Consider the following 220,014-nt stretch of genomic DNA (forward strand, 5'->3'; position numbering starts at 1 on the left):
GAGCGGCCGGCCGAGCGCGGCCTCGCGCTGTTGGAAGTTCGCTACCCGTTCCAGGTAGTCGGACTGGTGCAGCCCGGTCGCTTGGAGCAGCTCGTCGAAGCCGTCGAGGAGGACGACCGGCAGAGCGGGTCCGGCCGCGCGAACGACGTCCGCCCAGTCCATGGTCCGCTCGCCGGTGGCCTGTCGGATCGCGGCCTCGATCTGGTCCTGTACGCCCGTGTCGGCGGGCACGTCCCGCAGCGGGACCCGCACCACGAGGAAGTCCTCGGCGGGCAGCCGGGCCGCGAGCACCTTGGTCAGAAGAGACTTGCCGGACCCGGGTAGACCGAGCAGCAGGATCGGTACCTCAGTCGCCTTGGGCGCCGTCAGGAAGCCCTCCAGAAACGAGTCCAGGCCACCGCGCACCTCATGCCGCCGCCACCATGCCTCACTGGTCAGCCGCTCCGCCGAGCTGAACCCTGCCACCCGGAAGTCCGCGCTCACGTACGCCTCACGCAGGGTCGGGATCGTCATGCCCTCGGCGGTCTCCTCCGCTCCCAGGATCGGTGCGTCGAGCGGCAGGGCTCCGGCGCGGCGCAGGACAGTCAGACGGCCTGCCGGAAGAGCCCTGTCCAAGAGCCGCGTGACGGCCTCCTCCAAGTGGCGGACCGCGACCCGGGTCGCCCGGTGGTCGACCCGGTCGGCCCAGACACCCACATCCGGGAAATCTGCGGCCAGTTGACGGAACAACTCCTCGTAGCAGGTCAGTGCGGTATCCGGGATGCGATCGCAGAGGATCGCGCGTACTTCCTCACGCGCTGATGGTGAGAGCCGGTCCCAGACCGCCAGGCCGGAGACGTAGTCCTCCATATGCCCGGACATGGCGGCATAGAAGCCACGCAGCGCGGTCAGGGTCGTCTCATACGGCTCGTGCGGCGAGGGCAGCGGCAAGTGCGAGCGCAGAAGGTGGTCAGCAACGGCGGCGAGGCGGCGAGACTCGGGGACGTTACCGGTGGCCAACCGCACAGAGTCGGTCCGGGAGACGGCGAGTTCCCGGACATCGAAGGGCAGCCGCACCTGGGCCATCGCTTCACTGTAGGCGGCCACGACGATGACCGCGTGGGCGGCGGCCAGGCGCTCAGTACGCTCGAACCGACCCAGGCCCTGGATCCGTTCGGCAGTGCTCGACACCAATGAGCGGCTGAGTTGAGCCAGTTGGGCATCGGCCCTGAGAAGCGAGAGGACCAGTTCGGGCGCCGGCCCGACAGCGGTAGTGAGGGCGCCGCCCACCACACGGTCCAGTGCGTCGAGGACCGGCCCGTTCCCCCCGAGCAGTCGTACGGCATCGGCGTAACGCAACGGTCCTGGCATCCCCCCGCACCCCCCTTGGGAACCAGAATGCCTGCAGCAACGCCGTACGGACTACAGCGCGTCGTCTCCGCTGAGACAGCGGATCGCTTTGGTTCGGTTCTGCGGTGGAACCAACGTCATGAGACGTCCGGCCAGAGGCGGCCGGTTCCCGGCGGAGGCCGGTTTCCCGGATGACGATCGACATCGCGAGGGGGGGGCTGGCCACACATCACCGTCACTCACACAGCGAGACCTCAACGGAGCCTGCAGAGTCCGGTCCTTGGGGCCCGGAGCTACGGTAAGTTCTTGCCATGAAGCAGGGTAAAGAGGTCGAGAACCCCGAGTCGCGCTTCTCCGCGGTGCTGCTGGCGGCAGCGAAGCTTCCGGGTGTGCGTATCAACAGGGAGGCGTACCTCCGCAGTGCGCTGGCTCGCCACTGCTCCGAGGACGACATCCGAAGAGCGGTAGAAGAGTCTCCCGCTGCGGCGGGCATCGACGTCGAGGTTCTCGACAAAGTGGCCAACGACTCCATCCGCTTGGAAACCGCCAAGGTGAGCGCTCTCTCCGCGGCTGCCGGGATACCCGGCGTCCTCGCTCTTCCCGCCACCGTGCCCGCCGACCTGGCCCAGTACTTCGGCCACATGCTGCGTATCGCGCAGAAGCTCGCGTACCTCTACAGCTGGCCCGATCTGTTCTCCGACGACGGCGATGACGTCGACGACGCGACCATGGGAGTGCTCACGCTGTTCTTCGGCGTGATGTTCGGCACCCAGTCGGCGAACACCGCTGTGGGGAAGGTCGCGGCGATGATGTCGGAGCAGGCTGCCAAGAAGTTGCCCCAGAAGGCTCTCACCAAGGGGCTCATCTATCCCATCGTCAAAAAAGTCGCAGGCTTCCTCGGCGTCAAAATGACAAAGGATTCCTTCGCGAAGAGCGTTTCGAAGGCCATCCCCGTCGTTGGGGCTGTTGTCTCCGGCGGGCTCACCCTTGCGACCTACCTGCCGATGGCCAAGAGGCTCAAGAAGCACCTCGCCGGCCTGCCACTGGCGGAACCCTCGCCCCGAGTGATGGATGGGGAAGTCGTGGACGGGGAAGTCGTGGAAGAGAAGGTACCTTTCGCCACTCCACGTGCGGAACAGTCCGGCGCAGAGGCTACCTCCGGCAAGCTGGAGGAACCTCAGCCTTGATGCCGCAAGGGCACCCCTGACTGCCGACGGGTGGCTGATATCGCGGGTGCTTCTCGTCATCGCCGCCGGGGGCGGTGATCTGTGGGCGTGAGGGCTCGTTCGTCACATCCTGCCCTGCTGATCACCGCGAACAGCGAGAACCTGCTGGAGCACCGGACGCCTGGGGCGCGGCCAAGGAAATGATCTCCCGGACGAAGATTTATCGTTCAACTGATGTCCTCGATATTGCCCCAGACGGATGATGCATCGTACTGGGGCAAGTACTCGCTCAGGTAAAGTTCGGTTTCCTCCTCTAGATCTTCCTCGTGCAGCCAAAGCGACTCGCATTCCGGGCACATGAAGAAGATGAATTTCAGGTCTTTTGTTCTGTATTTTCTGATCCAGTCCTGTCTGCAGTGAGGGCAAGGAATCTTTCTCATCTGGGCCAACTCCTCGGGAAGGCGGTGATTACTTCATTTCCGTGTTCGACTGTAATGGATATGTATTCTTCCCCCGCATTGAAGCCCACTTGTCGCTCCATCGGGATGATGTATGTTGAGCGTGCTCCTTGTTGGTTCACCGATACGGCCAAGTCTCGCCTTCCCCAGGCTTCATCAACGGTTTCCAGGATGCCCTTGGACCCGGTATCGAACACTCCATGCATGGGTTTTGAGGGATTCTCGCGAGCGTGTTCCATGACATGAAGGATGCGATGTCCCTCCGCGGACCCTGGTCCGTAGTCCAAGCCTGCAGGTGATCGGTACCAATCATCGCCCAGATCTGTGAGGTCATAGTCTGGCGCAAGCCCGAGATGATCGGTCCAGGTGTGCGGGTTGGGGATATAGGTGGCGGGGTTGGGCGCAGGGGAGAGACCGAGGGGGTCCGGGGTCAGGTAGCGGGCGGTTTCGGGGTCGTAGTGGCGGAAGTAGTTGTAGTGAAGGCCCGTTTCTGGGTCGTAGTACTGGCCGGGGAACCGAAGGGGCGTGTAGGCGGTGCTGTCGGCCGCCCAAGCCGTTGTGCCCCACAGCGTGCTACGGGTCCGCCACGCGATCTCGCCTTCCTCGTCGACGAGTTCGCTTGGCGTGCCCACCAGGTCCGTGACGATGGCGAAGAAGCGGGAGTCGATTTCCTCTTGGGGAGCGTCTGCCGCCGTTATTCGTTCGGTCTGGGTGATGGGGCGCAGGCCCTGGTGGTCCCAGGTGAGGGTGACCGGGTTGGGGAGGGTCGGGGATGTGGTGGTCTGCTCGCAGAGTGTGGTGCCGTCCCAGGTGAAGCCGACGTGCTCGACCACCGTTTCGCCGTCGTCCGCCAAGCGGAGTTTCCCCGTACGGCGGCCCAGCGGGTCATACGTGTACCGCCAGCGCGTGCCGTCCGGGGTCGTCACGGACGTCAGGCGGTCCTCGGCATCCCACTCGTACCGCCAGGTGTCCGGTTTGCGGGACAGGCGGGTCTTCTGGCGCAGGGTGATGCGGCCCAACGCGTCGTGTTCGTAGCGGACGCCTCCCGCGCGGGTGATGCGGGTGCCTGTGTAGGCGCGGAGGCCGGTGGCCTCCTGACCGGGGTGGTCCGACGGCCAGGACGCCGAGGTCTGGTTGCCCGCCTCGTCGTAGGCGTATGTCTCGGTCCAGTTGGCCGCGTGGACGGCCGTCACTCGGCCTGCCGCGTCGAGGTCGAAGCGGCGGGTACCGGAGAGTCGGTCGTCGATGCCGGTGAGGTTGCCGTCGGCGCGGTAGGTGTACCCGCGGTGTTGGATCGGGCGGCCGGATGCGTCCGTGACCGACTGGGTGGTCAGGCGGCCCACGGGGTCGAATGTGTGCGCCAGGGTGACCGTCTCGCCGATCCGGCGGGTCAGTTCGCGGCCGGCCTCGTCGTAGGTGAAGTCGATGGTGTGGCCCGCGGCTGTCATCCTCGTGCGGCGGCCCGCCGCGTCGTACGTCCAGGTCGTCGTCACGCCGGTCGGCGTCGTGCGGCCTGTTCGACGGCCCAGATCGTCATACGTGTACGTCAGTTCGCGGCCGTCGACCGTCTCCGAGCGCACCCGGCCGAAGCGGTCGCGCAGGATCGTCAGCGTCGTACCGTCCGGGCCCGTCGCCTGGGCGAGTTGGTCCGTCATGTCGTACGCGTAGGTCGTGACGTCACCCCCCGCGTTCTTGCGGAGCAGCCGGCCCAGGGCGTTGCGTTCGAACGACACCACCTGGCCGAGGGCGTTCGTGCGGGACGTCAGGCGGCCCGCCGCGTCGTGTTCGTAGGTGAGGGTGCGGTCGTCGAAGTCCGTCTCGGCGATCAGCGAGCCCGCCGGGTCGTACTCGTAACTCCAGGTCAGACCCTGCGGGTTGGTGACCTTCGTCAGCCGCAGCTCCAGGTCGTACGCGAACTCGTGGCGTACGCCGTCCGGGCCCGTGCGGGCCGTCAGCAGGTCGAAGTGGGTGTACTCGAAGCGGGAGACGCCGCCCATCGGGTCGGTGTGGGTGGTGCAGTTGCCCTCACCGTCGTACGTCCACGACTCCGTGGTGCCGTCGGCGGCCGTGCGGCGGGCGAGGCGGCCTTCCACCGTCCACTCCAGCCGGGTCACCGCACCCGTCGGGTCCGTAATGGTGACGGGTCTGCCGAAGGGGTCACGTTCGTAGCGGGTGGCCGCGCCGAGGGGGTCGGTGATCTCCAACGGGAGACCGGCGGGGTCACAGCGGACCGTCGTCGTGTGGCCGAGGGGGTCGGTGACGGCGGTCGGCCGACCCGCGTCGTCGTAGGTGAAGTGGGTGGTGAGGCCGGTGGGGGCGGTCACCGATGTGCGGTTGCCGCGTTCGTCGTACGTCTGGCGGATCACCGTGCCGTCCGGGTTCACCACCCGTGTCGGCAGGCCGAGGTCGTTGTACTCCGCTGTCGCCTCGCGGCCGTCCGGGCGTGTGACGACCGTGGGGTTGCCGGACTCGTCGTAGCGGAACGTGGTCGTGTGGCCCAGGGGGTCCATCAGGGACAGCAGGCGGTTGTAGCGGTCCCGTTCATAGCGGGTGACCGCGCCCAAGGGGCCGATGTCGGCGACCACCTGCCACGCCTCGTTGATGAGGAAGCGGCGGGTGTGGCCCTCGCCGGTCGTGGTGGTCGTGACGCGCAGGCCCGTGTCGGGGTCCGTGTCGTCGTACGAGACGCGCAGGGTCATGTGGCCGTCCGTGCCGCCCTCGGCGACACAGCGGTCCTGGTCGTCGTACTCGTACGAGTAGGCCCGGTCGTTGGTGTCCGTCCAGGAGGTGACGCGGCCGGCCTCGTCGTAGGTGAAGCGGAGGGGGAGGCCGGAGGAGTTGACGACCTCGGTGAGGTTGCCGTCCGTGTAGCCGTAGCGCTTCAGTTCCTGACCGGTCGTGGCCAGGTGGAGGGCGGTGACCCGGCTGGCCTCCGTGGTGATGCGGACGTCGTATCCGGCGCTGGAGACGATGCCGAGCGGGGTGCCTTCGGTGTCGTACTCGAAGGTGAGCCAGTTGCCGTTGCGGTCGTCGATCTGTTCGAGGACGGCGAGATCGTCCCGGCGGTCGGTGAAGTGCCAGGTGCGGCGCGTACCGGGGTCGGTGACCGTGTAGCCGCTGTCCTCGCGGGCCAGGGGCCAGCGGGGGCCGTGGCTCGGGAGGGTCGGGGCGCCGGGCGCGGGGTGGGGATAGGCGAGGAGCAGGCCGTCCTCGGTGAGGAAGATGACGCCCTCGGAGTCGATCTCCAGGCGCTGGTCGACGGTGGACGACCAGGACGGGCCGAACCACTTGCCCAGGTGGTAGCCCGACTCGACGCGGCGTCTGAACACCAGAGGAAGGGAGCCGGGCAGGCTCACGTCTGTCTGGGGGAGGTACATCCGGCCGGTGGCGAAGTCGATCGGGTCGGAGCCCTTCGACTCCACCGCGTCGGGCTGACGCGAGTCCCGGCCGGGAGCGTCGCTGACCCTCTCTCGCGCCGGCACGTCCGGTTTCCTGCCCGACTCGAGCACGTCCTCGACGGTGTGTCTGAGTGTGCCTCTGATGCCGCCCGTCGCCACTCCACGCGCTGCTCCCGCCCCCTTGGTTCCGAGGAGGTCGAGGGCGACGCGGCCCCCGTATTCAGACGGGTCCTTCTTGGCGGACTGCCAGGCGTCCTTGAGGGCCCGGTCGGGGTGGGCGACCGTCGACGTGAGCCCCGCGAGGGTCATGTTGACGTTCTGGTAGTACTCGGCGGGGTGGGCGAGGTTGTACGGGTCGAGCGCGTTCATGCCGCGGCCGAAGTTGATGATGCCCGCGCCGCCCTTGACGACGCCTCCGACGACATGGGTGAGTTCCACGGCCGATGACGCACCCTGGTCGACGAAGTTGGCGGCGAGCTTGAGGGCGGGCGGCAGTTCGGCGGGTGCGTGCTCCAGGGCTGCCTTGACCGAGGTGGTGGCGGTGCGGGCGGCCTCGTTGCGCTGGCGGCGGGCTTCCTTGAGGAGTTCGTGGGCGCGGGCGATGTCCGCCTTGCCCGGGTCGCTGAACTCGGCCGGCTTGGGGCCGGGGTCCTCACCCGCCTTCACCTTCGCGTTGTACGCGTCGACCTTGTTGTTGTACGCCTCCACGGCGGCCTTGGACGCTTCCATGCCCGCCTTGTAGGCGTCGATGGCGTCCTGGGCCTTGCCCTGGGCCCACTTGACCGTGTCCGCGTACGAGTCGAGCGCCTTTGCGGCCTTGTCGCAGGCGTCCGCCGCGTGCAGCCACTTCTTGGGGTGCATGGCGAACTTCTCGCGGAAGGTGTCGGCGGCCTGGCCCTTCCAGTGGGAGGAGTCCAGCTTGCGCATGCCGTCGCCGACCTTGTCGAAGGCCGTGTGGAAGTCCTTGAGGTGCTTGGCGCTCTCCTGGATGCGGCCGACATTGCCGTGGATCAGTTCGTTGGCCTGCTCGGTCTCCCCTAGCTGCTGTTCGCCGGGGGTGGCGCCCAGGGCGGAAGCGGTGCTGTCGCCCCAGTCCTCCACCTTGTCCGCCGCCTGGTGGAGACCCATCTCGTCCAGGCGCTTGCCGGCGTAGTCGGTGCCCTCGTCGATGGCCTTGCCGACGACCTCCTTACCGTCGTCGTAGACCGCTTCGGCCTTGCCGACGACGGTGTTGGCGGCACCCTTGAGCTTGTCCTCCACACCGTCCGGGATCCAGCCGCCCATCAGCTGCCGTCCCCGCTCCGCTGCTGTCCCTCGGCCTGGGCCGCCTGCTCGCGTTCTTCGCGGGAGGGGCCGTACAGCTGGTCGAGCGACGCCTCGTACTCCTGGTCGGTCATGCCCATCGCCTTCTGCGGGTCGAGGGGCCCGTTCTCGAGGAGGGGCGACGTCATGACATCACGCTGGGTGTCGTTCCATGCCTGGTCGGTGTTCTTCTGCGCGCGCTCCCAGGACTCCGCGCTCCAGTCGGAGGTGGCGAACATGTGGTTGTCGCCGATCTCGCCCCAGGACATCCGGCTGACCTGGTCCTCGCTGAGGTGAGGGTTGCCCATGACGGAGTTCACCGCGATCTTGAAGGTGCCGCCGATGTACTGGTCGGTCTCGTAGAACGTCCCTGCCGTCAGACCCACCGCGTCCGCGAAGGCGCTGCCCTCCAGGATCAGCGTGCGAACCCCCCACTCCCAGCGCTCACAGAACGTGTCGAGCGCCGACGTCAGTCCGCCGTGCCCCAACTCCAGTCCGGACAGCGCCAGGTCGGCGAAGCCCCGGCCCACGCTCGCCTCGCCGGCCATGCCGAGTTCACGAAGCTCTGACATGGCCAGGTTGATCCCCTCAGTGATCAGGGCGAGGCCCTCCACCTGAAGGTCCTTGCCCTCGCCTCCGGCGCCCCCTCCGCCGTCGCTCATCGAGTCAACTCCTCCCCGTTCGGGGCAAGCCCGTTTGTGTCGTTCGTGCCTGCTTCCACGTCCGCGTCCAGCGCCGCCGCGTCCGGCACGATCCCCACGACCGGCGGGAACAGTGCGCCCTGACCCTCGGTGCCGACGTCCAGCGCCACCCCGTACGGCACTGGCATCGCCGGGATCGCCACATCCAGCAGCCGGGCGCCCAGGACACGGTCGTACGGCCACTCCCGCGCTCCTTCGCCCCTTGCGATGGCGAACCGGGCCAGGGAGGGCTCGTCCGAGAAGGCGTAGATCCAGCGGATACCGCCGAATTCTCCGATGAGCGGGTCGCCGTCCGCCGACAGGGGCACCAGGACCGCCGTACGCCGGAACTCACCGAGCAGAGCGGCGGCTCCGCGCCGCCGACGACGCTGGTGGATGGCGGCCTGGTCCGTGGCAGGCTGCTCAGGAGAGGCATCCGGAACGCGTTCACGAGGGGGCGGGGGAGTGGCTTGGGCCGGCTTCGCCGGGGCGGTCGGCTCCAGGTAGTCGTAGATCCTGGACCGGCGCGTTCCCTCCGCCGTTCCACCGCCTCCCCCGTGATCAGACATGCGCGCGATCATCGCATCGACGCACTGCGAGCTGCAACGCCAAAGTCTTTGCCGCAGGGATGCGTCACTGGCGCCCGCACAGTCGGCACGCTGTACGTCTTGCTCGAGGGCGTCAGATGGATGCCTGCCTGCCTGCTCGTCGGCGGTGCCGGACCTCGCCCAGCGACTCCTCGGCGCTGACCGCCGCACGGTCCTCGCCGCCCGCTCCAGGGCCAGGCGGGGGCACTGTTCCGGATAGGCAGGCACGCAGAAGCCGAAGCGGCGCTCCGCGCGGTCAGTGCGATCCGGATCGCGCGGTCTCTTCCCGCATGATGCTCAGCGTGCGGACGTTCGTAGTATTGGCACGTCGCGTGTATCGCCGCCTACCCGTATTTCCGGATTCTCCCCTACGATCTGGACCGGCGGCCGACCTGGAACCGGGGGTGGTATCGCACCACGTGGGCGAGTCGGTTTGCCCCACCGGGCATCAAGGGGAGCGCGGGCACAGCGAAGGAAGCGAAGCGCGAAGGGGGACGGGCCGTGTTCGGCTCAGAGCTTCACGACGACCACGCGGTCTGCGCACAGCTTGCGCATGTCGTCCTCGTCCGACGTGAACATGGTGACCGGGCCGGGCTGCCGCAGGGCGACGGCGGCGAGGGCCGCGTCGATGGCGTACTTGTGGCTGTGCAGACCCGTCTCCTTGAGGAGGGCGGTGGCCTCTTTGGCGATCCCCTCCGTCACCGGATCGACACGGATCTTGGAGAGAGCCCAGTGCCACTTGGGGTGGGAGCGCGTGGGGTCGTAAGCCTCGATGAGGGTCATCGAGGTGGTGACGACCGGGATGCCGACATCGTCGGCGTGCCTCAGGTAGGCGCCCATGCGACGCTCACCGCGCACCCACCGCGAAAGTCCTTCGCTGTCGAGTACGTACACCCGGTTTCCGGTCACGCGGCATCTCGGTTCTGCTCGTGCGGCTGCTCACTTACCTCGCGGGCGCTGGTCCGCTCGGCGTGCTGCCGCTCCAGGTCGCGATGCTCGGCCTCGACCTCGGCCAGTTCCGCCTCGGTGATCTCCCCGTACTCGGACTCCCACCACTGCACGGCCTCGTGCAGCCGCTCCTGCTCCCGCCGACGCTCTATGGCCTGCGTGACATAACGGCTGAAGCCGCCGGGGCCGACCTCGGCCCGGATGGCCTCGGCGAGCTCCTCGGGAAGCGTCACGGTGTACTTCTTGGTTGCCATACCGTCGACCATACCGAGAGCCTGATCGGGCAGCCAGCCAGCGACAGACATCCCACACGATCGAGCACAAGCGGCGGCGGAGGCCGCCAGATGGAGAGCGTGACCGGTAATGGCCCAGCAGCCGCCCCTCCTCCGCGATGTCATCAACATCAAGGAGTCCATCTCCACCTCGGACTTCGTGCTGTCCCTCGCCGAGGCGACGACACCCGAGGGCGCCCAGCACGCGCTCAAGGACTACGTCGTCACCGAGCGGCTGCTGGAGAACTTCGACGAGGCGCTGGCCCTCATCAAGTCCGCGCTGGACGGGCACCGCTCCAAGGCGGCGTACCTGCACGGTTCGTTCGGTTCCGGTAAGTCGCACTTCATGGCCGTGCTGTACGCACTGCTCAGCGGCAACCCGGCCGCCCGCTCCCGGACCGAGTTCGACCCGGTCCTGACCAAGCACGAGTGGCTGAGCACGGACGGCAAGAGGTTCCTGCTGGTGCCGTACCACATGCTCGGTGCGAAGGCCCTGGAGCAGCGCGTCCTCGGCGGGTACGTGCACCACGTCAAGAAGCTGCACCCGGACGCGCCGACCCCGCAGGTGTACCGGACGGACTCCCTGTTCGAGGACATCCGCGCCATGCGCGCCAACATGGGCGACGAGGCCGTCATCCGGGGGCTCGGCACCGGGGTGGACGACGATGACGAGGACGAGTGGGGCGAGGGCTTCGCCTGGACCCCGCAGCTCCTGGACACCGCGCTCGCCGCCGAGGAGGACCACGAGGCGGGCACCGCGCTCAACCTCACCAACCCCTCCACACCGGCCGAGCTGCGGGCCAAGCTCGTCAACGACGCCGGCACCACCCTCCTCCCCGGCTTCACCAGGAACGCCGCCGAGGACGAACACGGCTTCATCTCGCTGGACGCCGGTCTGTCCGTCATCGCCGAGCACGCCAAGTCGCTCGGCTACGACGGGCTGATCCTGTTCATGGACGAGCTGATCCTGTGGTTGGCCACCCTCATCCACGACCAGAAGTTCGTGGCGCGCGAGGCCAGCAAGATCACCAACTTCGTGGAGGGCGGCGACGCCCGCCGCGCCATCCCCGTCGTGTCGTTCATCGCCCGCCAGCGCGACCTACGCGAGCTGGTCGGCGAGGAGGTGTCGGGTGCGGCCGAGTCGTCCATCCAGGACACCTTGAACCTGGCCTCCGGCCGGTTCGACAAGATCACCCTGGAGGACCGCAACCTCCCGCAGATCGCCCACGCCCGCCTCCTCAAGCCCAGGAACGACGAGGCGGCCCAGCAGGTCGACGCGGCCTTCGAGCAGACCAAGCGGGTCGGCCCGCAGGTCTGGGACACCCTCCTCGGCTCGGAGAAGGGCACCACCGGCGCGGACGCGGAGTCGTTCCGGCTGACGTACCCGTTCTCGCCAGCATTCATGGACACCCTCGTCCACATCTCGTCCGCACTGCAGCGCTCTCGCACTGGTCTGAAGCTGATGGGCCAGCTCCTCGCCGACCACCGCGACGAGCTCCGCCTCGGACAGCTCGTCCCTGTCGGCGATCTCTACCCGGTGATCGCGGAGGGCGGCGACAAGCCGTTCACCGACAGCCTGAAGGTCGTCTTCGAGGCCGCCGACAAGCTCTACAAGACCAAGCTGCGGCCCTACCTGCTCAGCGCGTACGACATCACCGAGGACGACGTCGAGCAGTACCGCAACCGGCCCGAGTCCCTCACCGACCCGAAGCGGCTGGGCGGCTGCCGGATGTTCGTCGGTGACAACCGGCTGGTGTGCACGCTGCTGCTGTCCGCTCTCGCGCCCAGCGTCCCCGCGCTGTCCGAACTGACCATCCGTCGGCTCGGCGCGCTCAACTACGGGTCGGTCCTCGCGCCCATCCCGGGCGCCGAGGTCGGCATCATCAAGAACAAGGTCGCCGAGTGGGCGGCCAGGTTCCCCGAGATCAAGGAGACCGGCACCGACGCCAACCCCGGCGTACGGCTGGAGCTGTCCGGGGTCGACGTGGACTCCGTCATCGCCAACGCCCAGGTCAACGACAACCCCGGCAACCGGGTCGCGCTCGCCCGTCGCCTGCTGTCCGAAGAACTGAGCATCGAACATGGTCAGTTGAGCGACCAGCTCAGCTTCACCTGGCGTGGCACCGCCCGCACCGCCGAGATCGTCTTCGGGAACGTCGCCGACGAGGACGAGCTGCCCGACCACGACCTGATGCCGCAGGAAGAGGGCCGCTGGCGCATTGCCATAGACCTCCCCTTCGACGAGGGCGAGTGGGGCCCGGTCGAGGACGTCAACCGCATCCGGCGGCTGCGTGAGCGGCAGCAGGGTGAGCGGTCCCGTGTGGTCGCCTGGCTGCCGGCCCATCTGTCGGCGCAGCGCTTCGCCGACTTCCGGCGCCTCGTCGTCATCGATAAGGCCCTCGCTGACGAGCACCGCTTCGACACTCAGTACGCCGGCCATCTCAACGCCGACAACCGCAGCCGCGCCAAGGGACTCCTCGAAACCCAGCGCGAGGCACTGCTCAAGCAGGTCAGGGGTGCCTTCAAGCAGGCGTACGGACTCGCGCAGAAGCAGGCCGCCGACGTCGTCCCCGACTTCGACGACCACCTCGTCGCGCTGCCCGACGTCGACGGCCTCACCCTGTCCTTCGGGCAGAGCCTGCACGACGGCATCCGGCACGTCGCGGGCAGGCTGCTCGCCCACCAGTACCCGGCCCACCCCGACCTCGATCCCGACGCCACCGGCACTGCCGTGAAGCCCGCCGACACCAAGAAGGTGTTCGCCCACGTGCGCGCCGCCGCCGAGGCGCGCGACGGACGGGTGGAGGTCCCGGCCGCCGATCGCAGGCTCATGCAGCGGATCGCCGGGCCCCTGCGGCTCGGGCAGCAGAAGGAGGCGTACTTCGAGCTGTCCCGCTACTGGGCCGACCACTTCCGGCAGCTCGCCAGCTCCCAGGGCGTCACCGGGGACCTGTCCCTGATCACGCTCACCGACTGGACCGACAAGCCCGACCCCCGCGGCCTGCCCGACTTCCTCGCCCGGCTCGTCGTGGCCGCCTTCGCCGAGATGGACGACCGGGTGTGGGTGCGCGTCGGCACCGTCCTCGACCCCGCGCCCGAGCTGTCCGCGATCAAGGACCATGACGCGCTGCGCAGCCAGCCACTGCCCGCCGAGTCCGACTGGGACACGGCGCGGCAGCGCTTCGAGACGATCTTCGGGCAGAAGGCTCCCGCCCTGCGGCGCGGCCGGATGGTCAACCAGTTCGCCCGCCAGATCATCGAGGCCGCCCGCGCCCACCGGGACCACACGGCGGATTTGGTGCACCAGCTGGAGGGCCACGCCGCCTTCCTCGGCCTCGACCAGACCGCCGACACCGGGCGGCTCCCGCTCGCCCGCCGCTCCCTGGAACTGCTGGACGCCCTCACGGCCGAGGCCGGCAAGGGCGCGGCCGGGGCGAAGAAGACCGTGGAGGCCCTCGCCTCCTTCGACCTGGGCGAGACCAGTGCCGACCGGTACGGCACCTCCATCAAGCAGGCCCGCAGCGTCGCGGAGGCCGTCGCCTCAGCGCCCTGGAGCACCCTCGAACTCGCCGCCGGACTCGGCCCCGAGGGCGCGGCCCTGCTCGACTCACTGCGCAACGTCGCCCGAGACGACCAGCGCACCGCGGACCTGCGTGACGCCCTGGCCCGTACGCAGCGCGAGGTCGTCGCCCTGGTCAAGCGAACCCAGGCCGCGGCCCAGCCGCCCGCACCGGTCGTGCAGCCTCAGCCCACGGCGGGCGACCTGTCCCTGGACACGCCGACCAGCGACCCGCGCATCCCGTACGCCCCGCAGGAGAACCGCACGCCGGCCTCCTCCGGCAGCGGCACCGCCCGCACGTCCGGTGGCCGCCGCACCACCGTGGCTCGGGCCGCCGCCGACCTTCAGGCGGAGCTGTCCGAACTGGCCGCCCGCCACCCCGACGCGACCATCGAGATCACCTGGAAGGTCGTCGAATGACGGACACCGCCACCGTCGCCCCGGGCGCCGTGCGGCTGAACACCGCGACCGTCACCCAATACCTGTCCTCGCAGTCCTCCCTCACCACCTCCCTGACACGGGACGGCGGGGGCAGGCGCCGGGTCGTGCTGCTGCGGTCCGCGCCCCAGTGGGACGGTCCCGCCGAACCCGCCTGGGCGGAGGGACGGACGGCCGGTGTCGCGGTGGCGCCCTCACCGCTCGCCGTCCACGAACTCGTCCTCGACCACCTCGCGGGCCGCAGGCCCGGCCCCGCCGTGCTGGTCGTCCTCACCGACCGCGAGCAGCACGAACTCGACCCGGCGATCCTCGCGCGCGTCCACAAACTGCGCATCGACACCGTCGACAGCTGGGACGTCGTCCGCGAAGCGTTCGGCGCACGGCAGATCGACCCGCGCCTCAAGGACGTCAACTGGGCCGCCGAAGCCCTCCTCGACGCCACGCCGCCCGGCGGCTGGCCACCCGTACCCGGCGGCTGGCTGTCCCGTCAGTACGCGCTCACCGCGCTCACCCAGCGCCGCCTGCGACTCGGCCGCTACGACACCGAGGGCGGCACACGGCGCCCCGGTGACGACCGGCTCGACGCCCAGACCCTGCTGCACTGGTCGACCCGCCCCGGTGCTCCGGAGCGACTCCTCGGGCTGCGAGGACCGGAGCGCGCCGGGCTGACCGCCTTCCTCGGCGAGGAGGACCAGGCCGGCCTCGCCGGACGCGCCCTGCTCGCCCTCGTGGACGCCGAGCGGGGCGCGGACGCCGCCGCCTTCGGGCTCGTCTGCGCGGCACTGTGGCAGCACGCCGAGCCAGCCCCCGAGACGTACCAGGCCCGGGGCCGCGCCGAACGCTACTTCGGTGACCAGCCCCCGGCGGTCGGCGAACAGCTCGACGCCCTGGTGACCGTCTTCGGCCGGGCCGCCGAAGAGTACGTCACGACACTGCTTGCATCCGGACACCGTACCGGTGGCGGCGACGCGGACCAGGCCCGCGAGGCACGCCGGACCTCCGGCACCGTGCTCGACCGGGCGGCGACGCTGGCGCGCCAGTTCGGGGCGGAACAGGCCGTCGCGGCGAGCCCCGTCCTGCGCGGCGGACTCGAGGCACGGTTCACGGCCGTCGGACGGGCGCTCGGAGCCGGTGACAGGGCCGTGGTGGCGGACGCCGTCCGGCGCCTGGCGGACCACCGGCTCGCCGCCGAGCCGGAGGAGTCCGCCCGCATCGAACGCGCCCGCATGGGGCAGCGCCTAGCCCGCTGGCTGCTGACCGACACGCCCGCCGAGAGCCCTACGGTCGCCGACGCCATACAGCGGCACGTCGCCGAGACCGGCTGGGTCGACCTCGCTCTGGAGCACATCGAAGCCGGCGGCGACCCGGACCCCGTCCTCAAGGCCGCCTACGACACCCTCGCCACACGCGTCCGGGACCGGCGGCGGCAGATCGACGCGTTCTTCGCGCGCTCTCTGGCCGCCTGGACGCAGGCCGGCACCCAGCCCGGCAGCATGCTCACCGTCGAGACCTTCCTCGACCGCGTGGTCGGACCGGTCGTCCGGCGCGGAGTGGAACGGCGGGTACTGCTGCTCGTGCTCGACGGCATGAGTGCGGCCATAGCGAACGAACTCGGCGAGGAACTGCGCCGCTCCTGGGCCGAGTTCGATCCGCTGCCCGAGGGCGCTCCGCAGCGTCGGGCGATGGCCGCCGCCCTGCCCACCGTGACGGCGGTGTCCCGCACCTCACTATTCGCGGGCACGCTGATGAAGGGCACCCAGGCCGACGAGAAGCGGCTGTTTCCCACGCTGAAGCTGTGGGGCGGCGCCCCGGCCAACGTGTTCCACAAGGACGACCTGCGCGGCGAGACCGCGGGCGACACCTTCGGCCCGGCGCTCACGGAGGCGCTCGCCGACGGCCTGACGCATGTCGCCGTCGTCCTCAACGCCATCGACGACCGCCTCGCCAAGGAACAGAAGCTCGGAGACGGGGCTTGGCGGGTCGACGACGTGCCTGGCCTGCGGGAACTGCTGCGGGTGGCGGCGGCCCAGGGCATGGTCGTCATCCTCACCAGCGACCACGGCCACGTCGTCGACCGGCACGGAAAGAAGGTCGACGCCGCCGTCGAGCCCGCGTCCGCCCGGCACCGCCTGCCCGCCGACGGTCCCTTCGCCGACCGGGAGATCACCCTTACCGGACCGCGCGTGGTGTGGCCCGAGCCCGGCGCATCCATCGTGGCCCTGTGGGACGCCGACTCCCGCTACACCGCTCTCAAGGCCGGCTACCACGGCGGGGCCTCGCTCGCCGAGTTCACCATCCCCGTACTCGCCTTCCTGCCGTTCGGGGCGGAACCCCCGAAGGAATGGCGGGAGCTCGGCGACCAGCGGCCCCTGTGGTGGGCTCCGGAGGAGGTGGGGAGGGCACTGCTGCCGAGTGAGGCCACCACTCAGCTGCTCGTCGCCGTGACTCCCGCTATGCCGAAGAAGCCGACGGGGAAGTCCCAGAAGCAGCAGGCGGAACTCGCGCGGACGCACGAGGCGCTCTTCGAGGTGGAGCTGACCACCGGGGGAGACGACTCCCTTCTCACCCCGACCCTCGTCTCCGGGACGGAGGCGCTGGTGACGGCCCTGCTCGACTCGGAGACGTACCACGGACAGCTCGGGGGTCTCGCCCGCAAGCCGCAGCAGGAGCAGGTCCACAAGGCGCTCGCGGCCCTGCTCGACGCGGGCGGCACCCTGCCCGTGACCGCGCTCGCCCAGCGCGCCGGCATGCCCGTCACCCGGGGCGACGGGTTTGCCGCCGTCCTGCGGCAACTCCTCAACTACGACGGCGTACAGGTACTGGAGACCCTGCCGGACGGCCGGACCCTGCGGCTCCACGAAGGGTTGCTGCGCGAGCAATTCGCCCTCGGAGGAGGCTGAGGATGTGCTCGGGGTGCCTCGGGCTTTGGGCCTGAGGCACCCCGAGTGATTCATCCTTGTCGCTAGCTACCTCATGACGCGAACGCCCTCAGAACCTTCGCGAAGGTCGTCAGTTCGTCGATCATTTCCGGCGGAAGCGGCTTCTCGTCGAAGTGGGCGATCCGGTTGCGGATGTCCTTCACCCGCTTCAGCAGGCCGATGAACTGCTCCCGGGGCATGTTGGGCCACTTCAGGGCCTCCCAGTTGCGGTCGGCCTGCTCGGCGAAGGACTGCCTCGTCTGGTCTCCGTCCAGGAGTCTCAGATAGTCGCCGAACATCAGGTCCGACACCTGGCCGGTGCGGTGCTCCGGCCTCTTGTTCGTCTGGACCGCTTTGATGGTCTCCGTGTCCAGAGCCGCGCCCAGGCAGCGGCGCAGCAGGGACTCGATGTCGCCCACGATGAAGAAGGGGCGCGCCGCGCCTTCGAAGCGTTCCGTGACGTCCACGGCGGTGACAATGCCCGAGAGGCAGCCGTCGTCGCCGCGGACCAGCAGATAGCCGTGCTCGCGGATGACAGGGAGGGCGGCGAAGAACTCCTGCCGGGCGTCGGCGACGGGCAACGAGTCCTTCTCCATCGCGTTGTCGAGGGTGGCCTCCTTCCCCGCCTCGTACATCTTCGCCACAGAGCCCCAGGTGACGACGCCGTGGACCTGCGCCATGCCGGTGGTCACTGGAATCTGGGAGAGTCCCTTCGTACGCATCAGAAAGGTCGTCTGCGACAGCGGCGTGCCAGGACCCACGGACACCACACCGCGCCGGGCGGACGGGATGTCGCCGAGCAGCAGCCGCTGAGGCAGGGCGTGCGAGGGCAGGGCCTCGTCCGTCGCGTCGGCCTCGTCGTCCGCGTCGGCAGGCGTGCGCTGTGCGGGAACGGCCGCCAGTGGCACGACGTCGACGGTGGTGCGCAGAGCGCAGACGGCGAAGTCCGGCAACGTGGTCAGCCCGGCGTCCGTCAGGGCCTGCGAGATCCGGTGCACCGTCCGGTGATCGCGGACCCTGACCTGGAACAGGTCGAGGATCTCCTGCACGGACACGGTCCTGCCCTTGAGCGAGGCGAGGTCCGGTTCCTGCGGCCTGGTCGTCATCGGGCGTCGTCCTCCGGCAGGTCGCGGAGCATCGTCTTCTTGCCCATGGCGGAGTGCACCAGGTCCTGCAACTGCTTGGAACGGTCGCGATAGAAGCGCTCGTAGTCGTTCTCGCGCAGGGCGTCCGGATCGATCAGGTGTGTGGTCAGGACATCGTCGAACCACTCGGGACGTGTGTCGGACGCGGCGATCATCGTGGACACGTACGACGACGGAGCCCCCGTCATGACCATCGCCGCGCGGTACGACAACGGGGTCTTGTTCACGATCGAACTCGTGGGCAGCCCCTGGCTGTTGCCCCGCCGGAACCACGTCTTGGGGAAGATCTGCCGGATGTCCACGCCGTATTCGTCCAGCCTGCCCGGGCTGAGCGGGGCGTCCGTGTGGTGCCAGTCCACCGCCCCCTGCTTGATCAGCAGGGCGTAGATCCCCTTGTAGGCGGCGCTGTTGCGGGTGGTGAGGGTGTCGAGACGGTCGGCGAAGAAGAACGCCTCGGTGACCGTCTCGGGTGCCCTCTCGTCCTGCGCGATCCAGGGGACGAGCTGCTCGACGTCCTTGGTGAAGCGCGTCTCCGTGGAGCCGCCGTACATCTCACCGAGCACCCCGCACCAGTACCACTGCTCGATCTTCTCCTCCGCCCCCAGACCGTCCATCGCGGTGTCGAGGATGGCGCGGACGGCTGCCAGCGGCACCAACTGCGTCTTGTACGGCAGGTCGGCCGGGCGGACGATGCACTGCCTTTCCAGGAAGTCGCCCACCCATGCGAAGGCGTCGGCGAGCTTGGGCGCGAGGCGGACGAAGTCGGCCAGGGGGAGGTCCAGCAGGTCGCGGCGCTTGCAGGACACCGTGGCCCCGAGGCCCGCCTGCTTGCGTTCCCAGGTGCGCACCAGAGCGATGGCCTGCAGGAAGTCGATGCTGCTCAGCCCGTTCTCGAGACCGCTGTCGACGCGGCCGAAGACCGGGTACTTGCTCGCCAGTGCCTGCTTGATCTCCCGCCACACTTCGGGGAGCTGGTAGTAGTCCCCGGTCTGCTCCACATAGTCGCGGTCCCCGGCGTACGTCGCGGTGAGCAGCTCGAAGACGTTCAGGGGGACGCCGCCCGTGTTGACCCGCTCGAAGACCGCGCAGACGGCGTCCATGGAGGTGGAGGCGCCCAACCGGATCATCGGGACCTGGAAGGCGCGGACCTGCTGGAGGACCGCTTCGTCGAACTGGCCCCACAGGTCCCAGTTCCGGTCCTCGTCGGCCTTGATGTACGCCTTCTTCCACTCGTTCACGCGCTGGGCGTCGAAGACGAAGTGGAGCGGGAAGAGGCCGGCCGCGCACTCGGCCTCGGTACTGCTCAGATCCAGCACCACGGTGCGGTTGAAGTCCGTCCTGAGCACCTTGTCGGCCGGTACGGACACGATGGCCTCGTCGCGGTCCACGGACGGGCCGACGGCCTTCGCGATGTCGACGTAATACCACCGCTGGATGGGCTTGCTCCGGGAGTCCGCCGTCTCCACGGGGGCGTCGAGCCACAGGGCCTGGAAGAGGGAGGTGAGTCGCTGCTGTCCGTCCAGCAGCAGGAGGTCGGCCTCCGGGTCCCCTTCCGGCCGCGCACCGGTGAGGGTCCGGGAACGGAACCGGGTGGCACCGCCGGTCTGCAAGGTCATCACGACGCCCAGCGGGTAGTCGAGGGTGACTGTCGCGATGATCGCCCGGATCCGGTCGTCGTCCCATTTCCAGTTCCGTTGGAAGTCGGGCAGTTGTAAGGACCCCGAGGCGACATCCGCCAGAACGTCCTTCAGCTTCACGTTGTCGAGGGCCGCCATGTGTCTCCACTTCCCACCCTGGTGCCTGTACGGAGAGTGATTTCATCAGCGCTTTCCGGTGACAGTCAACTGGTTCATCGAACAACGAGATGGCCTCGGCACCGTCAGGATCAGGTTTTAGGGGTGGGCATATGAGCAGGGAGACCGCGGGATCACAGGGTCACGAACCGGGTATCAGGGGACTTTCTCGAGCCCACGTGGTAGGGGGAGATGGAAGACTGGTCCCCGTGAGCACCACCGGATCCAAGCGCCCCTCCCAGGTCAGCGCAGCCCGCCGCCGTACCGTCCTTGACGCCCTGCGCCGTGGAGCCGTACCCGAGAGCGGGCTCGACCTGCTTGCCACCGGCCTCGACCGGTTCGAGACGGCCCTGGACGCCGAGCTGGACGCCGTGGCGTCCCGGGGGTCCGTGTTCAAGGCCGTACGGGGTGAGTACGGGTCCGGCAAGACGTTCTTCACGCGCTGGCTGGGGGAGCGGGCCAAGCGCCGAAACTTCGCCGTGGCCGAGATTCAGATCTCGGAGAACGAGACGCCGCTGCACAAGTTGGAGACGGTCTACCGGCGGCTCACCGAAAGGCTCACCACGTCCAGCTTTCCGCCCAGCGCCCTACGGCCCGTGGTCGACGCATGGTTCTACGCCCTGGAGGAGGACGCCCTCGCGGCAGGCGCGACCGAGGAGGAGCTGCCGGGCGAGGTGGAGAAGCTGCTCGTGGCGCGGCTCGCCGAGGTGTCCCGGCACGCCCCGTCCTTCGCCACCGCGCTGCGCGGCTACCGGGCCGCCCTCGCGGACGGGGACGAGGCGACTGCCTCGGCCGTCCTGGCGTGGCTCGGCGGTCAGCCGCATGTGGCGGCCTCCGCCCGCAGGTCCGCCGGGGTGCGCGGCGACCTTGACCATTTCGGTGCCCTCGGTTTCCTGCAGGGCCTCCTCACCGTGCTGCGCGACTCCGGGCACACCGGGCTCTTCGTCGTGCTCGACGAGGTGGAGACGCTCCAGCGGGTCCGGTCGGACGCGCGGGACAAGGCGCTCAACTCGCTGCGGCAGCTCATCGACGAGGTGCACTCCGGCCGCTTCCCCGGCCTGTATCTCGTCATCACCGGCACGCCCGCCTTCTACGACGGGCAGCAAGGCGTGCAGCGCCTGGCACCGCTTGCCCAGAGGCTCGCCACGGACTTCACCACCGACCCGCGCTTCGACAACCCCCGGGCCGTGCAGATCAGGCTCCCCGGCTTCAACCAGGAGTCCCTCATCGGCCTCGGCGCCACCATCCGGGACCTGTACGCGGAGGCCGCCGCGTCACCCGAGCGCGTGCGTACGGTCGTCGACGACACCTACGTCGCGGACCTCGCACGGGCCGTCGGCGGGGCGCTGGGCGGGAAGGTCGGGGTGGCTCCCCGCCTGTTCCTGAAGAAGCTGGTCGGGGACGTGCTCGACCGCGTGGACCAGTTCGACGACTTCGATCCCCGGCAGCACTACCGGCTCACGGTCGCGAGCAGCGAACTCACCCACGTGGAGCGGAACCTGGCCGCTACGGTCGCCGACGGTGCCGCGTCGGCAGACGACATCGACCTGGAGCTGTGATGGCGGTGGAGGAGGGCAGCCCGGCCGGTTCGTGCCCGGGCGGGGACGGGGCCGACGTGCTTGACCGGCTCGATCCCGTCGTACTGCACCACATCGTCAACACCCTCGGCTGGCCCGATCTGCGTCCCCTGCAGCGGGCGGCGATCACACCTCTCATGGACGGGCAGGACGCCGTGCTGCTGGCGCCGACGGCGGGCGGCAAGACCGAGGCGGCCTGCTTCCCGCTGCTGTCGGCGATGACCGAACAGAAGTGGACGGGCACGTCCGTCCTGTACCTGTGTCCCCTCAAGGCCCTTCTCAACAACCTGGTCGGCCGTGTCGACTCCTACGCCCAGTGGCTCGGGCGGCGCGCGGCGCTCTGGCACGGCGACACCAAGGAGTCACAGCGGCAGCGCATCCGTAGCGAGGCGCCGGACGTCCTGCTCACCACGCCCGAGTCCCTCGAAGCGATGCTGATCGGCGTCAAGACGGACCATGCGCGACTCCTGGGAAGTGTGCGGGCCGTGGTCGTCGACGAGGTGCACGCCTTCGCCGGCGACGACCGGGGATGGCATCTGCTCGCCGTGCTCGAACGGCTGGAGCGGGTCACCGGACGGCCCATCCAGCGCGTCGGCCTCTCCGCGACCGTCGGGAATCCGGACCAGCTGCTGCGCTGGTTGCAGGGCGCCGGAGCCGGAAGCCGTATGGGGCAGGTCGTCGCCCCCGGACTGCAACTGCCTGCCGGCACCGGCGGAGCCGGGAGGCCCGACAAGGCTGCCGTCCACCGACTCCCCAAACCCGCCGGCGAGGTGGAACTCGACTACGTGGGCTCCTTGGAGAATGCCGCCAAACTCATCGCGGCCCTGCACCGGGGAGAGAAGCGGCTTGTCTTCTGTGACTCGCGCCGACAGGTCGAGGAGCTGGGCGCCGCCCTCCGGGCCCGCGAGGTCACCGTTTTCCTGTCGCACGCCTCCCTGTCAGTCGCTGAACGCGCCCGCTCGGAGGAAGCCTTCGCCGAGGCACGCGACTGTGTCATCGTCTCCACCTCGACCCTGGAACTGGGCATCGACGTGGGCGACCTGGACCGCGTCATCCAGATCGATTCGCCGGCCTCCGTGGCTTCGTTCCTGCAGCGCATCGGCCGCACGGGCAGGCGACCCGATACCGTGCGCAACTGCCTGTTCCTCACTACCCACAAGGACACTCTGCTGCAGGCGGCGGGCCTGCTGCTGCTGTGGTCGCGAGGCTGGGTGGAACCGGTCGTCCCACCGCCCGAACCCCGCCATCTGGTGGCCCAGCAACTCCTCGCTGTCGCTTTGCAACAGCACAAGCTGGGCGACCAGTTGTGGGACCGCCAGTGGAACGGCCTGGCCCCCTTCGACAAGTCCGCCGCCCCGATCCTGCGCTTCCTCACCGAGGAGGGCTTCCTCGACAGCGACGGCGGCATGCTGTTCGTGGGGCCCGAGGCGGAACGCCGTTTCGGCAAGCGACATTTCATCGAACTCACCGCATCCTTCACCGCGCCGCCGCAGTTCACCGTCCTGTCGGGACGCACGGAGATCGGCCGTACCGATCCGAGCGTCCTCACCGAGGAGCGGCCAGGGCCGAGGCGGCTGTTGCTCGGGGGACGCAGTTGGCAGGTCACTTACATCGACTGGCTGCGCAAACGGGTCTTCGTCGAACCAGCCGACGGCGGCGGCGTCGCCAAGTGGATGAACGGCGGTGTCGCCGGACTGTCCTACGCCTTGACGCGTGCCATGCGCGAGGTGCTGCTGGGCGCAGATCCGCCCGTCTCCCTCACCCGACGTGCGGAGACGTGCCTGGCCGAACAGCGCGAGTCCGACGCACCCGACACCGTGCACCCCGGTGGCACGCTGGTGACGCGCGTCGGCAAGGACGTGCGCTGGTGGACGTGGGCCGGGTATCGGGCCAACGCGACTCTCGCGACGACTCTCCAAGCGGTCACCGATCCGCTGCAACGGCCCACGGACAGCTGGCTGCGGCTGCGCGAGGACATCACCCCGGCCGACTGGCGCGCGGCCAAAGAGAACGTCGGTGACAACCTCGTCCTCCCCGACGTGGATCAGAGGGCGGTACGCGGCCTTAAGTTCTCCGCCGCGCTCCCCGAGCGTCTCGCCGTCGCAACGGTCGCGGCCCGCCTGGCCGACTTCGACAGCGCCCGCGCGGTGCTCGGTGAGCCCGTTCGCTTTCAGCACGCTGGCTGAATCGCATCGAGCGATTGCCTGTTACTGGAAGGGACTACGGGACTCCCTCGTTAGTGTGAAAATCTGATCACCATGGGGAACGATCATGGTGAGCACGCAACCGTCGACATCCGTCCCGGAGATGGAAATGGGCGAAAGGAACATCTGGCAGGGGACAAAGAGTCGGATTCGGTTCAGTGGGTCCTGCAGCCGCGCGGTGGAGCGAAGGTGCGTGGCCCCAAACACTTCCAACACTCGGTACGAGCGGGTATCCAGCTCTCGGAGTACGAGCACGCCCTCGGGGAGCATGCGGACCAGCTCATGCGCCTCTTCCCCGACGGAGTGGCCCGGCTCTGGGGCGCGACGCCTGCTCAGAAGGAACGGAACGCCAAGGCCGTGGCCATTCGTGAGCGGAGGGTCGGCGACGAAGTCCTCTTCTACGGGGAGATGAAGTTCATCGCCCGAGCGCGCATCCTGGGCCTGCTCCACAACTCTCAGTTGGCGGCGGCGGTGTGGGGGTACGACGAGAACCAGAGGACGTGGGAACACATCATGGCTCTGGGCGACGTGGTCGAGTTCGAAGTGCCGGCGGCCCCCATCCTGACCGCGCTGGACATGAAGCCGCCGCTCTGGAGCCTCACCCTAATTCCCGCTGCGGAGCGCAAACGTCATCTGAAGCTGCTGGACGAACTGCTGGACGGGCAGGAACTCACAGCGGTAGGGCAGCCTGCCGCAGGGAAGAACCTCGCTGCTCCCGCGGAGAGTATGGGCCGGGGAGACCTCCTGCGCGCACTGGGAACACTGGATGCCGACGCACAGGCGGGGCCGCGTGCCCGCTCCGAGTCCCTCACGCTGTTGTGGGCGATCGGTCGCCTTCTTGCAGGCCACGACCGGATGGCGCCGTCGGACGTGTACCAGGGGCAGCTTGGACCCATACTGCGGGACTTCGGTCCTCCGGGTGTCGGGGTGTCACTGGAGTATCCATTTCGGCACCTGCGGGACAGCGGGCTGTGGGAGGTCGAAGGCACCGTGCACCGCAACCTCGACTCGGTGTCGGTGGCGGCTTCCATCGAGTCGGGAAGCCGAGCCGGATTCCGGCGGGAAGCGGCGCGACTTCTACGTCAGCCGCTCACGCGTGCCGAGGCCATTGGTCTGCTGTGCACCACCTACCTCGATGATGTCGATCAGGAAGAACTTCTGGAGCGGGTCGGTCTCGGCGGGTACGCACACGCTGGGGGAGCGGATGAGGGGGAGGGCGACCAGGGAGGCGGCGGCCGGTCCGCTCAACACGGAGGGCGCCGCACGGCCATCGTGTCGCGCCCGGACAGGGATCAGCGCCTCGTCGACCGGATCAAACTGCTTTACGGGCACCAGTGCCAGGTGTGCGGGCTCCGGTTGGAGACACGCTTCAGTCACTACAGCGAGGCAGCACACATCCAAGGGCTCGGACACCCGCACAACGGGCCGGACGAGATATCGAACCTCTTGTGCCTGTGCCCCAATCACCACGTTCAGTTCGACACGCTGGCCATATTCATAGACGAGGACTGGAACGTACGGCGGAGCAAGGACGGGACGCCCATCGGCGTGCTGAGGCGCCACCCGGAACACCACATCGACGAGCAGTACGTCGAGTACCACCGAGGGCTCTGCGGAGGTAACCGCTACGGCAGAGTGCGCGACTGAGCCTCCGAAGTCCGAGCAGGCGGAGGCAGGGCGCCGCCGATGACGGCGTCCTTCTCCCCTCGCGTCGTTCGGTGGTGGTCAGTTCAGCAGCGCCGCCAGCCGCCGCCACCCCTCCCGCGGCAGCACGTCATCGGGGCCCTCGTCGAGCACCTGCAACGCCACGTGGTTCGCCCCTGCCGAGCGGAACTCGTCCACTCGTGCCCGGATCCGGTCCTCGTCGCCCCAGGCGTACACCGCGTCGATCAGGCGGTCGCTGCCGCCGTCCGTGAGGTCTGTCTCGGTGAAGCCCAGGCGGAGGAACGTGTTCGTGTAGTTCGGCAGGCCCAGGTAGAAGGACAGGTGGGCGCGGGCCGTGGTGCGCGCCCGGGTCGGGTCGGTCTCCAGGATCACCTTCAGCTCGGGGGCCAGGAGCGGGCCGTCGCCCAGCGTCTCGCGGGCCTGCGCCGTGTGCTCCGGCGTGACCAGGTACGGGTGGGAGCCGGCCGCCCGGTCGCGGGAGAGGCGGAGCATCTTCGGGCCGAGGGCGGCGAGGATCCGGCGCTCGGCGGGGACGCCGGCCGCGTCCAGGGCGTCCAGGTAGGCGACCATCGCCGCGTAGGGGCGACGGTACTGGTCGGCGAGCTTGGCGTGGCTCACGCCGAGGCCGAGCAGGAAGCGGCCGGGGTGGGCGGCCTCCAGGTCGGCGAACCCCTTCGCCGTCCCGGCCGCCTCGTACTGCCAGATGCTCTGGATGCCGGTGGCCACGGTGAGCCGGGTGGTCGCCTCGATCAGCGGGACGGCGTGGCGTACGGCGGAACTGCCGCCCAACCAGACCGCACCGAAGCCGAGTTCCTCCAACTCGGCCGCCGCCTCCGCGAGCTCGCCGCGCCGCTCGGGATCCTCCGCCCGCAGGCCCCTGCTCCAGATGCCGTAGCGCCCTGTGTTCTGTTTGGTCATGACCTCGCCAACCCCCCGCTGCGGGTGATGTATTCCGGCGCGGCACCCCATCGGTGGCGAGGGCGTCCGGGACGAAAAACCTGTCCGATCCATTGACGCCCCTCCTGTCACACCCTTACCTTCTGGCCGAAGTTACGCACGGTGTTCGTGATTTCGAACATCCATGTCGAACCCTCGAACCCCCTCTTCGAACCCCCTCTGAGCCGCTCCCGGAAGGGACTTGCCGTGGTCCGCATACGAGTCCGCCACTGGGTGACCTGGGGGGCCGCGCTGGTCGCCCTCCTCGCGTCGCTCCTCACCGTCCAGCCCGCCGACACCGCCGCCGCGGCGGACGGGAGGCCCTTCACCAACCCCGTCAAGTCGCAGAAGGGCGCCGACCCCTGGCTGGAGTACTACAACGGCAACTACTACCTGGTGACCACCTCGTTCACCGGTGAGCTGACCATGCGCAAGTCGCCCACGCTCGCCGGGCTGAGCACCGCGCCGAGCGTCCAGGTGTGGTCGGACAGCACCTCCTCCCGCAACTGGAACATGTGGGCCCCGGAGATCCACTTCTTCGACGGCAAGTGGTACCTCTACTACTCCGCCGGGCCGCGCGGCTCCGCCTGCTGCGACGACCAGCGCACCCACGTCCTGGAGAGCGCGGGCTCCGACCCGATGGGGCCGTACACCTACAAGAACACCCTCACCGGCTCCAACCTCAACCCGGGCGGCTGGCTGATCGACGCCAGCGTCCTCAAGCACAACAACAAGCTGTACCTGGTCGGCAGCGGCTCGGCGGGCGGCAGCAAGCAGAGCCTCGTCATCGCGCCGCTCAGCAACCCGTACACGCTGGCCAGTTCCACCTTCACCGTCATCTCCAGCCCCACCCTCAGCTGGGAGACGCAGAGCGGCGAGGTCAACGAAGGGCCCGAGCCGCTGTACCGCAACGGGCGCACCTTCCTCATCTACTCCGCCAGTGCCTGCTGGGGCCCCGACTACAAGCTCGGGCAGCTCGAACTCACCGGCTCCGACCCGCTGCTGGCCTCCTCCTGGACCAAGAAGCAGACGCCCGTGTTCCAGCGCAGCGACGCCAACGGGGTCTACGCGCCCGGCCACAACGGCTTCTTCACCTCGCCTGACGGCACCGAGAACTGGATCGTCTACCACGCCAACGACGCGGCGAGCGACGGCTGCGACAACGGTCGTACGACGCGGGCGCAGAAGTTCACCTGGAACGCGGACGGCACCCCGAACTTCGGCACCCCGGTCGCCCTCGGCACCACCCTCGCCGGCCCCTCCGGCGAGACGGCGACCACCCCGACCGCGTACACCCTCGTCAACCGCAACAGCGGCAAGTGCCTGGACGTCAACGGCGGCAACACGGCCGACGGCACCAACATCCTCCAGTGGACCTGCAACGGCAGGGCCAACCAGAAGTGGCGTGTCGAGGACCGCGCCGACGACACCAGCCGCCTGGTGAACGTCGCCACCGGCAAGGTCGCCGACGTCGCCGAGTGCGCGACCGCCGACGGCACCGACATCCGCCAGTGGTCCTGGCTGAACAACAACTGCCAGAAGTTCCGCCTGGTCTACCTCGGCGGCGACTACGTCCGGATCGTCAACGCCGCCACCGGCAAGGTCCTGGACGTCGCCAACTGCGGCACCGCCGACGGCACCGACGTACGCCAGTGGTCCTGGCTGAACAACAACTGCCAGCAGTGGCGGCTCGTCCCCACCACCGCCTGAGCCCATGACCGCATGACCGCATGACCGCCTGAAAGACCGCATGACCGGCGGACGGCTCCGGTGTCACGTACGCCGGAGCCGTCCGCCTGTCCGCTCCACCCGCACCCCGACCGCGAAGGGCCGCCCAACATGAGACGACTCGTCAGACGGATGGTGGTGGCCGCGGCGGCGGCGCTCGCCGTCCTCACCGGTGTGACCACCCCCGCCCAGGCCGCCGCGCCCGCCTCCCCCGCCGTGACGTTCACCAACCCGATCGCGCTCCAGCGGGCCGACCCGCACATCTACAAACACACGGACGGCTACTACTACTTCACGGCCACCGTCCCCGCCTACGACAAGATCGTGATGCGCCGGGCCACCACCCTCCAGGGCCTCGCCACGGCCCCGGAGACGACCATCTGGACCAAGCACGCCAGCGGCGACATGGGCGCCCACATCTGGGCCCCGGAGATCCACTTCATCGACGGCAAGTGGTACGTGTACTTCGCGGCCGGCGCCTCCAACGACATCTGGAAGATCCGCCCGTACGTCCTGGAGTCCAGCTCCGCCAACCCGCTCACCGGCACCTGGACCGAGAAGGGCCGGATCAGCCTGCCGCTGGACACCTTCTCGCTGGACGCCACCACCTTCACCCACAACGGCACCCGCTACCTCAGCTGGGCACAGAACGACCCGGCGGTCGGCAGCGGCACCAATCTGTACCTGGCGAGGATGTCCAACCCCTGGACCATCAGCGGCAGCCCGGTGATGATCTCCAAGCCCGAGTACTCCTGGGAGACCGTCGGCCACCGCGTCAACGAGGGCCCGGCCGTCCTGCAGAAGAACGGCAAGGTCTTCATGGCCTACTCGGCCAGCGCCACCGACGCCAACTACTGCCTCGGCCTGCTGACCGCCGGCGCCACCGCCGACCTGATGAACCCGGCCTCCTGGAGCAAGACCTCCACCCCGGTCTTCACGAGCAACGACAGGACCGGCCAGTACGGCCCCGGCCACAACACCTTCACGGTCTCCGAGGACGGCAAGTCCGACATCCTCGTCTACCACGACCGCGACTACAAGAACATCAGCGGTGACCCGCTCAACGACCCCAACCGCCGCACCCGCTACCAGAAGCTGTACTGGAACGCCGACGGCACCCCCAACTTCGGCATCCCCGTCGCCGACGGGGTGACCCCGGTGCGCTTCTCCTCGTACAACTACCCGGGCAAGTTCATCCGGCACTGGGAGTACCGCGCGAAGCTGGAGGGCGACGTCACCAACCTCGCCGACTCGCAGTTCCGGATCGTCCCCGGCCTCGCGGGCAACGGCACGGTGTCGCTGGAGTCGGCGAACTTCCCCGGCTACTACCTCCGCCACAAGAACAACGAGCTGTGGGTGGAGAAGGACGACGGTACGGCTCTGTTCGACGCCGACGCCTCCTTCCACCGGCGGGCCGGTCTCGCCGACTCCGCGGCCGGGGTGTCGTTCGAGTCGTCCAACTTCCCCGGCCGCTACATCCGGCACTACGACAACCTGCTCTACACCCAGCCGGTGAGCACCACGCTCGACCGGCAGGACGCCACCTTCTACATGGAGTAGGCGCCGCGTCCCTCCCGCCCCCGGCACCTCACTCCGGCGGTGTCACCTGCACCAGGCCCGACTGGTAGGCCATCACCACCAGTTGGGCCCGGTCGCGGGCGCCCAGTTTCGTCATGGCCCGGTGGATGTGCGTGCGCACGGTCAGCGGGCTGACGTAGAGCTTCTCGGCGATCTCGTCGTTGGACAGGCCCTCGGCCGCCAGGGACATCACCTCGCGTTCCCGGGAGGTGAGGGCGGCGAGCCGCTCGGGGGCGGTCAGCGGGGTGCCGGTGGCGGGGGCGGTGAGGAAGCGGGTGATCAGGGTGCGGGTGGCGGTGGGGGAGAGCAGGGAGTCCCCGGCGGCGACCGTGCGGATGCCGTCGAGGAGGACGTCGGCGGTGACGTCCTTGCCGAGGAAGCCGCTCGCGCCGGCCCGCAGCGCCTGGGCCACGTACTCGTCGATCTCGAAGGTCGTCAGGATCAGCACGCGGGTGTCGGACAGGTCCTCGTCGGCGCAGATCACGGCCGTCGCGGTGAGTCCGTCGGTGCCGGGCATCCGGATGTCCATGAGGACCACGTCGGGACGGTGGACACGGACGAGGTCGACCGCCTCCCGTCCGTCGGCGGCCTCGCCGACGACCTCCAGGTCCGGGCAGGAGTCGATGAGGATGCGGAAGGTCGCCCGCAGCAGGGCCTGGTCGTCGGCGAGCAGCACACGGATGGTCATGCGGTCGGTTCCCGTTCGAGCTGTGGGGTGCGGGGGCGGGGGCGCAGCGGAAGATCGGTGGTGACCTCGAAGCCCCCTTCGGGCCGGTGACCCGCGCTGAGGGCGCCGCCCACGGACTGGGCGCGTTCGCGCATGCCGATGAGGCCGAAGCCGCGGCAGTTGCCGGACGCGCCGGACGCGTCGGACGCTGGAGCCGCGTCGGACGTGCCTGACGTGCCTGATGCGCCGGCCGCGGGAGCCGCGCCGCCGCCGTCGTCGGTGACCGTGATCGTCAGATGGGACTCCTCGTAGGTGAGACGGACCCGCGCCGTGTCCGCGGCGGTGTGCTTGCTGACGTTGGTCAGGGCCTCCTGCACGATCCGGTACGCGGTCAGGTCCACACCCGGGTCGAGCCGCCCCGGAGGGCCCTCCGTGGTGACGGTCACCATGAGACCGGCGGACTCGCACGCGGCGACCAGGTCGGGCAGCCGGCCCAGGCCGGGGGTGGGGGCGAGCGGCGCCTCGGGGTCGTCGGGCTGGCGCAGCACCCCGACGGTGGCCTTCAGCTCGCGCAGCGCCGACGACGTGGTGGCGGTCAGATCGGTGAGGATCCGGTGTGCCTGCTCGGGGTCGGTGCGGGTGAGGTGCGCGGCGGTGCCCGCCTGGGCGTTGGCGAGGGCCAGATGGTGGGCGACCACGTCGTGGAGGTCGCGGGCGATGCGCATCCGTTCCTCCGCGACGCGGAGGCGGGCCTCCTCCTCACGGGTGCGCTCGGCGTGCTCGGCGCGCGCCTGCACCGACTTCAGGTAGGCGCGCCGCACCTGGGTCGCCTTGCCGGTGGCGAGGGGCAGCAGCAGCCAGAAGACGGGGCCGATCGTCCTGATCAGCAGGGAGAGGTGGTCCATGGAGTCGGCGAGCACCGCCGCGAGCGTCGTCGCCCCGATGGTGACGAGGCCGTAGACGCGGGTGGTGCGCCGGTCGGTCTGGGCGGCCAGCCAGTACAGGCCCCCCATGACCGGTGCCAGCAGCAGGGGGGTGACCAGATAGCCCTGGACGACGGCGACGATCGTGCACAGCGCCGTGACGATCAGGGTGGTGCGGGGGTGGGTGCGGTGCTTGAGCAGGGCGAGACAGGACACGCCCATGACGGCGACACCGACGTTGTCCCGGTCCGGCGGGTCGGCGCCGGGCAGGGTGAGCGCGCTGCCGAGGGTCGCGCACGCCATGAGCATCGCGGCCATCGTCAGATCGATGAGGAAGCGGTGGCTCTCGGAGAACTCCTCCAGGCGGTCGGCGTAGCGCCGGTCCAGGCTGATGCTCATCGGGACTCCGGTCGGTGGGACTGGGGACCATGGTGGTCGACGTCGGGGGCGAACACCCTGGGAGCCGTCCGTGGTCTTCGCCACGGACGGCCCCGGTGGGGGGTGGTGCGGACGGCCCCGTGGGGGGTGGTGCGGACGGCTCCCTGGGGGGATGCTGACGGCCCCGGGGCGGTCGGGTCAGGTGCGGGCCACCGCGGGTTCGGCCGGCTCGGCCGGGCCGGGCTCCGCCTCGGGCCGGCGGCTGAGCGCCTCGCCCTCCACGTCGACGCGGGGCAGCGCGCGGTCCAGCCACTTCGGCAGCCACCACGCCTTGTCGCCGAGCAGCGCGAGCACGGCGGGCACGATCGCCATCCGGACGACGAACGCGTCGAACAGGACCGCCGAGGCCAGCCCGAAGCCGATCATCTTGATCATGGAGTCGCTCTCGCCGATGAACCCGGCGAACACCGCGATCATGATCAGGGCGGCGGCCACGACCACCCGGGCGCTGTGCCGGAAGCCGCTGGTGATCGCCTCGTCGGACCGGTCGCCGTGGACGTACGCCTCCCGCATCCGGGAGACGAGGAACACCTCGTAGTCCATGGCGAGGCCGAAGACGATGCCCACCAGGAAGATCGGCATCAGGCTCATGATCGGGCCGGTCTGCTCCACGCCCAGCAGTTCCGCGCCGTGGCCCTGCTGGAAGACCAGGACGACCACGCCGAGCGAGGCGAGCACCGACAGCAGGAAGCCGAGGGCGGCCTTGAGCGGCACGAGCAGCGAGCGGAACACGACGAGCAGCAGCAGGACGGCGAGGCCGACCACGACCAGCAGATACGGGACCAGCGCCGACTGCACCTTGTCGGCGATGTCGATGTTCAGCGCGGTGCTGCCGGTGACCTCGTAGGTCGCGCCCGTCTCCGACTCGATGCCGGGTCGCTCGTCCCGGATGGCCTTCACCAGGTCCTTGGTCTTCTCGTCGGTCGGCGCGGTGGCGGGTACGGCGGAGAAGACGGCGGTGTCGCCGGACTCGTTGAAGCGCGCGGGGGAGACGGACACGATGCCCTCGGTGGCGCCGATGTCCTTCGCGATCGTCTCGGCGGCGCCCTTGGCGTCGTCGGTGCCCCGGGCGTCCACGACGATCGTCAGCGGGCCGTTGAAACCGGGCCCGAAGCCCTCGGCGAGCGCGTCGTAGGCGCGGCGCTCGGTGGTGGAGGTCGGCTTGGCCTCGTCGCCGGGCATGCCCAGCTGGAGGTCGGTCATCGGTACGGCCAGCGCACCGAGACCCATGACACCGAGCAGCAGGACGGGCAGGGGCCGGCGCAGCACGAACCGGGACCAGCGGGTGCCGCCGTTGTCGCCGCCCTCCGTGAGCCGGCCGCTCCCGCGGGCCTTGCGGGCCAGTACCGCGTTGGGCCAGAACCCGAGGACGGCCGGGACCAGGGACAGCGCGATCAGCACGGCGACGACGACCGCTCCGGCGGCGGCCAGCCCCATCTTCGTCAGCATCGGGATACCGACCACGGACAGTCCGGCCAGCGCGATGACGACGGTGAGCCCGGCGAACACGACCGCCGATCCGGCGGTGCCGGTGGCGAGGGCGGTCGCCTCCTCGGGCGTACGGCCCTTGGCGCGTTCCTCGCGGTAGCGGGAGACGACGAACAGGGCGTAGTCGATGCCGACCGCGAGGCCCAGCATCATCGCCAGGGTGCCGGTCGTGGTGGACAGGCCGAGCGCGGAGGACAGGGCGAGGATGGCAGCCATGCTGACGCCGACACCGATCAGGGCGGTCAGCAGCGGCAGCCCGGCCGCGGCGAGCGAGCCGAACGTGACGAGCAGGACGACGGCGGCGATGGCGACACCGATCACCTCCGCAGCGCCGCCCGCGCCGCCCCGCTCGGACACCGCGTCGCCGCCCGCCTCGACGGTCAGCCCGGCGTCCTGGGCCCGGTGCAGCGCGCTCTCCAGGTGGGTCCTGCCGGCGTCGGAGAGTTCGCCGGGGCCGACCTCGTAGGTGACGGTCGCGTACGCCGTCGAGCCGTCCTGGCTGACGGCCCGCGCCCGGAACGGGTCGACGGCGCTCGCGACCTGCGAACCGTCGGCCAGATCGGCGACGGTCTCCTCGATCACCTTCTTGTTCCCGGCGGCGGTGACCTTCTCACCGCCGGGCGCGACGAACACGACCCGGGCGGTGGCGCCGTCGGCCGTCATGCCGGGGAAGCGCTCCTCCAGCAGGTCGAACGCCTTGTGGGACTCGATGCCCGGCATGGAGAACTCCTCGTCGGAGGCTCCCGGGGCCCGGGCGGCGCCGAGACCGACGGCACCGAGGACCGCCACCCACACGAGGGTGACGTACCAGCGTTTGCGGAAGGCCAGCCGGCCCAGCCGATAGAGGAAGGTTGCCATGGGGCGCAGGTCTCCACGTCAGATGTCTGGGATACCTGCACAGACTCCCGTTCCGGCCCCCTCCGGGTCGTCGTGCGGCTGCCGACAATCCCGCCTACTCGGAACGCAGTACGACCCGGCCACCGGATCACCCCCCGGTATGACGGGTACGGCGCCCGGGCGCGCCGGCCCGCCGCGCCTTCAGGACGCGCCGTCAGCCACGGCGGGGTCAGCCACGGCGGGGGTTCAGGGAGCGGTCCGCGACCCCGGCGAGATGGGCGGCGAGGACCTCGCGGGCGTCCGGGGCGAGGGTGCGCAACGCCACCATCGCCGTGATGATCACGTCGCACAGCTCGGACCGCACATCGTCCCAGGTGTGGGTGGTGCCCTTGCGCGGGTTGGACGCCGTGACGCCGATCACCGCCTCGGCGACCTCGCCGACCTCCTCCTGGAGCTTCAGCAGCCGCAGCAGCAACAGCTCGCGCCCGTCGTGCACACGGTTCGACTCCAGCCAGGAGTGGAGCAGTTCCACGGACTGCCAGAGGTCGTCGGGGATGTCGCTCCGCTCGTTCATGGGCATGGACGCAGCTTGTCACGCCCGCACGGAGCAGGGGGTCACTCCTCGAACAACGGCTCCTGCTCGCCCTCCTTCTGCCGGCGCACGCGCTTGGTCCGCGCGCCGATCACCAGCGCCGTGGCGGCGGCGGTGAAGGCGAGCGCCGACGGGACCATCCAGCCCCGGTCGACGACATGGTCGAGCGCGTGGTCCAGGGAGAGCCTGCCGGGGCCGGCGATCGCCAGTCCCGCGGCGGCCAGGCCCAGGGTCGCGGCGTACTCGTAGCCGCCGCTCGCGTTGAAGAAGCCGTTGGGCGTGTGCACCGCGGCGGCGCCCGCCATGGCGCCGGCCGCGGCGGCACCGGCGGCCGGGGTGGCGAGGCCGAGGGCGAGCAGAGTGCCGCCGCCCGTCTCGGCCAGGCCCGAGGCGGTGGCGCTCGCCTTGCCCGGCGCGTAGCCCACCGACTCCATGAAGGCGCCGGTCCCTTCGATGCCGTGCCCGCCGAACCAGCCGAACAGCTTCTGCGTCCCGTGCGCGGCGAGGACCCCGCCCGCGCCCAAGCGGAGGAGCAGCAGGCCCAGGTCACGTCGGTCGAATGTGGTCACGGTGACTCCCGGAACGGACGGTGGCGATCGGACGGTTTCCCCTCCCGCGTATCCACGGTCGCACCGACGACCCGCCGAGGGGGCCGCCCGCGCGGCCGTTCGAGTGGTGCGGCCCGTGAGGCCGGGTCCCGCGCCCGCCACGCCCCCGTCGTGCGGGTGCCCGTCTCGCACTGCCCACCCCGCCGCGCGCCTCCGGTGGCGGGCGCGTCCCCGCGGTGTGAGGCTGACCGGCATGACGATCGCACCCGCCAGACTCAGTGACCCGACCGTCCGCGCCTTCGTCAACGCCGTGAACGCGCACTACCGCGACGCCTTCATGGCCCTCCTCGCCGACGACGCGACCATGTCGGACGACGGCTCCGACCGGGACCTCGCGGACTGGACCGACCGGGAGATCTTCTCCTCCCACGGCCACATGGAGGTCCAGCGCGAGTCCGACGGCGGCCGCGCCCTGGTCGCCACCTACCGCAACGACACCTGGGGCGAGATGCGCACCGCCTGGCGTTTCACGGTGTCGGAGGACGGCAGGATCTCCCGCTTCGAGACCGGCCAGGCCTGACCGCCGGCCCGTCCACGAAGCTTTTCTCCGCAAGGGCTTGCCTTCGTGTGCGCTCCAACTCCTACCGTCCTCGGTCATGGAGACGAACACGTACACCAGGACCCTCGGCCGCAGCGGTATCCAGGTCAGCGGCCTCGGCTTCGGCTGCTGGGCCATCGGCGGCGAGTGGCAGTCCGCGGACGGGCAGCCGCTCGGCTGGGGCAGGGTCGACGACGAGGAGTCCGTACGGGCCGTGCGCCGCGCCCTGGACCTCGGGGTCACCTTCTTCGACACGGCCGACGTGTACGGCGCGGGCCACAGCGAACGCGTCCTCGGCCGCGCTCTCGGCCGGCGCCGCGCGGACGTCGTCGTCGCCACCAAGTGGGGCAACGTCTTCGACGAGGGCACCCGCACCCTCACCGGACAGGACGACACCCCGGCCCACGCCCGCCGCGCCCTCACCGCCTCCCTCGACCGCCTCGGCACGGACCACGTCGACCTCTACCAGCTCCACCTCTCCGACGCCGACCCCGAGCGGGCAGCCGAACTCCGCGACATGTGCGAGGAGTTCGTCCGCGAGGGCCTGATCCGGGCGTACGCGTGGAGCACCGACGACCCGCACCGGGCCGCCGTGTTCGCGAAGGGCACGCACTGCACGGCCGTACAGCACCGGCTGAACATCCTCCAGGACGCCCCCGAACTCCTCTCTCTGTGCGAGGAGTCGGACCTGGCGAGCGTCAACCGCAGCCCTCTCGCCATGGGCCTGCTCACCGGCAAGCACACCCCGGGGCGCGCCCTCGCGGCCGGTGACATCCGCAGCACCCCGCCCGCCTGGCTGCCGGGCTTCACCGCGGACGGCGGGGCGGACCCCGAGTGGCTCGGCCGGGTCGAGGCCCTGCGGGAGATCCTCACCAGCGAGGGCCGTACCCTCGCCCAGGGCGCCCTCGCCTGGATCTGGGCCCGCAGCCCGCGAACCGTGCCCATCCCCGGCTTCCGCTCGGTCGCCCAGGCGGAGGAGAACGCGGGCGCCCTCGCGAAGGGGCCGCTCACCGCGGACCAACTGGCCGAGGTCGACCGGATCCTGGGGCGCTGAGCCGCCCGCACGGCGGCGGGGCGGCGGGGCGGTATGGCGGGGCAACGGTGGCGGGGCGGTATGGCGGGGCAACCGTCCCGTGCTCCGGTGCACACCTCGCGGTCCCACGCGAGGTCCGCCCCCTTCCGGGGCACGGGACGGCTGCCCCCTCCCCCCTCGGTGTGGTGACGGAAGCCGTCTCCTCCACCTGTGAAGCCAAGATGTGAAGCTCCGGTGGAGGAGTGATGAGCATATGACTCCCACGTGCTCGAATAGCCCGGAGTAGCAGCTTCCGTTTGTGCAGGTTGAGTCCTGGACCAGTGGCCCGGCAGGGCTCAGCCGCGCCCCACGTACGGCATCGTCGTCGCCATCACCGTCGCGAACTGCACATTCGCCTCCAGGGGCAGCTCCGCCATGTGTCGGACCGTGCGGGCCACATCGGCGACGTCCATCACGGGTTCGGCCATGAGCTGCCCGTTCGCCTGGAGAACGCCCCGGCTCATCCGCTCGGTCATGTCGGTCGCCGCGTTGCCGATGTCGATCTGCCCCACCGCGATGCCGTACGGCCGGCCGTCGAGCGAGAGCGACTTGGTCAGCCCCGTCAGCGCGTGCTTGGTCGCCGTGTAGGCCACCGAGTGGGGGCGGGGTGTGTGCGCGGAGATGGAGCCGTTGTTGATGATCCGCCCGCCCCGCGGGTCCTGCTCCTTCATCTGCCGGTACGCCGCCTGGGCGCACAGGAACGCCCCGTTGAGGTTGGTGTCCACCACATGCCGCCAGGCCGCGTAGTCCAGCTCCTCCACCGGCACCCCGCCCGGCCCGAACGTCCCCGCGTTGTTGAACAGCAGGTCCAGCCGCCCGAACCGCTCCCGCACGGCGGCGAACAGCGCCGCCACCTCCTCCGGCCGTGAGACGTCCGTGCGGACGCTCAGCGCCCGGGGCGCCCCGTCCGCCGTCTCGACCAGCTTCTCCTCCCGGCGCCCCGCCAGCGCCACCGACCACCCGGAGGCCAGCAGCTCCAGGGCCACGGCACGCCCGATACCGGAGCCCGCACCCGTCACGATCGCGATCTTCGTTCCCTCGGTCCTCATGGGCCCGCAGCGTAAGGGAGGGGGCGCGGCGGACCGGGCAGGCGGGGTGCGGCGGACCGGGCAGGCGGGGGCGCGGCGGACCGGGCAGGCGGGGGCGCGCCGGACCGGGCGTGCGGGGGCCGGACATATGGAACTCATGCGTCCGCCACCTGGCTGTTGTGTACGGGACAGAAGATCGTCGAACCTGGCCACTCCAATGCTCATGGACAACTACCTTCAGGAGAAGGCCAGATGACCCACGCAGCCCACAGGGCGACCCGGCCGCACTCGTCCCATTCGGCCGAACTGCGTGCCGCAGCACGCCACTTCGACCGCCGCCGCTTCCTCACCCTCACCGGCGCCGCCGCCGCGCTCGCCCTCGCCACCAACCTCCCGGCGGCGGGCGCCGCGGCCGCCGCCGAACTGGACCCGCGCCACATCACCGAGAACCCCTTCACCCTCGGCCTGGCCTCCGGCGACCCGCTGCCCACCTCCGTGCTCCTGTGGACCCGGCTCGCCCCCAAACCGTACGAGCCCGACGGCGGTATGCCCGCCGAACGCGTCATCGTCCGCTGGGAGATAGCCCGCGACGAGGACTTCCGGCGCGTCGTCAGACGCGGCGCGGCCATCGCCCACCCCGAGTTCCACCACACCGTCCACGTCGAGGTCCCCTACCTCGACCCGGGCCGCGAGTACTACTACCGCTTCCGCGCCGGCTCCTGGATCAGCGACACCGCCCGCACCCGCACCGCCCCCGGACGCGGCCATCTGAGCGGCGTCTCCGGGCTCTCCTTCGCGGCCGTCTCCTGCCAGCGGTACGACCAGGGGTACTACACCGCCTACCGGCACCTCGCGAACGAGGACATCGATGTCGTCTTCCACCTGGGGGACTACCTCTACGAGTACGCCGTGAACGCCGCCGGCGGCGCCCGCAACTACACCGACCGCGTCCTGCCCGCCCACTTCAACCACGAGACCGTCACCCTGGAGGACTACCGGCTGCGGTACGCCCTCTACAAGACCGACCCCGACCTCCAGGCCGCGCACCGCGCGCACCCCTTCGTCGTCACCTGGGACGACCACGAGACCGAGAACAACTACGCCGGCGACAACGACGAGCACGACAGCCCGCCCGAGGAGTTCCTGCTGCGCCGCGCCGCCGCCTACCGCGCCTACTGGGAGAACCAGCCGCTGCGCCGCCGGCAGCGGCCCGACGGCCCCGACATGCGGCTCTACCGCCGCTTCACCTGGGGCCGCCTCGCCCAGTTCGACATACTCGACACCCGCCAGTACCGCGACAACCAGGCCCAGGGCGACGGCTGGCAGATCCCCGGCCCCGAGTCCGCCGACCCGGCGCGCTCGATCACCGGCGACGAGCAGGAGCAGTGGCTGCTGGACGGCTGGGCCGACTCCGACGCCATCTGGAACGTCGTCCCCCAGCAGGTCGTGTTCTCCCAGCGCCGCAACGCCGTCGGCGAGACCTACAAGGTGTCGATGGACTCCTGGGACGGCTACCGGGCCTCCCGCGAACGCCTCCTCGCCGGCGCGGAGGACGCCGGCATCGCGAACCTGATGGTCCTCACCGGCGACGTCCACGTCGGCTACGCCTTCGACATCAAGCGCGACTTCGACGACCGCTCCTCGCGCACCGTCGGCGCGGAACTCGTCGCCACCTCCGTCAGCAGCGGCGGCAACGGCTCCGACAAGCCCGCCAACTGGGAGACGTACATGGCCGCCAACCCGCACATGCGGTTCTACAACGGCCGCCGCGGCTATCTGACGGTCTCCCTCGGCCGGACGCAGGCCCGCGCCGACTTCCACGCCCTGCCGTACGTGACGACACCGGACGCCGGCCTCACGACGGTCGCCTCGTTCGCGATGGAGGCGGGCAACCCGGGGCTCACGCCGGTGTAGCCACCAGGTCGCCGTCCCGCCGGCCGTCCTCACCGGGGTAGCGGACGCCGACGCGCTCCCGGATCGCGTCGAGCGTCCGCATCACGGCGAGGGTGCCGTCCAGCGGGACCAGCGGGGACTCGGTCTCGCCGGCCCGCAGCGCCCGCATCACCTCGGTCGCCTCGTGCCGGAAGCTGTTGCGGGGACCGTCGGCCGGGGCCGCCGCGAAGGTCTGCGGCTCCCGGCCGTCGCGGTGCAGCACGAAGTGGTCCGGGTAGAAGAAGCCGTTCGGAATGTCGATGCGGCCCCGGGAGCCGGTGACCGACGCCGAGGTGGCCGTACCGCCGACGATGGAGCAGTGCACCGAACCGATAGCGCCGCTCTCCCAGGTGAGCAGTGCTCCCGTCTGGAGATCGACGCCCTCGTCCGAGAGCACCGCTCTCCCCGTGACGTCCGAGGGCTCCCCGAGCAGCAGCTGTGCGAACGAGATCGGGTACACCCCGAGGTCGAGCAGCGCCCCTCCGCCCTGCGCGGGGTCCCGCAGCCGGTGCGACGGCGGGAACGGCCCCGCCAGCCCGAAGTCCGCCTGCACGGTCCGCACGTCACCGATCGCGCCGTCCCGCACCAGCTCCGCGAGCCGCCGGACCAGCGGATTGCAGTACATCCACATGGCCTCCATCAGGAACCGCCCGCGCCCCCGCGCCAGCGCGACCAGCTCCTCGGCCTCCCGCACGTTCAGCGTGAACGGCTTCTCGCACAGCACACCCCGGCCCGCCTCCAGACACATCCCGGCGGCCACCCGGTGCGCCGAGTGCGGCGTGGCGACGTACACCACGTCGACGTCCTCGTCCTCGGCGAGCGCGCGCCACTCTCCGTACGCCCGCGGTATCCCGAACCGTTCGGCGAACGCCTTCGCCGACTGCTCGCTGCGCGACGCGACCGCCACGACCTCGGCGTCCGGCAGATCGACGAGATCGGCCGTGAAGCTCGCGGCGATCCCTCCGGTCGCCAGAATCCCCCACCGCACCCGTCCGTCGTCCCGCGCCATCGCCACCCCTGTCCTAGGCCCCTGGGCGCGGTGGTGACCCCGCCCACGTCGTACGAGCTGAGAGCATAGGTGGCGGACCGAACGGACAGGGAGGGGCACATGCCCGAGGGGCACATACCGGGCTCGGCGGCGGCCGAGTCGCACACGGTGGGGGCGACCGGGCACCCGGAGCCGGGTACGGCGGCGGCGACCGAACCGGCGCGGGGGCGGCCCGCGGCGGCGGCGATCCCCGGCCCCGTACACCCAGCCTCGGGCGCCGCCGACGTGGCGGGACGGCCGGAGGGCCCCCGCCCCCACCCGGCACCGGCGCGGCCGGCCGACGAACAGCCACCGTCGGCCCCGGCCCCCTCGAAGCGGGCCGACGGAACTCGCCGACCGACATCCGACGCCGCGTCCGCGAACCCCGCGCCGGTAAGCCCCGCGGCCACGAGCCCCGCCTCCGTGAACCCCGCGCCCGTGAGCGCCGCGTCCACGAGCCCTGCCTCCGTGCACCCCGCGCCCGTGAGCGCCGCGTCCACGAGCCCCGCCTCCGTGAACCCCGCGCCCGTGAGCGCCGCGTCCACGAGCCCCGCCTCCGCGAACCCCGCCTCCGCGAACCCCGCCTCCGCGAACCCCGCGTCCGCGACCCCCACGCCGGTAAGCCCCGCGACCACGAGCCCTGCCTCCGTGAACCCCGCGCCCGTGAGCGCCGCGTCCACGGGCCCTGCCTCCACGCACCCCGCGCCGGCGCCCCCCACCGACGCGGCGCCGACTCCTCACCCCGGCCGGCCGGGGAAGGCCAGCCCTGCCGGTCTGCGCCGTACCGGGCTCCTCGTCACCCTCATCCTCGGCGGGCTCACCGCCACCCCGCCGCTGGCGATGGACATGTACCTCCCGGCCCTGCCGGAGGTCACCAGCTCCCTGCACGCCCCCGCCACCACGGTCCAGCTCACCCTCACCGCCTGCCTCGCGGGCATGGCCCTCGGCCAGCTGCTGATCGGTCCGATGAGCGACCGCTGGGGCCGCAGGCGCCCCCTCCTGCTGGGTCTCGCCGTCTACGTCCTGGCCACCGCGCTGTGCGCCTTCGCCCCGACGGTCGAGACGCTCATCGCCTTCCGCCTGGTGCAGGGCCTCGCCGGGTCGGCCGGGATCGTGATCGCCCGGGCCGTCGTACGCGACCTGTACGACGGCGACGCCATGGCCCGCTTCTTCTCCACCCTGATGCTGATCTCCGGGGTGGCCCCGATCGTCGCGCCCCTCGTCGGCGGCCAGATCCTCCGCGTCACCGACTGGCGGGGCGTCTTCGTCGTCCTCACCGTCATCGGCGCCGCCCTCCTGACGGTCGTCTGGGCGCGGCTCCCCGAGACGCTCGCCCCCGCCGAACGGCACGGCGGCGGCGTCGGTGAGACCCTGCACGCCATGCGCGGCCTGCTCGCCGACCGGGTCTTCATGGGCTACGTGCTCGCCGGCGGCTTCGCCTTCGCCGCGCTCTTCGCGTACATCAGCGCCTCCCCGTTCGTCATCCAGGAGATCTACGGGGCCTCCCCGCAGACCTTCAGCGTGCTCTTCGGCGTCAACTCGGTCGGCCTCGTCATCGTCGGCCAGATCAACGGCAAGGTCCTCGTCGGCCGCGTGAGCCTCGACAAGGTGTTCGCGGCGGGCCTCACCGTCATCATGCTCGCCGCGACCGCCCTGCTGCTGATGTCGCTGGGCGCCTTCGGCGAGGTCGGCCTGGCCCCGGTCGCCACGGCCCTGTTCGTGCTGATGTCGGCGATGGGCGTCACCCTCCCCAACACCCAGGCGCTCGCGCTCATGCGGGTCCGCCACGCGGCGGGTTCGGCGTCCGCGCTGCTGGGTACCTCGTCCTTCCTGATCGGCGCGATAGCGTCCCCCCTGGTCGGCGTCGCGGGCGAGGAAACCGCCGTCCCCATGGCCGTCGTCCAACTCACCGCGACACTGGTGGCCGCGACCTGCTTCGTGGCACTGTGCCGCCCTTGGAACAAGCGCACGAAGGCAGGGGACGGGGGTACCCCCGTCCCGAGCGGAGCCGAGCGGAAGGGGGAGGGGAACTGAGCGCGCCGAGACTGCGCACGGACACCCCGGAACGGGCCGGACTCGACCCGGAGGAACTGCGCCATCTCGTACGAGAGGTGCGCGCGCTGACGGAGGGGGACGCGCCCCGCGCGCCCGCCGCCGTCGTCCTCGCGGGGCGCGGCCCCGTCATCGCCGTGCAGGAGGCGGCGGGCTGGGCGGTCCGCTACGAGTCCTACGACGAACACACCGGCACCGGGGTGGAGCTGCCGCCGGAGTCCCGCGTCCCGGCGACCCCCGACACCCCCTTCGACCTGGCCTCCCTCACCAAGCTCTTCACCGCTGTCGCGGCGGTCCAGCAGCTGGAGCGCGGCACCCTCGGCATCGACGCGAAGATCGCGGCGTACCTCCCCGACTTCACCGGCGCCGCCGCGCACGGCCTCACCGTCCGCCACCTCCTCACCCACACGTCCGGGCTGCGGCCCGAACTCCCGCTGTACGACTGCGGGTCCGCCGGGGCCCGGCTGGCGATGCTGCGCCGCGAGGAACCGATGACGGCGCCGGGCACGGCCCACCTGTACTCCGACCTCAACCTCCTGCTCCTCCAGCACGTCCTCGAACGCCTCACGGGCCGGGGCCTGGACGACCTCATCCACGCCGGCATCACCCGCCCCCTCGGCATGACGGCCACGGCCTTCGGGCCCTGCCCCGGCGCGGCGGCCACGGAGGACCAGCGCCGGCCCTGGGGCAAGGCGGAGCGGGGCATGCTGCGGGGCGAGGTCCACGACGAGAACGCCTGGGCGCTCGGCGGGGTCGCCGGGCACGCGGGGCTCTTCTCGACGGCGCGGGACCTGGCGGTGTTCTGCCGCACCCTGCTGGCCGGCGGCTCCTACGGCCCCGCCCGCATCCTCGGCCCCGACTTCGTCGAACTCCTCCTCACCCCGCCCGGCCTGGGCTTCGCCCTCGACCAGCCCTGGTTCATGGGCGAACTGGCGGGGCGTGGAGCCGCCGGCCACACCGGCTTCACCGGCACGTCCCTGGTCCTCGACCAGGCCACGGACACCTTCCTGATCCTCCTCACCAACGCGGTCCACCCCCGCCGCGGGGCCCCCTTGAACGCGCCCCGGGCGGCGGCGGGCACCCGGGTGGCCCGGGCGGTGCGGGGGATGTGAGGGCGGCCCGGTCGGATGTGAGGGCGGCCCGGTCGGATGTGAGGGCGGCCCGGTCGTGCGGCCCGGCGTGCGGCCCGGCCGTGCGGCCCGGTCGTGCGGGTGGGCGCGGCCCGGGCCGCGCCGGGCTGTCGGCGGTGTGAGGCCCCGGCCGGGAGGGCGCGGGCGCCCCATAGAATCGCCACGTGAACGCCCCCTCCTCCCCAGCCGACACCCTCCGGGCCGCCCTCGCCGGTCTTCTCGACGGGCTTCCGCCGAAGACGGCCGCTCAGGCGGTGGAGCGGCTGATCGTGAACTACCGCGGGCGGACACCCACCGACGCGCCGGTGCTGCGGGACCGGTCGGACGTGGTGGCGTACGCGGCGTACCGGATGCCCGCCACCTTCGAGGCGGTGTGCGCGGCGCTGGAGGCGTTCGCGGGAGCGGTGCCCGGCTGGGAGCCCGGCAGCCATGTGGACGTCGGCGGGGGCACGGGCGCGGCCACCTGGGCCGTGAACGCGACGTGGACGGGCGGGCGCCCGGTCACGGTGCTCGACTGGGCCGAACCCGCGCTCGTGCTCGGCAGGGAGATCGCCGCCGCCCACCCCGACCTGAAGGCCGCCGAGTGGCAGCGCTCTCGTATCGGATCGGCGCTCACCATCGAGAGCACTGATCTCGTCACCATCTCGTACGTCCTGGGCGAGCTGACCGACGCCGACCGCACCGCCGTCGTCGACGCCGCCGCGACCGCCGGGCAGGCCGTCGTGGTCATCGAGCCCGGGACCCCCGACGGCTACGCCCGCGTCATCGCCGCCCGCGACCGCCTCGTGGCCGCCGGGTTCCATGTCGCCGCCCCCTGCCCGCACAGTGCCGCCTGCCCGATCGTCCCCGGCGAGGACTGGTGCCACTTCGCCGCCCGCGTCAGCCGCTCCTCCCTGCACCGGCAGGTCAAGGGCGGCTCCCTGGCGTACGAGGACGAGAAGTTCAGCTACGTGGCCGCGACCCGCTTCGCCCCGGCCCCGGCCCCCTCCCGTGTCGTGCGCAAGCCCCAGATCCGCAAGGGCCAGGTCCTCCTCGACCTCTGCGGAACCGGTACCCCGACCACCACTGATGCCGCCACCACCGCCCCGGTCGCTACCGCCGCCCCGGTCGCCACCTCTGGCGCTGACGCCCACCGCGGGAGCGGGCCCGGCGCCGGCCCCGTTCCCACCCTCGGCCGGACCACCGTCACCAAACGCCATGGCCCGCTCTACAAGGCGGCGCGCGACGCCGACTGGGGCGACGCCTGGCCCCCGCCGCCCGGGGACGACGACCGGGCCTGAGCCCTCGGTTCGTGTGCACAGGGTGAACTCTGCTTGTCAAAAACCGAGTTGTGACCGTCAAAATCGGTTGCGGCACCAGGGGCGTTTCGGGCTAAGTCATGATCATGTCGACGACAGCGCTCCACCTGGAAGAGATCACCCCGGCCAACATCGAGGCCGCGCTGGCCCTTCGTGTCCGCCCCGACCAGGAACACCTGGTGGCGCCGGTCGTGAAGTCCCTCGCGGAGGCGTACGTCCATCCCGGCGTCGCCTGGCCCCGCCTCATCCGGGACGGCGACCGGGCCGTCGGCTTCCTCATGGCCTTCCTCGACATCGACTGGAAGGGCGACGGCAGCGGCACGGACATCCGCTCCGGCCTGTGGCGTCTCAACATCGACGCCGGTGAACAGGGCCGGGGGTACGGTCGTTTCGCCGTGGAGTCCGTCGCCGCCGAGATCCGCCGCCGGGGCGGCACCCGCCTGTACGTCACCTGGCATCCCGGCCCCGACGGCCCCGAGTCCTTCTATCTGCGCCTCGGCTTCCGCCTCACCGGGGAGACCAGCGGCGGCCAGACGGTCGGGGTGCTGGAGCTGTCCGACCAGTCACCCCACTGACCCCGCCCGCGCGCCTCCGCGTTCAGGACCCCTCGTCGGTCGCCCCCGCGCCCCCGGCGCCTTCCTCCGCGCGCCTCTGCTGGAGTTTGCGCAGCAGTTCCCGCTTCTGGGCCTGGGGGTCGCCGCCGCCGCCGACCCGGCCGCCCCGCTCCCCGCCCCTCAGGGCCTTGCGGCCCAGGTTCCGGCGGGCGCCGCCCACTCCCAGCATGTTTCCGGCTCCACCACGGGTCATGACGGTCTCCTCACTCCCGATCACCCATGCATGACGAGACGTTTCGTCTCGTCTATCGACTGCTCTACTGTCAGGCGAGACGCACCGTCTTGTCAACCTGATAAATTCGGACCATGGCCAACAAGACCGCCCCTGACTCCACCCGTCGCAGCGAGAAGTCCCGCCGCGCCATCTACGACGCCGCCCTCGCCCTCGTCGGCGAGGTCGGCTACCAGAAGACGACCATCGAGGGCATCGCCGCCCGCGCGGGCGTCGGCAAGCAGACGATCTACCGCTGGTGGTCGTCCAAGGCGGACGTCCTGCTGGAGGCGTTCCTCGACCTGAGCGCCCAGGCGGCCGAGGCCGCGGCCAGGCCCGAGGTCCTAGGGGAGCGGGCCGAGTACGAGATCCCCGACACCGGCGACCTGGAGGCCGACCTCAAGGCCGTGCTGCGCGCCACCGTCGACGAACTGCTCGACCCCAAGTTCGAGGTCCCCTCGCGCGCCCTGGCCGCCGAGGGCGTCGTCAACCGGCAGCTCGGCACCGAATTCGTCGCCAAGCTCCTCGAACCCCAGCTCCAGCTGTATGTGAAGCGCCTGCGCGCGGCCCAGGAGCAGGGAGCCGTGCGCCCCGACATCGACCCGCGCATCGCCCTGGAACTCTTCGTCTCCCCGCTCGCCCAGCGCTGGCTCCAGTACACGGGACCGATCTCGTACGACTACACGGACGCCCTGGTCGAGTACGCCCTGTACGGCCTCGCCCCCCGCTGACGCGACGACACCCACGGCGCCGTCGGCCCTGGTGCCGTCAACCCCCCGCCCCGGTGTGATCAAACCGACCGCCGGTGCCTCGCGGTGGGCCGTAAATCCCGGAAAAGCGGGCAATAGCACACCATCCCTGTCCGCGTTCCGGCTTCGCCCCACCTACCCCGGATGGTGGCTCCGGTGCCGGGCGGCGCAGGATGGTGGGACGATGGGGCAAGCTGTCCGCACCACAGCGAGGCGAGGGGATAGATGAGCGCGACGTTCGGCGGCCGGTCCGGTCGGCAGGGCAGGATCTCCGAGTGGCTGCGGGGCCGACGCGCAGGCCGCCCGCTCGACGAGACCCCCGACGCCGCCGGCCGTGAGGCGCTGCTGCTCGCAGCGGCCGCCGCCGGACTCCCGCTCGCGCCCGCCGCGCACCCCTCGGGCTACGGGTGCTCCTGCGACCGCGTCGGCTGTCCGACGCCCGCCCGTCACCCGGTGTCCTTCGCCTGGCAGACGCAGTCCACCACCGACCGCGGCCAGGTGGAGCGATGGGCCCGGCACCAGCCGGAGGCCAACTTCATCACCGCGACCGGCATGGTCCACGACGTGCTGGACGTACCGCTCGCCGCCGGACGGCAGGCACTGGAGCGGCTGCTCGCCGCCGGTGTGGAGGTGGGCCCCGTCGCGGAGTCGGAGTCCGAGTCGGACGAGGGACGGCTGCTCTTCTTCACCCTCACCCGGGGCACCCCCGAGGACGAGGACGAGTGGTGGCCCTGCGAACTGGACTGCCACCCGGAGACCATGGACGAGCATCCTGGCCTGCGCTGGCACTGCCGGGGCTCCTACGTCCTCGTACCGCCCGCCCGGCTCCCCGGCGACGTCGACGTCCACTGGGTGCGCGGCCCGGAGCATCCGCTGCCGGACCCGCTGAGCCTGCTGGAGATCCTCACCGACGAATGCGCCCGCCATGTGGGCGGGGACTCCGACCACACCGCCTGGCCGCAGCACGGCTGAACCTCAAGGCGTCACTCGCCCTTCGCGGAGGTGAGGCCGCCCACCTGGCCGAGGAACCGCACCTGCTCGTCGGAGGCCGTCCGGGCCGGGTCCAGGACCGCCTGGTTGGAGACGAACTCCAGCGTCAGCGACTGCCTCGGCTCACCCGTCATCAGCGCCCTGACCGCCGCGTCGTCGACGGGGATGTCGACCCCCTGCGCGGCCGTCTGCTTCTCGTAGTGGCGGGTCGTGAAGAAGACCAGAGCCCCGCCGTCCGTGGTGCGCAGCCCGACCGGCGCGTAGTCGCCGTTCGTCAGGGGCTCGTCGACGTACTGCCGCACGATGCCCGGGCGTTTGGCGTTCTTCTGGCGCTTCGAACGCTCCTCCGAGGTGAACGGGCCGTCGGCGAAGAGGGCGCTGTCCTCCTTCAGATACGTCACGTACTTGTCGGGCAGCTCCGCCGGGGCCACGGACAGCTGGGGGTCGTCGGCGGACACCACCTGCGCGTAGCCGTCCTCGTCCTTCTTGAACTGCGGGACGTCCTCGGCGGGCACGATCGTGAGGAAGGACACCTCCCACAGGTCGTCCAGACCGTCGCGGGTGAACACGAACAGCCAACGGTCGGTGTCCCGGCCCTTGTTGGCGGCGGCGTCGACCACGAACCAGCGGGGCCAGGCCGCCTTCTCGGGGATGGTGTACTTCACGTCGGTGAGCTTCAGCGGCACATGGTCGGGGTTGCCGCTCGGGTTGATCCTCGCGCCCGAGCGGAGCTTGCCGCCGTCGATGTCGGCGAGGGCACCGGTCACCCGCGAGGCGTCCCGGGACTGGTCGTACTCCTTGTCCGCCTCGTTGTACGCGGTGGTGAAGTCCTCCAGCGCGCGGGCCGCCTCGCCCTGGGTCGCCGTGGGGAGGACCTCCAGGTCGCCGCGGACCACCACGCACCCGCTCGCCGTCAGGGACAGCACGGCCACCGCCGCGGCCAGCAGCGCTCCGCGGCCGTGACGCCGAAGCCCGCGCCGCCCCCCGCGCGTACCAACCGGACGAACCTCACGAAGCCTTCGTGTGCTCGGAACCCCGCGAACCCTGCTCATCAGGAACCTTCACCTTCCCCTTCCCGGAGGCGAACCCTACCGGGGCGAGGAACAGCGCGAGCGTCGGGACCAGATAGAGGAGCCAGACCGTGACTTGGAGGACCGTCGGGTCGGGCTGGAAGTTGAACACGCCCTTCAGCAGGGTGCCGTACCAGCTGTCCGGCGGGATCGCGCCCGTGACGTCGAACGCCTTGTCGGTCAGACCGGGCAGGAAGTCCGCCTCCTGGAGGTCGTGGAAGCCGTACGCGAGGACGCCGGCCGCGACCACGACCAGCATGCCGCCGGTCCAGGTGAAGAACCTCGACAGGTTGATGCGCAGGGCGCCCCGGTAGAACAGCCAGCCGAGGACCACCGCGCTCGCCAGGCCCAGCAGCACACCGATCAGCGGGCCCTCGGTGCCGTCGCTGGACGCCCGGACGGACGTCCACACGAACAGCGAGGTCTCCAGGCCCTCCCGGCCCACCGCGAGGAACGCGGTCGCCACCAGGGCGCCCGTCCCCAACTGCAGGGCGGTGTCGAGCTTTCCGTGCAACTCCGACCGCAGGTGCCGGGCCGTGCGGCGCATCCAGAAGACCATCCACGTCACCAGGCCCACCGCGATGACGGACAGCGAGCCGCCGAGTGCCTCCTGGGCCTCGAACGTCATCTCCTGCGAGCCGAACTCCAGGACGCTGCCGAAGACCAGGGCGAGGCCCACGGCGGCACCGACACCGATCCAGATGGGTTTCAGGGCGTCCCGGCGGTCCGTCTTCACCAGATAGGCGATGAGGATGCAGACGACGAGACTGGCCTCCAGGCCCTCGCGCAGCCCGATCAGATAGTTCGCGAACACGGCGTCAGCCCTCCGTCGTCGGCGAGAACAGCGTCCGTCCCCACCAGTCGTCCGCGTCGCGGACTCCCGGCGGGACGGCGAAGACCGCCGAACCCACATGCTGGATGTACTCGTTGAGCGCGTCCGTGGCCAGGTTGCGCTGGATCGGGATGAACCCCTTGCGCACGTCCCGCTGGTACGCGAGGAAGAACAGGCCCGCGTCCAGCCGGCCCAGGCCGTCGGTGCCGTCGGTGAACGAGTAGCCGCGGCGCAGGATCGTCGCCCCGCCGTTGGAGTGGGGGTGCGCGAGCCGCACGTGCGCGTCGGGCTTCATCGCCTTCAGGAACGGCTCGTCCCGCTCCTTCGCCTTGCCCACCGGAGCACCCTCGCCCTTGTCACGGCCGAAGATGTCCTCCTGCTCCTGCAGCGAGGTCCGGTCCCAGGTCTCGATGTGCATCCGGATGCGCCGGGCCACCAGGTAGGAGCCGCCGGCCATCCAGGCGGGCCCGTCCTTCTCGTCCACCCACACGTGCTTCCTCAGCCGGTCGGTCTCCGTGCCCGCGATGTTGCGGGTGCCGTCCTTGAAGCCCATGAGGTTGCGCGGGGTCTGCGCCTCCGGCGTGGTCGAGGACGTCTTGCCGAAGCCCAGCTGGGACCAGCGCACCGACACCTTGCCGAAGCCGATGCGGGCGAGGTTGCGGATGGCGTGCACCGCGACCTGCGGATCGTCCGCGCACGCCTGCACGCACAGGTCGCCGCCGCTGCGGGCCCGGTCCAGGTTGTCCCCGGCGAAGTGCGGCAGGTCCACCAGGGCCTCGGGCCGCTGCTTCGCCAGCCCGAACCGCTCGAACAGCGAGGGCCCGAAGCCGAGGGTGAGCGTCAGCCGGGACGGCTTCAGCCCCAGCGCCTCCCCGGTGTCGTCCGGCGGCGCCTCCGCGAGGCCGCCGTAAGCGCCGTCGCCGACCGCCTTACCGGCCGTCATCCGGCGCGCGGCCTCCGTCCAGTCCTTCAGCATCGCCACGAACGCCTCACGGTCGTCCGTCTCCACGTCGAACGCGGCGAAGTGCAGCCGGTCCTGCACCGGGGTCGCGATACCGGCCTGGTGGGCGCCGTGGAAGGCGATGGGGCCGCCGGCCGCGGTCGCCGCCTCCGCGGTGTCCTCGCCGGGCCGGGCCACGGCCACGGCGCCCCCGGCGACGGCGGCGCCGAGCGCGAGGCCGGCCCCGCCCCAGCCGATCAGCGCACGCCGCGACGGCGCGCGCGATCCGTCACCGGCGGACGCGGCGGCGCTGTCGGTGGTGTTCCCGGTGGTGTCCGTCATGACTGCCGACTCTCCTCCGTCGCCTACTTCACGACCGCCGCGGCGAGCTGCGAGAGCGGCTCGGCGAGCGCGTTCACCGCGTCCGACAGCTTGTTCTGCTCGGCCTCGCCGACCTTGTCGTAGGAGACGAAGTCGTAACCCGTCTTGTTCGCGCGGTACTTGTCGAGCAGCGTGTTCAGCGCCGTGAACTGCTTGTCGAGCTCCTTCGTCAGCTCCGGGTCGTTCTCGGCCGCGACGGGCTTCAGCAGCCTGTACGACTCCTCGGCGCCCTCGACGTTCGCCTTGAAGTCGACCAGGTCGGTGTGCGAGTAGCGCTCCTCCTCGCCGGTGACCTTGCCGGTGGCGACCTCGTCGAGGAGTTCCTTCGCGCCGTTGGCCATGGAGGTCGGGGTGATCTCCGCCTTGCCGACCCGCTTCTGCCAGTCCACCAGGTCCTTCACCAGCTGGTCGGCCAGCTCGGAGTCACGGTCGGTGAGCTTGCCGTCCTTCCACAGCGAGCGCTCCAGACGGTGCCAGCCGGTCCAGTCCTTCTCCGGGTCCTGGCCCTCCTCCAGACCGTCCTCGCGCACGTCGACCTTCGGGTCGATGTCACCGAAGGACTCGGCGACCGGCTCGGTGCGCTCCCAGCCGATGCGGGAGGGCGCGTACGCCTTCTTCGCGGCCTCGACGTCGCCGTCCTTGACGGCCTCGGCGAACACCTTCACCAACGGGATCGTCTCGTCGGCCTGGGTCTGCACGTACTTGCGGTACGAGGCCACGGCCTCGTCCAGCCGCGGGTCGCGCTTCGCCACCTTGCCGGAACCGGTCGCGGTGACGTCCTGGCGTATGCCGTCGCCCTTCATGCCCGGCTTGCAGGCGATCCGGTAGTCGCCCGCCTTCACCTCAGCGGTGACCTTCTGCTTGGTGCCGGGGCCGATGTTCTCCCGCTCGGTGACGACGCGGTCGTCCGGGAAGAGGAGGTAGACCTCGGTGACCTTCGAGCCCTTGTTCTCGATGGCCAACTCGACGTGCCCGGCCGGGAACTCCTTCTTCGACACCTCGCACTTGGTGTCGGTCGCGGTCACCGCGATGACCCCGTCCGCGCCCGCGCTGCTCTTCTCGGTGCAGCCCGTGACGGCGGTCAGGGCCGCGACGGTCGTGGCGGCGGTGACGAAGGACAGTCTGAGGGGGCGCATTTCGGCTCCAAGGAAGGACACAGTGGACACACAGATAAGGTGAGGCTGCCCCAAGTTATCTGAGGCTTACCTCACCAGATGCCGTGCCTCCAGTGAAGCCCGCGCCCCGGTGCCCGTGCGAGCACGGCCCGATCACGGTGGCCCAAAACAGGGTCCATCGTCCGGTCAAGGACCGGTCAAGTTTGCCATTCCGTGGTCAAGAACCGCCTTTCGGTGTGATCAAGACATCACCGGTGCGCGGCTGCGGGCCGGCGGGCGCTCGGAAGCGACTGGGCGGCCCCGGGGATGCTTCAATTCCGCATGTGACCGACTTCGATGTGCTGCGGGTGTTCTGCGGGCCCGGCGGCGGCTACGGCAACGAACTGGGCGTCGTCCGCGAGGGCTCCGTGATGCCCGACCGGGCCGACCGCCAGGCGTTCGCCGCCAAACTCGGCTTCAGCGAGACCGTGTTCGTGGACGACCCCGAGCGCGGTGTCATCGACATCTACACCCCCACGCTGCGCCTGCCGTTCGCCGGGCACCCCTGCGTCGGCACGGCCTGGCTCCTCGACGTGCCCGAACTGGTCACCCCGGCCGGTCCGGTCGGCGTCCGGCTGGACGGCGAGTTCAGCTGGATCGAGGCCATGCCGGAGTGGGCCCCGCCCCGCACGTTCCGCCAGTACGGCACCGCCGCCGAGGTCGACGACCTGACGGTCCCGCCGCCCGGCGAATGGATCTACGCCTGGGCCTGGGAGGACGAGGCCGCCGGCCGGATCCGCGCCCGCGCCTTCCCCGGCCGCGACGACGGCATCGACGAGGACGAGGCCACCGGGGCCGCCGCCCTCCAGCTCACCGCCCGGCTGGGCCGCGCCCTGAACATCACCCAGGGCACGGGTTCCCAGCTCCTGACGGCACCGCAGCCGCACGGGTGGGTGGAGGTCGGAGGAAGGGTGTTCCTGGAGCGGTGAGGGGCGCGACCGCCGTCCGTGACGCTCGGCGCGGATGGCGGCGTCCCGGGCAGCGAACCCGCTAGGCGGACAGGGGGAACTCCTCGCCCAGTGCCCTGAACACGGCCGTGTTCAGGGCGAACGCCCGCTTGCACTCGCTCACGATCCGCTGCTTCTCCAGATCGTCGGCCCGCACCCGGTCCAGCAGCTCGCGGTACCCCCGCTTGAACGCGGCCGGGTTGGCGATGTCCTCGAACACATAGAACCGGACGCCGTCGCCCTTGCGCTCGAAGCCCCAGGTCTTCTCGGCCCGGTCGCGGATGATCTGCCCACCGGAGAGGTCGCCGAGATACCGCGTGTAGTGGTGGGCCACATAACCGCCGGGCCAGCTCCGCGCGCACTCGGCGACCCGCGCCGCGTACTCCTCGGTCGCCGGCAGCGCCGTGAGCGTCGAACGCCAGCGCGGGCCGCGCAGATGCCCCAGGTCCCGCTCCAGTGCGGCCAGCCGCATCAGCTCCGGCTGGATGAACGGCCCGGCGACCGGGTCGTCGGCCAGCGCCCGCGCGCCGCTCTCCAGCGCCTCGTACACGAACCACAGCTGCTCGGTGTAGCGCGTGTACGCCTCGACGCCGAGTTTGCCGCCCAGCATGTCGCCCATGAACGTCGTGGTCTCCGCCTCCAAGTGCTGCTCGTGCGACGCGGTGCGGATGAGCGTGGAGAACGCCGTGTCCGAGGTGACCGACGCGTTCATGGGGCCTCCGATGCCTGGGGGAGAGACGAGAAGCTGCGCCCAGTTTCCAAGTTAGGCTTACCTAAGTCAACAGGTTTCCGACTCCCTGTCGGTAAAAACGCTACCCCGGATCACCGCGTCTTCCACATGAACCGACGGCGCCCACGAAAAACCCGCCTCGCGGCCGGGGAGGCGGCGAGGCGGGTGACGGGGAAACCCTGGTGGGGAAGGGTGGCAGCCGTGGGAGGGCCCGTCACGGCAGGGTGAGGATGTCCGCCCCCGTCTCCGTGACGACCAGGGTGTGCTCGAACTGGGCGGTGCGCTTGCGGTCCTTGGTCACGACCGTCCAGCCGTCGTCCCACATGTCGTAGTCGTACGACCCGAGCGTGAGCATCGGCTCGATCGTGAAGGTCATTCCGGGCTGCATCACGGTCGTCGCGTGCGGGGAGTCGTAGTGCGGGATGATCAGCCCCGAGTGGAACGACGAGTTGATCCCGTGGCCGGTGAAGTCGCGCACGACCCCGTACCCGAACCGCTTGGCGTACGACTCGATGACCCGCCCGATGATGTTGATCTGCCGCCCCGGCTTGACGGCCTTGATGGCGCGGGCGAGGGACTCCCGGGTCCGCTCGACGAGCAGCTTCGACTCCTCGTCGACGTCACCCACGAGGTACGTGGCGTTGTTGTCGCCGTGGACGCCGCCGATGTACGCCGTCACGTCGAGGTTGACGATGTCGCCGTCGCGCAGCACGGTCGAGTCCGGGATGCCGTGGCAGATGACCTCGTTGACGGAGGTGCACAGCGACTTGGGGAAGCCGCGGTAGCCGAGGGTGGAGGGGTAGGCCCCGTGGTCGCACATGTACTCGTGGGCGACGCGGTCCAGCTCGTCGGTGGTGACGCCGGGGGCGATGTGCTTGGCGGCCTCGGCCATCGCCCGGGCCGCGATCCGCCCGGCGATCCGCATCGCCTCGATCGTCTCGGGCGTCTGCACCTCGGGTCCGGTGTACGGGGTGGGGGAGGGCTTGCCCACGTACTCGGGGCGGCGGATGTGCCCCGGGACGGAGCGGGCGGGGGAGAGCTTCCCCGGTGCGAGCAGCGACTGGCCAGACATGCCAGCGAGTTTAACCAGCGGTGGTGGGGGACCATGTCGGTGACGACTGGCGAAGGGAACTCAGGCCATGCCCCTGTTCAAACGACGCACGGCCGGCAAGCCCGGCGAGTGGTTCTACTGCCTGGAGCACAAGAAGGTGGAGGAGGGCCCGGACTGCCCCGGCAAGGACCGCATGGGGCCCTACGCCTCGCGCGAGGAGGCCACGCGTGCGATGGAGACGGCCCGCGAACGCAACGTCGAATGGGAGAACGACCCCCGCTGGCACGACACCCCGACCGGCGAGAGCCGGGAGCCCTGAGCTCCACGGGGGCGCCGACGGGCTTGCCGGGCCGTGGGGGCCCGGCACGCGGGTGGGGGTGCGATCCGCTCTGGCTTGGGCGAGGCTGACGGTATGGCTTCTGCGATGCCCGTGGTCGTGTATCCGCCGGACGAGGACGGAGGCCGTCGTGTGCGCGTGGACGGGGAGATCCTGGGCCGCGCGTACGACCTCCGCGACATCGGCGAGTTCCTCCGCCGAGCGGGCATCGAGGACGCGGACGAGACGTACGTGGCCCAGTCGGCCCTGATCGAATGGCGAGGCGGAGGCCCGAACACGTGGACCCCATGAGCCCCCAGGCCGAAAGCCACCGACGGCGCCGGCCCTCGCCGGGCGGGGCGGGGCGGGGAAACTCCGTGCCCGGCGGCCGCCGACGGCGCTGCACCCTCACGGGAGACGCGCACGTGTGTCCGGGGAGTGTCGGGCGGTGCGGGGCGGGGAAACTCCGTGCCCGGCGGCCGCCGACGGCGCTGCACCCTCACGGGAGACGTGCACGTGTGACCGGGGAGTGTCGGGCGGTGCGGGGCGGGGAAACTCCGTGACCGGCGGCCGCCGACGGCGCTGCACCCCCACGGGAGACCCGCACGTGTGACCGGGGAGTCACGGGCGGGCGGGGTGGGCAGGCACCCGCCCCTCCCGCAACCGCACCGCATGCTCATTCGTCCGCACGTCATACGTCATCAGCTTCGGCAGACACACCGCCAGCACCCCCACCGCCGCCACACACAACACCCCACCGGCCCACACGGACGCCCGCACGGACGTCCACGCCGCCATCGCCCCCGCCCGCACCTGCCCCAGCTGCGGCCCCACGGAGTACGACAGCAGCTCGATCCCGGCGAGCCGCCCCCGCAGCTCGTCGGGAATGGTCTGGTTCCACATGGCGGCCCGGAAGATCCCGCTGATCATGTCGAAGCCCCCGCCCAGCACCAGGAACGCCAGCACCAGCCACACCTCACGCACCAGCCCCGCCGCCACCACGGACAACCCCCACAGCGCCGCCGCCAGCACCACCATCCGCCCGTGCCGGTGCACCCGCGAGGTCCACCCGCTCGTCAAGGTCACCAGCAGCGCCCCGGCGGGCAACGCCGCGTACATCAGCCCCAGTGACCACTCCGCGTCCAACTCGTCCGCGAGGAACGGCAGGACGGCCAACGGCATCGCCAGGAACATGGCGGCGAGATCGACGGCGTACGTACCGAGCAGCTCCTTCCGCCCCCACGCGTAACGCGCTCCTTCCGCGATCGACCGCCACGACGGCTTCGCGGCCTCGTGCGAGGCGGGGGAGGGCGCCAGTCCCACGCCCAGCGCGACGGACACGACGAACGTCGCGAGATCCGCCGCGTACGCCCAGCCGAGCCCGGCGTACGCGACGACCACGCCGGCCAGCGCGGGCGCGGCGACCCCACCGACGGTCCACCGCAGCGAGTTGAGCGAGGCGGCGGCCGGCAGGTGCTCGTGCGGGACGATCCGGGGGACGATGGAGTCCAGGGCCGGCCGCTGCACCGCGACGAGCGCGGAGGAGAGGGCGGCGACGAGATACAGCGGCCACACCAGCGGCTCGGGCAGCAGCGCGTTCACCAGGAGCCCCGCGCACAGCAGCCCCTGCCCGGCCTCCGTCCACAGGATCAGCGTCCGCTTGTCGAGGGCGTCCGCGAGGGCCCCGCCGTAGAGCCCGAACACGATCAGCGGTACGAGTTCGACGGCCCCGATGGCGCCGACCGCCGCGACCGACCCCGTCAGCTCCTTCATCTGCACCGGCAGCGCGACGAAGGTGAGGAAGCTCCCGAAGTTGGTGATCAACCCGGCCACCCACAGCCGCCGGAAATCCACGGACACCCGCCAGGGAGCGAGATCGGGAAGCAACGCGACCAGCCGCGAGGCCGAAGCCGAAGCCGAGGACGAGGGCGGGGACGGGGACGGGCACGGGGACGGGGACGTACAGGGGGGAACGGCCGCTGCCGAACTCGTCGTCGCGTCGCCCGAGGAGGCGCACTCATCGTCATCGGTTCTGCTCACGTCGCCTCATGCTCAGCGGCGCCACCCGCGAGAGCAACCGGTTTTCCCGGCCCCGCCTCCCGTCACCACCGAGCCGGCGGTGGGGACGTCAGGTGGTCCGCCAGCCGGGACAGGCGGTCACGCAACCGGTCCCGGCCCCTCCGCAGGGGCACCGCGTTCTCCCCGGCCGCCGCGCTCACCAGGTGCTGGACGGTGTCGAGGTCGACCCCCCGCTCGTCCGGCGCCACCAGCGACTCGTGGGCCAGCGCGTCCAGTTCCCGGTCGCCGATGTCCAGTGCGAGGACCGTCGCCCCGGCCCGCCGCGCGTCGTCGACCCGCTCCAGCAGGCCCGCCCCCGGCGCGGTGGGCGCCACCACGAGCAGCGTCTCGCCCCGGCGGGCGGCCGACAGCCGGTCCGGCCCGACCGCGAGATGCGCGGGACCGGAGGGGCGCGCGGTGTGCCGGACGAGCGTGGGGGACAGCTCCGGCGTCCCGGACCAGGCGGCCTCGTCCACCAGGTGCGCCGCGAGGTGCCACGGCTCGTACTCGGCGGTGCCCACGAGCAGCAGCCCGCCCCCGTACGACACCACGGACCGCCGCAGCGCCCCCGCGAACCGGCGTGTCGCCCCCAGCCACTCCGTCCCGGCGAGCACCTCGCGCAGCAACGCGACCCTGATGGCATCCATGCACCGGCATCCTGCCGCAACCGGCCACTCGTGACCCGGTGTTCACCGCGAATTCGCCCGCGCCGGGCACGCACGGCGAGTCGGCCCGCCCACGCCTCCCGCACCGACGGCGCCCCCGGCCCGCCGGCACCCGCAGCCAACCCGAGCCGCCCACCCCCAGGAGCCCCCATGCCCCCCACGGTCGAACCCAGCACCCCCGAGCCCAGCACCGCCGTCTCCACCACTCCCGAGACCGGCGTCCCCTTCCGGGCCGGACGTGAGGGCTACGCCAGCTTCCGTATCCCGGCGGTCGTGCGCACGGCGTCCGGCGCCCTGCTGGCCTTCTGCGAGGGACGGGTCGGCGGCCGGGAGGACTTCGGGAACATCGACGTGGTGGTGAAGCGGTCGACGGACGGCGGTCGCAGCTGGGGCCCGCTGCGGGTCGCCGCCGAGAACGGCGACGGCCTCGCGGGCAACCCCGCCCCGGTGGTCCTGGACACCGGCCGGGTCCTGCTGGTCCACGTCCGGAACGCCGCGTCCGCCACCGAGGACGCCATCCGCCGGGGCACCGTGAGCCCGGCGGACGGGCGGCGGATCTGGGTGCGGCACAGCGACGACGAGGGGGAGACCTGGTCCGGGCCCCGGGAGATCACCGACACCACCAAGAAGCGGGAGTGGCGGTGGTACGCCACCACCCCCGGGCACGCACTCCAGCTGAGCACCGGCCGCGTCGTCGTCCCCGCCAACCACTCCCTCCCGCCGACCGGCACCGACAACGGCACGGAGGGCAAGTACAACGGCGGTCACTGCCTGCTCAGCGACGACCGCGGCGAGACCTGGCGGATCGGCTACGTCGACGACAACACCGACGGCTACGTCAACGTCAACGAGACCACCGCCACCGAACTCCCCGACGGGCGCGTCTACTTCAACACCCGCAACGACTCCCCGGCTCCCGGCACCCGCGCCGACGCGTACTCCGCCGACGGCGGCGAGACCCTGGTCAAGCCGTTCCGGCCGCAGGCGGGACTCGTCGGCCCCGTCGTCGAGGGCAGTGTCCTCCAGCTCCGCGACCCCGACCTGCTGCTCTACTCCGGCCCGGCCGACCCCGGCTTCCGCGCCCTCATGACCGTACGGGCCAGTACGGACCACGGCACGACCTGGCGGGTCGCCCACACCGTCGACGGGCTGCCCGCCGCGTACTCCGACCTCGTCCGCGTCGACGAGGACACGGTCGGGCTCCTGTACGAGACGGGCGACTTCGGCGCGTACGAGACGATCACGTTCCGCCGGATCCCCGTGGCCGCCCTCCTGTGAGCGCCCCCACCTGACCGGCCCCCGCCCGGGCCGCGCACGTAAAGTCAGCCCATGACCTCTACTGACAGCGCACAGACGACCCCCGGCACCCCGGAGACCACCGGCGCGGCGCCCGCCAAGGCCCCGGCCAAGGACCCCTGGGACCTCCCCGATGTCTCCGGGCTCGTCGTCGGCGTGCTCGGGGGCACCGGGCCGCAGGGCAAGGGCCTCGCGTACCGCCTCGCCAAGGCCGGGCAGAAGGTGATCATCGGCTCGCGGGCCGCCGACCGCGCCCGGGCCGCCGCCGAGGAACTCGGCCACGGAGTGGAGGGCGCCGACAACGCCGAGACCGCGCGCCGCAGCGACATCGTGATCGTCGCGGTGCCGTGGGACGGGCACGCCAAGACCCTGGAGTCCCTGCGGGAGGAGCTGGCCGGCAAGCTCGTCGTCGACTGCGTCAACCCGCTCGGCTTCGACAAGAAGGGCGCCTACGCGCTCAAGCCGGAGGAGGGCAGCGCCGCCGAGCAGGCCGCCGCCCTGCTGCCCGACTCCCGGGTCACCGCCGCCTTCCACCACCTGTCCGCCGTCCTCCTGGAGGACCCGGAGATCGAGGAGATCGACACCGACGTGATGGTGCTCGGCGAGGTCCGCGCCGACGTCGAGATCGTGCAGGCGCTGGCGGGCCGCATCCCCGGGATGCGCGGCATCTTCGCGGGCCGGCTGCGAGGCGCCCACCAGGTCGAGGCGCTGGTCGCCAACCTGATCTCCGTGAACCGCCGCTACAAGGCGCACGCCGGGATCCGCCTGACCGACGTGTGAGGCGCGGCCGGGCATGGGGGACACTGGACGCCACGTACCGACGTACCGACGTACCGCCGTATCGCACAGGAGCAGACCCCCATGCCCCCCTTGCCCCCACCCGGCCCGGCCCGGCGCCTCGCCGTCTACGCCCTCGTCGTCTGTCTGCTCGCGGTCACCGCGGCCGTGGTGTCCTTCACCCGGGGCAGCTGGCTGGGCGTGGTGTGGGTGCTGATGGCCGGGCTGTCGTCCAACATGACCTGGTACTACGCGCGCCGCGCGAAGGCGGAGCGGCAGTCCGCCGCGAGCTGAGGCCCCGCCCCGTCCCCCGGGTCGTCACAGACCGCTCAGGCACACGTCGCTGTCCTCGCGCCAGAAGCGGTACAGCCAGTAGCCGCAGTCGGAGAGCTGGTCCTCCACGCCCAGGCCCCGCATGAACGCGCCGATCACGTCCCAGAACACGCCGTTGACCGCCGGGATCCACAGCACCGCGAAGACGAGCAGCAGCCCGAACGGGGCCAGCGGCTCCACCTGGCGGCGGATCCGGTACGAGAGCCAGGGCTCGATGACGCCGTAGCCGTCGAGGCCCGGCACCGGCAGGAAGTTCAGGATCGCCGCCGTCACCTGGAGCATCGCCAGGAAGGCGAGGGCGAACAGGAACGCCGCCGGAACCCCGTCCGTCACGCCCAGCCAGAACGGCGCCGTGCAGACCGCCGCGAACAGCACGTTCGTCAGCGGGCCGGACGCCGAGATCAGGCTGTGCTTCCAGCGGCCCTGGATACGGTCGCGCTCGATGAAGACGGCGCCGCCCGGCAGACCGATACCGCCCATGATCACGAAGACGACCGGCAGCACGATGCTGAGCAGGGCGTGCGTGTACTTCAGGGGGTTGAGCGTGAGATAGCCCTTGGCGCCGATGGAGATGTCGCCGCCGTGCAGGGCGGTGCGGGCGTGGGCGTACTCGTGCAGGCACAGCGAGACGATCCACGCCGACGTCACGAACAGGAAGACGGCGAGACCCGGCTGCTCGGCGAAACCGGTCCAGGTGGCCCAGCCCGTGACCGCCATGACGGCCACGATCCCCACGAAGACGGGGCTGATCCTCCGGTCGCTCCGGCGGGACGCGGCGGTGGTCATGGGGCTCCTCGGGCTCTCGTGGACGTGTCGGCCACTGGTATCGATCACTCGTACGGACTGCCCGACCGTACCGGGCACAAGGCGAAAACGTCTCGCGATCGGCTCCCGGTTCCTAGGAAGGTGGGACACCCAAGAACCCGGCACCGATCCGACGGAGACAATGGACCCCGTGCGTTACCGCATCCTCGGCACCACTCAGGCATCGCGCGCGGACGGCACCCCGGTCCCCGTCGGCGGCGCGCGGCTGCGCGCCCTGCTGACCGTGCTCGCGCTGCGCCCGGGCCGTACGGTCACCGTGTCCACGCTGGTCGACGAGGTGTGGGCCGGCGATCCGCCCGCCGACGCGAACGGCGCTCTCCAGGCGCTGGTGGGCCGGCTGCGCAGGGCGCTCGGCCCGGACGCGATCGTGTCGGAGCACGGTGGCTACCGCCTCACCGCCGCGCCCGACGACGTCGACCTGCACCGCTTCGACCGTCTCGCGGCCGAGGGCGCCCGGGCGCTCGCCGACGGCGACCCCGCCAAGGCGGCCGTGGTCCTCGACGACGCGCTGGCCCTCTGGCAGGGACCGCCGCTGGCCGACCTCCCCGACCGCGCGGCCGAGGCCGCCCGCTGGGAGACCCGCCGCCTCGACGCCCACCGGGCCCGCCTCACCGCCGCGCTCGCCCTCGGCCGCGCGGAGACCGCCCTGCCCGAGTTGACCGCCCTCTGCGACACACACCCCCTCGACGAGCCCCTCCAGTGCCTCCGGCTGCGCGCCCTGCGGGACACGGGCCGCCCGGCGGAGGCCCTGGCCGCGTACGACTCCGTGCGCCGCCTCCTCGCCCACCGCCTCGGCACGGACCCGGGCCCCGAACTACGGTCCCTGCACGAGGAACTGCTGCACGCCGGCCCCCCGGGCGCCCGCACCACCCCGCCACCGGCCGACGGCCACCCCTCCCGGCGCCCCGCGGCCACCCGCCCCGGTCAGCCGCTCGCCGACGGCCGCCCGGCCCAGCCACTCGTGGACGGCCGCCCGGCCCAGCCACTCGTGGACGGCCGTTCCGTCCTGCCGTCCGCGGACGGTGGAAAGGACGCCACCCGACCGCGTGGCAACCTCCGGGCGCGGCTCACCTCCTTCGTGGGCCGGGACGCCGACATCGACACCATCCGCACCGATCTGACCACCGCCCGTCTGGTCACCCTCCTCGGGCCCGGCGGGGCCGGGAAGACCCGGCTCTCCCAGGAGGCCGGCGAGGCGGTCTCGGTGTCCGCGCCCGACGGTGTCTGGCTCGCCGAACTCGCGCCCGTCGACGACCCCGCCGACGTCCCGGAGGCCGTCGTCACCGCCCTCGGCGCCCGCGAGACCGTCCTGCGCGGCGCCGGAGCCGAGGAGATGCGGGTGGTCTCCGACCGCCACGACGACGCCCTGAGCCGTCTCACCGAGCACTGCGCCAGACGCCGGATGCTGCTGATCCTCGACAACTGCGAACACGTCGTGGCGGCCGCCGCCCACCTCGTCGAGCATCTCCTCCAGCACTGCCCGGGCCTGACCGTCCTGGCCACCAGCCGCGAACCGCTCGGCGTACCGGGGGAGTTGGTGCGCCCCGTGGAACCCCTGGCCGAGCCCCACGCCCTGCGGCTGCTCGCCGACCGGGGTGCCGCCGCCCGGCCCGGCTTCACCGTCGCCGACGACCCGGAGGCCGCCGCCGAGATCTGCCGCCGCCTCGACGGCCTCCCCCTCGCGATCGAACTCGCCGCGGCCCGGCTGCGCATGCTCACGCCGCGCCAGATCGCCGACCGGCTCGACGACCGCTTCCGGCTGCTCACCTCAGGCAGCCGTACCGTCCTGCCCCGCCAGCAGACCCTGCGCGCGGTCGTCGACTGGTCGTGGGAACTCCTCGGCGAGGAGGAACGGGACGTCCTGCGGCGGCTGTCCGTGTTCGCGGGCGGCTGCGACCTCGCCGCAGCGGAGGCCGTCTGCGGCCCTGCCGCGCTGGAGGCGCTCGGCTCCCTCGTCGACAAGTCCCTCGTCGTCGCGGCCCCCACGGCGAACGGCGAGATGCGCTACCGGCTCCTGGAGACCGTCGCCGAGTACGCCGGCGCCCGGCTCGCCGAGGCCGGCAGCCGCCCCGCCGCCGAACGCGCCCACCGCACGTACTACCGCGAACTCGCCCGCACCACCGAGCCGTTGCTGCGCGGCCCCGGCCAGCGCCGGGCCAACGAACTGCTGGAGCTGGAGAACGAGAACCTCCGCACCGCCCTGCGGCACGCCGTCGCCGAACGCGACGAGCAGGACGCCCTCTGTCTGGTCCTGTCGCTGGCCTGGTACTGGCAGATGCGCGACCTGAAGACCGACGCCAGACACTGGGCGACGCAGGTCATGGCACTCGGCCCCGACCCGTTCGCCCCGCCGGCCCGGCCCGTCCCCGACGTCCGCGAGGGCCTCGTCGACAACCCGCCGCCGATGCGCCCCGAGGTGCTCGACGAGGCCCGCCGGGCGCTCCACCTCATCCACCTCGCCTGCATGGACATGGAGATCTCCGCCTGGGAGACCCCCGAGGGGCAGGAGAAGCTGCGGACGATCCGGGACACCTACCGGCCGGGCCAGCCGCAGACCTGCCGCTTCCCGGGCTTCATGTGGTTCTACGCCGTCCTGCTCTCCGGCGACATGGGGCGGCTGCGGGAGATCCTCGACGCGAGCATCGCCACCTCCCGCGAACTCGGCTACACCTGGGAGCTGGCCCAGGCCCTGCACATGCGGGCCAACATCCTCGCCAACCGCAGCGACTGGTCCGGCGACGCCACCCGCGACGCCGACGAGGCGCTGGAGCTGTGCGAACGGCTCCAGGACGCCTGGGTTGCCGCCGAGGCGCTCTCGGCGCGCGCCATGAGCCACGAGCGCACCGGCCGGTTCGACCTCGCCGCGGCCGACTACCGGCGGGCCATCGTCCACGCCGAACGGATCGGCACCAACGCCCACTCGGGCGTCCTCGGCGTCCGGCTCGGCAACGTACTCCTCGAGTGCGGGGAGGCCGAACTCGGCGAGAAGATGCTGCTGGAGGTGCTGACGCGGCACGACACCCCCAGGGAGGCGCTGCCCGCGGCCCGGCTCTACCTCGCCATCTGGTTCGGCCGCACCGGGCGCCTGGACGAGGCGTGGCGGCACATCACGCAACTGCGCGAGGAGTTCGAGGCCGTCGACTTCGTGCTCTTCGCCGGTTTCGTCCTCGGGCTGGAGGCATGGCTGATGACACTGGCCGGACGGCACGCCGAGGCCCGGGACCGCGTCCGGGAGGCGTTCGCGCAGGCCATGGACCCGCTGGCCCAGACGATCACCCCCCAACTGCCGGCCGCCCACCTCGTCACCGCCGCCTTCGCCGTCGCCGGCGTGGACGGCGGCGCGCGCGCCCGGGACGCCGCCCGGCTCCTGGGCGCCTCCGACGCGCACCTCCCGCCCGGCCACCACCCCAGCCCGCTGGAGGCCGAGGGCCGCGCCCACACCGAGGCGGAGATCCGGGCGAGGCTGGACGACGAGGCGTACGGGGCCGCGTACACCGAGGGCACCGGCCTCACCCTGGAGGAGGCCGGCGCCCTGATCTAGGCCCTGGTTCGGATCGCGCCCGGACTTGCGGAGGTCAGCTCTTCGTGCGGAACTTGTGGATCGCGATCGGCGCCATCACCGCCGTCAGCACCACCGACCAGCCGAGCGTGATCATCACGTCGTCGGCGACCGGGCCGCCCGTCATCAGACCGCGCGCGGCGTCCGCGAGGGAGGACAGCGGGTTGTAGTCGGTGAAGCTGCGCAGCCAGCCCGGCATCGACTGCGGCGGGGCGAAGATCGACGAGCCGAACTGGAGCGGGAAGAGCACCAGGAAGCCCATCGCCTGCACGGACTGCGCGTTCTTCAGGGTCACCCCCAGCACCAGGAAGATCCACATCAGGGACGAGCCGAAGACGACGGACAGGCCCACGGCGGCGAACAGACCGGGCCAGCTGGTGATGTCGAAGCCGATGAGGACGGCGACGGTCAGCAGGATGGTCGTGGCGAGGAGCATCCTCAGCAGTTCGACCACGATCTTCGCGAGCAGCACCGAGGACCGGCCGATCGGCAGCGACCGGAAGCGGTCCATGATGCCCTTCTGGAAGTCCTCGTTGAAGCCCGTGCCGACGCCCATGGCGATGTTCATGCCGAGCATCGCCATCAGCCCCGGGATCACGTACTGCACATAGCGCTCCTGGCCGCCGCCCAGCGCCTGCCCGATGGAGCCGCCGAAGACGTAGACGAACAGCAGGGCGAAGACGATCGGCATGAGGACCGCGTCGGCGATCGACTGGGGGTCGTTGCGGATCCACAGCAGATTGCGGCGCACCAGCGCGCCCGTGTGCCGGGCCTGGGCCCGCGGCCCGATCCGGCCGTCGGTGTCGTCGGCGCGGGGCAGGGTGACGGAGCTCATACGGCGACCTCCTCGTAGGCGGCGGACGGGGTCGGGTCCTGCGGGGCACTGGCCCGGTGGCCGGTGAGGGACAGGAACACCTCGTCCAGGCTGGGCAGTTCGGTGCTGATCGAGCCGAGGGTGACACCGCGGTCGCTGATCGCGCCGACGACGGCGGTGAGCTGCTCGTCGCTGAGGATCGGCACGAGGAGGGTGCCGTCCTCGGGGTCGACGGTGGTCGTGGCGAGGCCGGTGATCCCGAGGTCGTCCAGCTCCTTCGCCAGGGGCCGCAGCCGCATCGGATCCGTCGGCCGGACGCGCAGGGTACGGCCGCCGACCTGGGCCTTCAGCTCCTCGATACCGCCCTTGGCGACGACCTTGCCGCGGTCGATCACGGTCAGCTCGGAGGCCAGCTGCTCCGCCTCCTCCATGTACTGGGTGGTCAGCAGCACGGTCACCCCGTCGCCGACCATGCGCTTGACCTCGTCCCACACCTCGTTCCGGGTACGCGGATCCAGGCCGGTCGTCGGCTCGTCCAGGTAGAGCACGGACGGGCGGCCCATCATCGACGCGGCGAGGTCGAGCCGCCGCCGCATACCGCCGGAGTACGTGGCCACCGGGCGCCCGGCCGCCTCGGTCAGCGAGAACCGCTCCAGCAGACCGTTCGCCCGGCCCTTGGCGTCCTTGCGGGGCAGGTCGAGCAGACGGCCGATCATGTAGAGGTTCTCGAAGCCGGAGAGCTTCTCGTCCACCGAGGCGTACTGGCCGGTGAGGCCGATCACCCGGCGCAGGGCGCGCGGCTGGCGTACGACGTCGTAGCCGGCCACGGTCGCCTGCCCCGCGTCGGGCGTGACGAGGGTGGACAGGCAGCGGACCAGGGTGGTCTTGCCGGCGCCGTTCGGGCCGAGCACCCCCATGACGGTGCCTTCGCGCACATCCAGATCGACACCGTCCAGCGCCCTGGTCTCGCCGTAGTGCTTGACCAGCCCCCGTACGGTGACAGCGCGGGTCGCGCCGCTGGGTTCCTTGTCGATTCGTGTCATGCGGACGACGGTGTCAGGGGCCGCCGACAAACGACCGACAGGCCACCGACAGCGCGCGGCGTGGTGCCGGGCGCCCAGGAGCTCGGGGGTGCGCCTGTTGTTGGCGGGTGCGGGTGCGTTGTGGTTTCTCGCGCAGTTCCCCGCGCCCCTGAAGGCTTCGGGCCTTCGGCCCTTCAGGGGAAAAGCACGGGGCCGCGGGCCCCGCTTTTCCAGGGGCGCGGGGAACTGCGCGACCAGCCCCCACCCACCCGCAGTCGCCGACGCGCCCGCACCCCGGAGTCATGAGGCGCTCGAACGCCACAGCCCGCCGACTGGGGGAAGATCGGCGGGCTGCTCCGTACCGCAGTGGCTGTAGGGCCACCAGGCCAACGGCCTAGTGAACCGAGTGCTCCTCCAGCGGGAACGTCCCGCCGACCACGTCCTCCGCGAACGCCTTCGCCGCGTCGGTCATGACGCCCCGGAGGTCCGCGTACTTCTTCACGAACTTCGGCACCCGGCCGCCGGTCAGGCCGAGCATGTCCGTCCACACCAGGACCTGCGCGTCGGTCTCCGCCCCGGCGCCGATCCCGACCGTGGGGATGTGCAGCACCCGCGTGACCTCGGCGGCCAGCTCCGCCGGAACCAGCTCCAGGACCACCGCGAACGCGCCCGCGTCCTGCACGGCCTTCGCGTCGCGCAGCAGCTGCGCCGCCGCCTCCTCGCCCCGGCCCTGCACGCGGTAGCCCATCGCGTTGACGGACTGCGGGGTGAGGCCGATGTGGGCCATGACGGGGATACCGGACTCCACCAGCAGCCGGATCTGCTCGTACGACCGCTCGCCGCCCTCCAGCTTGACGGCCCCCACCCCGGCCTCCTTCACCAGCCGGGTCGCCGAGCGCAGCGCCTGCACCGGGCCCTCCTGGTAGGAGCCGAAGGGCAGGTCGCCGACGATCAGGGCGCGGCTGGTGCCCCGTACGACGGCCGCCGACAGCATGGTCATCTCGTCGAGGGTGACGGGCACGGTCGTGTCGTACCCGAGGTGGCAGTTGCCCGCCGAGTCGCCGACGAGCATGACCGGGATACCGGCCTCGTCGAAGACGGACGCGGTCATCGCGTCGTAGGCGGTGAGCATCGGCCACTTCTCGCCGCGTTCCTTGGCGAGGGCGATGTCGCGGACGGTGATGCGGCGTGTGCCCTTGCCCCCGTACAGCGTCTTGCTGCCGTCGGAGGACTTCGTCTGGGCAGCCGAAAGCTGCGTCATTGCCACGGCTCCTTCATGTCATCTCGAGGCGCCCTGACGGCGTCCCCGGACCGACTCCATGGTGGCACCTCGTCCTGTCGAGGGCCAGAGCAGGTGGGTGTGACCGTTCAGGCGCAAGCGGAGCGGGCCCTGCCACGTAAGACCTCGGTAAAGGAATTCCGATACGAGACGGTCTCGTATCGGAAATGGCCTACGCTCGAAGGCATGACTTCCGCAGCCCCTGAATCCCGGATACCGGAAGCGGTGCACCGCCGTCGCTGGGCGATCCTCGGCGTGCTGATGCTGAGCCTGCTGATCGTGGTGCTCGACAACTCGATCCTCAACGTCGCCATCAAGACGATCTCCACCCCCGAGCCCACCGGCCTCGGCGCCACGCAGAGCGAGCTGGAGTGGGCGATCAACGCCTACACCCTCGTCTTCGCGGGACTGCTGTTCACCGCGGGCCTGCTCGGCGACCGGCTCGGCCGCAAGAAGGTGCTGCTCGGCGGTCTGGTCGTCTTCGGCATCGGGTCGGCGCTGGCGGCCGGCTCCGGATCACCGGTCGAGCTCATCGCGTTCCGCGCGGTCATGGGTCTCGGCGCCGCCTTCGTGATGCCCGCCACCCTCGCCGTCCTGATGAACGTCTTCGAACGCGAGGAGCAGCCGAAGGCGATCGGCATCTGGGCCGGCGGCGTCGGCCTCGCCATCGCCATCGGCCCCATCACCGGCGGTCTCCTGCTGGACCACTTCTGGTGGGGCTCGGTCTTCCTGATCAACGTGCCGATCGTCGTCCTCGCCCTCGGCCTGATGCTCTGGCTGGTCCCCGACTCCCGCGACCCGAACCCCGGCCGCGTCGACCCCGTCGGCGTGCTGCTCTCGGTCGTCGGCCTCGTGCTGCTCGTCTACGGCATCATCCGGGGCGGCCAGCTCGCCGACTTCACCGACGCCACGGTCCTCGGCGCCATCGCCGCCGGTCTCGCCGTCCTCGCCGCGTTCGTGGTGTTCGAGAAGCGCAGCGACCACCCGTCCATCGACATCTCGTTCTTCCGCAACAAGGTCTTCTCCGCCGCCATCGGTGTGATCGGCCTGGTCTTCTTCGCCCTGATGGGCGTGACCTTCTTCTCGGTCTTCTACACCCAGACCGTCCGCGGCTACTCACCGCTGGAGACCGGTCTGCTGATGCTGCCGCTGGCCGTCGCCCAGCTGGTGTTCGCGCCGCGTGCCCGGCTGGTCGTCGACCGCTTCGGCAACAGCGTGGTGTGCACGGCCGGCATGCTGCTGATCGCCGGGATGCTCGCCGCGTTCGCCGTCCTGGACGAGGACACGCCCATCTGGCTCCTGGAGGTCATCTTCTTCCTCATGGGCGTGGGCATGGCCCACGTCATGACCCCGCTGAGCGTCGTCATCATGCAGGCCCTGCCCCGGGAGAAGGCGGGCTCCGCGTCCGCGCTCAGCAACACCTTCCGCCAGGTCGGCGGCGCCCTCGGCATCGCCGTCCTCGGCTCCGTGCTGTCCACCGCGTACCGCTCCGGCATCGAGGACGACCTGCCGCCCGGCGCCCCGCACGCCGCCGCCGAGTCCATCGAGGCCACCCTCGGCCTCGCCGCCCGTCTCGGCGACCGGGGCGCGGCCCTCGTCGGCCCGGCCCACGACGCCTTCCTGCACGCCATGCATGTGACGGCGCTGTGCGGGGCCGCCGTGGCCGTCCTCGGCGCGGTGGCCATGGCCGTCTTCCTGCCGGGCCGGCCGGCGACCGGCCAACCGGACGAGAACGAGGCCGAATTGGTGGCCCAGGAGCGCTGAGGTCCGGCCAACGGGGCGAAGGGGGGCGCCCTTCGGGGGGCGCGGCCGGGGGAGAATCACCCCGGTGCGACGACAGAGACGGAGTGGACCGTGAGCCTCGCCGGAAGCCGGGCCCAGGACGGACGGGCCAGGGATGTGAGCCCCGTGCGGGGGCGGCCCCGCAGCGAGGCCGTGGAGCGCTCCATCATCGAGGGCGTGATGAAGCTCCTGGAGGACGGTGTGCCCCTCGCGGAGCTGTCCATAGAACGGGTGGCCCGCACCGCCGGTGTCGGAAAGGCCACCATCTACCGCCGGTGGCGCGGCAAGGAGGAGCTGTTCGTCGACGTCCTGCGCGCCGCCGAACCGCCCGACCCGGTGCTGCCCGGCACCTCCATGCGCGACGACCTGGTCGTCCTGCTGGAGGCCGTCCGCCGGCGCGGACTCGCCAACCGCTCCTCGGCGATCCTGCACAACGTCTTCGCCCAGATGAAGTCCAGCCCCAAGATCTGGGACGCCTACCACGCGAACGTCGTCACCCCGCGCCGCCGGACCCTCGCCGACGTCCTGCGGCGCGGACAGGACAACGGCGAACTCCGCGCCGACGTCGACCTCGACGTCATCGGCGACCTCGTCTTCGGGCCCATGCTCGTGCGCACCCTCATGCGCCCCGACTCGCCGCTCCCCGACGACCTCGCGGAGGTCATGGTCGACACGGTGCTCGAAGGACTGCGTCCGCCTGCGAGCTGAGTCACAGCGAATGTTCGCATTCCGTTACAGAGCTCACCCGTTCACCATCGTTCGGAACTCCGAACAGCGGGTTGTTCGTCCTCGTGCCCGTACGGCCGCCACGCGGCGGCAGGATCGACGGCGATCATCCCCTAGGGTCTAGGGGGTGCCGCGAAGTCCCGCACCACACCCCGGTGTCGTGGACTTCCCGGCACTCCCCGGGTGCGGGGGACGGTGTGCACGGCAGGTTGTGAGGCGACGGTATGGCGCAGGCGTACATGACGGAGACGGGCGGCGGCGGCACGGGCGAGGGCCGCGAAGGATCCCGGCTTCGGCGCCTGCTCGGCCGGTGGTTCGGCGGATGGAGAGGCGACCGCGGGATCTGGCGGCGCGGCGTCGTCGTCGCGGTCCTCGCCCTGCTCGTCGCGCTCGTGATGGTGCTGCACGCCCAGGTCCCCAACAGCGTGGGCAACCTGGGCAGTCTGACGGAGACGTTCCTGCCCTGGCTGGGCATCGTGATCCCGCTGCTGCTGGTCCTGGCGATCGTCCGCCGATCGGCCATCGCGCTGATCGCGGTCCTGGTCCCGACGATCGTCTGGCTGAACCTCTTCGGCGGCCTCGTCACCAGCAAGACGGGGGGCGGCGGCGACCTCATGGTCGTCACCCACAACGTCAACGCGGACAACGCCGACCCGTCCGGCACCGCCCGTGACGTCGCCGCGTCCGGCGCGGACGTCGTCGCGCTGGAGGAGCTGACGGAGTCGGCGGTGCCGGTGTACGAGAAGGCGCTCGCGGCGACGTACCGGTACCACGAGGTCGTCGGCACCGTCGGGCTGTGGAGCAAGTACCCGATGAGCGGGACCCACGCCGTCGACATCAAGCTGGGCTGGCAGCGCGCGATGCGCTCCACCGTGACCACACCCGAGGGCCAGGTCGCCGTGTACGTCGCCCATCTGCCCTCGGTGCGGGTGAAGCTGGAGGCCGGGTTCACCGCCCGCCAGCGCGACAAGAGCGCCGACGCGCTGGGCGAGGCCATCGCGGACGAGCCCATCCGGGACGTCGTCCTCCTCGGTGACCTCAACGGCACCATGAACGACCGCGCCCTGAACGCCGTCACCGCCCAGATGCGCTCCACCCAGGGCGCGGCGGGCAGCGGCTTCGGCTTCAGCTGGCCGGCGTCGTTCCCGATGGCCCGGATCGACCAGATCATGGTCCGGGGTCTGGAGCCGATGGCGTCCTGGACCCTGCCGCAGACGGGCAGTGACCACCTGCCGGTGGCGGCGCGGGTGACGATCGACACGTCCGGCGGCTGATCCCGCAGGTCAGCGGGGTGGGAAGGGAAAGCCGGGAGAGTTTGTTCCGTCAGTGAACATATAGTGGAAGGCATCCGGAGGAATCCCTCCTTCCCCTTGCTCTCCTTCTGGCCCGAAAGGTTCCCCCATGCCCTTGGCCCTGCTCGCCCTCGCCGTAGGAGCCTTCGGCATCGGTACGACCGAGTTCGTCATGATGGGCCTGCTGCCCGACGTCGCGGCCGACCTCGGTGTCTCGATCCCCGCCGCCGGCCACCTCGTCTCCGCGTACGCCCTCGGCGTCGTCGTCGGCGCCCCGCTGCTCGCGGCCGCCACGGCCCGGATGCCGCGCCGCACGGTGCTCATCGGGCTCATGGCCCTGTTCGTGGCCGGCAACGCGCTCTCCGCGCTCGCCCCCGACGAGCACTGGCTGCTCGCCGCCCGCTTCCTCAGCGGTCTGCCGCACGGCGCCTTCTTCGGCGTGGGCGCGGTCGTCGCCACCGGTCTCGTCGCGCCGGAGCGCAAGGCCCGCTCGGTGTCGCTGATGTTCCTCGGGCTGACCGTCGCGAACATCGCCGGTGTCCCGGTGGCGACTCTGATGGGGCAGGAGCTCGGCTGGCGGGTCACCTTCCTCGGCGTCAGCGCGATCGGCCTCGCCGCGATCGGATCGCTGGCCGCGCTGCTCCCGCACGACCACACCACGGCGCCCGCGACCGGGCTGCGCGGCGAACTGGGCGCCCTGCGCTCCCTGCCCGTCTGGCTGGCCCTCGGCACGACCGTCGCCGGGTTCGCGGCACTCTTCTCCGCGTACAGCTACATCACCCCGATGCTCACCGGCTCCGCCGGGTACGCCGACAGCAGTGTCACCCTGCTGCTGGCCCTGTTCGGTGTGGGCGCGACCATCGGCAACCTGGCCGGCGGCCGACTCGCGGACCACTCGATGCGGGGCACCCTCTTCGGCGGCCTGACCTCCCTGGTCGTGGTCCTCGCACTGTTCCCGGCGTTCATGTCCGCCCAGTGGAGCGCGGCCCTGGCGGTCGTCCTCCTCGGAGTCGCCGCGTTCGTCACCGGCTCGCCGCTCCAGCTGATGGTCATGGAGAAGGCCGCCTCCGCCCCGTCCCTCGCGTCCTCCGCCAACCAGGCCGCGTTCAACCTCGCGAACGCCGGCGGCGCCTGGATCGGCGGCCTCGCCCTCTCCCTGGGCCTCGGCACCACGTCCCCGGCGGTCGTCGGAGCGGGCCTCGCCGTCCTCGGCCTCGGGGTCGCCGCGGTGGCCTACGCGGTCGACGCCCGCCGCACGCCCGCACCCCACCCCACCCACCCGACCGCAGGCCGCCTGGTCGCCTCGCACGTACCGGACCGGGACCCGGAGACGGTCCGGGGCTGACGACCGGGGGCTGCGCCGGCCGGCGCCACGTGTCGCGCCGATCCGGTGGCGGGCGGGGCCGTTTTCCGGTTCGGTGTGGAGAAGCGTTCAGTCGGGCAGGCCGTGGCGCAGGCGGGCCTGTGGCGGCTGAGCGCTCCCTGCCGTCGACGGTGACCCGGAGGACCAGATGGACTTCTCGCTCGAAGTGATTCCGCTGCCCGTGAGCGACATCGACCGCGCCCGGGACTTCTACCGGGACAAGGTCGGTTTCCATGTCGACATCGACCAGGAGGTCATGCCCGGCATACGCATCGTCCAGCTGACACCGCCGGGCTCCGGCTGCTCGATCGCGCTGGGCGACGCGATCTGGGACATGGCCCGCGGTCCCCGGCCGGCCCCCGGCTCCTACCAGGGCCTCCAGCTCTGCGTCGCCGACATCAAGGCCGCCCGCGCCGAACTCGTCGAACGGGGTCTAGACGTCTCCGAACCCGTTCAGTACGCCCCCGACGACGGCGCCACGTTCATGTACTTCACCGACCCCGACGGCAACGGCTGGGCCGTCCAGGAGTACCGCCGCCGCGCCACGGAGCCGCTGCACCAGGTGCTGGCGGACCTGGCCGCGCGGGAGCGGTGAGGCCGGCACTCCCGCAGCCGCCGGGGCCCGGCACGGAGACACCGAGCCCCGGCACGGAGCCACCCCCCCGGCACGGAGACCCCCGGCACGGAGGCACCCCCCCCGGCACGGAGACACCGCGGCGCCTGCGCACCGCGGCGGTTCTCCTCCCGATCACTTGTTGAAGCCACCCGGGGCGTTCCCGCCGGGGTTCACCACGTCGAGGCCGTTGCCGTTGCAGTTGCCCTTGGGGGTGTTGCCACCGCCGTTCTGGCACTTGAACGGGGGATCGGCGTTGGCGACGCCCGCGGCACTGCCCAGGCTCAGCGCGATGGCGGCCGCTCCGGCGCCGAGCGCCGTCGCCAGCCGCTTACCGGTCAGTCGTGTCATTCCGCTCAGCCTCCTGTGCTGTTCGGCTGTGCGGCAGAGCCTTCCAGGACTGTCGCGTTCTTCCCCCCACGTTTCTCCTGTCACCGGCATATGTCAACGGGCCATGCGCGACGGGAAGATGGTGACAGAGGGCCCGCCGACGTCGCCCTGCGTCACCCCGCTGCCCGGTCGTCCGCCGCCCGCCGCCCCTCCCCGCGGGCGAACCCCAGGATCGCCGGCCCCGCCGCACGGAGCGTCGGGAAATGCCGGTGGGCGGTGGCCGCCGGGGCCGGGGTGTTGACCGTCCACACCGTCATGCCGGCCCGCAGGCCGGCCTCGACCCCCGAGGGGGCGTCCTCGACGACGAGGCAGTCCTCGGGACGGACACCGAGGCGCTCGGCGGCCAGCAGATAAGGGACCGGGGACGGCTTGCCCTCCCGCACCGCGGCGGCGTCCACGAGAACCGACGGCACGGGCAGGCCCGTACGCGCGAACCGCCCGCGCACCCGGTGCTCGTAGTTCGAGGTGACCAGCGCCCACCGGTCCGGCGGCAGCGCTCCCAGCAGCTCCGCCGCGCCCTCGAAGCAGCCGTAGACGCCCGAGCGGACGTCCTCGTCCTCCAACTCGTGCAGGACGGCAAGGCATTGCGCCGGGTCCTCGTGCGGGGCGACCTCCGCGAACGTCTCCGACGGCCGCGTCCGCAGGGCGACCTCGTGGACCGCGGCGGCGTCCAGCCCGTACCTCTCCGCCCAAGTCGCCCAGATCCGGCGCTGGTTGTCCAGGGCGTCGATCAACGTGCCGTCCACATCGAGGAGGACGGCTCTGCGCGGCGGCCCGGACCGGGCTGATTCGGCGTTCACGCCGTGATCATGCCAGGCCCGGGAGCGGCGCGGCGCGTCGGAGCGAGGGCAAAGGGCGCACGGGGGGCGCCCCGCGTGCGGGAGTTCCGCTTGCCGGTGTAGGGGCCCGCGCCGTACGCGGCCCGCGATGCCGGCCGGTGTAGCCCTTCACCGCGTACGGCACCTTCCGCCGTACGCGTCCGGCAGCGTGCTCGCGATGCTCGAGCCGTAGTACGAGGAGAACGGCCCGGCAGTGCGGAACACGGCCCCCGGCGGGGGCAGTTGGTCGTCATGGGTGGCCCGGTGGGGTGCCGTGTCCAGGCCGGTGACGGTGAACCTCGAGGTGGCCGGACGGGCCGGCGGCGTCGGACAGGGCCGGATGGTCCGGCGGCGGTGGACCTCTGGCCGGACGATTGGGCGGCGGTGGATCGGGCCGGACGGTTGGGCGGCGGTGGACCGGGCCCGTCGTGTCACAGCCGTCGGCCCGCTCGACGTCGTGTCGGGCGGGCCGGTGGGGACGCGGTCTGGTGTCGCCCTACGGGCGGGGTGCGGCTCCCCGTGCCTTCAGCAGGTCCGTCATCAGCGAGATCTCGGACTCCTGGGCGTTGACCATGCCCTGGGCGAGCTTCTTCTCCACGCCGACCGTGCACTTGGCGACGCAGCCCTCCGCCATGTGGATGCCGCCCTTGTGGTGGTCGGTCATCAGCTGGAGGAAGAAGATCTCGGCCTGCTTGCCGTTGAGCTTGCCGAGCTTCGCCATCTCGGCGTCGGTCGCCATGCCGGGCATCAGCGAGCCGTCCTCACCGGAGGCCATGCCGCCCATGCCCATCCACGCCATCGGCTTCTGCGACGACACCTTCGGCAGCCCCCACAGGTCGAGCCAGCCGATCATCATCCCGCGCTGGTTGGCCTGCGTCTGCGCGATGTCGTACGCGAGCCGCCTGATCTCCTCGTCGTCCGTGCGGTCACGGACGATGTACGACATCTCGACGGCCTGCTGGTGGTGGACCGCCATGTCCCGGGCGAACCCCGCGTCCGCGGAGTCGGCGGCCGGGGCCTTCAGGCCGGAGTCGTCGCCGTCGGCGACCGCGTACGTGATCGCCCCGGCCGCGACGAGTACCGCCGCGGCCCCGGAGGCGATCCAACCGATGTGCTTCATCTGTCCCACTGTGCCAGGTCGCGTTCGGCCGTCGTCAGGAAATGCCGTTGGTGCAGGCGGCACCCGGCTCGGGCGTCTGCTGGCCCTGGACGAACTTCTGGAAGAACTTGTCCACGTTCGGATCGGTCGCGCTGGTCACCGTGCGCTGGTGGCCCCAGGCGCTGAGCATGATCGGGTCCTTCTGGTCCTCGACCGGGCTCATCAGCGTGTACGGGGTCTTCTTGACCTTCGCCGCGAGCGCCTTGACGTCCGCCTCGGCGGCCTTGTCGTTGTACGTCACCCAGACGGCGCCGTGCTCCAGGGAGTGCACGGCGTTCTCGTTCTTGATCGCCTTGTCGTAGACGTCGCCGTTGCAGTTCTGCCAGACCGGGTTGTGGTCGCCGCCGACCGGGGGCGTCATCGGGTAGGTCACCGACTTGGTGACGTGGTTCTGGGTGAGCTTCTTGCTCCACGTCTTGACGCCGTCCGCGTCCGTCGTGAACTTGCCGTCGCCCTTGGAGTCGCTCGCGGTGCTGCTGCTGCCGCCGTCGTCGGACTGCGAGCGGATCAGGACCGTGCCGCCGACGACGAGGCCGGCGACTATCACCACGCTGGCGCCGATCACGAGGATCCGGTTCCGGCGCTCACGGGAGCGCTCGGCACGGCGCATCTCCTCGATGCGCGCCTTGCGCGCCGCGCTGCTGGTGTTCTTGGCGGCCATGGGTTGAGTCCTTAGTGGGGGATGAGGCGGATGGGACAGTAGGACCAGCTGATCGTAATTTGATGGGCTCCCTCTCGTAAACGAGGGATCCCGCCTCCCATGGTCGCGCGCGGGGTGGGCGGGGCGCGCGGTTGTGCCCAGGACGTAGCGGACGGGTACGGCCGCGGCCGTATACCGGACGCCGTGGGCGTTACGCACGGGCGCGCGAGCAGGCAAGATGGGCGGCAGAACGGTTGAACGGCGCAGCGGGCGGTACATCTGCCGTACGCCTGGCGTTCGGCCCGTGGTCGGTTTGCCGATCAAGGTGCGCAACACGCGTGAAATGGTGTTGTGGTGGGATGCTCAGACGCCCGACCGCATCCCGTCGCTCGGGAGCAAGACGGCCTGACCAGCAAGGAATGGGTGGAAGCGGAAGATGGACAAGCAGCAGGAGTTCGTGCTCCGTACCTTGGAGGAGCGCGACATCCGTTTCGTACGCCTGTGGTTCACGGACGTGCTGGGCTTCCTGAAGTCCGTGGCCGTGGCCCCCGCCGAGCTGGAACAGGCGTTTGACGAGGGCATCGGCTTCGACGGCTCCGCCATCGAGGGATTCGCCCGGGTGTACGAGTCCGACATGATCGCCAAGCCGGACCCGTCGACGTTCCAGGTCCTGCCGTGGCGCGCGGAGGCCCCGGGGACGGCCCGGATGTTCTGCGACATCCTCATGCCGGACGGCTCCCCGTCCTTCGCCGACCCGCGCTATGTGCTCAAGCGTGCCCTGGCCAAGGCGTCCGACCTGGGCTTCACCTTCTACACCCACCCCGAGATCGAGTTCTTCCTGCTGAAGGACAAGCCGCTCGACGGCTCCCGCCCGACCCCGGCCGACAACTCGGGCTACTTCGACCACACCCCGCAGAACGTCGGCATGGACTTCCGCCGCCAGGCGATCACCATGCTGGAGTCGATGGGCATCTCGGTCGAGTTCTCCCACCACGAGGGCGCGCCCGGCCAGCAGGAGATCGACCTGCGCTACGCCGACGCGCTCTCCACGGCGGACAACATCATGACGTTCCGCCTGGTCATGAAGCAGGTGGCGCTGGAGCAGGGTGTGCAGGCGACCTTCATGCCGAAGCCGTTCTCCGAGCACCCGGGCTCGGGCATGCACACGCACCTGTCCCTCTTCGAGGGCGACCGGAACGCCTTCTACGAGTCCGGCGCGGAGTACCAGCTGTCGAAGGTGGGCCGCTCCTTCATCGCGGGCCTGCTCAAGCACGCGGCCGAGATCTCCGCGGTGACGAACCAGTGGGTGAACTCCTACAAGCGGATCTGGGGCGGCACCGAGCGCACCGCGGGCGCCGGCGGCGAGGCCCCCTCGTACATCTGCTGGGGCCACAACAACCGCTCGGCCCTGGTCCGCGTCCCCATGTACAAGCCCGGCAAGACGGGCTCGGCACGCGTCGAGGTCCGCTCCCTGGACTCGGGCGCGAACCCGTACCTGGCGTACGCGCTCCTGCTGGCCGCCGGCCTCAAGGGCATCGAGGAGGGCTACGAGCTCCCGCCGGGCGCCGAGGACGACGTCTGGGCCCTCTCCGACGCGGAACGCCGCGCGATGGGCATCGAGCCGCTCCCCCAGAACCTCGGCGAGGCCCTGACCCTCATGGAGCGCAGCGACCTCGTCGCCGAAACCCTCGGCGAACACGTCTTCGACTTCTTCCTCCGCAACAAGAAGCAGGAGTGGGAGGAGTACCGCAGCGAGGTCACGGCCTTCGAGCTGCGGAAGAACCTTCCGGTGCTGTAGGGCGCAGTTCGGAGGACCTTACGCGGATCCGCCGTAGATGGCTGCGGCGGGTCTGCGGCTGCCCGTTTCTTTTTCAACAGGATTCTCGTGGGTAACTTCTGTCCGGGTAGTGGACTTCCTTGACATATGTCGTCGTGAAGAGAAGCGTCGGGATGAAGAACGCGACAGTCCGGGAACGCTCTGCCGCGCAGCCGAGTGGTACAGGAGGCTGGCGGAATGTCGAAGAGACTGGTGGGTAGGCGGTTCGCGGCGGCCGTGGGGGCCGCTGGGGTCGCGTGCGCGTTGAGTCTTGGCGGCGCGAGTGTCGCCAACGCCAAGATCCAGGAAGAGCCCATCTCGTGCACCAACAACGCCGGCAAGCTGCCCGGCGGGCAGCAGCCCGAGTGCAAGGGTGCGGCGCACGAGCAGGAGTCCGAGTTCCGGAACCCGTCGGGCCACGCTCCGGGTGGTTGGAACAAGTGACGCGTCGAACCGTGTAGACGGTGACGCGGAAGGAGTCACATGCCGCGGTGCGGTCGCGCCGCGGCTCTTCCATGCGCGCGGCCGGGTGCGGGTGCCGGGTGCCGGTGCCGTGGCCGTGCGTGGGGTGCCGGGTGTCGCGTGCAAGTGCCGCGCCCCCCGCGCTGTCCCGTGCGCCTCGCTTCGTGCGTGGCGCCGTGTGATGCGGTCGCGGCAGGGACCGTCCAGTGCGCGCTGCCGCGCCCGTCCCCAGCCCGGCCGGCCCGGCCCGACGCCGGGCCCGTCCGGCCGACGCTTCCCCCACCCACTCCGGTTAGGCTCAGCCCGTACGACCTTGATCGGGTTCGATCGGACACGGGAGGCCGGGGATGACGGCGCCGGGGCGCAGGAGCAGCACGTTCACGCGACTGCTGCGGCACGGTTTCACGGACCCCTCGGCGGCCGAGCGGCTGCTGGAGAGCGCGGAGCTGGCCGCCGTACGCAGTGATCCGGTGCTGCTGGACGCCCTGGGGGCGACCGCCGATCCGGATCTCGCGCTGGCGGGACTCGTACGGCTGCTGGAGGCGCAGCCCGACCACACGGACCGCCGCAAGGTGCTGGACACGCTGACAGCCGCGAAGCCCCTGCGGGACCGGCTGCTGGGGGTGCTCGGCGCGTCCGCCGCGCTGGGCGAGCACCTCGCGCGGCACCCGCACGACTGGCAGGCGCTCGTCACGTACGAGCCGCAGGACCTGCATCCGGGGGTGGCGGAGTTCGAGCGCGGCCTCGCCGAGGCCACCGACCCCGTCTCCCTCCGGGTCGCCTACCGCCGCTGCCTGCTGTCCATCGCCGCCCGCGACGTGTGCGGCACCACGGACGTCGCCCAGGCCGCCGCCGAACTCGCCGACCTCGCCACCGCCACCCTCCGCGCGGCCCTCGCCATAGCGCGGGCCGCGGCCCCCGACGACGCGGCGCTGTGCCGGCTCGCGGTGATCGCGATGGGCAAGTGCGGGGGTCACGAACTCAACTACGTCTCCGACGTCGACGTCATCTTCGTCGGGGAGGCCGCGGACGGCGCCGACGAGCAGGCGGCCGTCCGCGCCGCCACCCGGCTTGCCTCTCACATGATGCGGATCTGCTCCGAGACGACCGTCGAGGGCAGCATCTGGCCCGTCGACGCCAACCTACGGCCCGAGGGCCGCAACGGCCCGCTCGTACGGACGCTCAGCAGCCATCTCGCGTACTACCAGCGGTGGGCGAAGACCTGGGAGTTCCAGGCCCTGCTGAAGGCCCGCCCGGTGGCCGGGGACATCGAGCTGGGGGAGCAGTACGTCGCCGCGCTCGAACCCCTCGTGTGGAAGGCCGCCGAGCGGGAGAACTTCGTCGCCGACGTGCAGCGCATGCGCCGCCGGGTCGTCGAGAACATCCCGGCCGCCGAGGTCGACCGCCAGCTGAAGCTCGGGCCGGGCGGCCTGCGGGACGTCGAGTTCGCCGTGCAGCTGCTCCAGCTGGTCCACGGGCGCGCCGACACCTCCCTGCGCAGCGGCACGACCCTCGACGCGCTGGGCGCCCTGGCCGCCGGCGGCTACGTGGGCCGCACCGACGCCGCCCAACTCGACGCCGCCTACCGCTTCCTGCGCTCCATGGAGCACCGCATCCAGCTCTACCGGCTGCGCCGCACCCACCTGGTCCCCGAGGACGAGGGCGACCTGCGGCGCATCGGCCGCTCCCTGGGCCTGCGCACCGAGCCGGTCGCCGAGCTGCACCGTGAGTGGCGGCGCCACGCCTCCGTCGTACGACGCCTGCACGAGAAGCTCTTCTACCGCCCGCTCCTCGACGCCGTCGCCCAACTCGCCCCCGGCGAGGCGCGGCTGAGCGCCGACGCCGCCCGCGAACGCCTCGTCGCCCTCGGCTACGCCGACCCTGCCTCCGCCCTGCGCCACCTGGAGGCCCTGGCCTCCGGCGTCACCCGCAAGGCCGCCATCCAACGCACGCTCCTGCCCGTCCTGTTGGGCTGGTTCGCCGACTCGGCCGACCCGGACGCCGGACTCCTCAACTTCCGCAAGGTCTCCGACGCCCTCGGCAAGACGCCCTGGTACCTGCGGCTGTTGCGCGACGAGGGCGCCGCCGCCGAGAACCTCGCACGGGTCCTGTCCGCCGGCCGCCTCGCCCCCGACCTCCTCATGCGCGCCCCCGAGGCCGTCGCCCTCCTCGGCGACGGGGACGGCCGCTCCGGCGGCCTGGAACCCCGCTCACGCGCCCACCTCGAACAGGAGATCCTCGCCGCGGTCCGCCGCGCCGACGGCGCCGCCCAGGGCGTCACGGCCGCGCGCGGCGTACGGCGCCGCGAGCTGTTCCGTACGGCCGCCGCCGACATCGTCGGCTCCTACGGCACCGAGGCGTCCCCGGCCACCGCCGACCAGGGCGCGCTGGTCGACCTGGTCGGCGGCGCGATCTCCGACCTCACCGCGGCGACCCTCGCGGGCACCCTCCGCGCGGTCGTCCGCGAGGGCTGGGGCGACACCCTGCCCACCCGGTTCGCCGTCATCGGCATGGGCCGCTTCGGGGGCCACGAACTGGGCTACGGCTCCGACGCGGACGTCCTGTTCGTCCACGAGCCGCGGGAGGGCGCCGACGAGCAGGAGGCGGCCCGCGCCGCGAACACGGTCGTGGCCGAGATGCGCCGCCTGCTCCAGCTGCCCAGCGCCGACCCGCCGCTCCTCATCGACGCCGACCTGCGCCCCGAGGGCAAGTCGGGGCCCCTCGTACGGACCCTGAAGTCCTACGAGGCGTACTACCGCCGGTGGTCCCTGGTCTGGGAGTCCCATGCCCTGCTGCGGGCCGAGCCGGTCGCCGGGGACGCGGACCTCGGCCGCCGCTTCGTCGAACTCGTCGACCCGCTCCGCTACCCGGCGGACGGCCTCGGGGAGGACGCGGTCCGCGAGATCCGCCGGCTCAAGGCCCGTATGGAGTCGGAGCGGCTGCCGCGCGGCGCCGACCCGACCCTCCACACCAAGCTCGGCCGCGGCGGTCTCTCCGACGTCGAGTGGACCGTCCAGCTCCTCCAGCTCCGCCACGGCCGGCGCGAGCCGGGCCTGCGCACGACCCGTACGCGGGCCGCGCTGGGCGCCGCACGGGAGGCGGGCCTCGTCACGGACGAGGAGGCGGCGACCCTCGACGAGGCGTGGGTGCTGGCGACGCGTGTGCGCAACGCGGTCATGCTGGTGCGGGGGAGGGCAGGCGACACGTTCCCCTCCGACAGCCGGGAGGTGGCCGCGGTCGGCCGTTACCTGGGGTACGGGCCCGGTCATGTGGGGGACATGCTCGACGACTACCGGAGGACCACGCGGCGGGCGCGGGCGGTGGTGGAGGACTTGTTCTACGGCACGTGAGGGTAGGGGCCGGGCGCTTTGTGGCTCGGGGGCGCGCGTTCTTTGGCGACCGCGGGCGCGTGGGGGTTGTTCGCGCAGTGCCCCGCGCCCCTGAAAAGCGTCCGGGGCCGCGCCCCGTGCTTCTCACCGGCGCCACCCGCTGAAGGCAGGGCCGCGGGCCCGAGCCTTCAGGGGTGCGGGGCACTGCGCGAACAACGCACCCGCACCCGCCGACAACAGGCGCGCCCCCGAGCTATGAGGCACCCGGCCCCCGCCGCCGCGCGTACGCGCGGGCCGCCCGTACCCGGTCCCCGCACCGCGTCGAGCACCATTGCCGGCGCCCGTGCCGCAGCAGATACCGGTTGCAGGGAGTGGACCCGCACGCCGTGAGCCGTTCCGCGTCGTCCCCGGTCAACAGATCCGCCGCGTTCGTCGCCAGGACCGCGAGCGCGTGATCGACGAGCTGGGTGGTCGGATGGGCGGCCGCCCGGTACAGCCCCCGCCCCGGCTCCCAGTGCAGCAACGCCGCCGCGGGCGCCCGCGTCATCGCGTCGTTGATCGCGGCGAGCGCGCTCGCCGGCGCCGGCTGCCCGTCCACCCGCGACGCGAGCAACGCCCGGATCTGCTCCCGCAGTGACCGCAGCTGCGCCGCGCACATCTCCCGCATCCCGGCGTCCACGGGCGCGAGGCCGTGCTCGGTGAGCCAGTGGTTGGCCGTCGCGGGCGTCCCGATGAGGTCCAGGAAATGCCCGCCGGGCAGGGCGAGCGCGCTGTTGGCGAAGTCGAGCGCGGGGTACTGCTCGGCGCCCGGCGCGGGCTCGACGGTCACGGCCTCGTTCATGAGTCTCATGGTACGGGTTGCTCCCATCCGTGAGAGAGGGCTACCGTCCCTCACGGATACACCGAACGCCATCCGTGAGAAGTTCGCGGGTGTTTCGTATGCCGTCAATCAGGGGGCTCTTCTCATGACCGACATCCGCGTCCTCGGCGGCCCCACCGCCCTCATCGAGTACGGCGGCCTCCGCCTCCTCACCGACCCCACCTTCGACGCCCCCGGCGACTACCCCATCCCCGGCGGCCGGCTGACCAAGACGGCGCCGTCCGCGGTCACCCCCGCCGACCTGGGGCCGGTCGACGCGGTCCTGCTCTCCCACGACGAGCACCCCGACAACCTCGACCGCTCCGGGCGGGCCCTCCTCGCCGACGTACCGCTCACCCTCACCACCACCGGCGGCGAGAGGCGGCTCGGCGGGACCGCGCGGGGCCTCGCGCCCTGGGAGTCCACGGAGCTGCGCCGCCCCGACGGCGGCACGGTCACCGTCACGGCCACCCCCGCGCTGCACGGGCCGGAAGCGCTCGGCACGCAGGCGGTCGAGGCCGTCTCGGGCCAGGTCATCGGGTTCGTGCTGACCGCCCCCGACCTGCCCGCCGTCCATGTCACCGGGGACAACGCCTCACTGACCGTGGTCAAGGAGACAGCGGAGCGGTTCGGGCCCGTCGACACCGTGGTGATGTTCGCGGGCGCGCCCCGCATCGGCATCTTCGACAACGCCCTGCTCGTCCACGACGGCGCCCAGGCCGCCGAGGCCGCGCGGATACTCGGCGCCCGCCGCGTCGTACCGGTCCACTGCGACAGCTGGGGCCACTTCACCGAAGGCCGCGACGAACTGGTCGCCGCGTTCACCGAGGCGGGTCTGGCCGACCGCCTCCAGCTGGGCTGAACCCGTCCTACACCTTCACCGGTGCCATCACGGGGCCCCCGTCGCCCGCGCTCACCCGGCGCGGCAGCGCGTACGGCATCGCGCCGTACCACAGCCGCGCCACCGCGTAGCCGAAGGCGAGGCAGAGCAGGCCGCCGACCGCGTCCAGCCAGAAGTGGTTGGCGGTGGCGACGATGACGACGAGCGTCAGCGCGGGGTAGAGCAGGCCCAGCACACGCACCCACGGCACCGAGGCCAGCGCGAAGATCGTCAGTCCGCACCACACGGACCAGCCGATGTGCATGGAGGGCATGGCCGCGTACTGGTTGGACATGTTCTTCAGGTCGCCGGAGGCCATGGAGCCCCAGGTGTGGTGCACCAGGACCGTGTCGACGAAGCTCTCGCCGGTCATCAGGCGCGGCGGGGCCAGGGGGTAGAAGTAGTAGCCGACCAGGGCCACCGCCGTCGTCGCGAACAGCACCAGACGCGTCGCCGCGTAACGGCCCGGGTGACTACGGTAGAGCCACACGAGGACACCGAGCGTGACGACGAAGTGCAGCGTCGCGTAGTAGTAGTTCATGCCGACGATCAGCCATGTGACCGAGTTCACTGCGTGGTTGATCGACTGCTCTACGGCGATCCCGAGGTGGTGCTCCGCCTTCCAGATCCAGTCGGCGTTCGCGAGGGCCTGGTCCTTCTGCTCCGGGACCGCGTTGCGGATCAGCGAGTACGTCCAGTAACTCACCGCGATCAGCAGGATCTCGAACCACAGACGCGGGCGACGAGGAGCCCTCAGCCGGTGCAGAAGCCTCTGCTCCGGCGCGCCCGTGACGGACCGCGGAGCGGCCTGCTCCCGGCCTTCCTCCAGTGTCGTCACGGTCGTTTCACCCATGGGCACAGAGTTTGCCAGATAAGCCGTTCCCCACCGATCATCCTCTGGTCGGGTTCTCTCCGCACGTTCGTGGGGGTACCGCCAGGGGCCCGCTCCTCCGCACGTATCGGTCCCACCCCCGTTCCCTCCCCCTCAAGGACGACTACGGGCGACCACGGTCCCCGGGCGCCGAAGCGGTCGATCCCCGCACCACCAGTTCCGGCATGAACACGAACTCGCTGTGCGGCGCCGGAGTCCCGCCGATCTCCTCCAGCAGCGTGCGCACCGCCGCCTGACCCATGGCGGGGACCGGCTTGCGGATCGTGGTCAGCGGCGGGTCGGTGAAGGCGATCAGCGGGGAGTCGTCGAAGCCGACCACCGAGACGTCCCGGGGGACCTCCAGACCCCGCTGCCGGGCCGCCCGGATCGCGCCCAGCGCCATCATGTCGCTCGCGCACACCACCGCCGTGCAGTCCCGGTCCATGAGCGCCGTCGCCGCCGCCTGCCCGCCCTCCAGGGTGTACAGGGAGTGCTGGACCAGCTCCGTCTCGATGGCCGCGGCGTCCAGCCCCAGCACATCCTGCATCGTGCGGACGAACCCCTCGATCTTGCGCTGCACGGGCACGAACCGCTTGGGACCCAGGGCCAGACCGATACGGGTATGGCCCAGCGACGCCAGATGCGTCACCGCGAGGCTCATCGCCGCGCGGTCGTCCGGCGAGATGAAGGGCGCCTGCACCTTGGGGGAGAAGCCGTCGACGAGCACGAACGGCACACCCTGCGCCCGCAGTTGCTCATAGCGCTGCATGTCCGCGGAGGTGTCCGCGTGCAGCCCGGAGACGAAGATGATGCCGGCGACCCCGCGGTCGACGAGCATCTCGGTCAGCTCGTCCTCGGTGGACCCGCCGGGGGTCTGGGTGGCGAGGACCGGGGTGTAGCCCTGCCGCGTCAGCGCCTGCCCGATGACCTGGGCCAGCGCCGGGAATATGGGGTTCTCCAGCTCCGGGGTTATGAGGCCCACCAGACCCGCGCTGCGCTGCCGCAGCCGTACCGGCCGTTCGTAGCCCAGTACGTCGAGGGCGGCCAGGACGGACTGGCGAGTGGTCGCGGCGACGCCCGGCTTCCCGTTCAGGACGCGGCTGACAGTCGCCTCGCTGACCCCCGCCTGGGTTGCGATGTCGGCAAGCCGTGTGGTCACAGCACCGGACTGTACCGGCCGGGCATCCGCTTGCCCACCGGCCCGGCGTCGGGTGCGGGTGGGGGTGCGGCCCACTGCGGGCTGCTGCGTCATCGCGGTCCCTCGTGATTCTGGTCGGTGTCCGTGGGGGCGCCCCTGCGTGAAGAGATGGCTTTCGCAAGAGCTGACGGGCTGATGATTCCCGTCCCCGCCCTGCTGTGGCAAGAGCTTGCAGAGTCTTTCACGGATGCCGCAACACGCCTTGATCGGCCCCGATACCGGGTTGCGGGGCAGTTGAGCGCAGGTCACGGCGGAGTAACCATCACCGCTTCTTGCATTTTTTTGCAGCAAGGTCTTTCGTCCGGCTTACATCGCTGTTACGTTCGGCCACGCCCGGCGGCGGCGACGACGCGCCGGCACTCGGAGAGAGGTCGGACGGGGCCCTCTCCCAGCACACGGGCTCAACCCTCAAGGAGATCCTCATGCGGCGTGGCATAGCGGCCACCGCGCTGGTGGCGTCCCTCGCCCTCGCGGCGACGGCCTGCGGCGGAAGTGACAGCGGCGACTCGGCCGGCGGTCCGGTCACCATCACCTGGTGGGACACGTCCAACGCCACCAATGAGGCACCGACGTACAAGGCCTTGGTCAAGGAGTTCGAGGCCGCCAACAAGGACATCAAGGTCAAGTACGTCAACGTGCCCTTCGACCAGGCGCAGAACAAGTTCGACACCGCCGCCGGCTCCAAGGGTGCCCCGGACATCCTGCGCTCCGAGGTCGGCTGGACGCCCGCCTTCGCCAAGAAGGGCTTCTTCCTGCCGCTGGACGGCACCGAGGCCCTCGCGGACCAGGACAAGTTCCAGCCCAACCTGATCAAGCAGGCCCAGTACGACGGCAAGACCTACGGTGTGCCGTTCGTCACCGACACCCTCGCGCTGGTCTACAACAAGGAGCTCTACGAGAAGGCCGGCATCAAGGAGGCCCCCAAGAGCTGGGCCGACCTGAAGAAGGCCGCCGCCACCATCAAGAGCAAGACCGGCGTCGACGGCTACTGGGGCTCCACCCAGGCGTACTACGCCCAGTCCTTCCTCTACGGCGAGGGCGCCGACACCGTCGACGTCGCCGCCAAGAAGATCACGGTCAAGTCCCCCGCGGCCGTGAAGGGCTACGAGACCTGGCTGAGCCTGTTCGACGGCAAGGGCCTGCACAAGGCGGACACCACCGCCGACGCCTACGCCCACATCCAGGACGCCTTCGTCAACGGCAAGGTCGCCTCGATCATCCAGGGCCCCTGGGAGATCACGAACTTCTACAAGGGCGCCGCGTTCAAGGACAAGGCCAACCTCGGCATCGCCACCGTCCCGGCCGGCTCCACCGGCAAGGCGGGCGCCCCGACCGGCGGCCACAACCTCTCGGTCTACGCCGGCTCCGACAAGGCGCACCAGGAGGCATCGCTGAAGTTCGTGAAGTTCATGACCTCGGCGAAGTCCCAGGAAACCATCGCCCTGAAGAACTCCACGCTGCCCACGCGTGACGACGCCTACACCAGCGAGGTCAAGGCCGACCCGGGCATCGCCGGCTACCAGACGGTCCTCGCCGCCGCCCAGCCGCGTCCCGAGCTGCCCGAGTACAGCTCGCTGTGGGGCCCGCTCGAGACCGAGCTGCTCGCCATCGCCGGTGGCAAGAAGTCCCTGGACAAGGGTCTGAGCAGCGCGGAGACCTCGATCGCCAAGCTGGTCCCGGACTACAGCAAGTGATTCCGAGTGGCCGCCGCGTCCGACCGGCCTGTCGGGGGACGGACGCGGCGGTCACCCGGCCCGCCCACCAGCCGGAACCGGCCCGCGTACCAGCCAGCCCGATCTTCCAGTGATCTTCCAGAAGGTGTCGAACGATGACAGTCGCCATCGACCGAGCGACCGGCAAGCGCCGCGGTGAGCCGGGCGGGCGCCCGGGTCCGCTGTCCCGGCTGAAGCACTCCTACCAGCGCCACTGGTACGCCTACGCGATGATCGCCCCGGTGGTCGTCGTGCTCGGTGTCCTCGTGGTGTACCCGCTGGTCCGCGGCTTCTACCTCACGCTCACCAACGCCAACAGCCTCAACTCGGCGCGCACGATCGGCGTCAACCACATCGAGGCGACCTACGAGTTCATCGGCTTCGACAACTACGCCGACATCCTGTGGGGCCCGACCGCCTACGACCGCTTCTGGTCGCACTTCATCTGGACGATCGTCTGGACGGCGCTCTGCGTCACCCTGCACTACGTCATCGGCCTCGGCCTCGCGCTGCTGCTCAACCAGAAGCTGCGCGGCCGCACCTTCTACCGGCTGATCCTGGTCCTGCCCTGGGCGGTGCCCACCTTCGTCACCGTGTTCGGCTGGCGGTTCATGCTCGCCGACGGCGGCATCATCAACGCCGGCCTCGAAGCACTGCACCTGCCGGCCCCGCTGTGGCTGGAGGACACCTTCTGGCAGCGGTTCGCCGCGATCATGGTGAACACCTGGTGCGGTGTGCCGTTCATGATGGTCTCGCTGCTCGGCGGCCTCCAGTCCATCGACGCCTCCCTGTACGAGGCGGCCGAGATGGACGGCGCGAGCGCCTGGCAGCGGTTCCGGTACGTCACCCTGCCGGGTCTGCGGTCCGTCAGCTCCACCGTGGTCCTGCTCGGTGTGATCTGGACCTTCAACCAGTTCGCCGTCATCTTCCTGCTGTTCGGCGACACCGCGCCCGAGGCGCAGATCCTCGTGACCTGGGCGTACTACCTCGGCTTCGGTCAGCAGCCGCGTGACTTCGCGCAGTCGGCGGCCTACGGCATCCTGCTGCTGGCCATCCTGATCGTCTTCACCTCCGTCTACCGCCGCTGGCTGAACCGCGATGAGCAGCAGCTCGCGATCTGAGGCAGGAGCCCCCATGAGCACCACGACCGTCAAGACCACGGCTCCCGCGGGCCCCCCGCCCGTGCCGGCCGCCACCCCGCGCTCACCGCGCGGGCGCGGTGAGCGCAGCCTCGCCGGCTCCCTCACCTCGCACGCCGTCCTCATCGTGGCGAGCCTGGTCGCGCTCTTCCCGATCGCCTGGCTGGTCTTCCTCTCCCTCGGCCCGGACAAGGACGACTATCTGCACCCCGGGCGCATCCCCGGCAAGATGACGTTCGACAACTACGCGTTCGTGCTGCAGAAGACGGCGTTCTTCGACTGGCTCGTCAGCACCCTCGTCGTGTCGCTCGGCACCACCCTCATCGGTGTGCTGATCTCCGCGACCACCGGCTACGCGGTCTCCCGCATGCGTTTCCCGGGTTACCGCAAGTTCATGTGGGTACTCCTGGTGACCCAGATGTTCCCGGTCGCCGTACTGATGGTGCCGATGTACGAGATCCTGTCGGAACTCCAGCTCATCGACAGCTACCTTGGTCTCATCCTCGTCTACTGCTCGACGGCCGTGCCGTACTGCGCGTGGCTGCTGAAGGGTTACTTCGACACGATCCCGTTCGAGATCGACGAGGCCGGACGCGTCGACGGGCTGACCCCCTTCGGCACGTTCGCGCGGCTGATCCTGCCGCTCGCCAAGCCCGGGCTGGCGGTCGCCGCGTTCTACAGCTTCATCACCGCGTTCGGGGAGGTCGCCTTCGCCTCGACGTTCATGCTGTCGGACACGAAGTACACCTTCGCGGTCGGCCTGCAGAGCTTCGTCAGTGAGCACGACGCCCAGCAGAACCTCATGTTCGCCACGGCGGTCCTGGTCGCCATCCCCGTCTCCGCGTTCTTCTACCTGGTGCAGAAGAACCTGGTGACGGGTCTGACCGCCGGCGGCACGAAGGGCTGAGCCCCACCCCGATGACTCCCGTACGCCTTGCCGTACGGGTGGCGGCCGCGGTGCCCATCCGACCCCGCTGTCACCGCGGCCGCCTCGTCGACCGACCCGAGACACCGATGACCAGAACTCCGTTACGTACCAAGGACGTCATGAGCCAGCACTCCTCCACCGACCCGGCCGACAACTCCGCACTCGCCACTGTCGCCGCCCGCCGCGACTGGTGGCGGGACGCGGTGATCTACCAGGTCTACCCGCGCAGCTTCGCCGACAGCAACGGCGACGGCATGGGCGACCTGGAGGGCGTACGCTCCCGCCTGCCGTACCTGCGCGACCTGGGCGTGGACGCCGTCTGGCTGTCCCCCTTCTACGCCTCCCCGCAGGCCGACGCCGGGTACGACGTCGCGGACTACCGCGCCGTCGACCCCATGTTCGGCAATCTGCTGGACGCCGACGCCCTCATCCGCGACGCCCACGGGCTGGGCCTGCGCATCATCGTCGACCTCGTCCCGAACCACTCCTCCGACCAGCACGAATGGTTCAAGCGTGCGGTGGCGGAGGGCCCCGGCTCGCCGCTGCGCGAGCGCTACCACTTCCGCCCCGGCAAGGGTGAGAACGGCGAGCTCCCGCCGAACGACTGGGAGTCGATCTTCGGCGGCCCGGCCTGGACCCGGATCACGGAACCCGACGGCACGCCGGGGGAGTGGTACCTGCACCTCTTCGCCCCCGAGCAGCCCGACTTCAACTGGGACCACCCGGCCGTCGGCGACGAGTTCCGCTCCATCCTGCGCTTCTGGCTCGACATGGGCGTCGACGGTTTCCGCATCGACGTGGCGCACGGCCTGGTCAAGGCCGAGGGCCTGCCCGACCTCGGCTCCCACGAACAGCTCAAACTGCTGGGCAACGATGTCATGCCGTTCTTCGACCAGGACGGCGTGCACGCCGTCTACCGCGAGTGGCGACTGGTGCTCGACGAGTACGCGGGCGAGCGCATCTTCGTCGCCGAAGCCTGGACGCCTACCGTCGAGCGCACGGCGAACTACGTCCGCCCGGACGAGCTCCACCAGGCGTTCAACTTCCAGTACCTCGGCACCGACTGGGACGCCGCCGAGCTGAAGGTCGTCATCGACCGCACCCTCGACGCGATGCGCCCCGTCGGCGCGCCCGCCACCTGGGTGTTGTCCAACCACGACGTGACCCGCCACGCCACCCGCTTCGCCAACGAGCCCGGCCTCGGCACCCAGATCCGCCTCGCCGGAGACCGCGAGCTGGGCCTCAGGCGCGCCCGGGCGGCGACGCTGCTGATGCTGGCGCTGCCCGGCTCGGCCTACGTCTACCAGGGCGAGGAGCTGGGCCTGCCGGACGTCGTCGACCTGCCCGACGAGGTGCGCCAGGACCCGGCCTACTTCCGGGGCGCCGGCCAGGACGGCTTCCGTGACGGCTGCCGCGTGCCGATCCCGTGGACCCGCACCGGGTCCTCGTACGGCTTCGGCGCGGGCGGCTCCTGGCTGCCGCAGCCCGCCGAGTGGGGCGACCTGAGCGTCGAGGCGCAGACGGGTGTCGCGGGCTCCACGCTGGAGCTGTACCGCACCGCGCTCGCCGTCCGCCGTGAGCAGCCCGCCCTCGGCGCGGGCGACTCCGTCGAGTGGCTCAAGGCTCCCGAGGGCGTCCTCGCCTTCCGTCGCGGCGACTTCGTGTGCGTCGCCAACACCACCGGCGAGTCGGTCACGATCCCCGCCTACGGCCGGGTCCTCGTCGCCAGCGGCGAGCCGACCGTCGCCGGGGACGAGGCGAAGCTGCCGGCGGACACCACCGTGTGGTGGACGACCGTCTGACCTGCACGACCACCGAGGCCCGCCGCCCCTTTTCCGGGGTGGCGGGCCTCAGCCGTTCCTCCGGGTCCGGCCGTCACGCCGTGACCCGGCCGCCGCCCCCCTTCACGGTGGCGATCACCGCGGAGACGGTGGCGGTCGCGGCGAGGCTCCCCAGCATCACCATGCCCACGCCGATGACGAAGAGGCCGCTCGCGTCGTCCGACCAGTCGTAGAACGAGGCGACGGTCAGCCCCGCCGTGGTCCCGGCCACCGCGCCCACGAAGTAGCGGTGCGCCGCCGCCCAGTACACCGCCGCCAGCAGGGTCAGCACCAGCCCGATCACCTGCCACGCCTCGTACGGTCCGGTCGTCGAACCGTCGGGGTGTACATCCCGCCGCTGGTCCCAGCCCAGCCAGGCGGCCCACAGCGCGGAGGACGCCGCGGCCAGCACGAGGACGGTCAACAGCTGGGCGGCGGGGTTGCTCTGTCGTCGAGTCATGCCACCAGCGTCCCGGCCGCCGCGCACCACCCGACAGAGCGCACCTACTCAGTTCTCCCCGAGTATGCGCGCGGAGGGAACCATCCATTCCCCAACCCCCGTACCTGTGAAGACATTTCAGGGGCGTGAAGAACGTGTGTCGGGAGGGTTGACCGTCCCGCGAACCGGCTCGTACCTTCTGCTCGGTTGAAAGTTTTCAGCCATCTTGCAGCAAGAATCGGCAGCGGATCTTGCGCGCACCCGCTTCCGGAACTCCCCTCCGGAAACTCCCCAGCCCCTTCAACGGAGAAGGACCCCACATGGCCGGCAGAACCCTCTCCGGCGTGCTCGCCCTCGCGGCGGGCGCGTCCCTCGCGCTGACCGTCCCCACGGGCGGCGCCTACGCCTCCCCACCCGGCACGAAGGACGTCACCGCCGTCCTCTTCGAGTGGAAATTCGACTCGGTGGCCAAGGAGTGCACCACCACCCTCGGCCCCAACGGCTACGGATACGTGCAGGTCTCGCCGCCCGCCGAGCACATGCAGGGCTCGCAGTGGTGGACGTCGTACCAGCCGGTGAGCTACCGGATCGCGGGCCGGCTCGGTGACGCCACCGCCTTCAAGAACATGATCGACACGTGTCACGCGGCCGGTGTGAAGGTCGTCGTCGACACGGTGATCAACCACATGTCGTCGGGCAGCGGCACCGGCACCGGCGGCTCGTCGTACACGAAGTACGCCTATCCGGGTCTGTACTCCTCGTTCGACTTCGACAACTGCACCGCGCAGATCAGCAACTACCAGGACCGCGGCAACGTCCAGAACTGCGAGCTGGTGGGCCTCGCCGACCTGGACACCGGCGAGGACTACGTCCGCTCGGCCATCGCCGGGTACATGAACACCCTGCTCGGGTACGGCGTCGACGGCTTCCGTATCGACGCGGCCAAGCACATCCCGGCCGCCGACCTCGCCGCCATCAAGTCGCGGCTGACCAACCCCTCGGTCTACTGGAAGCAGGAGGCCATCCACGGCGCCGGCGAGGCCGTCCAGCCGACCGAGTACACGGGCAACGGCGACGTCCAGGAGTTCCGCTACGCGTTCGACCTGAAGCGGGTCTTCAACAACGAGAACCTCGCGTACCTGAAGAACTACGGCGAGGGCTGGGGCTATATGAACAGCTCCGTCGCCGGGGTCTTCGTCGACAACCACGACACCGAGCGCAACGGCTCCACGCTCAGCTACAAGGACAACGCCACCTACACCCTGGCCAACGTCTTCATGCTGGCGTACCCGTACGGCGCCCCGGACGTCAACTCCGGGTACGAGTTCTCCTCCACGGACGCCGGCCCGCCCAACGGCGGCACGGTCAACGCCTGCTGGCAGGACGGCTGGAAGTGCCAGCACGCCTGGCCGGAGATCATGCGCATGGTGCCCTTCCGCAACGCGACCCGCGGCCAGTCCGTCACCAACTGGTGGGACAACGGCGGAGACGCGATCGCCTTCGGGCGCGGCAGCAAGGGCTTCGTGGCCATCAACCACGAGTCGGGCAGCCTGACCCGGACGTACCAGACCTCGCTCCCGGCCGGGACGTACTGCAACGTCCAGAGCAACACGACGGTGACCGTGAACGGCTCCGGCCAGTTCACCGCCACCCTCGGCCCGAACACCGCGCTGGCGATCTATGCCGGTAAGTCCGGCTGTTGACCCTCTCGTGCGGAACTGAAAGCACTTACCGGTGCTTTCAAGCCTCTTGCTGAAAACCTTTCGGCGGCGATACGGTCGCGCGGGGTCGGACCCACCCAGAGGGTGCTGTGCGGGACTTTCACAGCGCCCGCAGAGCCGTCATCGCTAGGAGTCCCTCTGTGATACCGAGATGGCCGTCGCCGTCGAGGCGCCGTACCGCCCGTGCCCAACGGGCCGCCGTGGTCGGCGCGGTCACCGTGACCGCGCTGACCGCCGCGCTCGTCCAGCCGCTCGCGGCGGGGGCCGCGACACCGCCCCCGCCGCCGTCCGACGCGAAACTGGCCGCCGAGCCCGCCCGCCACGACCTGACCCGCGAGCAGTTCTACTTCGTCCTGCCGGATCGTTTCGCCAATGGAGACAGGGCGAACGACAAGGGCGGACTGACCGGCTCCCGGCTCGCCACCGGGTACGACCCCACCGACAAGGGCTTCTACCAGGGCGGCGACCTCAAGGGCCTCACCCAGCGGCTCGACTACATCAAGGGCCTCGGCACCACCGCCATCTGGCTCGCCCCCATCTTCAAGAACCAGCCCGTCCAGGGCACCGGCGAGAACGCTTCGGCCGGTTACCACGGCTACTGGATCACCGACTTCACCAAGGTCGACCCGCACTTCGGCACCAACAAGGACCTGGAGACCCTCATCTCCAAGGCCCACGCCAAGGGCATGAAGGTCTTCTTCGACGTCATCACCAACCACACGGCCGACGTCGTCGACTACAAGGAGAAGTCGTACGACTACCTCTCCAAGGGCGCCTTCCCCTACCTGACCAAGGACGGGAAGCCCTTCGACGACGCCGACTACGCGGACGGCGCCGAGGCGTTCCCGAAGGTCGACCGGGACTCCTTCCCCCGGACGCCCGTCGTCCCGGCCGCGAAGAAGAACCTCAAGGTCCCCGCCTGGCTCAACGACCCGACGATGTACCACAACCGGGGCGACTCCACCTGGGCCGGCGAGTCCGCCACCTACGGCGACTTCGTCGGACTCGACGACCTGTGGACCGAGCGTCCCGAGGTCGTCGAGGGCATGGAGAAGATCTACGAGAAGTGGGTCAGGGACTTCCGCATCGACGGCTTCCGCATCGACACCGTGAAGCACGTCAACACCGAGTTCTGGACCCAGTGGGCGACCGCGCTCGACGCGTACGCGGCGAGGAAGGGCCGCGACGACTTCTTCATGTTCGGCGAGGTCTACTCCGCCGACACCTCCGTGACCTCCCCGTACGTCACCCAGGGCCGCCTGGACTCCACGCTCGACTTCCCCTTCCAGGACGCGGCCCGTGCGTACGCCTCCCAGGGCGGCAGCGCCGAGAAGCTCGCCGCCGTGTTCGGCGACGACTACAAGTACACGACCGACAAGGCCAACGCGTACGAGCAGGTCACCTTCCTCGGCAACCACGACATGGGCCGGATCGGGACCTTCCTCAAGCAGGACGACCCGAAGGCCGACGACGCCGAACTGCTCGCCAAGGACCGGCTCGCCAACGAGCTGATGTTCCTCAGCCGCGGCAACCCGGTCGTCTACTACGGCGACGAGCAGGGCTTCACCGGCGCCGGCGGCGACAAGGACGCCCGCCAGACCCTCTTCGCCTCCAAGGTCGCCGACTACCTGGACGACGACCAGCTGGGCACCGACCGCACCCACGCCACGGACGCCTATGACACGAAGGCGCCGCTCTACCGGCAGATCAGCGCGCTCGCGGGGCTCCGCAAGGCCCACCCGGCCCTCGCCGACGGCGTCCAGACCGAGCGCCACGCCGACGACGGCCCGGGCGTCTACGCCTTCTCCCGCACCGACGCCCGCACCGGCGTCGAATACGTCGTCGCCTTCAACAACGCGGACGACGCCAGGTCGGCGACCTTCGCGACCGGTTCGGCGGGCATGACCTTCAAGGGGGTCTACGGGACGAAGGACCAGGTCAAGAGCGGCTCCGACCGCAAGGTCACCGTCACCGTCCCGGCCCGCTCCTCCGTCGTCCTCAAGGCCGCCGGCAAGCTCGGCAAGCCCGCCGCCAAGCCGTCCCTCACCCTCAAGGCCCCGGCCGCCGGAGCCACCGGCACGGTCGAGATCAGCGCCGATGTCGACGGCGGTCAGCTCAACCGGGTCGTCTTCGCCGCGCAGGTCGGCAACGGCAAGTGGAAGACGCTGGGCTCCGCCGACCACGCCCCCTACAAGGTCACCCACACCCTCGGCAAGGACGTCCCGGCCGGAACCGCCCTGCGGTACAAGGCCGTCGTGATCGACTCGGCCGGACGGACCGCGAGCGCCACGGCGACCTCCACCACCGGCACCCCGCCCGCCCCCGAGATCCCCACCGCCTCCTCCCGCGACTACGCGATCGTCCACTACAAGCGCGCCGACGGCGACTACACCGACTGGCGGCTGTACGCCTGGGGCGACATCGCCGACGGCGAGGGCACGACCTGGCCGGAGGGGCACGACTTCGTCGGACGGGACGCCTACGGCGCCTTCGCCTACGTCAAGCTGAAGCCCGGCGCCTCCAACGTCGGCTACCTGGTCATCGACAAGGACGGCACCAAGGACGTCTCCGCCGACCGCTCCATCGACGTCACCAGGACCGGTGAGATCTGGGTCGAGCAGGGCAAGGAGGCCGTCCGCACGGAGAAGCCGGTCGACGAGTACCCGGAGCAGGACAAGTCCAAGGCCGTCCTGCACTACCACCGCGCCGACGGCACGTACGACGGCTGGGGCCTGCACGTCTGGGCCGGCGCCGCCAACCCCACCGACTGGTCCAAGCCCTTGGAGCCGGTGCGGACCGACGCGTACGGCGCCGTCTTCGAGGTGCCGCTCGCCGAGGGCGCCACCAGCCTCAGCTACATCCTCCACAAGGGCGACGAGAAGGACCTCCCCGCCGACCAGTCCCTCGACCTCAAGGCCAACGGCCACGAGGTGTGGCTGCTGAGCGGCCAGGACAAGTACCTGCTCCCGCAGCCGGCCGGGTCCGCCGCCGCCCTCGACCTGACGACCTCCAAGGCGGTCTGGATCGACCGGAACACCCTCGCCTGGAACGGCAACGAGGCCGCCGCCTCCACCCAACTGCTGTACTCCCGCACCGGCTCGATCAAGGTGAAGGACGGTGCGCTCACCAGCACCGACGAGCGCTGGCTCCGCCTCACCAAGTCCTCCCTCTCCGACGCCCAGAAGGCGAGGTTCCCGCACCTGAAGGCGTACACCGCCTGGACCGTCGACCCCCGGGACCGCGACCGGGTCCGCGAGGCCCTGCGCGGCCAGCTCGTCGCCTCCCAGCGGGCCGCGAACGGCGCCGTGCTCGCGGCGACGGGCGTGCAGATCGCCGGGGTGCTCGACGACCTCTACGACGGATCGGACGCCGACCTCGGCCCGACGTTCCGCGACGGTCGTCCCACCCTCGCCGTCTGGGCCCCCACCGCCCAGCACGTCTCCCTCGACCTCGACGGCACGAAGGTGGCCATGAAACGGAACGGCGCCACCGGCGTCTGGTCCGTCACCGGCCCGAAGTCCTGGAAGGGCAAGCCCTACCGGTACACCGTCAAGGTGTGGGCGCCGAGCGTCGGGAAGGTCGTCACCAACAAGGTCACCGACCCCTACTCCGTCGCCCTCACCACCGACTCCGAGCGCAGCCTCGTCGTCGACCTCGCCGACCGGTCCCTCGCCCCGCGCGGCTGGACCTCGTACGACAAGCCCAAGGCCGTACCGCTGAAGGACGCGCAGATCCAGGAGCTGCACATCCGCGACTTCTCGATCGCCGACAAGACGGTCCCCGCCAAGGACCAGGGCACCTACCTCGCCTTCACCGACAAGGACAGCGCCGGCTCCCAGCACCTACGGCAGCTCGCGAAGGCCGGCACCTCGTACGTGCACCTGCTGCCCGCCTTCGACATCGCCACCATCCCCGAGAGGAAGACCGACCAGGCCACCCCCGACTGCGACCTCGGCTCCTACGCCGCCGACTCCGAGCAGCAGCAGGAGTGCGTGGCGAAGGCCGCCGCCAAGGACGCCTTCAACTGGGGCTACGACCCGTACCACTACACGGTCCCCGAGGGCTCGTACGCGACCGACCCGAACGGCACCCGGCGCACGGTCGAGTTCCGGAAGATGGTGAAGTCGCTCAACGACGACGGGCTGCGGGTCGTCATGGACGTGGTCTACAACCACACCACCGCCAGCGGTCAGGCCAAGACCAGCGTCCTCGACAAGGTCGTCCCCGGCTACTACCAGCGGCTCCTCGCCGACGGCTCCGTCGCGACCAGCACCTGCTGCGCGAACACCGCGCCCGAGAACACGATGATGGGCAAGCTCGTCGTCGACTCGATCGTCACCTGGGCCAAGGAGTACAAGGTCGACGGCTTCCGCTTCGACCTGATGGGCCACCACCCCAAGGCCAACATCCTCGCCGTCCGCAAGGCCCTCGACGCGCTGACCGCCGCCAAGGACGGCGTCGACGGCAAGAAGATCATCCTGTACGGCGAGGGCTGGAACTTCGGGGAGGTCGCCGACGACGCCCGCTTCACCCAGGCCACGCAGAAGAACATGGCCGGCACGGGCATCGCCACCTTCTCCGACCGCGCCCGCGACGCCGTCCGCGGCGGCGGCCCCTTCGACGAGGACCCCGGCGTCCAGGGCTTCGCCTCCGGCCTCTACACCGAACCCAACTCCTCCGCGAGCAACGGCACCCCGGCCGAGCAGAAGTCCCGGCTGCTGCACTACCAGGACCTCGTCAAGGTCGGCCTGAGCGGCAACCTCGCGAACTACCGGTTCACCGACACCGGCGGCAAGGAGGTCAAGGGCTCCGAGGTCGACTACAACGGCAGCCCCGCCGGCTACGCGGCAGCCCCCGGTGACGCCCTCGCCTACGTCGACGCCCACGACAACGAGTCGCTGTTCGACGCCCTGGCCTTCAAGCTGCCCAAGTCGACGAGCGCCACCGACCGGGCCCGTATGCAGGTCCTCGCCATGGCGACGGCCGCCCTCTCCCAGGGCCCGGCCCTCTCCCAGGCGGGCACCGACCTGCTGCGCTCCAAGTCCCTCGACCGCAACTCCTACGACAGCGGCGACTGGTTCAACGCGATCCACTGGGACTGCCGCGACGGAAACGGCTTCGGCCGCGGCCTGCCCCCGGCCGTCGACAACAAGTCCAAGTGGTCGTACGCCAAGCCCCTGCTGACGTCGGTCGCCGTCGGCTGCGACCAGATCGAGGGCGCCTCGGCGGCCTACCGGGACCTGCTGCGGATCCGCTCCACGGAGGGCGACTTCTCCCTCGACACGACCGGACAGGTCCAGTCGAAGCTCTCCTTCCCGCTGTCGGGCAAGGACGAGACCCCCGGCGTGATCACCATGGAGCTCGACGACCTCGTCGTCGTCTTCAACGCCACCCCCGAGAAGGCGAAGCAGACGGTGACGGACCTCGCCGGAACGGCCTACGCCCTGCACCCGGTGCAGGCGGCGGGCGCGGACTCTACCGTCAAGTCCGCCTCCTACGAGGCGGAATCCGGCACGTTCGCCGTTCCGGGGCGGACCGTGGCCGTATTCGCACGCTCGAACCGGTAGGACGCTAGCTTGAGGGGTGCAGGCGGAGAGGGCCTGCACCCCCGAGCCTCAGGGACGAGCAGCCGTATGAGTCTCCTGGCCGACGAAGGACGCACCACCGTCCTGGTGGTCGACGACGCGGCCGCCAGCCGTTACGCCATGGGCGCGGTGCTGCGCCGGGCCGGACACAGCGTGGTCCCGGTCGCCAGCGCCGGCGAGGCCCTCGCCGAACTCGACGTACGGCACCGCTCGGGCGCCCTGCCCGACGTGGCCCTCGTCGACGTCGGACTCCCCGACATGAGCGGCTTCGAACTCTGCCGGCGGCTCAAGGCACAGCCCCCGACGGCGGCCCTCCCCGTCGTCCACTTCTCCGCCGCCGCCGTCGCCCCCGGCGACCGCTGCCGGGGCCTGGACGCCGGCGGCGAGGCGTATCTGACGGTGCCCGCCGAACCCGAGGAGATCCAGGCCGTCGTCCGCGCCGCCGTACGGGGCGCCCGGATGCGCAACGGCGCCGAAGCCCTGGTCCGCCGGCTCACCCTGCTCTCCGAGACCATCGTCGACGTCCAGGCCGCCCGCACCCTGGGGGAACTGGCCGTGGCCGCCGCCGAGGGCGCCGCCCGGCTCACCCGGTCACCGGCCGCCGTGTTCGTGCTCGGCGAGGACGGCGAGCTCTACAGCGGCACCTCCCGCGCCCGGGCCCGCACCACCCTCCCCGACGCCAGTGCCCATGACGCCGTGGCCCGGCTCATCCGGCGCGTCACGGCCGCCGACCCCGGAGCACAGGACATGGTGGTCCCCGCCCCGCTGTGGCCCGCCGGGTTCTTCCGGCCCGGCGTCTGCGAGGACGCCCGCCTGGTGCTGGCCCGCACCGAGGGCGGAACCCCCGTGTGCGTCGCCCTGCCCCTGGGCGCCGCCCGCGGCAGGCCCTCCGACACCGCCGGCCTCGTCTCCCGGCTGGCCCAGGCGACCGCGCTCGCCGCGCAGCCGCTGCTCATGTACCAGGTCGAGCGGCATGTCGCCCTCACCCTCCAGCACAGCTTCCTGCCCAAGCAGGTCCCCGAGTTCCCCGGCCTGGAAGTGGTCGTCCGCTATGTGCCGGCGTCCCGCCAGACGGAGATCGGCGGCGACTTCTACGCGGCCGTCTCCACCCCCGGCGGCATCCTCACCGCCGTCGGCGACGTCGTCGGGCACTCCCTGGAGGCGGCCACCGTGATGGTGGAGATCCGGCACGCCCTGCGGGCCTTCGCGGTGGAGGAGGCCGACCCCGGAGCGCTGGCCACCCGGCTCGACCAGATGCTCCAGCACTACCACCCCGACGTCACCGCCACGGTCTGCCTCGCCCTGGTCGAGCCCCGCAGCGGACGCCTCCGCGTCGCCAACGCCGGTCACATCCCGCCGCTGCTCGTCCACGAGGCGGGCGACGCCGAGTACGTGAAGGCGTCCGGGCCGCTCCTCGGGCTCGGCCTCGACCGGCCCGAGCCGACGGAGACGACGCTCTGGCCCACGGACCGGCTCCTCATGGTCACCGACGGGCTCATCGAGACCCGCGGCATCGACCTGTCGGTGTCCATGGAGCATCTGCGGACCGCCGCGGCCGACGCCCCGCTCGGCACGGTCGCCCTCTGCGACACCCTGCTGCACTGCTTCGGGCGGGACCGGGAGGACGACATCGCGATGCTGGCGCTCCGCCTGCGGCTAGGGTGAGCTGATTTCTCACAGCCGCTGGAACACATTGCCGAGGAGCGCACCGATGCCGCAGATCACCGTGGACTACTCCGCCGTACTCTCCGAGGGATTCGACCGGCCCGCGTTCGCGAAGGCCCTGCACGAGGAGGTCGTACGGACCGCCGTCGCCAAGCCGGAAGCCTGCAAGACACAGTTCCGGCGCACCGAGGACACGACGGTCGGCCCCGACACCGACGGGCACGGCGTCGTGCACGTCACCCTGGGCCTGCTCGCCGGCCGGACCGACGAGACGAAGGCGACGCTGACGGAGAACGTGCTGGAACTGCTCCGCGAGCACGTCAAGGTGGCGGAGGGCCTGTCCTTCCACGCGTCGGCGGAGGTACGCGACCTCGACCCCTCCTACCGGAAGTTCGAGGTCTAGACGAGCCGGCCGGCCCGCCCGCTACGGCTGCGCCAGGGTGACCAGGCGCCCCATCAGGTCGCCGAAGGGGCCGCCCTCCGGCTCGCCGGCGATCACCTGGCGCAATATCGCCGCCATGGCCTCGTCCGACGCCGCGCTCACCGCCATGAGCGCGGCGAAGTCGTGCACGAGCTGGGTCTCCAGCTCCCGCCGGGGGATCTCCCGCCCGTCCAGCCAGATCAGGGCGGTGGATTCGGCCAGGGAGATCCAGGAGCGGATGAGCAGTTCGAGGCGCGCGGGCGGGTCCTCGATGTCCAGGTGCGACAGGATCTGGACGTACGCGGCCTGGCGAACACCGTCGATGAGGGCGTTCGTACGGGAGGAACCGACAGAGGGTCCGCCGCGCATCAGGGCGGAGAAACCGGGGCCGTGCTCGTCGACGAAGTCGAAGAAGCGGCCCATCACCCGCAGCAGACGGCCCCCGAGCGGGCCCTCGCGAGGCTCGACGAAACGGCCCGCCAGATCCTCCGAGGCGCGCTTCAACGCGGCCTCGTACAGGCTGAGTTTGCCGGGGAAGTAGTGGTAGACGAGCGGCCGGGAGATACCGGCCGCCGTCGCTATCTCGTCGATGGAGACCTCTTCGGGCGAGCGCCGGCTGAAGAGATCGAGGGCGACGCCGATCAGCTGCTGCCGCCGCTCCTCCACACCCATCCTGCGGCGCACACCGGTTCTCATGCGAACACCTTACCGATTGATTCCAGCCGTCGACCGGCTGGTTCGGTTGGACCGGTTGGACCAGTTGGACCGGTTGGACCGGTTGGACCGGTTGGTTCGGCTGGACCGTCCGTATCAGCTGTATCGGCTGGATCCGCTGATCACCCGTTCCGCGCGGGTCCGTTCACCGGGCGGACTGCTTAAGGCTGTCGATCGTGCGGCCGTTGGCCAGCGCGCCCTTCACCTCGGCCTTCACGTCCTGCTCGGCCGGTACGGCGAGCACATTGCCCGGCGCCGAGCCGCTCACCCCACCGGTCACCTCGACGGAGACCGTGTCCTTCCCGCCGGCGGCGAGGAGGTAGGAGTCGCCCGCCGCCGACTTCCAGGGGGCGGCGGCCAGCACATGGGGGTCGGCGGGGCCGCAGGCGGGCACCTCGTCGACGGCCGCGGTGACGAAGGCACCGCCGGGGGTGTCGAACTGGGCCAGCACCCGGCTGCCCGCGCCCCGCCAGGTCTCGGCACGCGTGCAGACCCAGTCGGCGGTGCCGCTGCCGTCGGGCAGCGGCTGCCGGGCGAACCGCCAGGCGTTCACGGCCCGTACGCCCTGCGACCGGACGGCCGCCAGCGAGCAGGCGAAGGGCGCCCACACCTCCGGCGCACGCGCCGCCTCCCGCGCCGGGCCCGACGACGGACGCCCCACGGTGAGGTGCGCGGGGACCACCTCGGACAGGTCGGTCAGCAGCCGTGTCCGCCCCGACGCCTCGGTCAGTTGCAGTACGTCCCAGGACTCGCACGTGCCGGTCCGCACCGCCGGGCTGGCGAACGGCCCCGTCACCCCGTCCTTCGACAGCGCGAGCGGCGCCACCTCGTCCGAGGACCGTGCCAGATCCCGCACGGCCGCCTTCCGCACCCAGGGAGCCGTCAGATAGCGGACGTTGCCGTCGGCCCGGCCCAGGAGCAGCGCGCCGGCGCCCCCTCCGGTCGCCCCGTCGACACGGGACAGGTCGAGGGCGGCGACCTCGGGGTTGTCGAGCGGCTCGGCGTAGCGGGCGACGCGCAGGCCGTCGTACAGCAGCACCACCCGCAGGTTGTCGACCTTGCCCGCGTACAGCAGCTGGGGCGGGCCGGGCGGCGGGCCCGCCTGGGTGCCGGGGGTCACCGAGGTCTGCACGGACTCGCCGGGCCGGGCCCAGACGGCCAGGGCGCGCCGCAGCAGGTCCTTGTCACCGGTGAGGTCGCCGCGCGCGGGCCAGCTCGCGAAACCGGTGCGCCCGGTCGCCTGCCAGGCCGTGGCCGCCGCCGTCGTCAACCGGCCCGGATCAAGGGCGGCCTCGGCGGCCGGGTTCAGGGAGTACGGGGGAGCCGCCGCGTCGTCCGGCCCCCACGCGTCACCGGGCAGACCGAGCAGCGCCCCGCACACCACCAGCGCTCCGGTGGCGGCCACCACGGCCCGCACATGGTGGCGGCGCCGCATGAGATCGGTGGGCCGGGCGTGCAGCGAACAGGGGTCGAACTCGGGGGAGGAGAGCAGGGCGTACCGCTCGGCCGGTACGGAGGACGCCTCGGCCAGCGCGTCCGCCGCGTCCTCGACACCCGCCTGCTCCAGCAGGGTCCGCACCGCCGGGTCGGGGAGCCCCTCCAGCCCGCGCAGCACATACGCGGCCCGCGCCGGCGCCGACAGGGCCGACAGCCGCTGGTCCAGGGCGAGTTCGTCGGCGCCGCCCGACCGGGGGAACAGCCGCAGCCCCCACACCCGGGGGAGCAGCGGCGGCAACTGGGACCGCCTGGGCCACGCCGCCCGGAACAGGGGCAGCCCCGCCTCCAGCGCGGAGCGCACGACCTGGAGGCGGACGTAGGCGTACCCGGGGTCGCGGTCCCGCCCCCTCGCCTGCGCCGGGATCAACGAGGCCGACCGGCGGCCCCTCGGCAGGGCCCGCTGCGTCAACGAGTGAGCCGTCAGCACCCGGCGGTTCCGGCCCAGGCCCGGCGGCAGCGTGAGGTACGCGAGCCGGACCAGACGGGGGTAGTGCTCGACGAGGGCGGCCTCCGCCCGGTCGACATCCACGACCGACTCTCGGCCGCGGGAACCTGTGGGGCGCGGGGCGACATCCTGTGACTGCACGTTCAGCAGAACGAGCGAATGTTGAGATGGTCACCTTGCCGCTCCGCTGGGGCGGGGCCGGGGCGCCTGGTCGGAAGGGATCGGGCCTTCGGCCCGGCCTTCATCGGAAAAGCAGGGGGCCGCAGGCCCCTGCTTTTCCAGGGGCGCGGGGAACTGCGCGACCAGCCCCCACCCACCCGCACGTGCCCAACCCGCCGACCGGCCCCCGGGGTCGAAGGGGCGGAGCCCCTGGGGATGGGACGGGTAGGGGCGGCGGGGGCGAGAAACCCTTACGTCAGCGACCACCCACTGAACTCGACCAGCCCCCGCGCCCCCGACCCCCCGTGCGCCGCGCTCATGAACATCCCCACGTCCTGGCCCCCAGCCGAGGCCCCCGGCACCCTCACCGCCCCGACGCCCCGCCACACACCCCCCTCATCGACCGAGAACTCCCCTTCGTACGCCCCCACCCCCGTCCGCACCACCCGCAACCACACCGGCGCCCGCACCCCCGTCACCCGCCGATACGTGTCGAGCGTCCCGTCCCCCGTGCTGTCGTACGACAGCACCACCCCGTTGCCCGGAGTGACCGCCAGGTTCAGGAACCCGCGGGCCCCGGCCGTACCGAGGGCGTCCCGCACCACGATCCCCGCCCGCGCCCAGTTGCCCGTCGCCGCCTGCGCGTCGACCCGGACGGTGACGGTGACGCCGTCCCGCAGCGCGCCGACCCGGTGGACCGTCCCGAACTCCGACGTGCCCCGCCAGAGGTCCGCCCCGCCCCCGTCGATCGCGAACCGCTCGCCCCACTGACCGAACACGGCCGCGTTGTTCGTGTACGTGGCCCACCCGGCGGCCAGCGGCCCCGCCTCGAAGAGCGTCCCGTCGAACCGTCCGCTCACCCGCTGCTCGCCGCGGGGCCCGTAGCGCGCGGTGACCGTGTACGGGAGGGGCCGCAGCGGCCGGTCCAGCGGCGTCCCCGGCGCGCTCACCCGCCAGCGGACGGTGCCCGACCCGGCGGCCGGCACGCCCGCCAGGGACGTCGGCCCCTCCGGCTTCGCCCCGCCCGCGAAGCCGCCGAGCGCGAAGTCGACCCGACCCGTCGCCCGCAGCCCGTTGACGTTGCGGAGTTTCGCCGACAGCCGCGCGCTTCCGCCGGGCCGCAGCACGGGCGGCTCGGCGGTGACGGTCACCGTCCCCTGGTACGGCGCCCGCGCCAGCACGTCCCGCACCCGCGCCGCCAGCCGGTACGCGTCGCCCACCGGCCGCAGCGGGTAGTCCTTCCGCTCCCGGGTCCACGGCTCCTCGAACGCGAACCAGTCCACGGGCGCCGGAGCGGTCCCGGTGGCGAGCGCGTCCTCCAGGGCGTCCAGCCACTTCTTCCAGCGCGGCAGGTAGAAGTCGGCCATCAGGCCGTTCCACTCCCGGTTGCCGTACTCGTGCAGATCCCCCGCGTCCGAGGTGGCGCGCCCGCCCCAGACGGTGATCAGCACCTTCGCGGTCCGTTCGAACTCCGCCCGCTCGGCGTCGTCCGTGGCGAGCAGCCGGGCGTCGTCGATCCACGGGCCCAGCAGGAAGGCGGAGTGCGCGCCGGTGACCTCGTCCGACAGCCGCATCAGCCGCTGCCACAGCGTGGACAGCGCCCGGAAGGCCGCCAGGTCCTTGCGCTGGTACGCGGCCCGTAGCTGTGGCAGGTACTGGCGGCTCCGGTGGGCGAGCGCCTGCCGGGCCACGTCCACCACGTCGTACCGGTAGGCGGCGCCGGCCCGCCGCCCCTTCGCGACGCCCAGCAGGCCGGTGAGGGCAGCGTCGAAACGGCCGGGGTCGTAGGTCAGTGTCCGCGGTGCGTACTCGGCGGCGCGGTCGGCGGCCAGGTCGGGGCGGGCGCAGAAGAGGGAGTCGTGGGGGTCGCTGCGCTCGGTGGCCCGGTGCTGGTAGGCGGTGTCGTGCAGGGCCCGCCACGCCGCGCGGGCGGAGGCGTCGCGGCCGCCGTAGCGGAGATCCGCGTACGAGGAGAACCAGGCGGCCCGGTCGATCCGCTTCGGTGTCCACGCCAGTTCGGAGAAGAGTTCGAAGGCGGCCGGGTCGCGGTCGGTGGCCTCCGGCATGAACGCCGTACCGGCGAGCGCGCTGTCCGCCTTGTCCCGCCAGGCGAAGAACTTGTCGTTCCAGATGTGGGCGCGCGCCCCGATCGTGGTCCGGCCCCCGAAGTTGGGGATCGTGCCGAAGCAGTACGGGGTGCCGCCCCAGTCGCGTTCCCGGTCGGTGACGTTCCCGTACCGGTCGGAGACGCCGTCGACGATCAGCATCCTCGACCTGTCGACGGCGTCGAGGAGTTCGGGCCGCGGGTTCTCCTGCCAGCCGAGGATCACCCAGGTGGCGCCGGGACGGGCCGTCCGGAGGGCGCGTTCGACGCCCTGGGCGGCGGCCGGGACGGGGACGTCGCCGGCGGTGCCGCCCTCGTGGAGGAGGTCCATCTTGAAGTGGTCCGCCTCCCCGTACACCTCCTGGAGGTGGCGGTAGAAGGCGGCGGCGACCCGGGCGAAGGCGTCGGTACGCGGGTCGAGCCAGTCGGGGCGTTCGAAGCCGTGCCAGACGCCCTGCGGGACGACGTGCGCGTCACCGCCGTTGCGTTCCACGAACCCCTTGGGCACATGCCCGTAGTAGCCGGGCAGCACGGGTGCCATGCCCAGCGCGCGCAGCCGGTCGGTGATACGGCGGCCCAGCGCGGCTCGGCGGGCGATCAGTTCGGGGGAGAGGGGCCCGCCGTACCCGGAGAGGTTCTGCAGCAGCCACCAGGGCTGGTGCGAGGGAGCGGGCAGCCAGGCGCGGGACTCCTCGTCCGTGTAGCCGAAGTCCTTCAGCAGCCGGTGGTAGACGGCCTCCATGCCCGCGGTGACCAGGACCTCGTTGCAGCCGTGCGCCGCCAGCAGATCGATCTGGTGCTCCCAGTACGCCCAGTCCGCGTACGGGGCGGTGTAGCCGTCGTTGGTGTCGTTCAGGGCGAAGCGGTGGGGGAGGGCCGTGGAGCGCTCCAGCGGCCGGGCGGGCGCGGGCAGGCGGTCGGGGAGGTTCAGTTGGCCGCCGTTCCAGGCGAGGTGGGCCCCGCAGACGTACTTGAGGTACCAGTGCACGCCCATGAGCAAGGTGGCCGGTGTGGTGGCCCGTACCTGGACGCGTCCCGTGGTGCCGGTGACCCGGAACCGGTCGACCGTGCCGTCCCGGTCGAGGAGACTGAGCCGGAACTGCCCGGCATGCCCGGGCAGCAGCCGATTGAGCGCCGAGCGCGCGGGAGCCGTATCGAAGACGGGGCCCCCGCCGGGGCTCTCCGCGGCGTGGGCCGGAGCAGACCATTCGAGGAAGGTTCCGAGGCCGAAGGCACCGGCCGAGCCCAGCACCGTGCGTCGCGACGGACTGTTCATGTCTGTGTGCCCCCTGTGTCGACAGTGGCGGCACGCTAACGGGGCGACCGTCCGTGAACAACGGTGCGCACGGAGCTGGCGCGTTCACGTCGCCGGAACGGACCGGAGGTACGGACGAATGAGTGTGACGAGGAAGAGGCTCGCGGGGAGCGCGATCGGCGCGGCTCTGGCCCTGCTGGCGCTGACCGGCTGCGGCTCGGGCGACGACGAGGGCGCGGCGGTTCCCAGGACGGCCACCGGGACCCTGGAGCACATCGCGGGCGAGGTGGGCTGCAAACCGGACATGCAGACCGACGCCGACACGATCCGCCAGGCCCTGTGCACCAACAAGGACGGCGACTTCGACGGCAAGTTCGTCCTCGCGACCTTCGCCACCGACCGCGGCCAGGCGGAATGGCTCGCCGGCGCCAAGGACTACGGCGGCTACTACCTCGTCGGCCGCAAGTGGGTCGCCGTCGGTGAGAAAAAGACGGTCGCCGGGCTCCAGGGCACCCTCGGCGGGGACGTGCAGGAGGGCTCGGCGCACATGAACCCCGGGGGCAGCCACAACGACAGCGGCACCCACACCGGCGGCGGCCACGACGGATAGCGGCGCCGCGCCGGTCGCCTTCGACCGCGCGGCCCCTCGGCACACGAAAAAGCCGGCGGTGGGAGATCCCACCGCCGGCTTCGGTCGTTCAGAGCCGCTCGCGTACTACGTGCAGTTCTGGCCGTTGTTGATGCAGTTGACCATCTTGTTCATCGTGTTCTGGTTGAAGAAGTTGATGAAGTCGTTGTGGTCGGTGATCGGCTTGTGCAGGTTCTCCGGGAAGGTGTCGAGCGCGTACGCGTTCTTCACCTGTCCGTTCTGGATCTGCGGGGCCGGGATGTTGTAGACCAGGCGGACCTGGAGCTGGGGGATGGCCTTGAAGCCGTTGGCGCAGCTGCCGTCCGCCTTCACGAAGCTGACGTGCGTGCGGTGGTTGGCGCTGTCGATGTTCTTGCCGTCCCAGCAGCTCTGGAAGAAGGACGTCCGCACCACGGAGCTGCCCTGCGGGCAGATCGGGTACTTGTCCGTCACCACACGGTTCTCGAAGCCCGTGCAGCTCCAGTTGGTGTTGGCGTTGCCCAGGCCGTTCACGAACGCCTTGGCGTCACCGGTGATGATGCGCAGCGCCTGCGGCATCGCGACGACCGGGCCGCGCTTGTTGCCGACGAACTTCAGCTGGGCCTGGCTCGGCTCGACGATCTTGCCGACGTTCTTGTCCTGGCCGCCACCGGGCTTGCCCTGGTCGATGTCCTGCGTACCGTCCTGGATACGGATCACCGGCCAGAAGTAGGACGACTTGTCGCCCTGGTTCTGGCAGGAGGTCTGCGCGTTGGCCAGCTGCTGGTCGCTCGCGAAGGCGTTGTTGCTCTGGTTGCCGACGTAGTCGTGCTGGTGCTGGGCACCGTTGCTGACACCGGGGGCCACGATCACGTTGTCCGAGTTGCGGATCTCGTTCTTGTTGGTTCCGCAGTTCGTGGTGAAGGAGCCGCGCGAACCACCGTTGCCGTTCGCGGCGAGACCGTTGCCGTTCACGCCCTTCGGGCCGCCGTTGGGCTGGACCTGGTTGATGTTGATGAAGTCCCCGGCCACCGGGCCGTTGCCGCCCTGGCCCTGACCCTGGCCGTTGTTGCCCTGCTGACCGCCCTGCTGACCGCCCTGCTGGCCGCCCTGCTGACCCTGGTTCTGACCGCCTTGCTGGCCGCCCTGCTGCTGGCCGCCGCCCTGCTGGCCGCCCTGCTGGGCGCCACCGGCGTTGGTCTGCGCCTGGTCGGTCTTGCTCTGGCAGGCGGCGAGCTGGGCCATGCCCTGCGGGACCTGACCGCCCACACGCCGGATGTTGATGCCGATCCGGTCGATGGTGGCCGACCGCTTGGACTTCAGCGGGCCGAGAATGGCGTTGTTGACGAAGTTGGCGTCCCGGGACTGGGCCTGGCGGGTCTCCGCCAGACGCTTGTACGCCTCGGTGATCTGCCGGTCCAGAAGCGCCAGCTCCTTGGCGACTCCCGCGCGCGCCTGGCGGGGAACGTTCGTCAGCTTCTGGCCGACGTCCGGGCAGGCGATGGTGGCCACCTGGGCAGCGGCCAGCGTGGCGTTCGGCTTGGACTTCGACTCGCCTGCTGAGGCGTAGAAGTTCGCCCAGACCAGACCGCCGCCCGCTACCGCGAGCGCCGCGGATGCGGCAATGGCCCGAACGGCCAGCGGCGAACGTCGTTTCCGTGTGTTGCGTCCCATGGAACTCCTCTGACTTCCTTGCGGGGCATCGAGGCGCCCGACAGGAGTGAAGCGGCTCCCTCAGATACGCGGTGAGTCCCAGGAGTGTTCAGCCGACTCACAAATTGATGAGAGATTCGTGTGGAGAACTGGTTTCAACACCCTTAGCGCGACTGCGAGTTGTCGAGCGCTCACGGCGTGTCGAGCGATCAGGGCGTGTTGAACACTTACGGTGTGTCGAGCCCTTTTCGCTCGCTAGACCCCCAGCACCTTCGCCTCGACCGCCGGATCGAGCCCCACCACGGGCCGGTCGGGCCGCTGCGGCGCGACCCCGCCGAGGCTTCGCAGCCACGCCCAGGTGTCCCGTACGGTCTCCTCGACGTCCCGGCATCGAAGTCCCTCCCGTACGGCCCGGGAGACGTCGGCCCTGTGCAGGGCCTGGTGGAGTTCGCTCCCCTCCGGCGCCCACACGGGCAACTGCGTCCACGGCTCGATCCCCGCCGCGAGCACCGTCCCCGGTGGGGTCCAGCGCAGCTCCGCCGGTCCGCCCGTCACCCGCACACACGCGTCGAGCAGTTCCCCCATCGTCGTCGTCCCCGGCGGCCCGACGACGTCGTACGCCCCGCTCACGCCCCGCCCCACGGCGTCGAGGACCCAGGCGGCGAGGTCGCGGACGTCGATGTACTGCAGGGGGAGGTCACGCGGCCCGGGCGCCAGCACCGGACCGCCCCGGGCGATCCGGCCCAGCCACCACGGCAGGCGCCCGATGTTCTCGTACGGCCCGAGGATCAGCCCGGCCCGCACGAGGAGCGAGCGGTCCGCGCCGAACGCCTCGACGGCGGCCAGTTCCCCGCCCCGCTTGTCCCGCGCGTAGTCCGTCTGCCCGGCGTCCGCCGCCGCACCCTCCACCAGGGGCGCGCTCTCGTCGGCCCCGGCGGGCGGCGGCCACGCGTACACCGAGCGGCTCGACACGTACACATACCGTCCGGCCGACCCGGCGAGCAGACGCGCCGAGTCCCGGACGGCTCGCGGCGCCGCCGACCAGGTGTCGACGACGACATCCCACCCGCCCCGGCCGGAGGCTGCGAGGGCGGCGCAGGCGTCGACGAGCGCCGCGAGCCCGTCCGGCGCGGTGCGGTCGCCCAGCAACGACCGCACCCCGGCGGGGGGTTCGTGCCGTCCCCGGTGGAAGACGGTCACCTCCCAGCCGCGGGCCAGCGCCGACTCCACGACGGCGCGACCCACGAACTCCGTACCACCCAGCATCAGAAGTCTCATACCGCCGACTCTGCCCGCCGGGCGGCCCGCTACGGAATGGCTGTCTGCTCTCAGAAGATCCGCTCGCGCCCGCCGGTGCTCATGGGCCGGTGGGTCAACGGGCCAGCGGGGGAGCGTACTTGTAGCCGACCCGCCGTACCGTTTGGATCGACTGACGGAACTCGGCGCCCAACTTGCGGCGCAGCCGGGCGATGTGGACGTCGACGGTCCGCCCGTCGCCGACGTGCCCGTAGCCCCACACCGTGGTGACCAACTGGTCGCGGGTGTGCACCCGGTGGGGATGCGCCACGAGGTGCGCCAGCAGTTCGAACTCCAGGTAGGTGAGGTCGAGCGGCCGCCCGTCCACGGCGGCGGTGCGCTGCACGGTGTCCACGGTGACCAGTTCGTCCCCGGTGCCGGTGCCGGTGCCGGTGCCGGTGCCGGTGGCGGTCGCAGGGAAGCCCTCCTCGTCGGCCGGCCCGGCGTCCGCGACGGCGAACGGCAGCACCGGCGGCCGGCGGTCGGCCGGTACGAGGACCAGATAGCCGATCATCGGCGGCCGGCCCGGAAGCGTGGGCAGGGTGTGCTGCGGCGCGGGCAGCCAGGTGGTGCCCGGGGGCAGGAAGTCCGCGACGTCGACCACCTCGTCCCGGCCCACGGCACGCAGCCGGTGGCGGGGCGCGCCGGTGGCGGCGGGAACGGCGGCCGGGACGGGGCCCGAGGCGGCGGTCAGGGAGGCGGCGGTCGAGAGAGAACGGGTGTTCGCCATGAGAGGTCAGCTCTTTCGCGCGAGAAGTTCGTCCGGGGAACCTCGGCGGCCGAGTTCGTGGTCGGCTCCGCCGAGGGACGTACGTCTTGTCGCGCCGGCCGAAGACCGGGGTACGGCTTTAGAGGGCCGGCGCGTTCATCGCGCGGCAACACACCCGGTCGAAGTCGTGGTGCTGACGGGAAGGCCAGAAGGGCTCGAGGTCATGGCGACCTGTCGCGCGGCTGTTCTGGAAGCTGGCCATGGGCCCATTGAAGCAGACACCGGCCCGTGAGAGGAGCCTTCTCTCACTCCTCGGACGCTCGCCGAATGCCCCACGGATGGGGCACCACCTCATCCCACCAGGCGTTTCCGCCAGTCCAACGGGGCGACGGAGATGGCCTGGGACGGATCGCCGTCCCACTGGGCGGACAGCCCCTCCGCCGCGAGCGCCGCCACGACCTCGTGCCCGACGGACGTCGTCGTGGCGGCCGACCCGTCGAACCCGCCGTACAGCAGCATCAGTCCGTGTCCGGCGGCCGCGCCCTCGGTGCACTGCATGTGGAAGAACACGAAGCCCCGGTCGCCCTCGGACCTTTCGCCGCCGATCTCACCGGTGCCGCAGTTGCGGCAGCACGTGAAGTGCTCCCGGGCGGTGATCCCGGCGGCCTGAAGTGCCGTGAACGCGCGGGAGATCCGCTCGGGGTCGGTGGCGCCCTGCCAGGTCTCCTGCTCCGCGAGCCGCTCCGTCCACAGCCGGTCGACGAGCCGGCGGGCCTGTGCGGGGGAGACGGGCCGGTCGTCGCCGTCGACCAGATACTCCTCGGCGGCCTCCGTGAGCCGCGCGCGGTCGTCGTACCCGCAGGCCAGCAGCTCCCGCACCCGCTCCTCGACCTGCTCCCGTACCGCGTCGGGCAGTTCCGGTACGTCCGCGGGCGGGTCGTGGTCGAGCGGGGTCCAGTCGATGCCGTTGTCCCAGCCGTCCGTCCCCCGCGCCCAGCCGGTCATCGCCTCGGCGACCCGCTCCCGGTCGGCGAGGACCGTCCCGAAGAACCGGTCGCGCCCCTCCCGGTGCTCCAGCTGGTACTCCCCGCTGCCCTCCTCGTGCCACACCTGGATGAAGACGTCCGGCACGTCCGGGATCCGCTGCACGACCAGGAACCGGTCGTCCGCGCCGCCGATCCGGCGCACCAGCTCCCGCAGCCCCTCGGCCGTGATCCGGGCGTGCTGCTGCCAGTTCTCCGTCTTCACCTTGATGGCCAGGCCGTCCGCGGCCAGGCCGTCCGCGGCCAGGTCGTTCGTGACCAAGCCGTCGGTTGCCAAGCCGTCCGTTGCCAGGCCGTCCGCGGCCGTGCCGCCCCCGTCGATCGTCATACGCTCACCCTGGCACGCCCCACTGACAACGCCGGAGGGCGCCCACCGCGAACGGTGGACGCCCTCCGGATGCCCGGGGTGAGGCGGGGCGGATCAGACCTGGCCGGCCTTCTCCAGCGCCGAGCAGCAGGTGTCGACGAGGAGCCGCGTCACGACGTACGGGTCGACGTTGGCGTTCGGGCGGCGGTCCTCGATGTAGCCCTTGCCGTCCTTCTCGACCTGCCACGGGATACGGACCGAGGCGCCGCGGTTGGAGACACCGTAGGAGTACTCGTTCCACGGGGCGGTCTCGTGCAGACCGGTCAGACGGTCGTCGATGCCGGCGCCGTAGTTCTTGACGTGGTCGAGCGGCTTCGAGCCCTCACCGAGCGACTCGCACGCGGTGATGATCGCGTCGTAGCCCTCGCGCATCGCCTTGGTGGAGAAGTTGGTGTGCGCGCCGGCGCCGTTCCAGTCGCCCTTGACCGGCTTGGGGTCGAGGGTGGCGGAGACACCGAAGTCCTCGGCGGTGCGGTACAGCAGCCAACGGGCCACCCACAGCTGGTCCGAGACCTCGAGCGGGGCGAGCGGGCCGACCTGGAACTCCCACTGGCCGGGCATGACCTCGGCGTTGATGCCGGAGATGCCGAGACCGGCCTCCAGGCAGTTCTCCAGGTGCGCCTCGACGACCTCGCGGCCGAAGATCTCGTCGGCGCCGACACCGCAGTAGTAGCCGCCCTGGGGGGCCGGGAAGCCGCCCTTGGGGAAGCCGAGCGGGTAGCCGTCCTGGAAGAAGGTGTACTCCTGCTCGATGCCGAAGATCGGCTCCTGCGCGGCGAACTTCTCTGCGACCTCACGCAGCGCGGCACGGGTGTTGGACTCGTGCGGGGTGAAGTCGATGTTCAGGACCTCGCACAGGACGAGGATGTCGTCGCCGCCGCGGATCGGGTCGGGGCAGGTGAAGACCGGCTTGAGCACGCGGTCCGAGGAGTGCCCCTCGGCCTGGTTCGTGGAGGACCCGTCGAAGCCCCAGATCGGCAGCGCGTCCAGACCGGCGGGCTCACCCGCGATGATCTTGGTCTTGGAGCGGAGCTTGGCCGTCGGCTCGGTGCCGTCGATCCAGATGTACTCAGCCTTGAAGGTCACGGGACACATCCTTCGGGGTGGGTCACTACGCATGTGCGGGTGCTGCGGCGCTGCGGCACTGAAACGCCGCGCTGATGCCGGGCAGCCTGCCAACATGCGATTTCCCGATCATTGCTCGAATGTGAACCCCGTGTTACCGGGTGCCGCTGTGGTGCGGCTCACGCCCTGAGAGCGCCGTCGGTGCTTCCTGAGAGTGTTCGCACCGGCTACGCGACGGCCGTGTCCGAAGCCGTATGCGATGGTGCGCGTCCCGCACCCGCCTCGCCCGTCCGGTCGGCCGAACCGGCGGCGCACGTACGTGGATGGATGGCGATCCGTTCCGGTTCGCGAACCGGATGCTGTGCGGAGCGGGTCCGGGCGCCCTGATCGGAGGCCGGCCACCCCCTCCGTACGGTGGCCGACCTCCGCCCAGGCCCCGCCACTCCGCGGTGGGAGCAGCGGGACCAGGGCCTAGCCGACCTTCTCGATCAGCGCCCGGCGGATCAGGAACTTGCCGGGCTCCCGGACCTGTTCGAACGCGGAGTTGTTCAGCAGGACACAGCTACCGGAGACCGAGGTGACCTCCACGGTCGTGGACTTGTTGTTGTCCAGGTTGGTCACCTTCAGCTTCGTCCCGGCCGGGAACTGGTTGCTGGACGCGGCCGGGGCGCCGCCCTCACCGGAGAGCGTGACGGTGGAGCCGTTGCAGACCTGCTGGCCGCCCCCGGCGTTCCCGGCGCCGCCCGCGTTCCCCTTGTCACCGTTGCCGCCCGGGTTCCCGGCGCCGCCCGCGTTCCCGGCCGCCTCGTCGCCCCGGGGGTCCTGAGCCGACCCCCCGGTCGCCGCGCCGCCCGGCTGCGGGGGCTGTGCCGCCTGGGAGCCCTGAGCCGACTCCCCGACGACGCAGCCGGACGCCTCCTGCTGCACCTTGATCTGCTTGATGACGGCCTCGCGGTTGGCGATCCGGGCCTCGGACTGCGCGTCCGGGTCGGCGCGCTGGCCGTCGATGAACTTCTGGTTGTTGCCGAGCGCGGTGGCCAGACCCTGGCAGACACTGGAATCCGCGGCGGTCTGCGCCGCGTTCGAGGTGGCCGCCATGGTGAAGGCCCCGCCACCCGCCACCGCCGCCGCACCGACGAACAGCGCGATCTTCTTCTTCGTACTGAGAGTTCTCCTGCGCGACATTCGCGCCTCCTGAGAGGTAGGGGAGCGTACGCCGCTATGTACGAGATACCGAACGAGGTTACTCAACGGTTACGGCAGTCTCCGAAGTAACCTGCGTCACACAGGAGTCGGGGCGCGCCTACCGCGACAGTGCGTCCCGTACGGCGTCGTCCGTGCGGGCCACCACCGCCGTACCGTCGTCCGCGGTGATGATGGGCCGCTGGATGAGCTTGGGGTGCTCGGCGAGGGCCTTGATCCACCGGTCGCGCGCGCCTGCGTCCCGTGCCCACTCCTTGAGGCCCAGCTCCTTCGCGGCGGCCTCCTGGGTGCGGGTGATGTCCCACGGTTCGAGCCCGAGTCGGTCGAGCACCTCGCGGATCTCGTCCTCGCTCGGGACGTCCTCCAGATAGCGGCGGACGGTGTAGTCGGCGCCCTCCGCGTCGAGCAGGCTGATGGCGCTGCGGCACTTGGAACAGGCGGGGTTGATCCAGATCTCCATGACCCCACCGTAGCCAACCGTTCCCGGCTCGCCGGACGGCGTCCCGAGACCCCCGGAAACCCGTGTTCCACCCCTGTCACAGAACCGCTCAAAGCCCTTCTGGCCAGGGGCGATTGTCAGTGGGGGGTAGTAAAATAGAAGCAGTGTTCGAGGGTTGCCGACGGGGGGATTTCCGGCGGCGCCCAGACCGCGACAGGAGGATGTCCGTGCCCGCTGCCGCACTGAAGTCGAAGCCGCTGCCCACCCAGTCAACCGCCAAGCAGCCCGTCCTGCTCGACCTGCCGTACGAGCCCGTCGTGAAGCACACGCTGCCGCCGGGCCGCCCGCGGGAGTGGTACATCACGCACAACCGGCGCCTGAAGGCGATGCGTCTCGCCATCGCCCTGCTGGACTCCGGTGTCTACATGCCGAACCAGGCGCGCAACGAGACGATCCGGAGCACCGCCGAGGTGATCGGCGTGCACCCGCCGTCCGACACCACGTGCCACATGGTCCGGGCGCTGATGCGGTACTGCCGCTGATATCGGACCGCTGATATCGGACCGCTGACATCGGGCTGTTGAGTCCGGACCGTTGACGCGGTCCTACGTGTGCCGTCCGCCCCACGGGGTGGGCGGCATCGGCGTGTTGGGGGGTTCGAACGGCCGGGAAAAAGGGCGATCTCCGGCCGCCAGGGTTGGCCGGAGATCGCCCTAGCCGTGCCCGCCCGGGGTCCATACGATGCGGTCGCCCCACAGTCTTCACAGCTCTTTCACAGCTGGTCGGGGTCGTCGCGCATGTCTGCATGACATGTGCATGTCTACGTTGGGAGAACCCCCCATGGTTCGTGGTCTCCTCCTGGGCGGTGCCGTAGCCGCCCTCTTCGCCGGCGCGCTTCCCGCGCACGCGACGGATCCCTTCGACAACCCGCCGCCGGACAAGATCATCATCAAGGTCGCCACGGTGAACGGTTCCGGCTGCCCCCAGGGCACGACGGCGGTCGCCGTCTCCCCGGACAACACGGCGTTCACCGTGACCTACAGCGAGTACCTCGCCCAGGTCGGCGGCGGAGCGCCCTCCACCGCGTTCCGCAAGAACTGCCAGCTCAACCTGAGGGTTCATGTGCCGAGCGGCTTCACCTACGCCATCGCGAGCGTCGACTACCGAGGCTTCGCCTCACTCCAGCGCGGCGCCAACGGCACGCAGAAGGCCTCCTACTACTTCCAGGGCTCCCCGGACACGGCCGCCCGGAGCCACGCCTTCAACGGCCCCTACGAGGACAACTGGCAGGCCACGGACGAGACCGACTGGGCCCAGCTGGTGTGGGCGCCGTGCGGTGTCGAGCGCAACTTCAACATCAACACGGAGCTGCGCGTCAACCGGGGGTCGGCGCCGGCGAACAGCACGAGCTTCATGACGATGGACTCGACGGACGGGGACATCAGCACGATCTACCACTTGGCGTGGAAGGAGTGTCCCGCGAAGTGAACCGGGGTGCCGGGCGCCGCCCTTTTCCGGGCGTCCGGCACCGCGGTCAGTGGGTGGGCGCGATCGTTGGCGGGTGCGGGTGGGTGGGGGGTGTTCGCGCGGTTCCCCGCGCCCCTGAAAAGCGCCCGGGGCTGCGCCCCGTGCTTTTCAGCTGAAGGCCGGGCCGCAGCCCCGAAACCTTCAGGGGCGCGGGGGAACCGCGCGAGAAACCACAACGCACCCGCACCCGCCAACGAACCGCGCACCCCCGAGCTACAAGGCGCCCGGCCCTCACGCCTGCCCACCCAACTCCTTCTCCAGCGGCGTCCGGAAGCGCGGCGTGACCCTCGTCCCGCCCACCCACGCCCGCAACCGCTCAGCCGCTTCGGCGATCGCGCCCCGCGCCTCCGTACCGACCCCGTCCGTGGTGAGCAGACGCCATACGACCTCGCCGTCCGCGCGCTGCGCCCAACCGCCCACCACGCGGCCGTTCCACCACACCGTCGGACCCACGTTGCCGCTGCGGTCGAAGAGCGCGGGGAGCAGTTCCGGCGCCAGGTACCAGTCGCGTTCCCGCCAGCCCATCGCGGTCGGGTCGAGGGCCGGGAGCAGGGCGGCCCAGGGCTCGTCCGGCCCCGCGACCGGTTCCTCGTCCCCGGCGACCACGTACCCCGTGCCCTCGTCCAGCGTCACGGCCCGCGCCCCGATCGCCGCGAGCGCCCGGCGGACCTCGGTGACTCGCCAGCCCGTCCACCACTTCAGATCCGCCTCGGTCGCGGGGCCGCACGCCGCCAGCCACCGCCCGAGGAGCGACGCCTGGGCCTCCGCCACGTCCAGCTCGGGATGCGCGGGCGCCACGGCCCAGCGGAACTGGCTCGACGTCCAGGAACCGAGCGGCCGCCCCCGCACCACCCTGCCCTCCACGCCCAGCACCCTCAGCAGCCGCGTGGAGACGGTGTGCACCCCCTCGTAGGGCTTTCCGGCCGCGTACACGAACCGCTCCCTCAACCGGGGCTCGTCCTCGGCCAGTTCCGCCGCCGTGGCCTGGCCGCGCCGGGCCAGCGCGGTGAGCGCCGACTCCTCGACCTCCTTCAGCCAGGCCGCGTCCGGGGCGCCGGCCGCCGCCATGTCCTTGAGCAGCGAGGCCCGTTCCCTCGCGGCGACCGAGATGCCGGTCGAGGCGTGCACCACGGCGGTCAGCCCGGCGGGGAACACGAACACCGTGTGCCGCATGCCGTGCATCCGCACCATGGTCCGGTCCGTGTACAGCGCCCGCTCGGTCTCGGCCACCGTCCGCTCCGGCTCGGCGAGCCGCGCGCCCACCGCGAGATACACCGTCGCCGGGTCCGAGCCGTGCAGCGCGACCAGCGACTCGGCGACCTCCTCGGGGCAGGCGGCCCGTACGGATCCGGCCAACCGCTGCCGCGCCCCGAGCCGCGCCCGACGCTCGGCCACACCCACGTACCGCCGTGCTTCCCCCATGCCGCCGCCTCCACCCGAACATCACTCGTTCCGTCCGCCCATCCTCCCGGACACCACTGACAATCACCCCTCCGAAGCCGTCCGCAGGCCCCACCGTCCCCTTTATTCGGGTGCGGGCGCCCACGCCCGCCCAGCATCCTGGACGGGCCAGTCGAGTGTCCGGCAGCGTCCGCAGCGGACGGTGCGGGACGGGCATCGCTGCCCACACCCACGCACACCCCAAGGAGGCCCGCCGTGGGCACCTTGATCCTTTCGGCGACCGCGGTCTTGGTCGTCCTCGGTTTCTCGAACGAACTGCTCTGGCTCGCGGCGGTCGGGCTGCTGTACCTGTACATCCGCCACTGCCGCACCGGCGGCGGCTCGGCGGCGTCCTCGTCGGGTCCCCCGGCGGGCGGCGGCGCACAGCCCGCCTCCTACCGCGCCTACCGGGAGCGCCGTGACCAGCAGGCGAAGTGGGAGCGCCGCTACCGTCGCGAGCGGCCCTTCGAGGCCCGTCGGCAGGAGCGGGAGAAGAGCGGCAAGTAGCGGGAGACAGAGCGGCACGGAGCGGACGGTGCCCCGGGGCGGTCACAGCCCCGGGGCACCCCAGAGGGGGAACCACCGGCCCAGATCCGGCTCGATCCGCAGCTCCTCCGCGAGGACCGCCCTGACCCGCAGCTCCAGCGCGTTGTCACGCCGGGCCGCCGCGCCCGCCACCGGCGCGAACGGGTAGAACGTTCCGCGCTTGTGGAGATAGACGAGCCCCAGCCGCACCAGCTCCCGGCCCTCCCCACCCGCACCGCTCTCCCTGCCCGCACCACCCCCATCGCCCCCGTCACCCCCATCGCCCCGGAACCCGACCACCGAGCACAGCAGCTGCGGCCCGAACCCGCCGCCCTCCAAGGCGCTGTTGACGGCGTGGAGATCACCCACCAGCGCGGGCAGCTCCTCCGGCCGCCGCCGGGACACCAGCCACGAGTACCCGTACTCGTCCCGCACGGCCTCGACACCCGCCGCCGCGTCCCGCTCGGCGTCCCGTTCCGCGTCCGCGTCGAGCAGCGCCCGTACCTCCCGCCGTACGTCGTCGAAGGCCGCGCCCTCGACCGACGCGAAGCACACCGAGCCCGTCCCGGTCGGCGTGAGGGAGGCCGCGGCCTCCAGCGTCACCGCGGCGGACGGCAGGGCGAACAGCCGGTCCAGATCGGGCGGCACCGGCTTCGTACGGCCGAGGATCACGTCCAGCAGCCCCATGGCCGCTCAGCCGGCCTTCCCCGAACCGGGCGCGGGCGCGTCACCCAGCTCCACGGAGATCCTGCCGAGCTGTTCGAGCCGCTGCTCCAGGGGCGGGTGGGTGGCGAAGAAGCGGGCCAGGTGCGGGTGGTCGCCCAGGGCGGGGGCGAAGTAGAAGCCGTTGAACGCCTGCGAGGTCCGCAGGTCACGGGTGGGGATCCGCGCCATGTCCCCGGTGACCTTGGTCAGCGCGGAGGCGAGGGCCGAGGGCCGCCCGGTGAGCAGCGCGCCCGCCCGGTCGGCGGCCAGCTCCCGGTACCGGGACAGCACACGGATCAGCAGGAAGCTCAGCACGTACACGGCGGCCGAGACCCCCATCACCACGCTGAAGACCACGGCGGTGTTCTGGTCCCGGCGCCCGCCGAACATGTGCGAGTAGAACGCGAACCGTACGACCAGGCCCGCCAGCACCCCGAGGAACGAGGCGATCGTCATCACGGCGACGTCGCGGTGCGCCACATGCGACAGCTCGTGCGCGAGCACACCCTCCAGCTCGTCCGTCTCGAGCCGGCCGAGCAGGCCGGTCGTCACGCACACGACCGCGTGATCGGCGTTCCGCCCGGTCGCGAACGCGTTCGGCATGTCCATCTCCGCCACCGCGACCCGGGGCTTCGGGACGTCCGCGACCGCGCAGAGCCGGTCCACCACCCCGTGCAGCCGCGGATACTCCTCGGCCTCCACGACGCGCCCGCGCATGGCGTACAGGGCCACCCGGTCGGAGTACCAGTACTGCGTCCCCAGCAGCAGGGCCGCGATCACCACGACCAGCACCCAGGACTTCAGCAGCGCGATCAGCACGGCCGCGAACACGACGTACAGCAGCCCGAGCAGGAACAACGTGACCGTCATCCGCGCGGTCAGCCGGGGATCACTCCGGAACCGGCTCGACATCCGTACCACCCCGCACTCAGGCAGGCACCCGTTCCGCCTTCCGCTTCCATTGTGCGCTCGGGCGGCGGCCCGGGGCTCCGAGAGCCGGCGGGGCGGGGCCGGCTCAGTACGAGGACCGGTAGTTGAGGTAGCCGATCACCGCGATCAGCCCCGCCACGCAGCCGAACACCACGAGCGTCGACACCCAGCTCGACCGGCGCGGTGCGCGCGGACCGGGATCGGCGCGGAAGGGCTGCGGTGCGGGCGGGTTCTCCTTCCAGCGCGCGGCCAGCATCCGGGCCCGCGCGGAGGGCTCCTTGTGCGCGGCGTTGTCCGCCCACTTGAGGTCGAACTCCCGCTCGCTGTCGTCCTGTTCGGGCATCCCCGTGTCTCCCCGTTGTCCATCGAACAGCCGTACAGAAACCATACGACGGCGCCCCCGCCCCGGAAAACCAGAACGGGGACGCCCACGCCCCTGGGACCCTTCTCCTCATGAGCACACCACCAGACGGACTGCCCGTGTACCGCCTCCTGACCGGCCCGGACGACGCCACGTTCTGCCAACGCGTGAGCGAAATGATCGCCCTCGGCTACGAACCGCACGGAAGCCCAGCCCTCACCCACAACGGCGAACAGGTAATCGCCGCCCAGGCCCTGCTCTGGCCGACCCGCCCATAGGGATCTGCGCGACCGGCCGTGGCCGTTCGCGGCGCGGGCCCCGAAAAAGGCCGTCGGCCGTGCCCTTCCGGTGAGGAAGGGCACGGCCGACGGCCCACAGACGGCCCAGGAGAGCGGAGACCCGCTCTGACCTGGGGTGATATCACACGTCGAAGTACAGCTCGAACTCGTGCGGGTGCGGGCGGAGCTGGAGCGGGGCGATCTCGTTGGCGCGCTTGTAGTCGATCCACGTCTCGATCAGGTCCGGCGTGAAGACGTCGCCCTGGAGGAGGAACTCGTGGTCGCGCTCGAGGGAGTCGAGGACGGCCGGGAGGGAGGTCGGGACCTGCGGGACGCCCGCGTGCTCCTCGGGGGCGAGCTCGTAGAGGTCCTTGTCGATCGGCTCGGCCGGCTCGATCTTGTTCTTGATGCCGTCGAGGCCCGCGAGCAGCAGCGCCGAGAAGGCCAGGTACGGGTTGCCGGAGGAGTCGGGCGCGCGGAACTCGACGCGCTTGGCCTTCGGGTTCGAACCCGTGATCGGGATACGCATGGCCGCGGAGCGGTTGCGCTGCGAGTACACCAGGTTGACCGGGGCCTCGAAGCCCGGCACCAGACGGTGGTACGAGTTCACCGTCGGGTTGGTGAAGGCCAGCAGCGACGGGGCGTGCTTGAGGATGCCGCCGATGTAGTAGCGGGCGGTGTCCGACAGGCCCGCGTAACCGGCCTCGTCGTAGAAGAGCGGGGAACCGCCCGACCACAGCGACTGGTGGACGTGCATGCCCGAGCCGTTGTCACCGAAGATCGGCTTCGGCATGAAGGTCGCGGTCTTGCCGTTGCGCCAGGCCACATTCTTCACGATGTACTTGAAGAGCTGGAGGTCGTCGGCCGCGGCGAGCAGCGTGTTGAACTTGTAGTTGATCTCGGCCTGGCCGGCGGTGCCCACCTCGTGGTGCTGGCGCTCGACCTGGAGACCGGACTTGGCCAGCTCCAGCGAGATCTCCGCGCGGAGGTCGGCGAAGTGGTCGACCGGCGGGGTCGGGAAGTAGCCGCCCTTGTAGCGGACCTTGTAACCGCGGTTGTCCTCCAGCGCACCGGTGTTCCAGGCGCCCGCCTCGGAGTCGATGTGGTAGAAGGACTCGTTCTCCGACGTCTTGAAGCGCACGCTGTCGAACACGTAGAACTCGGCCTCGGGGCCGAAGTACGCGGTGTCGGCGATGCCGGTGGACGCGAGGTACGCCTCGGCCTTCTTCGCCACGTTGCGCGGGTCACGGGAGTACTGCTCGCCCGTGATCGGGTCGTGGATGAAGAAGTTGACGTTGACCGTCTTGTCGCGGCGGAACGGGTCGACGCGCGCGGTGGACAGGTCGGCGCGGAGCGCCATGTCGGACTCGTGGATGGCCTGGAAGCCGCGGATCGAGGAGCCGTCGAAGGCCAGCTCCTCGGCCGGGTCGAAGGCCTCGGCCGGGATCGTGAAGTGCTGCATCACGCCCGGCAGGTCGCAGAAGCGGACGTCGATGAACTTGACGTCCTCGTCCGCGATGAACTTCTTGGCCTCGTCGGCGTTCTGGAACATCCAGCTCCTCCTACTCCCGACCATCCCGCCGGGGTGGTAGTTCGTTCGTGCGGCCAGTGCGGTGGCACACGCTGTTCTCGACCCTAGGGACGGGTGATTTCTCGTACGTGACCCATTTGTTTCGCACAAGTTAACCGGACATCCCGTACCTGACCCCACCTGTCCGAATGGCAGAACGGTCGCAGTACGGTGTTCGAGTGGACAAGAGGCAAGCAATCGGATCGTGGCTCTCCGGCCCCCGCGCGGCCGCCGAGGACGCGGGTGTCGACTTCGGATACCGGGGCGAGCAGCTCGGTCTGCCGGAGGAGGGGCCGGGTTCCATCGCCCGCCCGGGCCGCCGCCTGGGCGCGCTGGCCGTGGACTGGGGTCTGTGCCTCTTGATCGCATACGGCCTGATCACCGACGGCTACGACCAGGCCACCAGCAACTGGGCCCTGCTCATCTTCTTCCTGCTCCACGTCCTCACCCTGGGCACCGTGGGCTTCACCCCCGGCAAGCGCCTCTTCGGCCTCCGGGTGATCGCCCAGGACACGGGCACGGTGAACCCCTGGCGCGCCCTCGTCCGCAGCGTCCTGCTGTGCCTCGCCATCCCCGCCCTGGTCTGGGACCGCGACGGCCGCGGCCTCCACGACCGCCTGGCGCGGACGGTGGAGGTACGGATCTAGCCCGCCGCGTTCGAGAACGCCGAGTCGTACGAGCCCCGATACGCACGAGAAGGGGGCGCCCGGAGTCTTCCGGGCGCCCCCTTCGTCGTACGAGGAGAGTGGTGTCAGCCGGGGGAGGTCAGCGCATCTTCCCGCCGCGCGGCATCCGCATGCCCTTGGGCATCGGGCCCTTGGGGAGCGGCATGTTGCTCATCAGGTCGCCCATGGCGCGGAGCCGGTCGTTGGTGGCGGTCACCTGGGGGCCGGAGAGCACGCGGGGCAGCTTCAGCATGGTCGTGCGGAGCTTCTTCAGCTCGACCTGGCCCTCGCCGGTGCCCACGATCAGGTCGTGCACGGGCACGTCCACCACGATCCGGGCCATCTTCTTCTTCTCGGCGGCCAGCAGGCTCTTCACCCGGTTCGGGTTGCCCTCGGCGACCAGGACGATGCCGGCCTTGCCGACGGCCCGGTGGACCACGTCCTGGTTGCGGTTCATCGCGACCGCCGGGGTGGTCGTCCAGCCTCGGCCCACGTTGTCCAGCACCGCCGCGGCGGCACCCGGCTGGCCCTCCATCTGCCCGAACGCGGCCCGCTCGGCCCGCCGTCCGAAGACGATCGCCGTCGCGAGGAAGGCGAGCAGGAGGCCCAGGATGCCGAGATAGATGGGGTGCCCGATCAAGAAGCCGATCGCGAGGAAGACACCGAAGGTGATGATTCCGACAGCCGCGAGTACAAGACCGATCTTCTTGTCGGCCCTGCGGGTCATCTTGTACGTCAGAGCGATCTGCTTGAGTCGCCCGGGGTTCGCAGCGTCCGCTGCGGTTTCCTTCCTCGCCATGGCACGAAGTCTACGTGTCCGGGGAAGCGGGGACGACGGCGGTGCCGGTGGGGTCCGGTGACCGGCGACGACGCGGGGGGAGCGGCGCCGGGCGGCGGCGGTGCCTCGGTGGTGCGGGTGGTGCCTGAACGGCCGTGGTGGGCGGCCTCAGCGGCCACGGCGCGGCGCCTGAGCGGTCGCGGTGCGGAGTCGCGGTCGAGCCTTCGGGCGGTCGGCTGTTCCCCGCTCACGGGGCCGTGGGTGGCCGGAGTGGTGCGTCAGTCATGGTGCGTCGGTGGTAGTGCTTCCGTCAGGCGTGGTGCCTCACGAGGTCGGCGTGGTGCCTCACGAGGTGCGCGAGGAGACGGCGGCCTCGAGGACGCGCTCGGCCTCGACACGGTCCTTGGCGCGGCGGCGGTCCTCCAGGACGGAGGTCCACGCGTTGCGACGGGCGGTGCGCTGGCCGCCGCTGAGGAGCAGCGACTCGACGGCACGGAGTGCATCGGTGAACGACGGGATCGCGGTGGCGCGAACGGGCGCGGCCTGCATGATGAGGTCCCCCCTAGGGATCGGGTGCGTGGGCTGGGTCTGTACCGGGCGTGAAACCAGGGTCACTGATTGGTGTTACCAGGGCGTGACCGACCGGTCAAACGCCCATGAAGCCTGGATTGGCGGTACTCAAACCTCGACGCGGCCCTGACAGAGCCCCCATCTGGGAGAACGGTCAGGACCGCGGCCAATCGGCCATTACCGGCCGGTAGGTTCTTGTGCTCAGATTCACACGTTTGCCTGGCACTCCGTGCCACTCGACTGGCCGCACCACGTGTCGCCGCACGGCCACCGGAGAACGGCCCGAGGGGGCTCGGATCCGAGCCGGAGCCCGGCTCGGACCCCAGCCGGAGCCCGAAGAGGGACGGGAGCCGGAGCCCTAAGAGGGACAGGGAGCCGGAGCCCGAGAGAGGAGGGTCAGACGGCCTGCGAGGCGACGTATGTGCCGCGCTTCTCGACGGCCATCTGGTACAGCCGGCCGGCGCGGTACGAGGAGCGGACCAGCGGGCCGGACATCACCCCGGAGAAGCCGATCTCCTCGGCCTCCTCCTTCAGCTCCACGAACTCGTGCGGCTTGACCCAGCGCTCCACGGGGTGGTGCCGGACGCTCGGCCGCAGGTACTGGGTGATGGTGACCAGCTCGCAGCCCGCGTCGTGCAGCTGCTGGAGCGCCTCGCTGACCTCCTCGCGGGTCTCGCCCATGCCGAGGATCAGGTTGGACTTGGTGACCAGGCCGTAGTCGCGGGCCTCGGTGATGACCTTCAGGGAGCGCTCGTAGCGGAAGCCGGGGCGGATGCGCTTGAAGATGCGGGGGACGGTCTCGACGTTGTGCGCGAAGACCTCGGGGCGGGAGGCGAAGACCTCCTGGAGCAGCTCCGGCACGGCGTTGAAGTCCGGAGCGAGCAGCTCGACCTTGGTGTGGCCGCCCTCGCGGCCGGCGGTCTGCTGGTGGATCTGGCGGACCGTCTCCGCGTACAGCCAGGCGCCGCCGTCGGGGAGGTCGTCGCGGGCGACGCCGGTGATGGTGGCGTAGTTCAGGTCCATGGTGACCACGGACTCGCCGACGCGGCGGGGCTCGTCACGGTCGAGCGCCTCGGGCTTGCCGGTGTCGATCTGGCAGAAGTCGCAGCGGCGGGTGCACTGGTCGCCGCCGATGAGGAACGTCGCCTCGCGGTCCTCCCAGCACTCGTAGATGTTGGGACAGCCGGCTTCCTGGCAGACCGTGTGCAGGCCCTCGCTCTTCACGAGCTTCTGCATCGCGGTGTACTCGGGACCCATTTTCGCCCGGGTCTTGATCCACTCGGGCTTGCGCTCGATGGGGGTCTGGCTGTTGCGGACCTCCAGGCGCAGCATCTTGCGTCCGTCGGGTGAGACTGCGGACACATCGGCTCCCTGTAGCTTCGATTCTTCGGCGCACCCCAGGGTACGCCCGTGCGGTTGTCGCTTCCCGAGGTGGGCAACCTTCGGCTCCTGGGCCGCATTCCCCGGGCGACGGGCCCGCGGCCCGCCCGGATCTCACGCCGACGCGCGTTCCACGACCCTCGGCCTGAGGTCGGCGTTCTCCAGTACGTCGCGCAGGTGCTTCTCGGCGACGGGGAGGACCTCGGCGATCGTGACGTCGCGGCCCAGTTCCGTCGCGAGGGACGCGACGCCCGCGTCACGGATCCCGCAGGGGATGATCCGGTCGAACCAGCGGTTGTCGGGGTTTACGTTCAGCGCGAAACCGTGCATCGTCACGCCCTTCGCCACCCGGATCCCGATCGCCGCGATCTTGCGGTCCTCGCGCCGCTGCCCCGCGTTGGAGGGCGCGTACTCGGGACCGTTGAGCCGGGGGTCGAACTCGTCGTCGTGCATCCGGGGGTCGAGGTCCAGGGAGAGGCCGCCGAGCCGCTGCTCGACGGGGTCGCCCAACACCCACACCCCGCTGCGGCCCTCGACCCGCGTCGTCTCCACGCCGAACTCGGCGCACGTGCGGATCAGGGCCTCCTCCAGGCGGCGCACATGGGCCACCACGTCCACCGGGCGCGGCAGCTTCTGGATCGGGTAGCCGACCAGCTGGCCGGGGCCGTGCCAGGTGATCTTGCCGCCGCGGTCCACGTCGATGACGGGTGTGCCGTCGAGGGGGCGCTCGTCGTCGGCCGTGCGCCGGCCGGCCGTGTAGACCGGCGGGTGCTCCAGGAGCAGCACGGTGTCGGGGACCTCGTCGGCGAAGCGCGCCGCGTGCACCCGGCGCTGCTCGTCCCACGCCTCCTGGTACTCGACGGCCTCCGTGCCGAACCCCATGCGGACGAACCGCAACCCACTCACGGCAAGCGCCTCCCTCGGCGGTACGGCCGTGCGGCGGTACCGCGATAGCTGTGTCAGGCGCGTGACGCGCCCACGCCACTGTACGACCGTACGACGGCGCGATGTTCGACGGCCGTCCCACCGGCGCACGAGGACGACCGCCGGCGTACACCGCGCCCCCGGCCCGTCAGCCGTGCGGCTAATCCTCACACGATCGGATGAACCGACGCGGAAGTGTGCGATCGCGTGCTTACTCTCCGCTACATTCGCGCCGTTCACAAGGCCGCAAAGGCTTCTCACCAGGCAATCCGGGCACCCCGCCGACACCCGGAAGGCAGGAGACCGCACCGCAGATGACGGAACGACCCGCGCAGCGCACCCCCAACCGCCAGCTCGCCGCCCTCATCGCAGAAGCGGGGTTCTCCAACGCGGGACTAGCGCGTCGTGTGGACCAGCTCGGTCTCGAACACGGCCTCGATCTCAGATACGACAAGACGTCGGTCACCCGCTGGCTGCGAGGCCAGCAGCCGAGGGGCACCACGCCCGCGCTCATCGCCGAGGTGTTCACCCGCCGCCTCGGCCGCAGGCTCACCGCTCAGGACCTCGGTCTCGACGCCTGCGCCCCCGTGTACGCGGGGCTGGAGTTCGCCGCGACCCCCGAGGAGGCCATCGACATCGTCAGCGGTCTGTGGCGCAAGGACTCCGGCAGCCACGCCGAACTGCGGAAGATCGCCTTCACCCCGGCCGGACTCGTCGTCCCCAGCCGGGACTGGCTGATCGGCCGCGCCGACGACCGGGTGGGCCGGGGCGACCCGGCCGCCACCCGCGTCCCCCCGCAGGGCCGCCCGGCCGTCCCCCGGCAGCGCAGCCAGACCGAGCGCGGCCCCGGCCAGAAGGTCACCTCCGGGGACATCGCCGCCCTCCGCTCGGTCGGCGAGCTGTTCCGCGCCCTCGACAACGCCTACGGCGGCGGCCACGCCCGCCAGGCCCTCGTACGCTACCTGGAGCACGAGGCCGAGCCGATGCTGCGCGGCGCCTACGGCGAACAGGTCGGCCGGCGGCTCTTCGCGGCCGCCGCCGACCTCACCCGGCTCGCCGGCTGGACCTCGTACGACATCGGCGCCCACGGGCTCGCCCAGCGGTACTTCGTGCAGGCGCTCCGCCTGGCGCAGGCGGCGGGCGACCGGGCGTACGGGGCGTACGTCCTGGTCACGATGAGCCGTCAGGCGGTCTATCTGGGGCACGGACGGGAGGCCGTGCAGCTCGCGCGCGTCGCCCAGCAGGGCGTCGGGTCCGCCGTGCCGCCGGTCGTGCAGTCGCTGCTGCACGCCGTCGAGGCCCGCGGGCACGCGGTCCTCGGCGAGGTACGGGCCTCCACGGCCGCGCTGGTCCGCGCCGAGCGGGCCCTGGAGGCCGCCCGCCCCGGCGACGAGGTCCCCTACTGGGCGCGCTTCTTCGACGAGGCCCAACTCGCCGACGAGTTCGGGCACAGCCACCGCGACCTCCAGCAGTACCGCGCCGCCGCCCAGCACGCCGAGCGGTCGTTGCAGCTGAGGGCGCCCGCCTTCGCCCGCAGCCGGCTCTTCTGCCGGGTCGTGCTCGCCTCCGCCCGTCTCGGGCTGGGCGAGCTGGACCAGGCCTGCCAACTGGGCGCGGAGGCCGCCGGGCAGGCCGCGGAGATGCGGTCGGTGCGCGCCGTGGAGTACGTACGCGACTTCGAGCGCCGACTGGAGCCGTACCGGGACGCGGCCCCCGTCCGGGGCTACCGGGACAAGGTGGCCGCCCTGGGATAGGGAGCGCGCGACGGCCTGTGTGCCGCACGCTCAGGGGCGCCCGGAGGTGATCCGGGCGCCCCTTGGTCCTGCGTCGTCACGCGGCCGCTTCGAGCGCCTCCTCCATGGGGGTCGGGTGGGCGTCCAGGTCCGTGAGGACGGCGTGCGCCGCCCGGCGGGCCGAGTGGAGGGCGCCCTGGACGGTGCTCGTGTCACGGTGGTCGCCGCAGACGTACAGACCGGCCAGCAGCCGCACCGGGCGCCGAGGGTCGTGCGGCGCGGGCATCGCGGGCACGGCCTCGGGCTCGTGATGGACCGCCAGCAGCTCCCAACGGGCCGTGGACGTGCGGTACAGCCGGGCCAGTTGGGCGCGGACGGTGGCGTCCAGGTGGGCCGGGTCCGGAGGCGTGCCGAGCACCGTGGAGCTGATGAGCGCGCGGCCCGCCGGTGCCCGGGTCGGGTCGACCTGGCTGATGACCGCCGTGTGCGAGACGGGCCCGCCGCGGTCCGCGTCGAGGAGCAGCACCCCCTCGCCCGGTGGGAGTTCGTCGGTGGCGTGGTGCAGCACGGTCACCGGATGGAAGTCAGGAACGCGCAGCCCCGGCAGCAGCTCGGCCGCGGACCGGGCGTCCGTGGCCAGGACCACGGCCCGGCAGGGCAGTTCCCCGTGGTCGGCCGTCGTCACCGAGGTCGTACTGATCGCGGTGGCCCTGACCCCGGTACGGACGGTGCCCGGCGGAAGGGCCGCGGCGAGCAGCTCCGGCAGGGTGTCGGCGCCGCCCTCCGGCAGGCACAACCGGCCCGTGGTGAAGGCGTGCAGGGCCAGGTCGGCACAGCGGCTGGAGGTCTCCAGCGCCGGGTCGGCGAGCAGGGCGGCCAGCAGGGGGCGTACGAAACCGTCGATCGTCCGGGGCGGGAAGCCCCGGTTCGCCAGGGCCTCGGCGATCGGCAGCTCCGCGCGGCCGGCGAGCCGTTCCGGCGCGGTCGCGGCGAGCCGGGCCAGCGCCATGGCCAGCCGGGACTGGTCGGCGGGTGCTCCCAGCCGGCCCGGACGCGTCCCCGTCGGCCGGCCCGGGAGACGGCCCTGCGCGCGGCCGTTCCGGGGCAGCCTGGGGGCGCTTGCGAGGGCGCGTGCGGCTGTGAGTGCGCCCCTTGCGCTCCGGAGGGCCGGGGTGGCGCCGGCCCGGTGGTGATGGCCGTCGGCGTAGAGCAGGACACCCGGGGCGAACGGGCGCAGGGGCAGGGTGTCCAGGCCCGGCGTGCGGCGCAGTTCGGGGTAGGAGGTGAAGAGCAACTGGGCGGTGCGGTCGAGGCGGAAGCCGTCGATCTTCTCGGTCGACATCCGGCCGCCGATGGCGGGTGCGGCCTCCAGAACGGTGGTCGTCAGACCCGCCCTGGTCAGATGTCCGGCTGCGGCGAGGCCGGCCACGCCGGCTCCGACGACGATGACGTCCACGGTCTCCGTGTCCGCTGAGTACGTGGATTGGTACACCGACTCAAGCACGTGCCCCTCCCGAGGTCGCGCGGCTGCTGGGGACGTCATGCCCTCAACGGCCTTCTGGAATACCTGAGTTCGGCATGAGCGTGCGGTTTCCCGGGCCGGCCGGGGAAGTCGCGCGTGCCCCTCGCACGGGGGCATGCCGCACAGGTGCGTGCGCCCGGCGTCCCCACGGCGCCCCTGGGACCTCATGCCTGCCGGCCCGGGCGGGTGGTGGCACACGGCGGGCGCGGGCGGCCAGGGGCTCGCACCGCGGTTCCCGCGCCCCAGGAAAGCCCCAGGAGCCCTGGAAAGCCCCGGGGAAGACCCGGCAAGCCCCGGGGAAGACCCGGCAAACTCCGGCAAGCCCCCGGGGGGAAGACCCGTAAAGCACCGGCGCGAGCATGGCGTCGGGGGGGCGTCCCACGTCGTCCGGGGCGGCGGGCGTTGCGCGGCCGGCGGCGCCTCAGTCCTTCGCGGCCGCCCGGATCGCCGCCTCGATGTCCGGGTGCGTGAAGACGAAGCCCGACTCCAGCAGACGGGTCGGTACCGCGCGCGTGCTGCCGAGGACGTCGGACGAGACGCCGCCGAGGGCGAGCCGGAGGGCGGGCGCGGGGACGGTGAACAGCGTGGGCCGGCGCAGCACCCGGCCCATCGCCTCCGTGATCTCCCCGTTGGTCAGCGGGGCGGGCGCCGTCAGGTTGAACGGCCCGGACAGCGACGGCCGCTCCATCAGGTGGCGCAGCGCGGCGATCTCGTCCTGGAGCGAGATGAAGCTCCAGTACTGCCGCCCGTTCCCCATCCGCCCGCCCATCCCGGCCTTGAACAGCGGGAACAACGGCCCCCACGCGCCCCCGCCGCGCGCCACCACGAGCCCGGTCCGCGCGAACACCGTCCGCACCCCCGCGTCGCTCGCGGCCTTCGCCGCGCCCTCCCACTCCACGCACACCGACGGCAGGAAGCCCGACCCCGCCGGCGCCGACTCGTCGACCACCCGGTCGCCCGTGTCGCCGTAGAACCCGATCGCGCTGCCGTTCACGAAGACGCTCGGCGGCGTGTCCAGGGAGGCGACGGCCTCGGCGAGCACCCTCGTCCCGAGAACCCGGCTGCGCCGGATCGTCTCCTTGTACGCCTCCGTCCACCGGCGCGAGGCCACTCCCGCGCCCGCGAGGTTCACGACGGCCGCGCACCCCTCCAGCCCCGCCACGTCCACCCGTGCGGCGTCCGGGTCCCAGCGGACCTCGTCCGAGGCGCGCGGCGCACGCCGTACGAGCCGCCGCACCTCGTACCCGTCGGCCGTCAGCGACCGGGCCAACGCCGAACCGATCAGACCGGACGCTCCGGCGATCACCACACGGGAACCGGGCACCAAGGGCGCATCTGTCTCCATGCCTCCATCCTGCCCTCCGTACGCCGAATCAGCGGTTCACCGCCGCCCGGGCGCCCTGCGCGGGACAGACGTGTGCGGGGTGCCGGCTCAGGACGTCACGAGATCGCCCGTGTCCACCGCCTTCGTCGCGTTCGCCGCGCTGTTCGCCTCGGGGGCGACCTCGTCGACCGTCAGGACGTACCCCGTCTCCGCGTCGGACGTGGAGCGGGCGAAGACGACGCCGTAGACCTGGCCCTCGGTGGTGAGGAGGGGGCCGCCGGAGTTGCCGGGGCGGACGGTGGAGCGGATCGAGTAGATCTCGCGGGTGACCGCGTCCGTGTTGTAGATGTTGCGGCCGGTCGCGTCGATGCGGCTGGCGACCGTGGCCGCCTGGAGGTCGAGCCCGCCGTCCTCCGGGTAGCCGGCGACGACCGCCGCGTCACCCCGGGAGGCGGTGTCGTCGAAACGGAGGACCGGAGCCTCCAGACCCGGCACGTAGAGCACCGCGACGTCCTTCTCGGGGTCGAAGAGCACGACCCGCCCCTCGAACGCCCGGCCCACGCCGCCCACCCGCACGCTCGGATCGTCGATGCCCGCCACCACGTGCGCGTTGGTCATCACGTGCTCGCGCGCGTACACGAAGCCGCTGCCCTCGCGGCCCTGCGCCCCCGCGACGCCCTCGATCTTCACCGTGCTGCGCTTGGCGGCGTTCGTCGCGGCCGCCGTCACATTGTCCCCGGAGGGCTTGGCGACCTCGGCCGTCGCCTCGTTCTCGAACGGGTTGAAGACCTGCGGGAAGCCCGCCTCGGTGAGCGCGGACGTGGCGTTGGAGAACCAGGCCGGAGTGGTCTCCGGCATCGTGTCCTGCACGGCGCCCAGCAGCGCGGAGTCGCGGATCGAGTTGGTCACGAGCGGGGACGAGGACGCCCCGAGGACGCTCGCCGCGACCCACGCCACGATGAGCACGGCGACCGAGTTGGCCGCGGCACCGCCTATGCCGTCGGCCACGCGCAGCGGGCTGCGGTCTATCTCGCGGCGCAGCCGCAGCGCCAGCCGGCCCGCCAGCTCGTGCCCGATCACGCCCGGCACCAGCACGGTCAGCACCGCCGTGACCGTCGCCGCGGGGGTGCCGGGCTCCACCAGGTCCATCATCCACGGCAGCACCCAGACGCCCATCGCCGCGCCGCCCACGAAACCGGCGAGGGACACACATCCCGCGACCAGGCCGCGACGGTAACCGGACGCCGCGTACGCCAGGATCACCAGCATCAGCAGGATGTCGAGCACGTCCACTCCAGCGCCTCTCTCTTTGGGGACCCAGTAGTACGCGTGGGGTGGGCGCAGTGATCAGCCACGCCCGCACGGCACGCCGGTGGCATGCGGAAATCGGCCACCGGCGCACCCGTCCGTCTGGAATCGTGAAACGTGCCGGACCGGGACGATGGTTCCAATCCGTTCACCCGGGTGGCGCAATCCACAGCGCGGCGGGGGCGCATCGGGGTGAGGCTCGGTGCATGCGTGTGTTCCGGAAGTCGCGGGGGACGCGAGGACGCCGGCCGCTCCGTGCGGCGCGGCGCCGAACGCGGACCCCGCGCGGCCTCACGGTCGCGCGAATACGGGGTCCGCGCGGCGCCACCGCCGCGCGGACCGCACCTGCACCCGCTCCCGCCCTCGTCCGCCGTCCCGCCCGCCACCGGGGCGCCCGGCGCGGGCGCCCCCGTCCGCCGCGCCCGGTCCTCCTCGCGCTGGCCTGTCTTCCCGGCATCGCGGCCGTGCTCGCGCTGGTGCTGTGCGCGATCGGCGTGGACACCACGGGCCGCCCCGCCCCCAGCCCCGTCGCGGCACGGCCCTCCAAGGCGCACGGCGCGCCCCGACCGCCCATCGTGCCGCGCAGCCACTGGCTCGCCGGGGACGGCCGCAGCCAGCCGCCCGCCCGCTACGACGACCGGGTCGCCGCCGTCTTCATCCACCACACCGACTCGCCGAACGGCTACGACTGCGCCGACGCCCCCCGCATCATTCGCTACCTGTACGCCGGTCAGACCGGCACCCGCGAGTGGGACGACATCGGCTACAACTTCGTCGTCGACCGCTGCGGCACCATCTACGAGGGCCGCGCGGGCGGTGTCGACCGCCCCGTCACCGGCGCCCACACCCAGGGCTTCAACCACCGCACCGCCGGGATCGCCGCCCTCGGCACCTTCACCGCCGGCGTCCCCGTGCCCCAGGCCATGACCGACGCGATCGCCGCCCTCGTCGCCTGGAAGCTCGGCCTCTCCGACAGCGACCCCCGCGGCAGTGTGCGCCTGACCTCCAGCAACAGCCGCAGCCGCTACGCCGCCGGCACCACCGTCCTGCTGCCCACCCTCGCGGGCCACAGCGACGGTTACATGACGAGCTGCCCGGGCGCGGCCCTCGCCGAACGCCTGCCCGCCATCAGGGAACTGGCGGCCCGTCTCCAGGGCCGGTCATGACGCCGGCCCGGCGGATCGACGCCGATGGACAACAGCCATGGACAACAGCCGGGGCGTCAGGGCCTGAAGCGTTCCCAGAGCTTCGGGTACCGCTCGGCGAGCGCCGCCTCGTCCTCGAAGTCGACCGGCGTGCCCTCCGGCTCGCCGGGCGCGGGCGGAATGCCGAGGTCCGGCGCGACGACGCCGGTGAGCTGCTCGTACGCCTCGTCGGCGGCGTAGCCCAGTTCCTCGCCGTCCCCGTCGATCTCGTCGTCGAAGTCGTCCAGCAGGTCGGCGAGGGAGTCGGGGTCGTGCACCGCGCCCTCGAAGATCTCCCGGCCCTGGCCGATCAGCCAGCACCGGAAGAAGTCGAACGCGTCGTCACTGGCGCCGTCGAGCAGCACCCAGGCGGCGCCCCACAGGTCCCAGGTGTAGGCGCGGTTGTAGCGGGACTCGAAGTGGCGGGCGAAGTCGAGCACCGCCTCCGGGTCCAGTCGGCCGAGCCGTTCCACGAGCAGGTCGGCCTGGTCCTCCGGGTCGCCCTCGGCGTCCTCCCGGGTCGTGTCCACCAGCTCCCAGAACTCCGTCTCGTCCATCACGGGTCAAGCATCGGGCCTCGGGGAGCCGGACGCACGTGGAGGACGTGACGGATCGCACGGCCGTGCCGGCGCGCGACGGCGGGCCGTGCGCGCCCTGTCAGCCGTCCGGTGTCTCCCGGTACAGCCCGGCGAGCCGCCGCGCGTCCCGCGCGAACCGGCTCCGCAGGCTGTCCGGCGCCAGCACCTCGACCTCGGCGCCGAGCGCCGTGAGCTGGGTGCGGGCCACCTCCTCCGACTCGACCCGGAGCGTGAGGGTCGTCCAGCCGTGTGCGTCGGGGGTGTCGTCCGTCGCCGCGAGGGCGTCCCGCGCCGACAGGGGGTCGACGACGTGCGGCAGCCTCCGCAGGCCCTCGGGGGACAGCCGTACGACGACCTCGGCGTGCAGGATCGAACGGGAGAAACGTTCAGTCTGGCGGTCCCAGTACGCCGGCAGATCGAAGTCCTCGTCCCGGGCGAAACGGGTGCCGTCGGTCTCCACGCCGCTGAAACGGTCGATGCGGTACGTACGGAAGGGACCGGAACCGGGGTCGGCGGCGGCCGGGGCACCGGTGTCGGCGACGCGGGCGCACAGGTACCAGACGCCGGCCTTGAGGACGAGACCGTACGGCTCCAGCCGCCGTTCGACCTCGGTGTCGCCCCTGCGGTAGCGCGCGGCGATCCGGCGGTCGTCCCACACGGCGTCCGCGACGGCGGGCAGCAGCTCGGGGGTCTTCGGCTCCTTGAACCAGCTCGGCGCGTCGAGATGGAACCGCTGGGCCGCCGTGCGCGAGGCGTCGCGGAGGGAGGGCAGGAGAGCCGCCGACACCTTCAGCCGGGCGGCGGAGGCGGCGTCCTCCAGCCCCATCTCGCGGAGGGCCCCCGGTACGCCGCTGAGGAAGAGCGCCTCCGCCTCGCTGCGGGCGAGACCGGTCAGCCGGGTGCGGTAACCGCCGATCAGCCGGTACCCACCGGCCCGGCCGCGGTCCGCGTAGACGGGGACACCGGCCTCCGAGAGGGCCTGGGCGTCCCGGGTGACCGTGCGCTCGGACACCTCCAGTTCACGGGCCAGCTCGGCGGCGGTCATGGAGGGGCGGGACTGGAGGAGCAGCACCATCTTGATGAGCCGGGCAGCGCGCATGGGGTCATCATGCCGGGCGCGTCGGGGGGAGGGCCGTGGGGGTGCGTTGGCGGGTGCGGTGCGTGGGGTTGTTCGCGCAGTTCCCCGCGCCCCTGAAAAGCGTCCGGGCTGCGCCCGTGCTTTTCGTATGAAGGGTGGGCCGCAGGCCCATCCCTTCAGGGGCGCGGGGAACTGCGCGAGAAACCACGCACCACCCGCACTCGCCGACCGACCCGCGCCCCCCGGCTCAGAAGGCGCCCGGCACCCTACAGCCCGTACTTCTCGCGGGCCTCCTTCACCGCCGCCGCCTTCGTCTCGCCCCGCTTCGCCAGCTGCGCGAGCGCCGCCACGACGATGGACTGCGCGTCGACACCGAAGTGCCGGCGGGCCGCCTCGCGGGTGTCGGAGAGGCCGAAGCCGTCGGCGCCGAGGGAGGAGTAGTCCTGCTCGACCCACTGGGCGATCTGGTCGGGGACCTGGCGCATGTAGTCGGAGACCGCCAGAACCGGGCCCTCGGCGCCCTGGAGCGCCTGGCGGACGTACGGGACGCGCTCCTCGCCGCGCAGCAGCGCCGCGTCGGCGTCCAGGGCGTCCCTGCGCAGCTCGCTCCAGGACGTCGCCGACCAGACGTCGGCGGCCACGCCCCACTCCTCGGCGAGGAGCTTCTGCGCCTCCAGTGCCCAGTGGATGGCCGTGCCGGAACCCAGCAGCTGGATGCGCGGGGCGTTCGCCGGGACGGTCACGCCCGCGGACTCGGCCGTGTTGAAGCGGTACAGGCCCTTGACGATGCCCTCGTCGATACCGAGACCGGCCGGCTTCGCGGGCTGCGGGAGCGGCTCGTTGTAGACGGTCAGGTAGTAGAAGACGTTCGGGTCCTCACCGGGCGCGGCCTCGCCGTACATCCGGCGCAGACCGTCCTTCACGATCGCCGCGACCTCGTACGCGAACGCCGGGTCGTAGGTGAGGGCGGCCGGGTTGGTCGCCGCGATGACCGGGGAGTGACCGTCGGCGTGCTGGAGGCCTTCGCCCGTCAGCGTCGTACGGCCGGCGGTCGCGCCGATGAGGAAGCCGCGGCCGAGCTGGTCGCCGAGCTGCCACATCTGGTCGGCCGTGCGCTGCCAGCCGAACATCGAGTAGAAGATGTAGAACGGGATCATCGCTTCGCCGTGCGTGGAGTACGCGGTCGACGCGGCGATGAAGTCGGCCATCGAACCGGCCTCGGTGATCCCCTCGTTGAGGATCTGGCCGTTCTCGGCCTCCTTGTAGTACATCAGCTGGTCGCGGTCGACCGGCTCGTACGTCTGGCCCTTGGGGGAGTAGATCCCGAGGGACGGGAACAGCGACTCCATACCGAAGGTGCGCGCCTCGTCGGGGACGATCGGCACCCAGCGCCTGCCCGTCTCCTTGTCGCGGACCAGGTCCTTGATCAGGCGGACGAAGGCCATGGTGGTGGCCACGTTCTGGGAGCCGGAGCCCTTGTCGAAGGAGGCGAACGCCTTCTCGGCCGGGGCCGGCAGCGGTGCCACCGGGTGGACGCGGCGGGCCGGGGCGGGGCCGCCGAGGGCCGCGCGGCGCTCCTGGAGGTAGCGGACCTCTGCGGAGTCGGCGCCCGGGTGGCCGTAGGGCACGACGCCGTCGACGAAGTCGCCGTCCTTGATCGGCAGGTCGAGCAGGTCGCGCATCGTCTTGAACTCGTCCACCGAGAGCTTCTTCATCTGGTGGTTGGCGTTCTTCGACGCGAAGCCCTCGCCCAGGGTGTGGCCCTTGACGGTCTGGGCCAGGATCACGGTCGGCGCGCCCTTGAACTCGACGGCGGCCTTGTACGCGGCGTACACCTTGCGCGCCTCGTGACCACCGCGGGAGAGGTGGAAGCACTCCAGGATCTTGTCGTCGCTCAGCAGCTTCGCCATCTCGACGAGCGCCGGGTCCTTGCCGAAGAAGTCCTGGCGGATGTAGGCGGCGTCGCGGGTCTGGTACGTCTGGACCTGGGCGTCCGGTACCTCGCGCAGCCGGCGGACGAGCGCGCCGGTGGTGTCGAGGGCGAACAGCTCGTCCCAGGCCGTGCCCCACAGGGTCTTGACGACGTTCCAGCCGGCGCCGCGGAACTGGGCCTCCAGCTCCTGCACGATCTTGAAGTTGGCGCGGACCGGACCGTCGAGACGCTGCAGGTTGCAGTTGATGACGAAGGTCAGGTTGTCGAGGCCCTCGCGGGAGGCGAGCGCCAGTGCCGCCGTCGACTCGGGCTCGTCCATCTCGCCGTCGCCGAGGAACGCCCAGACGTGGGACGCCGAGACGTCCTTGATGCCGCGGTTGGTGAGATAGCGGTTGAAGCGCGCCTGGTAGATGGCGGAGAGCGGGCCGAGGCCCATGCTCACGGTCGGGAACTCCCACAGCCAGGGCAGCCGCCGCGGGTGCGGGTACGACGGGAGGCCGTTGCCGGCGGACTCGCGGCGGAAGTTGTCGAGGTGGGCCTCGTTCAGCCGGCCGTCGAGGAAGGCGCGGGCGTAGATGCCGGGGGAGGCGTGGCCCTGGATGTAGAGCTGGTCGCCGGAACCGTCGGCTTCCTTGCCCTTGAAGAAGTGGTTGAAGCCCGTCTCGTAGAGCCAGGCCGCGGAGGCGAAGGTGGCGATGTGGCCGCCCACGCCGTACTTGGAGCCGCGGGTCACCATCGCGGCCGCGTTCCAGCGGTTCCACGCGGTGATACGGCGCTCCATCTCCTCGTCACCGGGCACGCCCGGCTCGGCGGCGGTGGGGATGGTGTTGACGTAGTCCGTCTCGAGCAGCTTGGGCAGCGCGATGCCGTTGCCCTCGGCACGCTCCAGGGTGCGGCGCATCAGGTACGCGGCACGGTGCGGGCCGGCCGCCTTGGTGACGGCGTCCAGCGAGGCCTGCCATTCGGCGGTCTCCTCCGGATCCCGGTCGGGGAGCTGGTCGAGCGCGCTCGGCTGGATGGCGTTGGGGTCGGTCATTGCGCCGCCTTCCTCAGTCGAAGGGGGTTCCCTCATCGGTAAGGGTTCGGGGGTGCCCTTGGTCTTTGGCAGGACAGGGCTGGGGCCTCGGTGGAAGCCCGTCGGCGACTGTAACCCGCTGATCGATGATCGATCAAAGGGTTGAGGGGCAAAACCTCTTGATCACGAGAAAGTCGGCACGGGGTGCCTTCGGTGGAGACACCGGGTGCCGCTCTGGTCCGGGGTTTTCGCAGGTGGGGCGGCGTTTGAGCGGGGGTGCGCCCAATAGATCGGGGGGGGGTGGGGTGCGTTGGGCGGGTGCGGGTGGGTGGGGGTTTCTCGCGCAGTTCCCCGCGCCTCTGAAAAGCGTCCGGGGCTGCGCCCCGTGCTTCTCAACGGCGCCACCCGGTGAAGGCGTGCCGCAGGCCCAAGCCTTCAGGGGCGCGGGGAACTGCGCGACAAGCCCCCACCGACCCGCAGTCGAGGGCGAGCTACGCCGGCTCGTCGTCCGTGTGCGGGGCGCAGCCCAGGACGTGGGCCTTGACCAGGTCCGCGATCCGCGGATCCCGGCGGCGGAACGCGGCGACCAGCTCCTCGTGCTCCTCCGCGTAGGACTGCTGGACCGTGCCGAGCCAGCGGATGGAGAGGGCGGTGAAGACCTCGATGCCGAGCCCCTCCCAGGTGTGCAGCAGGACGGAGTTACCGGCGGCCCGGACCAGTTCGCGGTGGAAGGCGACGGTGTGCCGTACCTGGGACGTGCCGTCGGAGTTACGGTCCGCCTCGTACAGCGCGGCGACATGCGGCTCGAGCGCCGAGCAGTCCTCCGCCAGCCGCTCGGCCGCCAGCTCCGCCGCGATGGCCTCCAGACCGGCCCTGACCGGGTAACTCTCCTCCAGATCGGCCGCCGTGAGGTTCCGCACCCGGACGCCCTTGTTCGGCGCGGACTCGATCAGCCGCAGCGACTCCAGCTCGCGCAGCGCCTCCCGCACCGGCGTCTGGCTGACCTCCAGCTCCGTCGCGATCCGCCGCTCCACGATCCGCTCACCCGGCTTCCAGCGCCCGCTCACGATCCCCTCCACGATGTGCTCGCGGATCTGTTCGCGCAGCGAGTGGACGACGGGCGCGGTGGTCATGCGGGCTCCTTCGGCGGGGGACTGAGCCCCAAGGGCGTTGACCCATAGACAATAAAGCCGCGACGCCGCCCGTGAGGGGCGCGCGGGGGCGCTTTCTCGCAGGTGAGACGAGACTTACACGCTCCCGTGGCGGGCCGAAAGAGCGGTGCCCGCCCGGAGGTTCCGGACGGGCACCGTCGTACCGCGGTGGTTGCCCCTCGGGGCGGACCCTTACAGGCCGAGCTCGACCTCGAACTCGCCCGCCTCCAGGATCGCCTTGACCGCCGTCAGGTAACGGGCCGCGTCGGCGCCGTCGACCAGGCGGTGGTCGTAGGAGAGGGTCAGGTAGGTCATGTCGCGGACGCCGATGACCGTGCCCTCCTCCGTCTCGATCACGGCGGGGCGCTTGACCGTGGCGCCGATGCCGAGGATCGCGACCTGGTTCGGCGGCACGATGATCGTGTCGAAGAGCGCGCCGCGCGAGCCGGTGTTGGAGATGGTGAAGGTCGCCCCGGACAGCTCGTCCGGAGTGATCTTGTTGGCCCGGACCTTGCCCGCCAGGTCGGCGGTGGCCTTGGCGATGCCGGCGATGTTGAGGTCGCCCGCGTTCTTGATGACCGGGGTCATCAGGCCCTTCTCGGAGTCCACGGCGATGCCGACGTTCTCCGTGTCGAAGTACGTGATGGTGCCCTCGGCCTCGTTGATCCGGGCGTTGATGGCCGGGTGGGCCTTCAGCGCCTGGGCCGCCGCCTTCACGAAGAACGGCATCGGGGAGAGCTTCACGCCCTCGCGGGCCGCGAAGGAGTCCTTCGCCTTGGCGCGCAGCTTCATCAGACGGGTCACGTCGACCTCGACGACCGAGGACAGCTGCGCCTGCTCGTGCAGCGCCTTGACCATGTTGTCGCCGATGACCTTGCGGATGCGCGGCATCTTGATGGTCTGGCCGCGGAGCGGGGAGGCCTCCAGCGCGGGGGCCTTCTTCGACGCGGCGGCGGCCGGAGCCGCGGCGGCCGGGGCCGGGGCGGCGGCAGCGGCCTTCGCGGCCTCGGCGGCGGCGATGACGTCCTGCTTGCGGATCCGGCCGCCGACACCGGTGCCCTTGACGGACGCCAGGTCGACACCGTTCTCCGCGGCGAGCTTGCGGACCAGCGGGGTCACGTACGCACCCTCGTCGGTCGCCTTCGCGGCAGCCGGCGCGGCGGCGGCCGGAGCCGGGGTCACCGGGGCGGGCGCGGGGGCAGCCGGGGCCGGGGCAGCGGCGGCGGGCGCCGGGGCCGGAGCCGCGGGGGCGGCCGGCGCGGGGGCCGGAGCCGGAGCGGCGGGGGCGGGCGCGGGGGCAGCCGGCGCCGGGGCCTCGGCGGCGGGGGCCGGAGCCGGGGCGGCCGGGGCCGGAGCGGCGGCCGGTGCGGCACCGGGAGCGCCGATGACGGCCAGCTTGGCGCCGACCTCGGCGGTCTCGTCCTCGCCGACCACGATCTCCAGCAGCACACCGGAGGTGGGCGCCGGGATCTCGGTGTCGACCTTGTCCGTGGAGACCTCGAGCAGCGGCTCGTCGGCCTCGACGCTGTCGCCGACCTCCTTGAGCCAGCGGGTGACGGTGCCCTCGGTGACCGACTCGCCGAGCGCGGGCAGGACCACGTCGGTGCCCTCGGCGGAGCCGCCGCCGGCGGCGGCCTCGGCGGTAGGGGCCGGGGCGGGGGCGGCCTGCTCGGTGGAGGGCGCGGCTGCGGCGGGCTCGGGGGCAGGAGCCGGGGCCGGGGCCTCCTCGGCGGCCGGGGCGGGGGCGGCGGCGGGCGCGCCCGTGCCGTCGTCGATCACGGCCAGCTCGGCGCCGACCTCGACCGTCTCGTCCTCGGCGACCTTGATGGACGCGAGGACACCGGCGGCGGGGGAGGGGATCTCGGTGTCGACCTTGTCGGTCGAGACCTCGAGCAGCGGCTCGTCGGCCTCGACACGCTCACCCTCGGCCTTCAGCCAGCGGGTGACGGTGCCCTCGGTGACGCTCTCGCCGAGCGCCGGAAGGGTTACGGAAACCGCCATGGTTTCTGTTGCTCCTTAACGAATTGCGGAAGTCTGGATCGTCGCTTCGTCGACCGAGGGTCAGTCGTGCGAGTGCAGCGGCTTGCCGGCCAGGGCCAGGTGGGCCTCGCCCATCGCCTCGTTCTGCGTCGGGTGGGCGTGGATGAGCTGCGCGACCTCGGCGGGCAGCGCCTCCCAGTTGTAGATCAGCTGGGCCTCGCCGACCTGCTCACCCATGCGGTCGCCCACCATGTGGACGCCGACCACGGCACCGTCCTTGACCTGGACGAGCTTGATCTCGCCCGAGGTGTTGAGGATCTTGCTCCTGCCGTTGCCCGCGAGGTTGTACTTCAGAGCGACGACCTTGTCCGCGCCGTAGATCTCCTTGGCCTTGGCCTCGGTGATGCCCACGGAGGCGACCTCCGGGTGGCAGTACGTCACACGGGGGACACCGTCGTAGTCGATCGGGACGACCTTGAGACCGGCCAGACGCTCCGCCACCAGCATGCCCTCGGCGAAGCCGACGTGCGCGAGCTGGAGCGTCGGGACCAGGTCACCGACGGCGGAGATGGTCGGGACGTTGGTCCGCATGTACTCGTCGACGAGGACGTAGCCGCGGTCCATGGCGACCCCGGCCTCCTCGTAGCCCAGGCCCTGCGAGACTGGACCGCGGCCGACGGCGACGAGCAGCAGCTCGGCCTCGAACTCCTTGCCGTCGGCGAGGGTGACCTTGACACCGTCCTGGGTGTACTCGGCCTTCGAGAAGAAGGTGCCCAGGTTGAACTTGATGCCGCGCTTGCGGAACGCGCGCTCAAGAAGCTTGGAGGAGTTCTCGTCCTCGACGGGGACGAGGTGCTTCAGGCCCTCGATGACCGTGACGTCCGTACCGAAGGACTTCCAGGCGGAGGCGAACTCGACGCCGATGACACCGCCGCCGAGGACGATCGCCGACTTCGGAACGCGGTCCAGGACGAGGGCGTGGTCCGAGGAGATGATGCGGTCGCCGTCGATCTCCAGGCCCGGCAGCGACTTCGGCACGGAGCCGGTCGCCAGCAGGACGTGGCGGCCCTGGACGCGCTGGCCGCCCACGTCGACGGAGGTGGGGGAGGACAGCCGGCCCTCGCCCTCGATGTACGTGACCTTGCGGGAGGCGATCAGCCCCTGAAGGCCCTTGTACAGGCCGGAGATGACGCCGTCCTTGTACTTGTGGACGGCCGGTACGTCGATGCCCTCGAAGGTGGCCTTCACACCGAACAGCTCGCTCTCGCGGGCCTGGTCGGCGATCTCGCCCGCGTGCAGCAGGGCCTTGGTGGGGATGCAGCCCCGGTGCAGGCAGGTGCCGCCGACCTTGTCCTTCTCGATCAGGGCGACGTCCAGGCCCAGCTGCGCCCCGCGCAGGGCCGCGGCGTAACCACCGCTACCACCGCCGAGGATCACTAGGTCGAAAACGGTGCTGGCGTCGTTCGCCACGTCACGTCCTCCATGCATGTGCGCCGTACGCCGGTCTCCAGTGACCGGGCGGCGGCTGGTGTCCGGCCGCTCTTCTTCGGCCCTGTGGTGGGGGCCCTGTCCTGCCGAGCCCCATCTTCGCACTTGTCGGGAGGGAACGAGACGCCGGGCCGGGGTGTGAGACACCACACGCTCACAGTGACGGGGCCGAGCGCCGAAGGGGCGCGGGCGACCGCGCGACCGGCCACAGCCGGCCCGCGGACGCCCGCGCCCCTCGGATGTCCTTCGGTGGCGGACGTCAGCCCAGGTCACCCGCGGCGGCCCGCTCGGCCAGCCGCACCAGCGTCCGCACCGCGGACCCCGTGCCGCCCTTCGGGGTGTACCCGAAGGGGCCGCCCTCGTTGAACGCCGGACCCGCGATGTCGAGGTGCGCCCACGTGATGCCCTCGCCCACGAACTCCTTCAGGAACAGGCCGGCGACGAGCCCGCCGCCGTACCGCTCGCCCATGTTCGCGATGTCGGCGGTGGGGGAGTCCATGCCCTTGCGCAGGTGGTCCGGGAGCGGCATCGGCCACGCCGCCTCGCCGACCTCCTCCGCCGCCTCGTGCACCGCGGAGCGGAACGCGTCGTCGTTGGCCATGATGCCGAACGTCCGGTTGCCCAGCGCCAGCATCATCGCGCCGGTCAGCGTCGCCACGTCGACGATCGCGTCCGGCGCGTCCTCCGACGCCTTGGCGAGCGCGTCGGCCAGCACCAGCCGGCCCTCGGCGTCGGTGTTCAGCACCTCCACCGTCTTGCCGCTGTACATGCGCAGCACGTCACCCGGGCGGGTGGCGGTGCCGGACGGCATGTTCTCGGCGAGGGCCAGCCAGCCGGTGACGTTGACCTCGAGACCGAGGCGCGCGGCGGCGACGACCGCGGCGAACACGGCGGCGGCACCGCTCATGTCGCACTTCATCGTCTCGTTGTGCCCGGCGGGCTTGAGGGAGATGCCGCCCGAGTCGTAGGTGATGCCCTTGCCGACGAACGCCAGGTGCTTGGTGGCCTTCGCGTGGGTGTAGGTCAGCTGCACCAGCCGCGGCGCGGCCGCGGAGCCCGCTCCGACGCCGAGGATGCCGCCGTAGCCGCCCTTGGCGAGGGCCTTCTCGTCGAGCACGGTCACCTTGATGCCGTGTTCCTTGGCCGCGCCCTGCGCGATCGCGGCGAACGCCGCCGGGTCGAGGTCGTTCGGCGGGGTGTTGATCAGGTCGCGGGCGCGGTTCAGCTCCTCGGAGACCGCGATCGCGCGGTCGGCGGCGGCCTTGTGGGCGCGGTCGCGCGGCTTGGCGCCGAGCAGGGCCACCTCGGCGAGCGGCGCCTTGCCGTTCTTCGCCTTGGCGGCGTCCTTGGCCTGGCGGCCGTTCTCCTTGTAGGTGTCGAAGGAGTACGCGCCGAGGAGCGCGCCCTCGGCGACGGCGCCCACGGCGTCGGTGTCGGCGAGGGGCAGCGCGAACGCGGCCTTCTTCGAACCGGCCAGGGCGCGGGCCGCGGCACCGGCCGCCCGGCGCAGCGTCTCCGCGCCGAACGAGCCGTCCTTGTCGGGCTCCGCACCCAGGCCCACCGCCACCACGAGCGGCGCCTTGAAGCCGGACGGGGCGGGCAGCTTCGTCACCTCGCCCTCGGCGCCGGAGGCGCCGAGGGTCTCCAGGACGCCGGCCAGCCTGCCGTCGTACGCCTTGTCCACGGTCTCGGCACCCGGGGCAACGACCGGGCCCTTGGCGCCCTTCGCGACACCGACCACGATCGCGTCGGCGCGGAGGCCGGACGCGGCGGCGGTGCTGAGAGTGAGAGCAGTCACGGTGGTGAAATCTCGCTTCCGATTGAGTTTTGGGTGGCCGAACGGATGGGGTCGACGTGCCGGGCACGAGCCTAGGCCCTTGTTCGGCCCGTCGGATCTGGGGCGCGGGGGCCGGTTCTGCGCGGCCGTCCGGACGGCGTTCGCTGTCACCAGCCTCCCTGACTTTCCGCCCGGCCCATGCAGGGAGATCCCCATGACTTCGCCATAGGGGGAACCCTTGTGGTCCGGCTCCGATTTCGCTCACTCCTGCGGACGTTCACCTCTCCGTGGCGTCATGATCACGAACTCGCCCTCGTCTGCCATGACCTGGGTCACACTCGTCGAGGTCCGACAAGTGATCAGCTCATCGGTTCGCACCATTTTCCAGGGGGAGGAGCGTGCATGGCGCGCAGCACGTACGGATGGAGAGGTGCCGCCGCCGTCGCGGCGGCCGCGGGACTGCTGGCGTCGGGACTGGGGGCGCCCGAGGCGTCGGCGGCGGCCGAACCGCGCGTCGACCTGCGGGTCCTGGTCCTGGACAACGGCGACAGCCCGGTCCGGGCGATCACCGCCGAACTGCGGAACACGGGGATCCCGTTCACCCGCGTCGACCTCACCGACGCCAACCGCCCGAGGATCGACACCGCGTTCCTCAGCGACACCGTGGGCGGTGTCCCCCGCGCCAAGTACCAGGGCGTGGTGCTGCCGAACGAGGCCCCGTTCGGCGCGGGCTCGGCCGAGCAGACCGCCCTGGAGGCGTACGAGCGGACGTACGGCATCCCGCAGGTGGACGCCTACACCTGGGCGCACCCCGGCGTCGGGCTCGACTACACCGGCGAGGGCGGCTGGGCGGGCGCCCTCGACGGGCGGACGGCCGAGGTCACCGGCGCGGGGAGGGCGGGGTTCTTCGGCTACCTGGACGGACCGGTCGCCTTCGAGGACAACTCGGCCGCCCACCAGGAGTCCTACGGGTTCGTCGCCCGGCCCCGCGAGGGCTACACCAGCTACCTCGACATCGCCGTGCCCGGCGGCACCGGCCGCGGCAGCCTGGTCGGCGAGTACGCGCACGAGGGGCGCCGCGAACTGGTCGTCACCTTCGCCTACAACCAGTACCAGCGGCAGTTCCGGGTCCTCGCCCGGGGCATCGTCGAATGGCTGACGAAGGGCGTCCACCTGGGGCTCAGCCGCAACTACCTCGCCGTCCACGTCGACGACGTGTTCGCCCCCGACAGCCGCTGGGACACCGAGCACGACTGCACCCCCGGCAGCTTCGGCTGCGGCGGGGAGGGCGGCGGACCGAGCCGATCCGGATGACCGCCGCCGACGCCGAGTACGCCAAGCAGTGGCAGCGCTCCAGCGGCTTCACCCTCGACCTGGTCTACAACGGCGGCAGCGGCGAGGAGTGGAAGGAGGCCAACGGCGGCACCGACCCGCTCGCCGACCGGCTGATCGCCGACCGCGACGCGTACCGCTGGATCAACCACACCTACACGCACCGGTACCTCGGCTGCGTCCAGGACACCTCCACCGTGCCCTGGAGCTGCGCCAGGAACGCCGACGGCTCCACCAAGTACCTCGGCCGCGCCGCGATCTCCGCGCAGATCCGCGACAACCACCAGTGGGCGCTCGCCCGCGGGCTGCCGGTCGACCGCGCCGAGCTGGTGACCGGCGAGCACTCCGGGCTCAGGACGCTCCCGCAGCAGCCCGCCGACAACCCGAACCTCGCGGGCGCGCTCTCCGACAACGGTGTCATGTGGATCGCCTCCGACAACTCCCGCGAGCCCGCCCAGCGTCCGGCCGGGGCCGCGCTCACCGTGCCGCGCCACCCGATGAACCTGTACTACAACGTCGGCACGGCCGAGGAGATGGTCGACGAGTACAACTGGGTCCACACCTCGGCGGCCGACGGCGGCAGCGGCGTCTGCGAGAACAACGCGACGTCCACCTGCCTCGACGACCCGCTGGACCCGGCGACCGGCTTCACCACGCACATCGCCCCGCAGGAGGCCCGCACCGCCCTGGTGCACGCCCTCGGCAACGACCCGCGCCCGCACTACGTCCACCAGTCCAACCTCGCCGAGGACCGGCTGCTCTACCCCGTCCTCGACCAGGTGCTCGCCGACTACCGGGCCCTGTTCGCCGCCGACACGCCCCTGGAGAGCCCTCGGCAGAGCGCCGCCGGCACCGAGCTGAAACGCCGCGCCGCCTGGCAGACCGCCCTCGCCAACGGCACCGTCTCGGCGTACCGGACCGGCTCCGCGGTGACCGTGACCGCCCCGTCCGGCACCCGGATCCCGCTGACCGTGCCGGAGGGCACCCGGCAGCGACTCCCGCTCGGCACCACCGCGTTCGGCACGCCGTACGCGGGAGCACGCTCGGCCTGGACCACGCCCGAAGCGCTGCGAACCACCGTCCACCTCACCCTGCCCTAGGGGCGGCCGGGGCGTGCTCCCGGCACCACATCCGCATCACAGGGGGAACACCGCATGATGCGCACCGGCCGTCATGTCACCATGCTCACCGAAGGCACCTATCCCCATGTCCACGGCGGGGTCAGCACCTGGTGCGACCAACTCGTCCAGGGCATGCCGGACGTGCGCTTCCACGTCGTGTCGCTCACCGGAACCGGCCGGGAACCCGTGACCTGGGACCTGCCGCCGAACGTGTACCGGCACACCTCCGTACCGACCTGGGGCCCGCGCCCCGGCCGCCGGCGCGCCCCGAAGGGCGGGGCCCGCCGGCGGTTCCTCGACTCCTACGAGCGGCTCCTGCTCTCCTTCCTCGACCCGGCCGCCGGCGTCGACGCGGGCGGCGCCTTCGGCGAGGCCCTCGTCGACCTCGCCCTCCTCGCCCGCGAGGGAAGCCTGTCGGCGGCCCTGCGCACCGAGTCCGCGCTGCGCTCGCTGATGCGCGTGTGGAGCACGCCCCACCTGCCGACGGCCGCCGCCGGGCCCACCGTGCACGACGCGCTCACCGCCACCGACCTGCTGGAACACGCCCTGCGGCCCCTGGGCACCCGGATCCCCGAGGACTCGGTGGCCCACGCCGTCAGCAACGGGCTGGCGGCGCTGCCGGCGATCGCCGCGCACCGGCTCGACGGCGTACCGTTCCTTCTCACCGAGCACGGCATCTACCTGCGGGAGCGCTACCTCGGCCACACAGGCGGCGCGCAGCGCTGGCCCGTGAAGGCGTTCCTGCTCGGCTTCCACCGCGAGCTGAACTCCCTCGGCTACCGCGAGGCCGACCTCATCACGCCCTGCAACCAGTACAACCGCCGCTGGGAGGAGCGGGGCGGGGCCGACGCCGAGAAGATCCGCACGGTCTACAACGGCGTCGACCCGGCCGCCTTCCCGCACGCCGGACCCGAACCCGACGTCCCCACCCTCACCTGGTGCGGCCGCGTCGACCCCATCAAGGACCTGGAAACGCTGCTGCACGCGTACGCCCTGGTCCGCGCCGAACTCCCCGGGACGAGGCTGCGCCTGTTCGGACCGGTGCCGCCGGGCGGCGAGGCGTACCGCACGGACCTGGAGAAGCTCGCCGCCGACCTGGGCGTCACCGACGGGCTCACCTTCGAGGGCCGGATCAGCGAGGTGTGGCGCGCGTACGCCGCCGGGCACGTCGTGATGCTGTCGTCCATCTCCGAGGGCTTCCCGTTCTCCCTGATCGAGGCCATGTCGTGCGGCCGTACGACGGTCTCCACGGACGTCGGCGGCGTGCGCGAGGCGGTCGGCGACACCGGGCTCGTCGTACCCCCGCGCGAGCCGGAGCGGATGGCCGCCGCCGCCCTCACCCTGCTGCGCGACGACGAACGCCGGGGGCGGCTGGGTGCCCTGGCCCGGCAGCGGGTCATCGACCGGTTCACGCTCCGCCGTTCCGTGGACGCCTTCCGCACTATCTACCGGGAACTGGCGGGCCAGGACGAGGTCGTCTACGAGCCCGCGCCGGAGACGGTCGCCGACTGGACCGCCGAACTGCGCGACCCCTGGTACCGGACCGCGGCGACGGACGGAGCGGACCGGTGAGCGAAAGCCTGTCGACGTCCCGGGAGCGGCACGACCAGCGCACACTGCCCCGGCAGCGGCGCGGGCCGTCCGGCTGGGGCCGCCCCGACCCCGTCGACCAACTGGCCGAGCGGCTGCGGGACTTCATCGCCGCCGCCGTCCACCCCGACGAGATCGCCGCCCTGCTGGAGTCCGACGGCATGACGGACGACCAGATACGCGAACGGTACGGCTGCCGCAACTCCTTCGCGCTCGCGGAGGAGCTGTACGAACGGGTCGAGCGCACCCACCCCGAACCGGCGGCCACCGCCCACGACCCCTGGCGCGTGGGTCTGCTCGGCTGCCTCCTGCGCGGTGTCGTGTTCGCCCTGCCCGGCCTCGCCCACGTCCTCGGCGCGCCCCTCCTCGCCGGCCCGCGCGACGGCTTCGGCCTGCCCGCCGGTACCGTCCCGCTGCTCGCCGGCCTCCTGTGCGGCTGGGCCTGGAACCAGGGGCTCGCCCACCGGGCGTACTCCTGGCTGGGCCTGGGCGACCGCGCGGCCTGCCGGCGCGCCCTGCTGCTCGGGGCCCCGGCGGGCGCGCTGCTCGGCTGGGCGCTCGCCCACCTCGTCGCGGGCCCCGGCGACACGGGCGCGGTGGCCTTCGCCGCCGGACAGTCCTGCTACCTGGGCGCCGCCACCGTCCTGCTCGTCCTGGGCCGTGAACGTGCCCTGCTGTACAGCCTGCTGCCGATGGCGGCGGGCGCGCTGGTCGCGCTGGTGCGGCCGGTGCCCGACGGGGCGCGGCTCACGCTGCTGGCGGGCTCCCTGGCCGCCGTCGTGCTCCTCGCGGTGCGCGAGACGGCGCCCGCCGCCCGGACCCCGCGCACCGCATCCCCCGCGACGTCCGCCTCCGGCGCCCCGGGGAGGGCACCCGCCGCGCCACGGCTCACGGCCTCAGTGCCGTACGCACTCTTCGGACTGGGCACCGGTGTCCTCGTCCTGCACGCCGCGTTCGGGGACGTGATCGCGGGGCAGGAGCGCGGCGCGGTGGCCGCACCGGCCGCCGTGGCCCTCACGCTGAGCATGGGGCCCGCCGAGTGGCTGCTCCACCGCTTCCGCAGCGGAGGGCTGGCCGGGCTGCGCTCCAGCGGTACGGCGCCCGCGTTCCGGTGGGCCCTGGCGGTGACCCTCGTCCAGTGCCTGGCCGGGTACCTGGCCGCCCTGCTCGTCCTCGCCCACGTCATGGCCGCGCTCTGGCCGCACGCCTCCGGCTTGGACGGCGTCCGCCTCACGGCCCTGCTCCTGCTGGGGGTGCTGCTCTGGACGGGCCTGCTGCTGCAGTCCTTCGGCGCGGTGTCCGGCGCGGCAGCCGTGTGCTGCGCGGCCGCCCTGGCACAGACGGCGGCCCTGGTGTCCGGCGCGGACCCGCACGGGGCGGCCCTGACGGTGTACGGGACGGCGGCCGGCGTCCAGGTGGCCCTGGTCTGCGGACTGCTGGGGGAGGGCGACGGCACACCGATGACGCGCGACGGCACACCGATGACGCCCCCGGCCCCGCCCCCGAACCGCTCCCTCCTCGTCCCCTACTACGAGCACCCCTCCGTCCGCCCCGCCGAGTGGGCCGCCCTCGTCGCCGCCGCGCCCCGGCTGTACGGCGTCGTCCTGAACCCGGCGAGCGGGCCGGGCGACGCCCCCGACCCGGCGTTCCTCCAGGTCGCGGGGCGACTGCGGGACGCGGGTGTGGCGGTCCTCGGCTACGCGGACACCGACTACGCCCGCCGGCCCGTCGCCGACGTCCTGCGCGACCTGGTCCGCCACCGCGCCTGGTACCGCGCCGACGGCGCCTTCCTGGACCAGGTGGCCACCGGGCGGGGCGAGTTCGACTACTACCGGCGGCTCGCGGCGGCCGTCTGGGGCGCCGGCCGCGCCATCCTCGCCCTCAACCACGGCACCCCGCCACACCCCGCCTACGCCCGGATCGCCGACCTCGTCGTCACCTTCGAGGGCGCCTGGGAGGAGTACCGGACGCTCCGGCTCCCGCCCTGGCCGGGCGCCGGCGGCGGCCTCGGCGCGCGGGTGTGCCATCTGGTGTACGGGGCGCCCCCGGACGCCGGTGTCGAGGAGCTCGCGCGGGCCCGGGGCGCCGCCGTGCACTGCGCGGTGCCCGGCGTGGGCGATCATCCTTGGGGTACGTTGCCCCACGCCCTGGAGCCCTTCCGATGAGACGCGCCCCCGCCCTGCTGGCCCTGCTCCTGCTGGTCGGGGGCTGCACCGCCGCCCCCGACGACAGGCCGGGCGAGAGCCCCCGCCGGACGGGCGACCGCTGGCGGCCGGAGCCGGGCACGGACTGGCAGTGGCAGCTGAGCGGCCGCCTGGACACCTCCGTCGACGTCCCCGTGTACGACATCGACGGCTTCGACCACTCCGCGGACACCGTCGCCGCTCTGCACGACGACGGTCGCAAGGTCATCTGCTACCTGTCCACCGGCGCCTGGGAGGACTGGCGTCCCGACGCCGACGAGTTCCCGGAGTCGGTCCTGGGCAGGGGAAACGGCTGGGAGGGGGAGCGCTGGCTCGACATCCGCCGCGTCGACGTCCTGGAACCGCTGATGGCCGCCCGGATCGACATGTGCGCGGAGAAGGGCTTCGACGCGGTCGAGCCCGACAACATGGACGGCTACCGCAACAGGACCGGCTTCCCCCTGAAAGCCGCCGACCAGCTCCGCTACAACCGGCTCGTCGCCCGCCTCGCCCATGAACGGGGCCTGGCGGTGGGCCTGAAGAACGACCTCGACCAGATCCCCGCACTCGTCGACGACTTCGACTTCGCGGTCAACGAGCAGTGCGCCCAGTACGACGAGTGCGACGCCCTCACCCCCTTCATCGACGCCGGCAAGGCGGTCTTCCACGTCGAGTACGAGATGGAGACCGGCGACTTCTGTCCCGAGGCCCGTCGGCTGGAGCTCAGCTCCCTGCTGAAGAAGTGGGAGCTGGGGGTGTGGCGGAAGCCCTGCTGACCGCCTGACCACCCGGCCGGGGCCGCCCCCCCGGGGTCACCCCAGGGTGAACACGACCAGCGCGGCCGTCGCCGCCGTCTCCGCGAGCCCCCCGAACACATCACCGGTCACCCCGCCGAACCGCCGTACGCAGTGCCGCAGCAGGGACTCGGCGGCGACGCAGGCGAGGACGACCGCGAGCACCGCGCGGGCGATGCCGTACGCCCCGAGGAGCGCGCCCGCGCCCGCCGCCGCGCACCCCACCGCGGCGGCCACCAGCACCGCGCCCCGGACCGGCACGACCCCCGCCACGGCCGCCCCCAGCCCCTCGGGGCGGGCGGCCGGCACCCCGGTGCGGGCGGCCAGGGACAGGGCCAGCCGGGCGCCGGTCGCCGCGACGACGGCCGCGACCGTGCCGAGGACCCAGGACTCCCCGTACGCCTCGGTGAGCGCGGCGACCTGGGCGAGCAGGACGAGGACGAGGGCGATGACGCCGAACGGGCCGATGTCCGACTGCTTCATGATCCGCAGCGCGTCCTCGGCGGGCTTGCCGCTGCCCAGCCCGTCGGCGGTGTCCGCGAGCCCGTCCAGATGCAGCCCCCGGGTGAGGACGGCCGGTACCGCGACACCGGCCACGGCGGCGAGCAGCGCCCCGGAGCCCAGGAACAGCAGCAGTGCGCCGAGCGCGCCCGCGGCGAGGCCGACCGCCAGCCCGGCGGCGGGTGCGCACAGCATCCCGGCGCGCGCGGCCTCACGGTCCCACCGGGGCACGCGCACCGGCAGCACGGTCAGGGTGCCGAAGGCGAAGCGCAGGCCGTCGGAGAGGGTGGGCGCGGGTGGCGGGGTCGTGGACACCGGCGCAGGCTACCCGGCGGCCGGAACGGCCCGAACGGCAGCTCTGCGCAAGGCAAGCGGGACTTATGTGAATAAAGTGCCCTTATGGGTCACTGGTGGGAACGGAACATCATCGAGCCGGGCAAGCTGCCGCTGCTCCTCGCCCTGACCGCGTTCGTCCTGACCTTCCTGATCACCCGGCTCATCACCCGCCTCATCCGGGCCGGCAAGGGGCCCTTCCGCAACATCAGCGGCAGCGGCGGCGTCCACATCCACCATGTCGTCCCCGGTGTCCTGCTCACCATCGCCGGAGGCTTCGGCTCGGTGGCCTCCGACGGGCACGGCTTCGGCGCGATGATCTCCGCCGTGCTGTTCGGCATGGGGGCCGGGCTGGTCCTGGACGAGTTCGCGCTGATCCTGCACCTCGACGACGTGTACTGGTCGGAGGCGGGCCGCAAGAGCGTGGAGATGGTGGTGCTGACGGCGGCCCTGGTGGGCCTCGTCCTCAGCGGCTTCCTGCCCTTCGGCGTCAACGACCTCAGTGAGGACGAGCTCCAGGACCGGGGCGCCGCCATGCTCACCATCGGCACCAACTTCCTCATCGCCCTGGTCGCCCTCAGCAAGGGAAAGGCCCGTACGGCGCTCTTCGGGGTGATCATCCCGGTCGTCGCCGTCGTCGGAGCCGTCCGTCTGGCCCGCCCCGCCTCCGCCTGGGCGCGCCGCTTCTACCGCCGCCGCCCGCGCGCCCGCGCCAGGGCCCTGCTGCGGTCCTACCGTCACGACCGCCGCTGGTCGGGCCTGAGCCGCCGCCTCGAGGACTGGATCGGCGGCACCCCGGACCTGCCCTCCGCGCCGCCGCCCGCCCCCGACCGGGCGGAACGCCGCTGACGCACGGCCGACAACAGCCCGCACAGCACCAGCACGGCGGCGATCGCCGCCAGGTGCTCCTTGCCCGCGAGGTTCTCCTTGACCAGCACCTCGACGACCATCGCCACGACGACCGCGCCCGCCGTGACGTACGCCCGGCAGCGCCATCCGAGGAACACGGCGAGCCCCACCACGGCCGCCGACGGCCCGGTGTCGACGACCTGGGCGTCCGAGGCGGGCAAACCCACGAGGGGGACGTCCGGCCCGAGCGCGATGCCCACGCGCGCGTACAGCGTTCCGGCCAGCGTCGCCAGATAGGCCACGGCCAGCGTCCGCCGCTTCCCCAGAGCGATCTCCGCGATCCCGAACACGAGCAGGATCTGCGCGAGCGCACCCCACACGGGCAGGTCCAGTGCCGGCACGAACAGGGAGAGCGGGGTACGCAGCAGCGCCGGCCCCAGCGGGTCCTCGGCCCGTACGGCGCCCACGTCCTCGATGAACCCGTACCCCCAGGACTGGTGGTGCACGAAGTGGACGACGGTCGCCAGACCCACGGCGGCGACGGTCAGCGGGACCGCCCGCAGCCGCCGGCGCGCCAGGGCCGGGCGCACGGCCTCGTACAACGGCCCCCACTCGGCTCGGGCCGCCCGGACGATCCGCTGCCTTCGCGTGCCTCTGTCTTCGTACGCTCTCGTCGCCATGTCCCGTGCGTCTGTTCAGTCACCGATGGGCCGGTACCCGGCGTCGGCCCGGTACGGCGACTCGATCCGCCACCGGCGGGAGAAGAAGCCGCGCAGCGACCGCCACGGCCGCAGGACCGGTCCCGCGCCGAGGCGCGCGCCACGTTCGAAGACCGAACGGAACATCGCGAAGTTGCGTGCGACCTGCGTGATCCCGATCTCCTCGACCCGCCGGAGCAGCGCACGAAGGGCGGCGGCGCCCGCGGCTCACCCCGCTCGTCCGCGAGCGCCATGCCGAACCCGCGCTCGGTGACCCCGCCCCGCCCGGGACGTTATGACCACCTCACGGGCCGCCCCGGCCACCCGGCGCGGGGCGCGCCCCGCTCACGTCGCGTCGTACTCCTCCGCGAGGTTCTTCTCCTCGGCCCCGCTGCCGTCGGCCGCCTTCTCCGGCTCGGCCGGTTCCCGCTCGGGCAGCTCCGCGGCCAGCGCCGCCGCGGCCTGCACCAGCGGCAGCGCGAGCAGCGCCCCCGCGCCCTCCCCGACCTTCACCCCATGGTCGAGCAGCGGCTCGATGGCCATCCGGTCCAGCGCCTTGGCCTGCGCCGGCTCCCCACTGCTCTGCCCCGCGAGCCACCAGTCCGGCGCCCGGAAGGCCACCCGCTGGGCGACCAGCGCGCACGCCGCGGACACCACCCCGTCCAGGATCACCGGCATCTTCCGCACCGCGCTCTGCAGCAGGAACCCGGTCATGGCCGCGAGGTCGGCCCCGCCCACCGTCGCCAGCAGCCGCAACTGCTCCCCGAGCACCGGCCGGGCCCGCCGCAGGGCGTCCCGCACGGCCGCGCACTTGCGCATCCACGCCAGGTCGTCGATCGCCCGGCCGCCCCGCCCGGTCACCACCGACGCGTCGGTCCCGCACAGCGCGGCGACGAGGACGGCCGCGGCCGTGGTCCCACCGACGCTGATGTCCCCGAGCACGACCAGATCCGTCCCGGAGTCGGCCTCCTCGTCCGCGACGGCGACCCCCGCCCGGAACGCGGCCTCCGCCTCCTCCAGGGTCAGCGCGTCCTCGACGTCGATACGCCCGGAGCCGCGCCGCACCCGGTGCCGTACGACCTCCTCGGGCAGCGACCCGGGGTCGCAGTCCAGCGCCAGGTCGACCACCCGGACCGGTACGTCGAGCCGCCGGGCCAGCACCGCCACCGGGCTGCTTCCGTCGAGCACGCCCCGCACCAGCTGGTCCGCCGTGCCCGCGGTCCGTGCCGAGACGCCCAGTTCGGCGATCCCGTGGTCACCCGCGAACAGCACCACTCGGGCCCGGCCGATCGGCCGCACCGGCACGGCGGACTGCGCCGCCGCCAGCCACTCACCGAGGTCGTCCAGCCGGCCCAGCGCCCCGGGCGGCACGATCTGCCTCTCCCGCCGCGCCTCGGCGTCGCGGCGCACCCCGCCGTCGGGGCGCTCGATCAGATCGGTGAAGTCGTCGAGATTAAGCGAGCTCATTCGCCGAACAGTACCGGCAGCGATCGAACACGACCGCGCCACACCGCAACCAGCGGCGGACAGACCCGCACCGGCCCGCCCACGGGTCGTTCGCCCCGCCACCGGCACGTCATTGCGCCCCGGACCGCGATCACCTACGTACCGTTTTGAGGTGAATGTTCAGATATTCGCGTTCTTGTCGCCGCCCTCAGGAGCCGCCATGCCCCCCGCCCCACGGCCCGATCCCGCCCCACGGCCGGCCCCCGCCCAACTCGCCCCGGGCGCCGACCCCTTCCAGGAGCCGCGCCGGGACGACTGCCCCTGGTGCGGCTCCCGGCGGCTGCGGACGCGGGTGCGGGCGCCGGAGGGGCCGCGGCGCACACCGGGCACGTTCGTGATGGACGAGTGCCGGGACTGCGCGCACGCCTTCCAGAACCCCCCGCCCACCGCCGACGGACTGCTCCTGCGCCACCACCGGCACCCCACCGAGGGCCACATCCGCTCCAACCTCGCCGGGCGGCTGCGCCGCCGGCACCACCGCACCGCAGCCCGCGCGATGCTGCCGTACCCCGAGCCGGAGAGCTGGCTCGACGTCGGTACCGGGCACGGCTACTTCCCGGAGGCCGCGCGCGAGGTGCACCCGTACACCGCGTTCGACGGCGTCGACCCCACCGCACGCGTCGAACGGGCACGGGCGGCCGGACGGATCGAGGAGGCGTACCAGGGCCTCCTCACCGACCCGGACATCACCGCCCGGCTGCGCGGCCGCTACGACGTGGTCAGCATGTTCCACCACCTGGAGCACACCGCGGACCCCCGCGCCGAACTCCGCGCCGCCCGCGCCGTCCTGCGCCCCGACGGCCACCTCCTGGTCGAGATCCCGGACCCGGCCCGCCCCTTCGGCACCCTGAACGTCGCCCGCCGGTGGCCGGGCACGGCGTACGACCGGCCCCGCCCGCTCCACCTCATGCCCCTGCGCAACCTCCTCGCCGAACTGCGGTCGCTGGGCTACGAAGTGGTCGCCACACGCTTCTGCGCCCCCTTCCCGCCCCGCGCGCACCGGATCATCGCGCGCCGCACGGCGCTTCCGTCCGCCCGCGTGGCCCCGCCGCCCGACCCCTCAGCCCCGTAGCGGCAGCGCCTGACCCGCCACGACCAGCAGCACGTGCTCGCACTCCGCCGCGAACGCCGCGTTCAGCCGCCCGAGTTCGTCCCGGTAGCGGCGCCCGGAGGCGGTGGCCGGCACGATCCCCGACCCCACCTCGTTGGAGACGGCGACGACGGTCCGGCGGGTCTGCCGTACGGCCTCCGCCAGCTCGGCCACACGCGCCCGGAGCGCGCGCTCCCCGCCGCCCGCCCACTCCGCGTCGTCCCACGCCCCCACCTCGTCCATGGCGTCCGTCAGCCACAGCGACAGACAGTCGATGAGCAGCGGCGGCCCGTCCTCCTCCTTGAGCAGGGGGACGAGGTCGCAGGTCTCGACCGTGCGCCAGGAACCGGGCCGCCGCTCACGGTGCGCGGCGACCCGCGCCGCCCACTCGCCGTCCCCGTTGCGGGTGCCGCCGGTCGCCACGTACAGCACGTCCGGGAACGACTCCAGCCGCCGCTCCGCCTCCACCGACTTCCCGGACCGCGCCCCGCCCAGCACCAGCGTTCGGCGCGGCACGTCGGGCACGTCCTCGTAGGCGCCCACCGACAGCGTCGTCCCGTCCGGTACGGCGCGCGCGCCCGCCGCCGCGAGCCGGCGCGGAAGCTCGGCGCCCGGTGGCACGTCGTGGTCCAGGTGCACGGCGACGACATCGGTCGTCGGCCCCACGGCACCGGCCGCCCGAAGCCGCGCCAGCGCGTCCGGCCGCCCCAGGACGTCGGCGAGCACCATGTCGTACGGTTCCGCGTACCGCTCCTCCAGCCCGGCGGGCGCGCTCCCCGGCGGCAGGTACAGCAGCCGCTGCCCGCCCGGCCCGGTCACCGCGTACCCCGTGCCCGGCGAGTCCAGCGCCTGGGCCCGCACCCGGTGGCCGGTCAGCAGCGCCAGCTCCCGCCCGTCCGGCACGCGCCCCGGCTGCGGCAGCCCCGCCGGCACCTCCACGGGGGGCCCGGCGTGCGGATGCGACAGCAGGACCTGCCGTACGCCGGTGAGTGAGCGCCCGGCGCGCGCGGCCGCGAGGGCGGCGCCGGGGGTGAGGTCGAGCAGCAGTGTGCCGTCCACGAGCAGCGCGGTCGCCCCGCGCGCGGCTTCGCCGAGCGCGGTCGCGCACGTCGCGCACGGGCAGTCGGGGCGGGGGAGCCCCGCGGGGGCGCCGGTGCCGAGCAGTGTCAGTTCCACACCCCCGATTTTCCCGCGTCCCGAGGAACCCCCGCAGGTCTTGTGCGTCCGACTAGGCTCAGGGTGAACCGGATCTTGCTCGGCGCCGGTGAGCGGTGCCGGGCCGGTACTTACGGAGGCTCACATGGCGGCATGGACGTGGCGGTTCGAGAAGGCCGACGGGACGGAGGTCCAGCCCGCGGTCCAGCCCGAGGAGTTCACGACCCAGGGGGACGCCGAGTCATGGATCGGCGAGCAGTGGAAGGCCCTCCTCGACGGCGGCGCCGACCAGGTCCGCCTCTTCGAGGACACGACTGAGATCTACGGCCCGATGAGCCTGCACGCGCAGGAGGCATAACGGCCGAGGACAACCCCCGCGCCCCGCCAGGGGCGCGGGGAACCGCGCGACCAACCACATCGAGCCCGCACCCGCCGAAGAAGCGACGCTCCCGAGCCGCGACGCGCCCGAAGGGGGTCGAAGGGGCACAGCCCCTTCAGGACGGGACGGGAAGGGGCGGCGGGGGCGACAACCTAACCCCGCACCCCGCACAGGTGCAGCAGCGCCGCCACCTGCCGGTAAGGATCCGTCCGCCCGGCCCGCTCCTCCGCCGCCAGCAACGCCTCCAGAGCCTCCCGGCTCTCCGGCACCAGCGCGTCGTCGGCCGCCAGGTCCGTGAACACGCGCACCCCGTACCAGGCGTGCAGCGGCGCCCCGATCCCGCCGAGCGTGTCCGTCAGCGCGTCCCGCCGGTCCGCCCGCACATCGAGCCCCAGCCGGTTGCGGTACGCGGTCGTGTCGAACGCCGCGAGCGCCCCCGCCCAGTCGCCGGCCAGCCCCGCCCGCATCGCGAGCGCGTCGCCGTTGCGCACGAGCAGCGACAGCAGCCCGCCGGGCGCCAGCATCCGCGCCAGCCCCGCCAGCAGGGCGTCCGGCTCCTCGACGTACATCAGTACGCCATGGCAGAGCACCACGTCGAAGCCGCCGGGCAGGAAGTGCACACCGGTGTCCCGGCCGTCCCCCTCGACGATGCGCATCCGGCCGCGGATGCCCTCGGGCTCCGCCGCCAGCGCCTCGCGCGCCACGGCGATCAGCCGCGGCTCCCGCTCGATGCCGGTCACCTCGTGCCCGGCCCGCGCCAGCCGCAGCGCCTGCGTGCCCTGCCCCATCCCGACGTCGAGCACCCGCAGCCGCTGCCCCACGGGGAAGCGGGCGGCTATCTGCTCGTCGACCTGGCGGGCCACCAGCTCCTGGCGTACGACCTCACGCAGCGTCCCCAGCCGGTTGAGCCAGGCCTCGGCGGCGTCCCCGGAGAAAGCCGTCGTGCTCAGGGCCGCTCTCCGCGCTTGACCTGCGGCTTCGGCAGCCTCAGACGACGCATCTGAAGGGTGCGCATCAGCGCGTAGGCGACGACGCCCTTCTTGTTCTCGTCCGGGTAGCGGGCGTTCAGCTGCTTCTTCAGCCGGATGCCGAGGCCGATCGAGTCGACCACGATCAGGATGATCACGAACAGCCACAGCAGCAGCGCGATGTTCTGCAGGGCCGGCACCCGCACCATGCTGAGCACGAGGATGATCACGGCCAGCGGCAGGAAGAACTCGGCGATGTGGAAACGCGAGTCCACGTAGTCACGGGCGAACCGGCGGACCGGACCCTTGTCCCGGGCGGGCAGATAGCGCTCGTCGCCGGTGGCCAGCGCCTGGCGCTGCTTCTCCAGCGCGGCGCGCCGCTCGTCACGGGAACGCTTGGCCGCCTCCTTGCGCGACGTCGGCGTGTTGGCGACGCTGCGGCGCTGGGACTGGGCCTCACTCCGCTTGGGAGTGGGCCGCCCCTTGGGGGCCTGCGGGTCACGGGTCTGCTTGGAGTCGGTCACCGACGCCTTCTCGGCGACCGCTTCCTTCTCGCTCTTGGCGCGGCTACGAAACACAAAACCCAAGGGTACGGGGTGCCGGGGCATGGACCCCAGCCCCGTGGGGAACGATCCGGCAACACCCTGCGTCTGTGCTGGGGACAGAACGGGACCGAAGGTGGACCGGGGAACCGGATGAGACGGAAACGGGGGAGTGCGGTGAAGATCCGTCCGTAGGGGAGCGGAGGCGTTCCGGGGGTCCGCTCGTACACAACCCCGAGGGGCACCTACTCCCTAGGCCGGATCGGCGCCGTCCACAGTCGTCCTTGGGGAGGAGCGCATCCGTCCCCGAACAGTGCGGTAATGGATGCAGGGCCCGTACTGTGGGTTCTGTCGAGCAATCGGTGAGCTGGAGTCCGTCAGAAGGGGGCGCGCGAAGCCCATGAGCGGTGTCATGAAGCGTATGGGGATGATCTTCCGCGCGAAGGCGAACAAGGCCCTTGACCGGGCCGAGGACCCGCGCGAGACCCTCGACTACTCGTATCAGAAGCAGTTGGAGCTGCTGCAGAAGGTGCGGCGCGGTGTGGCCGACGTCGCCACCTCCCGCAAGCGCCTGGAGCTCCAGCTCAACCAGCTCCAGTCCCAGTCCTCGAAGCTGGAGGACCAGGGCCGCAAGGCGCTCGCGCTGGGCCGTGAGGACCTGGCCCGCGAGGCGCTCTCCCGGCGTGCCGCGCTCCAGCAGCAGGTGACGGACCTGGAGACCCAGCACTCCACCCTCCAGGGCGAGGAGGAGAAGCTCACCCTCGCCGCGCAGCGGCTCCAGGCCAAGGTCGACGCCTTCCGTACGAAGAAGGAGACGATCAAGGCCACCTACACCGCGGCCCAGGCCCAGACCCGGATCGGGGAGGCGTTCTCCGGCATCTCCGAGGAGATGGGCGACGTCGGTCTCGCCATCCAGCGCGCCGAGGACAAGACGGCCCAGCTCCAGGCCCGCGCCGGCGCCATCGACGAACTGCTCGCCTCCGGTGCCCTCGACGACCCGTCCGGTATGCACAAGGACGACATCCAGGCCGAGCTGGACCGCCTCTCCGGCGGTACGGACGTCGAGCTGGAACTCCAGCGCATGAAGGCCGAGCTGGCGGGAGGCACGTCCGGGCAGCAGGCCATCGAGGGCGGCCAGGGCTCCGCCCAGCAGCAGTCCCAGCGCCAGGACACCCCGCGCTTCGACAAGCAGTAGTCATCCCGTGTGAGTCCCGTGCCTGAGGAGGGCGACATGATCGTACGGATCATGGGGGAGGGGCAGGTGGAGCTGGCCGACAGTCACTTCGCCGAGCTGAACAAGCTGGACGACGAGCTCCTGGCCGAGATGGAGAGCGGCGACGGCCCCGGCTTCCGCCGCACCCTCCACGCCCTTCTGTCCAAGGTCAGGGAACTGGGCACCCCCCTCCCCGACACCTCCCTGGAACCCTCCGAGCTGATCCTCCCGTCCCCGGAAGCGACCCTGGAGGAAGTCAGGGAGATGCTGAGCGACGACGGCCTGATCCCGGGCTAGTGACTGGGGGAAGGAGGCGCAGCCGCCTTCCCGGGTCACGGGGGAAGGGGCGCACTCCCCTTCCCAGGGGCGCGGGGAACTGCGCGACAAGCCCCCACGAACCCGCACCCGCCGACGAACCGCCGCCCTCCCGAGCCGGAAGGCGCCCCGGCGGGGAGCGCCCCCACGGCTACCGCACCCCGCAGAGGCCCCGTACCGTAAACCCCCGTGAGCACCCTCCAGCGCACCAGGACCTGGCTGACCGCGCACCCCCTCGCGCTGGACGCGGCCCTCGCTCTCGGCGTCCTCGCCTTCATGCTCGCCGGCTCCTTCGTCGACCCCCACACCGAGCACCCCGGCAAGTGGGGCACCCGCACCCCCGACGCCGTCGGCATCACCCTCATGGCGCTCGCCGCCGCGACCCTCGTCGCCCGCCGCCGCGCCCCCCTCCCCGTCCTGGCGGCGACCTCCACGCTCACCCTCGGCGAGCTCGTCACCGGCGACCCCCGTGCCCCCGTCGCGATGGCCGCCGTCATCGCCCTCTACACCGTCGCCTCCACCACCGACCGCCCCACCACCTGGCGGGTCGGCCTCCTCACCATGACCGTCCTGACCGCCACGGCCATGCTCGTGGGCCCGGCCCCCTGGTACGACCAGGAGAACATCGGCATCTTCGCCTGGACCGGCATGGCCGGCACCGCCGGTGACGCCGTCCGCAGCCGCCGGGCCTTCGTCGCGGCCATCAGGGAACGCGCCGAACGGGCCGAACGCACCCGCGAGGAGGAGGCCCGCCGCCGCGTCGCCGAGGAACGCCTGCGCATCGCCCGTGACCTGCACGACGTCGTCGCCCACCACATCGCCCTGGTCAACGTCCAGGCCGGGGTCGCCGCGCACGTCATGGACAAACGGCCCGACCAGGCCAAGGAGGCCCTCGCCCACGTCCGCGAGGCCAGCCGCTCGGCGCTGGGCGAACTCCGCGCCACGGTCGGCCTGCTCCGCCAGTCCGGCGACCCCGAGGCCCCCACCGAACCCGCCCCCGGCCTGACCCGGCTCGACGAACTCGTCGGCACCTTCCACAGCGCGGGCCTCGCCGTCGAGGTGGTCCGGGCCGACGAGGGCAGCACCCTCCCGGCCGCCGTCGACCTCGCCGCGTACCGCGTCATCCAAGAAGCCCTCACCAATGTGCAGAAGCACGCGGGGACGCGGGCGAAGGCCGAGGTCAGCGTCGTCCGCGTGGGAACCGACGTGGAGATCACGGTCCTCGACAACGGCGCCGGGAACACCGGCACCCCGGACGCCGGCGGCGCGGGCGGCGGCCACGGCCTGCTCGGCATGCGCGAACGCGTCACCGCCCTCGGCGGCACCCTCACCACCGGCCCCCGCTACGGCGGCGGCTTCCGCGTCCATGCGATCCTGCCGCTGACCAGCCGCACGGCCCGCGCGGAAGAGCCCGCGCGACCCTGACCAACCGCACCGGGGGACCCCGTATGACCATCCGCGTCCTGCTCGCCGACGACCAGGCCCTGCTGCGCAGCGCCTTCCGGGTGCTCGTCGACTCGGAGCCGGACATGCGGGTCGTGGGGGAGGCGTCGGACGGGGCGGAGGCCGTACGGCTGGCCAAGGAGACGCGGGCCGACGTCGTGCTGATGGACATCCGGATGCCCGGCACCGACGGTCTCGCCGCCACCCGCATGATCAGCGCCGACCCCGAGCTGGACCAGGTCCGGGTCGTCATCCTCACCACCTTCGAGGTCGACGACTACGTCGTGCAGTCCCTGCGCGCCGGCGCCTCCGGCTTCCTCGGCAAGGGCGCCGAACCGGACGAACTGCTGAACGCGATCCGGGTCGCCGCCGGCGGGGACGCGCTGCTCTCGCCGTCCGCGACCAAGGGCCTGATCGCCCGGTTCCTCGCGCAGACCGGCGACCCGGCCGGGGACGACGGGACCGACACCGCCCGCTCCGAACGGCTCGGCACCCTGACCGGCCGGGAGCGCGAGGTCCTCGTGCACGTCGCCGCGGGCCTGTCCAACGACGAGATCGCCGAGCGGCTGGAAGTGAGCCCGCTGACGGTGAAGACCCACGTCAACCGGGCCATGGCCAAGCTCGGCGCCCGCGACCGGGCCCAACTGGTGGTCTTCGCCTACGAGTCGGGCCTGGTACGCCCAAGGGTGGAGTGAACTCCACCCGTACTACTGCGGCCGGAGTATGCGCGGGATAAGGAAATGGACCTCCGGAGCGACGGAACGGGATCCTCCATGGCCCAGGGTGTGGGGTGAGCGCACATCGGCGCTCCTCCTCCGCTCCTGCCACAGAAGAGAGATCAGGTCACCCATGTCCTGGCTGTCTCGGTTCAGCCTCGCGCAACGGGCCCTCGTCGGTCTGGTGTCGATCATCGCGCTCGCCTTCGGGGCGATCGCGATACCCCAGCTCAAACAGCAACTGCTGCCCACCATCGAGCTGCCGATGGTGTCCGTGCTCGCGCCGTACCAGGGCGCCTCCCCGGACGTGGTCGAGAAGCAGGTCGTCGAACCCGTCGAGGACAGCCTCGAATCCGTCGACGGCATCACGGGCGTCACGTCCACCGCCAGCGAGGGCAACGCCCTGATCATGGCGTCCTTCGACTACGGCCCCGGCACCGACCAGCTCGTCGCCGATGTCCAGCAGGCCGTCAACCGGGTCCGCGCACAGCTCCCGGACGACGTGGACCCGCAGGTGATCGCCGGCTCGACGGACGACATGCCGACCGTCGTCCTCGCCGTCACCTCCGACCAGGACCAGCAGGCCCTCGCCGACCGGATCGACCGCACGGTCGTCCCCACCCTGGAAGACATCGACGGCGTCGGCCAGGTCACCGTCGACGGCGTACGCGACCTCCAGGTCACCGTCACCCCCGACGACGCGAAGCTCGCGAAGGCGGGCCTGACCACGATGGCCCTCTCCCAGGCCCTCCAGGCCGGCGGTGTCACCATGCCCGCGGGCTCCTTCGACGAGGACGGCGGCAACCGCACCGTCCAGGTCGGCGGCGGCTACACCTCGCTCCAGCAGATCGAGGACCTCAGGGTGCGTGGCGAGGGCGGCAAGAAGCCCGTGCGCCTCGCCGACGTCGCCACCGTCAAGGAGGAGGAGGCCAAGGCCGACTCCCTGACCCGCACCAACGGCGAGCCCAGCCTCGCGGTCATGGTCACCATGGACCGCGACGGCAGCGCCGTCGCCATCTCCGAGGCCGTCGAGGGCAAGCTGGCCGACATGCGCCGGGACCTCGGTTCGGACGCCACCGTCACCGTGGTCAGCGACCAGGGCCCGGCGGTCTCCAAGTCCATCGACGGCCTGACCACCGAGGGCGCCCTCGGACTGCTCTTCGCGGTCCTCGTCATCCTGGTCTTTCTCGCGTCGATCCGCTCCACCCTCGTCACGGCCGTGTCCATCCCGCTGTCGGTGGTCCTCGCCCTGATCGTCCTGTGGACCCGCGACCTCTCCCTGAACATGCTCACCCTCGGTGCGCTCACCATCGCCATCGGCCGGGTCGTCGACGACTCGATCGTGGTCCTGGAGAACATCAAGCGCCACCTCGGCTACGGCGAGGAGCGCCAGGAGGCCATCCTCAACGCGGTCCGCGAGGTCGCCGGCGCGGTCACCTCGTCCACCCTGACGACGGTCGCCGTGTTCCTCCCGATCGGCCTCACCGGCGGCATGGTCGGCGAGCTGTTCGGCAGCTTCTCCCTGACGGTGACGGCGGCCCTGCTGGCCTCCCTCCTCGTCTCGCTGACGGTCGTCCCCGTCCTGTCGTACTGGTTCCTGCGCGCCCCGAAGGGCACGCCCGAGGACGCCGACGAGGCGCGCCGCAAAGCCGAGGAGAAGGAGGCGAAGAGCCGCCTCCAGCGCTTCTACGTGCCCGTCCTGCGCTTCGCGACCCGGCGCCGGCTCACCAGCGTGGTCATCGCGGTGGTCGTCCTCCTCGGCACGTTCGGCATGGCCCCGTTGCTGAAGACCAACTTCTTCGACCCGGGCGACCAGGAGGTCATCAGCATCAAGCAGGAGCTGAAGCCCGGCACCAGCCTCGCCGCGACGGACGAGCAGACCAAGAAGGTCGAGAAGCTGCTCGCCGGCACCGAGGGAGTCAAGGACTACCAGGTCACCGTCGGCTCCTCCGGCTTCATGGCGGCCTTCGGCGGCGGCACCGACTCCAACCAGGCCTCGTACAGCGTGATGCTGGAGGACTCGGCGACCGCCGAGGACGTCCAGGAACGCGTCGAGGACGGTCTGAAGGACCTCTCCGGTATCGGCACGACGACCATCGCGGCCGGTGACGGCTTCGGCAGCCAGGACCTGAGCGTCGTCGTGAAGGCCGCCGACCCGGACGTCCTGCGCAAGGCGTCCGAGCAGGTCAGGGACGCGGTCGCGTCGTTGGACAACGTCACCGACGTCACCAGCGACCTCTCCCAGAGCGTGCCCCGCATCTCGGTCCGGGCCACCGACAAGGCCGCCGCGGCCGGCTTCGACGACCAGACCCTCGGCGCCGCCGTCGCCCAGGCCGTCCGCGGTACGACCAGCGGCCGGGCGATCCTCGGCGACACCGAGCGGGACATCGTCATCAAGTCGGCCAAGCCCGCCGACACGCTGGAGGAGCTGAAGAACCTGCGGCTCGGCCCGGTGAAGCTCGGCGCCATCGCGGACGTCGAGCTGGTGGACGGCCCGGTCGCCATGACCCGGATCGACGGCCAGCGGGCCGCCACGATCACGGCGAAGCCGAAGGGCGACAACACCGGCGCGGTCAGCGCGGACCTCACCGCCAAGCTGAACGGACTGACGCTCCCCGCGGGCGCCACCGCCGACATCGGCGGTGTCTCCCAGGACCAGGACGAGGCGTTCGCCTCGCTGGGCCTCGCGATGCTCGCCGCGATCGCGATCGTCTTCATGCTGCTGGTGGCGACCTTCCGGTCCCTGATCCAGCCGCTGATCCTGCTGGTCTCCATCCCGTTCGCCGCCACCGGCGCCATCGGACTGCTGGTCGCCACCGGCACCCCGATGGGCGTCCCGGCGATGATCGGCATGCTGATGCTGATCGGCATCGTGGTCACCAACGCGATCGTGCTGATCGACCTCATCAACCAGTACCGGCGACAGGGCTACGGCACCGTCGAGGCGGTCATCGAGGGCGGCCGCCACCGCCTGCGCCCCATCCTCATGACGGCCCTGGCGACGATCTTCGCCCTGCTGCCCATGGCCCTGGGCATCACCGGCGAGGGCGGCTTCATCGCCCAGCCGCTCGCCGTGGTGGTGATCGGCGGTCTGATCACCTCGACGCTGCTCACCCTCCTGCTGGTCCCGACCCTCTACACGATCGTCGAGATCCGCAAGGAGCGCCGGGCGAAGAAGAAGGCCCTGAAGCGTGCGGGCGCCACGTCCGCCGCGACGGATTCCCCCTCCGAGCGGACGGAGACCGCCGGGGTGTGACCCCCGCGACCGGCCAGGCCGGGCACCGGACCGACACGGCCCGGTGCCCGGCCGCCGCGTTGTCCCGGGTTACGTATCCTGGCGCTCGACTGCTTCACGGCTTCACAGCCGGCTCATGGCCTGCACAGGTCGCACGGGGGAGGGATGCGGGCGTGCCGCTGCACAGCGACGACCCGAAATCGGTCGGCGGCTACCGGCTGGTCGACCGGCTCGGCACCGGAGGCATGGGCGTCGTCTACCGGGCGAGAACCCGGTCCGGCCGCGAGGTCGCGGTGAAGGTGGTGCACGCCCAGTACGCCGAGGACGCCGTCTTCCGCACCCGGTTCCGGCAGGAGATCGAGGCCGTGCGCCGGGTCAGCGGCGCCTTCACGGCGTCCGTAGTGGACGCCGACCCGGAGGCCGTGCGCCCCTGGATGGCCACCCAGTACGTGCCCGGGTGCTCGCTCGCCCAGCGGATCCGCGACCGGGGCCCGCTGCGGGACGGCGAACTGCGCCGCCTGGCCCTCGGCCTGGTCGAGGCGCTCCGGGAGATCCACCGGGCCGGCGTCGTGCACCGGGACCTGAAACCGGCCAACGTCCTGATGGCCGGGGACGGCCCCCGCGTCATCGACTTCGGCATCTCCCGCGCCGCCGAGAACCACACCCTGACCGAGACGGGACAGATGATCGGCACCCCGCCCTTCATGTCCCCGGAGCAGCTCACCGATGCCCGCACGGTCGGCCCCGCCTCGGACGTCTTCTCCCTCGGCAGCCTGCTGGTGTTCAGCCTCACCGGCCGGGGGCCCTTCGACGCCGACAGCCCCTATCTGACGGCGTACCGCGTGATCCACGACGAGCCCGTGCTGGAGGAGGTGGAGCGGCCGCTGCGCGCGGTCCTGGAGCGGTGCCTCGTCAAGGAGCCCGCCGGCCGCCCCGGCCTCGACGAGCTGGCGGAGGCGTTCGCGGCCGTCCTGCCCGAGGGGGACCCGGAGGAGCCGGCGACCGTGACACCGGCCGTGGACGTCCACGGGGTGACCCGTCCCGGCCGCCGGCTCCGGCGCCGGCCCGTGCTGGCGGCGGCCGGGACCGTCGGCGCGCTGGTCCTCGGGCTGACGGCGTATCTGCTGGTGCCCGGCTGGGCGGAGAGCGGTGAGGCGACGACCCCCGCGCCGTCCCCGATCTCCCGCTGGGGCTCGCCGCCCGACGGCTGGAAGCCCTGGCAGACGACGGTGTTCGAGACCGCGTCGTCCGGCGCCCGCAAGCCGCTGGCGGCGAGCGGCGGCACGCCGGGCCACGACCCCGAGTGCGTGGTCGCGGGAGACGCCGTCCACTGCGGGGGCGACGGGATCCTGCCGGTCCGGGTGGACGGCCGCACCGGCAGAACGGTGTGGCGCGCCGACACCGCCCCGGCGGGCACGGAGCGCAGCGAATACTCCTCGACCGTCCTCGGTGTCCGGGACGGCACCGTACTGGTGCGCCAGACCGTGAGTTCCGGGGCCCCGGTCCAGGACCCCTCCTATCTCCTGGCCCTCGACGCCGGGACGGGCAAGCGGCTGTGGACCCGTGAGATCACCAACTTCGATCTTCCCCTCGGGCTCGCCGGCGACCTCGTCCTAGCCCCGGAAGTCGGCGGCCGCACGGCGACGGCCCGGGCGCCGCGCACCGGTGCCGCGCGCTGGACGGTGGAGTTCCCCGCCGACCACAACTGCGACCCGACCAGGACGGCGGCCACGCGGCTGTACGCGTACTGCGTCCCGAACACGCGGGCGGCGCGGACCGCGATCGGGCACGCGCTGCTCGTGTCCGTGGACACGACCGACGGATCGGCCCGGCAGCAGGAGGTCCCGCTCGACGCCACCCTCCTCGGGGAGTACGACGAGCGGGTGGCCCTGGCACTGGAACGGGACCCCGACACCTCGATCGACAGCGGGTTCACCTCGTTCGTGCTCGTCGACCCGGACAGCGGGGCCCGTACCACCACCAAGCTGCCCGGGCTGTACACGGGAAGGCCGACGATGGCCGACCGGAAGGTGCTGTTCACCGAGTCCAGCGGCCGGGTCACCGCCGTGTCGCCGCGGACGGGCAAGCGGCTGTGGCGGGTCAGGACCAGCCTGGAGCAGCCGGGCACCCCGGTGTACGACCGGCGCACGGGCACCGTCTACCTGGTGAGCTCCAGCGGCCGGATCGCGGCCCTCGACGAGCGCAGGGGCCGCCTGCTGTGGGAGACCCTGCCCCGGACGGCGCCCGCCTACCTCGGCTCGTTCCGGCAGCGGGCCATGCTCTACGAGGGCGCGCTGGTCGTGGCGATCTCCGACGGCACCCTCTGCTCACTGGACCCGGCCCACCCCGAGCGGAAACCGAGGCCCGTCTCGGGGTGAGCGCGCGGCCCGCGCGGGCTACGGCAGCGCCAGCATCCGCTCCAGCGCCAGCTTCGCGAACGCCTCGGTCTCCTTGTCGACCTCGATCCGGTTGACGAGGTTGCCCTCGGCCAGCGACTCCAGCGTCCACACCAGGTGGGGCAGGTCGATGCGGTTCATCGTCGAGCAGAAGCAGACCGTCCTGTCGAGGAAGACGACCTCCTTGCCCTCCGGCGCGAAACGGTTCGCCAGCCGCCGGACGAGGTTCAGCTCGGTGCCGATGGCCCACTTGGATCCGGCGGGGGCCGCCTCCAGCGCCTTGATGATGTACTCGGTCGACCCGACGTAGTCCGCCGCCGCCACGACCTCGTGCTTGCACTCGGGGTGGACGAGGACGTTGACGCCGGGGATGCGGGCCCGTACGTCGTTCACGGAGTCCAGGCTGAAGCGGCCGTGCACCGAGCAGTGGCCCCGCCACAGGATCATCTTCGCGGCCCGCAGCTGCTCGGCCGTGAGGCCGCCGCCCGGCTTGTGCGGGTTGTAGACGACACAGTCCTCCAGCGACATGCCCATGTCCCGCACCGCCGTGTTGCGGCCCAGGTGCTGGTCGGGCAGGAACAGGACCTTCTCACCCTGCTCGAAGGCCCAGTCCAGGGCCCGCTTCGCGTTCGACGAGGTGCAGATGAGGCCGCCGTGCTTGCCCGTGAACGCCTTGATGTCGGCGGAGGAGTTCATGTACGACACCGGCACGACCTGCTCGGCTATCCCCGCCTCGGTCAGCACGTCCCAGCACTCCGCGACCTGCTCGGCGGTGGCCATGTCGGCCATCGAGCACCCGGCGGCGAGGTCGGGCAGGACCACCTTCTGGTCGTCGGAGGTCAGGATGTCCGCCGACTCGGCCATGAAGTGGACACCGCAGAACACGATGTACTCGGCCTCGGGCCGCGCCGCCGCGTCCCGGGCCAGCTTGAAGGAGTCGCCCGTGACGTCCGCGAACTGGATGACCTCGTCGCGCTGGTAGTGGTGGCCGAGCACGAAGACCTTGTCGCCGAGCTTCGCCTTGGCCGCCCGGGCACGCTCCACCAGGTCGGGGTCGGACGGGGAGGGGAGGTCGCCGGGGCAGTCGACTCCGCGCTCGCTCCTCGGGTCGGCCTCGCGGCCGAGCAGCAGCAGGGCGAGGGGCGTCGGCTGTACGTCGAGCTCCGGGGTCTGGGCGGTGGTCACGACACGCACCCTTTCTGTTCTGCGGCTCGCCGGCCCGAGCGGAGCCGGCGGGATGACGGGCTAGCCTTTTCGTCGAAATGACGCTATCTATCATAACCGCTTCACGTCACTTTGACGATGGCCATAGCGTCGATGTGACATGAATCCCGGCGGCCGGACCGGACGGCCCCGCGGCGGCCGGTGCCCACCGTGCGGGCCATGTGCGAGCATGAAGAAAGACGCGGTGGAAATCCGCTCGCCCCGGAATGAATCCGGGACCCCGGCGGTTGCACTCGTCGGCAAGCAGTCTCCGTACAACCCGGGAGAGATGTAGATGTCCGTATCGGACGAGACCACCACCGTCACCGACGGCATCATCCTGACCGACGCCGCCGCGGCCAAGGTCAAGGCCCTGCTCGACCAGGAAGGCCGTGACGACCTGTCGCTGCGCGTCGCCGTCCAGCCCGGCGGCTGCTCCGGCCTGCGCTACCAGCTCTTCTTCGACGAGCGTTCGCTCGACGGCGACGTGGTCAAGGACTTCGACGGCGTGAAGGTCACCACCGACCGTATGAGCGCCCCTTACCTGGGCGGCGCCACCATCGACTTCGTCGACACCATCGAGAAGCAGGGCTTCACCATCGACAACCCGAACGCGACCGGCTCCTGCGCCTGCGGCGACTCCTTCAGCTGAGCCGCCCGCGCGCCGTACGGCGTGACAGGACGAGCACGACGAAGGCGGCGTCCCCGGTGACGGGGACGCCGCCTTCGTGTGTCCGCTCGCGGCTCGGCCGGGCCTGTCCTACCGCGGCTCCAGCTCCTCGATCCCGCCCTCGGGGATCTCCTTGCCGTCCGGCCCGACCACCTCGCGGCCGCCCAGCGGCTCGTCCAGCCGTATCGTCCGCTCCATCGCCTTGGCGATCATGACGCAGACCTTGCCGGTATGGGGCGTGTCGGTCACCGTGACCCTCACCTCGCCCGACTCCTCGGTCGCGGTGGCCGCGTAGTCACTGCACACCCCGCCCCAGAAGCTGACGGTCAGCTCCCTGCCGTCGACCGTGTAGCCCTGCACCTGGACGTTCCGCGACCCCGGGTCGGCCGGCGGCCGGTCACCCGGCACGTTCGGGTCCTCGGGCCCCTCGGACGGCTCCTCCTCCGGCTCCGGCGCGACCAGGTACTTCGGGTCGACCGCCGGGTGCGTCACCGTGAAGCTGTCCGCGGCCTTCCGCGGCCGCACCTCGAACAGCCAGGACGGCACCAGCGCCGGCCGGCCGTCGACCTGGTGGGAGGCCAGCCCGAACACCGCGTCCTCGACCGGCACCGGCGCGGGCCTCCGCGGCGTCGACGGCGACGGCGCGACGTCCTCACGGGCGGGACCGACGCCCTGTCCCGAGTCGTTCAGCAGCTCCAGTGCCCGCTCCGCGCCGACCACCGGGTACGTGTCGCCCTTCACGGGCGCCTTGACGTTGCCGCTGCCGCCGACCACCGTGCCGTCGGCGCCCACCTGGAGGCTGGTCGCCCAGCCGTACGTGGGCAGCCCGCCGACCTCGGGATCGGCGTTCACCACGCGGACGGCGCCGAGGAGCTGGGAGACGTCGAGCTTGGCGTCGTCCTGGCCGACGGCCTTGAGGACCGGCACCGCCGCCTTCCGCGCCGCCGCCTCGCTCACCGGGTCGGCGCCGTCGGCCGGGGGCTGGGCGGCACAGACGTCGACCTTCCGGCAGTTGTCGGTGCCCGGCGTGAACCTGCTGAACGTCCACGCTCCCGGCGCCTGCCTGCCGACGTGCAGAATCGGGCCGGATCCGTCGCCCGTGGTGCCGACCCGCCAGCTCTCGCCCTCGGTCCTCGGCTCGCCCTCGACGCCCAGCGCCTTCGCGAGCCGCGCCACCTCGGCCGCCGTCACCCGGCCCCCGACCGTGTACACGGGGGCCGACTTCGGGCCGTCGGGCAGCTTGCCGTCCGCCCGGTACGTCACCCCGTGGGGGTCAGGCTCACCGGGGGCGATGCCGGGCGAACCGCCGCCGCCGTAGCCGTCGAGCGCCAGCGGAGGGGGAGTGCCGTCGGCCCCGGCCGAGCGCCCGGCGCCGTCGCCGGACCCACCGGACGTGGTCGCCGCGAGAAACGCCCCGCCACCGCCGACCAGCAGCACCGCCGCGGCCACGGAGGCCACGACCACACGCGACCGCCGCCCGGCCCGGTCCGTGCGCTCGGCCTCGGCGACCTCGGCCTGCCCACTCCCGACGGCCTCGGTCTCGTCGACTTCGGCGTTGGCGGTCTCGGCCTCGGTGGCCCGAGGCTCCTCGCCGCCGGCGCCCGCGTCGGCCGTGCCGGCCTCCGTGGCCTCTTCGGCCCGGTCCCCGGCAGCCCTGAGCTCCTCGGTGGCGTCGGGCGGGGTGCCCTCGTCCGGGTTCTCGGGGTGGTCGGGTCGCTCGGCGTTCACCGCATCGCTCCTTCGGCTGGTCGTACACCGCCTCCCCCATACGGGGGACAGCGATGGGACGCGGCGGAGGAGCCGATGGTTCCCTCTCGGCGGCGCGGGCGCGCGGCGGACCCCTCAGAGCTCCGAACAAAAGGGGAGCCCGGCTCGCGACGCCTGGCACGCACGCTCGCCGCGTTGCCGAAAGCTCCTAGTAGCTCCGCTACGAGGAGCTTCCGGCGCCTTGCGATCGCACGCACCAGACGCCGCGAGCTGATCGGACTCCCCTTTTGTTCGGAGCTCTCAGTCGCCGTAGTCGGACATCGCGTCCACCAGCCGCGCCGAGGTCGCGGGGACCGTCACCCCGTGGATGAGCGAAGGGGGCACCGGAGCCGTACTGACCTTCGCCGGGGCCGCCCAGTGCGGAGCCATCCGGGCGCAGTCGCCGCGGAGCGCCGCGAGGCCGCCGTCCGGGTCGAACGGGGCGGTGCCGTGGATCTTGGGGTTCGTCATATCGGCACCGTACGCATCGGGAACCCCACGAAGAAAGACCTACTATCGGGTAGTTTTGCCTGCTTCTGAGACCCCGGACGACCCGGTAGCGTGAACTGTCAATCGCCTCTCCCTCCGCAGGAGCGTGTCCTCGCCGTGCGTATCGCAGTCTCCGGCTCCATCGCCACCGACCATCTGATGACCTTCCCGGGCCGCTTCGCCGACCAGTTCGTCGCGGACCAGCTGCACACGGTCTCCCTCTCCTTCCTCGTCGACCAGCTCGACGTCCGCCGGGGCGGTGTCGGCGCGAACATCGCGTTCGGCATGGGACAACTCGGCACGAAGCCGATCCTCGTCGGCGCGGCCGGCTCCGACTTCGACGACTACCGCGCGTGGCTCGACCGGCACGGCGTCGACACGGCCTCCGTGCGGATCTCCGAGACGCTGCACACCGCCCGCTTCGTCTGCACCACCGACGCCGACCACAACCAGATCGGCTCCTTCTACACCGGAGCCATGAGCGAGGCCCGCCTCATCGAGCTGAAGACCGTCGCCGACCGCGTCGGCGGCCTCGACCTGGTCCTGATCGGCGCCGACGACCCCGAGGCGATGCTCCGCCACACCGAGGAGTGCCGTTCGCGGGGCATCCCCTTCGCCGCCGACTTCTCCCAGCAGATCGCCCGCATGGAGGGCGAGGAGATCCGGATACTGCTGGACGGCGCCACCTACCTCTTCTCCAACGCGTACGAGAAGGGCCTCATCGAGTCCAAGACCGGCTGGTCGGACGAGGAGATCCTCAGCCGGGTCGGCCACCGGGTGACCACCCTCGGCGCGCAGGGCGTCCGCATCGAGCGCGTCGGCCACGACCCGATCGAGGTCGGCTGCCCCGACGAGGAGCGCAAGGCCGACCCCACCGGCGTCGGCGACGCGTTCCGCGCCGGTTTCCTCTCCGGGCTCGCCTGGGGCGTCTCCCTGGAGCGCGCGGCCCAGGTCGGCTGCATGCTCGCCACGCTGGTCATCGAGACCGTGGGCACCCAGGAGTACCAGCTGCGCCGGGCGCACTTCATGGAGCGGTTCACCAAGGCGTACGGGGACGAGGCGGCCGCCGAGGTGCAGGCCCACCTCGGCTGACGGCTCAGCTCACCCTGCGTACCACATAGGCCGAGCCCCGCTCCGCCGCTTCCTCTCCGACGTACTCCTGGCCCCGCATCTCGCACCACGCCGGGATGTCCAGACGGGCCGCCTCGTCGTCGGAGAGGACGCGGACCGTGCCGCCGAGCGGGACGTCCGCGATCACCTTCGCCAGCTCGATGACGGGGATCGGGCACCGCTTGCCGACGGCGTCCACGACGAGGGCGTCCTCGCGCACCACGGCGGCCGGGGCCGGCGCGCCCAACTTCTCCCGCACGGTCGCGACCGCCCCCGGCAGCACCGCCAGGAACCGCTCGACGTCCTCCTCCGCGGTGCCCGGCGGCAGCGACACCCGTACGTTCCCCTCGCTCAGCACCCCCATGGCGCGCAGCACATGGCTGGGCGTCAGCGTGCTGCTGGTGCAGGACGACCCGGAGGACACGGAGAACCCCTCGCGGTCCAGCTCGTGCAGCAAGGTCTCGCCGTCGACATAGAGACAGGAGAAGGTGACGACACCGGGCAGCCTGCGCACCGGATGCCCGACCACCTCGACGTCCGGCACCAGCGACGGCACCCGGGTCCGGATCCGCTCCGTCAACTCCCGCAGCCGTACGGCTTCCGCGGCGGCCTCCGCCCGCACCGCCCGCAGCGACGCGGTCGCCGCCACGATCGCCGGGATGTTCTCGAACCCGGCGGCCCGCCCCGACTCCCGCTCGTCGGCGGGTCCTTGGGAGGCGAACCGCACACCCTTCCGTACGACAAGCAGCCCCACCCCGGACGGACCGCCCCATTTATGGGCACTCCCGGTCAGAACCGACCAGTCCCCGTCGACCCGGCCCCACCCCAGCGACTGCGCGGCGTCCACCAGCAGCGGTACCCCGGCCTCCCGGCACACCGCCGCGACCTCGGCCACCGGCTGCTCCGTCCCCACCTCGTGGTTGGCGGACTGCAGACAGGCCAGCGCGGTGTCGGGGCGCAGGGCCTCGGCGTACGAGGACGCGGAGACCGCACCCGACCGTGCCACCGTGACCCGGGCGACCGTCCCGCCGGCGGTCTCGTGGACCTCCGCCGCGTGCAGCACAGAAGAGTGTTCGACGGACGACACGATCAGGTGGCGTCCCGCGCGCCGCCGCCCCGCCAGCACCCCGGCCACCCCGGAGTGCACCGCCCGCGTACCCGACGAGGTGAACACCAGCTCGTCGGCCCGGCACCCCACCGCCTCGGCCGCCGCCTCCCGGGCGGCGTCCAGCAGCATCCGGGCCCGCCGCCCCTCCCGGTAGAGACGGGCGGGATCGGCCCACCCCTCGTCCAGGGAGGCCAACAGCGCCTGCCGGGCCACCGGATGGAGGGGGGCGGAGGATGCAGAGTCGAAGTACGCCACAGGTCAACGCTAAAGCCTCGGGCGAGCGGAACAGGGGCGCGGGGAACTGCGCGAACGACCGCAACCCGCGCGCACCCGCCAAACCGCCCGAACTCCCGAGCTATGAGGCGCACCCGACACCCCAGGTAGCCGCTCCAAGTGACCCCCGGCGAGTTGGGACCCCCTCCCCGCGCGACCCCAAATCGCGTCCAGTAGGGTTTGGTCCGCATAAACATCCAAACCCCTGCCCGTCGCAGGGCGGCGACCGACCAGCGAGAAGGCCGCAGCCTGACCTGCGCGGGCGAGACTCTCGGGAAGGCGCTACGTGAGTCCCAACGGCTCCGACCGCTCGCCGCGGCGCCCGATGCGGCGGAAGCTGCTGCAGGCACTGACTGCGGGCCTGGTCCTGGCGACCGCCACCGGTTGCACATACAAGGACTTCCCTCGCCTTGGTATGCCCACCCCGACCACGGAAGAGGCTCCGCGGATCCTCTCCCTGTGGCAGGGTTCCTGGGCGGCCGCGCTCGCCACGGGCGTACTGGTCTGGGGCCTGATCCTGTGGAGTGCTTTCTTCCACCGGCGCAGCCGCACCAAGGTCGAGGTTCCCCCACAGACCCGGTACAACATGCCCATCGAGGCGCTGTACACGGTCGTTCCGCTGATCATCGTCTCGGTGCTGTTCTACTTCACCGCCCGCGACGAGTCGAAGCTCCTCGACACCTCCAAGAAGCCCGACGTCACGGTCAACGTGGTCGGCTTCCAGTGGAGCTGGTGCTTCAACTACATCGAGAACGTCGACGGTTCCACCGGCGACGCGGCCAAGGACGAGAACCTCGCCGCGATCCCGGACCGGTACAAGAAGGACTTCCCGGCCAACGCCGGCGGCGTCTACACCTGCGGCATCCCCGGTGACAAGAACCCGCAGACCGGCAACCCCGGCCCGACCCTCTGGCTCCCCAAGGGCAAGACGGTCCGCTTCGTCCTCACCTCGCGTGACGTCATCCACTCCTTCTGGGTGGTGCCGTTCCTCATGAAGCAGGACGTCATCCCGGGCCACACCAACGCCTTCCAGGTGACTCCCAACCAGGAGGGCACCTTCCTGGGCAAGTGCGCCGAGCTGTGCGGTGTGGACCACTCCCGGATGCTCTTCAACGTCAAGGTCGTCTCTCCCGAGCGCTACGAGCAGCACCTCAAGGAGCTCGCGGAGAAGGGTCAGACCGGTTACGTCCCGGCCGGTATTGAGCAGTCGAAGCACGAGAAGAACCGGGAGACGAACGTACTGTGAGCATCCTCAACGATCCCCAGGGTGCCGCGGCGGCGGGGTCCCACTACGAGGACGAGCTGCCCGTCCGGCGCCAGCGCCGCGGCGAGGTCGTCGTCAAGTGGCTGACGACCACCGACCACAAGACGATCGGCACGCTCTACCTGGTCACGTCGTTCGCGTTCTTCTGCATCGGCGGCGTCATGGCGCTCTTCATGCGCGCCGAGCTCGCCCGCCCGGGCACGCAGATCATGTCGAACGAGCAGTTCAACCAGGCGTTCACGATGCACGGCACGATCATGCTGCTGATGTTCGCGACGCCGCTCTTCGCCGGATTCGCCAACTGGATCATGCCGCTGCAGATCGGCGCGCCCGACGTGGCGTTCCCGCGGCTGAACATGTTCGCGTACTGGCTGTACCTCTTCGGCTCGCTGATCGCGGTGGCCGGCTTCCTCACCCCGCAGGGTGCGGCCGACTTCGGCTGGTTCGCCTACTCCCCGCTGTCGGACGCGGTCCGCAGCCCGGGTGTCGGCGCCGACATGTGGATCATGGGTCTGGCCTTCTCCGGCTTCGGCACGATCCTCGGCTCGGTCAACTTCATCACCACGATCATCTGCATGCGCGCACCGGGCATGACCATGTTCCGCATGCCGATCTTCACCTGGAACGTGCTGCTGACCGGTGTCCTGGTCCTGCTCGCCTTCCCGGTCCTCGCGGCCGCGCTGTTCGCCCTGGAGGCGGACCGCAAGTTCGGGGCCCACGTCTTCGACCCGGCCAACGGCGGCGCACTGCTCTGGCAGCACCTCTTCTGGTTCTTCGGCCACCCAGAGGTGTACATCATCGCCCTGCCGTTCTTCGGCATCATCTCCGAGGTCATCCCGGTCTTCTCCCGCAAGCCGATGTTCGGCTACATGGGCCTGATCGGCGCGACCATCGCGATCGCCGGCCTCTCGGTCACCGTGTGGGCGCACCACATGTACGTCACCGGCGGCGTGCTCCTGCCGTTCTTCTCCTTCATGACGTTCCTCATCGCCGTACCGACCGGCGTGAAGTTCTTCAACTGGATCGGCACGATGTGGAAGGGCTCGCTGTCCTTCGAGACCCCGATGCTGTGGGCGACCGGCTTCCTGATCACCTTCACCTTCGGTGGTCTGACCGGTGTCATCCTGGCCTCGCCCCCGATGGACTTCCACGTCTCCGACTCGTACTTCGTGGTGGCGCACTTCCACTACGTGGTGTTCGGCACCGTCGTCTTCGCGATGTTCTCCGGCTTCCACTTCTGGTGGCCGAAGTGGACGGGCAAGATGCTCGACGAGCGCCTCGGCAAGATCACGTTCTGGACGCTGTTCATCGGCTTCCACGGCACGTTCCTCGTCCAGCACTGGCTGGGCGCCGAGGGCATGCCGCGTCGTTACGCCGACTATCTGGCGGCCGACGGCTTCACCGCCCTGAACACGATCTCGACGATCAGCTCCTTCGTGCTCGGCCTGTCGATCCTGCCGTTCTTCTACAACGTGTGGAAGACGGCGAAGTACGGCAAGAAGGTCGAGGTCGACGACCCCTGGGGCTACGGCCGCTCCCTGGAGTGGGCGACCTCCTGCCCGCCGCCGCGGCACAACTTCCTCACCCTGCCGCGGATCCGCAGTGAATCCCCGGCGTTCGACCTGCACCACCCGGAGATCGCCGCGCTCGAGCAGCTCGCGCACGGCGCTCCCCGCGCCAACGAGCTCGCGGGCAGCGGCAGCGGCAAGGAGGCCGGCAAGTGAAGATCCAGGGCAAGATGTTCATCTGGCTGAGCGTCTTCGTCCTCGCCATGGCGATCGTCTATGGCGTGTGGTCGAAGGAGCCGGCCGGTACCACGGCGCTCTTCCTGGCCTTCGGCCTGTGCATCATGGTCGGCTACTACCTGGCCTTCACGGCCCGGCGGGTCGACGTGGGCGCGCAGGACAACAAGGAGGCCGACGTCGCGGACGACGCGGGCGAGCTGGGCTTCTTCAGCCCGCACAGCTGGCAGCCGCTCTCCCTCGGCATCGGCGGCGCGCTCGCGTTCCTGGGCGTCGTCTTCGGCTGGTGGCTGCTGTACTTCTCCCTGCCCGTCATCCTGGTGGGTCTGTGGGGCTGGGTCTTCGAGTACTACCGCGGAGAGAACCAGAACCAGTAACACGCGCTGAGCGGCGGAAGCCCGGACACTCCGACAGGAGGTCCGGGCTTCCCCCTTTTGCCACACCGGACGTCCCTCACTCGGCCCACCCGGCGCGCCGCGCCCGACGCCCGTTCCTACGTTGAAGCCATGAGCACTACACCGCGAAACCGCACGGTCGTCAGCTGCGTCCTGCTGGTCGTCTCGCTGGGAGCGGGCGTCACCGCCTGCGGTTCCGGCGGGCACCCGCTCTCGGGCAAGCCGTACGACGCGGCCGACCAGGTCTCCTTCAACACCCCCTCCGGCGACGGCGAGAAGGCCGACCCGGACAAGCCCCTGGAAGTCACCGCCGAGGACGACGGACGCATCACCGACGTCACCGCCGTGGACGCCGCAGGACGCTATGTGGCGGGCGAACTCTCCGCCGACGGCAGCCGCTGGCACTCCACCTCGCCGCTCGCCGCCAACGCCCGCTACACCGTCCGGGTGAGCACCGAGGACGACGACGGCGCCCCCGGCCGCGAGGAGCGGACCTTCGACACCGGCCGGCCGCTCGCCAAGAAGCGCCTGACCGTCACCTTCGGGCCCAAGGGCGGCAAGTACGGCGTCGGCCAGCCCGTCACCGCGGAGCTGAACAGGGCGGTCAAGGACAAGGCGGCCAGGGCAGTCGTCGAACGCGCGCTCAAGGTGGAGTCCACCCCCGCCGCGGAGGGCGCCTGGCACTGGGTGGACGACAAGAAGCTCCACTACCGGCCCAAGGAGTACTGGCCCGCGGGCGCCACGATCAAGGTCCGCAGCAACCTGGAGGGCATAAAGATCGGCGACCGGCTCTGGGGCGGCAAGGCCGAACCCCTGACCCTCACCACCGGCGACAAGATCATCGCCATCACGGACGCCGCCGCGCACCGGATGACCGTCTACAAGAACGACAAGGTGATCAAGGAGATCCCGGTCACCACCGGGATGCCCGGCTACGACACCCGCAACGGCGTCAAGGTCGTCCTGGCCAAGGAGGGCACCGTTCGCATGACCAGCGCCAGCATAGGCGCGTCGGACTTCTACGACCTGGTCGTCCACAACTCCGTCAGGGTCACCAACAGCGGCGAGTACGTCCACGCCGCCCCCTGGTCCACCGGCTCCCAGGGCTACGCCAACGTCAGCCACGGCTGCACCGGCATGAGCAACGCCAACGCCGAGTGGTTCTACGACACGATCAACGAGGGCGACATCGTCAAGGTGATCAACTCCGCCGGCGACATGATGGCCCCCTTCGGCAACGGCTTCGGCGACTGGAACCTCGACTGGCAGAAGTGGCGCGAGGGCAGCGCCCTGACGGCCGGCACCAAGCAGGCCCCCCGCTCCGAACTCCAGGCCCGCCTGCGCCCCCAGTCGGCGTGACGCCGGGGCCGCGCCCCCTCAGGGGCGCGGAGGCGACAGGCCCTAAGCGCTCAGCGCCCGCTTCCCGCGCAGCAGGGAGGCCAGCGCCGAGGCGAACTCCACCGGGTCCACCGGCAGTGTCACCGCGCCGTCCGCGCGGCTCCACGTCGCCAGCCACGCGTCCTGCGGCCGGCCGATCAGCAGCAGCACCGGCGGGCACTCGAAGATCTCGTCCTTGATCTGCCGGCACAGCCCCATGCCCCCCATGGGCACGGCCTCACCGTCGAGGACACAGACGTCGATACCGCCCTTGTCCAGCTCCTTCACGACGGCCGCGGGGGTCGCGCACTCGACGAACTCCACGACGGGCACGTCCGGAGCGGGGCGGCGGCCGGTCGCCAGCCGCACTTGTTCACGGGTGTTGGAGTCGTCGCTGTACACCAGCACCGTGGCGGTCGGGCGCATTGTTCCTCCGTTACGCAGAAGATTCAGACGTCGTACGGACAAGGACCGATGCGCGGATGCTACTCCCTTGAACACCACGTCAGCACCGGTACGGAAGGGAGCAACACTCCGAACGGCACCCCCCGGAGTGAGGGCGGGATAAGCGACCGACATAATGTCGGTCGTGGCGACAGCAACGACAGTAGATACCGGGCACGCGCACCCGTCGGTCAACCGGCCGAACCTCACCAGCGTCGGAACCATCATCTGGCTGAGTTCCGAGCTGATGTTCTTCGCGGCCCTCTTCGCGATGTACTTCACCCTGCGATCGGTGACTGGTCCGACGTTCTGGGCCGAGAAGGCCGACACCCTGAACTTCCCGTTCTCGGCGACCAACACCACCATCCTGGTGCTCTCCTCCCTGACCTGCCAGCTCGGCGTGTTCGCCGCCGAGCGCGGGGACGTGAAGAAGCTCCGGATGTGGTTCATCGTCACGTTCGTGATGGGTGCGATCTTCATCGGCGGTCAGGTCTTCGAGTACACCGAGCTGGTCAAGCACGAGGGCCTGTCGCTCTCGTCCGACCCGTACGGCTCGGTCTTCTACCTGACCACCGGCTTCCACGGCCTGCACGTGACGGGCGGCCTCATCGCCTTCCTGCTGGTCCTCGGGCGCACCTACGCGGCCAAGAGGTTCACCCACGAGCAGGCGACCGCGGCCATCGTCGTGTCCTACTACTGGCACTTCGTCGATGTCGTCTGGATCGGCCTCTTCGCCACGATCTACATGATCAAGTAATCGGGCGGACGAGCCGGGCGGACCGTACGCCCGCCTCGATCCCGAGAACGACCCTTCCAGAAGCACCGACGCAGAAGATCCTGACACCGGGGTAATCCGTGAAAAAGCTCTCCGCACGACGACGCCATCCGCTGGCGGCGGTCGTCGTCCTATTCATCGCGCTGGCGGCCTGCGCGGGGCTGTACACCGCCTTGGCGCCCGCGGACAAGGCGGTGGCCGAAGAAACCGCGCAGACCCTCACCATCGAGGAGGGCAAGAAGCTCTATGCCGTCGGCTGCGCGAGCTGCCACGGCACCGGCGGTCAGGGCACCTCCGACGGGCCGAGCCTGGTGGGCGTGGGCGCGGCGGCCGTCGACTTCCAGGTCGGCACGGGCCGTATGCCGGCGCAGCAGCCCGGCGCGCAGGTCCCGAAGAAGAAGAACATCTACTCGCAGGCCGAGATCGACCAGCTCGCGGCGTACATCGCGTCGCTGGGCGCCGGTCCCGAGATCCCGACCGAGAACGCGTACAACCCCGAAGGCGCCGACATCGCCGAGGGCGGCGAGCTGTTCCGCACCAACTGTGCCCAGTGCCACAACTTCACCGGCAAGGGCGGTGCGCTGTCCGAGGGCAAGTACGCGCCGAGCCTTGAGGGTGTCGACCCGAAGCACATCTACGAGGCCATGCAGACCGGCCCGCAGAACATGCCGTCCTTCCCCGACACGACGCTGACGGAAGAGAACAAGAAGGACATCATCGCGTACCTCGAAGCGGTCAACAGCGACGACACCGTGGAGCCCGGTGGCCTCAGCCTCGGCGGACTCGGTCCCGTCAGCGAGGGCCTCTTCGGCTGGGTCTTCGGACTCGGCACGCTGATCGCCGTCGCCGTGTGGGTCGCCGCTCGGACCGCAAAGGCCAAGAAGTCATGAGTAGCCAAGAGATTCCAGAAGAGAACGTGCGCGCCGAGCAGTCCGCCGGACTGAGCGAGCAGGAGCACGGCGCGGTGAAGGTCGCGGACGAGGAGAACCCCTTCGCGGACCCCGGCCTCCCGCCCCACGAGCACCGGATCCAGGACATCGACGAGCGGGCCGCCAAGCGGTCCGAGCGCACGGTCGCCCTGCTGTTCACGGTGTCGATGCTGGCCACGATCGCGTTCATCGCCTCGTACGTCGCGATCCCCGTCGACCGGTCGATCTACGTCTGGCCGATCGGGCACATCAGCGCGCTGAACTTCGCGCTGGGCGGCACCCTGGGCCTGGCCCTGTTCTGCATCGGCGCGGGCGCGGTCCACTGGGCCCGCACCCTGATGTCCGACGTGGAGGTCGCCGACGAGCGTCACCCGATCGAGGCATCGCCCGAGGTCCGCGCGAAGGTCCACGCGGACTTCAAGCAGGGTGCCGCCGAGTCGGGCATCGGCCGGCGCAAGCTGGTGCGCAACACGATGCTCGGCGCGATGGCGATGGTCCCGCTCTCCGGTGTCGTGCTGCTGCGCGACCTCGGTCCGCTGCCCGGCACCAAGCTGCGGCACACCACGTGGGCCAAGGGCAAGAAGCTCGTCAACATGAACACGGGTGAGCCGCTGCGTCCGGCGGACGTCGCGGTCGGGTCGCTGACCTTCGCCATGCCGGACGGCCTGGACGAGCACGACCACGACTTCCAGAAGAACATCGCCAAGGACGCCCTGATGATCGTCCGGATCCAGCCGGACAACATCAAGGACAGGCGTTCACTGGAGTGGTCGCACGAGGGCATCCTGGCGTACTCGAAGATCTGCACCCACGTCGGTTGCCCGATCTCCCTGTACGAGCAGCAGACGCACCACGTGCTCTGCCCCTGCCACCAGTCCACCTTCGACCTCGCCGACGCCGGCCGGGTGATCTTCGGCCCCGCGGGTCACGCCCTGCCGCAGCTGCGGATCACCGTCGGCGAAGACGGCTACCTCGAAGCCGTGAGCGACTTCGAAGAGCCCGTCGGTCCTGCCTTCTGGGAGCGCGGATGAGCACTGCAACCACCACCGAGGCGCGCGACAAGCGCGGGAAGGCACCGGCCGGCGAGCGCGTCGCCGACTGGGCCGACGGCCGGCTCGGGATCTACTCCCTGGCCAAGGCCAACATGCGCAAGATCTTCCCCGACCACTGGTCGTTCATGTTGGGCGAAGTGTGCCTGTACAGCTTCATCATCATCATCCTCACGGGTGTGTACCTGACGTTGTTCTTCCACCCGTCGATGAACGAGGTGGAGTACCACGGCCCGTACGTCCCGCTGCAGGGCCAGCTGATGTCCGAGGCGTTCAACTCGACCATGCACATCTCGTTCGAGGTGCGCGGTGGTCTGCTGATCCGGCAGATCCACCACTGGGCCGCGTTGGTCTTCCTCGCCGGCATGTTCGTGCACATGATGCGCGTGTTCTTCACCGGCGCGTTCCGCAAGCCGCGTGAGATCAACTGGCTGTTCGGCTTCCTGCTGTTCGTCCTGGGCATGTTCACCGGCTTCACCGGCTACTCGCTCCCGGACGACCTGCTCTCCGGCACCGGTGTCCGCTTCATGGAGGGCGCGGTCCTGTCCGTGCCGATCGTCGGCACGTACCTGTCGTTCTTCCTCTTCGGCGGGGAGTTCCCCGGCGGCGACTTCGTGGCCCGGTTCTACTCGGTGCACGTGCTGCTGCTGCCCGGCATCATGCTCGGCCTGATGGTGGCGCACCTGATCCTGGTCTTCTACCACAAGCACACGCAGTTCGCGGGCCCCGGGAAGACGAACAACAACGTCGTCGGCATGCCGCTGCTGCCCGTGTACATGGCCAAGGCCGGAGGCTTCTTCTTCCTGGTCTTCGGTGTCATCGCGATCATCTCGGCGATCGCCACGATCAACCCGATCTGGACGATGGGTCCCTACCGTCCGGACCAGGTGTCGACCGGCGCCCAGCCCGACTGGTACATGGGCTTCTCCGAGGGTCTGATCCGTGTGATGCCGGGCTGGGAGATCAACTTCTGGGGTCACACGCTCGTCCTGGGCGTGTTCATCCCGCTGGTGATCTTCCCGCTGGTCCTGGTCGCGATCGCGGTCTACCCGTTCATCGAGTCCTGGGTCACCGGCGACAAGCGCGAGCACCACATCCTGGACCGCCCGCGCAACGCCCCGACCCGTACGGCCTTCGGCGTCGCGTGGATCACCTGGTACATGGTCCTGCTGATCGGTGGTGGAAACGACCTCTGGGCGACCCACTTCCACCTGTCGATCAACGCCATCACCTGGTTCGTCCGGATCGCGTTCTTCGTGGCCCCGGTCATCGCGTTCATCATCACCAAGCGCATCTGCCTCGGCCTCCAGCGCCGCGACAGGGACAAGATCCTGCACGGTCGCGAGACCGGCATCATCAAGCGCCTGCCGCACGGTGAGTTCATCGAGGTCCACGAGCCGCTCAGCCAGGAGCAGCTGCACACGCTCACGGCGCACGAGCAGTACAAGCCGGCCGAGATCGGTCCCGCGGTCGACGAGAACGGCGTCACCCGCAAGATCACGCGGCGCGAGAAGCTCCGGGCCAAGCTGAGCAAGGGCTACTACGGCGAGGACAACCAGATCCTCAAGCCCACCGTCGAGGAGTACAAGGAGATCACGAGCGGCCACGGCCACCACTGATCACCGGCTTCGCCACACACGGTCGAAGGGCCCCCGTCCGATCTTCGGACGGGGGCCCTTCGCCGTACGCGGAGCTGGATAGGGTGAGGGCAATCGATTACCTCGCGTCCGCGGGCGGTGACCGCCCCGCGGCTACGACCACCAGGAGCGGCTGATGAGCGCTGTGACCCCCGCTGGAGGCGACACCGCGGCGGGCCGTTCCTGGCCCCAGGTGCTGAACGCGCTGCTGTCCGGACAGGACCAGGACGCCGGCGCCACGTTCTGGGCGATGGACCAGATCATGCGCGGCGAGGCGACGGACGCGCAGATCGCCGGGTTCGTGGTGGCGCTGCGGGCCAAGGGCGAGACCGTCGACGAGATCACCGGGCTGGTGCGGGCGCTGTACGAGCATGCCAACGTGATCGAGGTGTCGGGGCGGACCGTCGACATCGTCGGCACGGGCGGAGACGGCGCCAAGACGGTCAACATCTCCACGATGTCGTCGATCGTGGTAGCCGGTACGGGCGCCAAGGTCGTCAAGCACGGCAACCGGGCCGCGTCCTCGGCCTCGGGCGCGTCCGACGTGCTGGAGAAGCTCGGCGTCAATCTGGAGCTGACGCCGCAGCGGGTGGCGGAGGTCGCCGAGGAGGCGGGCATCACCTTCTGCTTCGCGGTCAAGTTCCACCCGGCGCTGCGCCATGTGGCCGCGGCGCGCGGGCAGTTGGGCATCCGTACGGTGTTCAACGCGCTGGGGCCGCTGGCGAACCCGGCGAAGGTGCGGGCCCAGGCGGTCGGCGTGGCCGATCCGCGGATGGCGCCCATCATGGCGGGTGTCTTCGCGGAGCGGGGCAACTCCTCGCTGGTGTTCCGCGGCGACGACGGGCTGGACGAGCTGACGACCACGGCGACGTCGCGGGTGTGGGTCGTGCGCGACGGCAAGGTGACGGAGGAGGCGTTCGACCCGCGCGACGTGGGCCTTGAGTTGGTGCCGGTGTCCGCGCTGCGGGGGGCCGACGCGTCCTACAACGCGGATGTCGCACGACGCCTGCTGGCCGGGGAGACCGGGCCGGTGCGGGACGCGGTACTGCTGAACTCGGCGGCGGCGCTGGTGGCCCTGGACCCGGGCGGCGGGCCGCTGGCGGAGCAGCTGCGGGCCGGGATGGAACGGGCCGCGGAGTCGATCGACTCGGGGGCGGCGCGGAAGGTACTCGACCGCTGGGTCACCGCGACGAATCGGTAGCCGTCGCAGCAGGTGGGGGCGGTGCGGGGTGCGTTGGCGTGTGCGGGTCCGTTGTGGCTTGTCGCGCAGTTCCCCGCGCCCCTTAAGGGGAGGGCCTGCGGCCCGCCCTTCATCCTGAAAAGCACGGGGCGTAGCCCCGGTCGCTTTTCAGGGGCGCGGGGAACTGCGCGAACGGCCCCCACCCACCCGCACTCGCCCACGAACCGCGCACCCCCGAGTGACGAGGCGCTCGATCCCGCCATCCGGACACGAGTTGCGGCCCGGCGATCACTTCGCGTACGTTCCTGATCAGGTCATGAGTGACAGCCACAAGGCCCCGGCCGGCTGTCCGGCAACCCTCCGTCCGTGGCGGGGTGCCCCGGGTGAAGACCAGGTCGTAGGCAGCGAGGTCTACGGCAAGCGCGGACCCCTCACACGCGACAGCGTGGGGCCAGGGGTCCTGGTCGTTCGAGGGAGCCTTCCGTGAGCAAGCGAATGCGATAGGGCCGCCGAGCCCCGCCTCCGCGCACCCTTCTTCCTTCTCCAGCATGCCCTCCTTCGGCATGCCCTCTCACGGGAGTTCCCCATGTCTGTCCCCAGCGTCTCCACCCTTGCCGCCGACCAGTCCGTTTGTGCCCCGCTGTCCGTTCTCGGCCGGGATGTCACCGTCCCGCTCGTCACCGGCGGCGAGGTCACCTACGCCGCGCTCGACTACGCCGCCAGCGCCCCCGCGCTCCAGCGGGTCTGGGACGACGTGGCGGCGTACGCGCCGTACTACGGGAGCGTGCACCGGGGCGCCGGGTACCTGTCCCAGCTGTCGACGGACCTCTTCGAGAACGCCCGCCGCACCGTCGCCGCGTTCCTGGACTGCCGGGACCACGACCAGGTGGTCTTCACCCGGTCCACCACCGACTCGCTGAACCTCCTCGCCGCAGCCCTGCCCGCCGACTGCCAGGTGTTCGTCTTCGAGACCGAGCACCACGCCTCGCTGCTGCCGTGGCGGAACGCCCGCGTGACGTACCTGGACGCGCCCCGGACGCCCGGCGAGGCCGTCGCCACGCTGGAGCGCGCCCTCGCCGACCGGGACCCCCACGGTCCCGCGCTGGTCTGCGTCACCGGCGCCTCCAACGTCACCGGTGAGATCTGGCCGGTGCGCGAGCTGGCCGCCGCGGCGCACGCGCACGGCGCGCGGATCGTGCTCGACGCCGCGCAGCTCGCGCCCCACCACCCCGTGTCCGTGCGGGACCTGGACGTCGACTGGGTCGCCTTCTCCGGGCACAAGCTGTACGCGCCGTTCGGCTCCGGCGTCCTCGCCGGGCGCGCCGACTGGCTGCGCGAGGCGGACCCCTACCTCGCGGGCGGCGGCGCCTCCCGCAAGGTGACCCGGCGTACGGACGGGGGAGTGGACGTCGAGTGGCACGAGAGCGCCGCCCGCCACGAGGCCGGCTCGCCCAACGTCATCGGCGCCTACGCCATCGCCTCCGCCTGCAAGGCCCTCACCGAGGCCGGGTTCGACACGCTCGTCGCCCGCGAGCGGCACCTGATCGACACCGTCCGCGCCGGGCTCGCCGAGGTGCCCGAGGTCCGGGTGCTCTCCCTGTTCGGGGACGACGCCCCCCGGGTCGGGGTCATCTCCTTCGTCGTCGAGGGCTGGAACAGCTCCCACTTCGCCGCCGCCCTCTCCGCCGAGTACGGCATCGGCGTGCGCGACGGCCTCTTCTGCGCCCACCCGCTGGTCCGCACCCTGCTCGGCAGCGACCCGGGGACCCAGGGCGAGTGCGGCGCCCCCGAGGCCGCGCCGGGGGAGAAGTCCCTCAACGCGATCCGGGTGAGCTTCGGCGCGGGCACGCCCGACGAGCACGTCGAGCGGTTCGTGGGCGCGGTCAAGGAACTCGTCCGGGACGGCGCCCGGTGGAACTACCGCACCGAGGACGGGCGTTGCGTCCCCGCCACCTGAGGTCACCCGTCGCCACCCTGCCCCAAAGGACAACTGTTCGAGGGTGAGCGGGGCTGCCTAAGGTGGGTGGGCGGTCGGTCTTCGCGGCCGCTCACTACGGGGAGTACGGATGAAGCGTGGGATGAAGGGGCTCGCGATCGCCTCCGCCATGACGGTGGGCATGGTGGTGGCGGGCGGGATCCAGGCGGACTCGGCCGAGGCCGCCATGGGCGACTGCAAGCCGAAGGGCTCGTTGTGCCTGTGGGACGCCAAGAACTACCAGCACACCATGACGTATTACAAGGTGAACGCGGTGGCCGACTACAAGTGCGGCCGGGGCGCGTGGGTGCCGCCGTACGCCGACCATCCCACCAACAAGCGGCTGCCGCGTTCGACGTGGAACCGGACCACCAAGACGTGGTACGGCAAGGACAGCCGGGGCAGGGACCGTCAGATCGTGCGCAAGACCGGGATGCGCGGGTCGACCGACCCGGACATCAGCGCCTACAAGTCGATCAAGAAGTGGTGCTGGAAGTGACCCCGGGAGACGAGTCCCGGGTGATCGCCGGACGGTCGTAGAGCCCGTTCGGCAGCTCGACGCGGCGGGTCCTCCTCGGTGGGGGCCCGCCGCGCGGCGTCTGTCCGGCCGCCGCCCGGACCCGGTCAGCCGTCGAGGCCGATGGCGAACGCGGCCTCCAGGTCGTGCTGCGAGTACGTCCGGAACGCCACGTGGGTGTCCGTCCCCTGCACCCCCGGGATCTTGCTGATGCGCCCGGGGATCACCTCGGCGAGGTCCTCGTGGGCCTTGACCCGGACCATGGCGACCAGATCGTACGTACCGGTCACCGAGAAGACCTCGGTCACCGACTCGATCGCGGCGATCGACTCCGCGATCTCCGGGATCCGGTCCACGCTGGTCTTGATGAGCACGATCGCGGTGATCACGGCTGGTGTTCTCCCTCGGGGGCCGGGGCGGGGGCATTCGCTGTCACTCTAGTCCTCCGCCCGTAACGCCCCCACGCGTAGGCGAACCCCAGTGCGAACCCGACGAGGTGTGCCAGGTAGGCGACCCCCGGCCCGGACGTCTCCCGGCGCGCGGCCAGCCACTGGAGGGTCACCCAGAACGGCAGCGTCACCCAGGCCGGGAAGCGCAGCGGCAGGAAGAACAGGAACGGGAACAGGCTCGTCACACCCGCCCTCGGGAACAGGAAGAGGAAGGCGCCCAGGACGGCGGAGATCGCCCCGGACGCGCCCACCAACGACTGCTGCGACCCGGCGTGCGCGACCGCGTACGCCGCCAGCGCGAGATACCCGCAGCCCACGTAGAAGAGGGCGAACTCCACATGGCCCATGCGTTCTTCGACCATCGCCCCGAAGACGAAGAGGAACAGCATGTTGCCCAGCAGGTGCAGCCAGCTGCCGTGCACGAAGAGGGCCGTGAGGGGCGTGAGGACCGCGCGCGGCGCGCCGGTGAAGAGCTCGACCGGGACGACACCCCAGCGGCGGAAGTAGGCCCGCTGCGCGGCGAGCAGCTCGTCCCCGGCGCCGTACACGGGGTTCAGACCCGCCGCCGGACCGATCAGGAAGACCAGGCAGCAGGCGGCGATCAGCCCGTACGTCACCGGCGCCGACTCGTTCCGTACGGTCCGGTCGAGCGGCTGCCGCGCCCCCCGGGCGGACCCGGGCCCGAATACATGTGCGCTCCACTTGCCGATCATGAGCAGAGCATGACGTAACGGGACCCACCCGCACAGACCGCCTCGCCGCCGAGGGGGTTCGTCGTCACCGCCGCGACCACTCCTCGGGCGGACGGGCGGCGAGTACCGGTCAGGCCGTAGGGTTACGAGCCACACGCACCGGGAGTCCGGTGCGCGCATCACGGAGACTGGAAGAAGGAAGAGCAGCCACGATGACGGTTCCCCTGCCGACGGCCACGACCCGCTGGCGCTGCACCCTCTGCGGCAATCTCACGCGGTTCGACGTGACCCGCTCGTCCAAGGTCGTCGAGTACGTTCACCTGGACCTCGCCGGGGAGCCGAAGGTCGAGGAGCGCGAGGTGGTCAGTGAGACCATCGAGTCGGTCCGCTGCCGCTGGTGCAACGCCGTGGACCAGGTGGAACTCGTGGACAGGCCGGGCGCCGGCTCCTGACGATGGGGGTCCCTCCGCTCGACGAGGTCGGGAGCGGGGGAGGGCCCCGCATGGAATTGGGGTGTGACGGATGGTGGAGACCGCAGGCGGGGGGCCGGGCGACGGCGCCGCTGAGGTGCTCGACCGTCCGCTGCCCGAAGGCGTGCGTCGGCGTGTCGTACAGATCGTGTCGGACGGGTTCGGCGGCCTGACCATCGCCGAACTGCCCGCACAGCTCCGGCAGTACGCCCGGTTCGCCCCGAACCGCCGGGTGAAGTTCGCGGGCAACGCCATGGCGGCCGCGGTCGAGAGCGACACGCTTTTCAGACAGCGGATCGGGGAGCGGTTCCGGGAGTCCCACCCGGAGCTGGCCGGCGCCCTGGACGCGGGCGCCCCGCCGCCGGCCGCCGATCCGCTGGACGTGGCGGCCGCCGCCTACGTCCTGCGCCCCGCGGGCTGGGTGAAGCTGGTCGCCGCGGCCGGCGAGGAGGCCCAGCGGGCCGACGCCGAGCGGGCCGACGAGGAGAGCCGCGCCGAGCTGGAGCGGCTGCGCGAGCAGCTCGCCGAGGCCCGCGACCACACCAGGGCCGAGACGGAACGGCTGCGCCAGGAGCTGGAATCGGCCAAGAAGGACGCCGACTCCCTGCACCGCAAGCTCCGTGCCGCCCTCAGCGACGTCAAGCGCGGCGAGGCCGCCCTGCGCAAGCTGCACGCCGAGATGGAGGCCCTGCGCGCCGAGGGCCACGCCCAGGTGTCCGCCGCCGAGAGCGAGACCCGGCGGCTGAAGGCCCGGCTCGGCGAGGCGGAGGCCGCCCTGGAGGCCACCCGGCGGGCGGCCCGCGAGGGGCGCAGCGTCGAGGACATGCGCGTACGGCTGCTGCTGGACACCGTGCTGGACGCGGCCCAGGGCCTCAGACGGGAGCTGGCGCTGCCGCCGGTGTCCGTACGGCCCGCCGAGACCGTCGACGCGGTCGAGCCGGGGCGGATGACCCCGAAGGACATCGCCGCCCGCGCGCTGTCCGAGAACGACCCGGCCATCCTGGACCAGTTGCTGGCGCTCCCGCAGGCCCACCTCGTCGTCGACGGCTACAACGTCACCAAGACCGGTTATCCGCAGATGCCGCTGGAGAAGCAGCGGTTGCGGCTCCTCGGGCAGCTGTCGCAGCTCGCCGCGCAGACCGGCGCCGAGGTCACCTGCGTCTTCGACGGGGCCGAGCTGGCCGCCCCCGTGCTGCTCGCGCCGCCGCGCGGGGTGCGGGTGCTGTTCTCCAAGCCCGGCGTCACCGCCGACGAGTTGATCCGCCAGCTGGTGCGCGCCGAACCGCCGGGGCGGCCGGTCATCGTCGCCTCCACCGACCGCGAGGTGGCCGACGGGGTCGCCAAGGCGGGCGCGCGGCCCGTGGCCTCGGCGGTGCTCCTCAAGCGGCTTTCCTGACCTTTCGATCACGTCCGCGCCAACCGCAACGTACGGGCGCTATGACCGATTTGACGGAACTGTTGCGCAACGTAGCGTCAATCGAGCATTACTGCATGTGTGTTGAGTGTAAAGAGTGCCCCGGGGGATGGGATTTTTCCTGTGGGGGATTTGAAGTGATCACCGTTGGGTCACTAGGGTCTGGGCTCAAACCTCTGGACGGGTGATCGTTGCCGCCGGTCCCCCTCGGGCGATCGCTCACAAGAAGGAGTTCACCTACCGTGGCGTCCCACCGTCGACCGAAGCAGCCGAGTCGTGCGCGAGTGAGCGTGCTCACCACCGCCGCCGCCGCTGCCGTGGCACTGACCTCGCAGGCGGCCAACGCCGCCCCCAGCGACAAGCCGAGCAAGGAAGAGGTCAAGGCCAAGGTCGACGCGCTCTACGAAGACGCGGGCCGGGCCACCGACAAGTACAACGGGGCCAAGGAGAAGCAGGAGAAGCTCCAGAAGGAGATCTCCACCATCCAGGACAACGTCGCCCGCGGCCAGGAGGAGCTCAACGAGCTGCGCGAGGGCATAGGTCAGGCGGCCAGCGCCCAGTACCGCACGGGCGGCATCGACTCCTCGATCCAGCTCTTCCTCTCCGCCGACCCCGACGACTACCTGGACAAGGCCGCCACCCTGGACCAGTTGAGCGGCCAGCAGGTCGAGCAGCTCAAGAAGATCCAGGAGAAGCAGCGGGCCCTCGCCCAGCAGCGCCAGGAGGCGGCCGAGAAGCTCGAGGACCTCGCCGAGACCCGCGAGACCCTGGGCAAGAAGAAGAAGGAATACCAGAGCAAGCTCGCCGCGGCGCAGAAGCTCCTCAACAGCCTCACCGCCCAGGAGCGGGCCTCCCTCGCCGAGGACGAGCAGCGCGCCAGCCGCGACGCCGGCGAACGCGTCGAACTCGGCAAGGACGTGCCGGCCTCCGACCGCGCCGCCGCCGCGCTCGCCGCCGCCGACACCCAGCTCGGCAAGCCGTACGTCTCCGGCGGCAGCGGCCCCAACTCCTACGACTGCTCAGGCCTCACGCAGTGGGCGTACGCCCAGGCCGGTGTGTCGATCTCCCGGACCACGTACACCCAGCAGAACGACGGCACCAAGATCGGCCGTGACCAGCTCATGCCGGGCGACCTGGTGTTCTTCAACAACCTGGGCCACGTCGGCCTCTACGCCGGCAACAACACGGTCATCCACGCCCCCTACCCGGGCAAGGTCGTCCGCTACGAGTCGATGGACACCATCGGTTCCTTCCAGTTCGGCGTCCGCGTCGTCTGACCCCCGCAGCGCCCACAAGGGGCCGGTTGCTCACTCACAGTGACAACCGGCCTCTTTCTTGTTCAAGATCAGGACACAAGGCCGCCCGAACGGGCGAATTCCCGCACCTCACGCTGACCCCGCGCCCCGCTGATGACCTGCGTCCCGAGCGGGGTGTCACGCTCCGTGCCCGCCGAGGTCTTTGGCTGTGACCGGGTCGCGCGGCTACTGTCGGCCGCGCCTCCCTCACCCGCCGTGAGAACGCCCCCGCGAAGGGGTGCCTCGACGCCGTGCCCGGGGAGGATCCTGTCCGCCGTCGAAGGGAGTGCGGCTTCCCGTGGGGTCCCACAGTCGCCTTGTACCGTCCGGGTTCGACCGGGGCGCAGCCGCCGCCCTGGGCGTGCTGTCCGCAGCGGCCGCCGCGCTCGGCGCCATCCCCGTCCAGCAGGCCGCCGCCGCGCCGCACGACACCACCCGCGCCGAGGTCGACCGGCTGTACGAGCAGGCCGAACGGGCCACCGAGGCGTACAACAAAGCCGACGAGCGCGCCGACGAACTGCGCGACCAGGTCGGCGCCGCCCAGGACGCCATCGCCCGCAAGCAGGACCGCGTCAACGCCATGCGGGAGTCCCTCGGTTCGCTCGCCGGCGCGCAGTACCGCTCGGGCGCCCTCGACCCGTCGCTGACCCTGCTGTTCTCCACCGACCCGGACGACTACCTCGCCAAGGCGTCCGCGCTCGACCGGATCAGCACCCACCAGGCGGGCGAACTCCACGACCTCCAGCAGGCCATGCGGGACCTCACCCAGAAGCGGCAGGAGACCACCGGGAAGCTCACCGAGCTGGAGAAGAGCCGCAAGGCCGTCGCCGCGCACAAGCGGACCGTCGAGCGGAAGCTCGCCAAGGCCCGCGAACTCCTCAACTCCCTCCCCGACGAGGAACGTGCGGAGTACGACCGCGCCTCCCGCTCCGGCCGTGGCGAGATGGAGCGGGAGACCCCCGAGCCCTCGGGCGCCGTCGCCCCCAACGCCCGTGCCGCCGCCGCTGTCGCCGCGGCCCGCTCCGCCCTCGGCAAGCCGTACATCTGGGGCTCCACCGGCCCCCACGGCTTCGACTGCTCGGGTCTGATGGTCTGGTCGTACGCCCAGGCCGGGGTCGCGCTCCCGCGGACCTCGCAGGCCCAGCGGTACGCGGGCACCCAGGTCCCGCTCTCCCAGGCCCAGCCCGGGGACCTGGTCACCTACCGCTCCGACGCCAGCCACGTCGGTATGTACGTGGGCAACGGCCAGGTCATTCACGCCCCCTACCCGGGCGCCCCCGTCCGCTACGACCCCGTCGGCATGATGCCCGTCGCCTCGGTCACCCGCCCCTGACCGTGCCCCCGCTCCGCATCGAGGCCCGGCCGCCCCGCCCACGGGGCGGCCGGGCCGCCGTACGATCGGGAACGTGGCTGGTCGAAGGCGTGCGCTCGTGGGAGGCGCGGGAGTGTGTCTCGCGCTGACCCTGCTCGCCGGCTGCGGGGGCGCCGCACCGGACTCCGCGCGCGCCGACGTCGAGGCCATGCTCGACCGGCGGGCGACGGCGGTCCTGGAACGGGACGCCGCGGCGTACCGGGCCACAGAGGAGCCGGTGGTCACCACGAGCGGTCAACGGGCCGGCGGGGCAGCCGAGTTCGCGAACCTCCGCGATCTGCCGCTGGCCTCCTGGTCCTACGACCTCACCGGCTTTCGGCGCACCGGCGACCGGGCGACGGCCGAGGCTGCCCTGCGCTACCGGATACGCGGCTACGACAAGGCGCCCGTCACCGCCGTACGGACGCTGACTCTGGCGCGGGACGACGACGGCCGGTGGCGGGTCGCCTCCGACGAGCCGTCGGACGAGGGCACCGAACAGCTGTGGGAGCAGGGGCCGATACGGGCCGTCCGCGGTGAGCGGAGCCTGGTGCTCGGGGTGGGCCGGTCGGACGCGAACCTGCGGGAGTACGCCCGGCTGGCGGACCGGGCCGTGCCCGCCGTGACCGAGGCGTGGGGCGAGGACTGGGCACGGCGGGTCGTCGTCCTCGTCCCGAAGTCGCTGGAGGAGATGGCGGAACTCCTCGGGGCGCCCGCGTCCGGTTACCGGGGGATCGCCGCCGTCACCACCGGGGAGGCCGGAGGCGCGGCCAGGGCGCCCGCGGACCGGATCATCGTCAACCCCGACGCCTACGCGGTGCTCGGCGCGTTCGGCAAGCAGGTCGTCCTCACCCATGAGACGACCCATGTCGCCACCCGGGCCCACACCAACGCCGCCACGCCCCTGTGGCTCTCCGAGGGGTACGCCGACTGGGCCGGCTACCGGGCGACCGGCCGCACCGCGCCGGAGGTCGCCCCGGAGCTGCGCAGGGCGGTCGCGGCGGGGCGGGTCCCCGACGCGCTGCCGACGGACGCCGACTTCGGGTTCACCGGCGACCCGGGCCGGCTCGCCCGCGCCTACGAGGGCGGCTGGCTGGCCTGCCGGCTGATCGCGGACCGCTGGGGCGAGGTACGGCTCGACGAGTTCTACCGCGCCGTCGGGGCCCACGGGAAACGCGCCGGGGCGGTGGAGGGGGCCCTGGAGGACGTCCTGGGCACGGACCTCGCCGCCTTCACCGCGCAGTGGCGGGAGTACGTCCGGGCGCAGCTCGACTGAGCGCCCTGCTCCTGAGGCGCACGCGGCCCGCCTAACCGTGCGCGGTCCCGGCGGCCTCGGTGCCCTCGCGGCGCATGCGCTCGACGCCCCAGGCGCCGAGCGGCTCCAGGGCCCGGTTGAGCGTCCGCCCGTCCTCGGTCAGGGAGTACTCCACCCGCGGCGGCACCTCGGCGTGCACCTCCCGGTGCACGAGACCGTCCTCCTCCAGCTCCCGCAGGTGCTGCGTCAGCATCTTCTCGCTCACGCCCGGCATCCCACGCCGGAGTTCGGCGAAGCGGCGTACCCGGTGGGTCTCCAGTTCCCAGAGGATGAACCCCTTCCACTTGCCGCTCAGTACGTCGAACGCGGCGTCGATGCCGCAGATGTACGGCCCCCGTCTCGGCGCCCTCGCCATCACCGATCCCCCTTACGAAAAGGTAAGTACCGCAGTAATTAGTAGGTACTTCCGAGACTACTGGCGCTGTTCGAGCATGGAGGAGTGAACGCACACCAGAACTCCCCCGCGGTCAAGGACAGTTCCGTCACCGTCATCGGGCTCGGCCCGATGGGGCAGGCGATGACCCGCGCCCTGCTCGCCGCCGGCCACCCCGTCACCGTCTGGAACCGCACCGCCTCCCGCGCCGACGGCCTCGTCGCCGAGGGCGCGACGCGCGCGGCGACACCCGGTGCGGCGGTCCTGGCCGGCGACCTCGTGATCCTCAGCCTCACCGACTACCGGGCCATGTACGACATCCTCGACGGCGCCACCGCCTCCCTCGCGGGCCGGACACTGGTCAACCTCAGCTCCGACACCCCCGACCGCACCCGCGAGGCGGCGGCCTGGGCGGAGGGCCACGGCGCCGCCTTCCTCACCGGAGGCGTCATGGTCCCCGCGCCGATGGTCGGCACGGAGGCGTCCCGCGTCTACTACAGCGGTGACGCCCCGGTGTTCGAGAGCCACCGGGAGGCGCTGGCCCGGCTGGGGACGCCGCTGTACCTGGGCGCCGACCCGGGCCTCGCCCAGCTGATGTACCAGGCGCAGCTCGCGGTGTTCCTCACCACCCTGTCCGGGCTGATGCACGCCACCGCGATGCTCGGGACGGCGGGGACGCCGGCCAAGGACGCGCTGCCGGAGCTGCTGTCCTTCACCGACACGATCGGCGCCATGCTGAGGGCCGGCGAGGAGCACCCGGGCGCCGCGCTCGACGCCGGCGAGCATCCGGGGGACCTCAGCACGGTCACCATGATGGGCGCGACGGCCGACCACATCGTCGAGACCAGCACGTCGCTCGGCCTCGACCTCGCGCTTCCCCTGGCCGTGCGGGCCCACTACCGGCGCGCCGTCGAGAACGGACACGGCGGCGACAACTGGACCCGCATCATCGACAGCATCCGGGTCCCCGGCTGACGCCGTCGCCGCCCCGGCCGCGCTCACGACCTCAGGGACTCCCGGGTGCGGGCCGCCTGGCCGGGGACCGCCGCCCGGCGCGGGTGCGGGACCGTGCTCCGCCACAGCTCCCGGGCGGCGGCGAGCGTGGCCAGCACGAGGAGGCCGTTGCGGACGAAGAGCAGGGTGATGCCCAGCCAGTCGCTCATCACCACATGGGCGAACCAGACGGGGAACTCCAGCACGGTCACGAAGGACGCCGCCAGGACCAGCACGGCGGGCCACAGCATCCGACCGGCCCGGAAGCAGAGGCACACGGCCGCGAGGCCGACCAGCCACACCATGTACTGCGGGCTGATCACCCTGCTGGTCACCGTGAACATCAGCACCGCCGTGAACGCGGCGTCCGCGAGGGTGTGCGGGGCGAACCGCCGGGCCCGCACCCGCCACAGCAGCAGCCAGGCGAAGGCCACCCCGCTGAGCAGCAGGGCCGCGTTGCTGACGACGTCGACATGGTCGCCGAGGAACTCGACCGAGCCGTAGTTCAGCAGCACCTGGCCGTCCCAGCCGAAGTGCCGGGCCACGTGGAAGACAAGGGCTCCCAGCGACTCCACCTCGGTGCCCCGGTCGCGCTGGAAGGTCAGGAAGGCGAACGCGCCGGGCCTCGAGACGGCGAAAACCAGCGACAGGCCGGCCGCCGTGGCCACCGCCCAGAGCCACGCCGTACGGCCCCGGGCCCCCAGGAGCAGCAGCGCCGGCCACACCTTCAGCAGGGCCGCGAAGGCCGTCAGCACCCCCATCACCTCCGGACGGCGGCTCCCGGCGAGGAGCGCGGCGACCGCGACCGCGGTCACCATCACGTCGTAGCGGGCGTACGCCGTCGGGCCGAGCAGTGGCAGGCCCACCACCCACACCCAGGCGCCGCGCCGGGACCGGCCCGGCCGGCCGCCGGTGTACAGGAGCAGGGCGAGCACCGCCAGATCGGCGAGGAAGGCGAGGACGAAGAACGCGGAGGCGTACTCCAGGAACGGCAGCAGCGCGGGGGAGAGGATCGCGAGGGCGGCGGCCGGCGGGTACTGCCACGTCACGTCGTCCAGCGGATACGTTCCGGCGCGCAGGGTGCCGTACCAGCCCTGGTAGATGACCGACACGTCGGTGGTGACGTCCGGGCCCGGGAACACCCACACCTTGAACACGAACAGCAGCAGGACCAGCCTGGTCGCGCCCCAGACCGCGAGCAGGCCGAAGGGGGGCCGCCGTGTGCCCCTCATGTACAGCTGAGCCATCCGATGCCCCTGTTCGAAATGCCGCCGCGCCCGGCGTGTCGTCTCCGCGCCTATCACCCCACGATTGTGCGGGTGGGGGGACATGATCTCCCGACCGGCTGTGAGACGGCGGTGAAGCAGGGGCGGATCCTACGGGAGACGCCTGCCGAGCGGGTCCTGTGCCGGGTGCCTCTCGACCGGGTGCCGTCCCGCGCGAGGTGCCTCGCGGCGGCTGTCGCGGCCCCGTTCGGTAGGGTCGGCGGCGATGCACAAGACCCTGATCGTGACCAACGACTTCCCGCCCCGGCCCGGCGGCATCCAGGCGTTCCTGCACAACATGGCGCTGCGCCTGGACCCCGGGAAGGTCGTCGTCTACGCCTCGACCTGGAAGCGGGGCCGTGAGGGCGCCGAGGCGACGGCCGCCTTCGACGCCGAGCAGCCCTTCACCGTCGTGCGCGACCGCACGACCATGCTGCTGCCGACGCCAGGCGCCACGCGGACGGCCGTACGGCTGCTGCGGGAGCACGGCTGCACGTCGGTGTGGTTCGGGGCGGCGGCCCCCCTCGGCCTGATGGCCCCCGCGCTGCGCCGTGCGGGCGCCCGGCGGCTGGTGGCCACCACGCACGGCCACGAGGCCGGCTGGGCGCAGCTGCCCGCCGCCCGGCAGCTGCTGCGGCGGATCGGCGAGGGCACGGACACGATCACCTACCTCGGCGAGTACACACGCTCCCGGATCGCCACGGCCCTCACCCCCGAGGCGGCCCGGCGCATGGTCCAGCTGCCGCCCGGCGTGGACGAGAAGACCTTCCACCCCGCCTCCGGCGGTGACGAGGTCCGCGCCCGGCTCGGGCTCACCGACCGGCCGGTGGTCGTGTGCGTCTCCCGGCTCGTCCCCCGCAAGGGCCAGGACACCCTGATCCGGGCGATGCCCGCCGTCCTCGCCGAGGAGCCGGACGCGGTCCTGCTGATCGTCGGCGGAGGGCCGTACGAGAAGGAGCTGCGCCGACTCGCCGAGGAGACCGGCGTCGCGGGGGCGGTCCGGTTCACCGGGGCCGTCCCCTGGTCCGAACTTCCCGCCCACTACGGCGCCGGCGACGTCTTCGCCATGCCGTGCCGCACACGGCGGGGCGGGCTGGACGTGGAGGGCCTCGGCATCGTCTACCTGGAGGCGTCCGCCACCGGCCTCCCCGTCGTCGCCGGTGACTCCGGCGGCGCCCCCGACGCCGTGCTCGACGGCGAGACCGGCTGGGTCGTGCGGGGCGGTCACCCGGAGGAGGTCGCCGAACGCGTCGTCACCCTGCTCGGCGACCCGGAGCTGCGCCGCCGGATGGGGGAGCGGGGGCGCGCGTGGGTGGAGGAACGGTGGCGGTGGGACACGCTGGCCGAAAAGTTGGAGCTGTTGCTGTAGCGGCAAAAGGGATATCCAGCATCTCTGGTCCTCTGGGGGGTGCCCGCCCATCCTGTGCGCATGACAGAGAAACTGACGCAACCTCACCTTTCTCGCCGTCGCATTCTGGGCATGGCGGCCCTCCAGACGGCCGCCGCCCTCGGCCTCACGAGAGTGGGCCTCCAGTCGGCGCACGCCGTCGAGCCCGACGCCGTCGACACCTCCCCGGCGCTCGTGATCGGATCGGGTTACGGCGCCGCAGTGGCCGCCCTCCGCCTCGGACAGGCCGGCATCCGCACCGTCGTCCTGGAGATGGGCCGCCTGTGGAACACGGCCGGGCCGGACGGCAAGGTCTTCTGTTCGACCAGGGAACCGGACAGCAGATCCATGTGGTTCAAGACCCGCACCGAGGCCCCGCTCGCCACGTTCCTGTGGCTGGACGTCGTCAACCGGGACATCAGCCCCTACCCCGGCGTCCTGGACCGGGTCCGCTACGCCGACATGTCGGTCTTCCTCGGGCGCGGCGTCGGCGGCGGCTCCCTCGTCAACGGCAGCATGGCCGTGACCCCTCCCCGGTCGTACTTCGCCGAGCAGTTCCCCACCGTCGACACCGCCGAGATGTACGGCACGTACTTCCCGCGCGCCCGCGCCATGCTCGGCGTCAACACCGTCGACCCGGCGTGGTTCGAGTCCACCGAGTGGTACCGCTTCAGCCGGGTCTCCCGCGCCCACGCCCAGAAGGCCGGCCTGAAGACCACCTTCGTGCCCAGCGTCTACGACTTCGGCCACATGCAGCGCGAGGCCGCCGGCACGGCGACGAAGTCGGCCCTCGCCGGGGAGGTCATCTACGGCAACAACCACGGCAAGAAGAGCCTCGACAAGACGTACCTCGCCGCCGCCCTCGGTACCGGCAACGTCACCCTCCACACCATGGAGCGGGCCCGGGGCATCCGCAGGGAGGGCGACGGGACCTACGTCGTCACCGTCGACCGCGTCGACGACACCAACACCGTCGTCGAGACCAAGGAGTACGGCTGCACGTACCTCTTCCTGGGTGCCGGGAGCATCGGCACCACCGAACTCCTGGTCCGCGCCCGGGCGAAGGGCACGCTGCCCGCGCTGAACGCGAGCGTCGGCGCCGGCTGGGGAACCAACGGCAACGTGATGCTGGGCCGGGCCAACCACCTGTGGGACACGGTCGGGGCGAACCAGTCGACCATGCCGGTGCTGGGCATCGACGACTGGGCCAACACCGCCAACCCCGTCTTCGCCGAGATAGCCCCGCTGCCCACCGGTCTTGAGCACTGGGTCAGCCTCTACCTCGCCCTCACCAAGAACCCCGAGCGGGCGTCGTTCACCTACGACGCCGCGAGCGACTCGGCGAAGCTCGGCTGGAGCGCCGCCCAGAGCGCGGTCTCCGTCTCCATGGCCAAGAAGCTCTTCGACCGGATCAACGCGGCCAACGGCACGATCTACCGGTACGACCTGTTCGGCTCGTCCAACAAGGTGTTCGCCGACGACTTCACCTACCACCCGCTGGGCGGCTGCGTCCTCGGAAAGGCGACCGACGACCACGGGCGGGTGAAGGGCTACTCGAAGCTCTACGTCACCGACGGCTCGCTGGTGCCGGGCTCGATCGGGGTCAACCCGTTCGTCACCATCACCGCGCTCGCCGAACGCACGATGGCGCGGGTCCTCGCCGAGGACACCGCGCCATAGGGCCCGTCGTACGCCGGGGGCGGGCTACTTCGCGTAGATCGCCTCGATCTCGTCGGCGAAGTCCTTCGCCACCACGTTCCGCTTGAGCTTCAGGGACGGCGTCAGGTGGCCCGAGTCCTCCGTGAACTGGGAGGAGAGAATGCGGAACTTCCGCACCGATTCCGCCTTCGACACCGCGGCGTTGCCGTCGTCGATCGCGGCCTGGATGGCCGCGTTCAGATCGGCGTCCGCGCTCAGTGACGCCGCGGTGGACCCCGCCGGCTTGCCGTGCTCGGCGGCCCAACGGCCCAGGAACTCCTCGTCGATGGTGACCAGCGCGCCCACGAAGGGACGTCCGTCGCCGACCACCATGCACTCCGCGACCAGCGCGTGCGCCCGGATCCGGTCCTCGATCACGGCCGGGGCGACGTTCTTGCCGCCCGCGGTGACGATGATCTCCTTCTTGCGGCCGGTGATCCTGAGGTAGCCGTCCTCGTCGAGGGTGCCGATGTCACCGGTGTGGAACCAGCCGTCGGCCAGCGCCTCCGCGGTCGCGCCCGGGTTGTTCCAGTACTCCTTGAACAGGTGGTCGCCGTGCAGGAGCACCTCGCCGTCGTCCGCGATCCGTACGACGGAGCCCGGCAGCGGCTGCCCGACCGTACCGATCTTCTGCCGGTCCCACGGGTTGAACGCCGTCGCCGCACAGGACTCCGTCAGGCCGTAGCCCTCCAGGACCGTGAAGCCGATGCCGCGGAAGAAGTGCCCCAGACGCTCGCCCAGCGGGGCGCCGCCGGAGATCGCGAACTCGCCCTTGCCGCCGAGCACCGCCCGCAGCTTGCTGTAGACGAGCCTGTCGAACACCTTGTGCTTGATCTTCAGCCCGAGCGCCGGTCCCGACGGGCTGTCCAGCGCCTTGCTGTACGCGATCGCCGTGTCCGCCGCCTTGTCGAAGATCTTGCCCTTGCCGTCGGCCTGCGCCTTGGCCCGGGCGGAGTTGTAGACCTTCTCGAAGACCCGCGGCACGCCGAGGATCAGCGTCGGACGGAAGGAGGCCAGCTCGTCCGTGAGGTTCTTGATGTCCGGTACGGTACCCAGCTTGATCGGCGCCATCATCGGCGCGACCTGCACCAGCCGGCCGAAGACATGCGCGAGCGGGAGGAAGAGCAGCACGCTGCACTCGCCCGTGCGGAACAGGGGCCGCAGCCGCTCCACCACGTTGCCGCACTCGGCGAAGAAGCTGCGGTGGGTGAGGACGCACCCCTTCGGGCGGCCCGTCGTGCCCGACGTGTAGACGATGGTCGCCGGGTCGTCCGCCTTCGCCAGCGAGCTGCGCTCCTCGACGGCCTCGTCGGTGACGTCCTGGCCGAGGCGCCCCAGCTCCTCCACACCGCCGCCCTCGATCTGCCACACGTGCTTGAGCGCGGGCAGCCGGTCGCGCACCGACTCGACGGCGGCCGCGTGCGTGTCCAGCTCCACGATCATGGCGGTGGCGCCCGAGTCGGAGAGGATCCACTCCACCTGCTCCGGCGAACTGGTCTCGTACACCGGCACGGTGACCGCGCCGGCCGACCAGATCGCGAAGTCCAGCAGGGTCCACTCGTACCGGGTGCGGGACATCAGCCCCACGCGGTCGCCCGGCTGGACACCGGCGGCAATGAGCCCCTTCGCGGCCGCCCGCACCTCGGCGAGGAACCGGACCGCGTCGACGTCCTGCCAGACACCGTCCACCTTGCGGGCGATGACGGCGACATCGGGATGCTGCGCGGCGTTTCTGCGGACGATGTCGGTCAGATTGCCGTCCGCGGGGACCTCGTACAAAGCCGGAAGGCTGAACTCGCGCAAGACTGCTGCTCCTCATAGGGCGCCGGCGCCACGACGTACGCGTGTGATGCGACGGTGCGGTCCAAGGCTGGGGCTAGCGCTCAGGTCCCCTGGGGTTCCTCACTGGTTGAAAACCTGAGCACGACTGGACTGCCCGGACGTTACCCGTCGGTATGGCTTCTCCGCGAGGGGGGTGCGGGGAGATGTTTTCCGCGTCACACGTAGGGGTTCTCGGGGAACAATAATCCCCTCACTTACTGACTGGCCAGTAACCGTGGGTTCGATCGACTCTGTTCACCTATGCCGCACCCGCCTACGCTTGATCGCCATGGCACCCACACCAGGCGGTAACCGCAGGACGCGTATTCATGTGGTCAGCGACGTGCACGGCAACGCGCGCGACCTGGCCAGAGCCGGCGAGGGTGCCGACGCCCTGGTGTGCCTGGGAGACCTCGTCCTCTTCCTCGACTACGCGGACCACTCGCGCGGCATCTTCCCCGATCTGTTCGGCGCCGAGAACGCCACCCGGCTCGTCGAACTGCGCACCGCCCGGCGCTTCGAGGAGGCCCGCGAGCTCGGCGCCCGGCTCTGGGCGGGCATCGAGCAGGACCGTTCCGCCGTGATCGAGAAGGCCGTGCGCAAGCAGTACGCCGAACTGTTCGCGGCGTTCCCGGAGCCGACGTACGCCACCTACGGCAATGTCGACATGCCGATGCTGTGGTCCGAGTACGCGGGGCCGGGGACGACCGTGCTGGACGGCGAACGGGTCGAGATCGGGGGCTGGGTCTTCGGCTTCGTGGGCGGCGGACTGCGCACCCCGATGCGCACGCCGTACGAGATCGGCGACGAGGAGTACGCCGCGAAGATCGAGGCGGTGGGAGAGGTGGACGTGCTGTGCACGCACATCCCGCCGGAGGTTCCCGAGCTGGTGTACGACACGGTCGCGCGCCGGTTCGAGAGGGGGAGCCGGGCGCTGCTGGAGGCGATCCGCCGGACCCGGCCGCGGTACTCGCTGTTCGGGCACGTCCACCAGCCGCTGGCGCGGCGGATGCGGATCGGGGCGACCGAGTGCGTGAACGTGGGGCACTTCGCGGGGAGCGGGAAGCCGTGGGCGTTGGAGTGGTGAGTCCGCACGCACGGTAGCCTTCACGCTGCACATACGTGCGCACCCACCTCCCTCACCGGACCGTCTCTGGAGGAGCCACGGCGATGGCGGAATTCACCAGTTCGAGCATCACGATCGAGGCTGCGGCGGCCGATGTCATGGGAGTGATCGCCGACTTCGCCCGCTACCCGGACTGGACGGGCGAGGTGAAGGAGGCGGAGGTCCTCAAGACCGACGACGAGGGGCGCGCCGAGCAGGTGCGGCTCGTCATGGACGCCGGGGCGATCAAGGACGACCAGACGCTGGCGTACACGTGGACCGGGGCGAACGAGGTGTCCTGGACGCTGGTCAAGTCGCAGATGCTCAGGTCGCTCGACGGGTCGTACATCCTCAAGCCGGTGAGCGACACGGCGACCGAGGTGACGTACCAGCTGACCGTGGACGTGAAGATCCCGATGCTCGGGATGATCAAGCGGAAGGCGGAGAAGGTGATCATCGATCGGGCGCTGGCGGGGCTGAAGAAGCGGGTGGAATCGGGGGCCTGAGCCGCCCACCCGCCCGCCCGACTCGCCATGGTCGCAAGGGTGCCCTTCGAGCGCCCAAGGGGGCGGGGGTACGCGTGTGTTCGCGGCTGCGGGTCCGCCGTGGTCGGGCGCGCAGTTCCCCGCGCCCCTTGAGTGCCCGGCGGTTCCTCCTCCCCGTTCGCGCGGTGAGCGGAGTCCCGGCCCCCGTCCGGTGGGTTACCGTTCAGCCCCATGCGGACCATCCTGATCACCGGGCAAGGCGGCAGTGGCCGTACGACGGTCGCCGCGGCCACGGCGGTGGCGGCGGCTCGGGAGGGCTGCCGCACGCTCGTGCTGAGCGCCGACCGGACGGACGGTCTCGGGGCGGTGCTGGGCACCCCCACCGGCGCCGAGCCCGCACGGGTCGGCCCCGGGCTCACCGCGTGGCGACCCGACGCCGCCGCCGGCTTCCGCGCGGACCTCGTCGCGTTCCAGGAGCGGGCCGCCTCCGTGCTGGACCTGCTGGGCGCCGGCCGGCTGGACGCCGAGGAGCTCACCCCGCTGCCCGGCGCCGAGGAGCTGGCCCTCCTGCGCGCGCTGCGCGACGCCGCCCTGTCCGAGGCGTACGACCTGCTCGTCGTCGATCTGCCGCCCGCCCCGCAGGCGCTCGCGCTGCTGAGCCTGCCGGAGGAACTCCGCCGCTACCTGCGGCGGTTGCTGCCCGCCGAACGCCAGGCGGCCCGTGCCCTGCGACCGGTGCTCGGCCGGCTGGCCGGGGTGCCGATGCCCGCGGAGTGGCTGTACGAGACGGCCGCCCGCTGGGACGTCGAGCTGGCCGCCGTCGCCGCGGTCGTCGACGACCCGGGCACCTCGGTGCGACTGGTCGCCGAGCCCGGCCCCGGCGGCGCCGACCACGTCCGGGACACGTGCGTCGGCCTCGCCCTGCGCGGCCTTCCCGTGGACGCGCTGGTCGCCAACCGGGTCCTGCCCGCGGACACCTCCGACACCTGGCTCGCGGGCCTCGTCGCCCAGCAGGACAAGACGCTCTCGGAGTGGCGCGCCGGGCACCCCGTGCGGGAGGTCGCCCACCTCGGCCGCGACCCGCGCGGCATCGACGACCTCACCGCCCTCGACGTCCCCCTTGCGGGTGACAGGCCCGCCCCGGTCGAGTGGCCCGTCACCGACCGGCTCGCCGACGACGGCGTGCTCGTCTGGCACATCGCGCTGCCCGGCGCCCTGCGTGACGAGCTGGACCTCGTCCGGCGCGGTGACGAGCTGGTCGTCACCGTGGGGCGGTTCCGGCGTATCGTGCCGCTGCCCTCGGCCCTGCGCCGCTGCACGGTCGACGGGGCGGCTCTGCGGGACGGCGAGCTGAGGATCCGCTTCGCCCCGGACCCCCGGTTCTGGCCCCGCACCCGGTGAACCGCGTACCCCCGTTCGGGTAACGTCGAAGGTACGAAACGTAGGCAGGAGTCCGCCATGAGCGAAGAGCGCCCCACGTCCGATGCCGCTCGTCAGGACGCGGCCCGCCAGGCCGCCGCGGACGAGTACGAGGTACGGGCCACGGACGCCGACGCCTGGGCCACCGCGTGCGAGGAGGACCTCGCCGCGGAGAAGGCCCGCCGCCGGGCGCAGCACGGGCCGCCGCCGGGCTCGGCCGCCGAGGAACTGCGCAAGCTGGTCGACACCGTCGCCGACAAGCTGTCCGGTCTCCAGTCGCCGCTGCTCGGCGCGGTGGCGGGCGGAGCGGCCCAGCAGATGGTCAGCCAGGTCGTCCAGCAGGCCAAGGCCGCCGTCGAACCCGTCATCGAACGCAACCCCGATGTCTTCGACCACCTCGCCGCCGCGGGCAACGAACTCCTCGCCGCGTACCGCTCCGCCGTCGAGGCCCAGGAACGCCGCTGGACCACCCGTGACCCCGCCGACCGGGAGCGTCGTGACGAGGACGGCGACCCGGGCCCCGGCGAACGCATCGACCTGGACTGACGGCGGGCTGTCCGCCCGGCGGACGACGGGAGCCCCGGTGCTGGGCCCTCGGGTACGGTTGGCCGTAGCGGGGCTCGACCGAAACTGAGGGATTCATGGGACTCACCATCGGCGTCGACATCGGCGGTACCAAGATCGCGGCCGGTGTGGTCGACGAGGAAGGCAACATCCTCTCGACCCACAAGGTGCCGACCCCGGGTACGCCCGAGGCGATCGTGGACGCCATCGCCGCCGCCGTCGAGGGCGCGCGAGCCGGCCACGAGATCGTCGGCGTCGGCATCGGCGCTGCCGGTTACGTCGACCGCCAGCGCTCCACGGTCTACTTCGCCCCCAACATCGACTGGCGCAACGAGCCGTTGAAGGAGAAGGTCGAGGCCCGCGTGGGCCTGCCCGTCGTCGTCGAGAACGACGCCAACGCGGCCGCCTGGGGCGAGTACAAGTTCGGCGCGGGCAAGGGCCACCGCAACGTCATCTGCATCACCCTCGGCACCGGCCTCGGCGGCGGCATCATCATCGGCAACAAGCTGCGCCGCGGCCACTTCGGTGTGGCCGCCGAGTTCGGCCACATCCGCATGGTGCCCGACGGCCTGCTGTGCGGCTGCGGCAGCCAGGGCTGCTGGGAGCAGTACGCGTCGGGGCGCGCGCTGGTGCGGTACGCCAAGCAGCGCGCCAACGCGACCCCCGAGAACGCCGAGACCCTCCTCGGACTCGGCGACGGCACCCCCGACGGCATCGAGGGCAAGCACATCTCCATGGCCGCCCGCCAGGGCGACCCCGTCGCCGTCGACTCCTACCGCGAGCTGGCCCGCTGGGCCGGCGCCGGGCTCGCCGACCTCGCCTCGCTCTTCGACCCGTCGGCGTTCATCGTGGGCGGCGGCCTGTCCGACGAGGGCGAGCTGGTCCTCGACCCCATCCGCAAGTCGTACAAGCGGTGGCTGGTCGGCGGCAACTGGCGCCCGGTCGCCGAGGTCATCGCCGCCCGCCTGGGCAACGACGCGGGCCTGGTGGGCGCCGCCGACCTGGCGAGAGAGCCCGACCCGATCATGTGACCCCCGATCGGCGGCGGCCCCGCACCCCGAAAGGGGCGCGGGGCCGTACCCATGGGCGGCTCCGCCGCGCGGGCCGCCAGGGCAGGCGCCCCCCGCTCCCTCGCACGCCCCCGCCGAGCCACGCGCCCCCCACAGCCGCAAACGGACAAATACCCCCGCGTCCTGGGCGTATCTTGATCCCCATGGCGACGAACCCGCTGCCCAACTCCCGCACGAACCCGGACGGTTCGGCGACCGTCCGCGTCCTCAGCTACAACATCCGCTCCATGCGGGACGACACCGACGCCCTCGCCCGAGTGATCAAGGCGTGCGCCCCCGACCTGGTCCTCATCCAGGAAGCCCCTCGTTTCTTCCGCTGGCGCAAGAAACTCGCACGGCTGGCGGCGGCCTGCGACCTCGTGACCCTCTCCGGCGGCGCCACCGCCGCGGGTCCCGCCCTGCTGTGCGGCCTGCGCGCCACCGTCGAGCACACCGAGGACATCCTGCTGCCGCTCACCCCCGGCCTGCACCGACGCGGCTTCGCCACGGCGGTGGTCCGCTTCGGCCGCGCCCGCCTCGGTGTCCTGTCCTGCCACCTCTCCCTGCAGAAGGACGAACGGTACGAGCAGGGCGGCCTGCTCCTCGACCACCTCGCCGCCCTGGGCGTGGAGCACGCCGTCGCGGGCGGCGACCTCAACGAACGCCCCGACGGCCGCACCTTCCGGCGCCTGGCCGGCACCCTCCAGGACTGCTGGGCCACCGCGCCCTGGGGCAGCGAGTACACCTCCACCCCGGCCGACCCCCACCAGCGCATCGATGCCCTCCTGGCCACCCCCGGCATCGAGGTCCTCGGTTGCGGGGTGCCACTCGACCAGCCGGGGATCAGCCGGGACGACCTGAGGGCGGCCACGGACCACCTCCCGGTCCTGGCCGCCCTCACCGTGCCCGCCGCGTCGTCCTAGCCCGCGGCCGGCCGCTTGACCCCCTCGACGATCGCCCAGCTGTCCAGGTGCGACAGCTGGGCGTATGGCGCCCTCGCGATCCTCGGTCAGACGACCGCGCCGCGCCCCGGATCGTCGTCGCCCTCGTCGTCGACCTTCATCCGCATCACCAGCGTGGCGAAACCGCCGAGGAAACCGCCGATGCCGAGGGTGGTCAGCCACCAGGTCATGTCCCAGCCGAGCAGCACGGCGAGCAGCAGCAGGACGGGGCCGCCGACCACGCCCAGCCAGGCGAACTTGGCGGTCGCGTCGGCCTCCGGCAGCGGCGGCGGCTCGGGCGGCACGAAGTGGCCCTCGCCGTCCTCGTCCTCGTCACCGTCCTCGTCCTCGGCGGTGTCCTCGCCCACCGGGTCGGGCACCGTGTAGTCCCGTGGACCGGCGCCCACGCCGGGCGCGAACGCGACCGAGCTGCCCAGCGGCCTCGGGGCCGCCGGTCCGGCACTGTCGACGGCGCCGCCCGCGGGCTTGTCCGAGGGCTCCTCCGGGTCGGCCTCCAGCAGTGCCAGATCCTCCACCGAACGGAACGGCTTGGCGCCCGGCGGGTCCGGCGGCTCCTCACCGAACCCGGCGACGATGGCCCGCCAGGCGGCGTCCTCGTCGAACGGCACCGGCTGCTCCTCGCCCGGCGTGTCACCGGCCGCGGCCCCCGGGCCACCGGAGCCCGATCCGCCCGAGCCCGATCCGCGTGAGTCACCGTGGCGCTCGCCGAGGGGCGCGCCCTTCTCCTCCGGCTCACGCTCGGAGTCGTGCTCAGCCACCAGTGGCCGTCCCTTCCCTCTGCTCCTTGGATCCCGCACCGAACCGCTCCGCGGACCCCGACCCGGACTGCTGTACGGATTCCGCCCCGGACTCCTTCACCGACTCCGTGCCGGAGCCCTCCGGCGACTCCCCCTCGTTCCCCTTCGCGGCGTCCGGCGCCCCGTCTCCCGCGACACGGGTGACGAAGGCGAGACTCTCCTCGAAAACGCGGTCCGCGTCGTGGTCCAACGTCGCGACATGGTGGCTGTGTTCCAGCAGGATCTCCGTGACGTCCGTGGACGACACCCGGCCGAGCACCCGCTCGGAGTCGGCGGCCGGCACCACATGGTCCCGTGTACTGCGCAACAGCAGCAACGGCTGGGTCACCTGGGGCAGTTCACCGTCGACCAGCCGCAGGAACGTCCGCAGGGAGTGCGCCGCGTGCAGGGGCACCTTGTCGTACCCCAGTTCCGTGACGCCCTCCTTGGCGATGTCGTCGGTGATGCCCCGGGTGCTGGGGACGAGGTGCCGCAGCACGGGCAGGGCGCGGGCCGCCAGGCCGTGCACCTCGTTGGCCGGGTTGACGAGCACGACTCCGTCGACCGCGTCCCCGTGCTTCGCGGCCAGCCGCAGGGCCAGCGCGCCGCCCATGGACAGCCCGGCCACGAAGACCCGCGCACAGCGCTCGCGCAGGGCGCGCAGCTCGCGGTCCACCTCCGCGTACCAGTCCTGCCAGCCGGTGATCCGCAGGTCCTCCCAGCGGGTGCCGTGCCCCGGCAGCAGGGGCAGGACGACGGTCAGGTCGTGCTCGGCGAGGTACTGGGCCCAGGGGCGCAGCGACTGCGGGGAACCGGTGAAGCCGTGACAGAGGAGGACTCCGACCTGCCCGCCCTCATGGCGGTAGGGCTCGGCTCCAGGGAGGACCGGCACGGTTCGGTCTCCTGTTCATGAGAAGGGTGTGAAACGAGTCCCGGTGAGGTTCACCGTACGCGACCGCACTGACACCGACCAGGGGCTTCGGTCGGCCGAGGGGCGGCGGGGGGCGGGGCGCCGGGCTGTTCGTCAGTCGTCCGGGTTAAGGTCTGATCCTCAGAACACAGAGAGGCACTCGGTTGTTGTACGGCGCGATGAAGGTCGCCATCGGGGGACCGCTCAAGGTCACCTTCCGTCCCTGGGTGGAGGGTTTGGAGAACATTCCGGCCGAGGGCGCGGCGATCCTGGCGAGCAACCACCTCTCGTTCTCCGACTCGTTCTTCCTGCCCGCGGTCCTCGACCGCAAGGTCACCTTCATCGCGAAGGCGGAGTACTTCACGACCCCCGGGGTGAAGGGCAAGCTCACGGCGGCCTTCTTCAAGGGCGTCGGCCAGCTCCCCGTGGACCGCTCCGGCGCGCGGGGCGCGGGCGAGGCCGCCATCAGGAGCGGCATCCAGGTCCTGGAGCGGGGCGAGCTGTTCGGCATCTACCCCGAGGGCACCCGCTCGCCCGACGGCCGCCTCTACCGGGGCAAGCCCGGCGGCCTCGCCCGCGTGGCCCTCGCCACCGGCGCTCCCGTCATCCCCGTCGCGATGATCGACACCGAGAAGATCCAGCCGCCCGGCAAGGTCCTGCCGAAGGTCATGCGGCCCGGCATCCGGATCGGCAAGCCCCTCGACTTCAGCCGCTACCAGGGCATGGAGCACGACCGCTTCGTCCTGCGCGCGCTGACCGACGAGGTCATGTACGAGATCATGAAGCTCTCGGGCCAGGAGTACGTCGACATCTACGCGACCGCCGCCAAGCGGCAGATCGCGGAGGCGGCCAAGGCGGAGAAGGAGGCCGACAAGGCCGCCAGGGCCGCACTCGCCAAGGCCGAGAAGGACCAGGCGGCCAAGGAGCAGGCCGAGAAGTCCGTCGGCGACGGGGACCGGCCGGCTTCGTAGCGGTCGCGTCCGGCGGAACGGTCGCGTCCGGCGGATACGGTCGCGTCCGGCGGATACGGTCGCGTCCGGCGGTTACGGTCGCGTACGGACCACGCGTCCGTCGTGGGTGGGGTGGGGGTCGTGCACATGCCGAGGCGCGAGAGAGTCATGAGGATGTCGGTCGAGCTGCCGCTGTGGCGTGCGCTCAGCGGCTACCGGATCCTGACGCTGATCTACGCGATCGGCCTGTTCATCAGCGCGTACGACAAGTTCCCGCGCCCGTGGATCGCGATCGCCTACTTCGTGGTGCTGGCCGGCTGGACCCTGGCGACCCTGCCCAAGGTCGCCGGCGCGGCGGCCTGCACCAAGCGGTTCCTCGCCGCCGACCTCACGGTCGCGGTCGTCGGCATCCTGCTCACCCGGCTCGCCGACGCGCCGGCGCGGATCGAGGCCGGGGGCCCCACCCTCCCGTCGATATGGACCGCGGGCGCCGTCCTGGCCTACGCCGTCAAGGGCGGCTGGCGCTGGGCGGCCTTCGCCTCCACCCTCGTGGCCGCCGCCAACCTGATCCAACGCGGCGCCCCCACCCGGGACACCCTCCACAACGTGCTGCTGGTGTGGGTCGCCTCCATCGCCATCGGCTACGTCGTCGAGGTCGCCCGCGCCTCCGAGCGCACCCTCGCCCGCGCCCTGGAGATCGAGGCCGCCACCCGCGAACGGGAACGCCTCGCCCGGGACATCCACGACAGCGTGCTCCAGGTGCTCGCCATGGTCCAGCGGCGCGGCACCGCCCTCGGCGGCGAGGCGGCGGAGCTGGGCCGGATGGCGGGCGAGCAGGAGGTGGCGCTGCGCACCCTGGTCTCCGGCGGCCTCGTACCCGTCTCCCGGGTCTCGGAGGACGCGGCCGAGGGCGCGCTCGTCCGGGTCGTGGAGGAGCCGGACACGACGGACGGCGGCGACGGCCCGGTGGACCTGCGCTCCCTCCTCGCCCCCTACGCCGGGGCGCGGGTCACCCTGTCCGAGCCGGGCGGCCCGGTGGAGCTGGCCCCGCACGTGGCGCGGGAGCTGGCCGCCGCCGTCGGCGCCGCCCTGGACAATGTGCGCCGGCACGCGGGTGAGCGGGCACAGGCGTGGATCCTGGTCGAGGACTGGCCGGACGAGGTCGTCGTGACCGTACGGGACGACGGCCCCGGCATCCCGGAGGGGCGGCTCGCCCAGGCCGAGGGCGAGGGGCGGCTCGGGGTGGCCCTGTCCATCCGGGGCCGGCTGCGCGACATCGGCGGCACGGCGGAGCTGATCTCGGTGCCGGGACAGGGCACGGAAGTCGAACTGAAGGTACCCAGGGCCTCGGAAGCACCGAAGGACACACGGGGGAAGGCGGAGAAGCGGTGACGGACAACGTGCTGGACGGACAGGAACGGCGAGGTGCCGACGAGGCGCGGGGGACGGGCGACCCGATCAGGGTCATGGTGGTCGACGACCACCCCATGTGGCGCGACGCCGTCGCCCGCGACCTGACCGAGTCCGGCTTCGACGTCGTCGCCACGGCGGGCGACGGCGACCAGGCGGTCCGGCGCGCCAAGGCCGCCGCCCCCGACGTCCTCGTGCTCGACCTCAACCTGCCCGCGAAGCCCGGCGTCCAGGTCTGCAAGGAGCTGGTCGGCGCCAACCCCGCCCTGCGGGTCCTGGTGCTGTCGGCGAGCGGCGAGCACGCGGACGTCCTGGAGGCGGTGAAGTCCGGGGCCACCGGTTATCTGGTGAAGTCCGCCTCGACCGAGGAACTGATCGACGCCGTACGCCGCACAGCCGTCGGCGACCCCGTCTTCACCCCTGGCCTCGCCGGACTCGTCCTCGGCGAGTACCGCCGTCTCGCCTCCGAGCCGGCCCCCGCCGCGGGCGCCGACGAGCCCAAGGCGCCGCAGCTCACCGACCGCGAGACGGAGGTGCTCCGGCTGGTCGCCAAGGGGCTGAGCTACAAGCAGATCGCCGAACGCCTCGTCATCTCGCACCGCACGGTCCAGAACCACGTCCAGAACACCCTCGGCAAGCTCCAGCTCCACAACCGGGTGGAGCTGGTCCGCTACGCCATCGAGCGCGGCCTCGACGACGAGTAGATCGACAAATGCGTCCATAGACCAATCCGAGGAGTAAACCAACCGCCCGACAGTTCACCGGAATTGCCCTTACCCGGTCATGTCGAAGTGACCTGCGTCACCATTACGGTGCTGCGGAAGGCTTACGGCAACCGCGGTGAAGGGACATTTCCATGCGGGTCGGAGTACTGACCGGAGGCGGCGACTGCCCCGGGCTCAACGCCGTCATCCGGGGCATCGTCCGCAAGGGCGTGCAGGAGTACGGCTATGACTTCGTCGGCTTCCGGGACGGCTGGCGGGGTCCGCTCGAGAACGACACCGTCCGCCTCGACATCCCCGCCGTGCGCGGCATCCTGCCCCGCGGCGGCACCATCCTCGGCTCCTCGCGCACCAACCCGCTCAAGGAGGAGGGCGGTATCCGCCGCATCAAGGACAACCTCGCCAAGCAGGAGGTCGAGGCGCTCGTCGCCATCGGCGGCGAGGACACGCTGGGCGTGGCCGCGCGCCTGTCGGACGAGTACGGGGTGCCCTGCGTGGGCGTCCCGAAGACGATCGACAACGACCTCTCGGCCACGGACTACACCTTCGGCTTCGACACGGCCGTGGGCATCGCGACCGAGGCGATCGACCGGCTGCACACCACGGCCGAGTCCCACATGCGCGTCCTGGTGGTGGAGGTCATGGGCCGCCACGCCGGCTGGATCGCCATCCACTCCGGTCTGGCCGGCGGGGCCAACGTCATCCTCATCCCCGAGCAGCGCTTCGACATCGACAAGGTGTGCGCCTGGGTGACGTCCCGCTTCAGGGCGTCGTACGCGCCGATCGTGGTCGTGGCGGAGGGGGCGATGCCGAAGGACGGCCAGATGGTCCTGAAGGACGAGTCCCTGGACTCCTTCGGGCACGTCCGGCTCTCCGGGGTCGGCGAATGGCTGGCCAAGGAGATCGAGAAGCGCACCGGCAAGGAGGCCCGCACGACCGTCCTCGGCCATGTCCAGCGCGGCGGCACGCCCAGCGCGTTCGACCGCTGGCTCGCCACGCGGTTCGGGCTCCACGCGATCGACGCGGTGCGCGACCGGGACTTCGGCAAGATGGTCGCGCTGCGCGGCACGGACATCGTCCGCGTCCCGATCGCCGACGCGACGGCGAAGCTGAAGACGGTGGATCCCGCGCTGTACGAGGAGGTCGGCGTCTTCTTCGGCTGACCGGGGGAGGGACTCGCGTGCGTTGCCGGGTGCGGGTGGACACGAAGGTCGGGCCCCAGGCCCGTGGCTTAAGGGGCGCGGGGAACCGCGCCACAAGCCCCCACTCACCCGCACCCGGCAAACGGCCGCAGCCCACCCCCACCCGGCAGCCGGCCTACCGAGCCCGAAGGGCCCGCAGCCCCGCCACCAGCTCGCGCACCACCGTCACCCCGTCCAGCGTCAGCACCGACTCCGGATGGAACTGCACCCCCGCGAACCCGGGCCCGCGCAGCGCGTGCACCTCCCCGGTGCCGCTGCGGCTGACCTCCACCCCGTGCGCGGCCAGCTCCCCGGCCGCCCCGTCGTCGCAGCGTGCCACGAAGCTGTTGTAGAACCCGACGACCTCCTCCCGCCCGAACAGGTCGATCCGGGTCTGCGCCCCCTGGTACGGCACCTCCTTGCGCACGATCTCCAGCCCCAGCTCCGCCGCGATCAGCTCATGCCCGAGACACACCCCGAGCACCCCGTACGGGTGATCCCGGAGCACCTCGGCGGTCAGCTCCCGCAGGAACCGCATCTTGGTGTCGTCCGCGTCCCCGGGGTCCCCCGGCCCCGGGCCCAGCACGACCACCCCGGCATGCCCGAGCACGGCCTCCCGCAGCCCCGGCTCGTCGTACTGCCGTACCGTCACCTCCAGTCCCGACGAGCGCAGCAGGTGCGCGAGCATCGCGGTGAACGTGTCCTCCGCGTCCACCACCAGCGCGTGCCCCGTCAGCTGGGCGGTCCGCTCCTGCATCCGCAGCCAGAACGGCGCCAGTGAGGCCCGCCGCCCGTCCAGCGCCGCCCGCACCCGGGGGTCCTCCGCGAGCCCCGGCCGCACCCGCTCACGCTCCGGCCGCCCGGGCCGCACCCCGAGCGCGGCCAGCACCCCGGCCGCCTTGGCGTGGGTCTCGGCGACCTCGCCGGCCGGATCGGAGCCCCGGACGAGCGTCGCGCCGACGGGCACCCGCAGCCCGCCGTCGGCCGCGATGTCGACGGTCCGGATCAGGATCGGCGAGTCCAGGGTCTGCGCCCCGCCCTCGTCCCGTCCCAGCAGCGCGAGCGCCCCCGCGTAGTAACCGCGACCACCTACTTCGTGCCGCTCGATCACCCGGCAGGCGTTCTGCACGGGCGACCCGGTGACGGTCGCCGCGAACATGGTCTCCCTGAGGACGTCCCGCACATCCAGCGAGGAGCGTCCGCGCAGCTCGTACTCGGTGTGCGCGAGGTGCGCCATCTCCTTCAGCCGGGGCCCGACCACGACCCCGCCCATGTCGCCGACCGTGCACATCATCTTGAGCTCCTCGTCGACGACCATCGACAGCTCCTCGACCTCCTTGCCGTCGGCGAGGAACTCCAGCAGATGCTCCGGCGTCGGGCCCCCGGCCGGATAGCGGTACGTGCCGCTGATCGGGTTCATCACGACCGTCCCGCCGGACATCCGGACATGCACCTCGGGGCTGGCCCCGACCAGGGTCCGCCCACTCGTCTCCCGCCCCCGCCCTTCCGAGGAAGGCCCTTCGGGCCCTTGCTGTTCCCCGGTGTGCACGACGAACGTCCAGTACGCGCCCCGCTCGCCCTCCAGCAGCCGCCGGAACAGCGCGAGCGCGTCGGCGCGGCCGAAGCCGGGGATCGTGCCCTCGTAGGTGCGCCGGATCACGAAGTTGGCGCCCTCGCCCCGCCCGATCTCGTCGCGCAGCACGCGGCCGACGATCTCCGCGTACCGCTCGTCGCCGACGTCGAAGCCACCGCCCTCGACCCGCACGTCGTGCGCGGGCAGCTGGGCGAGGGCCCGGTCCAGCGGCAGCGCGTACGACTCCTCCGGCACGAGCACCGACAGGGGCGTGCCGTCGTCGCGGACGTCGAAGCCGCGCTCGCGGATCTGCCGGAACGGGACGAGGGCCAGCCCCTCGTCGGGGAGGTCGGCGAGCCGCTCGCAGGTGGCGACCGGGCCGATCAGCACCTCCACGGTGTCGTGGTCGAGACCGGGGGTGCGGCGGCGCAGCAGCGCGAACGGTCGGGGGTCGTGCAGGAGTCGAGCCAGGTCCATCGGGTTCTCCTCTGGGCGGATCTGGGCTGATCAGTGCGTGATCGGTACTTGATCCGTGCGTGATCGAGGAGGGACGGCCCGGTGGTGGAAACACGGAAGGCCGCCCCTCGGGCGGCCTTCGCGAAGTGATGCGTACGCGCAGTCAGTGGGCCGCCGGATGAGCGGTCCACCACCAGTTCTGGTTCGAGTGCGCGAACATGCGGCGCACCCTACCGGAGGCGGTCCGGTGGGCGCCATGGGCCGCGCCGGCTGGTTCCCGTCCCGATCGAGCGCGGTCCGTCTCACTTGATGAGCAGGGGGATGGACGCCCGACACGACCCCGTAATGTGGAGGTCGTGACCGTGAACGCTAAGTCCAGCGCGAGCGCTGGCAACACCTGGCGAGACCTGCCCGCGGCGCAGCAGCCCGAGTACCCCGACACCGAGGCTCTGCGCGCAGTCGTTGCGGAGCTCGAGTCGTATCCGCCGCTCGTCTTCGCGGGCGAGTGCGACCAGCTGCGCGCCCGGATGGCGTCCGTCGCCAAGGGAGAGGCGTTCCTCCTCCAGGGCGGCGACTGCGCCGAGGCGTTCGACGCCGTCTCGGCGGACCACATCCGCAACAAGCTGAAGACGCTGCTCCAGATGGGCGCCGTCCTCACCTACGCGGCCTCCGTGCCCGTCGTGAAGGTGGGCCGCATCGCCGGCCAGTACTCCAAGCCGCGCTCCAAGCCGACCGAGACCCGCGACGGCGTGACGCTCCCCACCTACCGGGGCGACTCCGTCAACGGCTTCGACTTCACCGAGGCGGCCCGCGTCCCGGACCCGGAGCGCCTGAAGCGGATGTACCACGCCTCCGCCTCCACGCTGAACCTGGTCCGCGCCTTCACCACCGGCGGCTACGCCGACCTGCGCCAGGTGCACGCCTGGAACCAGGACTTCGTGAAGTCGTCCCCGTCCGGCCAGCGCTACGAGCAGCTCGCCCGCGAGATCGACAACGCGCTGAACTTCATGCACGCCTGCGGGGCCGACCCGGAGGAGTTCCGCACCGTCGAGTTCTTCTCCTCGCACGAGGCGCTGCTGCTCGACTACGAGTCGGCGCTGACCCGCGTGGACTCGCGCACGGGGCAGCTGTACGACGTCTCCGCGCACATGGTGTGGATCGGTGAGCGCACCCGCCAGCTGGACCACGCGCACATCGAGTTCGCGTCGAGGATCCGCAACCCGATCGGCATCAAGCTCGGCCCGACGACCACGGCCGAGGACGCGCTGCAGTACATCGAGCGCCTCGACCTGGAGCGCGAGCCCGGCCGCCTCACCTTCATCGTGCGCATGGGCGCGGACAAGGTCCGCGACAAGCTGCCCGAGCTGGTCGAGAAGGTCACGGCCTCCGGCGCGACCGTGGCCTGGGTGACCGACCCGATGCACGGCAACACCTTCGAGGCGGCCTCCGGGCACAAGACCCGCCGCTTCGACGACGTGCTCGACGAGGTCAAGGGCTTCTTCGAGGTCCACAAGGCGCTCGGCACCCACCCGGGCGGCATCCACGTGGAGCTCACCGGTGACGACGTCACCGAGTGCGTGGGCGGCGGCGACGAGATCTTCGTCGACGATCTGCACCAGCGCTACGAGACCGCCTGTGACCCCCGGCTCAACCGCAGCCAGTCCCTCGACCTGGCCTTCCTGGTCGCGGAGCTGTACCGCGACTAGTGCGGGCGTGACCACACAGTGGAGTGGGGGGGGGGGGGGGGGGAAAAACAAACCCCCCCCCCCCCCCCCCCCCCCTCCCCCCCCCCCCCCCCCTCCCTCCCCCCCCCCCCCCCCCCCCCCCCCCCCCCCCCCCCCCCCCCCCCCCCCCC

At 71.6% G+C, this 220,014-nt stretch carries 180 protein-coding genes, 3 pseudogenes and 1 riboswitch (1 of these 184 cut by a window edge); of the genes and pseudogenes, 94 read left to right on the plus strand and 89 right to left on the minus strand.

Annotated elements, in window-relative coordinates; translation table 11 throughout:
• Positions 1-1,350 carry the start of an NACHT domain-containing protein gene (locus tag ACZ4Z2_RS12860; protein WP_468075189.1) on the minus strand. It extends 1,722 nt beyond the left edge of the window, so only the first 1,350 of its 3,072 coding nucleotides appear in the window; it begins with the start codon at positions 1,348-1,350; its stop codon lies beyond the left edge, outside the window.
• 290 nt (positions 1,351-1,640) lie between these two features.
• Here ACZ4Z2_RS12860 and ACZ4Z2_RS12865 point away from each other — a divergent pair, with 290 nt between their 5' ends.
• A complete protein-coding gene (locus ACZ4Z2_RS12865; protein ID WP_468075190.1) occupies positions 1,641-2,516 on the plus strand; it encodes a hypothetical protein in 876 nt (291 codons plus the stop codon).
• A 206-nt stretch (positions 2,517-2,722) separates the two neighbouring features.
• On the opposite strand, the gene ACZ4Z2_RS12870 is transcribed toward ACZ4Z2_RS12865, so the two are convergent.
• The 6 genes from ACZ4Z2_RS12870 to ACZ4Z2_RS12895 form a co-directional block, all read right to left on the minus strand.
• Complete coding sequence (locus ACZ4Z2_RS12870; RefSeq protein WP_468075192.1) at positions 2,723-2,935, minus strand: hypothetical protein; 213 nt, start codon at positions 2,933-2,935, stop codon at positions 2,723-2,725.
• A complete protein-coding gene (locus ACZ4Z2_RS12875; protein WP_468075194.1) occupies positions 2,932-7,635 on the minus strand; it encodes a putative T7SS-secreted protein in 4,704 nt (1,567 codons plus the stop codon). The genes ACZ4Z2_RS12870 and ACZ4Z2_RS12875 overlap by 4 nt, the downstream gene beginning before the upstream one ends.
• Positions 7,635-8,315 carry a hypothetical protein gene (locus tag ACZ4Z2_RS12880; protein WP_468075196.1) on the minus strand — a complete coding sequence of 227 codons (681 nt, stop codon included), beginning with the start codon at positions 8,313-8,315 and terminating at the stop codon, positions 7,635-7,637. Before ACZ4Z2_RS12880 ends, ACZ4Z2_RS12875 begins: the two co-directional genes overlap by 1 nt.
• Complete coding sequence (locus tag ACZ4Z2_RS12885; protein ID WP_468075198.1) at positions 8,312-8,902, minus strand: hypothetical protein; 591 nt, start codon at positions 8,900-8,902, stop codon at positions 8,312-8,314. The genes ACZ4Z2_RS12880 and ACZ4Z2_RS12885 overlap by 4 nt, the downstream gene beginning before the upstream one ends.
• Positions 8,903-9,430: 528 nt before the next feature.
• A complete protein-coding gene (locus tag ACZ4Z2_RS12890) occupies positions 9,431-9,829 on the minus strand; it encodes a hypothetical protein (protein ID WP_468075200.1) in 399 nt (132 codons plus the stop codon).
• Positions 9,826-10,122, minus strand: coding sequence for a hypothetical protein (locus ACZ4Z2_RS12895; RefSeq protein ID WP_468075202.1), 297 nt, complete (start codon positions 10,120-10,122; stop codon positions 9,826-9,828). Before ACZ4Z2_RS12895 ends, ACZ4Z2_RS12890 begins: the two co-directional genes overlap by 4 nt.
• Positions 10,123-10,231: 109 nt before the next feature.
• Here ACZ4Z2_RS12895 and pglY point away from each other — a divergent pair, with 109 nt between their 5' ends.
• Positions 10,232-14,119, plus strand: a complete 3,888-nt coding sequence (pglY, locus tag ACZ4Z2_RS12900; protein ID WP_468075204.1) for a BREX-2 system ATPase PglY — start codon at positions 10,232-10,234, stop codon at positions 14,117-14,119.
• Positions 14,116-17,037 carry a BREX-2 system phosphatase PglZ gene (gene pglZ / locus ACZ4Z2_RS12905; RefSeq protein WP_468075206.1) on the plus strand — a complete coding sequence of 974 codons (2,922 nt, stop codon included), beginning with the start codon at positions 14,116-14,118 and terminating at the stop codon, positions 17,035-17,037. The genes pglY and pglZ overlap by 4 nt, the downstream gene beginning before the upstream one ends.
• Positions 17,038-17,108: 71 nt before the next feature.
• Here the strand turns inward: pglZ and ACZ4Z2_RS12910 are convergent, their stop codons facing one another.
• Entirely contained in the window at positions 17,109-18,161 is a 1,053-nt protein-coding gene (locus tag ACZ4Z2_RS12910) for a CBS domain-containing protein (protein WP_468075208.1), read from the minus strand.
• Complete coding sequence (locus tag ACZ4Z2_RS12915; RefSeq protein ID WP_468075210.1) at positions 18,158-19,975, minus strand: GmrSD restriction endonuclease domain-containing protein; 1,818 nt, start codon at positions 19,973-19,975, stop codon at positions 18,158-18,160. The genes ACZ4Z2_RS12910 and ACZ4Z2_RS12915 overlap by 4 nt, the downstream gene beginning before the upstream one ends.
• A 227-nt stretch (positions 19,976-20,202) precedes the next feature.
• Here ACZ4Z2_RS12915 and brxD point away from each other — a divergent pair, with 227 nt between their 5' ends.
• The 3 genes from brxD (at position 20,203) to ACZ4Z2_RS12930 (ending at position 25,421) form a co-directional block, all read left to right on the plus strand.
• Positions 20,203-21,552: a BREX system ATP-binding protein BrxD gene (gene brxD / locus ACZ4Z2_RS12920; protein ID WP_468075212.1), complete on the plus strand. Its 1,350-nt coding sequence runs from the start codon at positions 20,203-20,205 to the stop codon at positions 21,550-21,552.
• Positions 21,552-23,756, plus strand: coding sequence for a DEAD/DEAH box helicase (locus ACZ4Z2_RS12925; protein WP_468075214.1), 2,205 nt, complete (start codon positions 21,552-21,554; stop codon positions 23,754-23,756). The genes brxD and ACZ4Z2_RS12925 overlap by 1 nt, the downstream gene beginning before the upstream one ends.
• A 300-nt stretch (positions 23,757-24,056) precedes the next feature.
• The gene (locus tag ACZ4Z2_RS12930; protein ID WP_468075216.1) at positions 24,057-25,421 is read left to right on the plus strand and encodes an HNH endonuclease; all 1,365 of its coding nucleotides are present in this window, start codon (positions 24,057-24,059) and stop codon (positions 25,419-25,421) included.
• Positions 25,422-25,499: 78 nt separating this feature from the next.
• On the opposite strand, the gene ACZ4Z2_RS12935 is transcribed toward ACZ4Z2_RS12930, so the two are convergent.
• The gene (locus ACZ4Z2_RS12935; RefSeq protein ID WP_468075218.1) at positions 25,500-26,357 is read right to left on the minus strand and encodes an LLM class F420-dependent oxidoreductase; all 858 of its coding nucleotides are present in this window, start codon (positions 26,355-26,357) and stop codon (positions 25,500-25,502) included.
• Between the two features lie 225 nt (positions 26,358-26,582).
• On the opposite strand from ACZ4Z2_RS12935, the gene ACZ4Z2_RS12940 reads away from it, so the two are divergent.
• Together ACZ4Z2_RS12940 and ACZ4Z2_RS12945 are read left to right on the plus strand one after the other, a co-directional pair.
• A complete protein-coding gene (locus ACZ4Z2_RS12940) occupies positions 26,583-28,085 on the plus strand; it encodes a family 43 glycosylhydrolase (protein ID WP_468075220.1) in 1,503 nt (500 codons plus the stop codon).
• A gap of 129 nt (positions 28,086-28,214) precedes the next feature.
• The gene (locus ACZ4Z2_RS12945) at positions 28,215-29,663 is read left to right on the plus strand and encodes a family 43 glycosylhydrolase (RefSeq protein ID WP_468075222.1); all 1,449 of its coding nucleotides are present in this window, start codon (positions 28,215-28,217) and stop codon (positions 29,661-29,663) included.
• A gap of 28 nt (positions 29,664-29,691) precedes the next feature.
• Here the strand turns inward: ACZ4Z2_RS12945 and ACZ4Z2_RS12950 are convergent, their stop codons facing one another.
• The 5 genes from ACZ4Z2_RS12950 to ACZ4Z2_RS12970 form a co-directional block, all read right to left on the minus strand.
• Complete coding sequence (locus ACZ4Z2_RS12950) at positions 29,692-30,369, minus strand: response regulator transcription factor (protein ID WP_468075224.1); 678 nt, start codon at positions 30,367-30,369, stop codon at positions 29,692-29,694.
• A complete protein-coding gene (locus ACZ4Z2_RS12955; protein WP_468075226.1) occupies positions 30,366-31,670 on the minus strand; it encodes a sensor histidine kinase in 1,305 nt (434 codons plus the stop codon). Before ACZ4Z2_RS12955 ends, ACZ4Z2_RS12950 begins: the two co-directional genes overlap by 4 nt.
• Before the next feature lie 177 nt (positions 31,671-31,847).
• Positions 31,848-34,055 (minus strand): MMPL family transporter, encoded by a 2,208-nt coding sequence (locus ACZ4Z2_RS12960; RefSeq protein ID WP_468075228.1) that lies wholly within the window; start codon positions 34,053-34,055, stop codon positions 31,848-31,850.
• 208 nt (positions 34,056-34,263) lie between these two features.
• A complete protein-coding gene (locus ACZ4Z2_RS12965; protein ID WP_468075495.1) occupies positions 34,264-34,608 on the minus strand; it encodes a MazG-like family protein in 345 nt (114 codons plus the stop codon).
• A 41-nt stretch (positions 34,609-34,649) separates the two neighbouring features.
• Positions 34,650-35,195: a DoxX family membrane protein gene (locus ACZ4Z2_RS12970; RefSeq protein ID WP_468075230.1), complete on the minus strand. Its 546-nt coding sequence runs from the start codon at positions 35,193-35,195 to the stop codon at positions 34,650-34,652.
• A gap of 232 nt (positions 35,196-35,427) precedes the next feature.
• Here ACZ4Z2_RS12970 and ACZ4Z2_RS12975 point away from each other — a divergent pair, with 232 nt between their 5' ends.
• Together ACZ4Z2_RS12975 and ACZ4Z2_RS12980 are read left to right on the plus strand one after the other, a co-directional pair.
• On the plus strand, positions 35,428-35,754 hold the full coding sequence (locus tag ACZ4Z2_RS12975) for a nuclear transport factor 2-like protein (RefSeq protein WP_468075232.1): 327 nt from the start codon (positions 35,428-35,430) through the stop codon (positions 35,752-35,754).
• 76 nt (positions 35,755-35,830) lie between these two features.
• Complete coding sequence (locus ACZ4Z2_RS12980; protein WP_468075234.1) at positions 35,831-36,826, plus strand: aldo/keto reductase; 996 nt, start codon at positions 35,831-35,833, stop codon at positions 36,824-36,826.
• Between the two features lie 314 nt (positions 36,827-37,140).
• On the opposite strand, the gene ACZ4Z2_RS12985 is transcribed toward ACZ4Z2_RS12980, so the two are convergent.
• Positions 37,141-37,893, minus strand: a complete 753-nt coding sequence (locus ACZ4Z2_RS12985) for an SDR family oxidoreductase (protein WP_468075236.1) — start codon at positions 37,891-37,893, stop codon at positions 37,141-37,143.
• A 231-nt stretch (positions 37,894-38,124) separates the two neighbouring features.
• Here ACZ4Z2_RS12985 and ACZ4Z2_RS12990 point away from each other — a divergent pair, with 231 nt between their 5' ends.
• On the plus strand, positions 38,125-39,786 hold the full coding sequence (locus ACZ4Z2_RS12990) for an alkaline phosphatase D family protein (protein ID WP_468075238.1): 1,662 nt from the start codon (positions 38,125-38,127) through the stop codon (positions 39,784-39,786).
• On the opposite strand, the gene ACZ4Z2_RS12995 is transcribed toward ACZ4Z2_RS12990, so the two are convergent.
• Positions 39,773-40,813 carry a Gfo/Idh/MocA family protein gene (locus ACZ4Z2_RS12995; RefSeq protein WP_468075239.1) on the minus strand — a complete coding sequence of 347 codons (1,041 nt, stop codon included), beginning with the start codon at positions 40,811-40,813 and terminating at the stop codon, positions 39,773-39,775. The genes ACZ4Z2_RS12990 and ACZ4Z2_RS12995 overlap by 14 nt on opposite strands.
• 666 nt (positions 40,814-41,479) lie before the next feature.
• On the opposite strand from ACZ4Z2_RS12995, the gene ACZ4Z2_RS13000 reads away from it, so the two are divergent.
• From ACZ4Z2_RS13000 to ACZ4Z2_RS13015, 4 genes are all read left to right on the plus strand, one after another.
• Positions 41,480-42,865 (plus strand): multidrug effflux MFS transporter, encoded by a 1,386-nt coding sequence (locus tag ACZ4Z2_RS13000; protein WP_468075241.1) that lies wholly within the window; start codon positions 41,480-41,482, stop codon positions 42,863-42,865.
• 77 nt (positions 42,866-42,942) lie between these two features.
• The gene (locus ACZ4Z2_RS13005) at positions 42,943-43,995 is read left to right on the plus strand and encodes a serine hydrolase domain-containing protein (RefSeq protein ID WP_468075243.1); all 1,053 of its coding nucleotides are present in this window, start codon (positions 42,943-42,945) and stop codon (positions 43,993-43,995) included.
• A gap of 182 nt (positions 43,996-44,177) precedes the next feature.
• A complete protein-coding gene (locus tag ACZ4Z2_RS13010) occupies positions 44,178-45,293 on the plus strand; it encodes a small ribosomal subunit Rsm22 family protein (protein WP_468075245.1) in 1,116 nt (371 codons plus the stop codon).
• Positions 45,294-45,397: 104 nt separating this feature from the next.
• Positions 45,398-45,886, plus strand: coding sequence for a GNAT family N-acetyltransferase (locus ACZ4Z2_RS13015; protein WP_468075247.1), 489 nt, complete (start codon positions 45,398-45,400; stop codon positions 45,884-45,886).
• 22 nt (positions 45,887-45,908) lie between these two features.
• On the opposite strand, the gene ACZ4Z2_RS13020 is transcribed toward ACZ4Z2_RS13015, so the two are convergent.
• Positions 45,909-46,118, minus strand: a complete 210-nt coding sequence (locus ACZ4Z2_RS13020; RefSeq protein WP_468075249.1) for a DUF6243 family protein — start codon at positions 46,116-46,118, stop codon at positions 45,909-45,911.
• A 113-nt stretch (positions 46,119-46,231) separates the two neighbouring features.
• On the opposite strand from ACZ4Z2_RS13020, the gene ACZ4Z2_RS13025 reads away from it, so the two are divergent.
• Together ACZ4Z2_RS13025 and ACZ4Z2_RS13030 are read left to right on the plus strand one after the other, a co-directional pair.
• Positions 46,232-46,867 carry a TetR/AcrR family transcriptional regulator gene (locus tag ACZ4Z2_RS13025; RefSeq protein ID WP_468075251.1) on the plus strand — a complete coding sequence of 212 codons (636 nt, stop codon included), beginning with the start codon at positions 46,232-46,234 and terminating at the stop codon, positions 46,865-46,867.
• A gap of 243 nt (positions 46,868-47,110) precedes the next feature.
• Entirely contained in the window at positions 47,111-47,857 is a 747-nt protein-coding gene (locus tag ACZ4Z2_RS13030; protein WP_468075253.1) for a bifunctional DNA primase/polymerase, read from the plus strand.
• Between the two features lie 11 nt (positions 47,858-47,868).
• On the opposite strand, the gene ACZ4Z2_RS13035 is transcribed toward ACZ4Z2_RS13030, so the two are convergent.
• The 4 genes from ACZ4Z2_RS13035 to efeO are packed head-to-tail and all read right to left on the minus strand — an operon-like array spanning position 47,869 to position 52,234.
• A complete protein-coding gene (locus tag ACZ4Z2_RS13035) occupies positions 47,869-48,927 on the minus strand; it encodes an SCO2278 family lipoprotein (protein ID WP_468075255.1) in 1,059 nt (352 codons plus the stop codon).
• Complete coding sequence (gene efeU, locus ACZ4Z2_RS13040; RefSeq protein ID WP_468075256.1) at positions 48,884-49,759, minus strand: iron uptake transporter permease EfeU; 876 nt, start codon at positions 49,757-49,759, stop codon at positions 48,884-48,886. Before efeU ends, ACZ4Z2_RS13035 begins: the two co-directional genes overlap by 44 nt.
• A 4-nt stretch (positions 49,760-49,763) precedes the next feature.
• Positions 49,764-51,059 carry an iron uptake transporter deferrochelatase/peroxidase subunit gene (efeB, locus tag ACZ4Z2_RS13045; protein WP_468075258.1) on the minus strand — a complete coding sequence of 432 codons (1,296 nt, stop codon included), beginning with the start codon at positions 51,057-51,059 and terminating at the stop codon, positions 49,764-49,766.
• A gap of 23 nt (positions 51,060-51,082) precedes the next feature.
• On the minus strand, positions 51,083-52,234 hold the full coding sequence (efeO, locus tag ACZ4Z2_RS13050; protein WP_468075259.1) for an iron uptake system protein EfeO: 1,152 nt from the start codon (positions 52,232-52,234) through the stop codon (positions 51,083-51,085).
• A gap of 302 nt (positions 52,235-52,536) precedes the next feature.
• Between efeO and ACZ4Z2_RS13055 the strand changes: the two genes are divergently transcribed.
• Positions 52,537-53,181, plus strand: coding sequence for a PhzF family phenazine biosynthesis protein (locus ACZ4Z2_RS13055; RefSeq protein ID WP_468075261.1), 645 nt, complete (start codon positions 52,537-52,539; stop codon positions 53,179-53,181).
• 61 nt (positions 53,182-53,242) lie between these two features.
• On the opposite strand, the gene ACZ4Z2_RS13060 is transcribed toward ACZ4Z2_RS13055, so the two are convergent.
• Positions 53,243-53,911 (minus strand): biliverdin-producing heme oxygenase, encoded by a 669-nt coding sequence (locus ACZ4Z2_RS13060; RefSeq protein WP_468075263.1) that lies wholly within the window; start codon positions 53,909-53,911, stop codon positions 53,243-53,245.
• Between the two features lie 232 nt (positions 53,912-54,143).
• Positions 54,144-55,001 carry a type I methionyl aminopeptidase gene (map, locus tag ACZ4Z2_RS13065; protein ID WP_468075264.1) on the minus strand — a complete coding sequence of 286 codons (858 nt, stop codon included), beginning with the start codon at positions 54,999-55,001 and terminating at the stop codon, positions 54,144-54,146.
• Between the two features lie 67 nt (positions 55,002-55,068).
• Between map and ACZ4Z2_RS13070 the strand changes: the two genes are divergently transcribed.
• Both ACZ4Z2_RS13070 and ACZ4Z2_RS13075 read left to right on the plus strand, forming a co-directional pair.
• Positions 55,069-55,299, plus strand: a complete 231-nt coding sequence (locus tag ACZ4Z2_RS13070; protein ID WP_468075266.1) for a hypothetical protein — start codon at positions 55,069-55,071, stop codon at positions 55,297-55,299.
• Positions 55,300-55,392: 93 nt separating this feature from the next.
• Entirely contained in the window at positions 55,393-55,608 is a 216-nt protein-coding gene (locus ACZ4Z2_RS13075; RefSeq protein WP_099964910.1) for a hypothetical protein, read from the plus strand.
• Between the two features lie 309 nt (positions 55,609-55,917).
• Here ACZ4Z2_RS13075 and ACZ4Z2_RS13080 read toward each other — a convergent pair whose 3' ends face one another.
• Together ACZ4Z2_RS13080 and ACZ4Z2_RS13085 are read right to left on the minus strand one after the other, a co-directional pair.
• Positions 55,918-57,192: an MFS transporter gene (locus tag ACZ4Z2_RS13080; RefSeq protein ID WP_468075497.1), complete on the minus strand. Its 1,275-nt coding sequence runs from the start codon at positions 57,190-57,192 to the stop codon at positions 55,918-55,920.
• 206 nt (positions 57,193-57,398) lie between these two features.
• Positions 57,399-58,001, minus strand: coding sequence for a hypothetical protein (locus tag ACZ4Z2_RS13085; RefSeq protein WP_468075267.1), 603 nt, complete (start codon positions 57,999-58,001; stop codon positions 57,399-57,401).
• A 168-nt stretch (positions 58,002-58,169) separates the two neighbouring features.
• On the opposite strand from ACZ4Z2_RS13085, the gene ACZ4Z2_RS13090 reads away from it, so the two are divergent.
• From ACZ4Z2_RS13090 to ACZ4Z2_RS13100, 3 genes are all read left to right on the plus strand, one after another.
• Positions 58,170-59,297, plus strand: coding sequence for a sialidase family protein (locus ACZ4Z2_RS13090; protein WP_468075269.1), 1,128 nt, complete (start codon positions 58,170-58,172; stop codon positions 59,295-59,297).
• 51 nt (positions 59,298-59,348) lie between these two features.
• Complete coding sequence (gene npdG / locus ACZ4Z2_RS13095) at positions 59,349-60,095, plus strand: NADPH-dependent F420 reductase (RefSeq protein WP_468075271.1); 747 nt, start codon at positions 59,349-59,351, stop codon at positions 60,093-60,095.
• Between the two features lie 81 nt (positions 60,096-60,176).
• Positions 60,177-60,386, plus strand: a complete 210-nt coding sequence (locus ACZ4Z2_RS13100) for a hypothetical protein (RefSeq protein ID WP_468075273.1) — start codon at positions 60,177-60,179, stop codon at positions 60,384-60,386.
• Positions 60,387-60,410: 24 nt separating this feature from the next.
• On the opposite strand, the gene ACZ4Z2_RS13105 is transcribed toward ACZ4Z2_RS13100, so the two are convergent.
• Positions 60,411-61,211 (minus strand): site-2 protease family protein, encoded by an 801-nt coding sequence (locus ACZ4Z2_RS13105; protein ID WP_468075275.1) that lies wholly within the window; start codon positions 61,209-61,211, stop codon positions 60,411-60,413.
• A gap of 160 nt (positions 61,212-61,371) precedes the next feature.
• Between ACZ4Z2_RS13105 and ACZ4Z2_RS13110 the strand changes: the two genes are divergently transcribed.
• Entirely contained in the window at positions 61,372-64,791 is a 3,420-nt protein-coding gene (locus ACZ4Z2_RS13110) for an AfsR/SARP family transcriptional regulator (protein ID WP_468075277.1), read from the plus strand.
• Positions 64,792-64,825: 34 nt separating this feature from the next.
• Here ACZ4Z2_RS13110 and ACZ4Z2_RS13115 read toward each other — a convergent pair whose 3' ends face one another.
• The 3 genes from ACZ4Z2_RS13115 to panB form a co-directional block, all read right to left on the minus strand.
• A complete protein-coding gene (locus ACZ4Z2_RS13115) occupies positions 64,826-65,644 on the minus strand; it encodes an ABC transporter permease (protein WP_468075279.1) in 819 nt (272 codons plus the stop codon).
• Positions 65,641-66,666, minus strand: a complete 1,026-nt coding sequence (locus ACZ4Z2_RS13120) for an ATP-binding cassette domain-containing protein (RefSeq protein ID WP_468075281.1) — start codon at positions 66,664-66,666, stop codon at positions 65,641-65,643. Before ACZ4Z2_RS13120 ends, ACZ4Z2_RS13115 begins: the two co-directional genes overlap by 4 nt.
• Positions 66,667-67,039: 373 nt before the next feature.
• On the minus strand, positions 67,040-67,906 hold the full coding sequence (panB, locus tag ACZ4Z2_RS13125) for a 3-methyl-2-oxobutanoate hydroxymethyltransferase (protein ID WP_468075283.1): 867 nt from the start codon (positions 67,904-67,906) through the stop codon (positions 67,040-67,042).
• A 204-nt stretch (positions 67,907-68,110) separates the two neighbouring features.
• Between panB and ACZ4Z2_RS13130 the strand changes: the two genes are divergently transcribed.
• From ACZ4Z2_RS13130 to ACZ4Z2_RS13150, 5 genes are all read left to right on the plus strand, one after another.
• A complete protein-coding gene (locus tag ACZ4Z2_RS13130) occupies positions 68,111-69,688 on the plus strand; it encodes an MFS transporter (RefSeq protein ID WP_468075285.1) in 1,578 nt (525 codons plus the stop codon).
• A gap of 90 nt (positions 69,689-69,778) precedes the next feature.
• Positions 69,779-70,414, plus strand: a complete 636-nt coding sequence (locus ACZ4Z2_RS13135) for a TetR/AcrR family transcriptional regulator (protein WP_468075286.1) — start codon at positions 69,779-69,781, stop codon at positions 70,412-70,414.
• A gap of 242 nt (positions 70,415-70,656) precedes the next feature.
• Positions 70,657-71,706, plus strand: coding sequence for an endonuclease/exonuclease/phosphatase family protein (locus ACZ4Z2_RS13140; protein WP_468075288.1), 1,050 nt, complete (start codon positions 70,657-70,659; stop codon positions 71,704-71,706).
• A gap of 127 nt (positions 71,707-71,833) precedes the next feature.
• Positions 71,834-73,069 carry an MFS transporter gene (locus ACZ4Z2_RS13145; protein ID WP_468075290.1) on the plus strand — a complete coding sequence of 412 codons (1,236 nt, stop codon included), beginning with the start codon at positions 71,834-71,836 and terminating at the stop codon, positions 73,067-73,069.
• A 166-nt stretch (positions 73,070-73,235) separates the two neighbouring features.
• Entirely contained in the window at positions 73,236-73,682 is a 447-nt protein-coding gene (locus tag ACZ4Z2_RS13150) for a VOC family protein (RefSeq protein ID WP_468075292.1), read from the plus strand.
• Positions 73,683-73,835: 153 nt separating this feature from the next.
• Here the strand turns inward: ACZ4Z2_RS13150 and ACZ4Z2_RS13155 are convergent, their stop codons facing one another.
• From ACZ4Z2_RS13155 to ACZ4Z2_RS13175, 5 genes and pseudogenes are all read right to left on the minus strand, one after another.
• Positions 73,836-74,051 carry a hypothetical protein gene (locus ACZ4Z2_RS13155; protein ID WP_055710956.1) on the minus strand — a complete coding sequence of 72 codons (216 nt, stop codon included), beginning with the start codon at positions 74,049-74,051 and terminating at the stop codon, positions 73,836-73,838.
• Between the two features lie 152 nt (positions 74,052-74,203).
• Positions 74,204-74,890 carry an HAD-IA family hydrolase gene (locus ACZ4Z2_RS13160; RefSeq protein WP_468075294.1) on the minus strand — a complete coding sequence of 229 codons (687 nt, stop codon included), beginning with the start codon at positions 74,888-74,890 and terminating at the stop codon, positions 74,204-74,206.
• An 89-nt stretch (positions 74,891-74,979) separates the two neighbouring features.
• Positions 74,980-75,205: pseudogene (locus ACZ4Z2_RS13165) on the minus strand (serine protease); the annotation flags it as partial.
• Positions 75,206-75,404: 199 nt separating this feature from the next.
• Positions 75,405-76,028 carry a DUF305 domain-containing protein gene (locus tag ACZ4Z2_RS13170; RefSeq protein WP_468075296.1) on the minus strand — a complete coding sequence of 208 codons (624 nt, stop codon included), beginning with the start codon at positions 76,026-76,028 and terminating at the stop codon, positions 75,405-75,407.
• Between the two features lie 34 nt (positions 76,029-76,062).
• A complete protein-coding gene (locus ACZ4Z2_RS13175; protein ID WP_468075298.1) occupies positions 76,063-76,728 on the minus strand; it encodes a DUF3105 domain-containing protein in 666 nt (221 codons plus the stop codon).
• Positions 76,729-77,143: 415 nt separating this feature from the next.
• Here ACZ4Z2_RS13175 and ACZ4Z2_RS13180 point away from each other — a divergent pair, with 415 nt between their 5' ends.
• The 3 genes from ACZ4Z2_RS13180 (at position 77,144) to ACZ4Z2_RS13190 (ending at position 82,335) form a co-directional block, all read left to right on the plus strand.
• Positions 77,144-78,505: a glutamine synthetase family protein gene (locus ACZ4Z2_RS13180; RefSeq protein WP_468075300.1), complete on the plus strand. Its 1,362-nt coding sequence runs from the start codon at positions 77,144-77,146 to the stop codon at positions 78,503-78,505.
• A 216-nt stretch (positions 78,506-78,721) separates the two neighbouring features.
• The gene (locus ACZ4Z2_RS13185) at positions 78,722-78,967 is read left to right on the plus strand and encodes a hypothetical protein (RefSeq protein WP_468075302.1); all 246 of its coding nucleotides are present in this window, start codon (positions 78,722-78,724) and stop codon (positions 78,965-78,967) included.
• Positions 78,968-79,332: 365 nt separating this feature from the next.
• Positions 79,333-82,335, plus strand: a complete 3,003-nt coding sequence (locus ACZ4Z2_RS13190) for a bifunctional [glutamine synthetase] adenylyltransferase/[glutamine synthetase]-adenylyl-L-tyrosine phosphorylase (RefSeq protein WP_468075304.1) — start codon at positions 79,333-79,335, stop codon at positions 82,333-82,335.
• Positions 82,336-82,567: 232 nt separating this feature from the next.
• On the opposite strand, the gene ACZ4Z2_RS13195 is transcribed toward ACZ4Z2_RS13190, so the two are convergent.
• Positions 82,568-83,164, minus strand: coding sequence for a CGNR zinc finger domain-containing protein (locus tag ACZ4Z2_RS13195; RefSeq protein ID WP_468075306.1), 597 nt, complete (start codon positions 83,162-83,164; stop codon positions 82,568-82,570).
• Positions 83,165-83,279: 115 nt separating this feature from the next.
• Between ACZ4Z2_RS13195 and ACZ4Z2_RS13200 the strand changes: the two genes are divergently transcribed.
• On the plus strand, positions 83,280-84,035 hold the full coding sequence (locus tag ACZ4Z2_RS13200) for an MBL fold metallo-hydrolase (RefSeq protein ID WP_468075307.1): 756 nt from the start codon (positions 83,280-83,282) through the stop codon (positions 84,033-84,035).
• A gap of 7 nt (positions 84,036-84,042) precedes the next feature.
• On the opposite strand, the gene ACZ4Z2_RS13205 is transcribed toward ACZ4Z2_RS13200, so the two are convergent.
• Both ACZ4Z2_RS13205 and ACZ4Z2_RS13210 read right to left on the minus strand, forming a co-directional pair.
• The gene (locus ACZ4Z2_RS13205; RefSeq protein WP_468075309.1) at positions 84,043-84,906 is read right to left on the minus strand and encodes a phosphatase PAP2 family protein; all 864 of its coding nucleotides are present in this window, start codon (positions 84,904-84,906) and stop codon (positions 84,043-84,045) included.
• A gap of 142 nt (positions 84,907-85,048) precedes the next feature.
• The gene (locus ACZ4Z2_RS13210; RefSeq protein WP_468075311.1) at positions 85,049-86,083 is read right to left on the minus strand and encodes a LacI family DNA-binding transcriptional regulator; all 1,035 of its coding nucleotides are present in this window, start codon (positions 86,081-86,083) and stop codon (positions 85,049-85,051) included.
• A 461-nt stretch (positions 86,084-86,544) separates the two neighbouring features.
• On the opposite strand from ACZ4Z2_RS13210, the gene ACZ4Z2_RS13215 reads away from it, so the two are divergent.
• The 4 genes from ACZ4Z2_RS13215 to ACZ4Z2_RS13230 all read left to right on the plus strand — a co-directional run bounded on the left by ACZ4Z2_RS13215 (position 86,545) and on the right by ACZ4Z2_RS13230 (position 91,703).
• The gene (locus tag ACZ4Z2_RS13215) at positions 86,545-87,816 is read left to right on the plus strand and encodes an extracellular solute-binding protein (RefSeq protein WP_468075313.1); all 1,272 of its coding nucleotides are present in this window, start codon (positions 86,545-86,547) and stop codon (positions 87,814-87,816) included.
• 134 nt (positions 87,817-87,950) lie between these two features.
• A complete protein-coding gene (locus ACZ4Z2_RS13220; protein WP_099963980.1) occupies positions 87,951-88,955 on the plus strand; it encodes a carbohydrate ABC transporter permease in 1,005 nt (334 codons plus the stop codon).
• A gap of 13 nt (positions 88,956-88,968) precedes the next feature.
• Positions 88,969-89,880, plus strand: coding sequence for a sugar ABC transporter permease (locus ACZ4Z2_RS13225; protein WP_468075315.1), 912 nt, complete (start codon positions 88,969-88,971; stop codon positions 89,878-89,880).
• Positions 89,881-90,020: 140 nt separating this feature from the next.
• On the plus strand, positions 90,021-91,703 hold the full coding sequence (locus ACZ4Z2_RS13230; RefSeq protein WP_468075317.1) for a glycoside hydrolase family 13 protein: 1,683 nt from the start codon (positions 90,021-90,023) through the stop codon (positions 91,701-91,703).
• Positions 91,704-91,776: 73 nt separating this feature from the next.
• Here ACZ4Z2_RS13230 and ACZ4Z2_RS13235 read toward each other — a convergent pair whose 3' ends face one another.
• Positions 91,777-92,181 carry a hypothetical protein gene (locus tag ACZ4Z2_RS13235; protein WP_468075318.1) on the minus strand — a complete coding sequence of 135 codons (405 nt, stop codon included), beginning with the start codon at positions 92,179-92,181 and terminating at the stop codon, positions 91,777-91,779.
• Positions 92,182-92,480: 299 nt separating this feature from the next.
• On the opposite strand from ACZ4Z2_RS13235, the gene ACZ4Z2_RS13240 reads away from it, so the two are divergent.
• From ACZ4Z2_RS13240 to ACZ4Z2_RS13255, 4 genes are all read left to right on the plus strand, one after another.
• Positions 92,481-93,863, plus strand: coding sequence for an alpha-amylase (locus ACZ4Z2_RS13240; protein WP_468075320.1), 1,383 nt, complete (start codon positions 92,481-92,483; stop codon positions 93,861-93,863).
• Positions 93,864-94,021: 158 nt separating this feature from the next.
• A complete protein-coding gene (gene pulA, locus ACZ4Z2_RS13245) occupies positions 94,022-99,448 on the plus strand; it encodes a pullulanase-type alpha-1,6-glucosidase (protein ID WP_468075322.1) in 5,427 nt (1,808 codons plus the stop codon).
• Positions 99,449-99,514: 66 nt separating this feature from the next.
• The gene (locus tag ACZ4Z2_RS13250; RefSeq protein WP_468075324.1) at positions 99,515-101,131 is read left to right on the plus strand and encodes a SpoIIE family protein phosphatase; all 1,617 of its coding nucleotides are present in this window, start codon (positions 99,515-99,517) and stop codon (positions 101,129-101,131) included.
• A 46-nt stretch (positions 101,132-101,177) separates the two neighbouring features.
• Positions 101,178-101,534 carry a 5-carboxymethyl-2-hydroxymuconate Delta-isomerase gene (locus ACZ4Z2_RS13255; protein ID WP_468075326.1) on the plus strand — a complete coding sequence of 119 codons (357 nt, stop codon included), beginning with the start codon at positions 101,178-101,180 and terminating at the stop codon, positions 101,532-101,534.
• 21 nt (positions 101,535-101,555) lie between these two features.
• Here the strand turns inward: ACZ4Z2_RS13255 and ACZ4Z2_RS13260 are convergent, their stop codons facing one another.
• The 3 genes from ACZ4Z2_RS13260 to ACZ4Z2_RS13270 form a co-directional block, all read right to left on the minus strand.
• Entirely contained in the window at positions 101,556-102,248 is a 693-nt protein-coding gene (locus tag ACZ4Z2_RS13260) for a TetR/AcrR family transcriptional regulator (RefSeq protein WP_468075328.1), read from the minus strand.
• Positions 102,249-102,411: 163 nt separating this feature from the next.
• Complete coding sequence (locus ACZ4Z2_RS13265) at positions 102,412-104,349, minus strand: hypothetical protein (protein WP_468075330.1); 1,938 nt, start codon at positions 104,347-104,349, stop codon at positions 102,412-102,414.
• Positions 104,350-104,618: 269 nt separating this feature from the next.
• On the minus strand, positions 104,619-107,747 hold the full coding sequence (locus ACZ4Z2_RS13270; RefSeq protein ID WP_468075332.1) for an alpha-N-acetylglucosaminidase: 3,129 nt from the start codon (positions 107,745-107,747) through the stop codon (positions 104,619-104,621).
• Positions 107,748-107,865: 118 nt separating this feature from the next.
• Here ACZ4Z2_RS13270 and ACZ4Z2_RS13275 point away from each other — a divergent pair, with 118 nt between their 5' ends.
• On the plus strand, positions 107,866-108,336 hold the full coding sequence (locus ACZ4Z2_RS13275) for a hypothetical protein (protein WP_468075334.1): 471 nt from the start codon (positions 107,866-107,868) through the stop codon (positions 108,334-108,336).
• Between the two features lie 105 nt (positions 108,337-108,441).
• Here the strand turns inward: ACZ4Z2_RS13275 and ACZ4Z2_RS13280 are convergent, their stop codons facing one another.
• The 7 genes from ACZ4Z2_RS13280 to ACZ4Z2_RS13310 all read right to left on the minus strand — a co-directional run bounded on the left by ACZ4Z2_RS13280 (position 108,442) and on the right by ACZ4Z2_RS13310 (position 116,129).
• Complete coding sequence (locus ACZ4Z2_RS13280; protein WP_468075336.1) at positions 108,442-110,007, minus strand: DUF1996 domain-containing protein; 1,566 nt, start codon at positions 110,005-110,007, stop codon at positions 108,442-108,444.
• A gap of 234 nt (positions 110,008-110,241) precedes the next feature.
• Entirely contained in the window at positions 110,242-111,264 is a 1,023-nt protein-coding gene (locus ACZ4Z2_RS13285) for an SDR family oxidoreductase (RefSeq protein WP_468075338.1), read from the minus strand.
• A gap of 94 nt (positions 111,265-111,358) precedes the next feature.
• Positions 111,359-112,012, minus strand: a complete 654-nt coding sequence (locus ACZ4Z2_RS13290) for a winged helix-turn-helix domain-containing protein (RefSeq protein ID WP_468075340.1) — start codon at positions 112,010-112,012, stop codon at positions 111,359-111,361.
• A 330-nt stretch (positions 112,013-112,342) separates the two neighbouring features.
• Positions 112,343-113,266 (minus strand): DUF6891 domain-containing protein, encoded by a 924-nt coding sequence (locus ACZ4Z2_RS13295; protein ID WP_468075499.1) that lies wholly within the window; start codon positions 113,264-113,266, stop codon positions 112,343-112,345.
• 189 nt (positions 113,267-113,455) lie between these two features.
• The gene (gene glnII, locus ACZ4Z2_RS13300; protein ID WP_468075341.1) at positions 113,456-114,487 is read right to left on the minus strand and encodes a glutamine synthetase; all 1,032 of its coding nucleotides are present in this window, start codon (positions 114,485-114,487) and stop codon (positions 113,456-113,458) included.
• 450 nt (positions 114,488-114,937) lie between these two features.
• The gene (locus ACZ4Z2_RS13305) at positions 114,938-115,651 is read right to left on the minus strand and encodes an RlpA-like double-psi beta-barrel domain-containing protein (RefSeq protein ID WP_468075343.1); all 714 of its coding nucleotides are present in this window, start codon (positions 115,649-115,651) and stop codon (positions 114,938-114,940) included.
• Between the two features lie 118 nt (positions 115,652-115,769).
• The gene (locus tag ACZ4Z2_RS13310; protein WP_468075345.1) at positions 115,770-116,129 is read right to left on the minus strand and encodes an arsenate reductase family protein; all 360 of its coding nucleotides are present in this window, start codon (positions 116,127-116,129) and stop codon (positions 115,770-115,772) included.
• A gap of 206 nt (positions 116,130-116,335) precedes the next feature.
• On the opposite strand from ACZ4Z2_RS13310, the gene ACZ4Z2_RS13315 reads away from it, so the two are divergent.
• Positions 116,336-116,650 (plus strand): hypothetical protein, encoded by a 315-nt coding sequence (locus ACZ4Z2_RS13315; RefSeq protein WP_468075347.1) that lies wholly within the window; start codon positions 116,336-116,338, stop codon positions 116,648-116,650.
• Between the two features lie 298 nt (positions 116,651-116,948).
• Positions 116,949-117,596 carry a DUF4360 domain-containing protein gene (locus ACZ4Z2_RS13320; protein ID WP_468075349.1) on the plus strand — a complete coding sequence of 216 codons (648 nt, stop codon included), beginning with the start codon at positions 116,949-116,951 and terminating at the stop codon, positions 117,594-117,596.
• A gap of 270 nt (positions 117,597-117,866) precedes the next feature.
• Here ACZ4Z2_RS13320 and ACZ4Z2_RS13325 read toward each other — a convergent pair whose 3' ends face one another.
• On the minus strand, positions 117,867-119,057 hold the full coding sequence (locus ACZ4Z2_RS13325; protein ID WP_468075351.1) for a winged helix DNA-binding domain-containing protein: 1,191 nt from the start codon (positions 119,055-119,057) through the stop codon (positions 117,867-117,869).
• A gap of 234 nt (positions 119,058-119,291) precedes the next feature.
• Here ACZ4Z2_RS13325 and ACZ4Z2_RS13330 point away from each other — a divergent pair, with 234 nt between their 5' ends.
• Positions 119,292-119,582 carry a hypothetical protein gene (locus tag ACZ4Z2_RS13330; RefSeq protein ID WP_468075353.1) on the plus strand — a complete coding sequence of 97 codons (291 nt, stop codon included), beginning with the start codon at positions 119,292-119,294 and terminating at the stop codon, positions 119,580-119,582.
• A gap of 42 nt (positions 119,583-119,624) precedes the next feature.
• Here the strand turns inward: ACZ4Z2_RS13330 and pspAB are convergent, their stop codons facing one another.
• The 3 genes from pspAB to ACZ4Z2_RS13345 form a co-directional block, all read right to left on the minus strand.
• On the minus strand, positions 119,625-120,287 hold the full coding sequence (gene pspAB, locus ACZ4Z2_RS13335) for a PspA-associated protein PspAB (RefSeq protein WP_468075355.1): 663 nt from the start codon (positions 120,285-120,287) through the stop codon (positions 119,625-119,627).
• Between the two features lie 6 nt (positions 120,288-120,293).
• On the minus strand, positions 120,294-121,217 hold the full coding sequence (gene htpX / locus ACZ4Z2_RS13340; protein ID WP_468075356.1) for a zinc metalloprotease HtpX: 924 nt from the start codon (positions 121,215-121,217) through the stop codon (positions 120,294-120,296).
• A gap of 103 nt (positions 121,218-121,320) precedes the next feature.
• Positions 121,321-121,578 (minus strand): SCO2583/SCO2584 N-terminal domain-containing protein, encoded by a 258-nt coding sequence (locus ACZ4Z2_RS13345; RefSeq protein ID WP_468075358.1) that lies wholly within the window; start codon positions 121,576-121,578, stop codon positions 121,321-121,323.
• Positions 121,579-121,688: 110 nt separating this feature from the next.
• On the opposite strand from ACZ4Z2_RS13345, the gene ACZ4Z2_RS13350 reads away from it, so the two are divergent.
• Positions 121,689-121,874: a DUF1737 domain-containing protein gene (locus ACZ4Z2_RS13350; RefSeq protein ID WP_468075360.1), complete on the plus strand. Its 186-nt coding sequence runs from the start codon at positions 121,689-121,691 to the stop codon at positions 121,872-121,874.
• 142 nt (positions 121,875-122,016) lie between these two features.
• Here the strand turns inward: ACZ4Z2_RS13350 and glnA are convergent, their stop codons facing one another.
• Positions 122,017-123,426 (minus strand): type I glutamate--ammonia ligase, encoded by a 1,410-nt coding sequence (gene glnA / locus ACZ4Z2_RS13355; RefSeq protein WP_055514748.1) that lies wholly within the window; start codon positions 123,424-123,426, stop codon positions 122,017-122,019.
• 197 nt (positions 123,427-123,623) lie between these two features.
• Between glnA and ACZ4Z2_RS13360 the strand changes: the two genes are divergently transcribed.
• Positions 123,624-124,091, plus strand: coding sequence for an RDD family protein (locus tag ACZ4Z2_RS13360; RefSeq protein WP_468075362.1), 468 nt, complete (start codon positions 123,624-123,626; stop codon positions 124,089-124,091).
• A gap of 118 nt (positions 124,092-124,209) precedes the next feature.
• On the opposite strand, the gene ACZ4Z2_RS13365 is transcribed toward ACZ4Z2_RS13360, so the two are convergent.
• The 4 genes from ACZ4Z2_RS13365 to lipB all read right to left on the minus strand — a co-directional run bounded on the left by ACZ4Z2_RS13365 (position 124,210) and on the right by lipB (position 127,743).
• The gene (locus ACZ4Z2_RS13365) at positions 124,210-124,908 is read right to left on the minus strand and encodes a DUF4191 domain-containing protein (protein ID WP_468075364.1); all 699 of its coding nucleotides are present in this window, start codon (positions 124,906-124,908) and stop codon (positions 124,210-124,212) included.
• A 324-nt stretch (positions 124,909-125,232) separates the two neighbouring features.
• A complete protein-coding gene (locus ACZ4Z2_RS13370; protein ID WP_468075366.1) occupies positions 125,233-125,436 on the minus strand; it encodes an SCO2195 family GlnR-regulated protein in 204 nt (67 codons plus the stop codon).
• Positions 125,437-125,853: 417 nt separating this feature from the next.
• Positions 125,854-126,819: a lipoyl synthase gene (lipA, locus tag ACZ4Z2_RS13375; protein WP_099963956.1), complete on the minus strand. Its 966-nt coding sequence runs from the start codon at positions 126,817-126,819 to the stop codon at positions 125,854-125,856.
• Positions 126,820-126,951: 132 nt separating this feature from the next.
• Positions 126,952-127,743 (minus strand): lipoyl(octanoyl) transferase LipB, encoded by a 792-nt coding sequence (gene lipB / locus ACZ4Z2_RS13380; RefSeq protein ID WP_468075368.1) that lies wholly within the window; start codon positions 127,741-127,743, stop codon positions 126,952-126,954.
• Positions 127,744-128,075: 332 nt separating this feature from the next.
• On the opposite strand from lipB, the gene ACZ4Z2_RS13385 reads away from it, so the two are divergent.
• Positions 128,076-129,515: a regulator gene (locus tag ACZ4Z2_RS13385; protein ID WP_468075370.1), complete on the plus strand. Its 1,440-nt coding sequence runs from the start codon at positions 128,076-128,078 to the stop codon at positions 129,513-129,515.
• A gap of 76 nt (positions 129,516-129,591) precedes the next feature.
• Here ACZ4Z2_RS13385 and ACZ4Z2_RS13390 read toward each other — a convergent pair whose 3' ends face one another.
• The 3 genes from ACZ4Z2_RS13390 to ACZ4Z2_RS13400 form a co-directional block, all read right to left on the minus strand.
• Positions 129,592-130,998, minus strand: coding sequence for an NAD(P)/FAD-dependent oxidoreductase (locus ACZ4Z2_RS13390; RefSeq protein ID WP_468075372.1), 1,407 nt, complete (start codon positions 130,996-130,998; stop codon positions 129,592-129,594).
• A 439-nt stretch (positions 130,999-131,437) separates the two neighbouring features.
• Positions 131,438-132,361, minus strand: coding sequence for a TIGR01777 family oxidoreductase (locus tag ACZ4Z2_RS13395; RefSeq protein ID WP_468075374.1), 924 nt, complete (start codon positions 132,359-132,361; stop codon positions 131,438-131,440).
• Between the two features lie 87 nt (positions 132,362-132,448).
• On the minus strand, positions 132,449-133,633 hold the full coding sequence (locus ACZ4Z2_RS13400; protein WP_468075376.1) for a MarP family serine protease: 1,185 nt from the start codon (positions 133,631-133,633) through the stop codon (positions 132,449-132,451).
• Between the two features lie 452 nt (positions 133,634-134,085).
• On the opposite strand from ACZ4Z2_RS13400, the gene ACZ4Z2_RS13405 reads away from it, so the two are divergent.
• Complete coding sequence (locus ACZ4Z2_RS13405) at positions 134,086-134,814, plus strand: peptidoglycan recognition protein family protein (RefSeq protein ID WP_468075501.1); 729 nt, start codon at positions 134,086-134,088, stop codon at positions 134,812-134,814.
• Positions 134,815-134,870: 56 nt separating this feature from the next.
• Here the strand turns inward: ACZ4Z2_RS13405 and ACZ4Z2_RS13410 are convergent, their stop codons facing one another.
• The 7 genes from ACZ4Z2_RS13410 to ACZ4Z2_RS13440 form a co-directional block, all read right to left on the minus strand.
• Positions 134,871-135,389: a DUF4240 domain-containing protein gene (locus ACZ4Z2_RS13410; protein ID WP_468075503.1), complete on the minus strand. Its 519-nt coding sequence runs from the start codon at positions 135,387-135,389 to the stop codon at positions 134,871-134,873.
• 100 nt (positions 135,390-135,489) lie between these two features.
• Positions 135,490-136,509, minus strand: a complete 1,020-nt coding sequence (locus tag ACZ4Z2_RS13415; protein ID WP_468075378.1) for a helix-turn-helix transcriptional regulator — start codon at positions 136,507-136,509, stop codon at positions 135,490-135,492.
• A 245-nt stretch (positions 136,510-136,754) separates the two neighbouring features.
• A complete protein-coding gene (gene aceE, locus ACZ4Z2_RS13420) occupies positions 136,755-139,457 on the minus strand; it encodes a pyruvate dehydrogenase (acetyl-transferring), homodimeric type (RefSeq protein WP_468075380.1) in 2,703 nt (900 codons plus the stop codon).
• 470 nt (positions 139,458-139,927) lie between these two features.
• Positions 139,928-140,569, minus strand: coding sequence for a GntR family transcriptional regulator (locus tag ACZ4Z2_RS13425; RefSeq protein WP_055717344.1), 642 nt, complete (start codon positions 140,567-140,569; stop codon positions 139,928-139,930).
• Between the two features lie 210 nt (positions 140,570-140,779).
• Positions 140,780-142,588, minus strand: a complete 1,809-nt coding sequence (sucB, locus tag ACZ4Z2_RS13430; protein ID WP_468075381.1) for a 2-oxoglutarate dehydrogenase, E2 component, dihydrolipoamide succinyltransferase — start codon at positions 142,586-142,588, stop codon at positions 140,780-140,782.
• A 60-nt stretch (positions 142,589-142,648) separates the two neighbouring features.
• Entirely contained in the window at positions 142,649-144,037 is a 1,389-nt protein-coding gene (gene lpdA, locus ACZ4Z2_RS13435; protein WP_468075383.1) for a dihydrolipoyl dehydrogenase, read from the minus strand.
• A 277-nt stretch (positions 144,038-144,314) separates the two neighbouring features.
• On the minus strand, positions 144,315-145,853 hold the full coding sequence (locus ACZ4Z2_RS13440; RefSeq protein ID WP_468075385.1) for a leucyl aminopeptidase: 1,539 nt from the start codon (positions 145,851-145,853) through the stop codon (positions 144,315-144,317).
• A gap of 381 nt (positions 145,854-146,234) precedes the next feature.
• Between ACZ4Z2_RS13440 and ACZ4Z2_RS13445 the strand changes: the two are divergent.
• The 4 genes and pseudogenes from ACZ4Z2_RS13445 to ACZ4Z2_RS13460 all read left to right on the plus strand — a co-directional run bounded on the left by ACZ4Z2_RS13445 (position 146,235) and on the right by ACZ4Z2_RS13460 (position 152,834).
• A pseudogene (locus tag ACZ4Z2_RS13445) lies at positions 146,235-148,264 on the plus strand (hypothetical protein).
• Positions 148,265-148,318: 54 nt separating this feature from the next.
• Positions 148,319-149,857, plus strand: a complete 1,539-nt coding sequence (pelF, locus tag ACZ4Z2_RS13450; protein WP_468075387.1) for a GT4 family glycosyltransferase PelF — start codon at positions 148,319-148,321, stop codon at positions 149,855-149,857.
• Between the two features lie 1,499 nt (positions 149,858-151,356).
• The gene (locus ACZ4Z2_RS13455) at positions 151,357-152,040 is read left to right on the plus strand and encodes a spherulation-specific family 4 protein (RefSeq protein ID WP_468075505.1); all 684 of its coding nucleotides are present in this window, start codon (positions 151,357-151,359) and stop codon (positions 152,038-152,040) included.
• A complete protein-coding gene (locus ACZ4Z2_RS13460; RefSeq protein ID WP_468075389.1) occupies positions 152,037-152,834 on the plus strand; it encodes an endo alpha-1,4 polygalactosaminidase in 798 nt (265 codons plus the stop codon). The genes ACZ4Z2_RS13455 and ACZ4Z2_RS13460 overlap by 4 nt, the downstream gene beginning before the upstream one ends.
• 36 nt (positions 152,835-152,870) lie before the next feature.
• On the opposite strand, the gene ACZ4Z2_RS13465 is transcribed toward ACZ4Z2_RS13460, so the two are convergent.
• Positions 152,871-153,668 (minus strand): adenosylcobinamide-GDP ribazoletransferase, encoded by a 798-nt coding sequence (locus tag ACZ4Z2_RS13465; RefSeq protein ID WP_468075391.1) that lies wholly within the window; start codon positions 153,666-153,668, stop codon positions 152,871-152,873.
• 84 nt (positions 153,669-153,752) lie between these two features.
• On the opposite strand from ACZ4Z2_RS13465, the gene ACZ4Z2_RS13470 reads away from it, so the two are divergent.
• Positions 153,753-154,535, plus strand: a complete 783-nt coding sequence (locus ACZ4Z2_RS13470; RefSeq protein WP_468075392.1) for a hypothetical protein — start codon at positions 153,753-153,755, stop codon at positions 154,533-154,535.
• On the opposite strand, the gene ACZ4Z2_RS13475 is transcribed toward ACZ4Z2_RS13470, so the two are convergent.
• The 3 genes and pseudogenes from ACZ4Z2_RS13475 to cobT form a co-directional block, all read right to left on the minus strand.
• On the minus strand, positions 154,424-155,215 hold the full coding sequence (locus tag ACZ4Z2_RS13475) for a hypothetical protein (RefSeq protein WP_468075394.1): 792 nt from the start codon (positions 155,213-155,215) through the stop codon (positions 154,424-154,426). The two genes, ACZ4Z2_RS13470 and ACZ4Z2_RS13475, sit on opposite strands and share 112 nt — an antisense overlap.
• Before the next feature lie 24 nt (positions 155,216-155,239).
• A pseudogene (locus ACZ4Z2_RS13480) lies at positions 155,240-155,434 on the minus strand (phosphatidylglycerol lysyltransferase domain-containing protein); the annotation flags it as partial.
• A 144-nt stretch (positions 155,435-155,578) separates the two neighbouring features.
• The gene (cobT, locus tag ACZ4Z2_RS13485) at positions 155,579-156,700 is read right to left on the minus strand and encodes a nicotinate-nucleotide--dimethylbenzimidazole phosphoribosyltransferase (RefSeq protein ID WP_468075396.1); all 1,122 of its coding nucleotides are present in this window, start codon (positions 156,698-156,700) and stop codon (positions 155,579-155,581) included.
• A 199-nt stretch (positions 156,701-156,899) separates the two neighbouring features.
• On the opposite strand from cobT, the gene ACZ4Z2_RS13490 reads away from it, so the two are divergent.
• Positions 156,900-157,811: a class I SAM-dependent methyltransferase gene (locus tag ACZ4Z2_RS13490; RefSeq protein ID WP_468075398.1), complete on the plus strand. Its 912-nt coding sequence runs from the start codon at positions 156,900-156,902 to the stop codon at positions 157,809-157,811.
• Here the strand turns inward: ACZ4Z2_RS13490 and ACZ4Z2_RS13495 are convergent.
• Complete coding sequence (locus tag ACZ4Z2_RS13495) at positions 157,800-159,005, minus strand: bifunctional adenosylcobinamide kinase/adenosylcobinamide-phosphate guanylyltransferase (protein WP_468075400.1); 1,206 nt, start codon at positions 159,003-159,005, stop codon at positions 157,800-157,802. The two genes, ACZ4Z2_RS13490 and ACZ4Z2_RS13495, sit on opposite strands and share 12 nt — an antisense overlap.
• Positions 159,006-159,129: 124 nt before the next feature.
• Here ACZ4Z2_RS13495 and ACZ4Z2_RS13500 point away from each other — a divergent pair, with 124 nt between their 5' ends.
• Positions 159,130-159,342, plus strand: coding sequence for a hypothetical protein (locus tag ACZ4Z2_RS13500; RefSeq protein ID WP_468075402.1), 213 nt, complete (start codon positions 159,130-159,132; stop codon positions 159,340-159,342).
• Between the two features lie 173 nt (positions 159,343-159,515).
• Here ACZ4Z2_RS13500 and ACZ4Z2_RS13505 read toward each other — a convergent pair whose 3' ends face one another.
• Positions 159,516-160,226, minus strand: coding sequence for a class I SAM-dependent methyltransferase (locus tag ACZ4Z2_RS13505; protein WP_468075403.1), 711 nt, complete (start codon positions 160,224-160,226; stop codon positions 159,516-159,518).
• Positions 160,227-160,309: 83 nt separating this feature from the next.
• On the minus strand, positions 160,310-160,939 hold the full coding sequence (locus tag ACZ4Z2_RS13510; RefSeq protein ID WP_468075405.1) for a DUF3043 domain-containing protein: 630 nt from the start codon (positions 160,937-160,939) through the stop codon (positions 160,310-160,312).
• Between the two features lie 334 nt (positions 160,940-161,273).
• Between ACZ4Z2_RS13510 and ACZ4Z2_RS13515 the strand changes: the two genes are divergently transcribed.
• The 6 genes from ACZ4Z2_RS13515 (at position 161,274) to ACZ4Z2_RS13540 (ending at position 170,173) form a co-directional block, all read left to right on the plus strand.
• The gene (locus tag ACZ4Z2_RS13515; RefSeq protein WP_079049790.1) at positions 161,274-162,068 is read left to right on the plus strand and encodes a PspA/IM30 family protein; all 795 of its coding nucleotides are present in this window, start codon (positions 161,274-161,276) and stop codon (positions 162,066-162,068) included.
• Positions 162,069-162,104: 36 nt separating this feature from the next.
• A complete protein-coding gene (pspAA, locus tag ACZ4Z2_RS13520) occupies positions 162,105-162,383 on the plus strand; it encodes a PspA-associated protein PspAA (protein WP_468075407.1) in 279 nt (92 codons plus the stop codon).
• 207 nt (positions 162,384-162,590) lie between these two features.
• Positions 162,591-163,826: a sensor histidine kinase gene (locus ACZ4Z2_RS13525; protein ID WP_468075409.1), complete on the plus strand. Its 1,236-nt coding sequence runs from the start codon at positions 162,591-162,593 to the stop codon at positions 163,824-163,826.
• A gap of 23 nt (positions 163,827-163,849) precedes the next feature.
• Positions 163,850-164,539 (plus strand): response regulator, encoded by a 690-nt coding sequence (locus ACZ4Z2_RS13530; RefSeq protein WP_468075411.1) that lies wholly within the window; start codon positions 163,850-163,852, stop codon positions 164,537-164,539.
• A gap of 154 nt (positions 164,540-164,693) precedes the next feature.
• The gene (locus tag ACZ4Z2_RS13535) at positions 164,694-167,816 is read left to right on the plus strand and encodes an efflux RND transporter permease subunit (protein WP_468075413.1); all 3,123 of its coding nucleotides are present in this window, start codon (positions 164,694-164,696) and stop codon (positions 167,814-167,816) included.
• A gap of 152 nt (positions 167,817-167,968) precedes the next feature.
• On the plus strand, positions 167,969-170,173 hold the full coding sequence (locus tag ACZ4Z2_RS13540) for a protein kinase domain-containing protein (protein ID WP_468075415.1): 2,205 nt from the start codon (positions 167,969-167,971) through the stop codon (positions 170,171-170,173).
• 18 nt (positions 170,174-170,191) lie between these two features.
• Here the strand turns inward: ACZ4Z2_RS13540 and nadA are convergent, their stop codons facing one another.
• Entirely contained in the window at positions 170,192-171,376 is a 1,185-nt protein-coding gene (gene nadA / locus ACZ4Z2_RS13545; protein WP_468075417.1) for a quinolinate synthase NadA, read from the minus strand.
• Positions 171,377-171,689: 313 nt separating this feature from the next.
• Between nadA and ACZ4Z2_RS13550 the strand changes: the two genes are divergently transcribed.
• The gene (locus ACZ4Z2_RS13550; protein WP_055512670.1) at positions 171,690-172,046 is read left to right on the plus strand and encodes a HesB/IscA family protein; all 357 of its coding nucleotides are present in this window, start codon (positions 171,690-171,692) and stop codon (positions 172,044-172,046) included.
• 108 nt (positions 172,047-172,154) lie between these two features.
• On the opposite strand, the gene ACZ4Z2_RS13555 is transcribed toward ACZ4Z2_RS13550, so the two are convergent.
• Together ACZ4Z2_RS13555 and ACZ4Z2_RS13560 are read right to left on the minus strand one after the other, a co-directional pair.
• On the minus strand, positions 172,155-173,792 hold the full coding sequence (locus ACZ4Z2_RS13555) for a hypothetical protein (RefSeq protein WP_468075419.1): 1,638 nt from the start codon (positions 173,790-173,792) through the stop codon (positions 172,155-172,157).
• Between the two features lie 279 nt (positions 173,793-174,071).
• A complete protein-coding gene (locus ACZ4Z2_RS13560; RefSeq protein WP_468075421.1) occupies positions 174,072-174,281 on the minus strand; it encodes a hypothetical protein in 210 nt (69 codons plus the stop codon).
• 135 nt (positions 174,282-174,416) lie between these two features.
• Here ACZ4Z2_RS13560 and ACZ4Z2_RS13565 point away from each other — a divergent pair, with 135 nt between their 5' ends.
• Positions 174,417-175,391: a carbohydrate kinase family protein gene (locus ACZ4Z2_RS13565; RefSeq protein WP_468075423.1), complete on the plus strand. Its 975-nt coding sequence runs from the start codon at positions 174,417-174,419 to the stop codon at positions 175,389-175,391.
• Positions 175,392-175,395: 4 nt separating this feature from the next.
• On the opposite strand, the gene ACZ4Z2_RS13570 is transcribed toward ACZ4Z2_RS13565, so the two are convergent.
• The gene (locus ACZ4Z2_RS13570; RefSeq protein ID WP_468075425.1) at positions 175,396-176,772 is read right to left on the minus strand and encodes an aminotransferase class V-fold PLP-dependent enzyme; all 1,377 of its coding nucleotides are present in this window, start codon (positions 176,770-176,772) and stop codon (positions 175,396-175,398) included.
• Positions 176,773-177,076: 304 nt separating this feature from the next.
• Between ACZ4Z2_RS13570 and ctaC the strand changes: the two genes are divergently transcribed.
• The 4 genes from ctaC to ACZ4Z2_RS13590 all read left to right on the plus strand — a co-directional run bounded on the left by ctaC (position 177,077) and on the right by ACZ4Z2_RS13590 (position 181,550).
• Positions 177,077-178,036: an aa3-type cytochrome oxidase subunit II gene (gene ctaC, locus ACZ4Z2_RS13575; protein ID WP_468075427.1), complete on the plus strand. Its 960-nt coding sequence runs from the start codon at positions 177,077-177,079 to the stop codon at positions 178,034-178,036.
• On the plus strand, positions 178,033-179,778 hold the full coding sequence (gene ctaD / locus ACZ4Z2_RS13580; RefSeq protein ID WP_468075429.1) for an aa3-type cytochrome oxidase subunit I: 1,746 nt from the start codon (positions 178,033-178,035) through the stop codon (positions 179,776-179,778). The genes ctaC and ctaD overlap by 4 nt, the downstream gene beginning before the upstream one ends.
• On the plus strand, positions 179,775-180,173 hold the full coding sequence (locus ACZ4Z2_RS13585; RefSeq protein ID WP_099963922.1) for a cytochrome c oxidase subunit 4: 399 nt from the start codon (positions 179,775-179,777) through the stop codon (positions 180,171-180,173). Before ctaD ends, ACZ4Z2_RS13585 begins: the two co-directional genes overlap by 4 nt.
• Before the next feature lie 129 nt (positions 180,174-180,302).
• Complete coding sequence (locus ACZ4Z2_RS13590) at positions 180,303-181,550, plus strand: L,D-transpeptidase (RefSeq protein WP_468075431.1); 1,248 nt, start codon at positions 180,303-180,305, stop codon at positions 181,548-181,550.
• Between the two features lie 42 nt (positions 181,551-181,592).
• On the opposite strand, the gene ACZ4Z2_RS13595 is transcribed toward ACZ4Z2_RS13590, so the two are convergent.
• Positions 181,593-181,994: a response regulator gene (locus ACZ4Z2_RS13595; RefSeq protein WP_468075433.1), complete on the minus strand. Its 402-nt coding sequence runs from the start codon at positions 181,992-181,994 to the stop codon at positions 181,593-181,595.
• A gap of 154 nt (positions 181,995-182,148) precedes the next feature.
• On the opposite strand from ACZ4Z2_RS13595, the gene ctaE reads away from it, so the two are divergent.
• From ctaE to ACZ4Z2_RS13630, 7 genes are all read left to right on the plus strand, one after another.
• Positions 182,149-182,769: an aa3-type cytochrome oxidase subunit III gene (ctaE, locus tag ACZ4Z2_RS13600; RefSeq protein ID WP_055512653.1), complete on the plus strand. Its 621-nt coding sequence runs from the start codon at positions 182,149-182,151 to the stop codon at positions 182,767-182,769.
• Between the two features lie 98 nt (positions 182,770-182,867).
• Positions 182,868-183,677, plus strand: coding sequence for a cytochrome bc1 complex diheme cytochrome c subunit (gene qcrC / locus ACZ4Z2_RS13605; RefSeq protein ID WP_468075435.1), 810 nt, complete (start codon positions 182,868-182,870; stop codon positions 183,675-183,677).
• The gene (qcrA, locus tag ACZ4Z2_RS13610; RefSeq protein WP_468075437.1) at positions 183,674-184,747 is read left to right on the plus strand and encodes a cytochrome bc1 complex Rieske iron-sulfur subunit; all 1,074 of its coding nucleotides are present in this window, start codon (positions 183,674-183,676) and stop codon (positions 184,745-184,747) included. The genes qcrC and qcrA overlap by 4 nt, the downstream gene beginning before the upstream one ends.
• The gene (qcrB, locus tag ACZ4Z2_RS13615) at positions 184,744-186,384 is read left to right on the plus strand and encodes a cytochrome bc1 complex cytochrome b subunit (protein WP_468075439.1); all 1,641 of its coding nucleotides are present in this window, start codon (positions 184,744-184,746) and stop codon (positions 186,382-186,384) included. The genes qcrA and qcrB overlap by 4 nt, the downstream gene beginning before the upstream one ends.
• 154 nt (positions 186,385-186,538) lie before the next feature.
• The gene (gene trpD, locus ACZ4Z2_RS13620; protein WP_468075441.1) at positions 186,539-187,603 is read left to right on the plus strand and encodes an anthranilate phosphoribosyltransferase; all 1,065 of its coding nucleotides are present in this window, start codon (positions 186,539-186,541) and stop codon (positions 187,601-187,603) included.
• Positions 187,604-187,894: 291 nt separating this feature from the next.
• A riboswitch (SAM riboswitch) is annotated at positions 187,895-188,011 on the plus strand.
• 157 nt (positions 188,012-188,168) lie between these two features.
• The gene (locus tag ACZ4Z2_RS13625) at positions 188,169-189,539 is read left to right on the plus strand and encodes an aminotransferase class V-fold PLP-dependent enzyme (RefSeq protein WP_468075442.1); all 1,371 of its coding nucleotides are present in this window, start codon (positions 188,169-188,171) and stop codon (positions 189,537-189,539) included.
• A gap of 109 nt (positions 189,540-189,648) precedes the next feature.
• Complete coding sequence (locus ACZ4Z2_RS13630) at positions 189,649-190,056, plus strand: hypothetical protein (RefSeq protein WP_468075444.1); 408 nt, start codon at positions 189,649-189,651, stop codon at positions 190,054-190,056.
• Positions 190,057-190,181: 125 nt separating this feature from the next.
• Here the strand turns inward: ACZ4Z2_RS13630 and ACZ4Z2_RS13635 are convergent, their stop codons facing one another.
• The gene (locus ACZ4Z2_RS13635; RefSeq protein WP_055516478.1) at positions 190,182-190,463 is read right to left on the minus strand and encodes an Lrp/AsnC family transcriptional regulator; all 282 of its coding nucleotides are present in this window, start codon (positions 190,461-190,463) and stop codon (positions 190,182-190,184) included.
• Positions 190,460-191,236, minus strand: coding sequence for a rhomboid family intramembrane serine protease (locus ACZ4Z2_RS13640; protein WP_468075446.1), 777 nt, complete (start codon positions 191,234-191,236; stop codon positions 190,460-190,462). The genes ACZ4Z2_RS13635 and ACZ4Z2_RS13640 overlap by 4 nt, the downstream gene beginning before the upstream one ends.
• Before the next feature lie 191 nt (positions 191,237-191,427).
• Here ACZ4Z2_RS13640 and ACZ4Z2_RS13645 point away from each other — a divergent pair, with 191 nt between their 5' ends.
• From ACZ4Z2_RS13645 to ACZ4Z2_RS13665, 5 genes are all read left to right on the plus strand, one after another.
• Complete coding sequence (locus ACZ4Z2_RS13645) at positions 191,428-191,667, plus strand: hypothetical protein (protein WP_055541554.1); 240 nt, start codon at positions 191,428-191,430, stop codon at positions 191,665-191,667.
• A gap of 70 nt (positions 191,668-191,737) precedes the next feature.
• Complete coding sequence (locus ACZ4Z2_RS13650; RefSeq protein WP_468075449.1) at positions 191,738-193,081, plus strand: NYN domain-containing protein; 1,344 nt, start codon at positions 191,738-191,740, stop codon at positions 193,079-193,081.
• A 260-nt stretch (positions 193,082-193,341) separates the two neighbouring features.
• Positions 193,342-194,376, plus strand: coding sequence for a C40 family peptidase (locus ACZ4Z2_RS13655; protein WP_468075451.1), 1,035 nt, complete (start codon positions 193,342-193,344; stop codon positions 194,374-194,376).
• Between the two features lie 316 nt (positions 194,377-194,692).
• Positions 194,693-195,727 carry a C40 family peptidase gene (locus tag ACZ4Z2_RS13660; protein ID WP_468075453.1) on the plus strand — a complete coding sequence of 345 codons (1,035 nt, stop codon included), beginning with the start codon at positions 194,693-194,695 and terminating at the stop codon, positions 195,725-195,727.
• Between the two features lie 73 nt (positions 195,728-195,800).
• Positions 195,801-197,021 (plus strand): Cif family virulence factor, encoded by a 1,221-nt coding sequence (locus ACZ4Z2_RS13665; protein WP_468075455.1) that lies wholly within the window; start codon positions 195,801-195,803, stop codon positions 197,019-197,021.
• 31 nt (positions 197,022-197,052) lie between these two features.
• Here ACZ4Z2_RS13665 and ACZ4Z2_RS13670 read toward each other — a convergent pair whose 3' ends face one another.
• Entirely contained in the window at positions 197,053-197,415 is a 363-nt protein-coding gene (locus ACZ4Z2_RS13670; protein WP_468075457.1) for a winged helix-turn-helix transcriptional regulator, read from the minus strand.
• Between the two features lie 84 nt (positions 197,416-197,499).
• Between ACZ4Z2_RS13670 and ACZ4Z2_RS13675 the strand changes: the two genes are divergently transcribed.
• On the plus strand, positions 197,500-198,408 hold the full coding sequence (locus ACZ4Z2_RS13675; protein WP_468075459.1) for an NAD(P)-dependent oxidoreductase: 909 nt from the start codon (positions 197,500-197,502) through the stop codon (positions 198,406-198,408).
• Between the two features lie 23 nt (positions 198,409-198,431).
• Here ACZ4Z2_RS13675 and ACZ4Z2_RS13680 read toward each other — a convergent pair whose 3' ends face one another.
• A complete protein-coding gene (locus ACZ4Z2_RS13680; RefSeq protein WP_468075461.1) occupies positions 198,432-199,673 on the minus strand; it encodes a glycosyltransferase 87 family protein in 1,242 nt (413 codons plus the stop codon).
• A 244-nt stretch (positions 199,674-199,917) separates the two neighbouring features.
• Between ACZ4Z2_RS13680 and ACZ4Z2_RS13685 the strand changes: the two genes are divergently transcribed.
• Together ACZ4Z2_RS13685 and ACZ4Z2_RS13690 are read left to right on the plus strand one after the other, a co-directional pair.
• Entirely contained in the window at positions 199,918-201,060 is a 1,143-nt protein-coding gene (locus tag ACZ4Z2_RS13685; protein WP_468075463.1) for a glycosyltransferase family 4 protein, read from the plus strand.
• A gap of 60 nt (positions 201,061-201,120) precedes the next feature.
• On the plus strand, positions 201,121-202,758 hold the full coding sequence (locus ACZ4Z2_RS13690) for a GMC oxidoreductase (protein WP_468075465.1): 1,638 nt from the start codon (positions 201,121-201,123) through the stop codon (positions 202,756-202,758).
• A 24-nt stretch (positions 202,759-202,782) separates the two neighbouring features.
• On the opposite strand, the gene ACZ4Z2_RS13695 is transcribed toward ACZ4Z2_RS13690, so the two are convergent.
• Positions 202,783-204,579, minus strand: a complete 1,797-nt coding sequence (locus ACZ4Z2_RS13695; RefSeq protein WP_468075467.1) for an AMP-dependent synthetase/ligase — start codon at positions 204,577-204,579, stop codon at positions 202,783-202,785.
• A gap of 307 nt (positions 204,580-204,886) precedes the next feature.
• On the opposite strand from ACZ4Z2_RS13695, the gene ACZ4Z2_RS13700 reads away from it, so the two are divergent.
• The 6 genes from ACZ4Z2_RS13700 (at position 204,887) to ACZ4Z2_RS13725 (ending at position 210,142) form a co-directional block, all read left to right on the plus strand.
• Positions 204,887-205,684, plus strand: a complete 798-nt coding sequence (locus ACZ4Z2_RS13700; RefSeq protein ID WP_468075469.1) for a metallophosphoesterase family protein — start codon at positions 204,887-204,889, stop codon at positions 205,682-205,684.
• Between the two features lie 83 nt (positions 205,685-205,767).
• Positions 205,768-206,208 (plus strand): SRPBCC family protein, encoded by a 441-nt coding sequence (locus tag ACZ4Z2_RS13705; protein WP_468075471.1) that lies wholly within the window; start codon positions 205,768-205,770, stop codon positions 206,206-206,208.
• A 210-nt stretch (positions 206,209-206,418) separates the two neighbouring features.
• Positions 206,419-207,588, plus strand: a complete 1,170-nt coding sequence (locus ACZ4Z2_RS13710; RefSeq protein ID WP_468075473.1) for an ArsA family ATPase — start codon at positions 206,419-206,421, stop codon at positions 207,586-207,588.
• A gap of 57 nt (positions 207,589-207,645) precedes the next feature.
• Complete coding sequence (locus ACZ4Z2_RS13715; protein WP_468075475.1) at positions 207,646-208,152, plus strand: DUF5304 domain-containing protein; 507 nt, start codon at positions 207,646-207,648, stop codon at positions 208,150-208,152.
• 95 nt (positions 208,153-208,247) lie between these two features.
• Positions 208,248-209,201, plus strand: coding sequence for an ROK family glucokinase (locus ACZ4Z2_RS13720; RefSeq protein ID WP_468075477.1), 954 nt, complete (start codon positions 208,248-208,250; stop codon positions 209,199-209,201).
• Between the two features lie 182 nt (positions 209,202-209,383).
• Entirely contained in the window at positions 209,384-210,142 is a 759-nt protein-coding gene (locus ACZ4Z2_RS13725; protein WP_468075479.1) for an endonuclease/exonuclease/phosphatase family protein, read from the plus strand.
• An 86-nt stretch (positions 210,143-210,228) separates the two neighbouring features.
• On the opposite strand, the gene ACZ4Z2_RS13730 is transcribed toward ACZ4Z2_RS13725, so the two are convergent.
• Both ACZ4Z2_RS13730 and ACZ4Z2_RS13735 read right to left on the minus strand, forming a co-directional pair.
• Entirely contained in the window at positions 210,229-210,939 is a 711-nt protein-coding gene (locus tag ACZ4Z2_RS13730; RefSeq protein ID WP_468075481.1) for a hypothetical protein, read from the minus strand.
• A complete protein-coding gene (locus ACZ4Z2_RS13735) occupies positions 210,932-211,849 on the minus strand; it encodes an alpha/beta hydrolase (protein ID WP_468075483.1) in 918 nt (305 codons plus the stop codon). The genes ACZ4Z2_RS13730 and ACZ4Z2_RS13735 overlap by 8 nt, the downstream gene beginning before the upstream one ends.
• Before the next feature lie 197 nt (positions 211,850-212,046).
• Here ACZ4Z2_RS13735 and ACZ4Z2_RS13740 point away from each other — a divergent pair, with 197 nt between their 5' ends.
• From ACZ4Z2_RS13740 to ACZ4Z2_RS13755, 4 genes are all read left to right on the plus strand, one after another.
• On the plus strand, positions 212,047-212,838 hold the full coding sequence (locus ACZ4Z2_RS13740) for a lysophospholipid acyltransferase family protein (RefSeq protein ID WP_468075485.1): 792 nt from the start codon (positions 212,047-212,049) through the stop codon (positions 212,836-212,838).
• Positions 212,839-212,964: 126 nt separating this feature from the next.
• On the plus strand, positions 212,965-214,209 hold the full coding sequence (gene macS, locus ACZ4Z2_RS13745) for a MacS family sensor histidine kinase (RefSeq protein ID WP_468075507.1): 1,245 nt from the start codon (positions 212,965-212,967) through the stop codon (positions 214,207-214,209).
• A gap of 74 nt (positions 214,210-214,283) precedes the next feature.
• Positions 214,284-214,931 carry a response regulator gene (locus tag ACZ4Z2_RS13750; RefSeq protein ID WP_468075509.1) on the plus strand — a complete coding sequence of 216 codons (648 nt, stop codon included), beginning with the start codon at positions 214,284-214,286 and terminating at the stop codon, positions 214,929-214,931.
• Between the two features lie 152 nt (positions 214,932-215,083).
• The gene (locus tag ACZ4Z2_RS13755) at positions 215,084-216,112 is read left to right on the plus strand and encodes a 6-phosphofructokinase (RefSeq protein WP_468075487.1); all 1,029 of its coding nucleotides are present in this window, start codon (positions 215,084-215,086) and stop codon (positions 216,110-216,112) included.
• 154 nt (positions 216,113-216,266) lie between these two features.
• On the opposite strand, the gene ACZ4Z2_RS13760 is transcribed toward ACZ4Z2_RS13755, so the two are convergent.
• Positions 216,267-218,180, minus strand: coding sequence for an anthranilate synthase family protein (locus ACZ4Z2_RS13760; RefSeq protein ID WP_468075489.1), 1,914 nt, complete (start codon positions 218,178-218,180; stop codon positions 216,267-216,269).
• Positions 218,181-218,322: 142 nt separating this feature from the next.
• Positions 218,323-218,379 carry a trp operon leader peptide gene (locus tag ACZ4Z2_RS13765; protein WP_101392327.1) on the minus strand — a complete coding sequence of 19 codons (57 nt, stop codon included), beginning with the start codon at positions 218,377-218,379 and terminating at the stop codon, positions 218,323-218,325.
• Between the two features lie 136 nt (positions 218,380-218,515).
• Here ACZ4Z2_RS13765 and ACZ4Z2_RS13770 point away from each other — a divergent pair, with 136 nt between their 5' ends.
• Positions 218,516-219,865 (plus strand): class II 3-deoxy-7-phosphoheptulonate synthase, encoded by a 1,350-nt coding sequence (locus ACZ4Z2_RS13770; protein WP_468075491.1) that lies wholly within the window; start codon positions 218,516-218,518, stop codon positions 219,863-219,865.
• The last annotated feature ends 149 nt before the right edge of the window (positions 219,866-220,014 follow it).

This window comes from Streptomyces sp. NPDC030183 (assembly GCF_055573455.1).

Excerpts from the sequence above, each read along its gene's own strand:
- ACZ4Z2_RS13680 (WP_468075461.1), bottom strand. The coding sequence starts at position 199,673 with ATGGCTCAGCTGTACATGAGGGGCACACGGCGGCCCCCCTTCGGCCTG.
- sucB (WP_468075381.1), bottom strand. The coding sequence starts at position 142,588 with ATGGCGGTTTCCGTAACCCTTCCGGCGCTCGGCGAGAGCGTCACCGAG.
- ACZ4Z2_RS13535 (WP_468075413.1), top strand. The coding sequence starts at position 164,694 with ATGTCCTGGCTGTCTCGGTTCAGCCTCGCGCAACGGGCCCTCGTCGGT.
- ACZ4Z2_RS13120 (WP_468075281.1), bottom strand. The coding sequence starts at position 66,666 with ATGACACGAATCGACAAGGAACCCAGCGGCGCGACCCGCGCTGTCACC.
- ACZ4Z2_RS13320 (WP_468075349.1), top strand. The coding sequence starts at position 116,949 with ATGGTTCGTGGTCTCCTCCTGGGCGGTGCCGTAGCCGCCCTCTTCGCC.
- ACZ4Z2_RS13350 (WP_468075360.1), top strand. The coding sequence starts at position 121,689 with ATGAGCACACCACCAGACGGACTGCCCGTGTACCGCCTCCTGACCGGC.
- trpD (WP_468075441.1), top strand. The coding sequence starts at position 186,539 with ATGAGCGCTGTGACCCCCGCTGGAGGCGACACCGCGGCGGGCCGTTCC.
- ACZ4Z2_RS12895 (WP_468075202.1), bottom strand. The coding sequence starts at position 10,122 with ATGGCAACCAAGAAGTACACCGTGACGCTTCCCGAGGAGCTCGCCGAG.
- ACZ4Z2_RS13195 (WP_468075306.1), bottom strand. The coding sequence starts at position 83,164 with ATGAGACTCATGAACGAGGCCGTGACCGTCGAGCCCGCGCCGGGCGCC.
- ACZ4Z2_RS13270 (WP_468075332.1), bottom strand. The coding sequence starts at position 107,747 with ATGAACAGTCCGTCGCGACGCACGGTGCTGGGCTCGGCCGGTGCCTTC.
- ACZ4Z2_RS13750 (WP_468075509.1), top strand. The coding sequence starts at position 214,284 with ATGGTGGTCGACGACCACCCCATGTGGCGCGACGCCGTCGCCCGCGAC.
- ACZ4Z2_RS13395 (WP_468075374.1), bottom strand. The coding sequence starts at position 132,361 with ATGGAGACAGATGCGCCCTTGGTGCCCGGTTCCCGTGTGGTGATCGCC.
- ACZ4Z2_RS13425 (WP_055717344.1), bottom strand. The coding sequence starts at position 140,569 with ATGACCACCGCGCCCGTCGTCCACTCGCTGCGCGAACAGATCCGCGAG.
- ACZ4Z2_RS12945 (WP_468075222.1), top strand. The coding sequence starts at position 28,215 with ATGAGACGACTCGTCAGACGGATGGTGGTGGCCGCGGCGGCGGCGCTC.
- pelF (WP_468075387.1), top strand. The coding sequence starts at position 148,319 with ATGATGCGCACCGGCCGTCATGTCACCATGCTCACCGAAGGCACCTAT.
- ACZ4Z2_RS13190 (WP_468075304.1), top strand. The coding sequence starts at position 79,333 with ATGACGGCGCCGGGGCGCAGGAGCAGCACGTTCACGCGACTGCTGCGG.
- ACZ4Z2_RS13590 (WP_468075431.1), top strand. The coding sequence starts at position 180,303 with ATGAGCACTACACCGCGAAACCGCACGGTCGTCAGCTGCGTCCTGCTG.
- ACZ4Z2_RS13275 (WP_468075334.1), top strand. The coding sequence starts at position 107,866 with ATGAGTGTGACGAGGAAGAGGCTCGCGGGGAGCGCGATCGGCGCGGCT.
- ACZ4Z2_RS13325 (WP_468075351.1), bottom strand. The coding sequence starts at position 119,057 with ATGGGGGAAGCACGGCGGTACGTGGGTGTGGCCGAGCGTCGGGCGCGG.
- ACZ4Z2_RS12960 (WP_468075228.1), bottom strand. The coding sequence starts at position 34,055 with ATGGCAACCTTCCTCTATCGGCTGGGCCGGCTGGCCTTCCGCAAACGC.
- ACZ4Z2_RS13725 (WP_468075479.1), top strand. The coding sequence starts at position 209,384 with ATGGCGACGAACCCGCTGCCCAACTCCCGCACGAACCCGGACGGTTCG.
- ACZ4Z2_RS13690 (WP_468075465.1), top strand. The coding sequence starts at position 201,121 with ATGACAGAGAAACTGACGCAACCTCACCTTTCTCGCCGTCGCATTCTG.
- ACZ4Z2_RS13720 (WP_468075477.1), top strand. The coding sequence starts at position 208,248 with ATGGGACTCACCATCGGCGTCGACATCGGCGGTACCAAGATCGCGGCC.
- ACZ4Z2_RS13030 (WP_468075253.1), top strand. The coding sequence starts at position 47,111 with ATGAGCGCGACGTTCGGCGGCCGGTCCGGTCGGCAGGGCAGGATCTCC.
- cobT (WP_468075396.1), bottom strand. The coding sequence starts at position 156,700 with ATGAGCTCGCTTAATCTCGACGACTTCACCGATCTGATCGAGCGCCCC.
- ACZ4Z2_RS12915 (WP_468075210.1), bottom strand. The coding sequence starts at position 19,975 with ATGGCGGCCCTCGACAACGTGAAGCTGAAGGACGTTCTGGCGGATGTC.
- ACZ4Z2_RS13110 (WP_468075277.1), top strand. The coding sequence starts at position 61,372 with ATGGACCCCGTGCGTTACCGCATCCTCGGCACCACTCAGGCATCGCGC.
- ACZ4Z2_RS13755 (WP_468075487.1), top strand. The coding sequence starts at position 215,084 with ATGCGGGTCGGAGTACTGACCGGAGGCGGCGACTGCCCCGGGCTCAAC.
- ACZ4Z2_RS13285 (WP_468075338.1), bottom strand. The coding sequence starts at position 111,264 with ATGAGACTTCTGATGCTGGGTGGTACGGAGTTCGTGGGTCGCGCCGTC.
- ACZ4Z2_RS12980 (WP_468075234.1), top strand. The coding sequence starts at position 35,831 with ATGGAGACGAACACGTACACCAGGACCCTCGGCCGCAGCGGTATCCAG.
- ACZ4Z2_RS13020 (WP_468075249.1), bottom strand. The coding sequence starts at position 46,118 with ATGACCCGTGGTGGAGCCGGAAACATGCTGGGAGTGGGCGGCGCCCGC.
- glnA (WP_055514748.1), bottom strand. The coding sequence starts at position 123,426 with ATGTTCCAGAACGCCGACGAGGCCAAGAAGTTCATCGCGGACGAGGAC.
- ACZ4Z2_RS12990 (WP_468075238.1), top strand. The coding sequence starts at position 38,125 with ATGACCCACGCAGCCCACAGGGCGACCCGGCCGCACTCGTCCCATTCG.
- ACZ4Z2_RS13515 (WP_079049790.1), top strand. The coding sequence starts at position 161,274 with ATGAGCGGTGTCATGAAGCGTATGGGGATGATCTTCCGCGCGAAGGCG.
- ACZ4Z2_RS13075 (WP_099964910.1), top strand. The coding sequence starts at position 55,393 with ATGGCTTCTGCGATGCCCGTGGTCGTGTATCCGCCGGACGAGGACGGA.
- ACZ4Z2_RS13415 (WP_468075378.1), bottom strand. The coding sequence starts at position 136,509 with ATGCGCGCTGCCCGGCTCATCAAGATGGTGCTGCTCCTCCAGTCCCGC.
- pglY (WP_468075204.1), top strand. The coding sequence starts at position 10,232 with ATGGCCCAGCAGCCGCCCCTCCTCCGCGATGTCATCAACATCAAGGAG.
- ACZ4Z2_RS13470 (WP_468075392.1), top strand. The coding sequence starts at position 153,753 with ATGGGTCACTGGTGGGAACGGAACATCATCGAGCCGGGCAAGCTGCCG.
- ACZ4Z2_RS13715 (WP_468075475.1), top strand. The coding sequence starts at position 207,646 with ATGAGCGAAGAGCGCCCCACGTCCGATGCCGCTCGTCAGGACGCGGCC.
- ACZ4Z2_RS13625 (WP_468075442.1), top strand. The coding sequence starts at position 188,169 with ATGTCTGTCCCCAGCGTCTCCACCCTTGCCGCCGACCAGTCCGTTTGT.
- ACZ4Z2_RS13090 (WP_468075269.1), top strand. The coding sequence starts at position 58,170 with ATGCCCCCCACGGTCGAACCCAGCACCCCCGAGCCCAGCACCGCCGTC.
- ACZ4Z2_RS13185 (WP_468075302.1), top strand. The coding sequence starts at position 78,722 with ATGTCGAAGAGACTGGTGGGTAGGCGGTTCGCGGCGGCCGTGGGGGCC.
- ACZ4Z2_RS13500 (WP_468075402.1), top strand. The coding sequence starts at position 159,130 with ATGGCGGCATGGACGTGGCGGTTCGAGAAGGCCGACGGGACGGAGGTC.
- ACZ4Z2_RS13145 (WP_468075290.1), top strand. The coding sequence starts at position 71,834 with ATGCCCTTGGCCCTGCTCGCCCTCGCCGTAGGAGCCTTCGGCATCGGT.
- ACZ4Z2_RS13645 (WP_055541554.1), top strand. The coding sequence starts at position 191,428 with ATGACGGTTCCCCTGCCGACGGCCACGACCCGCTGGCGCTGCACCCTC.
- ACZ4Z2_RS13460 (WP_468075389.1), top strand. The coding sequence starts at position 152,037 with ATGAGACGCGCCCCCGCCCTGCTGGCCCTGCTCCTGCTGGTCGGGGGC.
- macS (WP_468075507.1), top strand. The coding sequence starts at position 212,965 with ATGCCGAGGCGCGAGAGAGTCATGAGGATGTCGGTCGAGCTGCCGCTG.
- ACZ4Z2_RS13085 (WP_468075267.1), bottom strand. The coding sequence starts at position 58,001 with ATGGATGCCATCAGGGTCGCGTTGCTGCGCGAGGTGCTCGCCGGGACG.
- ACZ4Z2_RS13475 (WP_468075394.1), bottom strand. The coding sequence starts at position 155,215 with ATGGCGACGAGAGCGTACGAAGACAGAGGCACGCGAAGGCAGCGGATC.
- pspAB (WP_468075355.1), bottom strand. The coding sequence starts at position 120,287 with ATGGGGCTGCTGGACGTGATCCTCGGCCGTACGAAGCCGGTGCCGCCC.
- ACZ4Z2_RS13180 (WP_468075300.1), top strand. The coding sequence starts at position 77,144 with ATGGACAAGCAGCAGGAGTTCGTGCTCCGTACCTTGGAGGAGCGCGAC.
- ACZ4Z2_RS13490 (WP_468075398.1), top strand. The coding sequence starts at position 156,900 with ATGCCCCCCGCCCCACGGCCCGATCCCGCCCCACGGCCGGCCCCCGCC.
- ACZ4Z2_RS13225 (WP_468075315.1), top strand. The coding sequence starts at position 88,969 with ATGAGCACCACGACCGTCAAGACCACGGCTCCCGCGGGCCCCCCGCCC.
- ACZ4Z2_RS13140 (WP_468075288.1), top strand. The coding sequence starts at position 70,657 with ATGGCGCAGGCGTACATGACGGAGACGGGCGGCGGCGGCACGGGCGAG.
- ACZ4Z2_RS13100 (WP_468075273.1), top strand. The coding sequence starts at position 60,177 with ATGCCCCCCTTGCCCCCACCCGGCCCGGCCCGGCGCCTCGCCGTCTAC.
- ACZ4Z2_RS12935 (WP_468075218.1), bottom strand. The coding sequence starts at position 26,357 with ATGACCAAACAGAACACAGGGCGCTACGGCATCTGGAGCAGGGGCCTG.
- ACZ4Z2_RS12950 (WP_468075224.1), bottom strand. The coding sequence starts at position 30,369 with ATGACCATCCGTGTGCTGCTCGCCGACGACCAGGCCCTGCTGCGGGCG.
- ACZ4Z2_RS12975 (WP_468075232.1), top strand. The coding sequence starts at position 35,428 with ATGACGATCGCACCCGCCAGACTCAGTGACCCGACCGTCCGCGCCTTC.
- ACZ4Z2_RS13705 (WP_468075471.1), top strand. The coding sequence starts at position 205,768 with ATGGCGGAATTCACCAGTTCGAGCATCACGATCGAGGCTGCGGCGGCC.
- efeO (WP_468075259.1), bottom strand. The coding sequence starts at position 52,234 with ATGCGCCCCCTCAGACTGTCCTTCGTCACCGCCGCCACGACCGTCGCG.
- ACZ4Z2_RS13060 (WP_468075263.1), bottom strand. The coding sequence starts at position 53,911 with ATGAACGCGTCGGTCACCTCGGACACGGCGTTCTCCACGCTCATCCGC.
- ACZ4Z2_RS13105 (WP_468075275.1), bottom strand. The coding sequence starts at position 61,211 with ATGACCACCGCCGCGTCCCGCCGGAGCGACCGGAGGATCAGCCCCGTC.
- ACZ4Z2_RS13290 (WP_468075340.1), bottom strand. The coding sequence starts at position 112,012 with ATGGCGAACACCCGTTCTCTCTCGACCGCCGCCTCCCTGACCGCCGCC.
- ACZ4Z2_RS13150 (WP_468075292.1), top strand. The coding sequence starts at position 73,236 with ATGGACTTCTCGCTCGAAGTGATTCCGCTGCCCGTGAGCGACATCGAC.
- map (WP_468075264.1), bottom strand. The coding sequence starts at position 55,001 with ATGTCTGGCCAGTCGCTGCTCGCACCGGGGAAGCTCTCCCCCGCCCGC.
- ACZ4Z2_RS12885 (WP_468075198.1), bottom strand. The coding sequence starts at position 8,902 with ATGTCTGATCACGGGGGAGGCGGTGGAACGGCGGAGGGAACGCGCCGG.
- ACZ4Z2_RS13560 (WP_468075421.1), bottom strand. The coding sequence starts at position 174,281 with ATGACGAACCCCAAGATCCACGGCACCGCCCCGTTCGACCCGGACGGC.
- ACZ4Z2_RS12985 (WP_468075236.1), bottom strand. The coding sequence starts at position 37,893 with ATGAGGACCGAGGGAACGAAGATCGCGATCGTGACGGGTGCGGGCTCC.
- ACZ4Z2_RS13740 (WP_468075485.1), top strand. The coding sequence starts at position 212,047 with ATGAAGGTCGCCATCGGGGGACCGCTCAAGGTCACCTTCCGTCCCTGG.
- ACZ4Z2_RS13215 (WP_468075313.1), top strand. The coding sequence starts at position 86,545 with ATGCGGCGTGGCATAGCGGCCACCGCGCTGGTGGCGTCCCTCGCCCTC.
- ACZ4Z2_RS13025 (WP_468075251.1), top strand. The coding sequence starts at position 46,232 with ATGGCCAACAAGACCGCCCCTGACTCCACCCGTCGCAGCGAGAAGTCC.
- ACZ4Z2_RS13035 (WP_468075255.1), bottom strand. The coding sequence starts at position 48,927 with ATGAGCAGGGTTCGCGGGGTTCCGAGCACACGAAGGCTTCGTGAGGTT.
- ACZ4Z2_RS12910 (WP_468075208.1), bottom strand. The coding sequence starts at position 18,161 with ATGACGACCAGGCCGCAGGAACCGGACCTCGCCTCGCTCAAGGGCAGG.
- ACZ4Z2_RS13385 (WP_468075370.1), top strand. The coding sequence starts at position 128,076 with ATGACGGAACGACCCGCGCAGCGCACCCCCAACCGCCAGCTCGCCGCC.
- ACZ4Z2_RS13200 (WP_468075307.1), top strand. The coding sequence starts at position 83,280 with ATGACCGACATCCGCGTCCTCGGCGGCCCCACCGCCCTCATCGAGTAC.
- ACZ4Z2_RS12875 (WP_468075194.1), bottom strand. The coding sequence starts at position 7,635 with ATGGGCGGCTGGATCCCGGACGGTGTGGAGGACAAGCTCAAGGGTGCC.
- ACZ4Z2_RS13280 (WP_468075336.1), bottom strand. The coding sequence starts at position 110,007 with ATGGGACGCAACACACGGAAACGACGTTCGCCGCTGGCCGTTCGGGCC.
- ACZ4Z2_RS13630 (WP_468075444.1), top strand. The coding sequence starts at position 189,649 with ATGAAGCGTGGGATGAAGGGGCTCGCGATCGCCTCCGCCATGACGGTG.
- panB (WP_468075283.1), bottom strand. The coding sequence starts at position 67,906 with ATGACGCAGCTTTCGGCTGCCCAGACGAAGTCCTCCGACGGCAGCAAG.
- ACZ4Z2_RS13115 (WP_468075279.1), bottom strand. The coding sequence starts at position 65,644 with ATGAGCTCCGTCACCCTGCCCCGCGCCGACGACACCGACGGCCGGATC.
- qcrA (WP_468075437.1), top strand. The coding sequence starts at position 183,674 with ATGAGTAGCCAAGAGATTCCAGAAGAGAACGTGCGCGCCGAGCAGTCC.
- ACZ4Z2_RS12880 (WP_468075196.1), bottom strand. The coding sequence starts at position 8,315 with ATGAGCGACGGCGGAGGGGGCGCCGGAGGCGAGGGCAAGGACCTTCAG.
- ACZ4Z2_RS13365 (WP_468075364.1), bottom strand. The coding sequence starts at position 124,908 with ATGGCGAGGAAGGAAACCGCAGCGGACGCTGCGAACCCCGGGCGACTC.
- ACZ4Z2_RS13710 (WP_468075473.1), top strand. The coding sequence starts at position 206,419 with ATGCGGACCATCCTGATCACCGGGCAAGGCGGCAGTGGCCGTACGACG.
- ACZ4Z2_RS13640 (WP_468075446.1), bottom strand. The coding sequence starts at position 191,236 with ATGATCGGCAAGTGGAGCGCACATGTATTCGGGCCCGGGTCCGCCCGG.
- ACZ4Z2_RS12955 (WP_468075226.1), bottom strand. The coding sequence starts at position 31,670 with ATGAGCATCAGCCTGGACCGGCGCTACGCCGACCGCCTGGAGGAGTTC.
- ACZ4Z2_RS13305 (WP_468075343.1), bottom strand. The coding sequence starts at position 115,651 with ATGTCGCGCAGGAGAACTCTCAGTACGAAGAAGAAGATCGCGCTGTTC.
- ACZ4Z2_RS13170 (WP_468075296.1), bottom strand. The coding sequence starts at position 76,028 with ATGAAGCACATCGGTTGGATCGCCTCCGGGGCCGCGGCGGTACTCGTC.
- ACZ4Z2_RS13550 (WP_055512670.1), top strand. The coding sequence starts at position 171,690 with ATGTCCGTATCGGACGAGACCACCACCGTCACCGACGGCATCATCCTG.
- ACZ4Z2_RS13455 (WP_468075505.1), top strand. The coding sequence starts at position 151,357 with ATGACGCCCCCGGCCCCGCCCCCGAACCGCTCCCTCCTCGTCCCCTAC.
- ACZ4Z2_RS12930 (WP_468075216.1), top strand. The coding sequence starts at position 24,057 with ATGCGCCTCTTCCCCGACGGAGTGGCCCGGCTCTGGGGCGCGACGCCT.
- ACZ4Z2_RS13235 (WP_468075318.1), bottom strand. The coding sequence starts at position 92,181 with ATGACTCGACGACAGAGCAACCCCGCCGCCCAGCTGTTGACCGTCCTC.
- ACZ4Z2_RS12965 (WP_468075495.1), bottom strand. The coding sequence starts at position 34,608 with ATGAACGAGCGGAGCGACATCCCCGACGACCTCTGGCAGTCCGTGGAA.
- ACZ4Z2_RS12995 (WP_468075239.1), bottom strand. The coding sequence starts at position 40,813 with ATGGCGCGGGACGACGGACGGGTGCGGTGGGGGATTCTGGCGACCGGA.
- htpX (WP_468075356.1), bottom strand. The coding sequence starts at position 121,217 with ATGTCGAGCCGGTTCCGGAGTGATCCCCGGCTGACCGCGCGGATGACG.
- ACZ4Z2_RS13760 (WP_468075489.1), bottom strand. The coding sequence starts at position 218,180 with ATGGACCTGGCTCGACTCCTGCACGACCCCCGACCGTTCGCGCTGCTG.
- ACZ4Z2_RS12865 (WP_468075190.1), top strand. The coding sequence starts at position 1,641 with ATGAAGCAGGGTAAAGAGGTCGAGAACCCCGAGTCGCGCTTCTCCGCG.
- ACZ4Z2_RS13530 (WP_468075411.1), top strand. The coding sequence starts at position 163,850 with ATGACCATCCGCGTCCTGCTCGCCGACGACCAGGCCCTGCTGCGCAGC.
- ACZ4Z2_RS13175 (WP_468075298.1), bottom strand. The coding sequence starts at position 76,728 with ATGGCCGCCAAGAACACCAGCAGCGCGGCGCGCAAGGCGCGCATCGAG.
- npdG (WP_468075271.1), top strand. The coding sequence starts at position 59,349 with ATGACCTCTACTGACAGCGCACAGACGACCCCCGGCACCCCGGAGACC.
- ACZ4Z2_RS13230 (WP_468075317.1), top strand. The coding sequence starts at position 90,021 with ATGAGCCAGCACTCCTCCACCGACCCGGCCGACAACTCCGCACTCGCC.
- aceE (WP_468075380.1), bottom strand. The coding sequence starts at position 139,457 with ATGACCGACCCCAACGCCATCCAGCCGAGCGCGCTCGACCAGCTCCCC.
- ACZ4Z2_RS13155 (WP_055710956.1), bottom strand. The coding sequence starts at position 74,051 with ATGACACGACTGACCGGTAAGCGGCTGGCGACGGCGCTCGGCGCCGGA.
- ACZ4Z2_RS13070 (WP_468075266.1), top strand. The coding sequence starts at position 55,069 with ATGCCCCTGTTCAAACGACGCACGGCCGGCAAGCCCGGCGAGTGGTTC.
- qcrB (WP_468075439.1), top strand. The coding sequence starts at position 184,744 with ATGAGCACTGCAACCACCACCGAGGCGCGCGACAAGCGCGGGAAGGCA.
- ACZ4Z2_RS13130 (WP_468075285.1), top strand. The coding sequence starts at position 68,111 with ATGACTTCCGCAGCCCCTGAATCCCGGATACCGGAAGCGGTGCACCGC.
- ACZ4Z2_RS12925 (WP_468075214.1), top strand. The coding sequence starts at position 21,552 with ATGGCGGTGGAGGAGGGCAGCCCGGCCGGTTCGTGCCCGGGCGGGGAC.
- efeB (WP_468075258.1), bottom strand. The coding sequence starts at position 51,059 with ATGACGGACACCACCGGGAACACCACCGACAGCGCCGCCGCGTCCGCC.
- ACZ4Z2_RS13345 (WP_468075358.1), bottom strand. The coding sequence starts at position 121,578 with ATGCCCGAACAGGACGACAGCGAGCGGGAGTTCGACCTCAAGTGGGCG.
- ACZ4Z2_RS13685 (WP_468075463.1), top strand. The coding sequence starts at position 199,918 with ATGCACAAGACCCTGATCGTGACCAACGACTTCCCGCCCCGGCCCGGC.
- ACZ4Z2_RS13255 (WP_468075326.1), top strand. The coding sequence starts at position 101,178 with ATGCCGCAGATCACCGTGGACTACTCCGCCGTACTCTCCGAGGGATTC.
- ACZ4Z2_RS13410 (WP_468075503.1), bottom strand. The coding sequence starts at position 135,389 with ATGGACGAGACGGAGTTCTGGGAGCTGGTGGACACGACCCGGGAGGAC.
- ACZ4Z2_RS13250 (WP_468075324.1), top strand. The coding sequence starts at position 99,515 with ATGAGTCTCCTGGCCGACGAAGGACGCACCACCGTCCTGGTGGTCGAC.
- ACZ4Z2_RS13650 (WP_468075449.1), top strand. The coding sequence starts at position 191,738 with ATGGTGGAGACCGCAGGCGGGGGGCCGGGCGACGGCGCCGCTGAGGTG.
- ACZ4Z2_RS13220 (WP_099963980.1), top strand. The coding sequence starts at position 87,951 with ATGACAGTCGCCATCGACCGAGCGACCGGCAAGCGCCGCGGTGAGCCG.
- ACZ4Z2_RS12870 (WP_468075192.1), bottom strand. The coding sequence starts at position 2,935 with ATGAGAAAGATTCCTTGCCCTCACTGCAGACAGGACTGGATCAGAAAA.
- ACZ4Z2_RS13670 (WP_468075457.1), bottom strand. The coding sequence starts at position 197,415 with ATGGCGAGGGCGCCGAGACGGGGGCCGTACATCTGCGGCATCGACGCC.
- ACZ4Z2_RS13510 (WP_468075405.1), bottom strand. The coding sequence starts at position 160,939 with ATGCCCCGGCACCCCGTACCCTTGGGTTTTGTGTTTCGTAGCCGCGCC.
- pglZ (WP_468075206.1), top strand. The coding sequence starts at position 14,116 with ATGACGGACACCGCCACCGTCGCCCCGGGCGCCGTGCGGCTGAACACC.
- ACZ4Z2_RS13205 (WP_468075309.1), bottom strand. The coding sequence starts at position 84,906 with ATGGGTGAAACGACCGTGACGACACTGGAGGAAGGCCGGGAGCAGGCC.
- ACZ4Z2_RS13310 (WP_468075345.1), bottom strand. The coding sequence starts at position 116,129 with ATGGAGATCTGGATCAACCCCGCCTGTTCCAAGTGCCGCAGCGCCATC.
- ACZ4Z2_RS13260 (WP_468075328.1), bottom strand. The coding sequence starts at position 102,248 with ATGAGAACCGGTGTGCGCCGCAGGATGGGTGTGGAGGAGCGGCGGCAG.
- ctaE (WP_055512653.1), top strand. The coding sequence starts at position 182,149 with ATGTCGGTCGTGGCGACAGCAACGACAGTAGATACCGGGCACGCGCAC.
- ACZ4Z2_RS13700 (WP_468075469.1), top strand. The coding sequence starts at position 204,887 with ATGGCACCCACACCAGGCGGTAACCGCAGGACGCGTATTCATGTGGTC.
- pspAA (WP_468075407.1), top strand. The coding sequence starts at position 162,105 with ATGATCGTACGGATCATGGGGGAGGGGCAGGTGGAGCTGGCCGACAGT.
- ACZ4Z2_RS13015 (WP_468075247.1), top strand. The coding sequence starts at position 45,398 with ATGTCGACGACAGCGCTCCACCTGGAAGAGATCACCCCGGCCAACATC.
- ACZ4Z2_RS13370 (WP_468075366.1), bottom strand. The coding sequence starts at position 125,436 with ATGCAGGCCGCGCCCGTTCGCGCCACCGCGATCCCGTCGTTCACCGAT.
- ACZ4Z2_RS13595 (WP_468075433.1), bottom strand. The coding sequence starts at position 181,994 with ATGCGCCCGACCGCCACGGTGCTGGTGTACAGCGACGACTCCAACACC.
- ACZ4Z2_RS13240 (WP_468075320.1), top strand. The coding sequence starts at position 92,481 with ATGGCCGGCAGAACCCTCTCCGGCGTGCTCGCCCTCGCGGCGGGCGCG.